This window comes from Brevundimonas sp. FV2ps16 (assembly GCF_058681075.1).
Map to the genome: position 1 here is coordinate 2,751,442 of NZ_CM178728.1, position 223,371 is coordinate 2,974,812.

Below are 223,371 nucleotides of genomic sequence, written 5' to 3' on the forward strand. Positions count from 1 at the left end.
GTCCTCGGACAGGATGGTCTCGCGCACGAGGTTGGTCAGGGAGACTTCGGCGGTGGGGATGAGGTAACGAGCGTTAAGAGACTCGCGAAGGTTCGTCATGAACCAGAACGGTTCGCCCTTTTCATAGCGTGTGACGCCTTCGTTGACGGCTTTGCTTATCTCTTCAAAAGCCACATTGAAGTCACCTGTCTTGAAAAGGTCCTCCTCAAACTTCGGCAGCTGCCCGGTCCCGAACATCGCCTCGTCCCGCACCAGCAGCGGCGGGTTCACTTCCAGATAGCCGTGCTGGTCCGTCTGCAGGTCCAGCATGAACTGGCCCACGGCGCGTTCCAGCCGCGCCAGTTGGCCCTTCAGCACTGCAAACCGGGCTCCCGACATCTTGGCCGCAGCCTCGAAGTCCAGCATCCCCAGGGCTTCGCCCAGGTCGGCGTGATCCTTGGCCGGGCCGCCTTCGCGTGGGGTTCCCCAGCGCGAGACCTCGACATTGCCCGCCTCGTCCTCGCCGTCCGGCACGTCCTCGGCCGCCAGGTTCTTCAACCCCGCCAGCAGGTCGCGCAGTTCCTTGCCCACGCGCGCTTCGACCTCGGCCGCCGCTGCGATGTCGCCCTTCAGCGCCTCGACTTCTGCCTTCAGCCGGTCGGCCTCGGCCATGTCCTTCTTACCCATGGCGGCGCCGATCAGCTTGGAGGCGGCGTTGCGCTTGGCCAGGGCGTCCTGGCCCGTGGTCTGGGCGTGGCGCAGTTCGGCGTCCAGCCGCAGGATGTCCGCCACCAGCCCGTCCGGCTCGTCCACCCCGCGCGACGACCAGCCCGCGACGTAAACCTGGGGGTTCTCGCGAATGGCTCGGATATCGTGCATGGTCTGGAACTTCGGCTGGGCGGGAGAAGCCGAACGCTCTACCCGCCCGCGCGGAGTCGGGCAACGGCGACAATGGCGCGAATCCCTTCGCCCCCCTATCTTCCCCCTCCCATGCCCATCCGCCGCCTCTCCCCCGAAACCGTCAACCGCATCGCCGCCGGCGAGGTGGTCGAACGGCCGGCCAGCGCCATCAAGGAACTGGTCGAGAACGCCCTGGACGCGGGGGGCCGCAATATCGAGATCCAGGCCGACGGCGGCGGCCTGTCGCGCATCCTGATCGCCGACGACGGCAAGGGCATCCCGAAAGACGAACTGCCCCTGGCCATCGAACGCCACGCCACGTCGAAGCTGGAACCCGACGACGCCGGCGACGTGGACCTGTTACGTATCCACACCCTGGGCTTCCGGGGCGAGGCCCTGCCCTCCATCGGCTCGGTCGCCCGCCTGTCGATCACCACCCGATCCCGCGACGCGACCGAGGCCTGGGTCATCCAGGTCGAGGGCGGCGCGACCCGCCCCCTGGCGCCCGCCCCCTTCCCCGGCCCGCACGGCGCGCGGGTCGAGGTGCGCGACCTCTTCTACGCCACCCCCGCCCGGCTCAAGTTCATGAAGTCCGAACGGTCCGAGGCCATGGCCATTTCGGAAGAGATCAAACGCCAGGCCATGGCGCATGAGGCCGTCGCCTTCACCCTGTCGCTGGACGGCAAGGTCGCCCTGCGCCTGCCCGCCGAACACCCCGGCGACGAGGGCCGGTTGAAACGGCTGTCGGCCCTGCTGGGTCGCGACTTCGAGGCCAACGCCCTGCTGATCGACCAGGCGCGGGACGGCGTGCGCCTGTCGGGCTACGCCGGCCTGCCCACCTATTCGCGCGGCAATGCGGCGCATCAGTATCTGTTCGTCAACGGCCGCCCGGTGAAGGACCGGCTGCTGCAAGGGGCCCTGCGCGGCGCCTATGCCGACTTTCTGGCCCGGGACCGGCACCCGGCCGCCGTCCTGTTCCTGGACATCGACCCGCTGTACGTGGACGTCAACGTCCACCCCGCCAAGGCTGAGGTCCGGTTCCGCGACCCGGCCCTGGTGCGCGGCCTGATCGTCGGCGCCCTGCGCCACGCCCTCCACGCCGCCGGCCACCGCGCCTCCACCACCGTCGCCGCCGACGCCATGGCGGGGTTCCAGCCCCACACCGGCGTCTCCACCCATTTCGGTTCTGGCCCGGCCTACAGCCCCAGTTCCCCGTCGGCCCAGGGCTTCAGCGGCTGGACCGGCTGGTCCCAGCCCGCCGCCGCCGCCCAAGTCCTGCCCGGCCTCAACGAACGCAGCGCCCGCGTCGAACCCAGCTGGGACGGGCCCGCCTGGCCCCAGCAGGCGCCCGCCGACGCCGCCCGTCACGACCCACGCTTCACCCCTCACGCCCCCATCGACCCCCTCGACTACCCCCTGGGCGCCGCGCGGGGCCAACTGCACGCCAACTATATCGTCGCCCAGACCCGCGACGGCCTGGTCATCGTCGATCAGCACGCCGCCCACGAGCGGCTGGTCTATGAGCGGATGAAGGCCCAGATGGCCGAGGGATCCGTGACCCGCCAGGCCCTGCTGACGCCCGAGGTGGTCGATCTGGACCCGGCCGAGGCCGAACGCGTCGCCTCGCGCGCCGAGGAACTGGCCGAGATGGGCCTGATCGTCGAGGCCTTCGGCGCCGGCGCCGTCCTGGTCCGCGAGACCCCGGCCATGTTGGGCGACACCGACGTCCAGGGCCTGATCCGCGACATCGCCGACGATTTAGCCGAACACGGCCTGGCCCTGTCGCTCAAGGAACGCCTCGCCGCCATCTGCGGCACCATGGCCTGCCACGGCAGCGTCCGCTCCGGCCGCATCCTCTCGGCCCCCGAGATGAACGCCCTCCTCCGCCAGATGGAAGCCACCCCGCATTCGGGCCAGTGCAACCACGGCCGCCCGACCTATGTGGAGCTGAAGCTGCACGATCTGGAGAAGCTGTTCGGGCGGCGGTGACGGCAGGGACCAAATCGCCCCTCGCGTCGTCAGAAGTCCCGCGTCAGTCCAAGCTCGAACCTCTGTCGAGAATAGTCGCCAAGAGGCACGTTGGACCAGGATTTGGACGCGACGACCTGAACGTAGGGAAAGGCGCCTTGGAAGATCAGGTTTCGTTTGGACAGCCGCAACGAGAGGCCGACCTCTCGATCATCACGGCGAACGCCGAACACGGTCGATGATCGTTCGAACACCCGGCGCCTTACATAGGGTTCGACGTAGGCTGAGACCCCAAAGGCCAAACCTGTAAGCCGCCCCACCGCCAGCTGGGTGAGATCATAGTCCGCCTCCGCCCCAGCCAGATCATATGAGGCGGTCGCTAGACTGGCTCGCCATAACGCATTCGGTCCCAGGTATCGCGTGCGGCTGAGTTGACCGCCGTAACTCCAACCATCGAGACCGTCATCGCGCCTGTTGTCTATCCTGTCGACAAAGACGGTGGCGGCAAGCCCAGTTTGGGCGTCGAGGTAATTCGTCCCTGAAACACGAAACCCATAAGACGATTCGTAGGCGGCTCCGTCCAGGCCGGTTTCCCGGTAGGTCACCGCCGCGCTGACGGCGCGTCTGATCCCGGAACGAAATTCTGGACCGATGGACAGATTTAGCTGGTGCTGATCGAAGGTTCGGTTTGGCGCGTCAAGAAAGGTGAACGATCCTCCCGCCTGAATGGAAAGCGCCTCGCTGACAGGCCATCGACGCTCGACACCGACGGCCATCGACGCGGTCACGCCCGACTGCCGCCTCGCGTCTTCCGACAGCGTGAACGGCAGCCCGAACAGGTCGATGGTGCCGGCGCTGGTTGCGCTATTCAAATTGCTGTCCGGCGCGACCGACACCGTGACCGAGACGCGCAGATTCCGCGCCGTTTCAATTGCTGCGAGACGATCTTGCACGATCTGCTTGCGCGCGGGGTCCAGCGCGCCCGACAGCGCCAGACGATAAGAGAGTCTCGCCGGCGCAAGCCGGCCAGCGGCGAAGTGGATTTCCCCGACTTGAAATCTCGCCAGCGCATCGCCGCCATTTGCGGCCATCCAGCTTTCGAGAAGCGCCATCGCTTCATCGTTTCGCCCCAACCGGGCCAATAAAGCCGCCTTCAGGCGGATACCGTCCGCGCTCGCTGAAATGTCTGGTCTGGTTTCTAGGAGCGCCAAAGCCCCCCGGTAGTCATCGGAAACCAATGCCTGAGCCAAAGACGATGAGAAGTCACGTGTTTCCGCAGAGGCGGCTTCAGTGGCCTGAGGCGCTTCTTTCGCTTGAACCAGAGAGTTCTGCGAGGTGAAAAACAATACAGCGACAAACTGGAGACACCGCCGAAACCAGGCCGAGGTCACCTTATTCTTGCACCGCCGACACCGACCAGTTTCGCGCCGCCTGTGTCGTTAAGCGAGAAACCAATGCCCGCCTCTGTCGGCGAGCTGGCGCCGTAAAAAGCGCCGTCAACGGAGCCGGTCATCGCCGATCCCGTCGCTGAACCGGAGAAAGAGGTGCCGGAGATGGTGGCGGACATGCTGAAGTTCAGATTGTAGGGCGGGGTCACCGACGCATTGTTCGCGTCGATCATCCTAAAGTTCGAAGCCGAACCCGTGACGGTGCCGGTGCCGAAGTTTGCGGTCAAGCTAAGATCACTCGCTGTGGCGTAGGATACGCCTGCCCCGTTGATATACTCGCCCCGGGTTCCCCCCTGGTACTGCGCCGTGCCCGTCGTCGGCATGATCGCAACCGACGGAGTCTGACCGACAGCGAAATAAGTATAGGTGCCGTTTGCAGGATTAGGCGATATCCGCCCAAGTTGCACGTAATCCAAACCGCCTTGCAGGACTGAGGTGATATCATAGAGAGTGAGCGTGCTGCCGTCTCCGGGCACGAGATCGCCGCTGATGTTAAGCGCAACATTAGTGGCGACACGCACGTTACCTAACGCATCGGTTCGGCCCTCAGGGTTAATGTAAAGCTTGTTGATTACGGCTGCCCCTGCAAGATTTCTGAAGGCATATCTGTCGTCGCTGGTCTGGCTGGTTCCTCGACGATCGATCGTGAACATCTCAAACGCGGAGTTAGTTGGAGCGCCGTCAGAGCGAACGCCGACTTGGGGACCCTCAACCCGGAGCGAGCCAGACTGGCAGGAAAGCGCGGTGGGGGTGGTCGAACAGTTGGATGCATAGGGGGCCGGAGGCGTCGGCGGCGTCACGACACCACCTCCCGTGCCTCCTCCACCACCACCACCGCCACCACAAGCGGAGACGGAAATACCAGCCGCGAGCGCAACCAGAGATATCGTAACTTTTGAGACCATGTGTTCCCCCTGCTAAAACGCGCTATACGGGTTTGCCCCTAACAACAACAGTCTCTACGCACAATCTAGGCGGCTTGACCGCTCACGCGGCGCGTGGCGAATTTCTCAATCTGATCGTTGAGTTTCGCATCAGCCGAAGCCTCATTTAAGACTCCACGTCCTTCGTCCCCAGCGTGTTGCAGCCAGTTCAGCTCAGCAACCCTTAGCCCGCATCCGCCGCTTCGATTGCCCCCCATGCCCTCCATCCTCTTCGTCTGCCTCGGCAACATCTGTCGCTCTCCCCTCGCCGAGGCCGCCCTCCGCGCCGAGGCTGAACGCCTGCGGCTCGACCTGATCGTCGAGTCCGCCGGCACGGGGAACTGGCATGTCGGCCATCCGCCCGATCCGCGCGCCCAGGCCGTGGCGCGCAAACATGGGATCGATATTTCCGGCTATCAGGGCCGGCAGGTGACGCCGGCGGACTTCCGCCGCTTCACCCACGTCATCGCCCTGGACCACGACAACCTGGCCAATCTGCGCCGGATCGCGCCCGCCGACGGCGTCGCGGAACTCAGCCTGCTGCTCGACCACGTGCCCGGCCGCGAGGGCCAGGCCGTGACCGATCCCTATTTCGGCGACGACGCCGGGTTCGAGGTGACCTGGGCCGAGGTTACGGCTGCGGCGGAACAGCTGGCGGCGCGGCTTCGGGCGTCCCCCGTCCCGTGATCTTGCGCCAGATGCGCTTGCGCGCCTCGACCACCGACACGCCCAGCAGGGCCGCCGTGGTCCAGAACAGGGCCTCGGTCGTCACCGCCGCAACAATGGCCAGGGTGATGCGCGCGCCGCGATCCACATCCAGATAGAGGCCGATCCCCAGGCCGATCCAGGCGCAGATCGCCCCGACCAGCAGCAACAGGGCCAGCACCTTCAGGAATCCCTTGCCGCGCGTCAGCACGCCCTTTTTCGGCGTCTCTATCGTCCCCGTCTCGATCGTCATGGCGAACTCCTTTGTTTTTCGACGCCTGACCTGAAAGTCTCGCCCGGTTCCTGAGTCTTTCATCCCGACCGACGATTTTTTCACGGAGACCGCCGCGCTTGGGACGCGACCAGACTTTCGAGGCCCTGCTGGCCGAGCACGGCGGCATGCTGCGCCGCATCGCCTCGGCCTATGAGGCGGATCGCGAGCGGCGGCGCGAGCTGGAGCAGGACATCTTGCTGGCCGTCTGGCGCGCCCTGCCCAAACACCGGGGCGAGGCGCCCTTGCGCCATTTCATCGCCCGGGTGGCCCACAACCGCGCCGTCACCCATGTGGCCCGCGAGGCGGCCGAGCCCCGCCGCCAGCCCCTGGACGAGGCCGCCCCCTCGGACGCCCCCACCCCGCACGAGGCCGCCGAGACGCGGGACCTGCACGACCGTCTGGGCCGGGCGGTGCGCGCCCTGCCCCTGTCGCTGCGCCAACCGGCCCTGCTGACCCTGGAAGGCTTCGCCCCGGCCGAGATCGCCGACATGCTGGGGATGAACCCCAACGCCGTCTCCATCCGCCTGACCCGCGCCAAGGCCGCGCTGCGGGAGGCGCTGAACCCCACACCGTCCCAAGAGGTCCGCCCATGACCCGCCCTGATGACGACTGGACCGACCTGACCCAGGCCTGGACCGAGACCCCCGACCCCGAACCCCGCCTGGACGCCGATTTCATCCGGTCGCTGCGCCGCCGCGACCGGCTGGCCCGGCTCAACTTCTGGCTGGAGATGGGCGGCGGGGTCGTCGTGCTGGGGGTCGTGGGCTGGGGCGCCTATCGCGGCATTCCCCTGGCCCCGCTCGCGGCCGGCCTGGCCTTCGTCCTCGTGGCCCTGGGCCTGACCGTCTGGGCGCGACGCGACCATCCCGGCCTATTGACCGAGACGCCCCAGGCCGGGCTTCGCTTCGCCCTGGGCCAGGCCCGCACCGGCTATCGCTGGGCCCTGTCCGGCGTCGCCATCAGCGTGGCGGCCATGATCTTCCTGCTCGTCGTCCTGACGACGGTCGATCCCGCGCGGGGCCCCGCCGGGGCCGTCATCGCCGGGATGTTCGTCTTCCTGGTGATCTGCATCGGCTATTACCTGCGTCACGCCCGCCGCTGCCGCCGTCGGATGGCGGCGCATCGGGCGGCGCTGGAGGCGCTGGAAATAGACGCCCCGTAGGTCCGGATTAGGCGACCCGGAGGAACAGCACTCGCGCTGCGCCATAATCCCGCGCGTCCAGCCGGTCATAGCCCGGCGTGTCGATGTCGGGCTCGTCCGAGCCGCGCTCGAACACCACCAGGGCGCCGGGCTTCAGCCAGTTCCCCTCCAGCAGCCTTGCCAGGGTCTGCTCCCCCAGCCCCTTGCCATAGGGAGGGTCCAGGAAGGCGATGTCGAAGGCCTCGCCGTCCGACCCGGGCCGAACGCCCAGGTCCGTCGCGCTGCGCCGATGCACCCGCGTGCGCCCCATCACCCCATAGGCGTCGGCGTTCTCGCGGATCGCGCCCCGCGCCCCGTCATCGGTCTCGACGAACAGGCAGAAGCCCGCCCCCCGACTGATCGCCTCGAACCCCAGGGCGCCCGATCCGGCGTACAGGTCGATGACCCGCGCGCCGTTCAGGCTCTCGGCCCACGCCGCGTGCTCCAGCACATTGAACACGGCCTGCCGCGCCCGGTCCGAGGTCGGGCGCGTGCCCTGCCCCTCCGGCGCGACGATGGCCCGGCCCTTCAGGCTTCCGGCTACGATCCGCATGGCGTCAGTCCTGGGGCGGCGAGAACTGGGCCCACAGTTCTTCGGTGGTCAGGCGCGGCCGGTCACCCGCCAGCGCATAGGTCGCCGGCTTGCTCTCGATGCAGAACTCATCCTCCAGCGCAAAAGCCGTCGGATCGTCGAACGCCTGGGCCGAGACCATGGTGATCCCGCCGTCGTTGGCGCGCCAGAACAGGCCGGTCCCGCAGGACGGGCAGAACTGCCGCGTGGCCCAGTCGGACGAGACGTAGGTCGCCACATCCCCCTGGACCTCGACGCTGTCGCCGCAATCGACGCTGAACAGGATGCCGCCTGACTGCCGCCGGCAGGTGGGGCAATGGCAGGCGTGCATGCCGCCGTTAGGCGTGGCTGTGAACGTCACCGCGCCGCACAGGCACCGGCCGGACAGGCGTGCATCCATCGTCAGGTCTCCGTTCGCCTCTTAGCGCGGCGTGCGGGGCTTGCCCCCCGGCGCGCGGCCGCTGGCGCCCGAAGGCCCCGCCGGCTTGCCGCCGCCGGTGCGGGGCGGCCGGGTTTCGCGTCCGCTGGGCGAGGCCGCGCCGAACCCGCGGGGCTTGAACTCCCGCTTGCCCGAGTCGGCGCCCGCCGTGCGCGGCTTGTACTCGCGCTTGGGTCCGTCGCTGCTGCGGGCCGGAGCCCCCTCGCGGGGCTTGAAGGCCCGTGCGGGACGATCACCCTCCTCGCGCGGCTTGTAGGTGCGGGCCGGGCGTTCGCCGTCAGTCGGGGCACCCTCGCGGGGCTTGAAGCTCTTCTTCGGATGGCCGGTCTTGGGCGCAGCCTTGGCCCAGCCTTCCTTCTTCGGCGGACGCTCGCGGCGCTCGACCGCGTCGGCCTGGGCCGTTTCGGCGGCGCGGACACGGCTGGGCTTGCGCGACGGGTCCGACATGGCCGAGCCCGGGCGTCCCTTGACGATCGGCGTCGACACCCGGCGCCCAGGGATGGGCGCGGGCGTCTCGACCGTATTGCCGGTCGGCAGGTTCTCGGGCCGGATGTAGTCGGCCAGCAGTTCGCGGATTACGCGCGGCCCGACCTCTTCGACCGAGCCGATGGGCAGGACGTCCAGACGGAACGGACCATAGGCCAGGCGGATCAGACGGTTGACCGTCAGCCCGACCGATTCCAGCACCTTGCGGACTTCGCGATTCTTGCCCTCGGTGATCGAGACCGAGATCCACAGGTTGGCCGGGGCCTTGCCGTCCTCGGACTTGGACTCCTTGGCCTTGTCCAGGGTCGCCTCGATGGGGCCATAGGAGACGCCGTCCACGACCACGCCGTCCTTCAGCGCGTCCAGTTGCGCCTGGGTGATCTTGCCCCGCGCCCGCGCCCGGTACTGACGCACCAGCGAGGTCGCCGGCAGTTCCAGCGCCCGGCTCAGTTCGCCGTCGTTGGTCAGCAGCAGCAGGCCCTCGGTCGCCAGGTCGAGCCGTCCGACCGAGATCACGCGCGGCAGACCGGCCGGCAGGGCGTCGAACACCGTCGGCCGTCCGGTCGGATCGCTGTGGCTGGTCAGCAGGCCGGCCGGCTTGTGATAGCGCCAGACGCGCGTCGCCTGGGTCGAGCCGATGGGCTTGCCGTCCACCGTGATCACGTCGTCACGCGTCACCAGGGTGGCGGGCGTGTCCAGGATGCGACCGTTGACCGCCACCTTGCCCAGACCGATCAGCCGCTCGACCTCGCGCCGCGAGGCGATGCCGGCGCGGGCCATGGTCTTGGCGATTCGCTCGGCGCGCAGCGGCGTGTCGCCCTTGCCCGACCCGGACGACGGCTTGCCGTCCTTGCCGGCGCGCGGCCGGTCGCCTCGGTCCGGCTTGTCGCCGAACCGCTTGGGACCGTCTTCGCGAGGGCTGCGCGGCTTGTCGCCGAATGATTTCGTCCCGTCGCCGCTCTTGCGAGGACCGGAGGATTTAAAGGGCCGAGGCGACCGTTCGTCTTGACGGGCGCGGGGCTTCTTGTCGTTGTCGTCTGTATGGCGGACCATGATGAGCGGTTCATGCGCATGGCGCTGGACCAAGCGCAAGCGGCGGCGGACGCAGGAGAGGTGCCTGTGGGCGCAATTCTTGTCGATCCTGCCTCAGGTGAGGTAATTTCGACCGGCGCCAACGGTCCGATTGCCGCGCACGACCCCACGGCACACGCCGAGATCGTCGCCATGCGAGGCGCGGCGACGGCGCTGCAGAACTACCGACTGACCGGCCTCACCCTCTATGTGACGCTGGAACCCTGCGCCATGTGCGCCGGCGCCATCAGCCACGCCCGAATCGGCCGCGTCGTCTGGGCCGCCGACGATCCCAAGGGCGGCGCCGTCATCCACGGCCCTCGATTGTTCGAACAGCCCACCTGCCACTGGCGCCCGGCGACGGACTCGGGTCTTCTGGGCGAAGAGGCGTCCGCCTTGCTGAAATCCTTCTTCCGTCAACGGAGGGGAACGGCGGCGACCGGCGCACGTTAGACCGCCGCGCCAAGCGGCGCCGTTATCAGGAGTATCGCCTTGTCCAAGCCGGGCCTGCCGCCGTCGATCATGTTCAGCGGCCTCGCCGCCGCCCTTCTCCTGACGGCCTGCGGTCCCGACCCCGACAAGGCCCCCAGCACCGGCGACGAGGTCAAGGAACGCGCCATCGAGGCCCAGACCGCCCGCAAGCGCACCGGCGCCGAGGTCCAGGACCGCACCCTGAACCGCGTCGTCCACACCGTCTATCTGTGCGACAACGGCGAACGCCTGTCGGTCGATTTCGACAATCCCCGCCAGATGGCCACCATCCGCAACTCATCGGGCGAGGCCATCGACCTGTACCAGGAACGCGCCGCCGACGGCATCTGGTACCGCGCCTCCAACGTCGAACTGCGCGGCAAGGGGGTCCTCGCCACCTGGTCCGTCGAAGGTCGCCAACCGACGCAATGCCGGGCGGTGGATTAGGCGAAACCCGCCAGCCGTTGATCCAAGCCGTCGCGAACCACCGGCCAGTCTTCATCGATCACCGCAAACATGGCCGTATCCCGTGCGCGCCCAGTCCAGGTGATCTTGTGCTTCCTCAGAACGCCTTCGGCCTTGGCGCCCAGCTTGAGGATCGCCGCCTGGCTCCGGGCGTTGAGGGCGTCGGTGATGATCTCCACCCGCACCGCGCCTGCGTTGAAGGCGTGACCCAGCAACAGCCGTTTGCAGGCCGGATTGCTCGGCCCGCCGCGCACTTCGGGCCGATAAAAGGTCGAGCCTATCTCGCAGCGGCGATAGGCCGGGTTGATCTCGTACAGGCTGGTCGTGCCGACCACCGCCCCGTCTGAGCGCCGCCGCACCGCATAGGCGATCCGAGTCCCGGCCCGCATGGCCGTCAGCGCGCTCTTCCACCAGCCGTCGAAATACTCACCCTGGGCCGAGCCGACCATGGCCGCCCATACCTCGGGATCGCAGTCCAGCGCCGCACGAACCTCGTCTTTCAGACCGCCCTCGAACGGCTCCAGCCGCACGAACCGATCTTCGAGCGGAACCGTGGCGATCCGCATCACGCGGTCGCGCCTTCCTCGACCAGAAAGCCCCGCACCTTGGCCGCGTCCACGCCCTTGGACACAAAGGCCTGGCCGATCCCGCGCGCCAGGATCAGGGTCAGGGCCCCGCCCTCGGCCTTCTTGTCGCCGGCCATCAGGGCCAGCAGCCGGTCGGCCGCGAACACGCCCGCCTGATCCAACCGCGTCGGCAAGCCCGCCGCCGCGACCACCGTCTCGACCCGCGCCACATCCTCGGCCGAACACAGCCCCTCACGCGCCGAGTAGCGGAAGGCCATACAGCACCCCAAGGCCACGGCTTCGCCATGCGCCAGCGCGTCTTCGTCGAACCCGACCTCGGTCTCGACCGCATGGCCAAAGGTGTGGCCCAGGTTCAGCAGAGCGCGCCGCCCCGCCTCCTTCTCGTCCTCGCCGACCACCGCGCTCTTGATCTCGACCGAGCGGATCACCGCCTGTTCCAGCGCCGCCGGATCGCCTTCGGCGCCCGCAGCCCCCTCGCCCGCCAACCAATCAAAGAAGGCCGCGTCGCAGATCAGCCCGTGCTTCAGCACCTCGGCCCAGCCGGACTTCACCTGACGCGCCGGCAGGGTCGCCAGCACGTCGATATCCGCCAGCACCAGACGCGGCTGATGGAAGGCGCCGACCAGGTTCTTGCCGCGCGGCGTGTCGATGGCGGTCTTGCCGCCGACGGACGAATCGACCTGGGCCAGCAGGGTCGTCGGGATCTGCACGAAGTCGATCCCACGCATGTACAGCGCGGCCGCCAGTCCAGCGAGGTCGCCGACCACGCCGCCGCCCAGGGCGATGACGACGTCCTTGCGGTCCACCCCGATCTCCAACAGTCGGTCCAGCACCTGCTCCAACTGGGTGAAGGACTTCGATCCCTCGCCCGCCGGCACCGCCACGATCTCGCTCTTCACGCCCGCCGCCGTCAGCGACGCCGTCAGGGCCGGCGCGTGAATGCGGGCCACGGTCTCGTCGGTGACGATGACGGTCCGGCCCTTGGCCAGCGGCGCGATCCGTTCGCCAGCCTGGGCCAACAGCCCGCGTCCCACCACGACGTCATAGGCCGCGAAGGCCCCGCCGCTGACTGGAATGATCGTCACGTCTTCGTCTCCGCGCGCCGTCTCTGGCGCCAGTGCCGGCGCAGGTTCTTGTGAATGGCGTCCACCGCCTGCCCGTGAGAGCCCTGCCCCACGTCCACGGCCACGTCAGCCTCGCCATAGATTGGATACCGGGCCTCGGCCAGGTCGGTCAGGACCGTCAGCGGGTCCTTGCCGCGTAGCAGCGGCCGGGTGTCGCGACGCGCCACCCGTTCGGCGATGACCTTCAGATCAGCCCTCAGCCAGACCGTGTCGGCCCGTTCCTTCAGCAGAGCCCGTGTCTCCGCATTCATCATCGCCCCGCCGCCGGTGGCGAGAACGATGGGCGGCCCCTCCAGCAGGCGGCGGATCACCCGCGCCTCGCCGGCCCGGAACTCGTCTTCCCCCAGAGCAGCGAAGATTTCAGACACGGTCATCCCGGCCGCTGATTCGATCTCCACATCCCCATCGGCGAAGGGCAGCCTCAGTCGATTAGCCAGTCGGCGTCCGACCGACGATTTGCCCACCCCCATCAGTCCGACCAGAGCTATGGTGCGGGTCGGGCCCGGATTCGCACGCCGCCTCACCCGGCGGCTCCGGCGGAACAGACGGTCGAGGAAACGGAGAAGGCGGCGACGCAGGCAGGCATGATCCTGGAAACCTCTACACCAAGCCTGACCACACGCCATCCGTTCGCAGAACGGATTGCGCCATGACGCCCCAGATCGAAGCCTTTTTGGAAATGATGGCGGTCGAACGCGACGCATCGCCCCATACCCTGTCGGCCTATGGGCGGGATCTGAGCGACGCGGAAACCGCTCTTTCAGACGCCGGCGGACTGATGAAGGCGGACGCCGCAGCGCTGGAAATCTGGTTCGCCGACCTGTCGCGACGCGGCCTGTCCGCCGCCACCGCCGCCAGACGCCGGTCCTCCGCACGGCAGTTCTACCGCTTCGCCTTGGCAGAAGGCTGGCGCACCGACGACCCCTCGCGCCGGCTGGATGCGCCCAAACAGGGACGCCCGCTGCCCAAACTGCTGAGCCGTGACGAGATCGACAGGCTGCTGAGCGCCTCGGCCGTTCGCGATGCGGCGGCGGGCTTACGCTTAGTCGCCCTTGTCGAGATGGCCTACGCCTCTGGGCTGCGGGTGTCGGAACTGCTGGGGCTCAAGGTCGAGGCTGTCCGCCGCGACCCCGCCTATCTGATCGTGCGCGGCAAGGGCGGTAAGGAACGCCTGGCGCCGCTGAACACCGCCGCCCGAGAGGCCGTTAAGGCCTGGCTGATCGCCCGTGACGCAAAGCGCAAGGCCGAGGCCCCGGACAGCCCCTGGCTCTTCCCGTCGTCCGGCCGCACGGGCCATCTGACCCCGCGCCGCTTCGCCCAGCTGCTGGACGAAGCCGCGATCACGGCGGGGATCGACCCCGCCCGCGTCAGCCCCCACGTCCTGCGCCACGCCTTCGCCACCCACCTGCTGGAGGGCGGCGCCGACCTGCGCGTCGTCCAGACCCTGCTGGGCCACGCCGACATCGCCACGACCCAGATCTACACCCACGTCGCCACCGACCGCCTGGCCCAAGTCGTCCAGCAGAACCACCCCTTGGCGCGGGATGACTGACAGCGCATATTCGAGCCATGGCCGAGGATTTCTACGTCAAGGCGATCTGGGATCCGGAGGCGGAAGTCTGGTTCAGCGACTCCAACATTGTTGGCCTCGTGATCCAAACAGCGACGCTGACCGAGTTCGAAGTGCTGGCCCGGCATTTCGCCGCCGAGCTTCTAGCCGAGAATATGAACATTATCGGCGACACCCTCATTCGGTTCGAGGCTGCAGGACATTTCACAGTCGCGGCTCTTCCCTTCCGTCTCCCAGCGGGAGAGGGCTTGAGCGCCCGAGAACGCAGTGATCGGTCTTGCGCGAAAGGGTGAGGGTCGCGGTGGTGCGAACTCTGGAGAACCGCCGCTTGCCCCGTCGCCTCGACCTCTCTAGTTTCCCCCGCCTTCCCTAGGGGCGGTTTCCCGCCTGCAGTCCCGGACGCCTTTATGGCCACGCACTATCTCGACTTCGAAAAGCCGATCGCCGATCTGGAAGCCAAGATCGAGGAACTGTCGGCCCTGTCCGAAACCTCGGGCGGCTTCGACGCCGAGATCGCCGGCCTGCGCAAGAAGGCCGGGCAACTGCGCAAGAAGACCTATGCCGGTCTCGACCCCTGGATGAAAACCCAGGTGGCGCGCCACCCCCAGCGGCCGCATTTCATCGATTACGTCGAAAGCCTTTTCACCGACTGGAACGAGTTGCACGGCGACCGCCAGTTCGGCGACGACCAGGCCATCCTGGGCGGCCTCGCCCGCTTCCGGGGCCGTCCGGTCGTGATCATGGGCCACGAAAAGGGCCACGACACCGCGACCCGCATCACCCACAATTTCGGCATGGCCCGGCCCGAGGGCTATCGCAAGGCTGTGCGCCTGATGGACATGGCCGAGCAGTTCGGCCTTCCGGTTCTCAGCTTCATCGACACCGCCGGCGCCTATCCGGGACTGGGCGCCGAGGAGCGCGGTCAAGCCGAGGCCATCGCCCGCTCCACCGAACGCTGCCTGACCCTGGGCGTGCCCTCCATCGCCACCATCACGGGCGAAGGCGGATCGGGCGGCGCCATCGCTATCGCGGCGGCCAGCCGCGTGCTGATGCTGGAGCATTCGATCTATTCGGTCATCTCGCCCGAGGGCGCGGCCGGCATCCTGTGGCGCGACGGCGCCCGGGCGCGCGACGCGGCCATGGCGATGAAGATCACCGGCCCGGATCTGATGGGTCTGAAGATTGTCGATCGTCTGATCGACGAACCCGTCGGCGGGGCGCACGCCGATCGCGACGCCGCCATGGCCAATGTCGGCGACGTCCTGGCCGAAGAGTTGAAGACCTTCGAAGGCCTGTCGCCGCAGCAGATCAAGACCCGGCGCGCCGACCGATTCTACGCCATCGGCGCCCTCTGACCGAACGGCGTTAATCGCCCGTCCATCATATGGCGCGACCCTGCCGGTCTTATCGGACAGAGCATTGGCGGGCATGGCGGCGGGCGACTCTCTGAGGGACAGCGCGGTTTTCAACTTGAGCGGCGCCATCACCATGGTCGTCGATGATTCCCCGTTCTCCCTGGCCCTTACGACAGGTGTCCTCGCGGGCTTCGGCGTCCGCCCCGCCTTCACCATCGGGCGAAGCGTCGAGGCGCGGCGTATCCTTCAGGAAAAACCGGTCGATCTGCTTTTGGTCGACACCGACATGCCCGAGATTGACGGATTCGAACTGGTGCGTTGGCTGCGACGTTCTGGGCCTAACCCAAACGCCTTCACGCCCGTCATCATGACCGCCAGTCACATCCGCCGAGGACGGGTGGCCGAGGCGCGCGACTGCGGCGCCAACTTCGTCGTGACCAAGCCCTTCAGCGCCGCCCTGCTGCTGGAACGGATCCTGTGGGTCGCTCGCGACGACCGCCCTTTCCTTGAGGTCGGCGACTACCTGGGGCCGGACCGCCGGTTTCGAAACGACGGCTATGAGGGCGAGGAGCGGCGCGGCCGCATGATCAGCACCAAGACGGTGGAATTCGCATGACGGTCATCACCCACCCCAGACGGCCCTCCCGCCTTGCCGAGATGATTGATGGTCCCGGCGGCGTCAGCGTCGGCGTCGCCCTGGCCCAGGCCAAAGCCAATCTGGATGCGCTGAAAGACCAAGGCCACGCCATCATCGTCGAGAACATCGCCGCCCTGCTGGCCGAGTCCGCATCCGACATCTCCGAATCCAGCCGGTTGGATGCCGCCTACGCCGCTTCAAGCCAGATCATCGACGCCGCCAGCCCCTTCGCTCTGGACGACCTTTGCACGGCGGCCAAGGGCCTGTGCGACCTTCTGGACGCCGCCCCGCGCGAGGGCGGCTTCGATTGGCGTATCGCCACGGTCCACGCCCAGGCCATGAAGCTGTTGCTGGCCCTTCCGGCCGACGCCCCCGAAACGCCCGAGGCGCGCACGGCCATCATGGCCAACCTCGGCGAGGTCCTCAAACGCAAGCTTCCTCAAGCTCAGGCCTGAACCGCCCGACCCGTCCGCGTTTGCTTGCGCCACAGGGCGGCGTATTCCCCGCCCAGCCGCGCCACCAGTTCATGGTGGGCTCCACGTTCGACGATCCGCCCGGCCTTCAGCACCAGGATCTGATCGGCGTCCGCCACCGTCGATAGCCGGTGCGCCACCACCAGGGTGGTGCGACCTGCGCTGACCCTCCTCAGCGTCTTCTGGATCGCCGCCTCGGTGCGGCTGTCCAAGGCGCTGGTGGCCTCATCAAGGATCAGGATGCACGGGTCAGCCAGCAGGGCGCGGGCGATCCCCACTCTCTGGCGTTCTCCGCCCGACAGCTTCAGCCCCCGCTCCCCCACCCGCGTCGCCATGCCGTCGGGCAGGCCGCGGATGAAGTCCGATAGTTCCGCCGCTTCGGCCGCCGCCCAGACCTGGGCCTCGTCGGCTTCGGGCCGGGCGAAGGCGATGTTGGCGTACAGGCTGTCGTTGAATAGGGCCACATCCTGCGGCACCAGGGCGACCGCCGCCCGCAACGAAGCCTGGGTCACGGCGCGCGCGTCATGACCATCGATCAGAACCCGCCCCTCCTGCGGGTCGATGAGCCGCAAGGCCAGCTTGACGATAGTGGACTTGCCCGCGCCCGACGGTCCGACCAGGGCCGTCGTCGTCCCCGGCGCGGCGACGAAGCTGACGTCCTCCAGTCCATTGGCGCGGGCGTCATGGCGGAAACCCACGTGTTGGAACTCGACCGCGGCGCCGCGTTCATTTTCTGGCCGGGGCAGAGGACGCGCGTCCGGCGCATCCGCCACCTGCGGCGTCTGCCGCGTCACCTTCAGCATCTCCTCCATGTCGATGAAGGACTGGCGGATTTCACGATAGGCGAAGCCCAGGATGTTCAGCGGGGCATACAGGGAGATCATGATCAGCACCGCCGCTGTCACATCCCCCGGCCCCATCCGACCCGCCGCGGCCTCGAACCCGGCCATCACCGCCATGACGCCCAGGCCGATGTTCATGATCAGGGCCTGCACCCCGTTCAGGAGGGCCAGAGAACTATTGGCCTTCAGCGACGCCTGGGCGTAGTCGCCCAGCGCCCGATCATAGGTCTGGGCCGCTCGACTTTCGGCCCCGAAGGACTTGACCGTCTCATAGTTCAGCAGGGCATCGACCGAGACGCCCGCCGCCTCGGAATCGGCGGCGTTCATCACCCGTCGATGCTCCAGCCGCCAGTTGGACAGGGCGAAGGTCGTGACCGTGTAGACCACCACCACCGCCACCGCGACGGCGGCGAAGCGCCAATCGTATTTGCCGCCCAGCACGGCCGCCGCCAGAATCAGCTCCAACCCTGTCGGAACCAGGTTGAAGGCCAGGATGCGGAGGAGGAAATCCACCGCCCGCGACCCTCGATCCATCGTCCGCGACAGGGCGCCGGACCGTTTGGTCTGGTGGAAATCCAAGGACAGGCTCAGCGCATGGGCGAAGGCCTCGGCCGCCGTCGCCCGTTGCGCGGCTGCGCGAACCGGAGCGAACACGACATCCGATATCTGCGGCGCCGCCGCCGACAGGAACCGCACGAGAGCCCAACCCACGGCGAAGGCCGCAAAGCCCCAGCCGACCGCCACGGCCGCCCCCTGCCCGGCCGCCAGCCGGTTCACCGCCGCGCCCAGCACCAGCGGGGCCAGCACCCCCAGCCCCTTGCCCGCCAGCGTCAGCCCGATGGCCGAAGCCAGACGCAACCGCAAATGCGGGGCGCCTGATCGGCCGACCAGCCGCACCAGATCCGCCAACGCCTTCAGCGTGGGGGGCCCTTCCGTCTTTTCCTGCATGCTCCCCGCCTGTTGCGCCTTGACCATAGGGTCGCGCCGGCCGCCGGAGCGCTCTCCGCGCATCGCCATGCTCCGCATATGGACAGTCTATGCGACCGGGAAAAGGCCGCAGACGCCCGACGGCTCAGTTCAGGCCCGCGATCGCCTCGAGCAGTTCGTCGACGACCTCTTCCCGGGTCGCCCAGGAACAGACGAACCGCACCGATCCATCGTCGAACCGATAACAGGCCCAGCCCAGGGCGTTCAGCCTCTGGTGCGCCTCGGCCGGCATCCGCACAAACACCGTATTGGCCTCAACGGGGTGCGCCAGCACATACGGCGAACGGGTCGCCACACCCGCAGCCAGCCGTTGCGCCATCAGATTGGCGTGGGCGCCGCCCGATTCCCAGTCGCCGCTCTCCAGCAGACCCAGCATCGGCCCGGCCAGCAGCCGCGCCTTGGACGCCACCTGCCCGGCCTGTTTCAACCGGTTGTCCAGCCGACGCGCCAGGCTCTTGTCAAACAGCACAATGGCTTCGACGCAGTTGGCGCCCGCCTTGGCCCCGCCGAACACCAGGATGTCGACGCCCAGGCGCGGGATATCCTTCAGGTCGAAACCCGCCGCCGCCGCATTGGCCAGCCGCGCCCCGTCCATATGGACGCCATAGCCCCTCGCCTTCACCGGCTCGATCAGATGGCGCAGCTCCTCCTCGGTATAGACCGCGCCATATTCGGTGGCCTGGGTCAGGGACAGGGCAGCCGGCGGCTGCCGATGGCCGACCTCAGGCTCGGCCAGCTGCGCCTTCAGCGCCAGCGGATCGATCCGGCCCGACAGGCCGGGCAGGCCGATCAGGCCGACGCCCTGGCCGAAGAACCCAGGCGCGCCCGTCTCGTCCGTGCAGACGTGGGCCGTATGGTGGGCCATCACCGCCTCGAACGGAAAGGCCAGCATCGACAGGGCGATGGCGTTCGCCGCCGTGCCGCTGAAGACGAACCGGATGTCTGCATCAGCGTCCAGCCTCTGGCGAATCTGGTCGGCGGCCCGCGCCGTCATCTCGTCAGCGCCATAGGAAGGAGCGAATCCGGCGTTGGCCTGGATCAGGCCCTCGACGGCGCTGGGCGCCATGCCGGCGGTGTTATCGGATCCGAAATCGTAACGCATCAGCTCTTCTTCGCCGTCAAATCGCTCTTGCCGTCTTCAATGGTCCGCACACGGACAACAGGCATGACATCCTCGTCGCCATAGGGCACGGCGACCTGATGCGGGAAGGGAATCTCGATCCCGGCGGCGTCCAGCGCTTCCTTGCCGGCCTGCATCAGATCGGCCTGGGTCTGCCACCAGTCCTCGACCTTGACCCAGGCGTGGAGAGTCACCTGAACCGCGCTGTCCAGCAGGCCGGTCACGCCCGTCCACGGATGCGGGTCATCCAGCACCTTCTCGTGCGCCGCCGCCATATCGGCCAGGACGCAGCGCGCCTTGTTCAGGTCGTCGCCATAGCCGACGCCGAAATTGATCTCGATCCGCCGCGTCTGCTGGCCGGTCAGATTGGTCAGGGGGTCGCTCAGAACCTTGGAATTGGGAATGACGATCTTGTGGTTGTTGGCGTTCGACAATTGGGTCGTGAACAGATCCAGCCGCTGCACCGTGCCGGCCATGCCGCCCACATCGACCACGTCTCCGACCCGGTAAGGTCTCAACACCAGCAGCATAATCCCCGACGCCACGTTCGACAGCGTCCCTTGCAGCGCCAGGCCGACCGCCAGGGAGGCGGCGCCTAGAACGGCGATGATGGAGGTCGTCTGCACTCCCAGGCGCTGCAGCACGGCGATCATGCCGATGATGATCACCACCACCCTGACCACCTGAACGCCGAAGCTCAGGACCGTCTGATCATGCCGGAAGGCCCCGATCCGCGACAGGGCGTTGCGCGCCAGCCGCGCCGCCCATTTGGCCGCGAACAGCGTCGCTGCGAAAATCAGGGCGGCGACGGTCAGATTGATGGCGAAGTCGCCGGCCATGTCGGTGATCTTGGCGATCATGACGGTGTCGACGGCGACGGCCTGACGCCCAGCGGCGACGGCTTCTGCGATAGGGGAAGCGCTCAACATGGGGCGGGTCTAACGCCTGAGGCGCCGATTGGAACCCCCGCAAGGGTCAATATTCGACAATCGGCGCCTGCGAAGCGGTCACCCCGCCCAATCAGGTTTGCGCTTGTCCAGGAACGCCCTGACCCCCTCTTGGCCTTCGCGCGAGACACGAGCGCGGGCGATGCGTTTGGCCGTATCGTCCAGCAGGCCATTGTCGATCCGGTGACCGGCGATGTCGTTGACCAGTCGCTTGGCCTCGCCCATGGCCCCGGGCGCGTTGCCGGTCAGGCTGTCCGTCAGCATGGCGATGAATTCGTCCACCGACCCTTCGGGCAGGACTAGGTCGATCAGACCCGCGTGGGCGGCGTAGTCGGCGTCAAAACTGTTGCCGGTCAGGAACAGCTGGCGGGCGCGGCGGGCGCCGACAGCTTCGATCACATAGGGGGCGATGGTCGCCGGGATCAGGCCCAGCTTGACCTCGGAGAAGGCGAAACGCGCGCCCTCGACCGCCACGGCCATGTCGCAGGCGGCGACGATGCCGGCCCCGCCCCCCATGGCCGCGCCCTCGACGATGGCGCACGTCAGGGCGGGCACGTCGTGCAGCGCCTTCAACATCTTCGCCAGACCCAGGGCGTCGTCGCGGTTGTCCGCCTCGGACCAGTCGGCGGCGTCGCGCATCCAGTTCAGGTCAGCCCCGGCGCTGAAGGTTCCGCCCGCCCCGCGAACAAACACGGCGCGCACATGGTCGGCGCCGTGCAGGGTTTCGAACGCTTCGTGCAGGGCGGCGATGGTGGCGGCGTCGAAGGCGTTCTTCTTGGCCGGCCGGTTGATGGTGACGAAGACGACGCCATCGGCGGTGGACCGGATCTGGACCAGGTCGTCATTGGCGTCCGGCGCGGCGTCGGCCAGCAGCGGATGGGCGATGCTGTTGATCTCCGCCGCCTCGGCGTCGGTGACGTCCAGGGCGTTCAGTTCGGCTTCGGTCGGTTGCTCGGCCATGGTCGTCTCCATCTGAGGTTCCGCTTCCAACGAAGGGCGGAAGAATAGGTTACATCCGGAAGAGGCCGAACGTGGTCTCCGGGATCGGCGCATTCAGGCTCGCCGATATAGCCAGACCGAGCACATCCCGTGTTTGCGCAGGATCAATGACGCCGTCGTCCCAAAGACGCGCCGTCGCGTAATAGGGATTGCCTTCGTCCTCATACTTCTGACGGATCGGGGCCTTGAAGGCCTCGGCCTCCTCAGGCGACCAGGTCTCCGCGTCGCGGTGGACGGTGGCCAGGACCGACGCCGCCTGTTCCCCGCCCATGACGCCGATCCGGCTGTTCGGCCAGGTGAAGAGGAAGCGCGGGGAATAGGCGCGGCCGCACATGCCGTAATTTCCGGCCCCGAAGCTGCCGCCGATCAGGACGGTGAACTTCGGAAGCTCGGCCGAGGCGACGGCTGTGACCAGCTTGGCGCCGTCCTTGGCGATGCCGCCGGCCTCGTACTTGCCGCCGACCATGAAGCCCGAGATGTTCTGCAGGAACAGCAGCGGGATCTTGCGCTTGCAGGCCAGCTCGATGAAGTGGGCGCCCTTCTGGGCGCTTTCGGAGAAGATGACGCCGTTGTTGGCCAGGATGGCGACCGGATAGCCCCAGATGCGGGCGAAACCGCACACCAGGGTCGAGCCGTACAGAGCCTTGAACTCGTCGAACTCGGACCCGTCCACCAGCCGGGCGATGACCTCGCGCACATCATAGGGAGCGCGGACGTCGTCAGGGATCAGGCCATACAACTCTTCGGCCGCGAAGGCCGGCGCGCGCGGTTCGCGCACGTCCATGTCCACCGACTTGGTCGTGTTCAGATTGGCGACGATGGAACGGACGATCTCCAGCGCATGTTCGTCGTTCTCGGCCACATGATCCACCACGCCCGAGCGACGACCATGGGTCTCGGCCCCGCCCAGTTCCTCGGCCGAGATGACCTCGCCGGTGGCGGCCTTCACCAGGGGCGGGCCGGCCAGGAAGATGGCGCCCTGGTTGCGCACGATGATCGTCTCGTCCGACATGGCAGGCACATAGGCGCCGCCGGCGGTGGACAGTCCCATGACGCAGGCGATCTGAGCAATGCCCTTGGCGCTCATCCGGGCCTGGTTGAAGAAGATGCGGCCGAAATGGTCGCGGTCGGGGAAGACCTCGGCCTGGTGCGGCAGATTTGCGCCGCCGGAATCGACCAGATAGACGCACGGCAGGCGGTTCTGCTCGGCGATCTCCTGGGCGCGCAGGTGTTTCTTCACCGTCATGGGGAAATAGGCGCCCCCCTTCACCGTCGGGTCGTTGGCGACGATCATCACCTCGCGGCCCGAGACGCGCCCGATCCCCGCGATCACGCCGGCGGCCGGGGCCTCGCCGTCATACATGCCGTGGGCCGCCAGCTGTCCGATCTCAAGGAAGGGCGAGCCGGGGTCCAGCAACCGCTCGACCCGGTCGCGTGGCAGCAGCTTGCCACGGGCCACATGGCGTTCGCGCGACTTGTCGGACCCGCCGCGCGCGGCCTTTGCCACGTGGTCGCGAAGTTCGGCGACCAGGGCGCTGTTGTGCGCGTGCAGGGACTTGTATCTGGGGCTCTGCGGATCGACCGCTGACGTCAGCTTCGGCATGGGGTTGGTTTAGGCGGGCTGGCGGAGCGTCACAAGCGCCTGCGACCATCCTTGCCTCGCCGCCCCTTTTCCCCTATAGGCCCCGCCTTTCCAGGGCTTCGGTCCTGTCGTGGAACACCAAAGGGTTGGACGTTCGGTCCGGCCGCCGCGCCAGGAGCCATCGTGGGGATCGACTTACCCGGTCGTTTCCGCGCCGACGCCCACAAGGGAGACTACCGCATGGCTCTTTACGAGCACACGGTCATGACGCGCCAAGATATCTCGGCGCAACAGGCCGAAGCGCTGAACGACACCATCAAGGACCTGATCGTGCAAGGTGGCGGTTCCGTCGCCAAGATCGAGTACTGGGGTCTGCGCAACCTGACGTACCGCGTGAAGAAGAACCGCAAGGCTCACTATTCGCTGCTGGCCGTCGACGCCCCTCCGGCCGCCATGGCCGAAGTCGAGCGTCAGCTGGGCATCAACGAAGACGTGCTGCGCTGGCTGACCGTCCGCGTCGAGGAACTCGACCTGGAACTGTCGCCGCTGCTGGCCCGCCGCGAGCGTGAACGCGAGCGTGAGCGCGAGCGCACCCCGCGCGACGACGCCGCCGCCGACGCCGAATAAGGAACCCGGAACATGACCGATACCACCGCCCCGACCCCGGGCGCCCCGGCTGGCTCCGGCGCCGCCGGCCGCCGCCCCTTCTATCGTCGCCGCAAGGTCTGCCCGTTCTCGGGCGCCAATGCGCCGAAGATCGACTACAAGGACGTGAAGCTGCTGCAGCGTTACGTCTCCGAACGCGGCAAGATCGTGCCTTCGCGCATCACCGCCGTCTCCCAGAAGAAGCAACGCGAACTGGCCAAGGCCATCAAGCGCGCCCGCTATCTGGCCCTCCTGCCGTATGTGGTGAAGTAAGATGAAGGTCGTTCTGCTGGAACGCGTCGAGAATCTCGGCGCCATCGGCGACGTCGTGTCCGTCAAGGACGGCTTCGCCCGTAACTTCCTTCTGCCGCGCGACAAGGCCCGCCGGGCCACCGCCGCCAACCTGAAGGCGTTCGAACTCGACCGCGCCGCCATCGAGCAGCGCAACGAGAAGAACAAGGCCGATGCACAGAAGGTCGCCGACAAGATCGACGGCCAGACCTACATCATGATCCGTCAGGCCGGTGAAACCGGTCACCTGTACGGTTCGGTCGCCGGCCGCGACGTCGCCGAGGCCATCCAGGCCGAAGGCGGCAAGGTCGAGCGTTCGCAGGTCGTCCTGAACACGGCGATCAAGACCCTGGGCGTCCACGAAGTGCCGGTCCGCCTGCACGCCGAGGTCCGCGCATCGGTCAAGATCAACATCGCCCGTTCGATGGATGAAGCCGAGCGTCAAGCCAAGGGCGAGGACGTGATCCGCAGCCAGTTCGACGATGAGCGCCAGGCCGCCGAGCAATCGGCCCAGGAACTGATCGAAGGCGGCGCCGGTCAACAAGAAGGCTTCGGCGACGAAGCCTGATCCAGACCCGACCCCTCTGGGTCGGATCGCCGGAAACATCAGGGGGCGCGTTCCGAAAGGGACGCGCCCCTTTTGCTTGGTCCGCGGGCGAAGATTACTAAAGCTTCAGAACCAAGCCCGCTTCGCGCCCCCGTTGCGCCACATATCGCCGCTCAATCTCGCGGTTCACGTTTGAAGGGGGATACTATGAAGGCCAAAATCACCGCGGGCGTCCTAGCCCTGACGCTGGTCGCAGGCGCCGCGCAGGCCATGTCGGTCCAGGAATTCCTGACCACAGCCAACGGCATTCCCCGCAACCCCACCGCCCTGCTGCGGTCCGACACCCGTCGGCTGATGGGGGAGTTCCGCGGCGCGGTGCAGACCGTGCGCACGGAACAGACTGCGGCGACGGCTGCGGGACGACGCCCCGCCACCTGTATGCCGGATAAAGTCAGCCTCTCGGCCGACGACATTCTGGCTCGGTTCAACACCATTCCCGCCGAACGGCGCAGCATCAGCACGACCCAGGCCGTGCGTGAATGGATGGCGCAGAAATACCCCTGCCCGGCATGATGCCTGATTAGGGAATTCCCGTTCACCCACAGGCCGGACGAACTGTCCACGGTCACGGCGACGTTCCCGACTGACGCAGGCGCGTGTCAGGGATAAAGCGTTAAGACAATGAACGCCTTCGCCCCCATGCCCTTCTCGTCCTCGCCGATGGACTCCAGCGGCGTCGCCTCGATGCCCCATAATCTGGAGGCGGAACAGGCGCTGCTGGGCGCGTTGATGTTCGACAACGGCGTGTTCGAACGGCTCAGCGACCGCCTCCGCGGCCAGCATTTCTACGAGCCCTTCCACCAGCGGCTGTTCGAGGCGATCGAGGATCATATCCGCCAGGGCATGCTGGCCGAACCGACGATCCTGATGGAACGGTTCAAACAGGATCCGGCCTTCCAGGAGTTCGGCGGCCTGCGCTATTTCGCCGATCTGGTCGACCGGGCGCCGCCGGCGGCCAATGCCCCCGACTATGCGCGGGTGGTTTATGACACGGCCCTGCGCCGCGACCTGATCCGCATCGGCGGCGAGATCATCAAGGAGGCGCCCAATCCCGAGACGCCGGCCGACGAACAGATCGAACAGGCTGAACAGACCCTGTATTCGCTGGCCGAGACCGGCAAGCCGTCGTCCGGTTTCGTCAGCTTTTCCCACGCCCTGTCCGGCGCCGTTCAGATGGCGGCCGAAGCCTATCAGCGCGAAGGCAAGCTGGCGGGTCTGGCGACGGGCCTGAACGACCTGGACCGCAAACTGGGCGGGCTGCACCCCTCCGACCTTCTGATCCTCGCCGGCCGTCCTTCGATGGGCAAGACGGCGCTGGCCACCAACATGGCCTTCAATGTGGCCCGCGCCTATCAGTGGGAACCGACGCCCGAGGGCCGCAAGACGGTCAACGGCGGGGTCGTCGCCTTCTATTCGCTGGAAATGAGCGCCGAACAGCTGGCCATGCGTATCCTGGCCGATGCGTCCGGCGTGTCGTCCGACAAGCTGCGCAAGGGCGAGATCGACGCCACCGACTTCGGCAAGCTGCGCGACGCAGCGGTCGAGATCGGCGAGAGCCCCCTCTACATCGACGCCACCGGCGGTTTGTCCATGTCCAAGCTGGCCGCGCGGGCGCGACGGCTGAAGCGGATGGAGCACGGGCTGGATCTGATCATCGTCGACTATCTTCAACTGGTGACGACCGGCGACAGCGGCGGGCAGAAGAACCGGGTGCAGGAGGTGTCGGAGATCACCGGCGGCCTGAAGGCCCTGGCCAAGGAGTTGTCGGTGCCGATCATCGCCCTGTCCCAGCTGTCGCGTCAGGTCGAGCAGCGCGAGGACAAGCGGCCGCAACTGTCCGACCTGCGCGAATCCGGCTCGATCGAGCAGGACGCCGACTGCGTGATGTTCGTCTATCGCGAAAGCTACTACCTGGGCCGGGCCGAGCCGCGCGAAGGCACCGAGGAACACCTGCAATGGCAGCAGGACATGGACCGGCTGCAAGGCCAGGCCGAGGTCGTCATCGGCAAGCAACGCCACGGCCCCATCGGCATCGTCAAACTGGCCTTCGACGCCGACACGGTCCGGTTCGGCAACCTGGCGCACGGCTATGAGGAAGTCAGCTACGAATAGCAGGCAGCGGTTGACCTCGACCGCGAACAGGCCCCTTGGGTGCGGATGGCCAGTGAAACCGTCTACATCCTCCAGACCTATGTGCAGGGACGCGGCAAGGGGCTGAAGGCCGAGCCGCAGGTGGGCTGCAAGGACGCCGAGGAGGCGCGCCGCAAAGCGGAACGACTGGCGCCCCTGCGGCTGGGCGTGGTGGCCTTTTCGGTCTCGGCGGACACCGAGATGGGCGACTACGACGAAGAACCGACCATCATCTTCAAGTCCGGACGACTGCCCCCGCCGTTCAGCGACGAGGATTGATCGGCGTCAGGCCTTCCATCGTCGGGAAGTTGCGCCAATAAGGGCCGCCATGCCCTCCCCCGCCCTGCTGTCCGTCGATCTGAACGCTCTCGCCCGCAATTTCCACACGCTGGAGGCCTTGACGGGGGTTCCGGTGCATCCGGTGGTCAAGGCCGACGCCTACGGGCTTGGCGCCAAAGCCTGCGCGACCCGGCTGATGGCCGAGGGGGCGCGGACCTTCTTTGTCGCCCGCGCCGACGAGGGCGTGACGCTGCGGGCGGCGCTGGGGGATGCGCCGACCATCTATGTGCTGGACGGCTGCCACGACGGCGCGGCGGGCGTGCTGAAGGCGGCCGACCTGCGTCCGGTGCTGAACCAGCCGAAACAGAGGCAGGCCTGGGCCGAAGCCGGCGGCGGCGCCTGCGGAATACAGATCGACACCGGTCTGAACCGGCTGGGCTTTAGTCCCGAAGACGCGCCGGAGCCGTTCGAGGGCCTCGATCTGGTCATGAGCCACCTGGCCTGCGCCGACGAGCCGGACCAGCCGATGAACCGGCGCCAGCGCGACGCCTTTGCGGCGGCGGCGGCGCGGTATCCAGGCATGACGCGGTCGCTGGCCAATTCGGGCGGCTGTTTCCTGGGGCGCGACTACAGTTTCGACGCCGTACGACCCGGCGTCTGCCTGTATGGCGGCGGGCCGCAGGGGCGGCCGGACGACCGGATCGACGCCGTCGCCACCCTGACGGCCGAGGTGCTGCAGGTCCGTGACGTAAAGCCGGACGAAAGCATCGGCTATTCCAGAGGCTTCGTCGCCGAGCGTCCCGTGCGCGCGGCCGTCGTGGCGGCGGGCTATGCCGACGGGGTGATGCGGGCCTTTGGAGCGCACGGCGCGGCCTGGATCGCGGGCGAAATCAGGCCGCTGCTGGGGCGGGTGTCGATGGACGTCTGCACTGTCGATGTGACCGGCCTGGAGGTCGCGGTCGGCGACCGGGTCGAACTGTTCGGCGCCAATCGGTCGCTGGATCAGGCGGCGGCGGCGGCCGGGACCATCAGCTATGAACTGATGACGGCCGTCAGCGACCGGGTTCCTCGCGCCCATGTCGGGCGCTACGACCGAAGCTGACGTCGCGGGCGGCGATAAAGGGCCAAGCGCGGCCGACACACTTCGCCCGCCTGTCTGCTAAGGAAGTCCATGGCTCGCGATTCCGCCCTCTATGTCTGTCAGTCCTGCGGTTCGGTCCACGGCAAGTGGTCGGGCCAATGCGCGTCGTGCGGGCAGTGGAACACCCTGACTGAAGAGAGCCGTTCCGCGCCTCCGGGCGCGATCAAGCCCTCAGCGGCTGCGTCTGCGCGCGGGCGAGGCCTGCAATTCGAAACCCTTCAATCCGACACGCCCGAACCGCCGCGCATCACCACGGGCGTGGCCGAGTTCGACCGGGTCTGCGGCGGCGGCGTTGTGCCGGGATCGGCCATCCTGCTGAGCGGCGATCCGGGGGTGGGCAAGTCCACCCTGCTGCTGGAGGTGGCTGCCAAGGCGGCGCTTAGAGGCGGGCGGATCGCCTATATCTCGGGCGAAGAGGCGGTTGAGCAAATCCGGGCGCGGGCCAAGCGGATGGGCCTGGAACAGGCGCCGGTCAATCTGGCGGCGGCGACGGCCCTGCGCGACATCCTGGGCACGCTGAAACGCGAGCAGTTCGACATCGTCATCGTCGATTCGATCCAGACCCTGTGGTCCGACGTCCATGAGAGCGGACCCGGCTCCATCACCCAGGTCCGGGCCTGCGCCGGCGAGATGGTGCGACTGGCCAAGACGCAAGGGGTGGCGGTTGTCCTGGTCGGACACGTCACCAAGGACGGTCAGGTCGCCGGGCCGCGCGTGGTCGAACACCTGGTCGATGCGGTCATGACCTTCGAGGGCGAGCGCGGCTATCCGTTCCGCATCCTGCGCGCCGGCAAGAACCGGTTCGGCGCCACCGACGAGATCGGGGTGTTCGAAATGGGCGACAGCGGCCTGCGCGAAGTCGCCAATCCGTCGGCCCTGTTCCTGGGCGACAGCAAGGACCGGGCGCCCGGCGCGGCGGTCTTCGCCGGGATCGAGGGATCGCGGCCGGTGCTGGTCGAGATCCAGGCCCTGGTGGCGCCGTCCGCCTATGGCACCCCGCGCCGGGCGGTGGTGGGCTGGGATTCCGGTCGCCTGGCCATGTTGCTGGCGGTGCTGGAGGCCCGGTGCGGCCTGGGGTTCGGGGACAAGGACGTCTATCTGAACGTCGCCGGCGGCCTGCGGATCAATGAGCCGGCGGCGGACCTGGCGGCGGCGGCGGCCCTGATCAGCTCCGCGCTGGACATGCCCCTGCCCCAGGGCTGCGTCGTGTTCGGCGAGATCGGCCTGTCAGGCGAGGTCCGCAGCGTCGGCCGAGCCGAGGCGCGGGTTCGGGAGGCCCAGAAACTGGGCTTTGAACATGTGCTCTGCCCGCCCCTGGCCCAGAACGGCGGCAAGACCAAGGGGGTCAAGGTGACGTCGGCGACACGATTGACGGATGTGGTCGAACGAATCTCGCAAAACCGCTATTAGTCGGACGCAACAGCCGCTGGACCTCTGAGTGACCGGTTACGACGTCTTCGCCATCGTGGTGATCCTGTTCTCCGCAGCCGCCGGCTGGGTGCGTGGGGGCGTGCGCGAGGTCATCACCCTGCTCAGCGCCCTGCTGGCGGCCCTGATCGCCTTGGTAACGTTGCCGTGGACGGCGATGCTGGGCCGCGCCCTGGTCAATCCGGACTGGGCTGGAACCATCCTTGCGGCCATCGTCGCCTTTCTGATCGTCTATTTCGGCATCCGCATCTTCGGCTCCTATCTGTCGAAGCAGGCCCAGGCGCATCCCCAGTTGGGCGGAGTCGATCGGTTTATCGGCGTTTTCGTCGGCGCAGGCCGGGCCCTGGTGCTGCTGGGGGCCGTTCATCTGGTCATCGTCGCGGCCATGCCGGGCGAACGGACGCCGCGCTGGCTCAGCGAAGCCGCCCTCTACAAGGTCAGCGCCGTGGGCGCCCGGGCCATCCAGATCATCCTGCCCGGGATCGGGCGGGGCGCCGATGCGATCACGCCTGTGGTGGATTCATCCGTGCGCAAAGGGTTTTCGAACGACGAAGCCTTGCCTCGGACGCAATCCGAGACTAACTCGCCGCGCGAAGCCGCCCCTTAAGTTTCCCCCGGTCATCGGAGCCCCACGATGCGCCACCATATCGCCGATCCCGTCGTTCACCGCGAGCACTGGCGCGAGCCGGAGGACGACCAGCTTCGTCTGGAGTGCGGCGTCTGCGGCGTCTGGGGCGCTGACGAGGACGAAGGCTCGGCCATCGTCGCCCTGGGCCTTCACGCCCTGCAGCATCGCGGCCAGGAAGCCTGCGGCATCGCCAGCGTCAAGGACGAGCGGTTCCACACGGAACGCCACCAGGGCCTAGTGGGCGAGGCCTTCGGCGGCGCCGACCTGATGACCCGCATGCCCGGCCGCGCGGCCGTGGGCCACACCCGCTACTCCACCGCCGGCGGATCCTTCCTGCGCAACATCCAGCCGATGTTCGCGGATCTGGACCAGGGCGGCATCGCCATCGCCCACAACGGCAATCTGACCAACTTCAAATTCCTGCACAGCCAGCTGGTCAGCGAAGGCGCGATCTTCCAGTCCACGTCGGACTCAGAAGTCATCCTTCACCTGATCGCCCGCAGCCGTAAGGCCAAGATCGTCGACCGCTTCATCGACGCCCTGGCGCGGATCGAGGGCGGCTACGCCCTGGTCGCCCAGACCCGTCACAAGATGATCGGCGCGCGCGACCCGCTGGGCATCCGCCCGCTGGTGCTGGGCCAGGTCGGCGAGGCCTGGGTTCTGGCCTCCGAGACCTGCGCCCTGGACATGATGGGCGCCACCTTCGTGCGCGACGTCGAACACGGCGAGGTCGTGGTCATCGACGAGAACGGCGTGGAATCGATCAAGCCCTTCCCCGCCCGCGCCGCCCGCCCCTGCCTGTTCGAATATGTCTATTTCTCGCGCCCCGACTCGGTCGTGAACGGCCGCTCGGTCTATGAGGTCCGCAAGGAGATGGGCCGGGGCCTGGCCCGCGAACTGGGCGTCGAGGCCGACATCGTCGTGCCGGTGCCGGACTCGGGCGTGCCGGCGGCCCTGGGCTATGCTCAGGAAAGCGGCATCCCCTACGAGATGGGCATCATCCGCAGCCACTATCTGGGCCGCACCTTCATCCAACCAAGCCAAGGCGCCCGTCAGAAGGGCGTGCGCATGAAGCACAGCCCCAACAAGTCGGCTTTGGCCGGCAAGCGGGTCGTGCTGATCGACGATTCCATCGTGCGCGGCACCACCTCGGTCAAACTGGTCCGCGCCGTCCGCGCCGCCGGCGCGACGGAGGTCCACCTGCGCTCGGCCAGCCCGCAGATCCTGTTCCCCGACTTCTACGGCATCGATATGCCGGAACGGGCCCAACTGCTGGCCGCCAACAAGACGCTGGAAGAAATGCGCGAACTGCTCGAGGTCGATTCCCTCGGCTTCCTGTCCATCGACGGCCTGTACCGCGCCATGGGCGAGACCGGCCGCAACAACGCCGCCCCCCAGTTCACCGACCACTATTTCACCGGCGACTACCCCACCCGTCTGCTGGATCGCGAGATCGAGGAAGGCGGCCGGGAATTTGGGGCCAAGCAGTTGTCGTTGCTCGTCAGCGCCTGAGGGATATCAACCCTGATCCTGGGCCGTATGGAACAGGCGAATGATCTGAACCTGGCCGCCGCCGGCGCCGTCGGTCAGGGCGTAGACGATCAGATGTGGCGCGCCGGTGACGAGCTTCTCATACGTCCCGGGCCGCTTGCCTGGTCGCCCGATGGGCCGTGCGGCTAGCTTTTCCGTCGTCTCGAGGATTCTCAACTCGATCCGTTGGGCGGCGGCCAGGTTTCGCTGTGCGAGATAGTCGATGGCATGGGTAAGTTCGAGCAAGGCCCGCCGCGACCAGACGACTGCGCGCATCAGGGTTCGTATTTGGCGATGGTCTCGCGAATCCGACGCTTGGCCTCATCGTGCGAAACGACTTCGCCGTTGCGAAAATCTTCCAGTCCCTGCTCGACGGCCGCCATCATTTCCAACTCGCGATCGACGTAGCCGGCGATGGCGCGTTCAGCGAGAAAAGACTGCGTACGCTGGGTCTTCTCGGCAAGCAGCCCCAACCGCTCTTTGAGCGTTCCACTCATGCGGACAGTGACGGTCGTGCTGGCGGCCATGGCGGAATGCTCCTGTGCACATCTGAACACATCATAACACATTGACCCGTCGCATCGCCACTCCTACCACCCTAGGATGACTGACGTCCTGCCCCTGAAAGACCGTATCGCCCTCGTCGTCGGGGCCTCTCGAGGTATCGGCTACGAGAGCGCCTTGGCGCTGGCCAAGGCCGGCGCGCACGTGGTCGCCACGGCGCGGACGCAAGGCGGGCTTGAGGAACTGGACGACGCCATCTTCGCCGCGACCGGCAAGCACGCGACCCTGGTCCCGTTCGACCTGGTCGATGGCGGCGGGATCGACCGACTGGGCGGGGCCATCTTCGAACGGTTCAAGAAGCTGGACATCTGGGTCCAGGCGGCGGCGACCATGGGGCCGTCAGGCCTGACGCCGGTGGCCCACGCCGATCCGCGCGAGTTCGCCAAGGTCGAGAAGGTCAATTTCACCGCCGTCTATCGACTGATCCGCTCGCTGGAGCCGCTGCTGCGCGCCTCCGACGCCGGGCGAGCGATCCACTTCACCTCAAGCGTGGCGACGACGCCCCGCGCCTTCTGGGGCATGTACGCCGCGACCAAGGCCGGCGCCGAAGCCCTGATCAAGGCCTGGGCGGACGAGGTGGAGAGCACCCCGATCCGCGTCAGCATCGTCGATCCCGGCCGGATGCGCACGGCCATGCGCGCCCAGGCCTTCCCCGGCGAAGACCCGCAGACCCTGCCCCACCCGTCCGAGATCGGCCAACTGGTCGTCGACCTGGCGCGCGGCGACGCCACGCCCCCGCCGACGATCCGCTTCCGCGACTGGAAGGCCGGACCGACGGCGGAAGCCCTGGTCTAGGCCGAGGTCAGCCCCAGGCGCCGGCGCCCGGCTCCTCACGGAAAGCGAAGTCGCCGTCGGTGGAGGCGGACAGGTCGCGCCAGGCCTCCAACTCCGTCGTCAGCCCGGCGATCTTGCCCTCGATCATGCCCAAGGCGTCCGTCCCGGCCGCCCATCGCAGGGGCGGATTTTCGGCATTGGCCAAGGCCACCAGAGCCTGACCCAGCCTTGCCGGATCACCCGCCTGGTTATGGCTGCGGGCGTCATAGAATCCGCGAAGTGCGGCCGAGGCCTGAGCATAGTCGGCGATGGGATGGGCGGCGTAGACGACCGATGAGGCGTCCAGGAAGTCGGTGCGGAAGAAGCCCGGCTCGACGATGGTCACATGGACGCCGAAGGGACTGACTTCCTGGGCGATCGACTCGCTGAAGCCCTCGATGGCGAACTTGGAGGCGCAATAGATCGCGCCGGACGCCCCGCCGACCATGCCCCCCACGGACGAGACGTTGAACACATGCCCCGAACCCTGGGCACGCATGACCGGCAGGACGGCGCGGGTCATGTCGAACAGGCCGAAGACATTGGTGTCGAACTGGATGCGCGCGTCGTGGCTGGTCGTCTCCTCGAAGATGCCCAGGTGGCCATAGCCGGCGTTGTTGACCAGCACGTCGATGCGGCCAAAGCGGGCCTTGGCGGCCTCGACAGCGGCGGCGACGGCGGCCGTGTCGGTGACGTCCAGCGCCACGGATAGGACGGTGTCGCTATCCGGCCCGAAGGTCTTGACCAGGGCGTCGCGGTTTCGACCGGCGGCGACGACGCGATCGCCGGCGTCCAAGGCCGCCCGAGCGATGCCAGCGCCCAGCCCACGGGCCGCGCCGGTGACGAACCAGGTCTTTTGAGTGGTCGTTGTCATTGGAAGTCTCCTCTGTCTGACAAGGAGGAGAAGACGCCGTTTCGGCCGCACCGGGTTAGGGCGATCCGAGCGTTCTCTTGCACAATCCTGTCAAGCTCCACGCGTCGGCTTGCGCGAACGTGACGACGAGCGTTGGATGCGTTCATGAGCCTCTTGCCCGAAATGACCGACATCGTCGCGCGCCACGCGCCGCCGGACCTGTCGCGCTCCGCCGTGCCTGGCCTGCGCCTGTATGGCAGCGACACGCAGACGCGAATGATCGCCGTCGCCTATGATCCCATGCTGTGCCTGGTGGTGTGCGGCGCCAAACAGACGATCCTGGGCGAGACGGTCTATTCCTATCGGGCCGGGGACTGCCTGGTGGTGTCGGCCGAACTGCCGGTGTGCGGCAGCATCGTAGAGGCGCCCTATCGCGCCCTCAGCTTTGACCTGAACCCCGCGACCATCGCCGGCCTGATGCTGGAGATCGACGCCCCTGCCGCCTCGGATCAGCCGCCGCCATCCGGCATCCATGTGACGCGGTTGGAGGACGAACTGCTGGAGCCCATGGCCCGCCTGTTGCGCCTTCTGGACCGGCCCGCAGAGATCGCCGTAATGATGCCGATGATCGAGCGCGAGCTGGTCTGGCGGCTGCTGCACAGCCGGTACGCCGCCACCGTGCGTCAGATCGGCTCGACCGAAAGCCGCCTGTCGGGCGTCAGCCGCGCCATCGATTGGATCCGCGCCCACTACGCCGAACCGATGCGGCTGGAGGCCCTGTCGGACCTGGCGGGCATGAGCCTGTCGACCTTCCACCGGCATTTCCGCACGGTGACGACCATGAGCCCGCTGCAGTTCCACAAACAGGTGCGGCTGCGAGAGGCGCGCGCCCGACTGTTGAGCGGCGGCGACGGCGCGGCCGAAACCGGCTTCGCCGTCGGCTATGACAGCCCGTCCCAGTTCAGCCGCGAATACGCCCGCCAGTTCGGCCTGCCGCCAGGTCGCGACGCGGCGCGGATGCGCGAAAGCCTGACGGTCGGCAGAGCGTTCGTCCCCAACGGCTGCATCTGATCCCTGGCGCCTTGCCGCAGGTCGAGAGCAGCGGTCATGGGCCGGACATGACCCTGTTCCAGCCCTTCCTCGTCCTGCACATCTCGACCGGCATGGCCGCCGTCCTGGTTGGCTTCGGTCCCCTGCTGACCGCAAAGGGTTCGCGCGCGCATCGGCTGTGGGGCCGCGCCTTTGTGGTGCTGATGACGATCCTGCTGGCCTGCGCCTGGGTGATGACCGCTTTGCGCTTCAACACCTATTTCCTCGCCCTCTCGGCCACGGCCTCGCTGACCCTGTTTTCAGGCGTACGGGTGTTGGGGCGCAAACGGCCCGACATCCAACCCCAGGACCGGGCCAGGCCGATGGACTGGGCGGCGACGCTCGGCGCCCTGGGCATCGGCGTCTGGGTGCTGGCCTTGATCGGCCTGGGCCGCTCGGACGGCCCCCCCGTGGTCTCTGAAGCCTTGGCCTATTGGGCGCTGTCGGTCGCGGCGTGGGACCTGTGGCGGTTTTTGCGTCCGCGAGACTGGCCATTCTCGCCGCACTTGTGGAGATACGAGCATCTGGTGAAGGTGCTTAGCGCTTATGCTGCGGTGCTGAGCGCCTTTTCCGGCAATTTCCTGACCTTCCTGCCCCAGCCCTGGAGCCAGCTCTGGCCGTCCGTCCTGTTCCCATTGATCGCCGCAATCTGGACGGCGATCCTGATCCTGCGGCGCCGCGCCCAGCCGGCATGAAAAGGCCGACGGTCGCCGTCGTGATGGCGGGATTCACCGCCTATTCCTACGCGGCGACGGTGGTGTCGGTGGCCTGGTATCTTCGGCGCGACCGGCCGGAACTGGCGATCTCGACATCATTGCTGTGGGCCGGCCTGTCCTATGCGCCCTGGCTGGGCGTCGGCGCCCTGGTCTGGGGTGCGATTCGGCTGTGGGGATCGGGGTGGAAGACAGCAGGCGTCCTGAGCGCAGCGACAATTCTCATCGTGCCCCTGGTGTCGGCCTTCGACACACGGCTTGACCTCGCCTTCCTGAACATGGCCGTCATGCCGGGCGACTGGATGGAGAGGACCATCGACCGGCTGCCGATCGCCTTGCTGCTCTACACGGCGATCATCGCCGCCGGTATGGCCGCCGCCCATTGGCGCAAGGCGCGTGAAGCCCAAGACCGGATCGGCCGCATCACACAAGCCCTGGCCGTGGCCAAAGACCTGCGGGACGACGCTCGCCTGCTCGTGTCGACCGGACGAAACCGTACTTCGGTCGATCTGAGGGCCGTGGAGTGGTTCGCCTCGGCAGGCAACTATGTGGTCGTTAACTGGGACGGGCGCGAGGGCTTGGTCCGTGACACCCTTCAGGCGCTGGAGACACGTCTGGATACGCGCCTGTTTGCCCGCATCCACCGTTCCACCCTAGTCAATCTGGCGCGGGTCGAGGGGGTGCAGCCCCTGTCGGACGGATCCTGGCGGCTGACGATGCAGAGCGGCGCAGAACTGGTGGTCAGCCGCACCTATCGCGACGCCGTTCTGGTACGGCTGGGTCGCCCCCTTTAGGGCAGCCGCGCCAGAACCCGCAGCCAACCCTCGGCCTGGGCCAGGTCGATGGCTTCGAACAGCGGGATCGCCAACAGGAAGACCAGACCGTCGCGGATGGTCGTCAGGAAGAAGGACGGCCGCACCGACAATTCCACCTCGTCGCGCCACAGCGAAAACCGCGGTATGAAGCGCGGCGTGCGGGCCTTGTACGCCATATAGTCGGCGCCGAAAGCCGCGCCCAGCCAGGCCTCCTCGCGGCGCACCGTCAGATAAAACACCGCGAGAGACGCGAGAGTGAACAGAATCGCCAGGGTGAGGCTGCCACTCTGGGCGCCGATGCCGAAGGCGCCGAAGAAGCTGAAAATATAGAGCGGATTGCGACTGATCGAATAGGGACCGCGCGACACGATCTCGGCCTTCTTGCGTCCGCCGATATAGAGCGAGCACCAGGCGCGGCCGACGATGGCGAATACGATGGCGGCCAGGCCGACGGCCTCGACGCCTTCATGAACGGGACTGTGCGGACCGGTGGCCGACTGAGACACCATGGTCAAGCCGACCAGGACCACCAAGGCGACGAGAACAGCGCCCTTCCGGATTTTCTGAACCGCCTGAAGGTCGAACGCTTGGATCGTAGCCATAAATCGCTCCGGATTACCCCCAAATCCAAGCGCCGCTTTCACCGGGCGAGCAAGCGGTATGTTTGCGAGCGAAAATCGGTCTCGAATGGCCGGAGACACAAGGGTCAGAGGCTCGAAAGCAAATCCGCCAATTCTGCGGGCCACATCGTCTCCGTCGAGGCCCGGATATCGGCGAGGCTCCACCAGCGATGCGCCACCAGGACGTTCCGTTCCTCCTCGGTCCAGCCGGTGGAGGACAGGTCGAACGCCTCGGTGCGAAGCAGGAAAAACCGCTGATCCACATCGGCCATACGGCCGTCGGGCAGGCGAAAACTGACCCTGACCCGGCCGACCTGAGGACCGGGGTCGTCGATGATCAGGCCGGTTTCCTCAACCAGTTCGCGGCGCGCGGCGTCCTCATAGGTTTCGCCCGGTTCGCAGCCGCCGCCGGGCGTAGCCCAGAAGGCCGTGCCGGTCAGAGGCCCGTCGGAAAAGACGAAATGGAACAGCAGCACCCGCCCCTGCCCGTCCAAAATCAGCCAGCGCGAGGTCGGCCGCTCGGGAAGGACAGGCGCGACTGCGCTCATGGCGTCACTTCTTGGCGCCGCCCTTTTGACCGGTGCGGATACGGCCGGAGCGCGAGACCTGGCGGGCGCCGCCACGGGCGCCCTTCTGGACCGCCACCGACGATCCGGCCTTCTTCGACGCGCTGGACTTCAGGCCGCCCAGGACCTTGGGCTGGGCCTTGCGGGTCTTCTTCTGCTCCAGCGCCTTGCCGGGCAGTTTGGACAGGGCTTCTTCCTTGTCCGCCTTCCTGACGCGGCGCGGCGCGGTCTTGGCGTCGCCCTTATAGCGTTCCGGGCCGGACTTGGCGCCGCCCTCGGCATAGGGGTTCACGCCGCTGGACTTGACGTTCAGGCGGATAGGCGTGCCCGGCAGGTCGAAGCTCTCGCGGATCGAGTTGACCAGATAGCGTTTGTAATGCTCCGGCATCGACTCGGCGCGGTTGGCCATCAGCACGAAGGTGGGCGGACGGGCCTTGGTCTGGGCGATGTATTTCGGCTTGATCCGCTTGCCGTCCACGGCGGGGGGCGGGTGCCGCTGGGTGGCCATGGACAGCCAGGTGTTCAAGTCCTTGGTCTTCACCTTGACCGACCAGGTGTCATAGGCCTGGAGCACGGCCGGCATCAGGCGTTCGACGCCGCGCCCGCTGTGCGAAGACAGGGCCACGAAGGGCGAACCCTTCAGCTGGGGCAGCTTGTCCTCGGCCATGCCCTTCAACTTGGCCATGCGGGCCTGGGGCTCGTCTTCCAGGTCCCATTTGGAGGCGACATAGACCAGGGCCCGGCCCTCGCGCTCGACTAGGTCGGCCAGCTGCAGGTCCTGGGTGTCGAAGGCGTCGTCCTTGTCCATCATCAGGATGACGACTTCGGCGAAGGTGATGGCGCGGATGGTGTCGGCGACCGACAGCTTCTCCAGCATCTCCTGCACCCGCGCCTTGCGACGCATACCGGCCGTATCGACCAGGCGGATATTCTTGCCCTCGAACTGCCAATCGACCGAGATGGAGTCGCGGGTGATGCCCGCTTCCGGCCCGGTCAGCAGGCGGTCGTCGCCGATCAGACGGTTGATCAGGGTCGACTTGCCCGCGTTGGGACGACCGATCACGGCGATGCGGATCGGCTTGTCCGGCTCGTCGATCTCTTCGATGAAGATGTCTTCGGACGCTGCGCGGATGGCCTTGTACAGGTCGGCCATGCCCTCGCCGTGCTCGGCGGAGATGGCGACCGGCTCGCCGAAGCCCAGAGCATGCGCTTCGCCGACGCCGCCGCCGCTTTCGCGGCTCTCGGACTTGTTGGCCAGGAGGATGATGGGCTTGTGAACCTTACGCAAGCGCTCGGCAAAGATCCGATCCAGCGAGGTGACGCCTTCGCGGGCGTCCATCATGAACATGACCAGTTCGGCGTCGTCCAGCGCCGCCTCGGTCTGCTCGCGCATCCGGGCTTCCAGACTGTCGTCGGTGACGTCCTCGTAGCCCGCCGTATCAATCAGCGTCAGATCCATGTCGCCGATATTGCCGTCGGCATAGCGCCGGTCCCGGGTCACGCCGGGGCGATCATCGACAAGCGCGAGGCGCTTGCCGACGAGGCGGTTGAACAGTGTCGATTTGCCCACATTGGGGCGGCCGACAATCGCGACCTTCAGAGCCATTTCGGCTTTCTAGCTTATTTCGGGCTGAAGAGTCAGCGGATGCAGATCAGCTGGCCATTGTCGGTCAGCACGTACAGGGCGCCATTGTAGGCGGCGGGCGCGATATAGGCCGGCGCGCCGAGCTTCAGCGTCGTCTGGGCCACGCCGGTTTTCGGGTCGAAAGCGACGGCCTCGCCGTAGGAATTGACCATCACCAGGCGGTTGGAGGCCAACAGAGGTCCCGACCATTGCGGATAGATGGTGCGACGCCCGAAGTTCAGGAAGCCGCCGACCTTGCGTTGACGCCCTTCGTTCAACTCGCGGGTCCAGTAAATCTGGCCCGTGTCACGGTTGGCGGTGATCAGTTCGCCCGACTTCGACACAGCGAAGACGACGTCGCCGACCGGCAGGGGCGCGTTCACGCCGGTGACCGGCAGCTGCCACTTGGGCTGGCCCGAGCGCAGGTCCAGCGCCGACAGCACGCCCGAATGGCTGACGCCATACACCATGCCCCGGCTGATGACCGGACGACCGGCGACATCGCGCACTTCGGACAGGGCGCTGGTGCGGCTGGTGCGCGACAGGGTCTGTTCCCACAGGGGCTGACCGTTCAGGGCGCTGAGCGCGACAAGTTGGCCCGAGGCGAAGGGCGCAATGACCGTATTGCCCGTCACGGCGGGGCTTGAGGCGCGCAGCACACGCGCCGGCTCGGCGATGCCGCGATAGGTCCAGTCCTGCGCGCCGGTGTTCACGTCAAAAGCGAACAGCTGGCTGTCCACATCGACGACGAAGACGTGGGCGCCGACGACCGTGGGGGCGCCGTGAATCGGGGAATCGACCTGCTGGGTCCAGACGACGGCGCCGGTACCGGCGTCGAGCGCAGTCATGGAGCGATAGCCGGACGAGACGAACAGCTTGCCGCCGGCGTAGGCGACGCCGCCGCCGAAGCCGCCGTTGCGGTCACGGTCGGCGTCCTTGACGTTGGCCTTCCACAGGATCTCGCCGCTGTCGGCCGACACAGCCGAGACGGTTGATTCGCCGTCCATGACGAAGATCTTGCCGTCGGCTGCCACGATCGGCGCCATGACGTTGCCGACACGGGCCGAGCCTTCGCCGATGCTGCGCTTCCAGGCGATCTGGAAGTTCGGAGCCGCGATGACATGCTCGACCAGGTTCTCGGACGAACCGCCCGGCTGGGTCCAGGCCGTCGCAGCCTGGGGCCCCGGCAGGAAGAAGTCGCGTCCGGACAGGGCCGCCGACGGGGTCAGTTGCTGTTCGAACTCCAGCACCGAGATTCGGTCGCCGGCGGATGCGGTCGCCTGCGGATCATCCTTCTTGCCCAGGCCAAAGGGCAGGTTGCGGCTGACTGCGCCGCAGGAAGCCATGGTCGTGGCGACGCCGCAAATCAGCGCGACTTTCAGAACTCGGTTCATCTTGGGCGTCCTGTAAGGGGTCGTCACTGTTGGGCCGGGGCCGCGGAAGTGGGCGCATTGGCGGCGCCGGCGGCCGACGGAGCGGCGGTCTTGGCCGCATTCGCAATGTCCTTGAGCGCACCCGCCGTGCCGGCGTCGATGGTAGCCACGGCGATATTGGCGCGCTGGCGAACGTCGTCAGGAACGTCCTGCCCCAGTTGCAGCAGGACGAAGGCCTCACGGGCCTCCTTGGTCTTGCCATGCTGGAGACGCGCCAGGGCCAAAGCTTCCTGAGCGAAGGCGTGCAGGGGGCGGTCATCCCCGGCCAGCGGGGTCAGGCGCGCCTCGATATCGGCCAGCGGCGCGGTGTCCATCACCAGGAAGGCGGCCTTCAAGGCGGGCGGATCGGACAGGATCGGGTCGCTCGACGCCTTTGCGGCCTCGTCGAACAGCCGAACCGCGTCAGGGATCTTGTCGGCGGTCACGGCCAGGCCGGCTTGCTGCTGCAAGGCCAAAACCTTGTAGGCGCCATTGCCTTCCTTGACCGCTTCCTCGAAGGCGAGGCGGGCTTCGGCGGGCTTTTCAGCCCGCAGGGCCTCCATGCCGCGATCATAGGCCTCGGCGGCCTTGCCGGCCTTGCTCGAGTTCAGGCTGTCCCAGCCCCACCAGCCCAGGGCGGCGACCAGGGCGACCACCAGGACCACGCCCACGACGGGCAGCCATGTGCGGGCCAGGCGCTTGTACCGGTCGGAGCGAAGCTCCTCCTCGACCTGCTCGAAGACATCAACCACTGAAACGTCGCCCCAAAATCGCAAAAAGCAAACCGGCGCGGACCCTAGAAGGTCGGCTCCCCGCCCGCAACGTCGTCCGTTACTGCGAAGCCGGCTTTTTCGAGAAGTAGGTCTCGACTTCGGCAGGAAAACGGCGGGTTTTCACATCATTGGCGAAAGCGGCGGCCGCGCGGTCGATCTCGGTGCGCAGATCCGCGTACTTCCGCACGAATTTCGGGGTCCAGTCGAACATCCCCAGCATGTCGTTGACCACCAGCACCTGGCCGTCGCACGCGGCCGAGGCGCCAATACCGATAGTCGGGACGTCAAGACTCTCGGTGATTTCCCGCGCCAGCGATTCGGCGACACCCTCGATGACGATGCAGAAGGCGCCGGCCTCGGCCGTGGCCTTTGCTTCCGCCATGACACGGTCGCGTTCAAAATCAGTGCGTCCCTTGGCCTTGAACCCACCCTCGGCCAAAATCGCCTGAGGCCGCAGCCCCACATGACCCATGACCGGGATGCCGCGCTTGACCAGGAAGGCGACGATCTCGGCCAGCTCGACGCTGGTCTCAAGCTTCACCGCCTGGGCGCCGGTCTCCTTCATCACCCGCACGCAGTTGTCGTAGGCGACCTCCTTGCCGCCCTCGTACGAACCGAAAGGCATATCCACCACGACCAGGGCCCGACGCGATCCCCGCACCACCGCCTGGCCGTGCAGGATCATCATCTCCAGCGTCACCCCGACCGTATTCGGCAGGCCATGAACCGCCATGCCCAGGCTGTCCCCGACCAGCAGCACGTCGCAGTGCGGATCCAGCAATCCCGCCATGGGGGCGTCATAGGCCGTCAGACAGACGATGGGCTCGCCGCCCTTGCGGCCGGCGACATCAGGCACGGAAATGCGCTTGATCGTCTCCTGGGTGTGAACGGACATCGAAGGGCCTCCTGACTTCAAGTCGGGTCAGATAGGCCCCGTGCTCCGCCAAGTCACCCTCAGACGTCCTGCGACAGCTTCACCAGCCCCGCCGCCAGCAGGGCGACAAGCGCCCCCGCCACGATCCAGAAGGCCATCATGCCCGACCCGTCCATCAGATCGAACGACCCGACGCCCAAGCCTTCCAGCCCGGATTGAGCCGCCCCCTGGGCCGTCGCCGCCGCCGTCCGCACCCCTTGCGTCAGGGTCGTTTCGTCGCTGGCGGAGAAGTTGACATTGACCCCTTCCCTCACCGCCAACACGCCGCCGACCAAGCCGGCGCTGGTCAAAGCCAGGGTCCGCCAGCGCGACCGCTTCTCCATACTGGCCTGAACCGTGGCCAGGAACAGGGCCTCATCGGCCATTCGAGGCGTCTGCGCGAACAGACGCTCGATCATCGGATCGAATTCATCAGCCGACATGGGTCGACCTCCCGCCTGAGCCGTGCGCCGGCTGAAGCCGGGCGCGGAGTTTATCCAGACCACGTTTGACATGGGACTTCACCGTGCCGAGCGGCAAATTCATGGCCGCCCCGATTTCGGGATGGGACATCCCCGCGCCGTGGCACAGGGACACGCACACACGCTCGGTCTCGCTGAGCGTCTTCAGGGCCTCGTCTAGGTCCATGACCCCGGCCCGGTCGATGACGACGTCGGCCTCGTCGGACTCGACCTCGGCGACATAGCGGGCCTCGCGGACGACGCGCTTCAGATAGAGGCGCGCAGCGATCTTCTTGATCCAGCCCGCAAACGTCCCCTGCCCCCGGAATTCCGAGCAGCGCTGGAAGCCCTGCAGGAAGGCGTCCTGGGCCACGTCATCGGCCAGGGACGGCGCCGCGCCCATGCGGCGCAGAAGCCCCCGGACCGCCGAACCATGCCGGCGGACCAGTTCGCCATACTCCCGCCGGCCGCCGGCCGCCGCCTGGGCGGCCAGCTCCACGTCGTGGAGATCGCGCAAGGACTTGCTCATGACCTCTCCCCCGAAACCGCCCCTCAGGCCTTGTTGGGGTTGAAGATGCCCAGGATTATGAAGGCGATGCCGATGGCCACAGGGATGCAGGCGAGGCCCAAAAGTGCGCCTTCCCCATTGCCGCCCCAGTCACGGCTGGCATTATCAACCGCCAGCGCAAAGCCGGCGATGCCGACGCCCGTCGCCAGGCTGAGCACGCCCTTGCGGATATCCTTGGTGCGCGACGGCAAGCCCTTCTCCACATCCTTGGTCATGGCGTCGATCAGTTCGGGCGGCAGGGTCTGCCCCTTGTCCACCGCATGGCGGACCGTCAGCTGCATTTCGCGACGCTCCCGATTTTTCAGGAAGGATGGTCCAACGATCACGGCCACGATGGACGCGAAGATGATGAAGACGACGAAGATGGGTGTCAGGTCCATGACGAACTCTCTTTTGATCCGGTGCGACAGCCTGATGCGGCGGCCTTCTGATCACAAGAGGCTGCGGGACGCGCCCATGGATGCGCAAGCGGACGTGAAATCTTCGTAAGGTCGCTCCATCAGGTCCGCAGCACTTGTCGGACGACCGCCAAGGCCGTCACCGTCGCCATGATCGCAGCCATCAGAACGGGCGCGCCTTCGCGTGGAAGATCCGCTAAGCCGCGCCATACCGGCCCGAGCCCCCACAAGATCGTCGCCATCGCCACCGCCAGCGGCGCAAAGGCCGCAACAACAGCGACGGCGCGACGACGGGCGATCCGTTGGACCACCACCGCCTCAAAAACGGGATCACGCACGGGCGCGGCTTCAGCTGCGAATAGCGACTGCAGCTTGTCTTCAGGTGTCATCACGACCTCCCAGCACCGCCAGAAGGCGGCTACGCCCGCGGCTGATATGCGACTTCACGGTGCCAACCGGCAAGCCTAGCGCAACGGACGCCTCAACATGGGACCATCCGTCCGCAACACACAGCGCCACGCAAGCTCGGACGGCCGGTGGCAATTCGGCCATCGCACGGCTTAGTGCGATCCTCTCTTCAGGCGACACACCAGATGACGGCGGATGATCCTGCGCCCAGATCCCATCACGGGCCGCACTTCGCAGCGCGCTCCGGTTGCGGTCTTGCGCCTTGCGCCAGGCGATCCCGAGCAGCCAGGCGCGAAGCCCCGCCGGATCTCTCAACCGCCCCAGATCCCGCCATGCGGCAAGGAATACCTCCTGCGCCAGATCGTCGGCCTCAGCCCACCCGCCGACGAGCATCCGGCGGAGGAAGTTGCGAACCGCCGCCTGATGGCGCTCGACAAGCCGCGCAAATGCGGCGTCGGACCCGTCACGGGCGGCGTGTACAAGTTCAACGTCGGTCACGACGCCTGTCCTCGCGTCCGCTCAGTCGCGCGGCCTGCGCATTTGCAACACCAAGGCGCAGACCAAAGACCATAGCGCGACCGTCCCCATGACAAACGCTACGATCAACAAGGCCCCCGTGCCGCCGTCCAGTCCGCCCCAGCTTGCCGCCGTGAAACCGACGCAGAGCGCCGTGAACAATCCGACCAACGACCAGTAGTGGGCCGCCGTCCCTTGCCGGACACTCTGCCGGGCGGGGACATCGTTTGCAGAGGCTCGGGCAAGGGCATCCATGATCGCCTGAGGCGCGTCCCGCCCCTTTTCCGCATAGGTCTTCACGACATCGAGCAGCGCTTTCTGACGTCGGTAGTTCAACCATTGCGACCAGCCGACAAAAGCGAAGGCGGACATGGGAAAAAGTATCCACCAGAACTCGCGCGCCAGATCAGCCATGTCTCATCTCCTCAGCAGCACGACCATCGTCCTGCGTTCACCGGGAATAGTCGTCACCGACCGAGCCATTGGATGCGCCGTCGATCAATATTTGTCGAACAGCATGACTTGGGGCCGACAAAACGTCCCGGCTGATCGAAGGAGGGCGACGGTGCGACTGCTGTTCCTGCGGCGGCCGGTTCGGGCTACGATGATCGCCCGACCCCAAGAGGAGAGCTCCCATGACCACCGTCACCTATCGCATCGTCGAGCACGATGGCGGCTGGGCCTATCAGTCGGACGGCACCTATTCCGAGACCTTCTCCAGCCACGACGCCGCTAAGGCCGCCGCTGTCCGCGCCGCCCGCGAACAGAAGGTTCCAGACCAGAACGCGGCCATCGAATACGAAACCGCAGACGGTCGTTGGATCACCGAAGCCGCCGACGGCCACGACCGGCCCACCACCGAGGTCGAAGGTTAAGGGCGTCGCCGGTGGTTTCCCGCCGCTTTTTGATCGCCGCAGCTTCGCTTCTGCCGCTGGCGGCCTGCGCGCCCGGCTTGAACGCTAGCTTGGGTTCCGAGCCGGTCACGGCCGGCTCATCGCTCCTGACGCTGACGACGTTCAACATCTGGCACAATATGGGCGACTGGCCCGCACGGCGGCCGCTGCTGATCGATGCCTTGCGGGCCCAGAACGCGGACGTCATCGCCTTGCAGGAAGTCCTGGAAGACGCCAACACAGGGCTGGAGAACCAGGCTGAGATGCTGGCGCGAGAACTGGGCGGCTATGAGGTCGCCTTCGTCTCGACCGACCCCGAGGGTGCGCCTCGCCGATACGGAAGCGCCTTGCTCACGCGGTTGCCCATACTGGCCCAGGATTCCGTTCGGCTGGAGCCGCTCGATGATTACCGCACGGCGCTGCGGGTGCGAGTGTCCGTTGCGGGCCGGCCGGTCGATGTCGTGGTCACCCACCTGGCGCACCAGCCGGAGGCGGGAGCGGTGCGGGCCCGCCAGATTTCACACCTCTTGTCCTGGTTGCCCCAGGACGGCGTCCCCCTTGTCGTCATGGGCGACTTCAATGCGCCGCAAGAGGATCCCGGTCTGGCGACCATGACGGGCCCTCGTTTCGCCAGCGCCCTCCCCCCCGGTTCGGCGACGACCACCCTGAATCCCGCCAAGGGCCACGCCAGCCGCGTGATCGACCATATCTTCGTGGAGCCGGAGTTCTTCACCCGGACCGCCGCGCATGTCTTTGGCGACCAGCCCACGAACGGCGAATACCCGTCAGATCATTTCGGCGTCACCGCGACGGTCGCGCTCAACTGAAGGCCTGCGCATAGGCCTCAGGCTTGAACCCCACCAGGCGGCGATCGCCGAGGTCCAGCACCGGCCGCTTGATAATCGACGGCTGGGCCAGCATCAGGGCGATGGCCTTGTCGCCGTCCAGGCCTGTCTTGTCCGCTTCGGGCAGCTTCTTGAACGTCGTCCCGGCGCGGTTCAGCACCGTCTCCCAGCCATGCTCATCGACCCAACGCGCCAGAGCGCCGGCATCGGCGCCCGCCTTCTTGTAGTCATGAAAGACGTAGTCGACGCCCTGATGCTCCAGCCAGACGCGCGCCTTTTTGACGGTGTCGCAATTGGGAATGCCATACAGAACGACAGCCATCGGAGATCCATGCTGAGGAGAAGATTTCAGCCGCCTAGATAATCATCCTGATCGGTCCTGAAAGACATTTTTCATCGGGAGCGCCGTAAGTCGCGTCAGACGCTGACATACGGTTCCCAAATGACAATCTCCGTCCCGATGGCTCGCCTTCGGGCCTTGATCCAGACGCGGGCGGCGCGCTCCGCCCTGGCCATGTTGGCGACGATGACGGCTATGGTCTCGGTCATGTTGCTGGTGGTCTGGGCCAATCTAACCACGCTCAACTCGGCCGATCAGTCCGTCAGGCACACGGCGATGGTGGAACGCGCAGCGGCCAATCTGTTGACGGCGGCAATTGATCAGGAAACAGGCGTCAGAGGCTATGTAGAGAGCGGCGGCGACGGAAATTTCCTGGCTCCCTACATCAAGGGCCAGCAGAAATTTTCTGACGAGCTCCAGACCTTGTCCCGACTGACGGTCGGCAACCCCTCCCAGAAGGCTCAGCTCGACGGCGTGCGGACGGCGATGGAAACCTGGCGAACGGTCTACGCTGAACCTCGACTGTCGAGCTTGAGCGACAAGGGCGCCGACCCCGTCCTGGCGATCGAGGGACAAGCCGCGATGGACGGGCTTCGCCGCCGGCTGGAAGCCCTTCGTGCGCAAGAGGCCGCCATGACGCTTGAGCGCGAGGGCGCGCGCAATCTCGCCTATGCGACCGCCCGGGTCACAATCGTCGCCGTGGGTCTGGCCGCACTCGGCTTCGGCGCCGGCATGGGCCTTTGGGCCGTTCGCACCGCCGACCGACGCGAACGCGAGGTCCTTGCCTTCGCCAAGTCCAAGACGCGAATGCTGGCCGTGGTCAGCCACGAAATTCGTACGCCGCTGAACGGCATGCTGGGCATGTTGCAGATTATGGCCGGCGAGCCGATGGATCCCGCCCAGAAGCAGAGGTTGGAGGTTGCTCTGGAGTCGGGCGAAACCCTGACGTCCCTTCTCAACGATCTGCTGGACGCCTCGAAGATCGAAGCCGGCAGACTGGAACTCGTGGAGGCGGACTTCGACCTGGCGCGGTTGCTGGATCGCATGAGGGCCGCGTTCGGCGAAGTCGCCCACAAGAAGGGCGTCGCTTTGAGGATCGAAGTCACGCCGGACGCCGCCGGCGACTGGATCGGCGACAAGGTTCGGATAGGGCAGATCCTGGCCAATCTGATTTCCAACGCCGTCAAGTTCACCGCTCGTGGCGAGGTCACCGTGGCCGTCGCCGTCCCGACGGCGGGCGGGCTCCGGATAGATGTGCGCGACAGCGGCATCGGCATGGACGAGGCCGCTCTCGGAAGACTGTTCGCTCCCTATGTGCAGGCCAGCGCCGAAACCTCGCACACCCATGGAGGCACCGGCCTCGGCCTGTCCATCTCCCGATCTCTGGCTCGGATGATGGGCGGCGATATCACCGTTGAGAGTACGCCCGGCCAAGGGTCCTGCTTTACTGTGGAACTGCCGCTTGAGCGCGGCCGCGCCGCCGCCGCCGCCGAAGCGGAGAGCGCGCCCTGCCTGGCCGGACTGCGCGTGCTGGCGGCCGACGACAATGCGGTCAACCGCAAGGTGCTGGCCGCCATCCTGCCGAACCTCGGAATGGAGGTCACGGTGGTGGAGGACGGCGCCCAGGCGATCGCGACCTGGCGCGACGGCGACTATGACATGGTCCTTCTGGACCTTCGCATGCCGGTCTGCGACGGCTTCGAGGCTGCCCGCAGGATTCGCACGGAAGAGGCCGACGGACGCCGCACCCCGTTGATCCTGCTCTCCGGCGACGTTTCCGCCTCGGTCCGCGAACAGGGCCGCGAAGCCGGCCTGGACGGCTTCGTCGCCAAGCCGCTGGACGTCCATATGTTGATCGAGGCGATGAGCGCCGCCCTCCCCCCTGCCCGCCCCCTGGCGGCCTGATCAAAAGCGCTTTGTGAGCCCCAGGCTGAACACACGTCCGCGCGGATCGGCGACGACGGGATCATAGCCGAAGGCGAACTGCGCCAGGGGCGGCGCCTTGTCGGCCAGATTGACCACGCCCACAGCAAGGTCGAGATCGGCGCCGAGCGCTCGGCTATACAGAAGGTCGATCGTCGTCTGGCTGGCGATGGTCGTGTCCGTGACGCCGCTGCGGTCATTGTCATAGCCGGCGGTATAATGGACCAGCCCGGTCACCGAATGGACGCCGCCGCTCCACCCCAGGACGAACTCCCCGCGATTGCGCGGCAGGGAACGGCCGATGTTGTTCAGATTGGTCGAACCGACGCCGGACGCTTCCGCCGCACTGTCGTTCAGGCGGATGTCGTAACGATCCACATAGGTCCAGGTCGCCGAGGCCGTCGCCTGACCGCCCCAGAGCCCATGACCATAGCGGGCCGAGACGTCCACGCCTTGGGTCTCCACCGACGACGCATTGACGAAAGAGAGCTGGACGAAGGTCAGGGCGCCGCTGGCCGAGCGGGTCAGGCGCGACTGGGCGTCCGTGCCCGTCAGACCCGCCGCCGTGTCGGCCGCCGCCTGGTTGATGATCGCCTGGGCCGATTCCTTGACCACCTGGTCGGTATAGTCGAACCGCCAGGCGTCCAGGCCGAACTCGAGGCCCTGAACGGGACGCCATTGCACCCCGAAAGTCAGGCTCTCGGACTTTTCGGGCTTCAGGTCTGCGTCGCCCGACGTCAGGGTGTTGACGAAGACAAAGGCGCCGCGATCGAACACCGACGGCTGGGACGCCTGCGCCCCGGACTGCGCATAGACCGAAGGTGCGCGGAAGCCCTGCCCCCATGACGCCCGGAGCGCGACGGTTTCGAGCACATCCCAACGCACAGCGGCCTTCGGACTGAACCGCCCCTCGCCGTCATAGGACTCGTATCGTCCGGCCAATTGCGCCTCGATCCGGTCGCCCAGATGGAGGCGCCCTTCGGCATAGGCGGCCAGGGTTTGCTGATCGCCGGCGAAGTCGGGTGAATAGCCCGCCGTCAGCAAGTCGCCGGCGTTCACCAGGTCGCTCCAGTCATGACGGAAGGCGCTGCGCCGGTACTGGACGCCCAGGGCGACATCGACCGAGCCGCCGGACCAGGCGAACGCTTGACCGCTGGTGGAGGCGTCTGCGGTCGTCAGGCTGGCGGAACCGCGCAGGCCCGTGAAGCCAATCAGACTGTCGATCAGTTCGTCGCTGTTCGCCGTGCCTGTGCCCAGATAGGCGCTGCCGAACGGATTATAATACTGGCAGGCGCCGACCCCGGGCGTGCCGTTGGCGACATTGCAGCCCGCGCCGCCCAAGCCGTTCAGCGCGTTCTGCAATGCGCTTCCGATCACATCGGGCTTGTCATAGGCGACGTGCTGACGGCTGGCGGTGGCGGCGAGGCTCCAGCTCCAGCCATTGGCGAAACCACCCTCCAGCCCCGCGGCCAGACGCCAGGTCTCATAGTCGAACTCCGCCTTCGACGCCCCGGCCTCTGCGCCCAACAGCCGCCCCCGGAACAACACGTCCTCGCCGAACGGATTGTCTGGATGGGACGCCGGCACGGTCAATGATTGCGCCAGGATCGGCAGGGACGGCGTCTGTCGCGCCACGGTCCCGGTCGATGACCAGGCCCCCTGCAGCGACAGGGTCATGTCCCCGACCGGCCGACGATAGTCGGCGAACAGCTGCGTCCGCGTCTCTTCCGGCGTCAGATCGAAGAAGTCAGAATAGTCGAGACGGCAGAACGCATCGCTCGCACTGTTGCGATAGGCGGCGTCGAAGGCGGGGTTGTCGCAGTCGGGGTCCGGCGCATAGGCGTTGGCGCTCGGCCGATAATAGGATCCCGGCTGCCCATAGCTGGTCACGGCGGTCCAGGACGCGCGGTCGTAGCCTTCGGCCTGGGTGAAGTCGCGCTCGTCGGTGCTCAGGGCCGACCTGTGGAAATGCGAGGCCGCCAGGGTCAGGTCGCCGCCCAGCAGCCCGAACCCGCCGATGGCCTGGACAACGCTCTCCTCGGACCCGTCGGCGACCGCATATTTGGCGCTGACCTCGGGCCGGGCGACATCATGACGCGTGATGAAATTGACCACGCCGGCTACGGCGTCGGAGCCATAGACGGCCGAGGCGCCGTCCTTGACCACCTCGACCCGTTGCAGGGCGATCATCGGCACGAGCGAGTTGATGTCGACGAAGGCCGAGCCGTCGGTCGCGACCACGGCGCTGGACGTCCAGCGCTGACCGTCGACCAGCACCAGGGTCGAGCCCAGGCCGAGATTGCGCAGATTGAACTGGGCCGTCCCAGAGCTCTGCGGCTGGTTCAACTGATCGACCTGGGCTTCCGAGCCCGAATTGGCGGTCACCAGTCGGACCAACTGCGAGGCGTCGGCGACGCCCGCCGCCGCGATGACGTCGCGGTCCACGGTTTCGACCGGCGCAATCCGGTCCCCGCCCGCGATCCGCGAGCCGGTGACGACGATATCGTCCACAGACGACGCGGCCTCTTGCGCCTGGACTGCGCAGACGCCGGCCAGCCATGCGGCCGAAGCCGTCGCCATCAGGATTGAACGCCGCATCACCATATCTCCCCGCGATTTGCCCGCGGGCTTCTAGCCATCGCTCGCTATTTGCGAAAGATCAATTTTGCAGTTTTGCAAATTTGCGCGCCCAACAGCTGACGATACGGGGCGCGGCAAACGAGCCGTTGATCCCGCCATGTAACCGGTTACGGTGCGCGCAAAATCAAACGGCTCAGGGAACAGGAAGCATGGCGGACGTCCGTCTGGTCGACGTGAAGAAGGCGTTCGGCGCCGTTGAGGTGCTGAAGGGCGTCGATCTTGAGATCGCCGACGGCGAGTTCGTGGTCTTCGTCGGCCCTTCGGGCTGCGGCAAGTCCACCCTGCTGCGCACCATCGCCGGCCTGGAAGAGGCGACGACGGGCCAGGTCTCCATCGGCGGCCGCGTGGTCAACGACCTGTCGCCCTCGGACCGGGGCATCGCCATGGTGTTCCAGTCCTACGCGCTCTACCCGCATATGACGGCCTACGAGAACATGGCCTTCGGGCTCAAGCTGGCCAAGACGGACAAGGTCGAGATCGACCGCCGCGTCCGCGCCGCCGCCGAGGCCCTCAGCATCACCGACTATCTGGACCGCAAGCCCAAGGCCATGTCGGGCGGGCAGCGCCAGCGGGTCGCCATCGGCCGCGCCATCGTGCGCGAACCCGAGGTCTTTCTGTTCGACGAGCCGCTGTCGAACCTGGACGCCGCCCTTCGGGTCCGGATGCGCTACGAGTTCGCACGGCTCCACGCCGAGTTGAAGACGACCATGATCTACGTCACCCACGACCAGGTCGAGGCCATGACCCTGGCCGACCGGATCGTCGTGCTGAACGGCGGGCGGATCGAACAGGTCGGCGCGCCGATGGATCTATATCAACGTCCCGCCAACCTGTTCGTCGCCGGCTTCATCGGCAGCCCCCGCATGAACATGCTTGCCGCCGAGTTGGTGCAGGGCTCGTCCACAGGCGCCACGATCCGGACGACGGCCGGCGAGACCCTGCAGGTGGCGGTCGACGCGACCTCCGCCAAGGCCGGAGACGCCGTCACCCTCGGCGTCCGCCCGGAGCATCTGACCCGGCCGACCGGCGAAACCGCCCCTGACGCCGACACCCTGACCGCCGAGGTTCTCTTCGTCGAAACCCTGGGCGCCGCGACCATGGTCCACCTCAGGCACGCGGCCTCGGACGACACACTGACGGTGCAGTTGGCGGGCGAGGTTCCGACCCGGCCGGGCGAGAACATGCGCCTTCACGTCTCCGCCGCCCAGGCCCATCTGTTCGATGCGAACGGCCGCGCCTTCACAAGGCTTTAGCCGCGCTTCTCGTCCCCGCCGATGAAGGCCCCGGCGATCCAGCTGACGACGCCGGTGACGATGGCCGCGCCGATCCCGGCCCACAGTCCGTCGACGGCGAAGCCGCCCAGGAAGACGGCGGTCAGGCCGATCATCGCGGCGTTCACCACCAGCAGGAACAGACCCAGGGTGATGACCGTGATCGGGAAGGTCAGCACGACCATGATGGGCCGGACCACCGCGTTGATCAGCCCCAGAATAATGGCCGCCGCGACCAACGAACCCGTATTGGTGAAATCGACGCCCGGCACGACCTGGGCGGAAAGCCAGAGACCGACCATGGTGACGGCGGCTTGAATGATGAAACGGATCATGAGGTCCTCGACAGCCTGTGAAGCGTCACCATAACGCCGGATATCCAGGAAGGCTCCCCCTCGCCGTCCCACGCTGCTAACCAGTGCGCCGATCAAGATCAGACGGAGACCAGCCATGAGCCTTCACGGCGCCTACGACCCCGACAATATCTTCGCCAAGATCCTGCGCGGCGAGATTCCCTCGGTGAAGGTATGGGAAGACGATCACGTCCTGGCCTTCATGGACGTCTTCCCCCAGTCGGAGGGCCATGTCCTGGTCATCGCCAAACAGTCGCAAGCTCGGACCCTGCTGGAGATCGAGCCTGAGGTTCTTGCCCGTGTGACCGCCGCCCTGCAACGCACGGCCAAGGCCGTCGAGAAGGCTCTGAAACCCGACGGGATCTCGGTCATGCAGTTCAACGGCGAAGCGGGCGGTCAGACCGTCTTCCACCTGCACTTCCACATCATTCCCCGCTGGGCCGATCGTCCGATGAAGGGACATGGGCACGCGCCGATGGCCGAGGCGGCCGTCTTGCAGCCCCTGGCCCAAAAGATCGCGGCGGCGCTAGACTGAATTCCCGCCGGCGCCATCTTGCACCGGCTACGATCCGTCCGCATAAGGCCTGCTGTCTCGAGGACGGCGCCGGTTTAGCTCAGTTGGTAGAGCGCCAGTTTTGTAAACTGGATGTCGCGGGTTCGATTCCTGCAACCGGCACCACGTCCCCGCCCAGCTTGGCGACGCAGCGAACGATTACGTCCAAGGACCGGCGCACTCCGCACAAGGCGCCGGCCGCCAAGCCGAGCCAAGCGACCTCCGACAATATGTTGGCGTCCCTCTGTGGGCCCATTTCGACGCGCCGCTAAGCCCGCAGGGGTTTAGGGCCCATGCCCCTATGCAGGAACAGGCCTGCTCCACACCGCTGCCGCAGCGACTTCATATCGCATATGAAAATTATTTCATTGACAGAACGGGGCGACGACCGCTTTCTTGACCTCAAGAGGCCGCCAACAGGCCCGAGTGCTCAGGGAGACGCGCATTGCAGCGCAAGGGTTCAGATCTGACGGTTGATCGCCGTGTCGTGTTGCAGGGCGCAGGCGGCTTGACGCTCGCCTCGACCGCTTTGGCTGGGCCAGCAGTCGCGGACTCGGCGACGCCTGCTTCAAACTTGTCGCCCCGTCAGAGCGTAAGACTGGCGTTCGACTGGAAGTTCGCGCTCGGTCACGCCTCAGATATGGCAAAGGATTTCGGCTTTGGCCGCGATCAGCGCACCTATGCCAAGACCGGCGGCTCGGAGACCTCGCCGATCGCGACGGCGGCGATGGCCGGCTTCGATGATTCCGGCTGGACCCCGGCCCAAATCCCCCACGACTGGGCCATCGATCTGCCGTTCGATCCGGGCCCCGGCGGCTTCGGTCCCGACCAGGACGACCCTCGGGCGGCCCACGGCTATCGGGCCTTGGGGCGCGATCATCCTGAGAACAGCGTCGGCTGGTATCGACGGCCTCTCGACATCCCTGCGGACTGGGCTGGACGGCGGCTGAGCCTGGAATTCGACGGCGCCTTCCGTCAGGTCGTGGTCTTCCTGAACGGTATTATCGTCGACGAACACGCCGGCGGCTATGTCCCCTTCACCGTCGACATCACCGACGTCGCTCGGCCAGGCGAGACCAACTGGCTGGTCGTTCGCGTAGACGCCAGCCTCGGCGAAGGCTGGTTCTATGAAGGCGCGGGCCTGTACCGCCATGTCCATCTGACGGCCACGGACCCCATCCACCTTCCGCCGCACGGCGTCTTCATCCAGGCCGCCCCGCGCGGCGCGGGCGCGACCGCCAACATCAGCATCGACGTCCGTAACCAGTCCGACGCCGCCCCCGAAGCCCGAATTCGCACCTTCGTCCTGGCCCCGAACGGTCTTGAGATGGCCCGCCATGAGACCGGGCTAACCATCACCTCCTGGAGCGACGGCAAGGTCAAGCATGATCTGGCCTGGAACACCGCTCCCCTGTGGTCGCCATCCGATCCGCAACTGCACCGCCTTGTGGTCGAGGTCGAGGTCGGAGGTCGGATCACAGATCGCACCGAGACCGCGTTCGGCGTCCGCTCGGCGGTGTTCGACGCCAAGCGCGGCTTCCTGCTCAACGGCCAGCCGTTGAAGCTTCTCGGTGCCTGCTGCCACCAGGACCACGCCGGCGTCGGCGCGGCCATCCCGGATCGGCTCCAGGATTGGCGCATCGAGCAGTTGAAGGCCATGGGCTGCAACGCCTATCGCGCCTCGCACAATCCGGCCACGCCGGAACTGATGGACGCCTGCGACCGCCTGGGCATGCTGGTCATCGCCGAGACGCGGCGCATGTCCTCCGACGAAGAGTCCATGACGGAGCTGGCCACCCTGGTTCGGCGCGACCGCAACCGCCCCTCCGTCATCGCCTGGTCGATCGGCAATGAAGAACAGGCGATCCAGGGCAATCAGACCGGCGCCGCCATCGCCCGCACCATGAAGCGGCTGGTCAACCGGCTGGATCCGTCCCGTCCTGTCACCGCCGCCAAGGACCAGGACTTCGACACCGGCGTGTCGCGCGTCGTCGATGTGCTGGGCTTCAACTATCGCACCCCCCAGATGGAGGGCTATCACGCCCGCTTCCCGGATCAGCCGATCCTCGGCAGCGAGACGGGCAGCACCGTCTCGACCCGGGGCGAATATGTGCTGGACGCGGCCCGCCACATCGTCCCGGCCTATGACCGCGAACACCCTTGGTGGGCCTCGACCGCCGAGGAATGGTGGACCATTGCGGCGGAGCGGCCCTATATCGCCGGCGGCTTCATCTGGACCGGCTTCGACTATCGCGGCGAACCGACGCCCTACAGCCGTTGGCCCAGCGTCGGCTCCTACTTCGGCGCCATGGACTCCTGCGGCTTCCCGAAGGACAATTATTGGTACTACCGCGCCTGGTGGCGGACTGAGCCGTTGCTGCACCTGTTCCCGCACTGGAATTGGGAAGGGCGCGAAGGCGAGGAGATCGAGGTCTGGGTCCATTCCAACCTTGATCGCGTCGAACTGTTCGTGAACGGCCGCTCGGTCGGATCGAAGACCGTCGAGCGCAATCGTCACCTGGCCTGGTCCGTGCCCTATGCGCCGGGCGCGCTGGAGGCGCGCGGGTACAAGAACGACCGGCTGGTCTCGACCCAGCGTCGTGAGACCGCCGGCGCCCCGGCGGCTCTGCGTCTGTCCGTTGATCGTCAACGATTGACTGCCGACGGCGAGGACGTGGCCATGATCGCCGCCAGCGTCGTGGACGCCCGTGGCCGACCCTGTCCGCGCGCCAACGACCTTGTCGTCTTCGAAGTCGCGGGCGACGCCCGGGTCATCGGCGTCGGCAACGGCGATCCAGTCAGCCACGAGGCGGACCGAAGCGACCGCAGACATCTGTTCAACGGACTGGCCCAGGCCATCGTCCAGACGGGCCGCAAAGGCGGCCCCATCACCGTCACGGCGCGGGCGGAGGGGCTGCGCCCCGCCGTGCTTCGTCTCGGCGCCCGCACCACCAAACAATCGACCTGAAAATCAGGCGAGCACAGGGGGAGTTTCTCATGACCGCCAATCGCAAGACCATCGCCGCCGCCAGCGTATCGCTGGCCGCCCTTCTCGCCGCAGCGCCCGTCTGGGCCCAGGAGGCGCCGGCCGCCGAGCCTACGGAGGCCGCACAGGTCGATGAGGTCGTCGTCACCGGCATCCGCGCCTCGCTGCGCGATGCGATCGGCGTCAAGCGCCGCTCGGACCTGGTGGTCGAGGCCATCTCCTCCGAGGACATCGGCCAACTGCCGAACGTGACCATCGCCGAAGAACTGGTCCGTCTGCCCGGCGTCAACGGCACGCGTGACCGCGGCAACCAGAGCCAGGCCTCGATCCGGGGCCTCGGCCCGCGTCTGGTGCTGGGCCTCGTCAACGGCCGCGAAGTCGCCTCGTCGGAGCCGGACCGCAACGTCCGCTGGGAAATCTACCCCTCGGAGGTCGTCTCGGGCGTCGAGGTCTACAAGTCCCAGTCCGCCGACCTGATCTCGGGCGGCATCGCCGGCACCATCAACATCCGCACCATCCGCCCGCTGGACTATCGCGGCCCCAGCTTCGTCGGCACGGCCGGCGCGGTCTATTATGAGGGCGGCGAGGACCTGCCCGACTATGATCCGCTGGGCTCCCGCTTCAGCGCCAGCCTGACCCATCGGCTGACCGACACCCTGGGCGTCAACCTCGGCGTGACCCACCAGGAGCAGAAGAACGGCTATTCGACCTTCGAGGGTTGGGGCTGGAACGACGAAGATACGGGCGGTTCGCCCGGCGACATCGACGGCGACGGCGATCTGGACGCGACCTTCTGGGGCGCCCAGGCTCAGGTCAAGCGCCTGACCGAGACCCGCAACGGCGTCAACGGCGCTCTGCAGTGGAAGCCGTCCGACCAGTTCGAACTGAACATGGACGCCCTCTATTCGAAGGTCGAGATCGACGAGGACCAGAACCAGATCTGGTTTGGCAGGAACAACGCCTACGCGAACTTTGACGGCGCCTCCGGCTGGGCCTACGGCGATCCCGCCGCCGCCTACACCATCATCGACGGCACAGTGGTCGCCGCCACCCTGCCCTTCGCGTCGGTCACCAACGTCATCGCCAAATACGTCGAGGACAAAACGCTGCTGGCCACCGGCCTGAACGGCAAGTGGATGTCGGGCGCCTGGACCCTGACCGGCGACGTCGCCTATTCGAAGGCGGAGCGCGAGAACCTGTGGCGCGCGATCTTCACCGAACACTATCCGGCGCTCGCCGGCGTCGACATGACGCCGGGCCAGACGCCGTCGGCCTTTGCCAGCTATGATACGTCAGACCCCAGCTTCCAGCCGCTGTTTGACTATGTTCCCGGCCAGGCGGACGGCGGCAAGCTGACGGACGAGCTGACGTCGGCCCAGTTCGACGTCGCCCACTACGGCGGCGAGACGGGCGTCACCAAGACCTCGTTCGGCGTCCGCGCCTCTGACCGGTCGAAGGCCTACGAAAGACTGCTGTGGACGCAGGCGCCGATCGTCGCCACCCTTCCCTCGTCGCTGCTCAGCAGCTTCACCGTCTCAGACTTCGACACCCCGGGCTTCCTGAACGGCGATTTCAACGCTGTGGCCCAGGCGGCCTACGGCGGCTTCGTCCAGCCCGCAGACGCCGTGGACGAGGCCTCGGGATGGTCCGTCGATGAAACGGTGTTCGAGGCCTATGTGAAGGTCGATTTCGCCGGCGACTTCGCGGGCCTGCCCGTCACTGGCAACGTCGGCATGCGTGCGGTTCAGACCGAAACCACCAGCAACGGCTATGAATCCGTCAACAGCGGCGCCCTGACGCCGATCTCGATCGACAATGACTATTTCCAACTGCTGCCCAGCCTGAACCTGACCTTCGCCCTGGCCGAGGACCAGCAACTGCGGTTCGGCCTGGCCCGCACCATGGCGCGTCCGCCTCTGGATGAACTGCGCGCCGGCCGCACCCTGTACAACACCAGCCCGCCCCCGTCGGGCACGGCCGGCAACCCGAACCTGAACCCCTACATCGCCAACCAGGTCGACCTGTCCTACGAGTGGTATTTCGCGCCGGAAGCCCTGTTCGCGGCCGCGGCCTACTACAAGGATGTCGAGACCCACATCGGCTACTTCACCCAGCCGGTTACGATCGACGGCGTGACCTACAATGTCACCGGTCCGTTCAACGGCGACGGCGGCGGCATCAGCGGCATCGAGCTGACCTTCCAGACGCCGTTCCGCTTTATCCCGGCGCTCGAGAATTTCGGCGTCTACGCCAACTTCGCCTATGTCGATTCCGACGTGAAGGAGTTCTCGCCGGCCAACAACCCGCTGGAGTCGACCGGCCTGGCCCGCGAGACGGCGACGGTCGACCTCTGGTACTCCGACGGCAAGTTCGAGAGCCGCCTGGGCTACAAGTACCACAGCCCCTTCACCGTAATCAGCGGCTGGGACGGCTCCGCCCTGCGGACGCTGGACAGCGAATCCACCCTGGACTTCAGCGCCTCCTATCAGGTGACGTCGAACCTGGGCGTGCGCTTCCAGGCCAGCAACCTGACCGATGAAGAGGTCAACACCTACTACGACAACGACGAGAACCGTCTGGCCAGCAACACCCGCTTCGGTCGCCGGTTCAGCCTCGACGCCACCTTCCGCTACTGACCCCGCGTCGCACCTCAAGCCTACGGAATCGCCCATGAAGATCCGCCGCATCCTCCTTCCCGCCTTCGCCGCCCTGATGGCCTTGCCCGCGCAAGCCCAGCAGGCGGGCCAGCCGGCGCCCTTCTATTTCGGCGCCGACCTGTCCTATGTGAACGAGATGGAGGACTGCGGCGCGATCTATCGCAAGGACGGTCAGGCCCGCGATCCCTATGGCCTGTTCGCCGAAATGGGGACCAATCTGGTGCGGGTCCGGATCTGGAACGACGCCGAATGGACCAACTACAGCGACCTGGACGACGTGCGCGAAACCATCCGCCGCGCCCGCGCGGCCGGAATGGAGGTTCTGCTCGACTTCCACTATTCGGACGACTGGGCCGACGGGGACAAGCAGATCGTACCCAAGGCCTGGCGGTCGATGCGCGACGACACGCCGGCTCTGGCCCAGACCCTTTATGACTACACTTTCCAGACCCTTCGGACGCTCGACGCCGAAGGCCTGATGCCGGACCAGGTTCAGGTCGGCAACGAGACCAATCCCGAAATGATGGGCGAGCTCGACTGGAAGACCGCCCGCCCCGGCATCAACTGGGAACGCAACGCCGCCCTGTTCAACGCCGGCATCAAGGCCGTACGCGACGCCGGCGCCCTGTCCAGCATCCAGCCCCTGGTCATGCTGCACATCGCCCAGCCCGAGAACGTCGAACCCTGGTTCGCCGACGCCTGGAAGCACGGCGTCACCGATTTCGACCTGATCGGCGTCAGCTATTATCGCAAATGGTCGACCCAGGGTCTGGACGGACTGGAGCAGACGATCACTCGCCTGCGTCACCGCTATCCGGCTGAGGTGGTGGTGGTCGAGACCGCCTATCCCTTCACGACAGATTCCGCCGATAACTCCCCGAATCTATTGGGCGAGGACTCGCTCCTGCCCGGCTATCCGGCCACCTATGAGGGCCAGCGCCAGTACATGCACGACCTGACCCAGAGGGTGAAGTTCGCGGGCGGCGTGGGCGTGGTCTATTGGGAGCCGGCCTGGGTCTCGACCCCCTGCTCCACCCGCTGGGGCCAGGGCTCGAACTGGGAGAACGCGACCTATTTCGACTGGCGGCGCGGCAACGAGCCGACCCCGGCGGCCTATTTCGCCAAGGAGACCTATCAGGAGCCCGCGCCGGTCGAGATCACCATCCGGCGCCCGCAAGGCGCGACGGGGCCTCTGTGGCTCTGGGGCGACTTCCTGGGGGCCAATGACATGATCGTCAGACTGTCGCCCGACGCGACGGATCCGACCCTGTACCGCTACAAGACGACGATCCGGCCCGAGTCGACCGTTCGCTTCCAGGTCTATGACCAGCGTCCCTTCACCAAGGGCCTGATCCAGTCCGGCGATCTGATCGAGGCCAAGGTCGGCGGCGAGGGTCTGGACGCGTCTTACGACATAGGCCGATAGGGCGGCGACGCGCGGGCGGCCTCGGCCGTCCGCAGACCTATTTTTCGCTGCGTCTTCGCAAGCCCCTTGAGTCGAACCACGCCCTTGGTTTCGACCAAACCATCCCATCCCGAGCCTGACCCGGACGCCGTATGGGCGATGCGATTCGACGAGGCATGAGCGCGCCTGGCAGAGACCGGCGATAGCCCCACACCTGCAAATTCGCCCCTCGCGAAGGGAGGCGAAGGCCCTCAAATCGCTCTGAAACGGATGGCTGGGGAACTAGGATTGTCCCCACGATCCGAAAAATGTAGCAATCACAACCGCTTGCCGACCGCTAATCTTCAGGTTCGAACAGGTTATTGACGGTCGCTATTAGCAGCTTTTCGGCGGCTCTCGTCAAGGCTCGGAGCCAAGTTCTGGCCCGCGTTAAGGCCCTGCCCTGCCCGCCTAAATATCGGTGTGCAACAGGAAACCTACCGACAGAAGGTCGCTCGTCAGATCGACCTTGAGAACGAGTCACGCGCGCTCGGCGCAAGTCGCTATCGTGCGAGCCGCCCCATGCCGCGGCGCAATGAGACCCGCGCTGCTGACGAAGAGGCGGACCTTCCGCCCGGCCGTCAGCTTCTCAAGCTGGCGACAGAGCCGACGGCTTCTGCCATTCGCGAGTTCTGCGAGCGCGTGGATCACGGCGGCGCCGCGCGTGGCGTAGACGCTCACCTGATCCTCTCGCAGATTGGCGCCGACGAAGCCGCCTACCTGACGGGCCGCGTCGCTCTCGACGCCGCCGCGAGTGGCATGAAGTTCACGGCCACCTGCATCGCCGTCGCGAACGCCATCATCGAACACATCCAGATGGACGGCCTTCGCCGGAACCGGAGAGATGTCTTCAAGGGTCTGCTCAAGTCCCAGCAGAACGCTTCGTCGTTGGTCACGAGCAAGAAGCGCAAGGCCATCAAAGACATCATGATCGAACATGGGGTGGACCGCACGTTCACCCTGCAACAGCGCGTTCGCGCGGGGGCGAAGGCCCTCGAACTGTTCTGCGATGTCACCGGCCTGTTCGTCATTGAGAGCATCGCGCGCGGAACGAAGGTGATCCGCCCGACCGAGGCCGTTCATCGCTGGCTCGAACAACAGCACGCCCGCTGCGAACTTTTGGAGCCGATGCACCTGCCGATGATCGTGCCGCCCCGCCGATGGGCGACGCCTTTCCGGGGTGGCTACGTCACCAAGACGCCGGGTGCGCGCCTCGTGAAGCAGACGAACGCCGCCTACCACGAACATCTCCGAACCGTGGAAATGTCCGCCGTTTATTCGGCCGTAAACGCCGTCCAATCCACGGCGTGGCGAATTAATCGGCCGATCCTCGATGTGATCCGCGAGATTTGGGACGGTGGCGGCGTGTTGGGCGGCCTCCCCAACCGGCAACCGCTCGACCTCCCCCCTCGCCCGCCTGAGTTCGCTCACGACGAACAGGTCAAAGCTCGATGGAAGCGCGAAGCCGCAGACATTCACGATCTCAACTCGGCCAACCTGTCGAAGCGTCTGGCTATCAGTCAGCGTCTATGGGTCGCCGAAAAGTTCGCAGACGAAGAGGCGATCTTCTTCCCTCACAGCGTGGACTACCTCTCCTACACCCTCTGGGATGCGATCTCGGAGACGGTTGTCGCCGCCTCGACTGCCATGGCTTGGCTTCGCGACGCGGCCAAGGTGATGACCGCCGCTGGCCAGCCCATTTGGTGGACGACGCCAACCGGCCTTCCGGTCCTGCAAACCTATCCTCGCCGTCGCAAGGATCGGATGACGGTCTTTCACAAGAACAAGCGGCTTCAGATCAACCTTCAGCACAGTGCGCCGGGGATCGACAGTCAGCGTCAGGTCAACGGCATCAGCCCGAACTTCATCCACTCTATGGATGCAGCCCACCTCATGGCCGTCGCCAACGCCTGTCACGAAGCGGGCATCTGCGACCTGTGCGTGGTGCATGACAGCTTCGGGGTCCACGCCTGTCGCGTTTTCGAACTGCGCTCGATCCTGCGTGAGACCTTCGCGGATCAATACAGCGTGGATCGTCTGGCCATGCTTCGCGACGAACTGATCGCCCAGCTACCGGAGGCTTACGCCGACAAGCTCCCGCCGCTCCCACCCATGGGCGACTTCGACATCAACGAGGTCCGCTGCTCTGACTACCTTTTCCACTAAATGCTTTGGACCAATGAATGCAGTTTAACTCCCTATTGAGAGACCGAAACATCCGATGATTTTTTCAGACCCAAATATCGGCGACCGAGTTCGAGGCGCATCGACCGTCGCCGTCCTGCGCGAACCAGCCTTCCTTGTTCTGGACCGTGTGTCCAACATCGACCCGGCGGATCAGATTCGCGCCACGTTCCTCGCCGCCGTCGCTATGGCGTTGGGCGCCGGGATCAACCCGCACGAAGAGGTCACGCGCTCGCTCCGCATGATGTCGGATGCAGAGGCCGACCATACCGTCCACGTTCAGGCGATCCGCGACTATGCGGAAAATGAACTGCGCCGTTTCGTTTGATCCCTGATGTGGGTGGCCGGTCACGCCAGCATCCAGATCACGGCCGACAGATACGGTCATCTGTCGGCCGACGATCTCGTGGAAATGGTGGACGGCCTCGCGGCCTAGCGCGGTAAGGTCGGGAACGCCGGGTAGTCGATCTTGTCGATGTTCTCGACCAGCACTTCGAAGTCTGCACCGAACCCGTATTTCTGGCTCACGTCGTTGGTCCCTTTGTGGCCCGACAACAAGTCGCTGATCTGCTTCTCGATGCGGCCTCGGGCGGCGCGTTTGAAGTTGTGGCGGAACGAGTGGAATACCTTGACCACAGGCTCGTCGATCCCCTGCCCCTTCACCTCGGCATTTGCCGTGCACCACATCCCCCACCACTTGGAGAATTGGCGCGTCCCCGCTTCCTCAGCTTGTATCGAATGTCAGACAGGCGAACCGCCTCATCCGAGAACTTGGCGAAGGCTGGAGCCGCGTCGTTCCAGTGTTCGTCATAGGCCCGCTGGACGCTTGCGATCCGCCAGCGTTCGATAGCGGCTAGGGCGTGGTCACGCGGGATGATGAGGCGTTGGTGGACGGCTGACGGGAGCGGGTTCGGCGCAACGCGGACGCTCGCCGCCTTCACCTGCGCCTCTAGCGCGGCCAGTATGGGGACTGCGCGATTCCGAGCCTCGGTCTTGTCCTTCGTCCGAAGCGACTTCCACACCTGATTCTTGCCCGCAAAGGCGTGGCGCGCGACAGGAGGAATGTTGAGGACGACATAGAATGTCGAACCCCGAAGCATGACGTTTTGCATGAAGGTCATTATTAGCAGATTTCTTTAGCACGATGGCCCGAAACCCTTGAAGATTGGGCTAATCGGGGCTGCGCTTGAAACTGCTAACGGATGGCTGGGGAACTAGGACTCGAACCTAGAATGACGGTACCAAAATCTGGTATTTCCGACGATACGTCAGACACTTAGCGTGTAAAACACAATACAGTATGGACAAATAAAATCAACAACTTACGGGAAGCATGTAAAACCCGAAGGCAGGGAGCATCCACACTGGCTGATCAATGCCGGGTGAAGCAGCCGGTCCTCGCCTTTAACGGACTGAGAGCGATCCTTGCACTGTCTTCTGAAGGACGCCGGGCACACCTCTCACGCTCCGACTACAGCCTTCATACCCGACGCCTCAACGCGACGCCGCCTCAGGCTTCATTCGAAGCGCGCCTGAATTGTTTTTTGGTGGTCCAGTATCACGTCGCTGACCTCCACGGACGCGCCATGATCTTGAGCTCATGATCCTATTTCGACTAGCGTGGCAGCGGTCTTTATGCACCGGGCCAAACCACACCGTGGAGCGTTAGCGATGACTTCGATTGCGGCGGCGTTGTTCGAAACTCTCGGACTGCACACCTTGGCCTTGCCGCATCTCGAGGTGAAGCCTGGGCAGGTTCAGGTCATAAAGGGCGGTGCTCCGCTAGCCGGTCGCTTCGAACTTGGCGACATCTTCGATGGCGACTTCTCTCAGATCGCGCTCAATGCCGCCTCCCCCATGCCGGACTTCTCTCGGGCATTGGCGAGTGAAGGTGCCGCCTCTGTTGATAGCGGACTGAAGGGTCCCCTGAGCGCGCTTGCCAGCGCCCAAGTCGAACTTGCCGCCCAGGGTGCGAGACGTATCCGGCTCGCGGGGTTCAATGGCCATCTCGTCGAGTTGAAGCCTGGGCCGCTGCATGCCGCGCTCAACGACGCTACGATCCGCAAGTCCGGCCCAATGGCCCGGGGTGATGTTGCGATCATCATCGTCGGCGTTGCCTCACTTGAGGTCATGTCAATCGCGCTCGAGACTGAGCTGGGCGCACGGCTCCAGGTGGAAGCGGCGGCTCAACAAGCGCTGTCAGCGTCGGCAGGCGCGACGGTTTCCAGAGCCTCTAGTGGCGATACGACATTCGCATACGACACGGCGATGCCCTTCGCTGTACAGCTCTGGTCCGTAAAGTGGCCAGTGCTCGGAGCGAAACCTAGGATTCTACCTGCAAAGGGACCGATCGGTCTGTTGGGCGACAAGACCGAAATTCATCCCGAGTTTGGCGAAGACATCGGATCCCACGAGTTGATCGTCGATCTATAGATCCTCGGAGAGACGCCAAGCGCGTCTGTGGACGCAAACATCGTTAAGGGTGGCGATCGACCAGAGAATCGGAGGCTCCCCCATGTCGCCACCCGAAGCGGGCCGTCGCAGTTGCCGTTGGATACCGACAGAACCCGTCTCACCATCCGGAGCCTTGCCAGAGTAGGGTTCTCCGCCCGCTTCAATCTCGGCGCTCGGCGAGAACACCGAGAGCTTAAGCGAGGCGCTTCGGAGATTGGAGGCTTCGGCAAGCCGGAAGGTCGACGCGTTACCCACACTGATCGGCAGAGCACCGCAGACATCGAACGTCACGTTGATCACATCAGATTGTGCGTTGTCATGCTCGGCGGCAACGCGGATCAGGCAATCGATGTTCAACTCGCGGAACGCGCTGCGAACTGCGTCTTCGAAGGCGGAGCCGTGTCGCGACTTGAGAGCCGCCCTCGCTGCCTGCCCTGCGCCAGAGGATACGAGTTCAGCGACCCTGATCAGCCGGGATGTGAAGTCCCCTTCGGGTTCTTGTTGGTCGATCGCCATCCGATCGATCAGCCGAAGCGCTTCAAGGCGGCGATCACCTGCTAATTGCTCGAGCTGACGGGCGTCGATCTCTTCCTGAGATCGGCCGACATAGAACTTTATGGATTGTTCGACCTCCGGATGAACCCGCACGACGGCATAGTGGACACCGACTGATCGCACTGGGCTCGCCAGCACGATATCAGCCGCCCTGATCGTCAGCCCATAGGCTTCAGCCGCAACCACCAGCTGTTTGGGTCTGAACGTCTGATAGAGGTTCCCGTTGTCATTGGCTTCCAAGATGAAGGCTGGCGACCACGTCTCAAGACTCCGCGCTAATCGTTCCGCGTCGCGACGGATTCTATTCTGACGAATCTCATAAGCCGCTCGATCCAGCTCAAAGCGTTCGAGATTTCGACGAGACGCCACGAGTGCCTTCCCCCGCGGGTACAGATAGTTTCGCGCGAACCCGTCCTTTACGGTAACGACGTCGCCGATCGCCCCGTAATTCCTCAGGGGTTCTGTAAGGACGACCTTGGCCATTCCTAGACCTCAGCGACTATGGAGGCGGTGCCTGAGTGTGGTGTCGGCGCCGGAAGCGAAAGCTTCGGTGGACCGATATAACGGTACAACAACGGCGCGAAGTCGCCGTTCAACATCTGTGTCATCCGGGCGGTCGCGAATGCAGTCGGGACGTCATTCGTACGCTTCAATGCGCTGTAGAAGGCCATCGTGAAGCCCTTGGTGTCCTCATCAAGAATACTGCAGAACGGGCCAATCGCAGCGGGGACGTTACAATCAGCCGTGAAGTACTCCGCCCAGCTGATGGCATAAGTCGGGCCTAACGGATCCGCCGCCGTCTGATGTGTCGCTCTGCAGGTGTTCAAAAGTACCGCAGTCAAAGTCGGATTCGGTTGTCGGAATTCCTGTTGAACCGCCATGTAGCGGTTTGTGAGACGAATCTTATGCGTCCCGACGTCGGTATGAGATTGAAAATGCGCCCAGGCTGACGTGGCCTTGAGCAGCCGATCAATCTCCTTCTGCGCTCCAGACATATCACCGTGAGGGAGATCTTCATGCAGCGTGACACCCTCAAAAACCTGCTCGACCGCTCGCTGCGTGCTGCCGTCGCCAACGCTCGGGGTCTGCGCGTCGTGGAAGTAGGCGGCTCCGGCCCCGGCCGGCCGACCGTAGTGTTCGCGAGATACGAACCAAAGCTCGGGACGACCAGCCAGAATCTCGCTGAAAGGGTCAACGCCACCGACAGACTCATCGAAGGCGAGCAGTTCGATAGGATACGGTAGATTACTCCTGATCTGCACCGGGCCGTCCGTCATCGCCAATCTTGACACGAGGGTCGCGCGATCACCTTCGGAGCTGCTTTGGGCGCCCGTCGCCGCTTGGATCCCGACGGGTGTGTGCAGCAGAACCCTCGACAATCTTCTGCCGATTTCCAGAATATTCTTGCGTGTCGCCTCCGGCGGGTAACCGGTGCCCGCCTGTTCGTTGATCTGGCGGTTAATCTCTTCCAGATCGGGCGCGGCGATCGCAACCGGAACGATGAACTCAAAAGCAGACCCGTTCGGAAACTCGAATTCGGTCACAAAGACCGTGACGCCCTTGCGGTTCTCGGCCGTGAAGTTGAGGCGAATGTGTTCTCTACGCGTCGTCGGCGCGTTAAGCGGCGCGCCGTGTCCTTCTGCCGTCATCGCTCCCCCTCAGCGCTGACGCCAGAGCAACTTTGAAGCGAAAAACCTGACCCAACTTACCGGTAACTGTCAAGTCCAGCTCGTGCCCGGCGAGCGCAGGATCGCCGAAAACGTCGAATGCCAGGCTCTCCCCCGCAGACCCAACGGCCCGAGGAGGGATAACCTCCGCCAGAGTCGAGCTAAAGCTGTAGCGCAGGGGCTGAGTTTTCAGCGGCTTTAGGCCGAGCGCCGCGCGCGGCAGGTAGTCCAGTCCGACATCGACACTCCAATGCCCCGGCCCGATCAGGGTCGAGCTTGACGTCCGTAGAACCAGTGGAACGTCTGAATAATCCGCATCCTCCAGTGACAACGGTTCGATGCTGCGAGCGCGCCACCGCCAACGCAGCGTCGGTGCCAGCACTGACTGAGCGAAGTCGCTCGTGGGTATCGACGCCAAGCCGAGATAACTGACTGGCAGAACCTCGTATCGTAGCGGAGATACCCGGGCCGGGGGTACAGGATCGAACAAATCCATCTGAAGGCTGTCGTTCACCTCGGCTGCGAGCGATCTAGCGCGCTTTGCCCAAGGCGTGGCGGTGACCGAGTCGAAAGCGGCTGCGCAACGGCCAAGCGCACTCACGGCGTCGGCGCCCGCAGGCTGCTCTACTACGGCGGCCAGAGACCACCAAAGCACTGCCGGGACAGCGGACAAGTCGCCATATCCCAAACCTATCAGACCCGCCCTGCTCTGCCTGAGGCGTTCACTTGCCGCCGCCTCGGCACTGAGGGCATCGAGCAGGCGTGGATAGGCGCCAAACAGTTCTGAACGGCTTGATGGGCTACGGTCCCGGCCCAGAACGAGGACCGATCCGATCGAAAACGCCAGGCTGCTTGCATGCCGTGACAAGAGAGCGCCGAGCGCATCACAGTCGATTGGAAGGTCGCAGTTCGTGAAATAATCGGCGTTGCCGTTGGCATCGAGGACGGCGATTACAGTGGCAGCGGCCTTTGGCGTCTGGACGTCGCGATCCAAAAACTGGGTATAGTTGTTCTGCAACGCCGAGAGCAGCCGCGGCCGGTCAGCCACAGTCGACACCAAGGCTATGAGATCGAACTCCCCTGGTTCCAACGCGTCCCTCGAAAGCGACACCAGCCGAATCGGCTCGCCTATCGTCAGTCTGCCAGAGCGGAGGGCCGCAACCAGCCCCCTTCCACAACTGAACGGGGCATAATTTCCGGATAACGCGACATTTAGTCGAATTGGAACGCTATGCTCAGCCTGCGCTGACTTTAGCGAACATCCAGAACGCCTCGCTTAAGGGGGCGATCCGGCATTCGACGAGCCAGATCGCGATGCTGCCTGGGCTCCCGCCGCCGGAAATTATCAATGCCGAATGCTAGTGCGCTTCGGAAGCTAACCCTGCGTGGCAACGATCAAATGCTTCGCCAACGTTATCGGCTTGGTCGCTGTCCCAGACCTAGTGGGTCGAGCACCGCAAATGGGTTGCGCCGTTGGAACCTGATCATTCGGGGGCAGCCGGTGCAGGCCCCTGCGGTGACCGCCGTGCTCAGCCGCCCTGAGGTACGGACAGGGTCGACCGCTCGGGCGAGGCCGCGGCGCACGCCTGGGGCGCCGGCCCCTCTACATAAAGGTCATACGGGGTGAGTTTGACGAGCGGTGTCTCGATCACAGCCTTGATCACGGCAAAGGATTCAACTGCTTTGCGGAGTCCTTCCGGGGTCAGGCCGGAAGCGGAACTCATGTAGGGTGAGATGGACGAAGTCTCGGAACTCAGTCGGAAGGTCCGAATGCTCAGTTGACCTCTTGCGGCATCCTGTGACGCCGATCCCGACAGTCCCATGAGGTTCGTGATATTCACCCCCCTGCGTGTGGTGGTGATGTTCGCGACCATGCGGATTCCCACCCCGGAATGAACGTGGCCGGCCACAGCATTTGGGCAGGGGGCGGGCCTTGTACGATAATAATGGTAAGTCACCCGATATGATCCTCGGTTGAACGTCGCCGTGACCGGCATGAATGACGCCTTGCCGTCCACGCCGATCTGCTCAAGGTCGCGCAGCCCGCTACAAAACTGGACGCCAGAAGCACAATCAGAAGTCGTTTCATCGTCCCCACTCCCGTCTCCAATTTGCGAGAACGCCGATATCGACAGTCTGTCAAATCGTTGGGAACCTCGCCGCGCGTATACCCATCCTGAAGACGACGGGCGCGCTGCGGCGTGAGCCGTCCGTCGCCGGATTTGCTTCGAATCACGCGAAACGCTTCCAGCCCTCCGACTCCGCCGCGACGGCGCCTCGAGCAGGGCTCCCAAACGGGCGTGAACCGTCAGCTGCGCCGCCTGCACCTCAAGCTTGCGGAGCGCCGACCGGGGACCCAAGCTGCTGCGCGAGTTCGACCATGAGTGCCTCCAACTCGTCGAAGTGAGCCTCCTCGATCAGTTCTCTGTCGATGAGTTGTGGATGGTTTGCTTTCAGACTCAGTCACCCAAGCTTGATGGTCGTGCCTTTATAGGTACCAGTACTATCCATGGACATGCATCAATTCGCAGTAATCAGTCCTCGTCGGACCGCTGCCGCCACGGCTTCGATCCGGGTGCGGACACCGATCTTCGAACAGGCCTTCTCCAAATAGCTGTCCACCGTCCGGGGCGATAGGTTCAGTATCCCAGCGATGTCAGACGAGCTTTTCCCTCGTCCCGCCCACTGCAAACACTCTCGCTCGCGCGCACTCAGCTGAATGACGGTTGCCGCATCGGCGCGGCTGATGTCATAGTTGACCATAACCACCTCCAGTTGCTTCGACGTCGGTAGTACTTCGCAACCCCCAGAAACGGCAACGCTGAAGATTTGCGTGAGATGCGCATGTTTTTTGCGGTTTTCGAGAAAACTGCGCCTTGTTTGCGGGTCGTGCCCATCGCGCCTACCCTATGTCGTCGGGCGCCGTGACATAGGCGCGGAAGCGGGAGCCGGGGTTCGCCTTGCGTGAAGGCGGCGCTTCCATCGCTAAGCAGCGGGCCTCATCGCAGAGGATTCCAACGCCCGACCCCTCCCGCTTGCGCCGGGTTTCCGTTTGATTCATGCTGGGGCGTCGGCGTTCGCGCCGACAACGGGGCTTGGAATCCCTGTGCGACACCGAATTTGGAACGTTCCTTGGCGCGCCTTACGCGTCCTGAGGCTTCGTGCGTCCCGCGCTGCGCGGAGGCGCGCCCGCGTTCGCTCGCGCCCGGGGTTCCCGGCCCGCCCCTGAGGGCGGGAGGATGGAGTGACCGACGCCAAGGAAATGGACGCTGAGACGGCCGAAGGCTTGGAGCGCCTATACCGCCGCTACAACAGCTGGTTGACAGGCCGGCTGCGTGTCTTCGTGGGCGCCGACGATGCCGCCGACGTCGCCCAGGAGACCTATATCCGGGCCGCGCCCTATTCGGCGGACGCCGTCCGACAGCCGAAGGCGCTGCTCTTGCGGATCGCGCTCAACCTGGTGCGCGACGACAGCCGAAGGCGTCGCCGCCGCGGCGGCGAACCGGCCGACATCAACACGGTCAATCCCGGCGCAGCGGCCAGCCAGTTGGAGGACCTCCTCCTGAAGCAGGTCATTCTGACCATGCCCACACTTTACCGCGACGTCTTCGTGATGAGCCGTTTTGGCGGTATGACCTATGCGGAGATCGCCGCGGCTCGCGGCCTGAACTTGAAAACCGTGGAATGGCGGATGTCGAAAGCTTTGGACCATTGCTCGAAGCAGATGGGGGCTTAGGCGGGCCGCCATGACCCGAGATTCCGATCCCGATACACGCCGCCAGCAGGCCGCCGACTGGTTCAGCCGCCTGGGCGCGCCCCAGGTGTCCTCGGACGACATCCGCGATTTCTTCGAGTGGCGGCGAGACGCTGAGAATGCGCGCGCCTATGAGCGCATAGAAGCCCTCTGGTCGAACAGCCGACGCTTAACGGACGATCCTGAGATCGCGGCCCTGACAGCCGAGACCCTGGGCCGCGCCGCGACGCCGACGCGGGCGCGGGCCGTCGTGTCCAGCCTTTGGAAACCCCTCGCGGGCCTGGCCTGCGTCTTCGTCGTCGCCGGCGTCGCGGGCATCTGGGCGCTGAATCGCCCCCTCAGTTACGCGACCAGCGTCGGCGAACTCCAAACCATTCAGTTGGAAGACGGCTCCAGCGTGGTGCTGGACACCGACAGCCGCATCCGCGTCCGCCTGGGTCGCGGCCACCGGACCATCGTCCTGGTTTCAGGGCAGGCCCTGTTCGTGGTGGCCCCAGACAAGGCCCGCCCCTTCACGGTCCAGGCGGGCGAGACGCGTGTCACAGCCCTGGGCACCCGCTTCGATGTCCGGCGATTGGAGCGCGGCGCCCGCGTCACCCTGGTCGAAGGCCAGGTGGCGGTCACGACGGAGAGTAACGGCCGAGACGAGAATTGGCGCCTAGCCCCGGGGCAGCAGGTGGTCACCGCCGCAGCCCGCCCCGTCGTCGCCTCGGTGGACGCCAACCGCACGACCAGTTGGACGACAGGACGGCTGGTCTTCGAGGGGACGCCGATCCGCGAGGCCGTCGCCGAGGTCAATCGCTACAGCACGCGCCGGATCGAGCTTCGCGCGCCCGCCATCGCCGACACCCCGGTCAGCGGCGCCTTTGATGCCGGCGACGTGGACGGCTTCGCAGCAGCCCTCACCGACCTCTACGGTGTGGCCGTTCGTCGGACCACCGATGGCGACCTGATCCTTGATGCCGGACGCGCCGGATGAAAATAATCCGAAGCCGGAGTTAGGGACAGCCGCCGCCCTCGTCGTCTTCCCCCCGTCCCGCGTGCTGCGGGCGATGCAATCCGGGGGAGAAGATGCGTTTCGATTTGAGTTCGGCGGCCATGGCCGCCCTGATTGCGGCGATGGCGCCGATGGCGGCGACGGCCCAGGACTTCGCGGTGGCGCGCCGCTACGACATCGCGGCCGGCCCGCTCGAGCGTGTGCTGCCGATCTTCGCCCGGGAAAGCGGACTTCAACTGCTCTACCCCACGGCATTGGTCGCCGGCCGACGCTCTCGAGGACTCTCGGGCGATTACGGTCCCGAGACCGCCCTGACGGCCCTGCTTGAGGGTTCAGGCCTCGCCTGGCGGCGGTCCCGCCCGAACGTCTTCGTCGTCTACGACCCCTCCGCCCAGGCCGAGGCGCCGCCGCCTGCCGCAGAACTCGACGAAGTCGTCGTCACAGGCAGCCTGCTACGCGGCGTGGTCGACGGCCCCTCCCCCGTGACGGTAATTTCTCGCGACCAGATCGATCGCGATGGGCATGCGACGGTCGCCCAGGCCCTGGCCGCCTTGCCGCAGAACTTCGGCGGCGCCGCCAATGAGGGCGCCCTGCAGAACGGTGCGGACCGCACGGGATCGAATGGCGGCTTCGCCTCGGGGGTGAACCTGCGCGGCCTAGGCAGCGACGCCACCCTGGTGCTGATCAACGGACGCCGGATGTCCGGCACGGGATCCTTCGGTGATTTCGCGGACATCTCGACCATCCCGACCAACGCCATCAGCCGGATCGATGTCCTGCTCGACGGCGCCTCGGCCTTGTACGGTTCGGACGCCGTGGGCGGCGTGGTCAACATCATCCTGCGTAAGGACTACGACGGCGCCGAGACGCGCGCCCGGATCGGCGGTGCTGCCGACGGCGCGTTTGACGAGCGGCAGGCCGGCCAGACCTTCGGGCGGACCTGGTCCGGCGGCGGCCTGATGGCCTCCTATGAATATTATCAGCGTGACGCCCTGTCGGCGGCCGACCGCCCTCGCGCCGGGGACGCCGATCTCAGGCGATATGGGGGAACGGACCGGCGCATGATCTACGCCAATCCGGGCAACCTGCTGATCTATGACGCCGCCCAAGGCGGCTAGGCCTGCAGACTTTCGTGATCGTCGTTGAGGCAGATGTCGCCAAGTTGGACCCAGCAATGGGCGTTGAAGGGCCAGAGGCGGACAGCGAAGACCCAGTCGGCGCGAAGATCGAGCCGACGCAGGAACGCCACCAATAGAGCCGAGCGTTGCAGACATTCGCCGTCAAACGGCAGCCAGGGTTGGACGCGTCGCAACGCCGCGGCGGCGCGCAGCACGGCCCGCTCATCTCCCGCCTCTTTCCCAGTCCCGGCGACGGCCAGCATGGAGACAAGGTCGCCGCCCCGTTCGGCGCGCCGCACGTCGCGCACGGCCCCCGCCAAGGCTCGCCACCCGGCGAACGTCAGGGACGCGGAAGGATCATGCAAGGCGCTTCGGCGCGGCGGCGTCGACAGCGGCGACACGCCCCCTGCAGGCCGGTCGCACAGCCAACCCTGACCGTCGAGGGTTTCGGCCAGGCCGCCGACCACCATCACGTCCTGGGCCTCGGCGCGCAGATCCATCGCCGCGTCCGGCAGGCAGAAATAGGCGTCTCCGCCGACATCGAGAACAGCGACGTCCTTGTCGATCGCGACGGCGTGGAGGCCGTCCCTGAGAAACGCCGCAGATACAGACGGGTTGGAAGACATGAGTGTTCCCCTCGGTAAGATCACGGGGCGCCGGGGGGTGGGCCCGGCGCCCCGCGTCCCTCAGGCCGTGCGTGCGCCCGGCGTGACGTATTCGAACTCGGGGATCTGCTCGAGATCGCCGCGTTCATCGATCGCCCGGGTCCGCGCCTTGGCGGATCCGATGCGGATCAGGCTCCTGGACTTCAGCATGTGCTGCTCCTTTGGATCACCGGTCCTTTTGGAGACCGGCGGATATCGGCGCCGCTGACCCGTGAACCGGACGGCCACGACCCGGACGCCGAACTCTGGCCGGTCGCCCGGCCGAGGGATCAGCGCGGCCGAACCGCGTGGACCTCCCAGAGAAACTCTGGGATTTGCTCCATCATCCCGGTCTCGGAGTCGGCGCGGGTCTGCGCGGCGGCGCCGCCGAGGCGGACCAGTCGCTTCTGTTTCAAGGTCGTCATTCCTGCCTCCATCCCGGCCCAATCGCCGGAGAGGTCAGGAGGGCGCGCTGGATACGCTATTTTCAAACTATATCTGGAATATACTTTGGTCGGCTGCGCGCATCGCTTCAACGACGGCCCGGCTCGACTGCCTGCGACGTCCATGCCATCTCTGGAGTTCTTCGATCAGACCCCCGCGATCTTGCGCATCGTAGCAGGCGCGTTGGCGACACAGACCGTGGCGATCCGTGCCCAGGACCTGGGCTTCGACGCGCAGGGCCGGGCCGAGCTGAGCGATGAGCCTTCGGTGCGCTCGATCCAGAGCGCGGCTGCCGGTCCGCAAGACCAGGGCGCGGAAGAAACCCTCGGTCGCGCGGACGTCGTCGTCGCCCAACCCCTCTGGCAGATCGTTGAAGGCAGTCCGGCTCGCCGCCTCCAACAGATGAAGCTCATGCAGGGCGTAGAGATCGGCCAGATCCGCGCCCGTGAAAGCCGGAGACGCATAGCCGTATCCCGGCCGATGGTCGATCAGTCCCTCGCCCGCCAGCCGCGCCAAGGCCTCACGGACCGGCGTCGGACTGAGATGGAGAGCAGCGGCGATTTCGGTCGCAACCAGAGGCCTCCCCCAGCCATAGCGACCCTCCGCCAGTCCAACGGCCAAGGCGTTGAGCGCCAGCACATAGGGTTCTCGGCGCATCATCCGGTATTCCGGCGAACAGGACGATCCAAGTCTTCGCGTCGAAGGCGCAGGATGATTGCGTGAGTTGGCAAGTTTTCGACCACTGTGTCTCTCCCGTCTTTCATTTGACGGCCGAAGGCGGCAAGTTTGCAACCGGCGGAGGTGCGGAACCGGCGCCGGTTCGCGCTGATTGACACGGAGAGCGATGCATCATGGATCCCGCCCAACGCCTATCGCAGAGCGCCACGCTCGCTGCGGCGCTGCGCCTGATCCGGACGCACCGGCGCATCCGCAAGGCCGACCTCGCGCAGGCCATGGGGATGAGCCCGCGCAACTATGATCTGTTCGAAGCGGGCAAGGGTCGGATCAACCTCGAGCGGATCTACCGCTTTGCCGAGATTACGAAATCCGACTACCACGCCATTCTGGCCGCCCTCGCCTTCGGGTCCCCGGCGTTCGCGCTCAATACCGCCGACAACCAGATGATGACCATCCTGATGGCGGCGATGCAGGACTTCGAGGCGGAGTTCGGCGACCTGATCGGTGAACTGGATTCACGCACCATCATCAATGTCTTCACGCGGGCGCTGAAGGAGCTGGCGCTGCAGGCCGTGCGACGGGACGACGCGGCCGAGGCCTGGCTTAAGCGCCGGGTCGAACGTCTGATTCCGCCCTCGACGGCGGGGCCGGACGACAGCCCCGCAGATTCGACACCGTAGACGGCCCGTCGGATTCCTGCGGGCCCACCGCAACTTTCAAACATGCTCTGATCGCGGCATGTCCGCGCCCCTCATCCATGCCGATCCGACCCGACCCAAGCCGATTCACAGCCTCACGCGCCGTCAGCGTCAGTGTCTCGTACTGGCCTCCCGGGGAATGAGTTCGCGACGGATCGGCGACCACCTCGGCCTGTCGGTCCGCACCGTCGATGAGCATCTCGCCCGTGCCTGCGCTGCGCTGGGTGTCCGCACGCGCGTTCAGGCAGTTGCGAGGCTCGCTGCGGCCGGGCGTTAGATCGCAGCCTCATGCGACATTTGATGCGTCGCTGTTCTGCCAGCGCGGGGGTGATCATTCCGTCGCGCGCCTTACCAGAAGACGGGAATGTGGCGTGTCACGAAGACGCTGGCCGTTGCGGCGTCAGGCGGGCGGACCATCACGGCAAGACGCATGGCCGGGACGCGCGCGTGCGACTATGGTGATCCGGCTTTCCACGACCTGCCGCATAGGCGCAGGGCCTCAAGGCCTACGGCCGCGCGGCCGGCATCGGATGACGCGGCTGCCCAAAAAACCGAATCCAGGCGGTCAACCGGGCGCCACCTTGACCATTTCTCACCCACGCTTTACCTCAACCTTGAGCTGATAAGACGCCACACTGTACGTGAACGAGTTGCATTCGTCGCTTCTAGTGCCATGGTCCCTGCACCAACTAGCGACTCAATATAGGTTTTTTTGTTCGCAAACTCTCTCAACGACTTACATGCAACCAAGTTAATTACCTTGCATTGATCTGAGATTCGCATGACATCCAAATATTCCGTCCTGGGCATCAACCGAACATCTGATGCAAGTGCTTGCCTATTCAGAGACGGTGAGCTTTCTGCGTTTTTGAGAAAAGAACGCCTAAATCGAACAAAACACGCATGGGGCGCGCGGGGGGATTTATCTATCTATCAAGCCGCGTGTCCGACGATTTTTTCTAATATTGACGCAATTGTTGAATGTTATTCATCAGATGATGAGCGAGAAAATATCACTGAATACAGGTTGGAAATTGAAGATCTATTACCGCAGGGAAATCGCCCCGTTATAGTAGAAATTTCCCATCATTTCGCGCACGCCTACTCCGCTTTCGGACCCTCAGGTTTTGGCGAGGCCGCAATCCTGATCGCGGACAACCGGGGCAGTCCGCAGGATCTTGTCTCAGAAACTGCCCAAGTAGCATCCGGCGTCGGCGCAGGCCCGCTCGAAGTCCTCACGCTTTTTCACGGGAGCACCTTCGGAATTCGCCCCGTCACAAAACAGTGGTGGCACCGAGATACTCACAAGCTGGCGGGCCTCGGAATGTTCTACTCCGCTGCGTCGAGTGCGGTGCTTGGCGCAAAAAACCGAGAAGGCGTTTTAATGGGACTGGCGTCCTACGGCAACCCTGCACGGATCTCACTGCCGCCACTGGACGTCAACGGTGTCTCCGTTACCATTCCCCCTGAGTGGTTGTCTTTTTTGTCCGATGCGGAACGTTTTGTTCCTATGCGGGACTGGAAGACGGATATCACCGCGGCAGCCGACTTTGCTGCAAGGGTTCAACTCGCATTTGAAGAAGCGCTGATCGCCGTTGCCCGACACGCTCGCTTGGCAACGGGCGCAACCCGATTGGTGTATGCGGGTGGATGCGCACTCAATTGCTCGGCCAATGCAAGGCTCATAGATGAGGCGGGATTCCAGCATGTGTTCATCCCACCCGCATGCGACGACGGCGGGTCTTCAATCGGATGTGCGCTGTACGGAATCGACTTGATCGGCCGTAAAAAGCCAAATTGGCGATGGAAAGATGACTATCTCGGAGTCCACCGGGATCTAGACGAGAAGACTCTGACGTCAGTGGCGTCCTCGCTCGACCTTAAGATCGAGCAACCTTCAGATCTCCTGAGCCGCGTTGCGAGGAGCTTGGCGTGCGGTGAGGTAGTCGCGCTTTTCCAGGGACGGTCTGAGGCGGGCCCCCGCGCGTTGGGAAACAGAAGCATTTTGGCCAGCCCTGAAAACCTCTCCATGAAAGATTTTATCAACAGCGAGGTCAAACACCGCGAGTGGTTCCGACCTCTAGCTCCTGTAGTGCGCGTCGAGGATGCTTCCAAGTATTTTGAGATTCAGGAAGATTCTCCATTTATGCAGCGACGGATGTTGGTTCGCCAAGATATTCGAGGCAGACTAGGAGCGATATGTCACATCGATGGATCAGCGCGGGTTCAAACAGCAAGCCAAGACAGCAATCCATTTCTTTACGATTTACTTGGCCATTTCGAAGAGCTGTCCGGAATTGGAGTTTTATTGAATACTTCATTTAATGGGCAGGACGAGCCAATCGTAGAAACTATTATAGACGCATGCCGCGCGACGTCCCAGATGAAGATCGATCGACTAGTTGCGCCGCCATTTCTGTTGTCGAAGGCGCTACATGGCATCTGATTATCATACTGCACTCCCCTTTGCCGGGGAAAAAGTCTGCATAACTATCGATGATTTTCCCTATCAGCACGGGCTCTCACCGAAGACCGCACTATCGCCGGTAGTTGATGAAATGGTAATGGCCCTTGAGCGCGCATTTTCCAAGCATCCCGAGGCGAATCCTGTATTGTTTGTAAATAGCGACGCGATCCCTGCTTTCGGTTACCCTTGGCGTCGTCTTTCTGAATTGGGCATACTTGCAAATCACACTGCAAGCCATTGCGATGTCAGCAATACGCCCGCCGCAATGTGGCAAGCGGACGTTCTTCGCTGCCAGTCATCCATTTCCATGTATGCCCGAAAGGCACCGCGTTATTTCCGCTTCCCTTTTCTTCGGTCAGGCATAAATTTCGACATAAAGGAGTCAGCGGGTCGTTTCCTCCGCGAACAGAGCTTCATTACTGTCCCAGGAACTTGCCCTACGGCCGACTGGTATTTCGCCGAATACTATGAACACGCCCACTCAGCAGGCGATCATATATGGTGCAAAGAGATTGAGGACGAGCTCATAGTCCATGTCGTGGCGTCGCTACACAACGCAAGAATCGAAAAACGCCAGTCCCCAATATCTACGGCGCCGATCGTTCTGGTCCTGCATGCAAATCGCTTACTCACCTCTACCATTGAACGAATTGTTGAACATTTAACCAGAATGGGAATTATATTCGATCATTCATCACTAGAAGCATTTTCCAAACCCAATCCCCACGACCAGTATGTCGGCGGATGGGGGGGATCATACTACCTCCAATGCACTGCCGACGGTCGCTCAGCTTTGGAAGACAGGACCGACTGGCTCTCCCGTCAGTGCGCAGAAATCGCCAGAGCTTACAGTGGCAGAGCGCGACGAGAAATCAGCTGACCGTTTGACTTCGGACTTCACGGCTCCTTTGGGATCAGTGTTCAACGCAGCGACAGAGCCCCACTTTATGCGCATACTACACCACGCAATCAACGGAACAGGGCTGGGTCATCTCCATCGCCAGACTAACATCGCAGTGGCTTGCCGTGAGGAGTTAGGATCAACAAGCGTCATATTTACGAATTCACAGTTTTTGGTCTACCCTCGGCGCTGTATGGTACCGACGATCGGCTGCCCGGTGACGTGGGACCAGAGACTTATTGGCGGAGACCTAGTTGAAGGGGCGATTTCCCCTCTAGCAGCCGAGCGAATGTTCGCAGCAGCAGCTGCGGCGATCGAGCCCGATGTCATCATGTTCGACACTTACTATTCGCCTAGTCTACTGCAAACTGCAAAGGCAAACGCCCCAAAAGCAAATATTGTCGCCGTGGTACGGCAGGATACTATAGCGTTCAGCGATCTCTCTTCGTCCCTTGGAGATCTGATTGACCACGCTTTTATTTGCCATGAAGCTGAAGATGTTCAACTTCCGATTCACCTTGCTCTGCACCCCAAAATAACATCGGTAGGGCCCATCAGTCGACCGCACGTTCCGACCGCAGTGGAACTCCTCGAACTTGCTGCCGATCTTAACCTCTCATCGACCGAAAGACTGCTTGTCATATCAACCGGTGGCGGAGGTTATCGTCAGGCAGCTCGCAAACTTTTGGACAGTGCAATCGAAGCAGGAACACGACTGAAGCGATCCGGTCGTATAGATCGCATCATGGCGCTGCAAGGCCCCTATCACGACAGAATGACCAAAGATATTGTGGAAGGTATTGAATACGTTTCACCCTCGACTGACCTATCCGCCTTGCTTCAACTCGCAACAGTAACAATAACGCATGGTGGATATAACTCCCTGATTGAAGCTGCTGCGGCAGGCATTCGAACCATTATCGTCCCATCCGAACGCGCGTTCGAAGATCAGCGCCAGAACATTCCGCTGGCCTTGCGAGATCATTCCGCATTTAAAACAATCGACCAGCCCACGGCGGACGTCTTGGAAGCCGAACTCGCGCGTATCATGGATCTTCCGCCGCCCCCCCCTCTCGTAATTCAGGGGGGTAAATTGATCGCCGAGGCGCTGGCGCTCAGCGTCCCGCAGCAATGCGACATCCAGTTCGTTCAGCCAGGCGTGACTCTTGTGTCCAAGGGAACTCTCAAACCTTCGTCGCCTCAACGCCTCTTTTGTCTGACGCCCGATTTTCGGCTTGAGGAGTTTTCAAACGCCCTATGCCGGATTGCAGAGCATACTGATGACGATGTAGTCTTGATCAGCATTCCGCGAAAATTTCTCTCGGCCATTCGGGAAACACTGATGGGTGCCAGAAGTCCGTTCCGTCGCACGATCCTCATTTTCGTTGATGCGAAACGGGAGGACGCACCAGATTTGCAGAACCTACAGGAAGACAGCGCCCTCTTCGAACGAGGGTTCATGATAGACTATTGTGAGAGAGCCAAAGGCGCCATGCGCAGTTTGATCGACGCACAGCATCAGGCACCTCCGCAGCCGGGTCAGACTAGCGACTGAAAGCATTGTCTTTCCGAAACGCCGCGCGCACCTGACGCCCGTCCTCCAACCTGCGGACATCCTGCGCATAGGTCCCGATGAAATGATTGGCGTCATAGTTGGCGAGCGCACGCCGGAATGCGCGGTCACGACTTTCCCAGCGGGTCGCGTGGACGACACGATGACGGCGAATTCTGGCCGCGTCATCATGCGATATGTGTTGAGCCTTGCCGTATTGGACACGCTCCAACCCGCCCCCTAGCGTCAAGCGGCTGATCATGTCCTGATCTTCCCAGCCCCAACCATCTAGATCCGCGTTATAACCTCCCACTGCCTCGAAGTCGGATCTACGTACGAGAAGAAGCCCGGGGGCGTTGCGCGTTCCATCGTTTGCATCCTCCTCGTGGTCATCGATCGTCAACAAGCGACCATCAGCGGTTGCAAGTCTAAGAGTGTATCCGAACCGCGTCACATGACCGGCCTGTCTGCTGTTCACGACGGTCTCTGAAACGCCCTTGAGCGTTCCGAAAGTTCCCGTCTCGCTTTTGACGCGACTTGCCAAACCTTCAAGATCACTCACGTCGAGCAGGATGTCGTTGTCACAAAAGAAGAGCAAATCAGAGCTCGCATACCTTGCGCCTATATTGTTTGCAGAGGGCTTGTTGAAAAACTTTTCCCCCGAGATTTCGACGACGACGTCGGCCTCCATGCCATCAATTGCTTCCGCGAACCCGTTCGGGTCTCCAGCGTAGTTTACCACCACCAGTTCCGCGCAAAGAGAAGTCGCGACGGCCCGAAACTGTCCAGCTGCTATTTTGAGCTCATCCCGGTCACACCAGGGAACGATGATGGAAAACAAGTTATCGACCTCAATTTAACGGCAGCGCCCAAAATGGGAGGGTGAAAAAGCAGGCTTGCGGGCTCTATGAGCCCGCTCCAGCAGCCTCTGCACAAACACGCCAGACTGACTATTTTCTATCAGAGGCGGCATGGCAATCACGCCAACTGAATTTTGCAGTTCAACGGACTTGCTCGCCGGTGGGAGGCCGGAGCGCCTTTCCGACGCCTTCGAGATGCCCGATAGACAACTCTCGATTTTCAATCTAGGCATCCACGGACTTGGAGACGTCATTCGTGCGCCAAATGGCAGATAAGACAGGCGTCACATTGGCTGACGCTCAGCCAGACTATGGCCGGTTGGCCCGGCGCCTGCTCGTGGAGATGTTGCACAATGCCGGCGAAGGCCATTTCGGCGGTTCGCTGAGTGTCATCGACATTCTCGACACGCTGGTTGGGTCTTGGCTACGGGAAAACTCGAGAGACAAACTTGTCTTGTCTAAAGGGCACGCAGCAGCGGCGCTCTATTGCGTCTGGGCAAGTCGAGGCCGACTTCCGGTCGCGGAGCTATCGACATTTGGCCGCTACGGTGCGCGCCTTCAAGGACATCCAGACAGTGTGTCGTTTCCGGCCGTCGATTATTCGACGGGTTCGCTTGGCCAAGGGCTGTCCGGAGCGGTTGGTTTTGCGCTCGCAACTCAAGGGGCGGACGTTCGCAACTTCGTTGTCCTGGGAGACGGCGAATGCCAGGAGGGCCAGGTTTGGGAAGCCGCCATGCTTGCCGGCCGCATGCGTCTGCATAACCTCATCGCCATTGTCGATTTGAACCGTCAGCAGGAGTGGGGCTTTAGACGAAATAACGAGGACCGCGCCCCGCTTCCGCGTCCTGACGAAAAGTGGTCTGCTTTCGGGTGGCACGTCATTGAGTGCGACGGGCACAATGTGAATGAACTACAAGCCGCATTGCGCATAGCCGTTGATACGGGATGTCCCGCGGTCGTCCTTGCGCACACGATCAAGGGATACGGCTCATCTCTGATTTCAGGCGCTCCGGACCGATTCCACTGCTCCGGATTGAGTCCTGACGAGTATGTCGCTGTACTGAGGGAGTTGGAACAGGAATGAGGCTCGCGTCAGCCTGCATCAGGGCCCTGGTTGATCGATTGCAGCCGTCGAACACACTTTGGGTGCTGGACGGCGACTTGGCAGACTCCTACGATGCTCATCTGTTTGAGGACGCGGCGCCAGACCGCTTTGTCATGTGCGGCATTGCGGAACAGAATATGGTGTCCATGGCGGCGGCATTGGCGGCCTCGAATCAACAGCCTTGGGTCTTCACGTTTGCGGCCTTCTTGGCCCATCGCGCCAACGACCAGATTCGCGTCGGCGTCGCCCAAAGTGCACTCGGCGTAACGCTCGTTGGATCGCACGCGGGAGGCTGCGGAGGCCGCAACGGAAAAACGCATCAAACGACCAACGACCTTGCGGTCGTCGGCACTTTTCCCAGCCTAAGGCTCTTCGCGCCAGGTGATCCGGCTGAGGTTGAAGCTGTCGTCGATGAAGTGCTGGCGCATCCGGCTCCGACCTATATTCGAATGCCCAGAGACTCATGCGCGCCCCTTCCAGGACGGCTTGGGAACGCGCGATGGCTAACCCCTCCATCTCCCAATGTGATTCTTACTCATGGGCTGTCCAGCCATTGGGCGATTGAAGCCTTCGGTGAAAGACCGCAGAACTTGAGTATTCTCCATGTTCGCCGCCTGTGGCCCTTGGATGAAGAGGTCCTGCGGATTGTACAGGGTGCCGCGACGTGGTGTGTTATTGAGGACCATATCTGGCAGGGCGGTCTAGCCTCGCGGTTGACGGAAGCGACAGCCACCTTGCCGAAAGCATGGATGGGCTGGCCTGCCGAGTGGGCGGGCGGATCTGGAAGCACAGAGGACTTGAGAAACTCCCAGCGCCTCTCCGCCGATCATATTCGCGCGCGACTGCTTTCGTTCGAGGACTGAATTTCGTGCCCACTGTACTTATTACGGGGGCTGGTAACCTCGCCCTCTCCATAGGACAGGCTCTGCCTGCAGCCCTTGTCACAAGATCGCCGACCTCAAAAGTCAAGGTCTATATCGCATCACGCTCTCGGGAGCGAGCGGATTGGGCGGCGTCAGTCGTCAACGCTGCGGCCTCCTCGTTAGGCTACCACTTGACAGCAGCAGGCAAGGAATTGGCTTGGGCCGACGTTGCTCTTGATCTGCTGATTGAAGACACACAACCCGATGTCATAGTCCACACGGCGTCCTTCCAGTCAGCGTGGTCGCTGTCGCGCCCTACTCCTTGGGCCCGTCTGGTCCGAGCGGCGGGATATGGCTTGACCTTGCCGCTCCAAGCCACGCTGACGCTAATGCTGGCAGACGCCAATGGCCGCGCGCGACGTCCCGCCGCTTTAATCAATGCTTGCTATCCGGATTTGACAAACGCGGCCTGCGACCGTCTGGGGAGAACCATTCTCAGCGGAATTGGAAATGTATCTCTAGTCGCGGAAGCAATCAGACAAGGGCTCGGAGTAGATCGTCAAAGATTGCGGGTTGTTGCGGGTCATTGGGATGTGGAAATGGCCATGCGAAGCCCGAACGAACGCCCCGCGCACCCACTCGTCTGGATCGACGACGTGCTATTGGCGCCAGAGAATTTACCATCCGCTCCACTGCTCACGCCAGGGATGTCACTCAACCTTATGAATGCTGCGCTTTCCTGTGAATTTATTAGCGCTGTCATTTTGAAGCAAGATATGGAGCTGGTTCATCTGCCTGGGGTCAAAGGAGCGATTGGAGGAGGACCGATGATGCTACGTTCTGGCGACCTCTATAGCGCCTTGCCAAAAACCCATGATGAGAACCAGATTACCCATTTCCAGCGGATGAGAGCCTTAGCGGATGGCGTTACGATCGACGGCGATGAAGTTGTGTTGTCGCCACGCGCCACATCCGTAGTGGCCATGGCCAATATAGCCCTGTCGGAACGCTATCCTCTGTCAGATCTTGCGCATGAATGTGAAAAACTTCTCCAGCTCCAGCAGTTCTTGACAGGCGACGCTCCCTCGTAGTTGGGGACTTCACATCGGACGCGCCGCTAGCCAAGGCGATCCAAACGGAAAATTCTGTTTGCGGCGAACGACCGGCGGGGCAGAGCCAAATGCCTCAGCCCCTTCACGCGCCAAGCGGTTGTGTTCCAAAACTCCGGCCCGGAGTGATTCAAATCTGCAATCAAGGCTTGCCGCGGGAAACGTAGTTAAGCTTCCACAGAGATTTATGAAATTGATCGGTCGCTTCATTATAAGCGCATGCGCGGCTAGAAGATGTTTTCTTCCGTTGATGACCTCTTCGGTTAAGTCTGGACTAAATGTAGCTACGCCCTCGATAAGAGGAACACCTACTGCATCGGCAAGTGCTGTCAGGGCATGTGTACCAAAGTGGCAGCGGGTAAGCACGGCGTCACGCCGTATTTCCGAGAGGCACCACGAGATATAAAAGTCTAGAAATGAGCTATCCGGAGAGTAAAAGCTCACTGAGTTATTAACGGACAGAATGGCTTCGGCCTGGCCTGAGACTTTCTCGAGCCAGATTTCCCGAGAGAAAGCCTCTTCCCCCTCGCCCCTCAATAAGGGCACCGAAATATCCGCGACAAACACGTCAGCATCGACCCACAGAAAACTGCGGCCCTGTTTCGTAACGGTGCGGGCCCATAGAGCGCGCGCCAAGTCTGTCGCTGCCAGACGACTAGTTGTTGGAAGATTGGCAGCGCTTTCCGGAAGAATGTCGAAAAAATCGTCTTCCAGAAAAAGATAGTCGTACCCTTGGCGTTCCGCCCAAGCGCGCACACCTTCCATACACCGGTCCAGTATGCCATTTCTCAGGTTCTTCGGAGGAGCGGACTGCAGCACCAGCAGCGCCTCGCCGTTGGTCTGAAGGGCGCGCGGGGCACCGGCCCCATCATGATGAAACAAATGACACATCCTGTTCATTCTGGAGCAGTTGCTTTCATCGGTGGGCGCCGGACGACAGACAGAACACGCCACCTTCATTGCGCCGCCTGCATTCCAGACAAAAAGCGGGGCAGTATTGCAGATGCAATCTGCACGGGATAGGACTACCATCAAACCGGAGTTGAAGATGCGTCATTTTTTACGCATGGCATGTCTTGCACCAACGGCGCTCGCTTTAGCTACCTGCGCCGCTTTCACCCGCAGCGACCCGACAACCAGTTCTCGCCTGACCGGCTTTGCGGCGTTGGATATCGACCATGAAGCCGTTGAGATCGCCCCGTTCTCACCGGGTGGAAAATTGGTCGGACGCCAGTCCATCACATTCCAAACGATTACGAGCGGAGACCGTCTCGTCTTCCGAGGCGGTCCTCTTCAAATTACCGGCATCAAGATAGACGGCAAGCGCGTTGCAGACTGGACCATTGATGGTGGCGTTCTCGACATTTCGCTCTCAAATCCTGTTCTTTCCGGGTCGGAGCACCGCCTTCTGATCAATTATGAAGCGGGTCCTGGCAGAGGGTTTCACCTAAGCCCGGCCCTTGCCTACTCAACCTATTTCGCATGCGACTGGATGGTGTGCAGTCAAGAAGATTTCGCAGATCGGTTCACGTTTGACCTCACGATCCGGGCGCCAGCGGGTATGAAAAGTCTGGGTCCAGGCGAACCTGTTAATGTTAAGGCGTCAGGCGCAGGAGTAGAGACTCATCACTGGAGGACCCGCGCTCCATTCCCCGCTTACGTCCATGGCTTTGCCGTCGGCAAACTTGAGGCCGTCGATCTACCCTCCACCGAATGTTCCGCGCAGCTTGTCGTCCTGTCATCGGCTCCGCGCGAGCGAACTGAAGCCATCTTTGGCGAGACGTGTACGATGCTGGCATACTTCGAGCAGAGATCTGGCATCCCCTATCCGGCCCCCCGCTACAGCCAGCTCTACGACCCCGCTCGCTGGGAGGCCCAGGAGGCGATTTCCCACAGCGTGCTCGGCGGCGGCGCGGTTGAAGCGATGATTGCAGATCCCAAGGAAGACTGGGCAGTCGCACACGAACTGGCCCATCAATGGTGGGGCAACCGAATAACCGCACAGAATCTTTCCGAGTTCTGGCTAAATGAGGGGTTGGTCACGTTCTTGGTCGCAAGCTGGAAACAGCATCGGTGGGGTGACCCGGCCTATAACCACGAGATCGAGCTCGCACGGAGCCGCTGGAACAGATGCAAGGAAACTTGGAAGGATGTTCCCCTAACCTACGCTGGCCCCTACCCGTCCATTGCAGCGCGGCGATGCTTCCAATACTCAAAGGCAGCGGTATTTTTGCACGAACTGCGGATGCTGGTCGGCGAGGAGGCGTTTTGGCGTGGCATCCGTCGTTTCACCACCAACAATCTCGGCCGTTCTGTTACATCGCATGAATTCGAACTCGCCATGCAGGAGGAAACCTTGATCAACTTGGCCCCATGGTTCGCTGAGTGGGTCTACGCCGGTGATTATCCTCGTCGGTTCTGAAAGTCACGTTATGTCAGGACACACCGTCATTAGAACTGTCATGGCGTCAGGGGCACCGGCGGTTTCCGTCGTTGACAGTCAAACTGAACATCTCCTCGAATTTGCGCTGTATCGCTGCAGCCATTCGGAAAATACGATCTGTATATTATTACCCTACTTGCCAGCGCCGTTAGATCAGGCCCGTGAAGACGGCCCCGTTTATACATTTTGCGCAAGCGGTGAATTTATTTCATCGCTCATTTCCCGTCACCCCAATCAAGAGCGATGGTGCTTTGAGATTCTCAAGGCCGCCATTGACCAGGATAAGCTCAACGTCGCCATAGAGGTAATCGACCGACTTATGGAAGACGATCCTGAGCTAGCCGGACAGATCGATAAAACAGTGGACGTGATCGTCCCGCATCGAGGACCCGCCGCCCATCTGCGCGCTTGCCTCCGCGGACTAAGCCGCCAGAACACAGCTGTTCGTATCGCTATCGGCTTTGACCAGGATGACATCCTAGTCGATTTGCCGACCGATATTGATGTTGTGCAAGCCCGTCCCAATCCATCGGGACCGTACGTATTACGACAACATTTCGCTCTGTCTTCAAAAAGCGAATACATCGCCTTTCAGGATTCCGACGACTTTCCGCTTTCAACTCGTATGCACGCCATGCTCACTCACCTTGTGGCGACCAAAAGCGAAGCCGCCGGCTGCCATGAGCTTCGACTCGACGAAATTGAGAACAAGGTCTGCGCGCGGCGCTTTCCTCTTGATGTAAACCTGGCGCTCAAAGAACACGGCGCACATGCGCAGTTCTTTCCGACGATGATGATAAACACCCTCGCCTTTCGATCGACGGGAGGACTCTCTTCTCATCTTCCATTTGGTTGCGATTTACAGTTTGTATTAAGAGCAAGCCTAAGTTTGAAAATGTCTAACTTAGACGCATTTCTCTACATTCGACGACGCCGTAAAAATTCCCTCACGACCGCTCCAGAGACCGGACTTACGAGTCCGCTGAGAAATCTTCATCGCGATGCTTGGATGAGAGACTTCCGAAGAGTCAGACTGGGCGAAGTATCAATCGACGAGACCTCGTTGGCCCTCCAGACTATAGTGGCGCGTCCGCGATTGTTTGAAGGGAAATGCGGGCCAGAAATCCCGCTGCGCTTGCACCCCTCGCTCACTACGAATCCCCGCGAGCCGGCAAATATCCAACACGGCACTCATCGGGATGCAGGGCTTTGAATATTACAGCCTATCAGTGGGATGCCCCAGAAGCGTCCCTCCTGGCCTCCCTTGTTGCGGATCTTGCAATCATTGATGCGCGACCATCGGACTCCGCAGCGGATGTCTTGGCCCGCCTCGGCGAATGTATCGAAGCATCGCTGCTTGTATTCCACATCAACCTTAGCTTGACCGAACATTGGCCGGAACGCCGCTTAGGCCTCGTCGCGGACGCTAAAATGCGTGGATGGACGGTAGTCAACGCAGGTTTGGTGAACATCAGCAAGCGTCACTTGCAAAGTGTCTGCCGGGAGCTGCGACTACCCTCGGTGTCAGTTACGCCTGACACGAAATTGGACGGGCGGTTCATTCTCAAAACAGATCTCAACTATGGCGCCCGGCCGGAACGGGACCTTCCGTTGGCGATCCGTCGATTTAAGAATGTTCCTGCCCTCAGCAAAATCATCAAAAGGCCCTTTGATTACCGCGTGGGCGAATTTCATGAACTAGCGCCTATCGCGCTCAATGATCCGGCCTTAGTCCTCGAACGTTACATTGAGAACCGTCAAGACAGGTACGTTCGCACGTACCTGGCGGGAGACGCAGTGGTCGTTTCGGAGGCGATCAATCCGCAGCAGGTCAAGAAGATGGACCCCGGCCTCGAGCGGCACAATGTTCTCGCGAGGCGCTTCCCCCTTCCCTCCGAAGACGACTTCAGCCCGCGGGCCCAAACGATACGGCTTTCCGAGCGCCTGGGTATGGATTTCGGTACATTCGATTTTGTATTGAACGACGATGGCACTCCTTTCGTGGTGGACGTCAACGCCTGCCCCGGCTGGGGGCAGGAGCACCAGCCCGAGTTGCTCAATCATCTGGCTTCGGGCCTTCTGGGGCTTGCAACTACGGCGCCGCCTTTGGCCGCCGCGCCGTAGTTGCACTCCGTCTTGGCGACAAAACCCAGTTGCAATGAGACTTCCACGCCAGATCCCCACTTCTTCGCGAAAGAAAATCGGGGCGTCACATCGGGCGCATCTACACGAGCACTTGACCCAACCCTGAAGCGCAATGACTGTTTGACGACCCAGTCAATCGCTGGTAGCCATTCTATCGGGCGTTGTTGCTCAGCCCCTATGCGCGGAGGATGAAATGAGTGAGTTTCGCGACTTTTCGAATGTTTCCGAGGACGCCAAGCTTCGATCTCTTCTCGAAGAAGAGATCGAGTTCGTATCTGGCGGCAGCGACGTGGCCATGATTGGCGACGGCACCGACAAGCCGCCGCCCCCGATCAATACTCACCAGTAGGCTGCAATTAAATCAGTGCCTTCTTGAGAGACCAAAGGAGTTCTTCGCTTAGGCGAAGAGCTCCTTAATCGTTTTCAGCTGACTTTGCGGGTACGGCCCGTACGCTGCTAGCCAGGTCATCGATAGTTCATTCACTGGCGGCTCGCCCACTCCCACAGCTAGTTCGAACCATGATCTGGCTCGGTCAAAATCACCAGAATTCTTCATCATATCGCCGAGCAGGCACATCGCCTCCGCGCGGCGGGGGTATTCTCTGACGGCACGGCGTGCGAGATCAAAGGCGTCGCGAAAGCGACCAAGTCCAGAAAGCGCAATTATCATGCCGCAAAGCGCGTTGTAGTGGCTATGGGCCAAGTTTCCCGTTTCTAACGCCCGCTCATAAGCTACAAGCGCGCGAGCGTGGCGTTTGGACCGGGAATATTCCGTCCCCAGTCGATACCACATCCACGCATTGTCTGGATCTCGCTCTACAGCGCTCAGACAAATCCGCGTGTTGCGAGCACCCCCATCCTCCTTCCCAGCCTTGTCCGGCAGATTCAGAATCCGGATCGCCGGCTCCGAACGGTGGCTGCCGGTCCGAACCGGATACTCATGGATCGGCCCCTGATAACCCAGGCACGTACGGGCCCGAAGCAGGCGCGGGTAGAGCCACTGGGATCCAAGTGATCGCATCTGAACAAGTACGGCGTCATCTAGGTCTTGGGCTACGACGTTGAGAAGATGATCACGCCCTTCTTCGAGGACTTCGTCAGCGTCAATCTGCAGGAACCATTCGGTTCGCACCATCCGCAGCGCCGCATTTCTCGCGATAGAGAAATCCACGATCCGACCCTCTGGGTCATTGCAGGAGAGATCCACCTCAATCGACGCTCCAAACTGCCTGGCGATGTCCAGAGTTGAGTCCACGGATCCTGTGTCCAAGATACAAATTTCGTCGTAAAGCCCCTCCAATGATTGCAGACACCGGGTCAGCACCCGCTCTTCATCCCTGACTACAAGGGCAACTGTTAAGCTAGTCATGCCGCTATATGCCTAATCCGACCAGCGATTCATCCAAGCAGAAGCGGTGAATACGATCCAAATGTGTTCGATAGTGGAGAGTTTCATAGGTTCTCCTGGCCGCTCCCTCAACGTTTTCAGATGAACAAGCAATTCTTCAACCCATACATCATTGAGCACATATTTTATCAGTGCTGCGGCTCGAATAATCTCATCCGCAGCCAGTCTGTTCAGATCTCGATTTCGAAGCCATGCCCCCATCGGCGCTTCAAACGCGGCTCGGGGCCGGGCCTGAAACGCCTTCGGCAGTAGCGCCGCGCCAAGCCGCCTGAGCGGTAACTTAGAGACATGCCCCTTCTCGACCTCCCCAAATCGCTGCGACGCCGTAAGTGCTGAGACAATCCGCGGTATGTCACCATGCAAAAACGGATAGACTGCCTCAAGGCGAAATTCGGCATAGGCCGGCCCAAACGATGAGAATAGCAACTCCGGCACTCTGTTCTGACATTCATGCGCGGTTGCAATGGCGAACGCATGACACCCCGGGTCAATCTGCATCTGGCGCCTGTAAAACTCGCGCCGCTGTTCAGCGAAGTCAAACCCCCGAAGCGATGGGTGGAGTGCGCTCTCCCAAACACCCGGCTTCAGGAACTGCGCTACACCCCCGAAAAACAGGTCGTCTGGCGCCATGGGATCGACCAATGCCCATTCAAGTGCTGTCATGTCGGATCGAAGCCGCCCTCGTCCATGAGCTACCAACCTGTTGTAGGGCTCCCAGACGTTGCGGTAGCCGCCAAATAGCTCGTCAGCGCCGAGTCCAGAGACGATCGCGTCGCAGCCGTCGTCACGGATCGCACGACAGAGCGCCAAGTGGGACACGGCCGTCCAGGCGCTGGCCGGTTCAGCATAACCAATGACCTTTTTAACTCCCTCTATGAGATCGCCATCAGAAAACGGAACGAGTGTGTGCGGGAATTTCAGCGAGTCGGCATAGCTTCTTGCGGCATTACCCTCATTGAGTGAGCCCACGTCCTCAGATTCGTGGCGATATTCAATTGTGTATGTTTGAAGGGGAATGCCAAGCACGCTACAACGCTGCGCGATCAAAGAAGAATCCAGGCCGCCGGAAAGCATGAGAGCGGGGCGATCATACCCGGCTAATACGTCACACGCAGTGGAGAGCGCTTGCTCGAGGCACTCGTCGATTTCTTCCTCATTGAGACGGTTGGCGCGCCCGCCTATTGTTGAATAGTACTGGTCGAAACGCAGCGGCTGTTCCGCAGAAATCTCCACGGTAGTTCCCGCCGGAAGGCTGTAAACGCCTTTGCGAAGCGTTCGTCCGCGAACTGCGTGGCCGGAAACTAAGTAGTTGAGGAGGCTTTCAAGATCTATTTCCTTTGCAAATACGTTCGCATCAAAAAGGGAACGCGCATCCGTCGAGAACAAGACATAGGCACCCTCGTCCCGATAGAACATCCGTGCGGATCCGAAGGGGTCTCGCGTCAGGCGCAATAGCCCGGCGCCCTCTTCGATAACGGCCGCAGCAAAAACGCCACACATATCAGCGCCTGGTCGCCCATTGCACGCCAGATTACGGCCCGCTTCCGCAGCGGCTTTTGTTTTTCTGTCAACAAATACAGCTCTGTATGCGTTCTCTTCTACGACTCCCGTGCCATCGACATGTATGGCAGCATAGCCAAACTGCCTCCACCTGGGATCGTCGGGCTTGGGAAAGCTTTCCGGCACCACCTCTCGGAAACGTTTAGCCAGATAGACACGCCACGCGGCGCTTCGGGCGAAGATGCCATGGATAGCCAAGTTCTACTCCGTAGCCTGGGCTTGTTGATGAATTGACTATAACCATCAGTGACGCGGCGTGACGCCGCTGATGACGTTTATTCCAAGCGGGAAAAGACACTGGCGCGCAAAGCTGTCGCCTTACGCGTTCAAATCCGACTCAGGTGCACTTAGTATGGCGCGATTGCGAACTTCCGACAGCTTTCCGTTACGCACCTCGAACACACGATCGGCTCGCTTAACCAACTCGGGTCGGTGCGCGACGATCACGCGAGTTGCTTTCAACGCCGACACCACATCCGCGACGCGACGCTCCGTCTCCTCGTCCAGATTCGCCGTGCCTTCATCTAGGAAGAGGACCTGTGGATTGCGGTATAGTGCTCGAGCCAGCATTACTCTCTGGCGCTGCCCCCCGGACAAGGTCGTGCCCATATCACCGACGAGGCCAAGATAATTCATTGGCTGCAACATGATATCGTCATGTACGCAAGCCGCATTGGCCGCCTCCTTCACGCGCTCCATGTCGAGATCGGGATCAAAGAAGGCGATATTGTCAGCGATCGTGCCCGAGAATAGCGCGTCGTCCTGCATTACCACTCCAGCGCCTTCGCGCCAGCGTCGCGCTCCGAAAAGCGACAGGGACATCCCATTGATCAGGATTTCCCCCTCCGTCGCTGGGTATAGCCCTAGAAGAAGCTTCAACAGCGTCGTCTTCCCCCCTCCGGACGGCCCTGTAATAGCAACAAACTCTCCGTCTCTTACATTTAGATTTATATTCTTAAGTATAGTTTGATCGCTGGCTGAATATCGGAAGCTCAGACTACGAACATCTATCGCCCCTCCATGGTCCGCACCATTTTTATGGACTTGGACATCCACGCTTTCGTCTTTCGGCGACTGAACGATGTCCCCGATCCTGTTTAAATGCAAATTCAACATGCGGAACTGAACAAACTGGCCGACAAGACCAGCAACCCTTTGGCTAAAATTCTGACGATAGGCCATGAATGCAAAGAGCATTCCTACTGTAAACCGTCCATCCAACGTAATAAAGGCCCCGACACACACAACAATTACTAGCTGAAGCCCATAAACTAGAGACTGAAGAAAATTTGTCGTTATGGTATATTTCCCAAATGAGACGTTTGCATTTATGCTTTCGGCATAGAGATTTCGCCAAGAATTCTCGCGCTCAGATTCCTTCCCAAAGATTTTAATCGCCTTTACGGAGCGAATAGATTCCATCAGGTGGGACTGTTCGCGCGCCGAGGATGCAATGGCCTCCTCTTGGCGTCTCTGCATTGCGGGGTATATTGCAAGGACTGCAAGTGTATATACTATGACGCTAGCTAGGACGATCATCGCAAGAACAGGGCTGTAAAGGAAAAGCACAACCCCTGTAACCAATGCCATGCCGCCATCTATCGTCGCAGCGACAAATCCCTGGGTAATGGCTTCCTGAACCGGCTTGGTTGAACCCATTCTGGATATAATGTCGCCGACGTGGCGTTTTTCGAAGAAATCGGTCGGCAGCCTCATCAAATGTCGAAATATGTTCCCGACCATCTGATAGGTCATCATATTCCCGAAATAGAGAATTGCCCATCCCCTAAGCAGCTCAGTGACCGCGCCCAACACGTAAACAGCTGCGAATGCTATGGAAAGGACAATGAGGAGCTCGCGATCCAGCTTTACGACAGCCTCGTCCACCACCAGTTGAAGATAAAACGGTGTGGCCAGCGCAACGAGCTGGAGGATCGTCGATAAGGCAAGAACCTGTAGCAGCGCACGCTTCAGGCCGCTCACGCGGGACCACAGGTCGGTAAGCCGAGTCTGTGATTGGGCGACTTGCGGGCTGAAATCAACCGTGGGCCTCAGCTCTAATGCGACGCCTGTAAAATGCCGACTGACCTCTTGGAGCGTATAGGTTCGAGCGCCTTTCGCCGGATCATGCACCTCTATCCGGTCGCCCCTGACCCGCTTTAGCACGACGTAGTGGTTAAGGTTCCAGTGCAGGATCGCAGGCGTATGCACATCTTGGAGACTCTCCAACTCGACGCGTATGGCGCGCGGTGAAAGCTGCAGCGTGTCGGCCATACGCATGAGCTCCCTTAGCGGCGCCCCCTTCAGAGAAAGGGAAAAGCGTTGCCTGATGCCGTTGAGGTCAACACGATGTCCGTAATAGCGAGCAACCATCGCCAAGCAGGCGAGGCCACATTCCGCTGCCTCCGCCTGCAACACCACTGGAAGCCGTGAAGCACGTGAAAAATTCAGTCGCTCTTCCTTCATCAAGGACATTGCGGCGCCACCGATAACAAAACAATTTCCGCAGATCTCGCACGAGACGACGACATTGAATCTTCTCCCCTCATTTTCGCCGAACAGCGCCGAACAGCGGATCGAGCATCCATTCCCATATGCGGCGGCGAGCTAGAATGATGTCCGCCTTGAGCAACATTCCAGGCTGCAACGGAAACCGGTCGCCATAGGCTTCTACAGACTGGTGGTCCAAGGCGACCACGACTTGATAGACGGGTTCATTGGTAGAGATGGGCCCATCGAGATCCTCGGGCCTCAGAATGGACTTGGAAACCTGGGTCACCACGCCCCGATACGTCCCGAACCGTTGATAGGGAAAGGCATCGTAAAGCAGCCGCACCTCTTGGCCCTGCTTAAGAAATCCTGCGGCGCGGGTCGGCACCAGAAGACGCGCCTCCAACTTGCCGTTCTTGGGCAAGATTGTCATCAGCGACCGTTCGCTTGAGGCCGCTTCGCCGGCCATGCCCAATACGGAACTCACACGACCCGCTACCGGAGCGGAAACCACATAGCGCCCCTCAGTCTCGGTGGAAGCCCGCCGCTGGGCAAGAGCCGCCAAGCTTTGACGTAGACTTGCCGCCTCATTTTCCCGCTCAAGGGGGATCGCGCCGATCTGGACGCGAACCTTCGCGATCTCAGCCTCCAAACTACCGACCTGCTGCATGATGGCTTGTAGTGATTGACGCTGCGCCAGCGAATCGGCTTCACGCCGTTGAAGCTCAAGCCGGGAGCCATAGCCGCGATCAACCAAGACCTTCGATTGCTCGACTTGTTGGCGAGCGATTTCGATTCTGTCATCCTGCAATGCGGCTTGACTGCGCAACCGTTCGAGGGCGACCTCAAGACCAGCAAGCTCAGCGCGAAGCTGCGCCTCTGCGGAGGCAAATCTCGCCGGAACGCCTTCGAAGCGCGATGTTAGCGACGTTTGTTCCTCGGTAAGACCGTCGAGAAGCGTGGCGGATATCCCCGCCCCTCCTACGAGAGATCGTTCCGACGACAAGGTTACGAGCGGCGCACCCTTTTCGACGAGATCGCCGTTCGCGACATGAACCGCTTCGATGGTGGATCCGCTCGTGGGGGCCATGACCCGCGCGAGACCGGCGTTTGGCGCCAACCAGCCAGACACGGTTTCTTTTCGGGCATAACCCCCGAAAATTATCAGAAGCACGCCGCCAAGCGCGATTGTTGCCAGGAGGCCGGAAAACCACCACATAGGGACAGGGGTGGACAGGACCACATCGCCATATAGACCCTGCCGGCTAGGAATTGCTTGTTTCCGAAACAACGACATAGGTCACGACACAATCTTTCGGCGTTCCGCGCGCTGACTCAGGAACGCGGCGTATCGCGCACGAGTTGATCGATATCACATCCTCTAGTCTATAGGCTTAGACGGCTTTTTCGGTAAAAGGCTCGATTTGCCTCGAAATAGGGCCTTGCTCGGTCATCGATGCTCCGCAATCCAATCAGCAATCGCGTCAGCCAGTACGGGCATTGGCAACTGGCCGGACATGAGGAGGGCCTGATGGAAGTCGGCGAGAACAAACCGGCTGCCCAACGCTGCTCGCGATTGCTCCAAGAGATTTTCGATCACATGGGCGCCGACCGAATAGGCACAGGCATGCCCCGGGGCCGCTAGGCTGCGATCAACCTCGCGGCTAGCGCGATCACCAGTCGCCACACTGCCGCCTCCCATGACAGCAAAGGCTTGTTCGCGTGTCCACCCTTTGGCGTGCAGGCCCGTATCGGCAACTAAGCGCTTCGCACGCAGAAGCGATCCGTGCAAATAGCCGAGCTTCATAATAGGCTCGTCATCATACGTGCCAGCCTTCACCACGACGCGCTCGGCGTGGACGGCCCAACCTTCTTCAAATGCGGTGAACCGACGTAAGCTTCTGTAGCGGTGACCAACCGCGCCGCTCTGCACCATCTGCGCTGCATAATGGTGGCCCGGCACGCCTTCATGGAATCCAAAGCTCTGCAGCCTCCATCTAGGCCAGTCAGCAGTGTTTCGAAGATTGATCGATATCACCGCGTCCCGTTCGCCGTCGAGGGACGCTGGGCTATACCCTCCCAAGGCGACGGCCTCCTCCCACTCCCTGCCTAATCTCTTCACCCGCACAGGACTTATTCCGCCTACATTTGGATAGGCCGCACGAACAGTTTCCGGAAGGTTCGTGTTCAGATGTTCCAATGAGGCCAGAATGGCTCTGCGTCCGGCTTCGTTGTTGGGCCAGACATGGTTTGACGTATGCCCCAAACGGATCAACTGTTCCTCAATGCTTCCACCAGCCCCGCCAACGGCGTAAAGTAATTCTTCAATTTCGCTGGTGAACATTTCAACCTGATCGACGCCAAACTGATGCAGATAATCGGGCGATAGATCCGTGGTAGTATGTAAGCCAAGCAATGCCGAATAGTATTCGTATTGATCGAATGGCAGACGTTTCTCTTTTTTTCTTTCTGCGGCCACAAGGGCGTCATGCTGTCTTGCAAGCGCCTGTCTGATGGGGCCGTCGATCAGGAGCGCCGCTTGATCCACCAAATCGCCGACTGGCGCCAGAGACGTACGGGCCCGGAAGACCCGCAGCATTCGTGTGTCAGAAGATGGCGTGTCGCGTTGACGGGCGACGCGCGCAGATACGACACCAAGTAGGTTGGAGGGCAGAGCGACGCCAAGCGCCGCATTGTTCGCAACACGTTCAGTGTCCTCATCGATCGCGATGGCGTAGCTCGCTAGACGGGCGACCCATGCTGCGGCGTCCTGCAACTCGTAGACGGGCTCCAGACCCTCCAGCAGGGTTGGAACGGTAAGATGCGCGCCGCTGACGGGGCTGACCGGATACGGGCCTGCATAGGACGCCGTTTCCACGTGATACGGGAACCGCTCGAGCCGATCAGCCGCTCCCAAGGTGGAATAGAGGGCGGCATCCAAATCCCGTTTCATAGCCGGACCCAGGCCCCTGCCAGGAAAGACCTTTAGGGCGCTCGCCTGCGCGCGGTATAGTTGCTCGTCCGACCGTGCTGCCGAAACGGATCGAGATCGCAGGGCGCGCCTCGCGGGATTATCATGTTCTTTATCCAAGCCCAGTGCGATCGACATTTCGGGGTCCCGATCAAGCCACGCGTCCAAATGGGCGTTGAGGAGAACCCCCAAAGCGGCGTCGTTGCCGGTCCCGGCCAACGCCGGCGCCCCAACGGCCCCTCCGCATGCCGCGACAGTTAAAGCCTTTAGGACTGCGCGACGGTTCACCTGCTCACTCCAAAGACAAGACATTTGCTTCATACATGACTTGGACATCACATGCGCACTGTCTAGCTGTTGACAGACTGAGAACTTCATGTCTCGCTCCAGTTGCTCCCACACCATTTTGGGTGGCGCAACCTGCAAAAATGGAGACCGAGATGTACTCGTTTAAATTCGTCCAGTCCGGCAATGCCGGACGCGACCTTACGGCTGAGGAAATGACTTTCGTAAATGGCGGTAACGTCGCTGTCTTGCCTGCAGGGGCCGTTATTGCGATGGCGGAAAAAATCGCCGCAGATCAGAAGCTGGCAGAAGAGATCGCCAACAACCCCAGCACCTTCTATTGACTAAGGCCAGGCTCGGCGCCGAGCACAGGCGCCGAGCCACCTGCCACGCATGAACTTCGCCCCGAAAAAGAGATTCCCAGATCGGTCTACGACGACGTTCCACTCCGCAGTTCCGAGTACTTTCGCGACTGTATTTTTCCGATAGCATGGGAAGGATGGCGCATTCGCCAGAGCGTCACAGGGTGCGACAACCTAGTATTTTCGACAAGGTCATGGGGGCCGCGTCGGCCGCGTTATTGCGGCGGATCTGGGCGATCCGAGGTACAGTGTCGCGTTCGCGGAGGTCCCTCTGGAGAGCGTCACTAACAGCCAGGGACATGGACTGGCTGGATCGGCGGAACATCAGTCTGCAAACAGGCATGCCGCGATTGGGCGGATCGAGCTTCATCGGGGCGTGACGTTGCCCTTCAAACAAGCGATGGCAAAGCTTCTTGCGTGTCCCAATAAGGCGCTGCTACCCGACGCATCGCCTTCGCGTCTCAGCAAGAACAGACGCCGGTAGCCGAAGCGACACCGCTCCGTCGCCAGTTCCCGCAGACGCTCGCGCAACGACGTATCCGGTGGACGACAGGATCGATAGCGCACCATCTTTCGATCCGCCTTCACAATCGAATAGGCCCGCCGCTCGCTGATGCCGGACACCGTTCGGATCCGAGTGAAACCTTCGCGCATCGCGACGGGCCCTACCATTCTTAATAGCAGATCGTTCAGTCCAGCCTTGTCCAGCATCGCGTCCGCCAGCAATCGCTTCAGCTTGTCATTCTCGTTTTCTAACGCCCGGCGCCGCTGGGTGTCCGACACGCTCATCCCGCCGAACTTGGCCTTCCAAGCGTAATTCGTCCCCTCCGAAACGCCATGCTTGCGCGCCAGCTCACCTGCTTTGGCGTCGGCCTTGTTCTCCCGCAAAATCCCGATGTTCTGCTCTTTCGTGAATCTCGCTCGCTTCATTCGTCCATCCTTTCAAGGGTCGGCCTCTAGCGCCGCGTGCATGAACTTCTCAGGGGCAGGTCATTTTTCCCCCGTGTCCGCCGAGGCGGCTGCACACCGCATGTCTACGGGTCGTGACCGGACGCGCCTTGAGGCTTGAATGAGCGCTCAAGGAGCCCGCTCATGCTCGACCTTGCCGTCGTTCTCACCCTCGCCCAAACCTGCGCGCCTCAGGCGGCGCCGCAAACCCTGGCGGCCATCGCCCATGCGGAAAGCCGCTTTGATGCGCTGGCCATCGGAGTCAACCGCGGCCCGCGCCCGGCGCGGCGGCCCCAGGACCGCGCCGACGCCGGGCGGATCGCGCGCGACCTGCTGGCGCGCGGCGCCGACCTCGATCTCGGCCTGGCCCAGATCAACAGCGGCAATCTCGTCTGGCTGGGCCTGACGGTCGAGGCCGCCTTCGATCCCTGCCGCAATCTGGCCGCTGCCGCCAGGATACTGGCAGCCGGCTATCGCCCAACCGGCGACCGCCCGAGCGACCGACAGGCGGCGTTGCGGATCGCCCTGTCGCGCTACAATACCGGCCGACCGGATCGGGGCTTCCGCAACGGCTATGTCGCGCGGGTGGAGGCGTCAGCCGTCCGGCTTGGCCTGACCGCGCCCCAAGGCGCCGTATCGACCGCGCGCGGTCGCGCGCCCGCCCCCGTCTCCCCGCCGACGGCCCGCGTGTCTTCGACCGCCCGGACGATGCGGGCCTCATCGTCTTTTCCCCGCCTCCCGGAGCCCCTTGCCATGACGCTGCCTGTCTCCCGCCGACGCCGCTACGCGGCGACGGCCGCCCTCGCCTGCGCCGCCAGCCTGGCGGCGGTCGAACCCGCCTTCGCCTCAGCCAATGTGGAGGGGCTGCTTCAGAACGTGGTGGACCTTCTGACCGGCAACACCGCGCGGCTGCTAGCCGTCCTCGCCGTGGTCATCGTGGGCGTCCTGTGGATGTTCGGCCTGTTCGACCTGCGTCGGGCCGCGATTGTGGTCCTGGGCATTGTGGTGGTCTTCGGCGCCGCCGAGATCGTCGATCTGATCACGGGGGGCGGCTGATGACCGCCGGGTATCATGTTCAGTCCCAACGGGTGCTTTCCTGCGAGGCTGTACTTGTCGACGAGATACTCCTCACTTTCGAGTGCGGCCTTGTGAGACAGGCCGACACTGCAAAGCGACGTGACGATGCCGGCCAGAGCCGGCCTGACGTCGGCGGCCCCACTCAGTTGGGCGACACGCGCATCAATGATGCGAGTCGAGTGTCTTAGCCAGCATAGGATCAAGCGCGCGAAGGCGAACCGGGTTTTCGAATACTGGTACGCTTGGCGCGGCGGTCCACAAATCCTGGCGGCGCAAGCTTCCAGCGCGAAGTCGCTTGCGCGTGAGGTAGCCCGCAAGGCGTCAGCGGCCACGGCCGCCTATCGCTCACACCTCAAGTCTGAAAACAACGTCGTCCAAGAGGACACGGTCTACATTCTGATAACGCGCTACCTAGACCTGATGAACAAGGACAAGTCGCTCGCGCCTAGGACCAAGACCGACCGACGCAAAAACCTTGACACCGTGCGCGAGGAGCTCGGCGAGCTGACGCTGACCGCCCTCACCGCGCCCAAGGCCAGATCGTTCCTTCTCACCTGGCGCGACAAGCGTGCCAACACCCCCAAGACCGCCGACGAACTGCTGGGCGCCCTGTCGCTGGTGCTGAACTGGGCTGTGAACCGTGGTGAACTCGCCTCCAACCCCGTCTCCAACTTTCCGCGCATCTACAAGGTCAATCGGGCGGACATCATCTGGGAGCCGCATCACCTTGAGACCATCCTTGCCCAGGCTGACCCTCCCATCGCGGCGGCGATCCGGCTCGCGGCGGTGACGGGACTTCGCAAGAACGACCTGATCGCCCTGCCTTGGTCCTCCGTGAAAGAGAACGCGATCGTCTGGCAGACCGGCAAGAGCCGGGGTCGGAAGAGCGTCGTTCTGCCCATTACCGACGCCGTTCGCGAAGTGCTCGATTCGCTGGAGCGCGGCTCCTGCCCGACCGTGCTGGCGACCTCAGAGGGCGAACCCTGGACGCCGCCGGGCCGCGGCCTAGACAGCGGCGTTCAGCGTGCGAGAGACGATGCGGATGAGGCGGCGCGTAAGCGGGCCGGGCCGGACGCCACCGCCGGCCTCGACGGCCTGCGTTTCCACGATCTGCGGGGGACGGCTGCCACCCGCTACATCCTCGCGGGGCTGCCGCTGGATGACGTCGCGACGATTCTGGGCTGGGAGCTGAAACGGGTGAAGGAGATCGCCCGCCGCTACGTCACCGGGGAAGCGATCGGATTGGGCATGATCGCAAGGCTCCAAGAGAACCAGAACAGAACGCCAACTGTAAAACCCGGTGTAAAACCCACCTCCCTCAGGAGGGGTCAAAAGCGCTCAAATCCAGTGAGGGCGGTGGCTGGGGAACTAGGACTCGAACCTAGAATGACGGTACCAAAAACCGGAGTGTTACCATTACACCATTCCCCAGCAGGTCCGGCGACCGCTGCGCTCTCGTGCGGCGGAGGCGGTCAGATAGGCCAAACCGTTTTCGGATGCAACACCCTCTTTCAGGACTATTTTCGCCCCGTGCAAAGCCCCGTGCAAAGCCCCGTGCAAAGAAGGTCGAAATGGGTGCTTGCGGGGTCTGAAACCCATGGCTATAAGCCGCGTCCTCACTTCGGGGCGACGCCGCCAGGCCAGCCCCCACGGTCGGAGTGTGGCTCAGCCTGGTAGAGCACTGCGTTCGGGACGCAGGGGTCGGAGGTTCGAATCCTCTCACTCCGACCATCTTCTCTTTTTGCAAAATCCAATAATCGTCACCCTCGGGCTCTCCCCGAGGGCCGGGCCGTCCGCCGCATTGCCTCAATGAGGACGCACAGCCCGATCCGCATCCGATCCTCGGGTCGAGCCCGAGGATGACGAAGCCCCCGAGGATGACGAAGCCTATGTGCGTGAGTCGTCGTTCGCCGCCGTCTCGCGCGCCAGACGCGCCACCTCGTTCAGATGCGCGGTGACCGACTCGATCGGCCGCCGCCCCAGGGCCCCGCGCCGCGCCAGCAAGTCGGGCGAGCCGGCGTCGTAATCCGCCATCAGGGCCCGCACGAAGCCCCCGCCCTGCACCTCGGCCAGCACCTGGTCCATCGCCGCGTGCGAAGCGGCGTTGATGATGCGCGGCCCGGTCAGATAGGCGCCGTATTCCGCCGTGTTGGAGATCTTGGCGAAGGCGCCGGCTATGCCGCGCTCGTACATCAGGTCGGTGACCAGCTTGGCCTCGTAGAAGCACTCGAACCAGGCCACCTCGGGCGGATAGCCGGCCTCGACCAGTTTCATGAAGGCCGAATCGATCAGTTCGGCGATCCCGCCGCACAGCACCACCTGTTCCCCGAACAGATCGCTCTCGCACTCGTCCCTCATCGTCGTCTCGAGGATGCCCTTGCGTCCGCAGCCCAGGGCGGCCGCATAGGACAGGCCCAGGGCGTGGGCGCCGCCCGTGGCGTCCTGATGCACCCCGAACAGACAGAAGACCCCCTCCCCGGCCTCGTACAGGTCGCGGATGCGCGGCCCGATCCCCTTGGGCGAGGCCAGGATGACGTCCAGGTCGGCGCGGGGCTCCACCAGGCCGAACCGCACCGACAGGCCGTGGGCGAAGACCAGGGCCGCCCCAGGCCGCACGTTCGGCGCCAGCTCGTCGCGCCACAGGTCGCGGTGCGCCTCGTCCGAGGTCATGACGGCGACCACGTCCGCCCCCGCCGCCGCTTCGCCCGCCGTCATCACGGGGAAGCCGTCGGCTGTGGCGCGTTCCCGCGTCTTCGACCCGGCCTTCAGGCCCACGACGATGTCGGTCACGCCCGAATCGCGCAGGTTCAGCGCATGGGTCCGCCCCTGGCTGCCGTAGCCGATCATAGCCACCCGCTTGCCGCGAAGGATCGAAAGGTCGCAGTCGCGGTCATGGAAGACGGGCAACGGATTGGCTAGGATCTGGCTCATGACCGCCTTCATAGCCCCATCCGACGTCGTCGCCTTCTGGAAAGAGGCCGGTCCCGACAAGTGGTTCGCCAAGGACGAGGCGTTCGACGCCGAATTTCGCACGCGGGGCCATGATCTGCACCTGTCCGCCGCCCGGCGCGAATGCGACGACTGGATCGAGACCCCCGAGACCGCCCTGGCCCTGCTGATTCTGCTGGACCAGTACCCGCGCAACAGCTTCCGCGGCACGGCGCATCAGTTCGCTACCGACCCCCTGGCGCTGATGTTCGCGAACCAGGCCGTGGCGCGCGGCCATCATCTCCAGGTCGGGCCCGAGCTGAAGAATTTCCTCCTCCTCCCCTTCGAACATTCCGAACGGCTCGAGGATCAGGACCGCTACATGGCCCTGATCGCCGGCGACGCCGAGCTGGAGAAATGGGGCCGCCTCCACCGCGACATCATCCTCCGCTTCGGCCGCTTCCCCCACCGCAACCCCGCCCTGGGCCGCACGACCACGCCCGAGGAACAGGCCTTCCTCGACGAAGGCGGCTTCGGCGGCTGACTTCTCACCTCCCCGTTCGCGGAGGCGAACGGGGAGGACCGGCGGGAGCGTCAGCGAACGCCAGGAGGGGGCGACTCGGCGCCAGACGCTGACAAGGGTCATCCCCACCGCGGGAGCAGCAGACCCTCCCCCGCTTGCGGGGGAGGTGGCCCGGCGTCCGCGCAGCGGACCAGGGTCGGAGGGGGAAGTCTTGCTCGAACTAAAGACTTCCCCCATCGTCAGGCGTGTCGCTACGCGCCACGGCCTGACACTTCCCCCGCAAGCGGGGGAAGGTCTGTGATGGTCGATCACATGACCCATGCGCGCACAATGACGCTGGTCTCTCCTCAAGCATTTCAACGCTCTAAAAGAATCTCACCCCGACTTCCGCGCCATACCAGCAATCGCGCGTAACCTCCTCCCATCCCCGCCGATGGGGAGGGCGTCGGATCCAGCGCCCTGACGGCGGCGGGGCTGTGGTCGAGCGATGAAGCCGGCGGGATGGAGACCGCCGGGGTCCTTAGGGGCGGCGATGGATGCCGTCTCCTGCTCGCCGCACGCTTAGGAAAGCGGACCGCTGTCGACCTACGTCGGCATGTCCGCCCCGGCGAAGCCGTCGCAAGGCGGCCCGCCGATCCGGCAAGGCTCGAAGGCTAGGGCCGCCAGCCGGAGCGCGTGTGGAAAACGGCCGCTCGGGACGACGCCTGCGCCGAAACGGTAAAAACATATCCACTCCGGGCGCAGTCCCGGCGTCCCGAGCCCTCCCCGAACTTCGCTGGTCCGCCGCGAAGACAGAGCCAATTCACCCGAGCCCCGGAAGGAGCCTCCGATGCGCCCTCGCCGTCCGTCCAGCGCCCGCCATGACGACGCCTTCGTCTATACGCTTCAGCGACATCGGCTGGAGCTGATCGCCTCGGGCGAGGCCGAACCCCTGACGGAGCGCGAACGCCTGTTCCTGCGGCAGGTCAAGGCCCGTCGCCGTCCGGCCTATGCCGACTATATCGTCCCCGGCCCGCTTCTCCGGGCCGAGACCGGCGCCCTCAGACGGGCGCGGGAGGCGCGGGAGGCGAGCGCCCGCTCGACCGACGCTCCCGAACCTGAAGACCTCAGCCCGGCTTTCTGAAGCGATAGACGAATTGATCGGTCTTGCCGCGAATGGCCGCATCGAAGACGTTCAGGCTGTGGTCGTCGGCCGGATTGGCCACGGCCGCGCTTTCGCCCTCGAAGACAAAACCCGCCGCCTCGACCTCGCGCTTCAGATAGTCGCCCTCGATCCGGTGCAGGGTCTGGACCGCCGAGATCCCGGTCCCCGCCGCCGCCTGGTGATCGATCAGGATATAGCGGCCGCCGGGCTTCAGGGCCGCGAACACGGCGGCGTTCATCCGGGCCACGTCGGTGTTGAAACCGGGAATGTGGAAGTCGTGATATTCCTGGCTCATGAAGACCATGTCCAACGGCTGGTCATAGGTCATGGCGTCCAGCAGGCCGTTGACCCGCGTCACGTTCGGATAGGCGGCGACCAGGGCGTCGGCCAGCGGGTTCTCCCGCGTCATGGTCCGCTCGGGGACGAAGGCGTAGACTCGACCGTTCGGCCCGACCACGTCCGAGAACAGGCGGGTGAAATAGCCGGCGCCGGGGCGCACATCGGCCACCTTGTCGCCGGGCGCCAATTGAGCGAAGGCCAGGATCTCGGCCGGATGACGCAGCGGATCGCGCGCCACCTCCTCCGCCGGACGCTTGGGATCGGCGACCGCATCCGTATAGAGCGAGACATAGGCGGGCGCGGACGGGGCTGCGCCGTCCACGACCACCGTCCGCTCGCCGCCGTCGGAGGCGATGATCAGACATCCGGACAGCCCCGCCGCCAGGGCCAGAACCGCCGCGCTCGCCGCCAAACGTCTCATCATCGCCGTCTCCCTGGATTTGATGCGCCAGATTTTGATGGGATAGGCTCGCATTTCGTCGATGCGCGCAAGCCGGTATCACGTTCGAAACGATCCGAAGCTTCACGCGATTTGCGCCCCGGCCCCGGCGGCGCTAGTCCGGCGACAGATTTTCAAGGTCTCGCCATGCTTCCCTACCAGCCCGCCCCCTTCCCGCTCGCCCGTCCCCGGCGTCTGCGCGCCAGTCCCTGGGTCCGCCGTCTGGTCGCCGAGACCGTCCTGACCCCTGCCGACCTGATCTGGCCCCTGATCGTCCATGACGGCGCCGAGGACCGCGTCCCCGTCGCCTCCATGCCCGGCGTCTTCCGCCTGTCGCCCAAGGCGGCCGCCGCAGCGGCGGTCGAGGCGCGCGACCTGGGCATTCCGATGCTGGCCCTCTTCCCCAATGTGGACGGCGCCATCAAGGACGCGGTCGGCACGGGCGCCACCGATCCCGACGGCCTGATCCCCGACTGTATCAAGGCCATCAAGGACGCCGCGCCGGAGATCGGCGTCATGACCGACGTGGCGCTCGACTGCTACACCGACCACGGCCACGACGGGGTGCTGGAGGGCGAGCGGATCGTCAATGACGCCACCCTGGACCGCCTCGCAGAACAGGCCTTCATCCACGCCCACGCCGGCGCCGACGTGGTCGCCCCCTCCGACATGATGGACGGCCGTATCCAGGCGGTGCGCGAGGCGCTGGAGGCCAACGGCTTCCACGACACCCTGATCCTCTCCTATGCGGCCAAATACGCCTCGGCCTTCTACGGCCCTTACCGCGACGCCGTCGGCTCTTCGGCCGCGCTGAGGGGCGACAAGAAGACCTATCAGATGGACTACGCCAACTCGGACGAGGCCCTGAAGGAGGTCGCCATGGACCTGTCGGAAGGCGCTGACGCGGTCATGGTCAAGCCGGGCATGCCCTATCTCGACATCGTTCGCCGCGTGTCCGAAACCTTCCGCGTCCCGACCTTCGCCTATCAGGTGTCGGGCGAGTACGCGATGATCCAGGCCGCCGTCGCCAACGGCTGGCTGGATCACGACCGCGCCGTGCTGGAGACCCTGCACGGGTTCAAGCGCGCCGGCTGCGCGGGCGTCCTGACCTATTTCGCGCCCCAGGCCGCGCGGTTGCTGGGCTGATGCGGCCTGACGTCCAGATTCGCGCGGCGACCTCCGCCGACATGGCGGCGATCACCGCCATCTATGCCGAAAGCGTCGCCAACGGGCGCGGCACCTTCGAGCTGGAGCCGCCGGACGAGATCGAGATGACGGCCCGGTTCGCCGCCGTCCAGGCCCTGGGCCTGCCCCGGCTGGTCGGCGAGATCGACGGCGCCGTGGTCGGCTACGCCTACGCCGGCCCGTTCCGCACCCGTCAGGCCTATCGCTACATGGTCGAGGATTCGATCTATGTCGCGCCCGAGGCCCGCGGTCGCGGCGTCGCCGGGGCCCTGCTGGACCAGCTGATCAATCATTGCGAAGCCCTGGGCCTGCGCCAGATTGTCGCCGTCATCGGCGATTCCGACAACGCCGGCTCCATCGCCCTGCACCGCACGCGCGGCTTCGCCGACGCCGGCGTGTTCAAGGCGGCCGGCTGGAAACACGACGACTGGCGCGACGTCGTCTTCATGCAGCGCGAGCTGGGTCCGGGCGGACAGACCCCGCCGGACGCGCCGGGCCTGCCTCTGGTCGACAAGAAGCCCGCACGGTGAATGACACGGGCGATACATTGCGGCGCCGGGTTGCGACGCCTATCCTTGGCGTCGTGAAGATCGTCTCGTCCCTTCTGCTGCTGATCGGCGCCCTGGCGGTGCTGAGCCTGGGTGCCCTCGGCGTCTCGGCCGGGCCGGCCATGGCCGAGGCGCCCTGCCACAAGACGAGCGCCGAGGCCCGCTCTGACGCCCGTCACGCCGCGCCGGACCAGACGCCCGCTCACCAGAACAAGGCGATGAAGGCCATGGCCTGCTGCGCCGCCTGCGCCACGGCGCCGGCGCTGGAGCCCGTTTCCCGTCCCGGCCCGACCCTCGCCCCGGCTCGCCTCACCGCCCCCCTGTTCGACCTCCCTACCGGCCGTCTGCTCTCGCCTGAGCCCGGCCCGCCCCGCCTCCTGATCGCCTGAACTCCCGCGCCCCTCGCGGCGCCCTCAGTCACGATCATTCCAGGAGGCCGTCATGGCTCCCCATACCCTCGTCGGCGCCCTCGCCGGCGTCTCCCTGCTCGCCCTCGCTCAGGTGGCGACGGCGCAGGACCATTCTCACCACCAGACGGCGCCGGCCGCCGATCCTCACGCCGGCCACGACATGGCCGACATGCCCCACATCATGACCAGCCCCTACGGCCCCTGGCCCATGAGCCGCGACGCCTCCGGCACCAGCTGGCAGCCCGACTCCGGCGAACACGCCGGCATCCACACCGTCCGGGGCGACTGGACGGTCATGACCCACGCCCTGCTGAACCTGACCTACGACACTCAGTCCGGTCCCCGCGGCGGCGACAAGACCTTCGTCTCGGGCATGTTGATGACCACCGCCCGCCGCGACTTCGACGACGGCTCGACCCTGAACCTGCGCGCCATGCTCAGCCCCGACCCCCTGATGGGCAAGTCAGGTTACCCCCTGCTTCTGGCCGCCGGCGAGACGGCGGACGGCGTCGATCCCCTGGTCGACCGCCAGCATCCGCACGACTTCTTCATGGAGCTGTCGGCCAGCTATTCGAAACGCCTGTCCGAAAAGGACAGCGTCTACGGCTACATCGGCCTGCCCGGCGAGCCCGCCTTCGGCCCGCCCGCCTTCATGCACCGGATGAGCGCGATGGACAGTCCCGAGGCGCCCATCACCCACCACTGGCTGGACTCGACCCATATCGTCTTCGGCGTCACCACCCTGGGCTGGGCCCACGACCGCTTCAAGATCGAGACCTCGGCCTTCAAGGGCCGCGAACCCGACGAGGAACGCTGGGGCATAGATGCGCCCAAACTGGACAGCTGGTCGGTGCGGGGCTCGTGGAATCCGACGGCCGACTGGTCCTTCCAGGCCTCCTACGCCGACGTCTCGGCCCCGGAACAGCTGGAGCCCGACGAGGACGAGACCAAATGGTCGGCCAGCGCGATCCATACCCGCCGCCTGGGCAAGACCGGCTGGTGGTCCTCGACCCTGGCTTGGGGCCGCAAGACCAACAATCACGAAGAGTCCAAGGACGGCTGGCTGCTGGAAGCCGCCGTCCATCCGAACGACCGCTGGACCGTCTTCGCCCGGGCCGAACGGATCGAGACGGACGAACTGGTCCCCGGCGACCACGGCGGCCACGGCGACCTCTACACGGTCGGAAAGGCGTCTCTGGGCGCCGTCCACGACTGGCGGATCGCCCCCCGCGTCCGCTTCGGCCTCGGCGCCCTCTATGCGATGAACCGCGTGCCGGACGCGCTGGAGCCGATCTACGGCGGCGATCCGGACGGCGGAATGATCTTCATGCGCCTGAAGATCGACTGACCGCTCAGGCCCGCTCGGCCTCCGCCGGGTGGGCCGACGGCGCCTCCAGGCTGCGGGCCAGCTCATAGCCGACCACCGCCATGCCGAAGACCAGCCCCAGGCCGCCGGCGATCAGCACCAGGCGGACATGCCGGTGCAGGTGATAAAGCAAGGCGCCGATCATCGACGATCCATCCTGCCGGATCGTCCCAATTCGATCCGCTCCAGGCATTTTACTGCAAAACCGGCACCGGACGGAATCGCAGGTCCGTGAACACGGGTTGATCAGACCAGCCGGCTCTGCACCACGGCCGCCTCGATGAAGCTGGCGAACAGCGGGTGCGGCGCAAACGGCCGGCTTTTCAGCTCAGGGTGATACTGGACGCCGATGAACCACGGATGGTCCGGCCGCTCCACCGTCTCCGGCAGGACGCCGTCGGGCGACAGGCCGGCGAACACCAGGCCGGCCTTGGCCTCAATCGCCTCGCGATAGTTGATATTGACCTCATAGCGGTGGCGGTGCCGCTCGCTGATGGCGGTAGAGCCATAGATCTCTGCGATCTTCGAGCCTTCGGTCAGCGTCGAATCATAGGCGCCCAGCCGCATGGTGCCGCCAAGGTCGCCGCCCTGCTGACGCAGGACCCGCTGATTGCCCTGGGTCCACTCGGTCATAAGGCCCACGACCGGCTCGGCCGTCGGACCAAACTCGGTGGACGAGGCCTTGGGATAGCCGGCCAGGTTCCGCGCAGCCTCGATCACCGCCATCTGCATGCCGAAACAAATGCCGAAATAGGGAATCTTGCGCTCGCGAGCGAACCGCGCCGCCTCGATCTTACCCTCCGAACCGCGCTCGCCGAAGCCGCCGGGCACCAGAACAGCGTGGGCGCCCTGTAGACGCTCCTCGCAGGCCTCAGGGTCGCCCTCGAAGGTATCGGCCTCGACCCAGTCGATATTGACCTTGACGTTATTGGCCACCCCGCCGTGGTGCAGGGCCTCGATCAGGGACTTATAGGCGTCCTTCAGCACCGTGTACTTGCCGACCACGGCGATGGTGACCTCGCCGTCCGGGTGCAGCCGGCGGCGCGCGATCTCCTGCCAGCGCGTCAGATCGGGCTCGGGCGCGTCCTCGATGCCGAAATGGTCCAGGACTTCCCGGTCCAGCCCCTCGCGGTGATAATCCAGCGGCACGGCATAGATATCGGCCGAGTCCATCGCCTGGATGACGCCGCTTTCGCGGACGTTGCAGAACTGGCCGATCTTGCGCTTCTCTTCGGCCGGGATCGGCTGTTCGCAGCGGCACAGCAGGATGTCCGGCTGGATGCCGATGGAGCGCAGCTCCTTGACCGAGTGCTGCGTCGGCTTGGTCTTCATCTCGCCGGCGGTCTTGATGAAGGGCAGCAGGGTCAGATGGACGAAGCACGACCGGCCGCGCGGCAGATCCTGGCCCAGTTGGCGGATCGCTTCGAAGAAGGGCAGGCCCTCGATGTCGCCGACCGTGCCGCCGATCTCGACCAGCACGAAGTCCACATCCTCGCCCTCGTCGGTCAGGGCCGGGGTCAGGCAGAAGGATTTGATTTGGTCGGTGACGTGCGGAATGACCTGGACGGTGGCGCCCAGATAGTCGCCGCGCCGCTCCTTCTCCAGGATGGTCGAATAGATCCGGCCCGTGGTGATATTGTCGGACTTGGCCGCCGACACCCCGGTGAACCGCTCATAGTGGCCCAGGTCCAGATCGGTCTCGGCGCCGTCGTCGGTCACGAAGACCTCGCCGTGCTGGTACGGGCTCATCGTGCCCGGATCGACGTTCAGATAGGGGTCGAGCTTGCGCAGGCGGACCTTGTAGCCGCGCGCCTGCAGAAGAGCGCCGAGAGCGGCGGAGGCGAGGCCTTTTCCTAGCGAGGAAACCACGCCGCCGGTGATGAACACATAGCGAGCCATGGGCGGACACCTTACTCCATGATTCGCGAACGACGCATGGGCCGCCGCGAATCGAACTGTTGATCAAAAGAAGAAAGCGCGCCCTGCGGCGCGCTTTCGGGGATTTCGGGTCGGTCGCCTGCCCGTTACTGGGCGGGCTGCTGGGCCGGAGCGGTCGCCGGCGCCGTCGTCGCCGACGGCAGACTGGCTTCCAGATCGTCCAGCGACGGAGTCGCCGGCTGGGCCGGAGCGGCCGGTTGCGGCTGAGCGGGCTGTTGCTGTTGGGTCTGCGGCGTGGTGGCCAGCGAGCCCACGGCGTCGGCGTCGATCACCGAGACCGAGGCGCGATCCATATTGCCCACGACCGTCAGCACGATCGTCAGGCCGAACAGAAGGAAGGCCAGCACCCAGGTGATCTTTGTCAGCAGATTGCCGGCGCCGCGCGCCGTCATGAAGCCCGAAGGTCCGCCGCCCATGCCCAGCGCTCCGCCCTCGGAGCGCTGCAGCAGCACGACGCCCGTCAAGGAGACAGCGATCAGGATGATGGCGACGAGCAGGATGGTCTGGAGCATGGCGTCATTCTTGTAGGCGCGGAGCTGCGCCGATCAAGCGGCGGCCTCTATCACCGAAGCCGCCGAGGGGCAAACCTCAAGCCGACGTCAGGCGGCGCGAATGATCTTCAGGAAATCCTCGGCCGTCAGCGAAGCCCCGCCGACCAGGGCCCCGCCAACTTCGGACACGCCAAGAATTTCGGCTGCATTGTCCGGCTTTACCGACCCGCCGTACAGGATCGGCGCCCGCCGCGCCGCCTGACCCAGACGCCGGATCATGGCGGATCGCACTGCGGCGTGAACCTCTACAATCTGCTCTAGGCTAGGCGTCAGGCCCGTGCCTATGGCCCAGACCGGTTCATAGGCGACCGCAAACGGCCTCTCGGATAGACCGTCCGCCAGCGAGCCTTCGACCTGGGCGCTGACGACCGCAGCCGCCTGCCCCGCCTCGCGCTGCTCCAGGGTCTCGCCGACACAGACGATGGGTTCCAGGCCCACTGCAATCGCCGCCTCGACCTTGGCCGCCACTTCGGCGTCCGTCTCACCAAAGGCCCCGCGACGTTCCGAATGACCCAGAATCACCAGAGTGGCGCCGGCATCAACCAGCATCTCGGCAGAGACCGACCCGGTACAGGCGCCCGAAGGCGATTGATGGCAGTCCTGCCCGCCCAGTTCGACCCGGCTGCCGGCCAGGACATGCCGCATGCGATCCGTCAGAGTGGCAGGAGGACACAGGGCGATGCGGCAGTCAGACCGCAAGTCTTGCACCCCTTCAACCAGCGCCCGAACCTCGGCTAAGTCGGCCGCCACGCCGTGCATCTTCCAATTGCCGATGATCAGCTTCACGGATTGTTTCATCGCGCCTGTCTAGGGGGCGAAAAGGGCCAAGCCAAGGGGGGCGCCGCAATCTGGACACCACGCCGTCCTTGCGGGGGCGCGCCCGCCCCGACTATACGCCGGAGCGACGCCACTGTCGGCAAATCTCCGGGTCTTCGAATGATCACCGCCTTCCGCGCCTTCTCGCGCTCCAAGTGGGCCGCCGCCCTGCTCGTGCTGATCGCCATCAGCTTCGTGATCGTGGGCGCGCGGATGGATGTCTTCGCCAACCTGGGCCCGAGACATGTGATCGACGCCGGCGATCGTTCGATGAACGAGGCCGAGTTCACCGCCGCCTTCGGGCGGGTGCGCGAGAACATCCAGCAGCAGGCCGGCCGTCCCGTGACCAACGAGGACCTGATCGCCGAGAACATCCATACCCGTTTCCTGGACAGCCAGACCGAACAGCTCGGCTTCCTGAACTGGGCCAGGAAGGCGGGCATCCGCCCCGGCAAGGAACTGATCGTCAAACAGATCCGCCAGATCCCGGCCTTCTTCAACTCGGTCACCGGCCAGTTCGACCAGCAGGCCTATGAGAGCGCTCTGGCTCAGCAAAACCTGACCCCGGCCATGCTGGAGCAGGACCTGCGCGACCAGTATGCGACCGAGCATTTCGGCTCCGCCATCTTCGCCGGCGCCCGCGCGCCGCGCATCTATGGCGCCCTGCTCGCCGGCGCCGCCTTCGAAACCCGCGACGGTCGCTGGTTCGAGGTCACGCCCGCCATGGCCGGCGATGTCCCCGCCCCCACCGACGCCCAGTTGAACGCCTTCATCCAGGAAAACGCCGCCCGTCTGCGCGCGCCCGAGTTCCGGATGGTCTCGGTCGTGCTGTTCACGCCCGACCCCGGCGCGGCCCCCGCCATCTCCGATGACCGGATCCGCGAACGTTTCGAGTTCAAGAAGGACAGCCTAAGCCAGCCCGAAACCCGCACCTTCGTCACCCTGACGGCGCCCAGCCGCGACGTGGCTCAGAAGATCGCCGCCGCTCTGCGCGCCGGTCAGTCGCCTGAAAACGTCGGTCGCGCCAACAGCATCCAGCCCGCCAACTTCAACGCCACCCCGCGCGCCGCCATCGGCGACGCCGCCACCGCCGCCGCCGTCTTCGGCCTCCAGGCCGGCCAGGTGTCCGATCCGGTCCAGGCCGGCGTCGGCTTCGCCGTCGCCAAACTGACTGCGGTCCAGCCGGGCCAGCCCGCCACGCTGGAAAGCGCCCGCGAGCAGATCGTCCAGGAACTGCGCGCCGAGGACGTGAAGGGCCAGACCTACGCCAAGGTCGAGAAATACGAGGCCGCCCGCACCGCCGGCAAGAACCTGGCCGACGCCGCGCGTGAAGCCGGCGGCCGGATCGTCGATCTGCCCCCCTTCACCCAGGACGGCAAACTGCCGAACGGTCAGGCCCTGAACGCCCCGCCCCAGGTCTTCGAAACGGCCTGGAGCCTGACCAAGGGCGGCGAAAGCGACGTGATCGACGCCGGCCAGGGCCAGTATTTCGCGGTCCGCGTGAATGACATCCGCCCGTCGGCCCTGCCGACCCTGGCCGAGGTTCGTGAGCCCCTGGCCGCCCAATGGACCCAACGCGAGATTTCGCGCCGCATCTCCGCCAAGGCCGAGGAACTGGCCGGCCGCGTCCGCCAGGGCCAGGACATCGCCGCCGTGGCCCGCTCGGTCAACGCGCCCCTGACGGTCCGTACCGGCGTGGTGCGCGACCAGGCCACGCAGGAGTCGCTCGGTCAGGGCGTGCTGCAGGGCCTGTTCGGCCCGGCCAAGGGCCAGGTCTTCTCGCAACCCGGCGAAGGCGGCTATCTGGTTGGCCGCGTCGACAACATCCACGCCGCAAACCCGGCCGTCGCCGGCCCACTGGCTGAACAGGCCCGTCCCCGCATCACCCAGGAAATGGTCCAGGCCATGGTCCAGACCTCGATGACCGCCGGCGCCAAACGCTCCAAGGCCAAGAACGACGTCGCCCTGGCGCGTCAGGCCCTGGGCCTGGCCGCCGAGCCCGCCCCCGCCGCTCCGGCCCAATGACCAGAACGGCTCCGGGCGAACCCGACTTCGACGCCTTCGCCGCCGGCCTCTCGGCCGGTCGGCCGCAGGTGCTGGTCCGGCGCGTCATCGATGACCTGGAGACGCCGGTCTCCGCCTACCTGAAACTGGGTCACAGCCGGCCCTACGCCTGCCTGCTGGAATCGGTCGAAGGCGGCGCGGTCAAGGGCCGCTATTCGATCCTGACCCTGGATCCCGACGTGGTCTGGCGCTGCCGGTCGAACGCGGCGGAACTGGCGCGCGGTCCCGCTATCGCCGAGGGCCGGTTCATTTCCGAGGCCCTGCCGACGCTCCAGTCGCTGCGCGCCCTGATCGCCGCGTCCAAGTTCGACCTGCCCGAGGGCCTTCCGCCGATGGCCGCCGGCCTGTTCGGCGTCTTCGGCTACGACATGGTGCGCCTGCTTGAGCCGCTGGGCGAACCCAATCCCGATCCGCTGGACCTGCCCGACGCGGTCATGACCCGCCCGTCGCTGGTGGCGATCTTCGATTCGGTGGGCCAGGAGATCATCCTGGTCTCCGCCGCCTATCCCGACACGGGCGGCGCCGCACGCGAAGCCTTCGACGCCGCCGTCGCCCGGCTGGACGCCTTCGAGACCGCCCTGCGCGAGCCGCTCCCGGTGCGCGCGGCCCCACAGCCGACGCCCGCCCCGACCTTCGCCTCACCCGTAGATGAGGCCGGGTTCGGCGAGATGGTGGCCAAGGCCAAGGACTATATCGCCGCCGGCGACATCTTCCAGGTCGTGCTCAGCCACCGCTTCTCGGCCCCCTGGACCGAAGATCCCTTCGCCTTCTACCGCTCGCTGCGTCGCCAGAACCCGTCGCCCTATCTCTTCTATCTGAACTTCGAAGGCTTCCAGCTGGCCGGGTCCAGCCCGGAGATCCTGGTTCGACTCAAGGACGGACAGGTCACAATCCGCCCGCTGGCCGGAACCCGCATGCGCGGGGCCACGCCCGAAGCGGACAAGGCCCTTGAGGTCGAACTGCTGGCCGATCCCAAGGAGCGGGCCGAACATCTGATGCTTCTGGACCTGGGCCGCAACGACGTCGGCCGCGTCGCGGCGCCGGGCACGGTCGAAGTGACCGAGAGCTTCGTCGTCGAACGCTACAGCCAGGTCATGCACATCGTCTCCAATGTGCGCGGCAAGGCCGATCCGAAACTGGACGCCGTCGACACCCTGCTGGCGGCCCTTCCCGCCGGCACCCTGTCGGGCGCGCCCAAGGTTCGGGCCATGGAAGTCATCGACGAGCTGGAGACCGAAAAGCGCGGCGTCGGCTACGGCGGCGGCGTCGGCTATATCTCTGCGGGCGGCGAGGCGGACATCTGCATCACCCTGCGCACCGCCCTGTTCGCTGATGATCAGATCTTCGTCCAGGCCGGCGCAGGCGTGGTCGCCGACAGCGATCCTGCGGCCGAATACGCCGAGACCCGGCACAAGGCCCGCGCCCCGATGCGGGCTGCCGACGACGCCTGGCGCTTCCGCACCGGCAATCGCTAGAGCATGATCGTTTCGGACGGAACCGCGTAGCGGTTCCGGCAGAAGCGTGAATCATGATCTCGCTTCAATCTGGAGCCTGATTCACGGCATCAGCGGAATCGCGAAGCGATTCCTCCTCAGCCGATCAGGCTCTAGGGCCCGTAGGTCGCCGGGGGTTCGTCAAAGCGGACGCCCGGCCCCAACACGACGACCCCAGCCATAACCACGGCCGCCGTCGCGGCCAGGGCGGCGGCGCCCAGAGCCGCATAGGGGCTGATCGGCTTGGGTTCGACCACGACCAGCTTCGCCTTGGCGGCGGCGATCTTTTCGGCGATGTCTTTTTCGGCGCTCAGTTTCACACCCCCATCTGCCCCCGCCAATGTTAAGATGCGCTTTAACGCCGCGCACGCTTGGCGCGGCCGCTTGTCACGCCTAGAAGCCAGATCATGATCCTCGTCGTCGATAACTACGACAGCTTTACCTACAACCTCGTCCACTACCTCGCGGAGTTGGGCGCGCCGACCCATGTGGTGCGCAACGACGACCTGACGGCGGACGAGGCCTGGGCGCTGAACCCCGCCGCCGTCCTGCTGTCCCCCGGCCCCTGTGCGCCGGACCAGGCCGGCATCTGCCTGCCGCTGATCGAAAGCGCACCGGCTTCCATGCCGATCCTGGGCGTCTGCCTGGGCCACCAGGCCATCGGCCAGGCCTTCGGGGGCGACGTGATCCGCGCCAAAACCCTGATGCACGGCAAGACCTCGCCGATCCTGCACGACGGCCACAGCGTCTTCGCCGGCCTGCCCTCGCCCTTCACCGCCACCCGCTATCACTCCCTGGCCGTGAAGCGCGAAACCCTGCCCGACTGTCTGGAGGTGACCGCCTGGACCGCCGACGGCGAGATCATGGGGCTCCAGCACCGCAGCCGCCCGATCCATGGCGTCCAGTTCCACCCGGAATCCATCGCCACCGAACACGGCCACGACATGCTGGCCAACTTCCTCGAGATCGCCGGCGTGAAGCGCCTCGCGGCCGCCTGATCGTGGCCGCCTGATCATGGCCGACGGATTCAAGCCGATCCTCGCCCGCCTGGTCGAGGGCCACACCCTGACGTCCGAGCAGGCGCACGACTTCTTCGCCGCCTGCCTGCGCGGCGAGCCGACCCCGTCCCAGGTCGCCGCCGCCGTCACCGCCCTGCGCATTCGGGGCGAGACGGTGGACGAGATCGCCGCCTTCGCCCAGGCCATGCGCGACGCCGCCCTGACGCTGGATCATCCCTACGAGGTGATCGACACCTGCGGCACCGGCGGCGACGGCCAGCACACCTACAACATCTCCACCGCCGCCGCCCTGGTTCTGGCGGGCGCGGGCCTGAAGGTGGCCAAGCACGGCAACCGGGCCATATCCTCGAAATCCGGCTCCTCCGACGTCCTGTCGATCCTGGGCGTCAATCTGGCCGCCAGCCCGGATCAGCAGCGCAAGGCGCTGGACGAGGCCGGCATCTGTTTCCTGTTCGCCCCCGCCTATCACGGCGCCATGCGCCACGTCGGGCCGGTGCGCGCCGAGATCGGTTTCCGCACCGTCTTCAACCTGCTCGGCCCGCTGTCCAACCCGGCCCAGGCGAAACGCCAGGTCATGGGCGTCTATGACCCCCGCCTGCTCGAGCCCCTGGTCGAAGTTTTGGGCCGGCTTGGCGCCACCCGCGCCTGGACCGTCCATGGCCAGGGCCTGGATGAACTGGCCACATCCGGCCCGACGGAAGTCGCAGAATGGAAGGACGGCGCCGTCCGCCGTTTCCAGGTCACGCCCGAGGACGCCGGTCTTCCTCGCGCCTCCATCGACGCCATCCGCGGCGGCGACGGCGAGGAGAACGCCGCCGCCCTGCGCGCTCTGCTGGCGGGTCAGACCGGCGCCTATCGCGACATAGTCCTGCTGAACGCCGCCGCCGCCCTCGTGGTGTCGGATCAGGCGACGGACCTCGCCGAAGGGGCCGTCCTCGCCGCCGCCGCCATCGACGACGGCCGCGCCGCACAGGCGCTGGAGCGTCTGGCCCGCATCACCTCCACGCCGCTGGATACCGAAGACAAAGCATGACCGACGTCCTGGACCGCATCGCCGCCTACAAGCGCGAGGATGTCGCCGCCCGCAAGGCCGCGACCTCCCAGGACGCGATCGAGACCCTGGCCCAGGCCGCCTCGGCCCCGCGCGGCTTCCGCGCCGCCCTCGACAGAACAGTCGAAGAAACCGGCCGCCCCGCCCTGATCGCCGAGATCAAGAAGGCCAGCCCGTCCAAGGGCCTCATCCGCCCTGACTTCGACCCGACCGCCCTGGCCATCGCCTACCAGGCCGGCGGCGCGTCCTGCCTGTCGGTCCTGACCGACGGCCCCAGTTTCCAGGGCGACGACGCCTATCTGGGCCAGGCTCGCGCCGCCACGGCCCTGCCCTGCCTGCGCAAGGACTTCCTGGTCGACCCCTGGCAGGTGGCTGAAAGCCGGGCCCTCGGCGCCGACTGTATCCTGATCATCCTGGCGATGATCGACGACGCCCTGGCCGCCGAACTGCTGGCCGAGGCCGAGCGCCTGGGCATGGACGCCCTGATCGAAACCCACGACGAGGCCGAAATGGCCCGCGCCTGCGCCCTCGGCGGCGATCTGGTCGGGATCAACAACCGCTCGCTCCGCACCTTCGAGGTCGATCTGGAGGTCACCGAACGCTTGTCGATGCTCAGCCCCGTACGCGCCCTGCTGGTCGCCGAGAGCGGCATCTTCACCCCCGACGACGTCGAGCGCGTCTCCGCCGCCCACGCCCAGGCCATTCTGGTCGGCGAAAGCCTGATGCGTCAGGCCGACGTCGAAGCCGCCACACGCAAACTTCTGGCCGCCTGATTCAGCCCGACGCGCGTGGCGAAGCGACGCCGTTAAGTTGACATTAGGAAGGAACACTTACAGAACATCGTCAATGTTCACGGCCCGTTCCGATTCGAGGAAGGGGCTCATGAGGGCCAGGCGATGCTCACGCGCAAGCAGCACGAATTGCTGATGTTCATCCACGAACGGATTCAAGAGACCGGCGTCTCACCCTCGTTCGACGAGATGAAGGAGGCGCTGGATCTGGCGTCCAAGTCGGGCATACACCGGCTGATCACGGCGCTGGAGGAACGCGGCTTCATCCGCCGCCTCGCCCACCGCGCCCGCGCTCTGGAAGTGACCAAACTGCCTGAACAGGCGACCGCCGGCGCCCCGCGCGGCCGGGCCGGCTTCAAGCCTGACGTCATCGAAGGCGGCGGCGGCGCGCCCCGCCCCGCTGCGGCATCCGCCGCCAACGACACGCGCGAACTGCCCTTGCTGGGCAAGATCGCCGCTGGCACCCCCATCGCCGCCATTCAGCACGAGCAGGAGCGCCTGTCCGTGCCCGAATCCATGCTGGGCAAGGGCGATCACTATGTCCTCGAGATCGAGGGCGACTCGATGATCGAGGCCGGCATCCTGAACGGCGACCTTGTGGTCATCCGTCGCGGCGACACGGCCAACAACGGCGAGATCGTCGTGGCCCTGGTCGAGGGCGAAGAAGCCACCTTGAAACGCCTGCGCCGCAAGGGCGGCTCCATCGCCCTGGAGCCCGCAAACCGCGCCTATGAGACCCGCATCTTCGGCCCCGACCAGGTCGAGGTCCAGGGCAAGCTGGTCGGCCTCATGCGCCGCTATCACTGACGTCGGGATCCGACTGACGCGCCCAGGGCCGCCGGCCCCGCTCGTCGGCCGTCCAGACCGCTCGCCATCGGTTCGCTTCGGCCGGGCCGTCGCGCCACAGTTCGACCGCCCCGCCGCGCGCGAAATCGGCCCCGTCCAGAACTAGTCGTCTGTCACATGACGTCGGCAGGGCCTGAACCACAGCCCTAACGCTGACGACGGCCGCCGCACGGCACAGGGCGCTCATCTGCGCCATGTCCGGCGGCCGCCTGCCCCACCACAGGACGACAGGCCCCGTCTCGGCGGTCTCGGGGCGGCATGAGGATCGATCGCAGATCCAGCCCGCCTCCGGCCGATCCGCCAGGCTCAGCCCGCGTCGCCGGGACCACAGGTCCGCCGCGAACTCTCGCACGCCCGGCCGGATCACGACCGCCTCGCCCTGACGGTGAAAGGCCGCATTGGTCCCCCCGTCGCCGATCCAGACATCCGGCGTCGGCGCGCGCGGCCAGACCAGCACCGCCGCCGCCAGGGGCAGCCCCAGCCACCGCAGCCGCCCCTGCCACAGACAGACGAACAGCACGCCCAGAAAGGCGATGGGCAGCACATAGTCCGGCGCACTGGCCACCGTCCGCACCGCGCCCGGCAACCCCGCCGTCCAGCCCCCTATCGCCAACATCAGGTCGACGCCCCACCCCGCCACCGCCAGAAATGGAGCCCCCATCCCCAACGGCTCCAGCGCCGCCCCCAGCGCCAAGGCTGGCATCAAGACAAAGTCCGCCACCGGCGCCGTCCCCAGATTGGCCAGCAGCCCATACATGGCCGTCCGGTTGAAGTGCTGCATGGCGAACGGTCCCGTCGCCAGTCCCGCCACGACGCTGGCCGCCACCGCCGCCGCCAGCCAGCCGCCGAACCTCTGCGCCGCCACTATGGGCCAGGGTGCAGAAATCTCGCGCACCCGCTTGGGCCACGCCTCCACCAAGGCCACCAGCGCCGCCGTCGCCGCAAAGGACATCTGGAAGCCCGGCGTGACGATGGCTTCAGGCTGTATCGCCAGCACGGCGAACGCCGCCACCGCCAGCCCGTGCATCGTCACCGCCTGCCGATCCAACAGAATGGCCAGGAAGGCGATGGAGGCCGTAATCGCCGCCCGCTCGGCCGGCGGCGGCGCGCCCGACACCACCAGATAGGCGCCCACTGCCGCCAGGCCCGCGACGGCCGCGACCTTCTTGCCTGGAACCCGCAGCGCCAGCCAAGGCCAGGCCGCCACACCCAGCCGTGCGGCGAAAAATACGAAGCCGCCGACGATGGCCATATGCAGGCCAGAGACCGACAGAATATGAGCTAGGCCTGAGTCCCGCATCACATCCATGTCCTCCTGGCTGATCCAGGCTTCATGGCTGGTGGTCATGGCCGCCGCGATCCCGCCGGTCCGCTCCCCCAGCCGCGCCACGATCCGTTCCGCCAGGGTATAGCGCGCTCCGTTCACCGCCATGGCCAGCCGAAGTCGCCAGGGCGCCGGCGGCAAATCGATCCGGCGTGTCTCACCCAGGGCGAAGGCCACGCCCCCCATGCCCTGAAAGAAGGCGTTGCGGCCGAAATCATAGGCGCCGGGGCTGGCGGGCGCTGGCGGCGGATTGAGGATGGCGAAGAGTCGGATCGCCTCCCCCGGCCTGGGCGCTTCCCCCTTCACCGTGGCCCGCAGCCGCACCGGCGTCCGCTCCGCCTCCACGCCTCGGATCCACACCGGCGCCACCACCACCCGCGCCCCGTTCTGGCCCGGGCTGTCGACATCGATCACCCAGGCCTCGATCACTGTCGCCTCGCTTAGAGCGGGCGCGATCGGGGCGGCGATCGCTTCGGTCCGTACCTTTGCCGCCGCAAGGCCGCTCAACAGACAGGCCAGGATCATCAACGGCCAGGTCTGACCTCGCCTCCAGCCTCGCCGACGCCCCGCCAGCCAGGCTCCAAAGGCGACGCTCGCCGCCAGCAGTAGAGGCCAAAGCGACGGCTCGAACCGCAGGGCGAAATAGACAGCGCCGCCCGATCCGAAGGCCACGGGCGCCCACAGCCGCCATCGCAGCGTCTGGGCTGCGACCTCTTCAGCCAGCCAGGCGCTCAATCTCGCGGCGGGGGTAGGTTTTGACGCGTCGGGGCGTATAAGGGCCTCGCTTACGGACCCTTCCCCCATGACCTTGCCTTCTTCGACTGTCGTCACCCGCTTCGCCCCCTCGCCGACAGGCTATCTGCATATCGGCGGTGCGAGAACCGCCTTGTTCAACTGGCTATACGCCAAGAGACACGCAGGACGTTTCCTGATCCGGGTCGAGGACACCGACCGCGAACGCTCAACCGACGAAGCGGTGAAGGCCATCTTCGACGGCCTGAGCTGGCTGGAGCTGTTCGCCGACGAAGAACCCGTCTTCCAGTTCAGCCGCGCCGACCGTCATCGCGAAGTCGTCGATCAGTTGCTGGAGTCCGGTCACGCCTATCGCGACTTCACGACCGCCGAGGAAACCGGCCGCCTGCGCGACGCCGCCAAGGCCGAGCGCCGGGCCTTCGAATCGCCCTGGCGCGACCGCACCCCGACCGTCGACGACCTGGCCCTGCCGCACGTCGTCCGCTTCCGCCGGCCTCAGTCCGCCACTGTCACCGTCGCGGACGAGGTCCAGGGTCAGGTCAGTTGGTCGACCGACGACCTCGACGACCTCGTCCTGCTGCGCTCGGACGGCGCCCCGACCTATAATCTCGCCGTGGTGGTCGATGACCACGATATGGGCGTGACCCACGTCATCCGCGGCGACGACCACCTGAACAACGCCGCCCGCCAGAGCCTGATCTACGACGCCCTGGGCTGGACCCGACCGACCTTCGCACATATCCCGCTGATCCACGGTCCCGACGGCGCCAAACTGTCGAAACGCCATGGCGCCCAGGCGGTCCACGAATATGCCGAGATGGGCTATCTGCCCGAGGCCATGCGGAACTACCTGGCCCGATTGGGCTGGGCGCACGGCGACGATGAGCTGTTCAGCGACGCCCAGGCCGTCGAATGGTTCGACCTGGCGGGCATCGGCAAGGCGCCGGCGCGCTTGGACTTCGACAAGCTGGCCCACGTCAATTCGCACTGGCTGCGGCTCGCCGACGATGAACGCCTGGCCAAGCTGACGCTGGACATCCATCTGGCACGCGGCCGGAATCTCGCCGAGGCGGACGAGGCCAGGCTTCAGCGCGCCATGCCCTTCGTCAAGGATCGCGCCAAGACCGTGCTGGACCTGGCCGACCAGACCGAGTTCGTCCTCAAGACCCGGCCGCTCGCCATCGACGAAAAGGGCCGCGCCCTGCTGTCGGGCGACACCTTGGATCGCCTGGCGCGCCTGCGCGACCGGCTGGCCCTGTTCCAGTCCTGGGACGTCTTCGCCCTGGAAGCCGAACTCAAAAGCTTCGCCGAATCCGAACAGGTCGGGTTCGGCAAGATCGGTCCGCCCATGCGGACGGCCCTTACCGCTGGGTCAACTTCACCCGATATCGCACGAACTTTGTCCGCTCTTGGGCGCGACGAAAGTCTCGGGCGCTTGGATGATGCGCTGCAACAGACTAAGTGACACCCATAAACCAAAAAACGGCCGACGCCTCCCCGCGCCTGGACGTGTGATGCAAAGGGGCATTTCATGACTGAACAAGCCAATACCGCCGGGTCGGCGACCCTGTCCTTCGAGGGCAAGACCATCGAGCTTCCGGTCCTTTCGGGCTCCACCGGCCCGGACGTCATCGACATCCGCAAGATGTATGCGGGTACGGGCGCCTTCACCTTCGACCCGGGCTTCACCTCCACGGCTGCGTGCGAATCGGCCCTGACCTATATCGACGGCGACGCCGGCGTGCTGCTTCACCGCGGCTATCCGATCGACCAGCTGGCGTCGAAGTCGAACTTCGTGGAAGTCTGCCACCTGCTGCTGCACGGCGAACTGCCGACGGCCGAGCAGTTCGAAAAGTTCGAAAACAGCATCACCATGCACACGATGCTGCACAGCCAGTTCGACCGCTTCTTCGAAGGCTTCCGCCGCGACGCCCACCCGATGGCGATCATGGTCGGCACGGTCGGCGCCCTGTCGGCCTTCTATCACGACAGCCTGGACATCCATGATCCGGTCCAGCGCGACATCTCGGCCATCCGCCTGATCGCCAAGATGCCGACCATCGCGGCCCGCGCCTACAAGTATCACGTCGGCCAGCCGTTCGTGTCGCCGCGCAACGACCTGTCCTACGCCGAGAACTTCCTGCGCATGTGCTTCGCCGTGCCGGCCGAGGACTATCACGTCGATCCGGCCCTGGTGCGCGCCATGGACCGCATCTTCACCCTGCACGCCGACCACGAGCAGAACGCCTCGACCTCGACCGTCCGCCTGGCCGGTTCGTCGGGCGCCAATCCGTTCGCCTGTATCGCCGCCGGCATCGCCTGCCTGTGGGGCCCGTCGCACGGGGGCGCCAACGAAGAGGCGCTGACCATGCTGAAGCAGATCGGCACCCCGGACAACATCCCGGAGTTCATCCAGGGCGTGAAGGACCGCAAGTACAAGCTGATGGGCTTCGGCCACCGCGTGTACAAGAACTACGATCCGCGCGCCAAGGTCATGCAGCAGTCGGCCTATGAAGTCCTGGCCGCCACGGGCCGCGAGAACGACCCGCTGTTCCTGGTCGCCAAGGAGCTGGAGAAGGTCGCCCTGAACGACGAATACTTCACCTCGCGCAAGCTGTTCCCGAACGTCGACTTCTATTCGGGCATCACCCTGTCGGCGATGGGCTTCCCGACCAGCATGTTCACCGTCCTGTTCGCCCTGGCCCGCACCGTGGGCTGGATCGCCCAGTGGCAGGAAATGATGGCGGATCCGTCGCAGAAGATCGGCCGCCCGCGTCAGCTCTACACGGGCCCGACCGAGCGCGACTATGTGCCGATCGAACAGCGCGGCTGATCGAGCGCCACAGGCCCGAAATGCAAAACGCCGGGGCGCAGGCCCCGGCGTTTTTCTTTGTCTGAGACAGAACCGACGCGCCTATCTGGCGGCCTTGGCCTCGATGACCTTGAGCACGGCCTCGGCGGCGAGCGCCGAAGGGTCCGGCCCGCCCCGCCCCATCAGATCCAGCGCCGCCGTCTGACGCCTCGCCTGCTCGGCCGCAGCCTCGGGATCATTCAGCAACCGCCCGACGGCTCCGGCCAGATTTTCGACAGACGCCTCGCCCTGGATGAACTCCGGGGCGATCCGCTGATCGGCGGCGATGTTGAACAGGGAGATGTGTTTCGCCGTCACGACCCGTTTCATCAGCTCATAGCTGAGCCCGCCGATCTTGTAGGCGATGACCATGGGCGCGCCGGCCAGGGCCAGTTCGGTCGAGACCGTGCCGCTGGTGGCCAGGGCCGCCGTCGCGGCGCGCATGGCGTCGTATTTCTCGGCTTCGTCGACAAGATGGACGCGGAAGGGCCAGGCAGACACGCGACCGATCACATCCTTGGACACCGTGCCCGCAGCCGCCACGGCGACATCCAACGTCGGGTCCTGCGCCTTCAGACGAGCCACCGTCGCCTCATAGACGGGCGTCATCCGCGCAATCTCGGCAGGGCGACTGCCCGGCAGGATCAGCAGCAGTTTCGCATCCGCGGCTATCCCTCGGCGAGCGCGGAAGGCCGCGCCGTCGGCGTGGTCCATATCCACATGAAGCGCCGAAGACCCCACCACGGTCGTGGGCAGGCCCGCACGCTCAAACCAGGGCGCATCAAAGCTGTAGAGGGCCAGAAGGTGATCCACGGTCCGCGCCAGGGTCTTGGCCCGGACGGGGCGAGACGCCCAGACCTGAGGGCCGACATATTTGATCAGGGGCACGTCCGGTCGTGCGGCCCGGATCGCTTCGGCCACCCGAATGGTAAAGCCCCAGCTGTCGATCAGCACCACGGCGTCCGGCTGTTCGGCTGCAGCCAGTGCGGCCGTCTCCTGAACCCGACGTCGGACCATGCCATAGGCGCGCAGGCCCTCGATCCAGCCCAGGATCGACAGCTCGGCGATATCGAACGGACTGACGACGCCCTCCGCCGCCATGCGAGGCCCGCCGACGCCGACGAAGCTCACCGCGTCGCCCAGCCGCTTCCGGAGCGCCTGCGCCAGACCGGCGCCCAGGGCGTCACCCGAGGCCTCGGCCGCCACCAGCATGATCTTCAACGGACGGCTCATCGGTCTTCACCCCAGACGAACAGACCCAGCCGGTCCGCCGCCGCCACTATAGCCGGCCGGTCGATCAGGATCAGCCGTCCGGTCACGCCGGCGATGCCCGCCAGGCCCGCCGCCGCCGCCAGCTCGACCGTGCGCGGCCCGATCACCGGCATGTCCACACGTAGGTCCTGGATCGGCTTGGGGGCCTTGCCGAGCGCCCCCTTGGGGGCCGCCGGAGAACCGCGAAGATCGGCCGGCAGGCCCGCCACCCGGTGCAACATGGCGTCTGTCCCTTCCTGGGCCTCAACCGCCAGCACCAGACCGTCGCAGACGACCGCGCCTTGGCCGATGTCCAGTTCTCCTGACTTTTCGGCGACATACAGCGCCTTTCTCAGATCGGCGATCTGCTCCGGCGTCGGCGTCACAGCGCCGAGCGCGCCTTGCGCCAGGGTCTCGCCGCCCAGGATGTCATCGGCGCCTTCCACCGCGAACCCTTCGGCTTCGAACACCGAAAGGATCTTGCGCAGCAAGGCGTCGTCGCCCTGGGTCGCCGCAGCGACGATGCCCGGCAGCAGGGTCGCACCCTTGAAGTCCGGCTTCAAACTCTTGAAATCGGGTCGGTTGACGATGCCCGCCAGACAGACGGTCGTGCAGGTCTCCGCCTTCAGCGCCTTCAGTATGGCCCCGATCTGGGCCATGCCGAACTCGGCGCCCGGCCAGCGGGTCAGGTGGGGATCGGCGAACCCGGCCAGCCGGATGATGAAGACCGGCCGCCCCTCGGCGTCGCACCGCGCCGCCACCGCCGCCGGCAGGTCGCCGCCGCCGGCGATCAGGCCCAGCTTGCCGGGCGCGCTCATTCCGCGTTCGGCAGACACAGCGGACGCCGCCCGCCGTCGCGGATGAAGGCGATGATCTCCATGATCTCGGGCAGGTCGGCATAGGCCTGGGCCACGCCCTCGATCCGGCCGGCGAACTCGCCCTGCCCCTCGAACAGGTCGCGATAGGCCGCCAGCAGCCGGCGCACCTGGTCCTTGCCATAGCCTTTGCGCTTCAGTCCGATCAGGTTCAGCCCGCGCAGTCGCGCGTGATTGCCCCAGGCCGAGCCATAGGGGATGACGTCGCGGGTCACGGCGGCCAGACCGCCGATGATCGCCCCCTGCCCCACGCGCCCGTTCTGATGCACGGCGCACAGGCCGCCCAGGAAGACCTTGTCGCCAATATGAGCATGACCGCCCAGTGTGGCGTTGTTGGCCATGACCAGATTGCTGCCGACCACGCAGTCGTGACCGATATGGGCGCCCGTCATGAACAGGTTGCTGGACCCGACCACGGTCACGCCCGTCCCCTGCGGCGTGCCCCGATTGAAGGTGCAATGCTCGCGGATCTGGTTGTTCTCGCCGATCTCCAGCCGCACCGGCTCGCCCTTGTAGCCGTTGTGCTGCGGGTCGCCGCCGATGACGGCGAACGGATGGATCACCGTCCCGGCGCCCACAGTCGTATCCTGCTGGACCACCACATGGCTGACCAGGCGCACGCCCTCGGCCAGGACCACATTCGGCCCGACCGTGCACCAGGGCCCGACCTGGACCCCGTCGGCCAGGGTCGCCGTGGCGTCGATCAGGGCGGTGGGGTGGATGGTCATCAGGCGGCGGGCTCTGTCGCTGGAGTGGGCACGGTCACCACCATGGCCATGAATTCGGCCTCGGCGGCCAATTTGCCGTCGATGAAGGTCTCGCCGCGGAACTTGTAGGCGTCGCCGCGCGCCTTGATCACCTTGACCTCCATCCGCAGCTGGTCGCCCGGCCGCGCTGGTTTGCGGAAGCGCACGCCGTCGATGGACATGAACATGATGACCTTGTCGGCCACCGCGACGTCCAGCGTCTTGGACATCAGCAGAGCGCCGGTCTGGGCCATGGCCTCGACGATCAGCACACCCGGCATGACGGGGTCGATCGGGAAATGGCCCGGGAAGAAGGGCTCGTTGTGGGTGACGTTCTTGACGCCCACGATGGACGTGCGCGGTACGAAATCCTCGGCCTTGTCCACCAGCAGGAAGGGATAGCGGTGCGGCAGCCGCCGCATCACCTCGGCGTAATCGATCTTGCCGTCTTCACTCATCCCTATGATTCCTTCGGGGCCTTCTTTGAAGAGGCCTGTTTGGCGAGCCAGACGGTTTCGCGCAAGAACTGTCGGATCGGACGGGCCGGATAGCCGGACCAGGTCTCGCCCGCCGGAATGTTCGCCAGCACCCCGGCCCCGGCTGCGACCCGCGCGCCCTCGCCGATGGTGATGTGGTCGCCGATCCCCGCCTTGCCGCCAAAGATGACATTGTCGCCGCTGGTCACCGAGCCCGAAATCCCGGTGTTGGCGGCCATCAGATTGTTGCGGCCGATGACGCAGTTGTGGCCCACCATTACGAGGTTATCGATCTTGGTGTTCTCGCCAATGACCGTGTCGTCATAGGCGCCACGATCGATGCAGGAGTTGGCGCCGACCGTCACCCCGTCCTGCAGGATGACGCGGCCCAGCTGGGGAATATCCATGGCGCCGGCGGCCGTGCCGGTGGCGCCGAAGCCCGCCTCGCCGATGCGCGCACCGGCGTACAGCTTCACCCCGTCGCCGATCAGGGCGAAACCGACGGTGACGTTAGAACCGATCACGCAGTCCCGGCCGATCTGCACGCCCGGACCGATGACGGTGTTGGCGCAGATGCGCGTGCCGCGTCCGATACGGACGCCCTCGCCCATAACCACGCCCGGCTCCACGACCACGCTGTCGTCCTCAGCCGCCGCGGATGCGGCTATGGCGCGGTCCAGCGTGACCGGGCGGTGCAGCAAGGTCGAGGCCATGGCCCAAGAAGCCTGGGGCGTGCGGGAGACGATAACGGCGGCTTCAGCCGGCGCGGACGCGACGGCCTCGGCCGGCACGATCACGCAACCCGCCTTCGTTGCGGCCAGGGCTGCGGCGAACTTTCGGTCGCCCAGAAACGCGATCGCGCCCCCGTCCGCAGAGGACAGGGGCGCGACGGAACCTATGATCCGATCCCCGCCCCTCTCGACCTCGCCTCCGATTTGCGACGCCAGATCGGCGACGGACAAGGGGGCGAGGGTCTCGAAGAAGCGGGTGTCGGGCATGTCGAGCTTAGTTGGCGGCGGCCGGCTGTTGCGACTGCTGGGCCGGAACCGCCATGCGGTTGAACGACAGGGTCGGCAGGGCCGTGTTCAGGCGCTGGATGGCCGCATCGGTCAGGTCCATGGCCGGGTTCATCATGAAGACGCTCTCGCGGTCCAGCAGCAGGCCGCAGCCGCGCTCCTGGTACAGGGCGGTCAGGATGGGCGACACGGCCTCGGTGATGGCCTGGCGTTGCATGGCCAGAGTGTAGCGCAGTTCGTTCTCGCGCGTGCCTTCCAGCTGCTGAGCCTCTTGGGCGCGCTGTTGCAGTTGCTGGCGACGCTGCTGCAGTTGGTCGGCGGGGATGCTGGCGCCTGCAGTCTGCAGTTGCTGGGCTTCCGTCTGTATCTGAGTGGCGTAGGGCTGGAGTTCGCCCTGAACTTCCTGGGCCAGCTGTTGCATACGGGCCTCGACGGCTTGACCGGCGGCCGATTGGGCCAGCAGGCGGGCGTTGTAATAGACGCAGACGCCCGGAACGACCGGACCCGGGTTGGCGGGAGCGGCCGTTTGGGCCGAGGCGGCGGTGGCGACCAGAGAAGCGGCGGCCGTGGCGGCGATGATCAGAGCTTTCATGGGGTAATCCTCGTGCGAGCGCTTTTGCGTCGCTTCCTTAGAACTGGGTGGAGGTCGAGAAGCGGAAGGATTCCGTCTTGTCGTAGTCTTCCTTGGAAAGAACCTTGGAGATGTCGAACCGGATCGGACCCATCGGCGACTTCCAGTGGATGCTGATACCGGCAGAGGCCCGCAGCGACAGTTCGTCGGCGATGCTGGTGTCCACCGTGCCGGTGGAGGTCAGCTTATACCGGTCGTCAAGGACTCCCAAGGTGCCGACGTCGGCGAACAGCGAGGTCTTGATGCCGTACTGTTCGGGCAGATAGTTCGGCAGGGTCAGTTCGACCGTGCCGATGGCGTAGAAATTGCCGCCCAGCGCGTCGGTCGTATCCAGGTCGCGCGGCCCCATGCCGGCCGTCTCGAAGCCGCGGAAGCTGTTGCCGCCCTTGAAGAAGCGGTCGTTGATCCGGATCGGATCGCCGTTCCAGCCGCTGATATAGCCGGTCGAACCCTGAACGCTGACGACCCACTGCGGCGTGAAGCCATAGTACCAGGCGGCGTCAGCCTCGGTCTTCACATAGTTCACGTCCCCGCCCAGACCGGCGAAGTCTTGGCGCAACGAACTGGACCAGCCACGCGTCGGCCGAACCGGGTCGTTGGTGTAGTTCATCTGCAGCGTATAGCCGATCGACGAGTTGATATAGCTGCCGACCTGATCGCAAAGGGCCGACGAACCGCTGCCGGTCGTGGTGCAATAGCCGGTCGGCACGATGATCTCGTCCGACTTCAGGAAGTAGCGGGTGCTGAGCAGCATATTGCCGTTCAGCGGATAGGACAGCCGCAGGCCGCCGCCGGTCGAGCGGTAGTCGTACGACGAATATTCGCTGAGGTCGTAGCGCGAGTGGAACAGGTCCCAGCCGGCGCGCAGATCGCGGCCCAGGAACTTGGGCTCGGTGAAGCGGAAATCGACCTGCTGGCGCAGCGAGCCCCATTCCATCCGGGCGACGACATTCTGGCCACGGCCGCGGAAGTTACGCTCCGAGATGCCCAGGTTGACCGTGAAGGAGTCGACCGAGCTGAACCCGGCGCCGACGGAGAGCTCGCCCGTGGGCTGTTCCTCGACATTGACGTTGATAACCGAACGGTCCGGCGCGCTGCCGCGCGTCTCCTCGATCGTCACATCCTTGAAGAAGCCGAGTGCGCGCAGATTGTTGCGCGACCGCTCCATCAGGGCGCGATTGAAGGCGTCGCCTTCGGTCAGCATCAGCTCGCGGCGGATCACCGGGTCGATGGTGCGGGTATTGCCGACCACATTGATGCGGTCGATGTAGACGCGCTGGCCTTCGGAAACGTTGAAGGTGACGTCCACCGTGTCGGTGTCGGGATTGGCCTTGTAGGTCGGATTGATTTCGACGAAGGCGTAGCCGGCCGATCCGGCGGCGAAGGTCAGAGCGTCGACCGCTTGCTCGATCTTGTCGCTCTCGTAGAGCTGGCCTTCGCGGATCGGCACGAGCGCCTTCAGGAACTGGGCGTTCAGGCGGTCATTCTCGGTGATGACGTCGACCTTGCCGAAATTGTACTTGTCGCCTTCGTTCAGGGTCAGAGTGATCTGGAAGGCCTGGTCATCCGGCTGCAACTCGGCGACCGACGAAATGATGCGGAAGTCGTAATAGCCGCGGTTCGTATAGAATTTCCGCAGCTGCTCCTGGTCATAGTCCAGGCGGTTCGGATCGTAGTTGTCGTTGCTGGAGAAGAACTTCCACCATTGCGAGCGCTCCGTCACCATGACGTCACGTACGTCATTGTCGGAGAAGGCCTGGTTGCCCAGCACATTGATGGCGCTGATGCCGGTCTGGGGACCTTCGTTGATCTCGAAGATGACGTCGACGCGGTTCTGCTCAAGCTGGACCAGCTTGGGGGTCACGGTCGCGGAAATACGGCCTTGCAGGCGATACAGTTCGACGATGGCGCCCACGTCTTCCTGCACCTTGGCGCGGGTGTAGATGCCGCGCGGCTGAAGCGTGACCTCCTTGGTCAGCTTGTCCTCGGACAGGGCGCTGTTCCCCTCGAACACCACCTGGTTGATGATCGGGTTTTCGACGATCTGGACGATCAGGTCGCCGTTCTGGACGCCGAGCTGCACGTCGGCGAACAGGCCGGTGCGCGACAGGGTCCGCACTGCGACGTCCAGCACCTGGGCGTCGACATTGTCCCCGGGTCGGATCGGCAGATAGGACAGGACCGTCGTCTGGTCGATCCGCTGCGCGCCCTGGACCAGGATGCGGTTGACGGTCAGCGTTTGAGGCGCGGCGATCTCCACGCGTGGCGGCTGCCCATCGGCAGGCGCCGGAGCCGATTGCGCCAGAACGGGGGCTCCGAGCCCGGCGGCGACGGCCAGCGCCAGGAGGCTGGAACGGGCGCCCAGTCGGACGGCGGCGCGAGATTTCATGTCGTTCATTCTGAAAACCATCGGGGGCTGGCGTCGGCTCACGAGACGAGCCCGCCGAGGAATTGGAAGATGTTGAGCTTCTGTAGGTCGTTCCACGTCGCGAACAACATAAATCCCGCCAGAAGCGCAAGACCTGCGCGATAGCCCATCTCCTGATACCGCGCCGCCACGGGCCGCCGGGCTACGGCTTCATAGCCGTAGAAAAGCAGATGGCCGCCGTCCAGCACAGGAATGGGCAACAGATTTAGAAAGCCGATTCCGATCGAAAGTATGGCGGCGAAGGTTGTCAACGTCAGCAGAAGATTGATCGCGATGGCGCCGGGATCGGGATTGGCCTCGACCGCAGCCGTCGTCAGAGACCCCGTCGCCTTGGCTATGCCCAGCGGACCGCTGAACTGATCGCCGGACTCACGCCCTGTCGCCAGACGTCCAAGATAAGTCAGGGTTGATCCGATGACATCGCCAGTCTGGCGCACGCCCTCGGCCACAGCCTCGACCGGGCCATAACGGACATGGCGCAGATCACCGGGCGCCGGCGCGAGACCCAGGCCGATACGGCCGACCTTGACCCGCCCTGCGATGGGGTCGTTTTCCTCGCGACGTTCGGGCGTGGCCGTCAGTTCAACAGCCTGTCCCTGACGTTCAACGGTGAAACGAACCGGATCGCCGCTCGACAACATGACGGTTCGCGTCACCTCGCCGCCGTCCTTGATCGCCTTGCCGTTCACGCCGGTGATCAGGTCGCCGACCTGAAAGCCTGCAGCTGCGGCAGGCGAACCGGCCTGGACCTGAGCCACGCGCGCGGGGCGAAGCTGCGTGCCCACGCTCATGAAGACGATCGCGAAGATGGAGATGGCCAGTATGAAGTTGGCCATCGGCCCCGCCGCGACGATCAGAGCGCGCTGCCATACCGGCTTGAAGTGAAAATAGTCACGCTCGGCGCCCGGCCCGCCCTCGGCGATCACTCGCTGGCGCAGTTCAGCCAACCCCGCCTGGTCAGGCACGCTGGAAGCGTCCAGATCGCCTGAAAACTTCACATAGCCGCCGAGCGGCATCCAGCCGAACCGCCATTCGATCCCGTGGCGATCCGTGCGGCTGAAGATCGCCTTGCCAAAGCCGATAGCGAAACGGTCCACCTTCACGCCGAAGGCGCGGGCGACCAGGAAGTGACCCAGCTCATGGATGGTGACGATGAAGGTCAGCACCAGCAGGAACGGCACGATGTAGATCAGGATCTGACCCAGGGCGCCCAGCATTGTAAAATCGTCTCCCCAGGCCGATCAGGCCGCGTTCGCCAATCCGGCGATTATAGCTCCAGCCATGAATCGGGCCTCGGCATCGACCGAAAGGGCCGCGCCACAGGCGTCTCCAGAGCCGAAAACCATCCCCGCTTTCGTCGCACGCTCAAGGGTTTCGGCGACGACTGCGGCAATATTGAGAAAGCCCAGCTTGCGGTCAAGAAATGCGAAGGCCGCCACCTCGTTGGCGGCGTTGAACACGGCTGGGGCGGCGCCCCCTGCGGCCAACGCCTGGCGCGCCAGATCCAAGGCCGGAAACCGCGCCAGATCGGGCGCTTCAAACGTCAGCCGCCCCAAGGCGGCCAAGTCCAGCCTGGGTGCAGGCCAGGCGATCCGATCCGGCCAGGCCAGGGCGCAGGCGATCGGCGTGCGCATGTCCGGGGGCCCCATCTGGGCCAGGGTGGAACCATCCACATATTCCACAAGGCTGTGGATAATCGACTCCGGGTGCACCACCACGTCGATCCGCTCCTGCGGCATGGCGAACAAATAGGCGGCCTCGATCATCTCCAGGCCCTTGTTGGCCATGGTGGCGCTGTCGACCGAAATCTTGGCGCCCATGCTCCAGTTCGGGTGGGCCACGGCCTGTTCGGGCGTGACGCCCGCCATCTGGACGAGCGACGTCTGCCGGAAAGGACCGCCGGACGCCGTCAGCACCAGTTTCGCTACCTGTTCGGGCGCCTCGGCGGGAAAGACCTGGAAGATGGCCGAATGCTCGGAATCGACCGGGATCAGCCGCCCCCCTGCCCGCTTGACCCGCTCGATCAGCGCCGGTCCGCAACAGACCAGGCTCTCTTTGTTGGCCAGAGCCAGGACCGCGCCTGTGTCCGCCGCAGCCCAGGCCGACTTCAGACCCGCCGCACCGACGATCGACGCCATGATCCAGTCCGCCGGCCGCGTCGCCGCCTCGACGATCGCCGCCTCCCCCGCCGCCACGGCCACGCCGGTTCCCGCCAGGGCGTCACGCAGATCGTTCAGCTTCGTCGGATCGGCGGTGACCGCCAATTTGGGCTTCCACCGTCGCGCCTGCTCGGCCAGCTTTGCGATATTGGCGCCCCCTGTCAGGGCCTCTACTTCGAAACCGCCCGTGCCCGTCGCCTCGGCCTGATCCATCAGATCCAGCGTCGATGAGCCGACCGAGCCGGTCGAGCCCAGAACCGTGACGCGACGACGGATCAAGACGCGCCTCGTTCCAGAAGAACCACCAGCAGACGGCCGGCCGCCACCACCACCACGGCGAACATCAGTCCATCGACGCGGTCCAGCAGCCCTCCGTGCCCAGGAATGGTGTTGCCCGCGTCCTTGACCCCGAACCGCCGCTTGAGCCCGGATTCCCAAAGGTCGCCCGCCATGGTCGCCAGCGCCGCCGCCAGCCCCAGGATCGCGCCCCAGAAAATCGTCAGCCGCCCCATGTCGAACCAGGCCGTCAGCACGGCGCCGGCGACTGCGCCCGCCAAAATGCCGCCGACGAAGCCGGACCAGGTCTTGTTGGGCGAGTAGCGCGGCCACAGCTTGGGACCGCCAAAGGTCGATCCCGCTAGATAGGCCAGGATGTCCGCCGACCAGGTGACGGCGAAGACCAGCGCCGTCCAGTGCAGCCCGACTGGGCTTTCGCCGTCACGCAGCCAGATCAGCAGAACGGACGGCCAGCCCAGATAGAGAACGCCATAGGCCGCATCGATCGCCTGCTGTCCCTGTTTGCGGGCGTAGAGGCCTGCCGCAGCAGCGCCGAACACCAGAACGACGAAGGCCACGGACATGACGCCGAAATAGGCGCTGACGACCGAGGCCATGACCGCGATCGCGACAGCGACGCCAACCGGGCGTCGGGCTCTCGGCGCGCTCATCGCCCCCCATTCGAAGGACAACACTACGCTTGCGGCCAGAACCAGCGCCAGGAACCAGACGCCGCCGAACCAGGTGGCCGCGACGGCAGCCGGAGCCAGCACGGCGGCCGACGCCGCCCTCAGCGCGATATCACGTCCCTTGACCGCCATCAGGCCGGCACACAGGCGGCTAGGGGATCTCGTCCGCCATAGCGACGCTCACGTTGGGCGAAGGCGGCGACCGCTTCTCCCAAGGCCTTGGGGCCGTAGTCGGGCCAGAGGATGTCCTGGAACACCAGCTCGGCATAGGCGGCTTCCCAAAGCAGGAAGTTCGACAGCCTCTGTTCGCCCGACGTCCGAATGATCAGATCCAGCGGCGGGGACCCGGCCGTGGCCAGCCCGGCGGCGAAATTCTTTTCGTTCAGCGGCTCGGTCGTCTCGCCTGCCAGTATCCGTTCCGCATGCCGCTGCGCAGCATCCACCAGATCGGCTCGGCCGCCGTAGTTGAATGCGACCTGAAGCATGAACTTCTCATTGTGGGCCGTTTGCGCCTCGGCCTTGTCGATGATCGCGGCGATGTCGGGCGGCAGGCCCTCGCGACGCCCCAGAATGCGCAGACGTACGCCCGCCTTTTCCAATCGCGCCAGATCGCTGGCGACATAGGTCCGCACCAGTCCCATCAGGTCCGAAACCTCGTCGGCGGGACGGCTCCAATTTTCGGTCGAGAACCCAAAGACGGTCAGGCAACGAATGCCGAAGTCCGGCGCGGCCTGGATCGTCCGTTTCAACGCCTGGACGCCCTCGCGGTGGCCCAGCGCGCGCGGCAGCCCCCTCGCCTTCGCCCAGCGGCCGTTGCCGTCCATGATGATGGCGACATGGCGCGGTCCATCCGGACCCGGGCCTGAAGGCGCGGCGCTGTCTGCCGTCATCTGTCGTTCGATCCCTTCAAGCCCAAGTCGATCCGCCTCAGACCTGCATGATCTCTTGTTCCTTGGTCTTCAAGGCCTCGTCGATGCGCTTGATGGCGGCGTCCGTCTCCTTCTGGATGTCCGCCTCCAGCTTCTTCTGTTCGTCCTGGCTGATATCGCCGGCCTTCTCGGCCTTCTTAAGATCGTCATTGGCGTCGCGGCGCACGTTACGCACGGCGATCTTCTGCTGCTCAGTGTATTTGCCGGCCAGCTTGACCAGGTCCTTACGGCGCTCCTCGGTCAGGGGCGGCACAGGAATACGCAGGGTCTGGCCGTCGACGATGGGGTTCAGGCCCAGGTTGGCGTTGCGAATGGCCTTTTCAACGGCGATCACCATACCCTTGTCCCAGACGTTCACGGAGATCATCCGCGGCTCAGGCACGCTGATGGCGGCCACGGCCGACAGCGGCGAGGCCGATCCATAGGCCTCGACCCGCACGGGCTCCAGCAAGCCGGCGTTGGCGCGTCCGGTGCGCAGGCCGCTGAACTCTTCCTTCAGCGCCACGACCGCCTTCTCCATGCGATCGCGATAGGTTTTCACTTCGGGCTTGGCCATGGTCTTGGTCTCTCTTGTCTTGAACGGTCGTCCGAACGATCAGGCGGGGTCCTGAATGATCGTGCAGGTGCCTTCGCCGGTAAGGGCCCGGCGAAGGGAATCGTCTTCCCGGATCGAGAAGACGACGATCGGAATGCCCGTGTCGCGCATCATGGCGATGGCGGAGGCGTCCATGACCCGCAGATCCTTGGCCAGGACGTCCTGATAGGTCAGGGTCTCGTACCGGGTCGCGGTCGGGTCCTTCTTGGGGTCGGCGGTATAGACGCCGTCCACGCTGGTTCCCTTCAGCAGGGCGTCGCAACCCATTTCGGCGGCGCGCAGGGCGGCGCCTGAGTCCGTGGTGAAGAAGGGCGCGCCGACGCCGGCGGCGAAGATCACCACCCGGCCCTTTTCAAGATGACGCAGGGCGCGACGGCGGATGTAGGGTTCAGCGATGGCGGCCATGGGAATGGCGCTCTGCACGCGCGTCGAGACGCCGATCTTCTCCAACGCCGACTGCATCGCCAGGGCGTTCATGATGGTCGCCAGCATGCCCATATAGTCGGCCTGGGCGCGCTCCATGCCCGCAGCGGCCTTGGACAGGCCGCGGAAGATGTTGCCGCCGCCGATCACCAGGCAGATCTCTACGCCCTCGGCGGCGACCTGCGCCACGGCCTTGGCGACCGTGTCCACGGTCTTCATGTCAACGCCGAAGGACTGATCGCCCATCAGCACTTCGCCGGAAACCTTAAGCAGGACGCGTTTGTAGCGGAAGTTCGGGGGGGCGTCGGGCATGCGGGTGGGTCCGTTGTCTGCGGCGCCGTTGAATCAGGCGACTTCTTATAGACGAAGGGCGCGCCGACCATCAAAGCCGAACGCGCCCTTATGATAGAAATCCCTCACGAATGAGGGAGTGAGGCTTAGTTGCCGCCCATCATCGAGGCGACTTCGGCCGCGAAATCGGGGCCTTCGACCTTCTCGACGCCTTCACCCAGCGCCAGGCGGACGAAGCCGGCCAGGTGCAGGTTGGAGGAGCCCAGTTCCTTGGCCGAGTTGGCGACCAGCTGTTCGATGGTCACGTCCGGGTCCATCACGAACGGCTGCTTGGACAGCACCACGTCCTTCTGGAACTTGTTGATCTGGCCTTCCACGATCTTGGCGATCATGGCTTCCGGGCGACCTTCTTCCTTGGCCTTTTCGGTCAGAACGGTGCGTTCCTTCTCAATGGCGGCAGGGTCCAGGTCGTCGGTGTTCAGCGACAGCGGGGCGGTCGCAGCGACGTGCATGGCGATCTTGCGGCCCAGTTCGCGCAGAGCGGTCTTGTCGCCCTCGCCTTCCAGAGCGACCAGCACGCCAATACGGCCCACGCCCGGCGAAACCGCGTTGTGGACATAGGTCGAAACGACGCCTTCCGACACCGACAGGCGGGCGGCGCGGCGCAGTTGCATGTTCTCGCCGATGGTGGCGATCATGTTGGTCACTTCGTCCTGGACCGTCTTGCCGACTTCCAGCTCAGCGCCGTGAAGGGCCTCGACCGAGTGATGCTCCAGGCCCAGTTGGGCGAACGACTTGGCGGCGTTCTGGAACAGCTCGTTGCGGGCGACGAAGTCGGTCTCAGCGTTGAACTCGATGGCGGCGGCGACTTCGCCCTTGCCGTCTTCCTTCGACGCGACGGCGACCAGGCCTTCAGCGGCGACGCGGTCGGCCTTCTTGGCGGCCTTGGACAGGCCCTTGGCGCGCAGCCAGTCGATCGCTGCTTCGATGTTGCCGTCGTTTTCGACCAGCGCCTTCTTGCAGTCCATCATGCCGACGCCCGAACGCTCGCGAAGTTCCTTCACGAGGGCGGCAGTGATCTCGGCCATGTTCTTCTCCTTGGGGGATTTCGTATGTGGGAACGGCCGGGCTGACTTAGCCCGGCCGTGTGTCAGTTCAAACCACGGCCTTCATATTGCGCTATTGCTTGCCGCAAGGCGGCTCGCTGCTTTAGCGCGAAGGCCGTCAGGCGTTAGCCGGCAGCCTGTTCGGTCTCGACCGCGTCCAGGGCTTCGGTGTTGGCCGAGGTGTCGTCCGAGGCCAGCAGTTCAGCAGCGACTTCTTCCGTGCCGGCCGGCGCGGCGTCGGCTTCGACCGGGGTCGAGGCTTCACGCAGCATGGGCTCTTCCGGATTGATCGCAGCGCCCAGGTCCACGCCCGAGGCGGAGGCGCCGGCGGCCAGGCCGTCCAGGACGGCGTCGGCGATCAGGTCGCAGTAGGTCTGGATGGCGCGGGCGGCGTCGTCGTTGCCCGGGACCGGATAGGTGATGCCGTCCGGATCCGAGTTGGTGTCCAGGATGGCGATGATCGGGATGTTCAGCTTGCGGGCTTCCTGGATCGCGATCGCTTCCTTGTTGGTGTCGATCACGAACATGATGTCCGGGATCGAACCCATGTCCTTGATGCCGCCCAGCGACAGTTCCAGCTTGTCCTTCTCGCGCTGCAGGTTCAGCAGCTCCTTCTTGACGCGGCCTTCGCCGCCGTTCTCGAGGATGCCTTCCAACTCGCGCAGACGGGCGATCGAGCCCGAGACGGTGCGCCAGTTGGTCAGCGTGCCGCCGAGCCAACGGTTGTTCATATAGTACTGGGCGCAGCGCTTGGCGGCTTCGGCGACCGGATCGGCGGCCTGACGCTTGGTGCCGACGAACAGAACGCGACCGCCTTTGGCGGCGACGTCACGCACAGCCACCAGAGCCTGGTGGAACAGCGGCATCGTCTGCGACAGGTCGATGATGTGGATGTTCGAGCGCGAGCCGAAGATGTAGCGGTCCATCTTCGGGTTCCAGCGGTGCGTCTGGTGGCCGAAGTGGGCGCCCGCTTCCAGCAGGGTGCGCATCGAGAATTCAGGCAGAGCCATGATCGTTAGTTCCTTTTTCCGATCAAACGTGGCGCGGGGATTAAAGGTCTGAGGACCCTCGGAATGGAGCGTGTCGGGATGTCTCCCCGAAACGCGCCTCGCCCGCGTTGCGAAGTGCGGGGGCCGTTTAGGCGGGATGCGCCAAAATAGCAAGCGCTGCGCCCACAAAGACGAAAGGCGGCCCCTTGCGGGACCGCCCTCGTCTTGTGAACCCGGAGATCAAACTACATGGCGTTGACCAAGGCCTGGGCCCGGTCGCGATGCTTCGTGATGGTGGGGATCATCTCCCGCGCCAGGGTCGCCAAGGCCGGGGCGTCGGAGTTGTCCGAGAAGCCGTTCAGCAGCGTCAAAGTCTCGTTGTGAGCGGCCACCTGCTGATCCAGATAGACCCTATTAAAATCGTCAGGCGCGGCGGCGTTCAGATTGTCGATCATGCCCTGGCGGCGCTGATCCAGCATCGTCGGCATGGTGACGTCGGGCGCAGCGGTGGAAGCCGTTGACCGCAGCTTTTCGCCGGCGGCCGTATGGTCCTCCTCGATCATCGAGGCCAAAGCCTTGACGTCGGCGTTATTGGACTTGGTCTCGGCGATACGGGCGGCCTCGATCTCGTACATATTGCCTTCCGCCAAGTTCGTGACGAAGCCATCGACGGTGTTGGCGCCCAGAGTGGCGGCGGAGGTCTGCCCGACCATGCCGGCGGCTGCGTCCTGCGTCGCGTTGACAGCCTCGCTGGTGTTCTGAGCCGCAGTGTCGTCGCCCTGGTTACAGGCCGCAAGAAGAGCCAGCGACGCGGCGCCGGCGATGAGAATATTCTTCATTGGTTGTCTCCCTTGAGACCCTCAAAACCCCTCCGCCACAACGAGGTTCCATGATTTCATAAGCTTAGCCATATTCCGATCCGAGCATTCCGACTCTCGCCCACTTCAGCAAACAGTGATATTTTCATCTGAAGAATGGGGGATGCAGCTATGGCTTGGCGGGCCAGCCTAGGGGCGATTTTTGCGGCGGCGGCCCTCGGGGCCGGCGTCGCTTGGACACAGGCGCAGCCTGAGCAGGCGAACCGACCGCCACCCGCTGGCCCGACGCCGGCGGAGGTTCCCCTGTCCCCCAGTCGCGCGGACCAGGCCGCAGTCGCTATCGCGCGACAGGATCCGCTGGCAGGGCGTCTTCGAAGCCTTCTAGGCCAGGACAGAGCAACGGCGCCGCTCTTATCGCAGATCGAAGCCTCGCCCGTACCGGTGCTTGGCCCCGCCGATCCCAGCCTGTTACGCAGCGCCCGCTTCTATCCGGGCGACCGCCAGTACACGCTGGTGGTCCGCAAAGAGGGCTTGATCGTCGAGATTTTCGGCTCGATCCGCGCCCTTCAGTCACCGACGGGCGTTGCGCCGCCCGCCCCCGTCGCCGTCACCCCGCAAACTCGAGCCTTGGTGCGTGCGCCCGCGCCTGCGCCGGCCGCACGCGCCTTGGCGGCGGAGCGTGGCCTCACACAGGTCCATACCGAACAGACGGAATATGGGGTCGACGTCGCCTTTGTCCGGTTCGGCGCCGCCTATAATCTGACCTTCGTCTGTGACTCGATGGGACCGCCGGACTGTACGGAGGCGGCCGCCTTGGCCTTCGCTGCGTCTCTGCAACTGCTGGGCGGAGGCGGACAGTGAAACGTCTGGCCATCCCTGCCCTTCTGCTGCTCGCCGCCTGTTCACCATCGGGCTGCGGCCAGACGACGCCCCCGGCGGACGCCCCGGCGACGCCGTCCGCGCCTCCCGTCGCGCCGGCTGAACCGCAGCCCACTCCGCCGGCGCCGGAGCCCATCACCTGGCCGCACGAACCCGCCGGGAGCCTTTACCCAGGGTCTGGGGCCGGGGCGACGGATGTCACCCTGTGGGCGCCGGGGATGCGGTTTCCCATGGAGGCGGCGCCGGCCTTCGCCAACTCGCAGGTTTACGGGTACGGCGGCTATCAGGCGCCGGGGCCCGGCGGGCAGTGCGACAGTCGGAACTACGACTATCCGTGGCGGGACAATTTCTGCGAAAGCCGGTCTTGGACCAACGGCATGTGCCCCAGCGGCAAGGGGCACCAGGGGCAGGACATCCGGCCCTCGACCTGCGTGAAGAAGGTCCATGCCGTGGTCGCCGCCGAGTCCGGCACGGTGACTTCGATCGGCAGCTACACCGTCTTCATCCAGGGGGCGAGCGGCCGGATCTATCGCTATCTGCATATGGACATGCCTGGGGTCCGGGCCCTGATCCATGAGGGGCAGGCCGTGACCCGGGGGCAGAAGATCGGCACGGTGTCGGCCGACTTCGGCGGCAACGCCACGACGATCCATCTGCACTTCGAGATCAAGGCACCGGTGACCTCGGGCGGGTCGACGGCGGTGATCTTCGTGCCGGTCTATACCAGCCTGGTGGACAGTTATGGACGGCTGCTGAACACCCCCGGCGAGGCCTGATCCCCGTCAAGGGGCGTCGGGCAGGCTGTATTCCAGGTCGTAGCGGTGTTCGCCCTCGACGATGGTCAGATGGAAGACGCCGCTGATGCCGGCCAGTTCACCCTCGCCCGAGCCGGGGACGATGGTGATCAGGAGGTCCTGCGCGCCGGCGTCCATCACGCCGCGATGGACCATGGCGAAGGCCCCACGGCGGCCGTCCAGCACGCCCGTCACCCGCTCCATGGCGACATAGGCGCCCGATCCACCGGCCAAGAGGCCGAGCATCTCGCCCGAACCGCCGCCTTCAAACGCGCCGTGGAAGGTCTTGGCCAGCAGCATGCGGCCCGGGGCGCCGGCGGGCGCGTCCGGGTCTGGCTCGACGGGCGTGATCTGGACGTCGAAGGTTCCGACGGCGTGGGACATGACGGGGCTCCTGACGGCGGGCGCAGCCGCGGTCGCGATGGGGGCGGGATCGGAGGCAGCGGACAAGAGGGCGGCGGTCAGGATGAGGGCGATCATCAGGCCTCCTCCAGCATCAGCACGCCCGGGGCCGACTTCAGCGCGCCGCGCAGGGCGCCGTCGAGCCGGTAACGGCCGGGCAGTTTGACCTCGACCTCCTGAAGCCCCTCCAGCGAGGCGATCAGCGAAATCTCGCCGCCCTTGCCGATGGTGCCCGAGCGCGCCCGTTCCAGACGCGCCTTCAGGGCGTCGGCATCGGCGGTGCGGGCCGAGACGTGGATGCGAAGCCCGATGTTCGCGTCGTCCAGCAGATTGTCCATCTGGCTGGCGTCGTCGCCGAAGAAGCGCACCTCGCCTTCGGACGACTTGGCGCGGACCCGCACCATGACCGAGGCGCCCGGCTCCAGCACCTCACGGCATTTGCGCAGCTGTTCGGGCGGGAACAGGCATTCGAACTCGCCGGTCGGGTCCGAGAAGGTGACGAAGGCGAACTTCTCGCCGGTGCGGGCGCTGGCGCGTTCCTGTTTGCGGCGCACCACCCCGGCCATCTGGAAGGCCTCGTGGCCCGACTCCGCCAGGGGAATGGCCTCGGCGACGAAGGTGACGCGTTTGCGCTTCAGGGCCGAGGTCATCTCGTCCAGCGGGTGGCCCGACAGATAGAAGCCGACCGCGGAGAGTTCATGGTCCAGCCGTTCCGGCCCGACCCAGGGTTCGACGCTCTTCAGGCGGGGCCGCCCCACATGGGCCTGATCACCGCCGAATAGGGAGACCTGGGACGAGGCCCGCTCGGCCGCCACGCTCTGGCAATAGGCCATCAGGACGTCGGCCTGTTCGACCAGCTGGCGGCGGTTGGGATGGATGCTGTCGAAGGCGCCGGCCTTGGCCAGGCCTTCCAACGCGCGCTTGTTGACGCTGCGCGGATCGACCCGTTCCAGGAAGTCGAAGATGTCGGCGAACCGACCGCCGGTCTGGCGCACCTCGATCACATGGCGCATCGCCTCGAGCCCGACGTTGCGAATGGCGCCGAGGGCGTAGAGGACCACCCCCCGGCTGTCGTCCCAGGCCACGTCGAAGTCGGCCGAGGACCGGTTCAGATCGGGCGGCAGCACCGGCACGTCGAACCGTTTGGCGTCCTGATAGAAGACCGCCAGCTTGTCGGTGTTCGACAGGTCCAGGCTCATCGACGCGGCGAAGAATTCAACCGGGTGGTTGGCCTTCAGCCAGCCCGTCTGGAACGAGATCAGCGCATAGGCGGCGGCGTGCGACTTGTTGAAACCATAGCCGGCGAACTTGGCCACCAGGTCGAAGATCGAGCCGGACTGGGTCTCGGGGACGGTCTTCTCCAGGGCGCCCTTGACGAAGCGCGCCCGCTGGAAGTCCATCTCCTCCTTCTTCTTCTTGCCCATGGCCCGACGCAGCAGGTCGGCCTCGCCCAGGCTGTAGCCCGCCAGGATCTGGGCGATTTTCATCACCTGTTCCTGGTAGATGATGACCCCATAGGTCTCGGTCAGCACCTCTTTCAGACTGGGGTGGAGATAGTCGACCTCGGCCCGGCCGAACTTCCGGTCGATATAGGTGTCGATCATCTCCATCGGCCCCGGCCGATACAGCGAGATCAGGGCGGTGATCTCCTCGATGGAGCCGCAGCGCATCTTGCGAAGGGTGTCGCGCATGCCCTGGGATTCCAGCTGGAACACCCCGACGGTCTGGCCCGAGGCCATCAACTCATAGGTGCGGGCGTCGTCCAGCGGCAGGCCGCTCCAGTCCGGCGCCGCGCCGCGCCGCTCCAGATAGCCGCGCGCCCGGTCCAGCACGGTCAGGGTCTTCAGGCCCAGGAAGTCGAACTTCACCAGCCCCGCCGGCTCGACCCATTTCATGTTGAACTGGGAGGCCGGAATGGTGGAGCGCGGATCCTGGTACAGGGGCACCAGTTCGACCAGGGGCCGGTCGCCGATGACGATGCCGGCCGCGTGGGTCGAGGCGTTGCGGTACAGCCCCTCCAGCTCCAGCGCGGTTTCCAGCAGGGTGCGGACCGCCGGCTCGGCGTCCCTCGCCTCTTTCAGGCGCGGCTCAAGGTCGATGGCCTGGGCCAGGGTGACGGGCGCGGCCGGGTTGTTCGGCACCATCTTGCAGAGCCGGTCCACCTGGCCCAGCGGCATCTGCAGCACCCGGCCGACGTCGCGCAGCACGGCGCGCGCCTGCAGGGTGCCGAAGGTGATGATCTGGGCGACCCGGTCCTTGCCGTAGTGGGCCTGGACATAGTCGATCACCTCTTCGCGCCGCTCCTGGCAGAAGTCGATGTCGAAGTCGGGCATGGAGACCCGTTCGGGGTTCAGGAACCGCTCAAACAGCAGGCCGAACCGCAAGGGGTCCAGATCGGTGATGGTCAGGGACCAGGCGACCAGAGACCCGGCCCCGGAGCCCCGCCCCGGCCCCACCGGAATGCCGTGTTCCTTGGCCCATTTGATGAAGTCGGACACGATCAGGAAATAGCCGGGGAAGCCCATCTGCTGGATGATGCCGACCTCCCACTCCAGCCGGCTCCAGTATTCCTCGACCGGCACGGCCGGCGTGATCTGGCTGAGACGGACCTTCAGTCCCTCGCGCGCCTGGTGGGCCAGTTCGTCGGCCTCGGACCGCCCCGCCCCAGTGTCGAAGCGCGGCAGGATGGGGGCGTGGGTCTTGACCAGGAAGGCGCAACGCCGGGCGATGTCGATGGTGTTGTCGCAGGCCTCGGGCAGGTCGGCGAACAGGGTCCGCATCGCCTCCGCCGACTTGAACCAGTGTTCCCCGGTGATGCGGCGACGGTCTTCCTGGCCCGTGAAGGCGCCGTCGGCGATGCACAGCAGGGCGTCGTGGGACTTCGCCTGGGCCGCCTTGGCGTAATAGACGTCGTTGGTGGCGACCAGAGGGACGTCGTTGGCATAGGCCCATTCGACCAGACCCGGCTCGGCCCGCCGCTCGTCGTCCAGGCCGTGGCGCTGAAGCTCGACGTAGAAGCGGTCGCCGAAGACGGATTTCATCGTCGCCAGGGCGGCCGCCGCCTCCGCCGTCTTGCCCTGGGCGAACAGGGGATCGACCGGGCCGTCCGGTCCACCCGACAACAGGATCAGGCCTTCGGACCGCGCCACGATCAGGCTCCAGGCCACGCCGGGCTCGGCCATTTCGCCCGCGTCCAGATAGGCCGAGGACGACAGGGCGCACAGATTGCGCCAGCCCGCCTCGTTCTGGGCCAGCAGAACCACGGTCGGCGTCTTGGCCCAGCGGGCGGCCTGCTGGCCGCCGATGCCCAATACCGGAAGCGCGCAGGCGACGATCGGCTGGACGCCTGCGTCCTTGGTGTACTGGCTGAACTCAAGCGCGCCGAACAGATTGGACCGGTCGGCGATGGCTACGGCCGGCATGCCGGCGTCCGCCGCCAGCTTGCCCAGCTTGCCCGCCTTGATCGCGCCTTCCAGCAGCGAATAGGCCGAGCGGACCCGCAGATGGACGAAACCCTGACCTTCTGCCGCGCTCACCCGTCCACTCCTTCAGCTAGACCGCAGATTAAGACCCCGACTCGGTCAGCGCACCAATGGCGGGTCGCATCATGTCGTAAAAACAGGGTGACAAACCGCCAAACCGCCAAACATGCAGTTAGACCGAGGTGACCATCAGGGCCGCCTGCCAGGCCATCCAGACGAAGCCGCCGCACGATGCAAGCGACAGCATATCTCTCATCAAACGCGGCATGGTCTTATCCCCAGGTCGATCAATGTTCCTGACTTGTTCTATGTTCTCTCATTGTTCTCGTCAACCCCCGCTCTTAGCCCCAGGCGGGACGGGTTGAAACCAATCGCCCCGGCGCGTCGTATGGGCTTTGCAGAAAGGGAGATGTCCCATGGCCAAGACCCGCACCTTCGCCGCCGCCCTGGCCCTGTCGCTGATCGCCGGCCTGTCGCCGCTGGGCCGCGCCGACGCGCAGAACCCGCCCGCCACCCAGACCGCCGTCTTCGCCGGCGGCTGTTTCTGGTCCGAGGAAAAGGCGTTCGACGGCCTGCCCGGCGTTCGTTCGGCGGTGTCGGGCTTCGTCGGCGGCCAGACGGCCAACCCGACCTATGCGCAGGTGGTGCGCGGCGGGACCGGCCATATGGAGGCGGTCCAGGTGACCTTCGATCCGCGCGTCGTCAGCTATCGCGCCCTGGTCGACCGCTACTGGCGCACCATCGATCCGACCGATCCGGACGGACAGTTCTGCGATCAGGGCCCGTCGTATCGCGCGGCCGTCTTCGCCACGGCGGATCAGCGCGCGGCGGCGGTCGCGTCGCGCGACGCGGCGATGCGGGTCTTGGGCAAGAGCTTCACCACCCCGGTCGTCGGCGCTCAAAGGTTCTGGCCCGCCGGGGCGGAGCATCAGGACTACGCCCGCCGGCACAGCGCCCACTACGAAGCCTACCGCCAGGGTTGCCGCCGGCCCCAGCGGCTGCACGCCATCTGGGGCGACGCGGCGGTGGGGTGAGGCGGACAGGTCTTCAATAAGCCTGGCTCAGTAGGCCTGGCTCAGTAGGCCTGGCTTTCGGCGGCCCGCTCTTCCAGATGGCCGTCCTTCAGGGCGAAGACGCGGTCCATGTGGCCGGCCAGTTCCATATTGTGGGTGGCGATCAGGGCGGCGACGCCCGTGGTCTTGGCCAGGTCGCGAAGGGATTCGAACACGGACTGGCTGGTGGTCGGGTCCAGGTTGCCGGTCGGTTCGTCGGCCAGCAGCAGGCGGGGCTTGTTGGCCAGGGCGCGAGCGATGGCGACGCGTTGTTTCTCGCCGCCCGACAGTTGCGCCGGCTGGTGGGTCAAGCGTTCGCCCAGGCCCAGGGTCGTCAGCGTCTCTTCCGCCTGGGCGCGGGCCTTGGCGAGGCTCATGCCCGCGATCCGCATCGGCAGGGCGACATTGTCGCGGGCGTCAAACTCGGCCAGCAGATGGTGGAACTGATAGACGAAGCCGATCCGCGACAGGCGCAGATGGGTGCGGGCGCGCTCGTCCAGATCGCCCACCATCTCGCCGTCGATGGCGACCGTGCCCTCGGTCGGCTTTTCCAGCAGGCCGGCGGCGTGCAGCAGGCTGGACTTGCCCGAGCCCGAGGGACCGATCAGTCCGACCATCTCGCCGGGCATGACGTCCAGATCGACGCCCTTCAGCACGGTCAGGCCGCCGTTGGCGGTGTCATAGGTGCGGGTCAGGCCGCGCACCGACAGGATGGGACTACTCATAGCGGAGCGCCTCCACGGGATCGATGCGAGAGGCCGTCCAGGACGGCGGCAGGCTGGCCAGGCAGCTCATGCTGAAGGACAGCAGGGCGACCCAGGTCACGTCCATTGGATCGACCAAGGCCGGGATGGCGTCCAGTTGATAGACGTCCGCGTTGAACAGCTGCACGCCCAGCACAGCCTCGATGGCGTGCTGGATGGCCCCGATGTTCCAGCAGAACAGCAGGCCCAGGGCCAGACCCGCCAGGGTGCCTGCGACGCCGATCATGGCGCCGGACATGAAGAAGATGCGCAGGATGGCCGACGGGCTGGCGCCCACCGTCCGCAGGATGGCGATGTCGCGCGTCTTGTTCTTCACCAGCATGACGATGCCGGAGATGATGTTCATGGCGGCGATGGCGACGACCAGGCCCAGGATGATGCTCATGGCCACCCGCTCGACCCGCAGGGCGCCGTAGAAGGCGGCCAGGCGCTCGCGCCAGTCGCTGATGACCGAACCCGGGCCGGCGGCGTCGCGGATGGCGGGGGTCAGGTCACCGACGCGGTCGGGGTCGTCGACCTTGATCTCGATGGCGTCCCAGACCCCCTCCTTGCCGAAGAAGAGCTGCTGCTGCTCCAGCGGCATGAACAGGAAGGCGCGGTCGAAGTCGGCCGTGCCCGAGCGGAACAGGCCGCCGACGAAATAGGTCTTCTCAAGCCCGCCCAGATTGCCGAAGGCGCTGTCGGCGCCGGTCGGCGAATAGAGGGTGACGGGGTCGCCGACCCGCAGGCCCAGGGAGTTGGCCAGAGCCGCGCCCATCAGGATGCGGTCGCCGCCGTACGCGCCCTTGCCGAAGTCGGCCCGTTCCTGGGGCGTCAGGCTGTCGAACACATATTTGGTGGTGGCCAGATCCTGGGGCCGCACGCCGCGCACCATGGCGCCCGTGGTGAAGTTGCCGACCCGGACTAGGCTCTGGCTCTCGTTCAGCGGGGTGACGCTGACCACGCCGGGCACGTCGGCGATCCGCTTCAGGGCCGCGTCCCGGTCTTCCGACGTCAGCACCGGGCCCTGGACGTACATATGGCCGTTGAACGACAGCATCCGCCCCAGCAGTTCCGAGCGGAAGCCGGCCATGATGCTCATGACGCTGATCAGGACCGCGACGGCCAGCATGATGCCGATGAAGCTGATCACCGCGATGGTGGCGACCCCGCCCTCCTTGCGCTTGGCGCGCAGGTAGCGGAGGGCCAGGCCGATCTCCCACGAGGAGAAGGCGCCGGAAGGACGGGACGGCAGGTTCAAGCAGCCAACCTTTCGAGGGCTTCGGCCAGGGGAACGGACACCTTCTCGCCGGTGGCGCGGCGCTTCAGCTCGACCACGCCGTCGGCCAGGCCCTTGGGACCGATGGTCAGCTGCCACGGTACGCCGATCAGATCGGCGGTGGCGAACTTGCCGCCCGGCCGTTCGTCGGTGTCGTCGTACAACACGTCCTTGCCCAGTTTTTCCAGCTGGGCGACAGCGTCCTCGCAGGCGGCGGAGACGGCGGCGTCATTGGCGCGCAGATTGATCACGACCACGTCGAACGGGGCCACGGCGTCGGGCCAGATGATGCCGCCCTCGTCGTGGCTGGCCTCGATGATGGCGCCCAGCAGGCGCGACACGCCGACGCCGTAGCTGCCCATATGGACATTGGCGTCCTGGCCGTCCGGCCCGGCGACCTTGGCCTTCATCGGCGCCGAATATTTCTCGCCGAAATAGAAGATGTGGCCGACCTCGATACCGCGCGCCGACAGGCGGTCGCCCTCGGCGGTCTCGGCCTCGAACCGGGCTTCATCGTGCATTTCCTCGGTCGCGGCGTAGAGCGCGGTTCGTTGGTCAACGATTGACTGAAGGTCGTCCCAATCCACATCCGCACCCGGCGCCGGCATTTCGACCAGGGCCTTGTCGCAGAAGACCGCGCTCTCGCCGGTCTCGGCCAGGACGATGAATTCGTGGCTCAGGTCGCCGCCGATCGGGCCTGTGTCGGCGCGCATCGGCACGGCCTTCAGACCCATACGGGCGAAGGTGTTCAAATAGGCCACGAACATGCGGTTGTAGGCCTTGCGGGCCGAGGCCTCGTCCACGTCGAAGGAATAGGCGTCCTTCATCAGGAACTCGCGGCCGCGCATAACGCCGAACCGGGGCCGGCGCTCGTCGCGGAACTTCCACTGGATGTGAAACAGGTTCAGCGGCAGCGACTTGTAGGACTTCACATAGGCGCGGAAGATGTCGGTGATCATCTCCTCGTTGGTCGGGCCGTACAGCAGTTCGCGCTCATGACGGTCGGTGATGCGCAGCATCTCGGGGCCGTAGGCGTCGTAACGCCCAGACTCACGCCACAGGTCGGCCAGTTGCAGGGTCGGCATCAGCAGTTCGACTGCGCCGGCCCGCTGCTGCTCTTCCCGGACGATCTGCTCGATCTTGCGCAACACCCGCAGGCCCAGCGGCAGCCAGGCGTAGATGCCGGCGGCCTCCTGCTTGATCATGCCGGCGCGCAGCATCAGCTGGTGCGAGACAATCTGGGCGTCCGAAGGGGCTTCCTTCAGCGTGGGCAGGAAAAAGCGCGACAGGCGCATGATGGGGAATCCTAGGCGTAGAGACAGTCCAAGGCTTTAGCCGCTGGACCGGGGCGAAAGCTAGGCCGGGTTGGGGATATTCGCGTCTCGCCTCCCACGACCGTCTTGCCGTCGCACGCCCTCATCCCGCCTAACGCCCTCTCTCTTTGCGCATACCCTCCGTCCCCAGATTACGAAAACTTCATGCGACAGGGCGCCGCACCGGCGCGAAGGTGCCGCCGACCAAAATCGGGACCTTATTCTTCATGCAACGTATTCGCCTGATGGCCGCCTGCTCGGCCTGTATCGTCGTCGCCCTGACCGGCGGGGCCTCGGCCCAGGACCATTCGCACGGGGCCCATGCCGCGCCTGGCTTCGGCGCGTGGGGCTTTGACCTGGCCGGTCGCAACACGGCGGTCAAGCCGGGCGACGACTTCAACGAATACGCCAACGGAACCTACCTCAGCACCACAGAGATCCCCGCCGACAAGGCCCGGTTCGGCCCCTTCGACGTCCTCTATGAGAACGCCCAGTCCCAGCTGAAGTCGATCATCGAGACCAGCGCCGCCAATCCGGTCAACGCCAACGCCCAGAAGGTCGGCGCCCTCTACGCCAGCTTCATGGACGAGGCCCGCGTCGAACAGCTGGGCGCCGCGCCGATGGCCGCCGACCTCGCCGCCGTGAAGGCTGTGACCGACCACGCCGCCATGGCCCGCCTGATGGGCGCCAGCCATTCGGGCTTCGGCGGTTCGCTGTTCGGCGTCGCCGTGTTCGAGGACCTGCAGAACCCGAACATCAACTCGGCCTATCTGGCCCAGGGCGGCCTCGGCCTGCCCGACCGCGACTATTATCTGAAGCCGGACTTCGCCGCCCAGCGCGAGGCCTATCTGGCCTATCTGACCCAGACCCTGACCGCCATCGGCTGGACCAACCCGGCCCAGAGCGCCGCCGACATCCTGGCCTTCGAGACCAAGGTCGCCGAGAAACACTGGACCACGGTCGAGCGTCGCCAGATCGACAAGCTCTACAACCCGTCCAAGGTCGCCGACCTGGCGACCCTGGCCCCCGGCTTCGACTGGACGGCCTTCCTCGACGGCGCCCAGGTGGGGAACCTCGACACCCTGGTGCTGATGGAGAACACGGCCTTCCCGGGCATCGCCCAGGTCTTCGCCGAAACCCCGATCGAGACCCTGAAGGCGTGGGAAGCCACCCAGATCGTCGATCAGGCCAGCCCCTATCTGTCCAAGGCCTTCGTCGACGCCCGCTTCGCGTTCCGCGGCAAGACCCTGCGCGGCCAACCCGAAAACCGTCCGCGCTGGAACCGGGGCGTGGCCCTGGTCGACGGCCAGCTGGGCGAGGTCCTGGCCCAGGAATATGTCCGCCTGCACTTCCCCGCCTCGTCCAAGGCCCAGATGGAGACCCTGGTCGACAACATCCGCGCGGCCATGACCGAACGACTGAAGACCCTGGACTGGATGAGCGAGGCGACGCGTGAGCAGGCGCTGTACAAGATGTCCAAGTTCGGGGTGAAGATCGGCTATCCCGACAAATGGCGGTCCTATGACGGGCTCGAACTGACCGCCGGCGACCTGTACGGCAATGTCGAACGCTCCTCGGCGTTCGAGTGGGCGTATCAGCGCGGCAAGATCGGCAAGCCGGTCGATCCGCTGGAATGGGGCATGACGCCCCAGACGGTGAACGCCTATTACAACCCGCCGCGCAACGAGATCGTCTTCCCGGCCGCCATCCTGCAGGCCCCCTTCTTCGATCCGAACGCGGACCCGGCGGTCAACTACGGCGGCATCGGCGCGGTCATCGGCCACGAGATCACCCACGGCTTCGACGACCAGGGCCGCAAGTCCGACGGCGACGGCGTGCTGCGCGACTGGTGGACGCCGGAAGACGCCGCGCGCTTCGAGGCGCGCGCCAAGGTGCTGGGCGACATCTACAATTCGCTGGAGCCCCTGCCCGGCGTCCACGTCAACGGCGACCTGACCATGGGCGAAAACATCGCCGACCTGGGCGGCTTGCTGCTGGCGCTCGACGCCTATCACAAGTCGCTGAACGGCCAGCCGGCCCGGGTGATCGACGGCCTGTCGGGCGACCAACGCGTCTTCCTGGGCTGGGCCCAGGTCTGGCGCGAGAAGTCGCGTGAGGCGGCGCTGAAGGAACAGCTGACCACCGACCCGCACTCGCCGGGCTCGGTCCGCGCCGCCACCTCGCCGCGCAACATCGACGCCTGGTACGCGGCCTTCGGCGTCTCGCCGGACCAGAAGGCGTACATCGCCCCGGAGGCCCGCGCCCGCATCTGGTAAGCGATCACACAGCCCTAACGAAAAAGGCCCGGAGCATCGCTCCGGGCCTTTCTTTTCAGCCGTTGGGCTTTTCAGCCGTGAAGCCGAAGGTCTTACTTGGGCGTGGTGGCTGCACCGGCGACGGCGCCGATGGCGGCGCCGGCGACGGTCGAGCCGGTGTTGCCGCCCACGACCTGGCCGGCGACAGCGCCGCCCAGGGCGCCGGTGGCGGCGCGCTGTTCCATGGTCTGGCCACAGGCGGCCAGCAGGGCCACGGCGCCGATGACGGGGGTCAGTTTCAGCAGGATTTTCATAAGGCTACTCCGGGGGGACTGAGACGAGACTGACCCAACGAAAAGGCCCGCGTCCGGTTCCGGACGCGGGCCTTAATGTCTCAGTCGCTGTTGCGAACTGCGGAACGCGACTTGAGCGCTGACTTTGCGCTACGCTTGGGACGCGGTCCCTCGCGGCTTGAGCGCCTTAGCCGACGATTTGGTCGTCGGTGAAGAACTGGGCGATCTCGAGCTTGGCGTTGTCCTGGCTGTCCGAGCCGTGGACCGAGTTCTCGCCGATCGACAGGGCGAATTGCTTCCGGATCGTGCCTTCAGCGGCTTGTTCCGGGTTGGTGGCGCCCATGACTTCACGATAGGCGGCGACGGCGTTGTCGCCTTCCAGCACCTGGACGACGACCGGCTCGGCGGTCATTTGCTCGACCAGCTCGCCGTAGAACGGGCGTTCGGAGTGGACTTCGTAGAATTTCTTGGCCTGGTCGGTCGATAGCTTGACGCGGCGCTGGGCCACGATGCGCAGGCCGGCGCCTTCGATCACGGCGTTGATCGCGCCGGTCAGATTGCGGCGGGTCGCGTCGGGCTTGATGATCGAGAAGGTGCGTTCGGTCATGGGAATTGACTTCTTGTTAGGGAGAATAAGGTCGCGGGCTTATAGCGACGCCCCGCCCCCGCGCCAAGTCGTCTTTCAGCAGGCGATGGCGCGCACGTGACCAGCGGCAGCGTAGTCCAGAATGGCGCGGTCGCGGGTCACGACGACGAGATCGCCTACCCGAGCCTGCGACACCAGCAATCTGTCAGCAGGATCCTTGTGAAACGGTGCAGGCAGCCTTGCGGCGGTGATCGCCGCCGCCGTCGAAAGAGGCAAAGCCTGCGCACTTGCGCTGGACATCGCCGCTTCAAACCAGACGACTGGATCTCCAGTAATCTGCAGCACGCGCCCCGTTCGGGTCGCGGTCGCCAGCATGCCGATTTCCCAGGCCGAGACCGAAGAGATCCAGAGATCGTCGGCTTGCGCCGCCTTGGCGATGACGTCGCGCGCCTCTTGACGGATCAAAGCTCCAAGAACCATGCGGATGAAGGCGTTCGTGTCCAGAAGGACGCCGCTCATTCTTCATCCCACAGACCACGCTCCGGGTCGCACACCCCGTGGATGGCGGGGTCGTAGATTGGATCATCGATGTCCAACCCCTCAGGTATGACCACTGTGCCCTTCATACCGCCGAAGATGCTGTTGGGGTCCCACGGCTTCTCTGTTGGGTGATCGGGAGACCTTACGACCGCCACCTCCTTGCCGCGTTTGGTGATGCGAACCCTGCGGATCTCGCCCGAGTTCACGCGATCCAGCAGGTCCAGGCACTTGGCCTTGAACTCCGTGGCCGTTATGACGACCTCGCCGCTTACAAGATCATACGTCATGACTGGTCATATAGAGATGACCGGTCAGAAAGTCCATTGCGCCTCCCATGCTCCAGATCACCGACCTGACCTTCAACGCCTGGGGCCGCAAATTCCTCGTGGACGCCTCCGTCAGCCTGCCGCCGGGCTCCAAGGTCGGGCTGGTCGGCCGCAACGGCATCGGCAAGTCGACCCTGTTCAAACTGATCCTGGGCGAGCTTCACGCCGCCGGCGACGAAATCAGCCTGCCCAAGACCGCCCGCATTGGCTCGGTCGATCAGGAACACCCGGCCACCCCCGTCAGCGTCATCGACACCATCCTTGAGGCCGACGTCGAACGCCACACCCTGCTGGGCCGGCTGGAAACCGCCGAGCCGGAAGAGATGGGCGAGATCTGGTCGCGCCTGATCGAGATCGACGCCGACGCCGCCCCGGCGCGCGCCGCCGAAATCCTGGTCGGCCTGGGCTTCGACCAGGAGAACCAGGCCCGGCCGATGTCCGAGTTCTCGGGCGGCTGGCGGATGCGCGTCGCCCTGGCCGCCGCCCTGTTCGCCGAGCCGGACATGCTGCTGCTCGACGAACCGACCAACTACCTCGACCTGGAAGGCGCCCTGTGGCTCGAGGCCCGCCTGAAGAAATACCCGCACACCGCCCTGATCATCTCCCACGACCGCGAGATGCTGAACGAGGTCTGCACCCATATCCTGCACCTCGCGAACCACACCCTGACCCTCTACACCGGCAACTACGACGCCTTCGAAAAGGCCCGCGCCGAGAAGGCCCGGCTGCAGCTGTCGGCCAAGGCCAAGCAGGACGCCGAACGCGCCCACCTTCAATCCTTCGTCGACCGGTTCAAGGCCAAGGCCTCCAAGGCCGCCCAGGCCCAGTCGCGGATGAAGCGGCTGGAGAAGATGCAGCCTGTCGCCACCACCATCGAGGAACGGGTCGCCCCCTTCACCCTGCCCTCGCCGCCGCGCCCGCTGGCGCCGCCGCTGATCCGGCTGGAGCGGGCCAATGTCGGCTATGACGTCGGCAAGCCGATCCTGCGCAATCTGAACCTGCGGATGGACCTGGACGACCGTATCGGCCTGCTGGGCGTCAACGGCGCGGGCAAGTCCACCTTCGCCAAGATGATCGCCGGCGCCCTGAACGTGTCCGAGGGCGAACTGCACCGCGACAAGAAGATGCGCGTGGGCTGGTTCCACCAGCACCAGATCGAGGCGATGGACCCCACCGACACGCCGCTGGAGATCATCCGCCGCGCCATGCCGGATGCGCCCGAAAGCGCCCGCCGCTCCAAACTGGCCCAGTTCGGCCTGGGCTATGAGAAGCAGGAAACCACGGTCGACAGCCTGTCGGGCGGCGAACGCGCCCGCCTGCTGCTGAACATGGTGGCCATGGATGCGCCCCACGTCCTGATCCTCGACGAACCGACCAACCACCTGGACATCGACAGCCGCCGGGCTCTGCTGGACGCCCTGAACGACTATTCCGGCGCCGTCATCCTGATCACCCACGACCGCTCGCTGATGGAGATGGTCGCGGACCGGCTGTGGCTGGCCGCCGATGGCACGGTGAAGCCGTTCGACGGCGACATGGACGACTACGCCAAGTTCGTGCTGGACCGCGCCAAACAGGCCATCGCCAAGCCCAGCCAGATCAAGAAGGAAGAGGCCGCCGCCGCTCCCGCCGCCCAGAACAACAAGGGCAAGAAGAACGACCGCAAATCAGGGCCCTCGCCCTCGACCCTGCGTCACGCGGTCAAGAAGGCGGAGGAGACCATGGCCCGCCTGACCGCCGAGATCGCCCGCATCGACGACGACATGGCCACCGCCTCGGTCAACAACCCCAAGGCCCTGGAAGGCCTGACCCGCGCCCGCGCCAAGACCGAGTCCGATCTCGCAACGGCCGAAGCCGCCTGGGTCGCCGCGGAAGAGGCACTCGCCGAGGTGGCGTAGTCATTGACCTCAACGTGAGACCATGCCCAAATCCCCTGCGACATCCAGGGGGAACCGCTCATGCTCGCCGCACTTCTCGCCATTCTCAGCACCGCCGCCGCGCTCGCCGACGCCGCTCCTTCGACCGCTCGTTACGCGATCGAGGTCTCGGTCGTCAGCGAAGGCGTCGAGACGGTCGCCGCCCGCACCCTGATCAGCGAAGAGGGACGGGCGGAGATTTCGGTTTCCGACGGGAACGACGCCTTCTTCCTCCTGAACGCTGAGCTGGTCGTGCAGGCGGAGAATGAGACGGACGCAGACCTCGGCCTGTTTCTCAACATCGACCATGGCGACCATATGAAATCGGCCCCAAGATTGACCTTGCGGCGCAACGGACAGGCCAAAATGGTGATCGGCGGTACGGACTACAGGCTGAGCCTGGAGGTTTCGCCCGTCACGCCCTGACGATCGTCAGCCCCCGCTGCTGGCCTGCATGTAAGTCTCCTCATAGGGCTGAACCACGACCCAGCCCTCGCCTTCGAACTTCATCTGGATGCTCTCGCCCGAGGCCCGGCCCATCAGGGTCTTGAACGAGATGTCGGTGGCGATCTCCGGCGACAGGCTGCCCGACCAGGCCACGGTGGCGTTAGGGTCGGTGAACACCGGCCCGGTGGCCGCGCTGACCTTCAGGATCAGCGGATCATAGTGGGAGGTGATGGCCACGATGCCGCTGCCGCTCAGCTTCACATTGAACAGGCCGCCGGACATCATGCCCGCGACCCGCTTCATCATGGTGATCTGGTTGCTGACGCCGGTCTCCAGCGCCAGCACGTCATTGCCGTTGGCGAAGATGGTCTCGTCAGCGAGCCGCAGCAGGGTGATCTTCTTGCCCGTATCGGCCAGATAGACCCGCCCCTGGCCCTCCATCTTCATCAGCACCATGCCCTCGCCGCTGACCGCCTTCTTAAGCAGATTGCCGAGCCCCTGCTCCATCAGGCCCTGACGCGTGAACTTCACCTGACCGGTCCGCGCCACCATGGCCCCGGACTTGGCCCAGACCGACCCGTTCAGCCGCACCTCCAGCAAGTATGGGTTCTCCAGCTCGAAGGCCTCGGGGCTGACATCCTTCTCCCTATAGGCGGAGACGAATTCGGCGACGGTCTTCACGGGCATGGGAACCTCAAAAGCGGGGATGTCTGACCCGGCAGCCTGCCCGTCGAAGCGTCGGTCGTGCAAGCTGAAATGAATTGCAAACGACTCTCAATCTTATAATCTCCTCGCCCGAAAGCGGAGGACGCCCCCCATGACTCGCCCCACCATCCACGCCGGCCTGCTGGCCTCCATCCTGGCGGTCTGGAGCGCCGGGGCGGCTCAGGCCCACTCTCCCTATCTGCGGCCGAACCTGTTCGACGCCGGTCGCCGCGACCATGTGACCGTCGAGGCCAGCTTCACCGAAGACGTCTTCAACGCCGAGGTGGTCATGCGCTCCGACAGCTTCCATGTGGTCGGCCCCAACGGCGACACGCCGATCAGCGCCGTCACCTTTCTGCGCGACCTGGCGGTGTTCGAGGCGCCGACGCCGGTGGACGGCCTCTATCGCCTGTCGTCCGGCCCCCGCGCCGGCCGCGCGGCCAAGATGTACAACACCCCCTCCGGCTGGAAGATGGTCGGCGAGGAAGACACGCCGCCGCCGCCCGGCGCCGAACTGGTCGATGTCCAGAGCATCACTGTCGCCGAGGTCTATGTGGTGCGCGGCGCCCCCGACGACGCCGCGCTGAAGCCCACCGGCCAAGGCCTTGAACTCCAGCCCCTGATCCAGCCGAACGAGATCGTGGCCGGCGAAGACGCGAGCTTCCGCCTGCTGTTCGACGGCCAGCCCCTGGCCAACACCCCCGTCACCGTCTTCCGCGAGGCCGGCCTGTACGACGGCAGAAAGATCGAGGCCGAAGCCGCCACCGACGCCTCGGGCGTCCTGACCCTGCGCGTCTCGACCCCCGGCGCCTATATGACCCAGGTCCGCCACCGCACCCCCTACCGCAGCTACACCCACACCCTGACCTTCATCGCCGACGCGGGGTGAGGCGGCGGGCCGCGCCTCGCTTTTGGCTAAGCGCGGCTCCAGTCGAAGCAGCCGGCCGGCGCGCCCAAACCGCCGACGTCCCGGCCCAGAACACCCACGCACGCTTCGCCATCGCCGTCTCCTCTCGGTGGGTGAACAGACGCGTCCGCGCGGGGGCGTTCCATCTCGCCGAGGAGTTTACTTTCCCCTCTCTTGATCACCGGCTTTAGATGAAAGCTTGACCATTGCTGCTCGCATCAGCCCATTGCCACGGATCGAGCGACTATCTACGGTCGTACGCCCGTTGGAAGCAGATGGTCATGAACAAAACTACCGGTATGACCAGCGAGCGCTTAGGGCGGATCGTCGAAGAAGCTGCAAGCGAAGTTTATATATTTGCCGCAAATGACTTCTTATTTCGGCTTGTAAACAAGGGCGCACGTGACAATCTTGGCTATAGCGCTGAAGAAATCTCTCGGCTGACACCTTGGAATATCAAGCCAAATATCAGTCGTTCTGATTTCCTGGCCCTGATCAAACCACTCCAATCTGGCAAGATCGACAGACTTGACTTCGACACCGTCCACATGCGCAAGGACGGCACCACATACAATGTGTCCGTCAAGCTTCAGCTGTTCGACGACGGCGATGACGCAGTCTTCTATGCCGCTATAAAAGACACGACAGATTATCAGCGCGTTGAAGCTGCGCTACGAGAAACAGCCACCCGGCTTGATGTAATATTGAGCAATACGACCATGGCTGTCTTCCTCATGGATGAGCGACAGCACTGTGTATTCATGAACAGGGCGGCGGAGAAACTCACAGGCTACGCCTTCGAAGAAACGACCGGACGCCCGCTCCACGATGTGATCCATCACACCTATCCGGACGGCTCGCACTTCCCCATTTCGGAGTGCGCCATTGACCGCGCCTTTCCGAAGAAGGCCGGGATACAGGGCGAGGAGATTTTTGTTCACAAGGACGGCTCCTTCTATCCCGTCGCCTTCACCGCCAGCCCGATTTACGACGGCGAGGCGAAGGTGGTCGGCACCGTCATCGAAGTGCGTGACATCAGCGAGCAAAGGCGCAGCGAGGAAGCCCGCCAGTTGCTGATGAACGAGGTCGATCACAGGGCGCGCAATGTTCTGTCCATCGTCCAGTCGCTCACGCGACTGACCCGCGCCGACGATGTCGAAACCTACAGGGACGTCCTTGCCGGGCGGATCGGCGCCCTCGCGCGCGCTCAGACCTCCCTGGCTAGTCGGCGTTGGGAAGGCGGGCGGCTGGAGGATGTGGTCAGGGAAGAGCTGGAAGCCCTTTGCCCCAGGGACACCGTGGATACGCAGGGGCCCGAGATCGGGCTTTCGCCCGAACAGGTCCAGCCCCTCAGCATGCTGCTCCACGAACTGGCGACCAACGCCAACAAATACGGGGCCTGCAGCAATGGCGGCGGCCGTGTCTCGGTGACCTGGACGCTGAAGGAGGGTCAGGTGACGCTCCAGTGGCGCGAAACCGGCGGCCCCACGGTTGTTCCGCCGACCCGAGAAGGCTTCGGATCCTCCCTGAAGGCCAGCGTGGTCCGTCAGCTGGGCGGCGCGCTGACCCGCCAGTGGGCGACCGACGGGCTGATCGTCGAAGTCGCCTTCCCGCTCGACCCGCTGCAAACGCCGGCCTGAACGCGCGCCTTCCGGTCGAGATCGGAGGCGGTCCGACAGCCCCCCTCGACGAATACAGACCTGTTGCCCCCCCTGCCCGCTTTCCGGACCGCACCCCATTTCGCAAGTCGACCCTAAGCCGACGTTGCGTTCACCTATTGCAACGACCAAGATAACGGCATGTCACGTCAAACCAATCGTGTCCTCGTTCGGTTGTCAGCTTTGAAGGCGATCGGCCTGATGGGCGTCGCTTGGGTAGGTATCGGATGGCTGTGGTCACAGCCATTTACAGTTTCGGGCTCGATCGAAGAGTTTCTGACGTCAGGCAGCAAGCTGGCGCGGGGATGGCCGTTCGCCGCCATCGCGAGCTTAGTTTTAGGGTCAGCGACTATCTTGGCGATAGCCAAGTTGTTACGCCACAGGGGTTCGTTACTATCTGCCTCGGGACCGGTTCTTCGAAGCCCCTATTTTCGCCAGCCGATAATAATCAGTTCGGCATCTTTTAGCTTGAGGCGCGACAGATTTGGATGGTGCGAGCTGGTAGTTCTCGTTGGCGGCGTCGAGCATAAGGTACCTCTTATGCTAGCGGTCGGCACTCCAGAAATCATTCTTTCGCGAACCGTTGAAGTGGCGGCAGGGTTGCATGTCCCGGAGGTGAAGCCGGATCAAACCTCAGACGCAAGATCGCGGTAGATCAGTCAGGCCAAGTCCGCTTTCTACCCTAAGCGGAAGCTCAGCGCTTCCGCTTAGGGTGTTCACAGCCTCTTATGCCGGGCAGCGCGTTTCGGTCTGGCTGGAGTCCAGCTTGATTTCCGACACCGACACCGTCAGCGTCCCGCTGGTCGCCATGTGGAACGGGACCTCGACCTTGGACAGATCCCCGCCGTCGGTGCGGAAACAGGTCAGGGGGATACGGGCCTCGCGCCACTGGCCAACCGGGGTCGAACGCAGCAGGCCGGTCAGGTCGATCGCCCCGCCGCCCAGCTTGAAGGCCACCGGCGCGCTCGGCGCGGCGTCCACCCGGTAGCGGAAGCCCAGGGCCACCGCCCCATTGGCCTGACGCGTCAGATCGACGGGCGTGCCCCAGATCTCGACGCTGGCGGCGCCGGTTCCGGCAAAGGCGAACTGCTGGCCGCTTTCCTGGGCCAGGTCGTCGACCGGGCGCGAGGCGACGCCTGAGCGCGGGCTGGACGCCGTCTTGGCCGTGCCGGGGCGGGTCTGCCCTCCGGCGTCGTTCAGCAGCAGGCTCCACGGCGAGACGAACCGCCCATCGACGAAGTAGCGGTCCAGATTGGTCGCCTGGGCCGAGACCCTGCTCTCCTCCGACAGCATCCCCACCCGCGCCGGGGCGGCGTAGCTCAGGCCGTAGCCATAGGCGAACTGCGGGTCATAGCCCGGCTGGCCGTGGTTCAGCGGCGTCCCCGTGGCGTCCTTGGGCCAGCTGAAGGACAGCTTGCCGTGGAAGTCGTTGCGCGGCTTGCCGTCGGCGCCGCCCACCAGAATGTCGGCGACCCCGCCGCCCTCGGTCCCCGGCAGCCAGGCGGCCACGAAGGCGTCCGAGGCGTTGATCTCGGGATTGGTCCACATCGGCCGCCCGGACAGGAAGACCGACACGGTCGGAATCCCTGCCGCCTTAAGCCGCTTCAGCGTCTCCAGCGGCGCGCTGGGCACATAGTCCAGATTGTCCACGTCGCCCTGGAACTCGGCATAGGGGGTCTCGCCGAAGACGACGATGGCCACGTCCGGTTTCTGGGTGAAGCTGCCGTCCGCGCTCAGGGTCGCGCTCCCGCCCCCGGCCTTGACGGCCTCCTCGATCCCGCCCCAGATCGACTGGCCCTGGGGGAAGTCGGCGTTGGAATTGCCTGTCCCCTGCCAGCTCAGGGTCCAGCCGCCCGAGGCCTGGCCGATGTCGTCGGCCGCCGTCCCCGCCACCAGCACCCGCGCATTGGCGCGGACCGGCAGGACGCCGTCGTTCTTCAGAAGCACCAGCGACTTGCGCACCGCCTCGCGCGCCAGGGCCCGGTGCGCCGGCGAAGCCAGTTCCTCGAACCGGCCCTCCATCGGCCGGGTCGGCTCAAACAGGCCGGTCTTGACCTTGGCGACCAGGATGCGGCGCACCGCTTCGTCCACCCGCGCCGCGGGGATCTCGCCCGACTTGGCCTGGGCCAGGGTCGAGGCGTACAGCGGCTTCCAGCTGTCGGGCGCCATCAACATGTCGATGCCCGCATTGACCGCCAGGGCGCAGCTCTCATTGGTGCAGCCCGGCAGTTGCCCATGGGCGTTCCAGTCGGACACCACGAACCCCTTGAACCCCAGCGGCCCGCGCAGCACGTCGGTCAGCAGGGTCGGGTTGCCCGAGTGCTTGTAGCCGTTCCAGCCCGAGAAACTGGCCATGATCGATAGCACGCCCGCGTCGATGGCCTGGACATAGCCGCCCAGGTGCACGTCGATCAGCTCCTGCTCCGTGCCCCGGAAATCGCCCTGGTCCTCGCCCTCGAAGGTGCCGCCGTCGGCCAGGAAGTGTTTCGCCGATCCGGCGATATGGCCGGGCGCCAGCGGCCGCCCCGGCTGCAGCTCGCCCTGAAGCCCCAGGGTCATCGGCCCGGCGTAGGACCGCTGGACCTCCGGATCCTCGGCATAGCCCTCATAGGCCCGGCCCCACCGGTCGTCGCGCGGCACGGCCAGGGTCGGGCCGAAGGTCCACTCCGCCCCCGTCACCGCAACCTCAAGCGCCGTCGCCGCCCCGATCCGCCGGATCAGGTCGGGATCGCGCGCGGCGCCCAGGCCGATGTTGTGCGGGAAGATGGTCGCGCCGGGGACATTGTTATGCCCGTGCACCGCGTCGATGCCGTAGATCAGCGGGATGGTCGTGCCGCCGCGCGCCTCGTTGGCGGCGCGGAAGGCGCGGGCCAGGTCCAGCCATTTCTGCGCCGTTGCCTTGTCGTCGCCCCAGGGGCCGGAGCTGCCGCCCGCCAGGATCGAGCCCAGTGGATAGGTCTTCAGGTCGTCCGGCGTGATCGAGCCGATGTCGGCCTGGATCAGCTGACCGACCTTCTCCTCCAGCGTCATCTTGGCCATCAGCTCAGTGACGAAGGCCTCGGTCCGCGCGTCGCTGATCGCCGCCGGGGTCGCCGCCTTGGGCCACAGCGCCGGATGGGCCCGCGAGGCCTCGGGAACCGCCGCCGTCTGGGCAAAGGTTGGGGCGCCGCCGCCTACGGCCAGGGCCAGCACCATCAGGGACACAGTCGCGCGCATCGGATTTTCCTCGCAGGATGAACCAGGAGGCGTGCGTCTGACGGATCGGAAGACAGGCGGACAGCCGCGGCGGAATGGCGACATTCCGGCCCTTGACCCCGTGCGTCTGCTCCCGAGCGATCGATCCGCCGCCCTTCGGCGCGGATTAGGGACGGGACGCGGCGAACCGTCAAGCCATTTTTGAGAACGTTCTCAGGATCGCCTTGCGCACGATGTCGCAGGGCGACCGTGAGCCACGTTTCACGGCCTGGGCGTCGCCAGCAGACGCCCGTCGCCATACCCGCCGCCCAGCCGCCCCATCCGCGCCCAATCCAGCACGGCCTGATAATAGCCGGGCGCATAGCCGATCGACGTGCGCTTGCCGTCCGCCGCCGTCTCGAACCGGACGATGCCGTGGTCGGTGTCGGGGTATTCCAGCAGGGTGACCGGTCGCCCCTGGGCCGCCAGGCCGATCAGCCGTTGTCGTGTGGCTTCGGGCGGCGCGCCGGTGTCGTCCTCCGCCTGGATCCACAGCATGGGCGCGTCCAGGCGGCTCAGCACCGGCAGCGGGTCATAGTCCCAAGAGGTTCCGACATCGAGCACCGGGGCCATGGCGACGATCTGTTCGTTCGGCATATTCAGCAACAGGCCGGTGAACTCGCCCCTGATGTCGCCGAACCAGGGCTGGGCGCGATATCTGGCGCGCACGGCCTCCAGACCGTCGAAGCCGACCGCCCCCCGCGAGGCGATGAAGGCGCCGGTCACATCGGTGATCTCGCGCGCCTGTTCCAGCACATCGGCGTTCCAGCCCTTGGCCTTCAGGTCCAGCATCACCTGGTCGCTGTCCTCGGCCAGCGCGCCATAGGCCAGGCCGAAGCCGACGGTGACGAAGTCCACTGGCGTCAGGCTGGCGGCCAGCGGCGCGATCCAGCCGCCCTAGCTGGCGCCGTGCAGACCGACCCGGCCGACCCGATTTCCGGCCAGCCGACGGGCTTCGATCACAGCAGCGGCGGCGTCCTCGGCCAGCACATGGAAGTCCTGGGTGTAACGGCCCTCCGATCCGCCCGAACCCCGCTTGGCGTAGACGAAGACGCCCACGCCCTCGGCCGGGGCGAACCGCTGGAAGGCGTTGAAGTCCAGCGCATTGGCGCCTTCGGATCCATGCACCTCGACCATGATGGGGACCGGCCCGTGGCCCGGCGGCAGGATCAGCCGCCCCACCAGGCGCGTCCCGCCTTGCCCGACAAAGGTCGTCTCCCGCACGTCCTGATCTAGACGGCGCCCGGTCTGTCCCCCGAAGACGATCCGCCCCTCTTCGCAGGGTCCGAGCTGCGGTTGCGGACCTTCGACGCGGGTGGTGGATCCCAGGTTGCTGACCCAACGACCCTGGGCGTCCAGCATCATCCTGGCCGTGGACCCGTCCAGCCGACGCCACCGTAGCCCCTTGTCCGCCAGCGGCGCGACATCCACCCAACTGCCATCCTCCAGCCGATAGACGCCGACATGACAGACCCCGGCCGGATCGGGCCGCGCATCGACGTCGGCCCCCGGCGCCTGGGCCAGAGCGGGAACGGCGACAGCGGAAATGATGAAAGTCAGGGCGGCGGCGAGCCAGGATTGCGACATGGGTGTTCCGATCAGGGTTGGGTTCTCGCCCAACGCCATTGCCGCGCGGCCGTCGGCTCGCTAGGCCCGAGTTCGCGAACGGCGCCGTGGGTGCGCGAACGGGACGGCATGGGCCACAGGGCGAAGACCATCATCGGGGCGAAAACCGCACGACGCTGGGCCGTCGACGCCCTCATGCTCGCCGCCATGGGGCTGCTGCTAGGTTTCCTCGGCCCCTTCGACTCGAACGATACGCCCCTCGCGCCCCGCTACGCCTACTGGATGATCTGTATGCTGGGCGGCGGGCTGATCGCCGTCGCGGTGGACGAGAGCCTGGGCCGTCGCCTGCCCGTCCTGTGGAGACGCGTGTTCCTCACCTCGGCGCTCGCCACCCCGCTGGTGACCCTGTTCGTCGTCCTGACCCAGCATCTGATGTTCGCAGAGCAGCGCTGGTCGATCTATCTGCCGCTGCTCTGGCAGGTCTGGCCCATCATGCTTGCGGCCATGGCGGTTCGGGCCCTCGTCTGGCGTCGGCTTCCCACGCGCGTCGAGACCCGCACCCTCGTCGTCCCGCCCCTGCCCGAGGCCGAGGCGGTCTTCCGCCGCAGACTATCCGCCAAACGGCGCAGCGCGCGGCTGATTGCCATTGAGGCGCACGACCATTACCTGCGGGTCCATACCGATGCGGGCGCGGAGTTGATCACCCTGCGCTTCGCCGACGCGCTGGACGAACTGGCGCGGGCGCACGGATGGCGCGTTCACCGCTCGTGGTGGGTGGCGGCGGATGCTGTAGAAGAGGTGCGTTGGCGGCGTGGGACGGGCGAAATCCGCCTCGTCGGCGGCCTGACGGCGCCGGTCAGCCGGACCCACGGCCCCGTGCTGAAAGCGGCAGGCTGGCTCTAGGGGCCCCCGCCCGCCGTCGTGCGTGATCGCCCGGTCTGCGCCGGACGATCACGAATGGGACGACAGCCTATTCCGGCAGGTCTTCGGCCAGGATCGCCATCTCGAACATGAACGAGCCTTCCTCGTCCTCGTCCTCGAAGACGATGCCGATGAACTCGTCGCCGACATAGACCTCGGCCGAGTCGTTCTGCTTGGGACGGGCCTTCACAATGATGCCGCCGGTGTTGAAGGTGCGCTTGAGGTGGGCCTCGATGCGCTTCAGGTCGGTGTCTTTCACGGGGGGCCTCATGGTCTTGGGTTGGCGGCGGACCCTAGAGAAGTCGGGCCGTAAGGGGAACCCGTCAGATCACGAAGTCGTACACCACGTCGGCCAGCGTATGGTCCATGGTCCGCGCCGGCTCGGCCCCGGTGGGGCAGTTGACCAGCCGCGCCGGAACCCCCGCCACGGTGCAGCCCGACGGCACATCCTTCAGCACCACCGAGCCCGAAGCCACCTTGGCGTAGTCGCCGACGTGGATATTGCCCAGCACCTTGGCCCCGGCGCCCAGCAAGACGCCCTTGCCAATCTTGGGGTGGCGGTCGCCGCGTTCGGCGCCGGTGCCGCCCAGGGTGACGTTGTGCAGCATCGACACGTCGTCGCCGACCACCGCCGTCTCGCCGATGACGATGCCGGTGCCATGGTCCAGGAACAGCCCCTGGCCCAGCCGCGCCGCCGGATGGATGTCCAGCTGGAACAGTTCGGAGATTCGGCTCTGAAAGTGGAAGGCCAGGGTCTCGCGGCCCTGCCCCCACAGCCAATGGGCCACGCGCCAGGCCTGCAGCGCCTGGAAGCCTTTGAAATAGAGGAAGGGCTGCAACAGGTTGCGGATGGCCGGGTCACGCTCGGCTACGGCCTGAAGATCGGCCTCAGCCGCTGCGACCATGGCCGGGTCGGCGGCGAAGGCCGACAGGCAGACCTCGCGCACGGACATAGCGCTCATTTCCCCGTCGGCCAGTTTGCGCGCGATCTGGAAGCTGAGGGCGCCGGCCAAATCGTCGTGCGACAGAATGACGGCGTTCATCTGCGACCCCAGCTGGGGCTCTTCCCGCGACGCAGCCTCGGCCGAGGCGCGCAGCTGGCGCCACACGCTGTCGGTTTCCGCAACGATTTCAAGCTTGGCCATGAGCGGCTCCTTCGGCGACATCATACCCGCCCCAGCATGGCCTGCGCCAGCGCCGGAGGCAGTTCCCCGTTCAACGCCATATGATAGGCCTTGTAGGCCGTCGCCACCGTCATCGCATCCTTCACCGTCCCGCGCCCGATCTCGTCCAGCAGGTCCATGAAGGGCACGCGCACGAGGGCGATCACCTCGGTCGGGTCCGGGGCCGCGGGCACAGGGCTCATATCCCAGGCGATCCAAGTCTGGGCCAGCTCCGTCGTGATCGAATTCGACATCTCCATCGTCAGGGCCGGAACCCAGGACGCCGCCTCCAGCCCGGCCTCTTCGGCCAGTTCCCGCTGCGCACCGTCAAACGGATCCTCGCCCAGGGGCGCGCCGCCCTCCGGCATCTCCCAGGAGTAGTTGCCCAAGGCGAACCTCTGCTGACCGACCAGAACCACCGTCCCGTCGTCGTGAACGGGCAGCACCCCTGCGGCGAAGTTCTTGGGCCGCATCACCGTATACTCGCCGGGGTTGCCCGTCGGCGCGATCACCCGGTGGCGCGTCAACCGCATCCACGGATTTTCGAACACCGTCTCCTCGGTCTCGCTGCGCCAGACCGGGGGATTGACCAGCCCCTCGGCCCATTTCGGTTCGTCGGAATTGCTCATGCCCCAGCTATGGCGGACGACCACCCGAAAGCCTAGCTAGACCGCATGACCGAGCTGCCCCTGATCCCCTTGAATGCGCCCCTGCCTGCCCCTGTCCCCTCACAGGAACTGCGCGACCGACTGGCCACGCGCCGCTCCGCCCCGGCCCAGGCCCTGACCGGCCCCGGCCCGACCGAGACCGAGCTGGACCAAATCCTGACCCTCGGCGCCCGCACCCCCGACCATGGCAAGCTCTTCCCCTGGCGGTTCGTCGTCCTGGGCCCGCGCAGCCGGGCCGAAATCGCCGAAAAGCTCGCCGTCCTGGCCGAGCTCCGCGACAAGCCCGCCAAGGACCAGGCGGTCCTGGCCAAGCTGACCGCCGCCCCCGTCACCATACTGGTCGTCTCCACCCCCGTCCCCGACGCCAAGCCGATCTGGGAGCAGCAACTGTCGGCCGGCGCCGTCTGCATGAACCTGGAACACGCGGCCGGCGCTTTCGGCTATTCGTCCAGCTGGATCACCGACTGGTACAGCTACGACTCACAGGCCGTCGCCCTGTTCGGCCTGACCGAGGGCGAAACCATCGCCGGCTTCATCCACATCGGAACCCTGACCGAACCCGCCCTGGAACGCCCCCGCCCGGACATGACCGCCAAGGTCACGCGCCTGCCCTAAGCGGAGCAGTGGCCTCTGTTAATCTTCCCCTCTTAACATCAGCGCCTTAACTGGAGACGTTACGGCCGATGTCCTGTGTGGGTTGCAAAGACGGAACGGGTTTCGATCTGCCCATCACCATGGCGTTTCAGCCGATCGTCGATGTGGCCAACCAGACCGTCTTCGCCTACGAGGCCCTGGTGCGCGGCAAGAACGGCGCCGGCGCCGGTCAGGTCCTGGCGCAGATCTCCGACGACAACCGCTACGCCTTCGACCAGTTGTGCCGCACTACCGCCATCGAACTGGCGGCCGGCCTCGACATGGCGGCCGAGGGCGCGAACCTGTCGATCAACTTCCTGCCCAATGCGGTCTATGAGCCGCGCGCCTGTATCCGCACCACGCTTGCGGCGGCGATGCGCACCGGATTCCCGGTGAACCGGATCATCTTCGAGTTCACCGAGAGCGAAGCGATGGACGCCGACCACATCCTGAACATCCTGCGATCCTATCGGGCCATGGGGTTCAAGACCGCCATCGACGACTTCGGCGCCGGCTACGCGGGCCTGGGTCTCCTCACCCTGTTCCAGCCGGACATCGTCAAGCTGGACATGGCCCTGATCCGCAACATCGACACCGACCCGGTCAAACGCACCATCGTGCGCAACACCCTGAACATGCTGCGCGACCTTGGCGTCGAACCGGTCTGCGAAGGGATCGAGACGCTGGGTGAGCACGACGTCCTGCAGGACCTCGGCGTCACCCTGATGCAAGGCTATCTGCTGGCCAAGCCGGCGGTCGAGGCCCTGGCCCCGGTCGCCTGGCCCCGCGCCACGGCCTCACTGGCCCGCACCGCCTGACGGTTCTTCCTCCGGCCGGTGCACCAACGACACCAGCACCACGGATATGATCATCAGCAGGAACCAGGCCCCCAGCTTGCCCAGGGACACCGGCTCCCAGCCGCCGTCCTGCCCCGGATAGGACCAGGCCCGCGCGAACGTGCCCAGGTTCTCGGCGAACCAGATGAACAGGGCCACCAGCCCGTATCCCAGCAGCAGCGGCATCGACCGCCTGCGCCGGTCCGCCGTGAAATAGAACCAGCCCCGCCCAAACAGCACCAAGGTCGCCGCAAACAGCACGATCCGCACGTCCGGCAGCCAGTGATGGGCGAAGAAGTTGACGTAGATGGCCGCCGCCAGCGCCCAGGTCGTCCACAGCGGCGGATAGGCCCGCACCCGGATATGGAAGATCCGCTGCACCCGCGCGATATAGCTGCCCACCGCCGCATACATGAAGCCCGAGAACAGCGGCACGGCCCCGATGCGCAGCAGACTGTCCTCCGGATAGACCCAGGACCCGTGCGCGGTCTTGAACAGCTCCATGATCGTCCCGGCCACATGGAACAGGAAGATCACCCGCGCCTCCTCCCAACTCTCCAGCCGGAAGGCCAGCATGGCCGCCTGGATCACCACCGCCCCGACGGCCAGAAAATCATAGCGCGAGATGGGCGCCTGATCCGGCCACCACAGGAAGGTGCCGATGATCAGCGCCAGCATCAGCCCCCCGAACAGGCAGGCCCACCCCTGTTTCAGCCCGAACCAGAGGAATTCGTAGGCGTAGCGCCGCAGGCGGGACCGGTCGGCCCAGGTCTCGGCGCGCGTGAGGAGGCGTCGGCCCCAGGCTTCCAGCGGAAGGCGATGACTCATTCCTTCTCCCCTTGCGGGAAAAGGACGCAAGCCCTCACCCCCGCCCGCGATAGGTCGGCACGCCCTGGTCCGGCAGCCAAAGCCCCTCGGGCGCCACGCCCGTCTGCCAGAAAACGTCGATCGGGATCCCCCCGCGCGGATACCAGTACCCCCCGATCCTCAGCCATTTCGGTTCCAACAGGTCCACCAACCGCCGCCCGATGGCGACGGTGCAGTCCTCGTGGAAGGCGCCGTGGTTGCGGAAGCTGGTCAGGTACAGTTTCAGGCTCTTGGACTCGACCAGCCAGTCGCCCGGCGCATAGTCGATGACGATATGGGCGAAGTCCGGCTGGCCCGTCACCGGGCACAGACTGGTGAATTCGGGCGCCGTGAACCGGGCCAGATACAACGTATCCGCATGCGGGTTCTGCACCCGCTCCAGCACGGCCGTCTCGGGGCTTGTCGGGGCGGCGGTCTGGGCGCCGAGCTGGCTGAGCTTGTCGGTATAGTGGGTCATGGGGCGCATTTAGGCGTTTGCGGCGCGTAAGAAAATCCTCCCCGCACACAGCTTCCCCTCCCATGAGAGAGGGGACGACGTCGGCCCGCCACCCCAATTTCACGCTTTTGCAGACTGCACCCTCCCGATTGCCTTACCCCGCGACACCCCGCTAAGCGTAGCGAAACAAAACCCAGGAGACGCCCGTGGCCATTCCCGCTTCGCTCGCAAAAGGCCTGACCCTGCCGATCATCTCGGCGCCCATGTTCCTGGTCTCCGGCCCGGATCTGGTGGTCGAGGCCTGCAACGCCGGGATCATCGGCACCTTCCCGTCGCTGAACCAGCGCACGACCGAGGGCTATCGCGACTGGATTCATGAGATCAAGGGCCGGCTGAGGCCCGAGGCGGCCGCCTTCGGCGTCAACCACATCGTCCACTCGACCAATCCCCGGCTGATGGCCGACATGATGGTGTCGGTCGAGGAGAAGGTGCCGCTGATCATCACCTCTCTGGGCGCGGTGCGCGACGTGGTCGATGCGGTCCACGGCTATGGCGGTCAGGTCTTCCACGACATCGCCAACATCCGCCACGCCCGAAAGGCGGCCGAGGCCGGCGTCGACGGCCTGATCCTGGTCGCCAACGGCGCGGGCGGCCACGCCGGGATCATCAACCCCTTCGCCCTGGTCAACGAGGTGCGCAGCTTCTTCAAGGGGACCATCATCCTGTCCGGCGCCCTCTCGACCGGACAAGATGTCGCGGCGGCCCTGATGCTGGGCGCCGACTTCGCCTATATGGGCACCAGGTTCATCAATACGACCGAAGCCCTGGCGGTCGACGCCTATAAGCAGATGATCATCGACAGCGGTTCGACCGACATCATCCACACCCCGGCGGTGTCCGGCATCCCGGCCAACTTCATGAGCAAGTCCTTGATCGAAAACGGGATCGATCCGAAACACCTGCAGGAGCACAAGCTGGACATGGGTGACGAGGCCAAGGCCTGGAAGACCGTATGGTCCGCCGGCCAGGGCGCCGGGGCCGTCCACGACGTCCTGCCCACCGCCGAACTGGTCGCCCGCCTGCGACAAGAGTTCGCTCAGGCCACGGAACAGTTTTCAGCCAGGACCGCGACCCTGTAAGGCTCCTTCGCGCATTCCGCGCGTTGGAGCCCGCATGATCCGTATCCCGTCGCTCGTCGCCTCCGTCCTGCTGCCTACCATTCTGGTCCTGACCGCGGTCGTCCCCGCCCGGGCCCAGACGTCTCCCGGCGGCGGCGTCTGGGGCTTCGAGGTCGAAGCGGGGACGGACAACCGCTCCAAGGCCGCCTCCAAGTCCGGCAATGACGCCTATGTCTCCGCCTATGCCGCCTGGGAGAGGGACGACGGCCTGATCTATGTTTCGCCCGGCTTCCAGACCATCCAGGCGGGCGGCTCGAACATCGAGACGGACTGGATCGTCGGTTATCGGCCGGAGGCTTTCGGCTACGCCTTCGACCTCAACCTCGCCTACAAGCGCCGCCTCGACGTCGATCCCGGCTATGACGCCGACGGCGTCGAGCTGGGCGCCGAGGTCAGCCGCGCCGTCGGTCCCGCCCAGGCCGCCCTGGTGGTCCAGTACGCCCCCGACGCCCCTGGTTCGACCCGGTCCTATGTCTGGGTCGAGGCCGAGCTGGGCTGGGCCTTCACGCCCCGCCTCGATGGCTCGGCCGCCCTGGGCCGACGCGAACAGGACGGCGGCCCCGACTACACTGGCTGGAACGTGGGCGTGACCTATGCCCTGACCGACGCCCTCGACCTCGACCTGCGCTACTACGACACCGACGCTGCGGCGCTTGATGAGCAGTACGAGGATGCTCTGGTCGCCAAGCTCGCCTACGCCTTCTGACCTCCCGCCCTTGCGCCTGGGGGGCGGGAGGCCCATATGGGGAGGGTCGATCTCTCTGCGTAACGCCGCTGCTCCCTTTGCATCACGCACCGAGGTCCAAAAGCCGATCCCATTCAGACCCGACAGGCCGACCAGGGATCCCTCCCTGCGGTCAACGCCAGACGGAGGTCTCCAAATGGCTACCGGCACTGTAAAATGGTACAACCCCACCAAAGGCTACGGCTTCATCGCTCCCGATGATGGCGGCAAGGACGTCTTCGTCCACGCCTCGGCCGTCGAAACCTCGAGCCTCGGCTCGCTGAACGAAGGCCAAAAGATCGGCTACGAAATCGAGCGCGACCAGCGCTCCGGCAAGGAATCCGCCGGTCGCCTCACGGCGGCGGAGTAGGACACGCGCCTCAACACCATCGCCTTCGACGGCGAGGTGACGAAGCTACTGCCGCTGGGCCGCCGCAAGGTTCGCCTGGACAACGGCCACGTCGTGACGGTTCTGCCCACGCTCGGTTCGCCTAACGGCGTCTCCGGGCTGGGCGACCCGGTCGTGGTCGAGATCGCCTTCAATCAGCTGAAGGGCTGGCGCCTCGCGCGCCGGCCCTGAAGCCTTTCTGCACGGATGACGACATGACCCCGCTCGCCGACATGATCCCGACGATGACCGACGCCGACCTGAACACCCTGCGCGCGAACGCCGCCCGCCTGGTCGAACACGGCGCCTCGACCCAGGTCATGGCCGCCAGCGACATCCTGCCGGTCATCGACGACGAACTCGCCCGCCGCGCCGCCCTGCCCAAGGCCGCCAAGGCCCCGGTCAAGCGCGCCGCCCCCAAGAAGAAGCTTCCCCCCGTCACCGGCCACCAGACGGCTCTGCCGTCCAGCTGAGGCTGACGAAGACACCAGGCTGGTTGGGCGTGCTGCAAGGTTGCTAAAAGGCGTCCATGACGCCTGACGCCCTCCAGTCCTATCTCCAAGACCACATCCCGCTCTCCCGCGCGATGCACGTCAGTGTCGAGGCCATCACACCGGACACCCTGACGCTTCAGGCGCCTCTCGCGCCCAATATCAATCACCGCGACACAGTGTTTGGTGGAAGCGCCTCAGCCTTGGCCATTCTCTCCGCCTGGTCGCTCGTGCACACCCGGCTGACAGCCGAAGGGCTGAAGGCGCGACTGGTGATCCAGTCCAACACCGTCCACTATGACCGAGCCATCGCGGGGACATTCCAGTCCACCGCCACATTGGCCGATCCCGCCGGCTGGCCGCGCTTCGTCGCCCTGTTCAATCGGCGCGGCAAGGCGCGAGTCACAGTCGTTGCGACCTTGACCGAGGATGGTCAGGCCGCAGGACGGTTCGAAGGCAGCTTCGTCGCCCTGAGCATGAGCGACGCCCAGGATCAGCCCAGGGCCTGATCCAGATCGGCGATCAGGTCCTCGACGTTCTCGACCCCGACCGATAGCCGGATCAGGCTGTCGGTGATGCCGCCGGCCTCGCGGACCTCCTTGGGCACGCTGGCGTGGGTCATGATCGCCGGGTGGTTCACCAGGCTCTCGACCCCGCCGAGCGACTCCGCCAGCGTAAAGACCTGCACCTGCTCCAGCACCCGCCGGGTCCGCTCCAGGTCGCCCTCCAGGATCACCGTCACCATGCCGCCGTAGCCGCCGTGCATCTGCCGCGCCGCCAGCGTGTGCTGCGGATGGGCGATCAGGCCGGGATAGATGACCTTGGCCACTCCGGCCCGCGTCTCCAGCCAGCGGGCCACCGTCAGGGCGTTCTCGCAGTGGGCCTTCATCCGCAGCGCCAGGGTCTTCAGCCCCCGGTTGGCCAGGAAGGCGTCGAAGGGCCCCATGATCCCGCCGACCGAGTTCTGCAGGAACTTGATCCGCGTCGCCAGGTCGGGATCGGCCGTCACCAGCACCCCGCCGATGATGTCGGAATGGCCGTTCAGGTATTTGGTCGCCGAGTGCATCACCACATCCGCCCCCAAGCTCAGCGGCTGCTGGCAGAAGGGGGTGGCGAAGGTGTTGTCCACGATCAGCAGCAGGCCATGCGCCTTGGCCACCTTCGACAGGGCGGCGATGTCGGCCAGCTTCATCAGCGGATTGGTCGGCGTCTCGACCCACAGCATCTTGGTCTTGGGCGTGATCGCCGCCTCGACCGCCGCGATATCGCTCAGGTCCACATAGGCGAAGTCCAGCCCCATGGTGCGCCTGCGCACCCGCTCGAACAGCCGCCACGAGCCGCCGTATAGGTCGTCGCCGGTGACGATGTGATCGCCCGCGTCCAGCAGTTCCAGCGCCGTCGAGGTCGCCGCCATGCCCGAGCCGAAGCCGAACCCGTGCGTCCCGCCTTCCAAATCCGCGATACAGGCCTCGAACGCCTCGCGCGTCGGGTTCTTGCCCCGCGCATACTCATAGCCCTTGTTCACGCCCGGGCTTTCCTGGGCATAGGTCGAGGTGGCGTAGATCGGCGTCATCACTGCACCCGTCGTCGGGTCGGGATGCTGTCCGGCATGGATGGCGCGGGTCGAGAAACCCTGGCTGTTCTTCTTGTCGCTCATGGACCTTACCGGTTCAGGCTGAGGTGGTTGATCAGGTCGGTGCGGGTGATCAGGCCCACGAACCGCTCGCCGTCCAGCACGATGGCCACCCGGTCTCGGTCGAAGACGGGGATCAGGGCGTCCAACGACTCCTTGACCTGAAGCGTATCCAGATCGCGTGTCATGGCCGAGGCCACCGGCTTGGCGAACCGCTCCTTGCGGGTGATCTCGTCGGTGTTCATCACCTGGATCAGGTCGCTCTCGTCCAAGATGCCGACCAAGCGGCCGTCATCAATGATCGGCAATTGGGACACGTCGGCGCCCTTCATCCGCTTGAAGGCGGTGTCCAGGGTGTCGCCCGGACCGGCCACGACCACGTCGCCCTTCTCGTATTTGCGGTTGATCAGGTCCGACAGGTCGCCGTGCAGCTCGCGCTCGCCCAGTCCCTGATCCGCCAGCCAGGCGTCGTTGTAGACCTTGGACAGGTACTTGGCCCCGGTGTCGCAGACGAAGGTCACGCAGGTCTTGGCTTCGGTCTGCTCACGGCACCAGCGCAGGGCCGAGGCGATCAGGGTGCCCGACGACGATCCGGCCAGTATGCCTTCCTTCAGCAGCAGTTCGCGCGCCGTGGCGATCGCCTCCGCATCCGGGATCGAATAAGCCTTGTCGATCAGGCTCATGTCCGCCGTATCGGGCACGAAGTTCTGGCCGATGCCCTCGACGGTATAGCTGCCGTCGGGCCCCGGCACGCCCTCGTTGACGATGCCCGCCAGGGTCGATCCGACCGGATCGGCTAGGACGATCTGGGCCTTGGAGCCGACGCTCTTGAGGTAGCGCGCAACGCCGGTGATCGTCCCGCCCGAGCCGATACCGGCGACGAAAGCGTCGATGTCGCCCCCCGTCTGTTCCCAGATCTCCGGCCCCGTCGTCTTCACATGGGCGTCGGCGTTCGAATGGTTGGCGAACTGGTTGACGTAATAGGCGCCGGGAATGGCCTGCGACAGGCGCTCGGCCATGTCGGTGTAATATTCCGGATGCCCGTGCGGCACGTCCGAACGGGTCAGGCGAACATCGGCGCCCATAGCTCTGAGATGCTGGATCTTTTCCTTCGACATCTTGTCAGGGATGACCAGCAGCACCTTATAACCCCGCGCCCGGCCGACCAGGGTCAGGGCCAGGCCCGTATTGCCCGCCGTCGCCTCGACGATCGTGCCCCCTTCCTTCAACCAGCCTTCCTTCTCAGCCGCATCCAGCATCTCGACCGCAATCCGATCCTTGATCGAACCGCCGGGGTTCTGGGACTCCAGCTTCAGCAGCAGACGGCACTTGCCGGTGTCCATCTTCGTCACCTCCACCATCGGCGTCTTGCCGATCAGATCCAGCGGCGACTTCACGGTCGCGCTCAGGGCGGGGGCGTTCAGGGACATCGAAGACTCCGGTTCAGGACGCGGAGAGGCTGAGGCCTCACATTCACATGGTCAACTCACGCAAGATTTGACCCAAAGGCGTGGTTCCGCGCTACGAAAGACGCAATGACCAATTCATCCAAGAGGCCGCCCGCCGGCCTTCCCGACAAAGACACCCTCCTCGCCTTCCTGCGCGAGGCCGGATCGGCCGAGAAGACCGATATCGCGCGCCACTTCGGCCTGAAGGGCGGCGACCGCCGGGCCTTGCGCGAAATGATCCGCGAACTCGAAGAAGAAGGAAAATTGGGCAAGCGCGGTCGCAAGGGCTTTTCCGAAGCCGGCGCCCTGCCCCCCGTCGGCGTCGCCGATGTGATCGAACGCGACGGCGACGGCGAACTGTATGTCCGCCTGGTCGAGGCCAGCGCAGACGCACCGCGCGCCCTGCTGATGCCCGACAAGGGCAAGCCCGGCCCCGCGCCTGGCCTGGGCGACCGCCTGCTGGTCAAGTTCCAGCGCGGCGGCGACGGCTGGGAGGCCCGGCTGATCAAGAAGCTGGACGTGGGGACCAACCGCGTTCTGGGCGTCATCCGCAAATCGGCGCGCGAGACCCGCGTCGAGCCGGTCGACCGCCGCTCCAAGGACGTGCTGCTGGTGCCCCAGGCCCAGTCGGGTGATCTGCGCGACGGCGACCTGGTCCTGGCCGCCATCGAAAAGGGCGAGCAACGCTATGGGCCCAAGCGCGGCAAGATCCTCGAGCACATCGGCAAGGAGGACGACCCCCGCGCCGCCTCCCTGATCGCCATCCACGCCCACGGCGTCCCGACCGGCTTCTCCGAAGCGGTCGAGCGCGAGGCCGAGGATCAGGCCCTGCCGACGTTGAAGGGCCGCGAGGACCTGCGCGAGGTCCCCTTCATCACCATCGACCCGGCCGATGCGCGCGACCACGACGACGCGGTCTATGCCGCGCGCGACGAGGATCCGAAGAACCCGAACGGCTGGATCGTCTGGGTCGCCATCGCCGACGTCGCCGCCTATGTCCGCCCCGGCACCCATCTGGACCGCGAGGCCCGCGACAAGGGCAACTCGACCTATTTCCCTGACCGCGTCGAGCCGATGCTGCCCGAGGTGCTGTCGAACGGTCTGTGCAGCCTGAAGGAGGGCGAGAACCGCGCCTGCCTGGCCGTGCGGATGGTGTTCGACAAGGACGGCCGAAAGACCGGCCACAAGTTCGTGCGCGGCCTGATGCGGTCGCACGCCAAGCTCAGCTACGAACAGGCTCAATCCGCCATCGACGGCCAGATTGACGACGCCACCGGCCCGATCATGGAGGCCATCCTCTATCCGCTGTGGAACGCCTATCACGCCATGCTGAAGGGCCGTCTGAAGCGCAGCCCGCTGCAGATCGAATCCGCTGAACGCCGCATCCGCATGGCTCCCGATGGCGGCATCGCCTCGATCGAGAAGCGCGCCTCGCTGGAGGCGCACCGGCTGATCGAGGAGATGATGATCCAGGCCAACGTCTGCGCCGCCGAGACGCTGGAGCAGAAGAAGACGCCGCTGATCTATCGGATCCACGACACGCCCAGCCAGGAAAAGATCTTCAACCTGGCCGACTTCCTCTCCACCATCGGCAAGCCATGGAACAAGGGCGAGCCGGGCACGACCAAACGGTTCAACAAGCTGCTGGACGAAACCCGCGACACCGAACACGCCGATGTGGTTAACGAGGTGGTGCTGCGCAGCCAGATGCAGGCGATCTACAGCCCTGAGAACATCGGCCACTTCGGCCTGAACCTGGATCGCTACGCCCACTTCACCTCGCCGATCCGGCGCTATTCCGACCTGATCGTCCACCGCGGCCTGATCCGGGCTCTGGGCCTCGGCAAGGACGGGCTGACGGATCGCGAGATCGCCGAACTGCCCGCCATCGCCGAGGGCGTCACCATGACCGAGCGCCGGTCGATGGCGGCCGAGCGGGACGCCATGGACCGCTATATCGCCGCCTTCCTGGAAGACCGGGTCGGGGCCACCTTCACGGGACGGATCACCGGCGTGACCCGGTTCGGCCTGTTCATCCGGCTGGACGAGACCGGCGCCGACGGCCTAGTGCCCGTCTCGACCCTGGGCAGCGAATATTTCTCCCATGACGACCGCGCCCACGCCCTGGTCGGCGAACGCACCGGCAAGCGGTTCACCCTGGGCCGCAAGGTCGAGGTCAAGCTGATGGAGGCCACCCCCGTCACCGGCGGCCTGGTGTTCGAAATGCTCAGCGAACCGGAGCCCCGCGATCCGAACGCCCCGGCCCCGCGCTATGGCATTCGCGGACGCGGCGGCGACGGCCCGCCGATGCGCGGCAAGACCCGGCCGGGCGGTCCCAAGCCTCCGAAGGGCGGCCGTCCCTCAGGCGGCTTGAAGGGCGTCCGCAAAGGCAAGCGGAAGTGACCCCGGGATGAGCGGAATGAAGGATCCCCCCTTCGACGCCGCCCAAGACCTCGCTGACGCTCCCCGCGCCGGCGGCGCCCAACGGCCCAAGGACGCGGCGACCCTGATCCTGACGCGGGGCGGCTCGCGGCCCGAGGTGCTGATGGGCCGGCGGGCGCCGGGGCATGTCTTCATGGCGTCGAAATGGGTGTTTCCCGGCGGGCGGATCGACCGGGCGGATTTCACCGCCGCCTCGACCGGCGCCTTGGCGTCAGACGTCGCGCGTCGGCTGGAGGCCGAGGTTCCCGCCCGTCGCGCCCGCGCCCTGGCCCTGACGGCGGTGCGCGAGACCTTCGAGGAGACCGGCTTGATCCTGGGCCGCCCCGCGCCGCCCGCCAACACAGCCGGGCCTTGGCGCGAATATCGGCAAGCGGGTGCCCTGCCCGATCTCTCGGCCCTGTCCTATATCGCCCGCGCCATCACCCCGCCCGGCCGCACGCGCCGGTTCGACGCCCGCTTCTTCATGGCGCCGGCTGAGGCCCTGCTGACGCCCGAGCCGACCGTAGGGTCGGGCGAACTGGACGAAATCGCCTGGTTGCCTTTGGAAGACGCCCGCGCCCTTGATCTGCCCGCCATCACCCGCTTCGTGCTGGGCGAACTGGCCGAGCGGCTTGGCCAGGATCGAACTCGCCCCGACCGCCCCCTGCCCTTCGTCCGCATGGTGCGCGGCCGCCACGTCGTCGATCACAGGGACTGACCATGCCCAGCGCCATCACCCTGCGCCTGACCACGACCGACCCGGTCCCGGGCGTCGCCTACAGCTTGCAGGACAAGGCCAACGCGCCGGTCGATCCTCGCATCGCCGACGATGGTCCGATCAGGTTCGATGTCCCCGTTACCCTGTCCGACGATGGGCGGCTGACGGGCCCCTTCGTGCGGCGCGAGGGACCGTCGCGACGCTTCGTCTATATCGCCATCGGCACATCGGCCGGACAGCACAGCGAATGGACCCGTCGCGCCAAGATCGATGTCCATGACATTCCCGCCGACCTTCTGCCCCTGGCGCGCGAAGGGCGCGTGCTGGAAGTCATCCTGCCCGGCCGCGCCCGCGACGGCGGCCCGGCCTGCGCCACCGTGCGGCCGCTCCAGCCCTGGCGCGCCGTCTGACCTATTCGGCGACCGGCTTCGTCAGGTCGAACTCCACCCGGAAGTGCCGGTTCGGCCGGCGCAGTTCATAGGCGAACATCCGATCGGGATGGACCTCCATCGCCCAGACATTGGTGGTCGAGACAACCGCGTCGTTGGCGTTGAACAGGGCGATCGATTCGGCGTCGACCGGGAATTCCTGCCGCTCAGCCGTGCCGTGCATCGTGGTATCGCCGCCGTACCAGTGCAGTACGTCGGTCGTACCGTCCTCGTGCCGGTGATCGTGTTTCAACCGCAGGCCGGTATCGGTTTTCGTCACGACCCAGGTCCGCGAGCGGTCCTCCCCAACAGCGAAGGGAATACGCACCTCGTCTGGCGAACAGTCGCGGACGTGCATGATCAGCCGTTCGCTGGCGAACCTGGCGTCGGCCGCGTCCGTCGTGACCACCCGTCCTTCGAATCGCAGGCCGCACAGGGCGTTGAGCCGCGCCAGGAAGGCGTCCTGCTCTGGCGTGGGACGGGCGCTCGCGGCGCCTGCAAAGGGCGCGGAAACAACAGCCACGGCTGCAACGAGGGATGCGATTTTCATCCGACGACATTATATGTGCGCCGCGCCGCATCAAGGTGACATTGCGCCCGTTGACTTTGGGACGATCCTGAGTATGTTCCGCGCCTCTTATTTTAAGCGGCTTTCGCCGTCGCAGAGGTAATTCCGATGGCCAAACCGGCTTCCATCAAGATCCGCCTGAACTCCACGGCCGACACCGGCTTCTTCTACGTTACCAAGAAGAACGCCCGCACCATGACCGAAAAAATGGTCGTCAAGAAGTACGACCCGGTCGTGCGCAAGCACGTCGACTTCAAGGAAGGCAAGATCAAGTAATCCCTTGATCGACTGAGATAACGCAAAACGCCCGGCTGGTGACAGCCGGGCGTTTTCGTTTGTCTGGCACCTTGGTCGGCGCTTAAGCGGCCTTGGTGATGACCTTGTTCCGACCGCTGGCCTTGGCCTCGTAAACGCCTTCGTCGGCGCGCTTCAGCAGGTCTTCCGGCGTATCGCCGTCGCCCGTCGTCGCCGCGACGCCGATGGAAATGGTGATGGTCAGATGCTCCTTGCCGCCCATGACCCGGAAGGGGGCGGAGGCGATATCGCGACGGATTCGCTCGGCCACCATCTGGGCGTCGTCCAGCCCTGCGCCGGGCATAACCACCACAAACTCTTCGCCGCCCATCCGGCACGGCAGATCGACGGCGCGCACATTGGTGGCCAGACGCACGGCGAACTCGGCCAGCACCTCGTCCCCTGCGTCGTGGCCGAAGCCGTCGTTGACCGACTTGAAGTGGTCGATGTCGAGCACCAACACAGCCACAGAAGCGCCACCGTGCGCGGCGCGGCCCACCAGAGCCTGCAACTGCCCGGTCATGTAGCGTCGATTGTGCAGACCGGTCAGGGCGTCCGTGACGGCCATCTCCAGACTGCTGTCCAGCTTCTGGCGCAGGAAATCAGTGTAGCGCTTGCGACGAATCTGGGTGCGGACACGCGCCGACAATTCCTCGGGATCGACGGGACGCGGCAGTATGTCGGTGGCGCCCAGCTCCAGCGCCTTGACCATGCGCGGTCGCTCGCTCGGCTCAACGATGGCCAGGATCGGCGCACGACGCGCATCGCCAGATTTGGCCAGGGCCACGACCCGCAGACCGTCGAAGCTCTCGGCCGCCACATTGACGATGATCAGGTCCAACGGCCCCTTGGCGGCCGCCATGGCCGCATCGGGATCGGTCTCGATGGCGACGCGATGCTCGCGCCCCAGCTCCGCAGCAATTTTCTCAGCCTGGGCGGCGTTGTCGTCGACGATCAGGACCCGCCCGCCTTCGCTGCGCAGCCGCGCGGCCCCCTCGCCTTCCACGCCCATGCGCCGGCTGCTTTCCTCGCGCTCGCGCAGTTCGTCCATCACCTGTTTCAGCCGCGTCAGCGACTTGACGCGCGCGAACAGGACGACATCGTCGATGGGTTTGGTCAGAAAGTCGTCGGCCCCAGCCTCCAGGCCGCGAATCCGGTCCTCTCGCCCGTCCAGCGCCGTCACCAGCACCACCGGAATATGCCGCGTCTCAGCCCGCGCCTTCAGCAGTCGACAAGTCTCAAACCCGTCCATGCCGGGCATCATGACATCGAGCAGGATCAGGTCCGGCTGATGCTCAGCCGCCAGTTCCAGCGCGGCCGCCCCGCTGTTGCAGGTCAGAACGTCATAATATTCAATCGTAAGCTTGGCTTCCAGCAGACGAACATTCACGTCCACATCGTCGACCACCAGGATCCGCGCACTCATCCCAGATGCTGCCTTATGGTGTCGAGGAAGTGCATGACGGATATCGGCTTGGAGATATAGGCCTCGCACCCGCCCTGGCGGATACGCTCCTCATCGCCCTTCATGGCGAAGGCGGTTACGGCGATGACAGGGATATGGTTCAGCTCCTCATCGTCCTTCAGCCATTTGGTGACTTCGAGACCCGAGATTTCGGGCAGCTGGATATCCATCAGGATCAGGTCCGGATGATGGGCGCGCGCCAGGGCCAACGCCTGCAGGCCCTCACGGGTTTGCAAGGTTTCATAGCCCTGGGAATCGAGCAGATCATGAAAAAGCTTCATGTTCAGCTCGTTATCCTCGACGATGAGGACTTTTTTGGACATCGTCACCTGACCTGCGGCGCCTGCGAATTGGCGACGCCTCGTTGTGTGCGATACTGCCCGTCCCAGTCTTAAGTTGGGATGAAGCCAAGGTTACGGAGACCTTAAGCGTGGCCATGAAGGCCGTCTGCCGCGACTGCCTGTGGACCGGCGCCGACCCCGCCGGACCGCCTGGACGCCGCTGTCCTTCGTGCGGGTCGCGCCGCATCGTTGCGGACGCGGAACTGGATCAACTTTCGATCGCCCACATGGACTGCGACGCCTTCTACGCCTCGGTGGAAAAGCGTGACCGGCCTGAGCTGCGCGACAAACCTGTAATCATAGGCGGCGGAAAGCGGGGCGTGGTTTCCACCGCCTGCTATATCGCGCGGCAATATGGGGTCGGCAGCGCCATGCCCATGTTCAAGGCGCTGAAGGCCTGTCCCGAAGCCGTGGTGATCAAGCCCGACTTCGCCAAATACGTCTTCGAATCGGAACGCATCCTGGGCGCCCTCGGCCGGCTCACGCCGCTGATCCAACCCCTGTCGCTGGACGAGGCCTGGGTCGATTTGTCGGGCACGGAACGACTGAACGGAGGCCCGCCGGCTTTCCAATTGATCCGTTTCCAGAAGCAGATCGAGGATGAGACCGGCCTGACCGTCTCCATCGGACTGGCCCCCAACCGCTTCCTGGCCAAGATGGCGTCAGAGATGGACAAGCCGCGCGGCTTTTCGGTCGTCGGCGCCGCCAACGCCCAGGCCCTGCTGGCGCCCCGCGCGGTCACCACCCTGCCCGGCGTCGGCCCGGTGTTCGGCAAGGCCCTGCGCAGCGACGGCTACGCCACCATCGGCGACCTGGCGAAGGCGGACCTACGCGACCTGGTCCAGCGCTATGGCGAATCCGGCCTGCGCCTCTACGACCTATCCCACGCCCGCGACGCCCGCGCCGTAAACCCGGACCGCGACCGCAAGGGCATGAGCGCCGAGACCACCTTCAACGAAGACCTGATCACGGCCGAGGCGCTGGAGGCAGAGCTCTGGCCCCTGTGCGAGAAGCTGGCGTCCAAGGCCCGCCGCGACGGCGTCGCCAGCCGCGTCCTGGTGCTGAAGCTGCGCCGCACCGACTTCAAGATCATAACCCGCCGCATCAGCCTGGCCGAACCCATCCAGACCGCCCGCGCCCTGTTCGCCGCCGGCCGTGACCTGCTGAAGCCGGAACTGGGTCAGCCCTATCGGCTGATCGGCATCGGCATGGCGGACATCCAGGACGCCGATGACGCCCCCGCCGGCCTGTTCCAGACCACCGAAACCCGAACCCTGAAGACCGAACGCGCCATCGACAAGCTGCGCGAAAAATTCGGCAAGGACGCCGTGGTGGCGGGACGCGCGCTGAAGTCTTAGGAAGCGGCATGGACCTCGCCAAACGCGCCTACGACCATGGCTTCCGCCTGGACCCCATCGTCCGCAGTCTGCTGGACACCGACTTCTACAAACTGCTGATGCTGCAGATGATCTGGCGCGAGCATCGCGATACGCCGGTGGTGTTCCAGGTCATCAACCGCACCAAATCCGTCCGCCTGGCCGATGAGGTCGACATCGCCGCCCTGCGCGACCAGTTGGATCACGCCCGCACCCTGCGGTTCACAAACAAGGAGCTGGTCTGGCTGGCGGGCAACAGCTTCTACGGCGTCAAACAGATCTTCTCGCCCGACTTCATCGCCTGGCTGACCGACTACCGCCTGCCCGACTACGACCTGTCGATCCAGGACGGCCAGTATGTCCTGACCTTCTCCGGGGCCTGGGCCGAGGTGACGCTGTGGGAAATCCCGGCCCTGGCCATCCTCAACGAGCTGCGCTGCCGGGTCGGACTGCGTCGTCTTGGACGGTTCGAGATCGACATCCTCTATGCCCGGGCCAAAACCCGGTTGTGGTCCAAGGTGGAGCGGCTGCGCGACCTGCCTGACCTGGCCATCTCCGACTTCGGCACCCGTCGTCGCCACGGCTTCCTGTGGCAGCGCTGGTGCATCCAGGCGCTCAAGGAAGGTCTGGGCCGGTCCTTCATCGGCACCTCCAACGTGCTCCACGCCATGGAGAACGATCTGGAGGCCATCGGCACCAACGGCCACGAGCTGCCGATGGTCCTGGCCGCCCTGGCGCCCGACGACGCGGCCCTGGCCCAGACGCCCTATGCGGTGCTGGACGAGTGGCGCAGACACTATGGCGGCAACCTGCTGGTCGTCCTGCCCGACGCCTTCGGCACCGAGGCCTTCCTGGACAAGGCTCCCGACTGGGTCGCCGACTGGACCGGCTTCCGCCCCGACTCGGCCCCGCCCATCGCTGCAGGCGAACGGTTGATCGACTGGTGGCGCGAGCGCGGGCGCGATCCGAAGGAGAAACTGCTGATCTTCTCCGACGGCATGGACATCGACGGCATCGAAGCCGCCCACGCCCATTTCCATGGCCGAGCGCGTCTCAGCTTCGGCTGGGGCACCAATCTGACCAACGACTTCCGTGACTGTTCGCCTGCGCCCGCCCCTGAGCTCGAGCCCATCTCTCTGGTCTGCAAGGTCGTTGAGGCCGGCGGGCGCCCGGCCGTCAAACTGTCGGACAATCCGGAGAAGGCCGTCGGCGATCCGGCCGAAATCGAACGCTATCGCCGCGTCTTCGGCGTCCGCGGCCTGACCGCCCGACCGGTCGAGGTCTGAAACCCGCCCTTAAGTCCGTTAGGTCATAAGGGCGGCATGAACGCCTTCATCGACAAGATGCGCCGCCGCGCCGGCCGCTATCTGGATGTCCGCCCCGCGACGATCCAGCCCGCGCGAGGCGTACTGAGCCTGTCGTTCGACGACATCCCCGCCTCAGCCTGGCTGGAAGCCGGACCGGTGCTGGCCCAGCACGGGGTGAAGGCCACCTATTATGTCTGTGGCGGCCTAGCCGGCGGGCGCAATCTGGACCTGCCGCAATTCGAGACCGAGCACCTTCAGGCTTTGCACGAGGCCGGCCACGAAGTCGGTTGCCACACCTATGAACACGTCTCGACCCTGCGCCTGTCGCCGGCCGAACTGGACGCCAGCCTGGCCCGCAACGCCGCCTGGGTGGCCGAGCGTCTGGACGATTATCAGATGCTCAGCTTCGCCTATCCGTTCGGCGATTGCGCCGCGGGGGCCAAGTCTGTGATCGACGGTCGCTTTCTGTGCGGTCGAGGTGTGCGCGACGGGATCAACGAGGGCCGAGTCGACCGCAACCTGTTGCAGGCTATTGGCCTGGAGAGCCGCCGCCTCCCCGGCTACGATCTCGACAAGCTGATCGAAGACACGGCGGCTTCGAAGGGCTGGCTGATCGCCTACGGCCACGACGTCAGCGACGCCCCAACTCCCTACGGGTGCAAGCCCGAGGACATCGACCGCCTGATCCGACTGGCAAAAGCCGCCGGTCTGGACATCCAACCGGTCGCGGCGGCTTGGCGACTGGTGGCCAGCACACCCCGAGACCCGTCATCCTAGACCTTGCGCCTATAACGACGATTGGAGAGCGGTGACCGTCTCACGCAAACCGTCACACCGCCGGCGCGCGCGAGAAGTCCGGTAGGGGCAGCCAGCCGGTGAAGATCAGCACCATGACGAACGCCCAGACGATGGCCGCGACCCAGGTGGTGGTGGTGAATTTGCGCTTCAGGTTCGGTGTGGTCGGCGCGCCCCATTGCGCCCCGTCCGTCGGCGGCGTGTGGGTTTCGCGCGAGGTTCCCAGCGGCAGAACCGCGAACAACACCGTCCACCAGACGATGATGTAGATGCCGAACATGGTGGCGGGGCCGATGGGCATGAGACCTCCTGTCCGGACTTTGGCGTCCGGTTGAAACCGGTCTAGAGGATCAGCCTCCCCACGACGAGTCCCCGACATGCCGCAGATCACCTTGGAATACACCCGCCACCTGGCCGAGACCGACTGGACCCCGGTCGCCCTGGAGATCCACCAGGCCGCCGTGGAGATCGCCGGCGCCGCCCTGTCGGCCTGCAAGACCCGGTTGATCGCCCTGGATCATGTCGTCATCGCCGGTGATGCGCCCGAGACCGCCATGCTGGCTTGCCGCGTCGGCCTGATGCTGGGCCGCACGCCTGCGCAGAAGATCGCGCTGAGCGAACGGGTGCTGGAAATCCTGACCGCCGCCCTGCCCCAGCCGACCGGCAAGGTCGAGGTGTCGACGGAAGTGTTCGAGCTGAACGAGACCTATCGCAAGGTCACGCTCGGCTGATTGGACATCGGGTATGCCCCCCTCAGGGGTGCGGCCGACCGACGCCATAGCGGGCCGCCAGATAGGGGGCGATAGCGTGATCCTGCAGGAAGCGGCGCCCGGTCGTTTCGCTGACCTGGGCCTCGGGCCAGTCCAGTTCGCCGTCCAGGACCAGAATCGGACAGCTTTGATGCGCCTCGCCCACCTCGGCGATGACCGGCGGGCGCGGTCGAGCATGGTCCAGATAGACCACCTCAAGCGCGTTCCTCAGTTGGGGATAGAAGGCCAGAACGCCCTCGATATAGGCGCAGGGCGGGCAAAACCACGGCCCGCCCTGGCCGTCATGCCAGTCGGGATTCAGCAGGAAGAGTCGTTCGGTCATAGACGAGATATAGCGGACCTCGGGCGGATTTCGCGACGGCTAATCGCAGCTGGCGCCAAAGCCCGGCGCACGCAGGGCCAGCAGAATCGACGAGCGCGCCTCCTGAGTGATCGCCCCTGATTCCTGCAGCACACAGCCGACAGCGGTGTTCGAGTTCGGGGCCAGCAGGCCATAGGTCAGGCCCTCGGCCTCCAGCAGGGCCTGGGCGTCCTTCAGGGCCTCGACCGCCTCGGCGACGCGCGCCGGGTCCCTAGTGATCCGCGTCATCTCGTGCAGGGCCTCGCCCGAACTGGGGAAGTCATAGGCGTCGGGCGTATAGGGGGCGATCTCGGCCGAGAGGCGGTCGGGGTGATCCGTGACGCCGAACTTGGCGTTCTGGCTGGCGGAAAAAGCGATGGCCGGGCCCGTCTGCGGCACGACCAGAATGTAGGCGTGGCGCGGAAACAGCAGATAGTGGGCCATGTATTTGGTCACGGGCACCAAAGGCAGGCGGTCCGGCCCCAGGGCGTGGGCGCCGACATAGACGCCGGACGGCAGGCTGCGCGCGTCGATCCGTCCGTTCAGCTTCAGGATCCGGTCCACCATCACATGATCCAGCAGGAAGACCCCGTCCTCGGCCTCACGCTCCAGATGGGCGTGGATGGCGGCGGTGTCGGGCGCGGGGCCGAGGTCGCGGCCATAGACGGTCGGAAAGGCGGTCGGCGACATGGGCTGGCCGTCCGGCGGGCTGAACCACAGGACGCGCAGTTCGTGGACGGTGCGCGACAGCGGCTCGTCGCCGCGAAAGGTCGAAAGGCTGAGGGCCAGGTTCACTGCGGCGAACAGGGCGACGAAGCCGCCGCCCCCCTGCCCTGCGATCACCGCCCAGCGGCGCCACCCGCGCAAAGGGTGACGGGCGTGGCGCACCCGTTCCAGCAGACGACGGCCGCAACTCGGGCCGGGTTTGCTGGACATCAGCCGCGTGCTCCTTGACCGTTCTCGCAGACAAATGCGCCCGAACGGTCAAGGTTGCATCAGACCCGCAGGACGACCGTCTCGACGATGGGACGGCGATCCCAGATCTGCTGGCTGGCCTTCTTCAACACGCGAGCGACGGCCTGTTCGATGACCATTTCGTCGTCCAGGGCCTCGCCCTTCAGGCCCTTGACCACCTGTTCGACGCGCTCGGCCAGCTTGTCCAAAGCATCCCCCAGCGGCGTGGCGGTGTCGCCGGGCAGGCCGACGCTGCGGATATCGATGTCGCTGGCGATGCGGCCGCGCTTGTCCAAGGCGAAGCTGACGATCAGCACGCCATTGGTCGAGGCGTGGCGACGTTCCTTCAGGGCCTCGCCCTGTTCGGTCACCAGCATGCCGCCGTCGACGTACAGGCGGCCGTTCGGCACCTCGTCGATGATCTTGGCCGGCCCGGGGGCCAGGCGCACCATGTCGCCGTTGCGCGGCGTCACGGTTTCCTTGACGCCGATGTCCTTGGCCAGATTGGCGTGTTCCAGCAGGAAACGACGCACGCCGTGGGTCGGCACCGCGATCTGCGGCCGCACCCATTCGTACATCTGCCTCAACTCGTCGCGGCACGGGTGGCCCGAGACGTGGATGCCGGGATGGTCCTTCTCGGTGTAGAGGCGCACGCCCCGATCCGCGAGACGATCCTGCAGATTGCCGATGGCAAGTTCGTTGCCGGGAATTTGGCGCGACGAGAAGATGCAGTGGTCGCCCAGGCCCAGTTTGACGACCGGATGAGTGCCGTCGGCGACGCGCGACAGGGCCGCCCTCGCCTCGCCCTGGCTGCCGGTGCACAGATACAGGATCTGGTCGGCGGGCCAGACGCGGGCCTCTTCGTCCGACAGGAAGGGTTTCACGTCCTGCAGCATGCCGACGTGTTTGGCCGCTGCCGTGATCCGGTGCATCGAACGGCCGGCCAGGGACACGCGACGGCCGCAGGCCTCGGCGGCGCGGATGACGCTGTCCATCCGGGCGACGTTCGAGGCGAAACAGCCCACCGCAACCCGGCCCTTGAGGCTGGAGATCAGCTTGGTGATCGCAACGGCCACATCGCCCTCGGACCCGGCCACGCCCGGCACGAAGACATTGGTCGAGTCGCAGACCATGGCCAGCACGCCTTCGTCGCCCATGGCGCGAATGGCGGGGGCGTCAGTCTTCTCGCCGATGATCGGCTGGTCGTCGATCTTCCAGTCGCCGGTGTGGAACACCACGCCCAGGGGGGTGTCGATGGCCAGGCCGCTCGGCTCGGCGATCGAATGGCTCATGTTGACGAAGGTGACGCCGAACGAGCCGATATCCACCGTGCCGCCCAGCGGCACCTCGATCAACTGCACCTCGTCCAGGATGCCGCGTTCCCGCAGCTTGTCGCGGATCAGATAGGCGGTGAAAGGGGTGGCGTAGATCGGCGCCTTGATGCGCGGCCACAGCCAGCCCAGGGCGCCGATATGGTCTTCGTGCGCGTGGGTCAGCACGATGCCCTTGATCGTCTCGCCTTCCAGATAGGAAGGATCGGGCACGATCACGTCCACGCCGGGCGTGGACAGGTCGCCGAAGGTGACGCCGACATCGACGATCAGCCATTCACGATTGGCCTCTGGCCCGAAGCCATAGGCGTTGAGGTTCATACCGACCTCGTCCGAGCCGCCCAGCGGCAGGAAAACGAGTTCGTCTTGGGTTTGCTTTTTCATTCAGTCCGTCATTTGGGCGTTACGACGCCAGATTTCCAGGAGGCCGCGAATAGTCAGGTCGGGATCGAAGTGATCGATGCTGTCGGTCGCGCCTTCGAACAGGCTGGCGACGCCGCCGGTTCCGATGACGGTCATGGGCCGCGCCCATTCCGCCTTGATGCGCGCGACCAAGCCTTCGATCAACGAAATATAGCCCCAGAAGACGCCGGACTGCATGGCCTCGACCGTGCCCTTGCCGATCACGTGTTCGGGCTTCTGAATGGCGATGCGTGGCAGTTTGGCCGCCGCCTCGTGCAGGGCCTGGAGCGACAGATTGATGCCGGGGGCGATCAGGCCGCCCTCGAACGCGCCGTCGTCGGCGACGATGTCGAAGGTGGTGGCCGTGCCGCTGTCGATGACGATCAGGTCGCCGGGATAGACCAGCTTGGCCCCAATGGCGTTGACCAGCCGGTCGGCGCCGGCCTCGCTGGGTTTGGCGATACGGACGTCGATGCCCAGCTCGGCGTTCTCGCCGATGACCAGAGGTTCGATGTTCAGATAGCGGCGCGCCAGATTGCGCAGGTTGAAGATCGACTGGGGCACGACGCTGGAGATGATGCAGCCGGTCAGGGCGGCGAAGGCCAGCCCCTTCATGGTCATCAGCTGGTTCAGCCAGACGGCGTATTCGTCGGCGGTGCGGCTGGCCTCGGTGGCGGCGCGCCACTGGGCGATCCAGTCCGTCCCGTCGTGAACGGCGAACAGCGTATTGGTGTTGCCCTGTTCGATGGCGAGCAGCATCAGGCGGCCCCTGCCAGAGACCCTTGGCCGAAGAAGACGTCGCCGGCCGAGATCAGCCGCACGGAGCCGTCGGCCAGCCGCAGGCGCAGCGCCCCATCGGCCTCGACCCCTTCGGCCACGCCTTCCAGCGTCTCATTGTCCAGGCGGGCGACGCAAGGGCCGTTCAACCCCGTCAGGCGGCTGGTCCAGGCGTCGAGCACCGGCTCGAAGCCCATCGTCTGCCAGCGGCCCCACCAGACGGCGAAGGTCTCGGCCAGGATCTCGGCGGCGGCCTCTATGGGCGGGACATAGGCCATGTCGGCGCGCAGCCGGGCGGCGATCGCGGTCGCGCCGCGCTCCGTGCCGTCCGGCGCATGGGCCAGGTTCACGCCGATGCCGACGGCCAGCCACAGGTCGCCGTTCGCATGGGCGCCGGACTCGACCAGGATGCCCGAGACCTTGACCCCGTCCAGCAGGACGTCATTAGGCCATTTGATCGCCACCAGGGCCGGCGACACAAAGACGTCCAACAGGTCGGCGACCGCCAGGGCGGCGACGAAGGTGGCCTGGGCCGCCTCGGCCGCCGACTTGGGCGTGGTGATCAGCAGGGTGGCGGCCAGGTTGCCCTGTTCGGTGTCCCATTTGCGGCCGCGGCGGCCGCGGCCGGCGGTCTGGCGCCGCGCCACGATCCAGCGCGGCCCCGCCTCTCCGGCCTCGGCCAGGCGACGGGCCTCGGCGTTGGTCGAGTCGATCTCGTCGAGGATGACCAGGGGGGCGGGCGTCAACGCCCTAACCGTTCCCGAAGCCGGCGCTCGCAACCTTGGTCAGCGGCTCCAGCCAGGTCAGACCCACGATCACCAGCGGGAAGGCGAAGGCGGCGCAGGCCCAGCCGATGATGCTGGTTTCCGGCGACGACTTGTCGGTGGCGATCTCATCCAGCGGCGGATCGAACCACATCAGCTTGATGATGCGCAGATAGTAGAAGGCGGCGACGACCGAGGCGACCAGACCGGCTGCGGCGACCGGCCACAGACCGGCGTCGGCGGCGGCGCCGAAGACATAATACTTGCCCCAGAATCCCGAGAACGGCGGCATGCCCAGGACCGACAGCGACAGGACGGTCAGGGCCACGGCCGTCACCGGCCGGTCCTTCTTCAGACCCGCCAGATCGGCGATGCGACGGATCGGACGACCCGACTTGGACAGGCTGAGCAGGATGGCGAAGAAGCCCAGTTGGTCGATGACATACAGGGTCATGAACATCAGCATGGCCTGCAGGCCTTCGCTGGTGCCGGCGGCGATGCCCAGCAGGGCGTAGCCGATGTTGGCGATCGAGGAATAGGCCAGCAGGCGCTGGATGTCCTTCTGCGCCAGACCGCCGAAGGCGCCGACGACGAAGCTGAGCAGGGAGATGGCGACCAGGACCTGCGACCACTGGGCGTGGGCCTCGCTGAAGCCGCCCTCCAGGGCGCGGGCGATCAGGACCATGGCGGCGACCTTGGGAGCCGTGGCGAACAGAGCCACGACCGGCGTCGGCGCGCCTTCATAGACGTCAGGCGTCCACATGTGGAACGGCGCCGCCGAGACCTTGAACGCCAGACCGCAGATCAGGAAGACCAGGCCGAAGACCAGGCCGGGCCCCGGATTGTTCTGGGCGAAGGCGGCGATGTCCTCGAACCGCATCGAACCGGCGAAACCGTAGATCAGGCTGGAGCCGTACAGCAGCAGGCCCGACGACAGGGCGCCCAGGACGAAATACTTCAGGCCCGCTTCCGACGCCTTGACGTCGTCGCGGTGGAAGGCGGCTAGGACGTACAGGGCCAGCGAGTGCAGCTCGATCCCGACGTACATGGAGATCAGATCGCCCGAGGACGCCATCATCCCCATGCCGACCGAGGCCAGCACGATCAGGACCGGATATTCGAACTTGGCGATGTGGGTCCGCTTCATCCAGCCGTCGCCGAGCACGATGGCGACCGCGGCGGACAGATAGATGACGCTCTTGCCGTAGATGGCCAGCGGATCGGCCACATAGGCGCCGTTGAAGGCGACGCCCCAAGGTCCCATGAAGGCGATGACGGCGGCGGCGATCAGCAGCAGGACCGACAGGATGGACACCAGCCGGGCGCTCTTGTCGCCGATGAAGGCGCCGACCATCAGCAGGACCAGGGCGCCGACCGCAAGGGTCAGCTCCGAGGCGGCGAGGTGCAGGGCGGAGGACAGATCAGGCATGCTTGGTCTCACCCGCCGATCGCGACGCGATAGGCATTGGTCAGGGCCTCGACGGCGGGCCCGGTGTAATCGAGGACGGCGGCCGGATGGACGCCCAGCCACAGGGTGCCGAGGATCAACGGCACGAACAGCGCAAGCTCACGCTTGTCGATGTCGGCGATGGTCATCAGCTTCGGATTGGTGATCTCGCCGAACATGACCGAACGATACAGGGTCAGGGCGTAGACCGCCGAGAAGATCACGCCCGAGGCCGCCACCAGGGCCGCCCAGGTCGAGGCCTGATAGGCGCCCGTCATGGTCAGGACTTCGCCGATGAAGCCCGAGGTGCCCGGCAGGCCGACGTTGGCCATGGTGAACATCAGGAAGATGGCGGCGAACCAGGGCATGCGCGACGTCAGGCCGCCGTAGAAGGCGATCTCCCGCGTGTGCATCCGGTCGTAGACCACGCCGACGCACAGGAACAGCGCGCCCGAGATCAGACCGTGGCTGATCATCTGGAACACCGCGCCCTGCATGCCCTGATCGTTGCCTGCGAAGATGCCCAGGGTGACGAACCCCATGTGGGCGACCGAGGAATAGGCGATCAGCTTCTTGATGTCCGTCTGACGCCAGGCGACCAGCGAGGTGTAGACGATGGCGATCACCGACAGGGTGAAGACCAGCGGGCGGAACATCTCGGACGCGACCGGGAACATGGGCACGTTGAACAGGATGAAGCCGTAACCGCCCAGCTTCAGCAGGATGCCGGCCAGGATGACCGAGCCCGCCGTCGGCGCCTGAACGTGGGCGTCGGGCAGCCAGGTGTGCACCGGCCACATCGGCATCTTCACCGCGAAGGAGGCGAAGAAGGCCAGCCACAACAGCGGCTGAACCGCCGGGTCGAAGGCGTATTGCTTCAGCTCGGGGATGCTGGTGGTGCCGGCGGTGTGCGACATCCACAACATGGCCAGCAGCATCAGCACCGACCCCAGCAGGGTGTAGAGGAAGAACTTGTAGGCGGCGTAGATCCGGTTGGCGCCGCCCCAGATGCCGATGATCAGGAACATCGGCACCAGGGTGCCTTCGAAGAAGATGTAGAAGAGATACAGGTCCAGCGCCGTGAAGACGCCGATGACCAGGGTCTCCAGCACCAGGAAGGCGATCATATATTCGACGACGCGCGTCTCGATCGATTTCCAGCTGGCCAGGATGCAGATCGGCATCAGGAAGGCCGTCAGCAGGACGAACAGGATCGAAATCCCGTCTACGCCGAGATGATAGCTGGCCCCGGCGAACCAGGGGACCATTTCAACGAACTGGTATCCAGGGTTCGACGGATCGAAACCGGCGACCAGCACGACCGACACGCCCAGCGCCACCAGGGTCGTCAGCAGAGCGATCCAGCGCGCGGTCGGGGCGGCGGCGTCCTGGGACTTGGACGCCAGCCGGGCGAGGAAGATCGCCAGGGCGCCGACCAGCGGCAGGAATGTAACGAGGCTCAAGATGTAGGGCACGGGCTCAGACTCCCCACGCGAAGATGGCGAAGGTGAGCAGACCGGCCACCCCGAGCAGCATCACGAAGGCATAGTAATAGAGGAAACCAGACTGGAACTTCGACAGCCAGCCGGCCGATTTCAGCGAGGCCCAGGCGGCGCCGTTGGGGCCGAAGCCGTCGATGATCTTCACGTCGAAGATCTTCCAGAAGGCGTCGCCGATGGCCTTGAAGCCGCGCACGAAGACGAAGTCGTACAGCTCGTCGAAATACCACTTGTTGTAGAGGAAGCGGTAGATCGCGCCGTCCCGCTCGGCCATGCGACGGCCCATGCCCTCGCGAGCGACATAGATCCAGTAGGCGAAAGCCGTGCCGGTCAGGGTCAGGATCAGCGGCGACCACTTCACCCAGGTCGGGACGTCGTGGCTCTCGTGGAGCACATGGTTGTGCTCGCCGGTGAAGATGGCCCCGCGCCAGAACTCGTGCTCGTGGTGGCCGATGAAGTACGGCGCGAACACGAAGCCCGCAGCGACGGCGCCGACCGACAGCAGGATCAGCGGCACCAGCATGACCCAGGGGCTCTCGTGCGGGTGCAGCGGACCGTGGTGGCCGTGATCGTCATGCGCATGGTCGTCATGAGCGTGCGAATCCGCGACCGGCTCGGAATGGGTTTCCAGCTGGGCGTGCGAAGCATGGTCGTCGGCGTGATGGGCGTCGCCCTCTTCCTTCCACACCGGCTTGTTGTGGAAGGTCATGAAGATCAGACGCCAGGAATAGTAGGCTGTCAGACCCGCCGCGATCAGGCCGATGCAGAAGGCGAACATGCCGACCGCCGAATGACCCGAAGCGGCCGAGGCGAAGGCGCTCTCGATGATCGAGTCCTTCGAATAGAAGCCCGCGAAACCGCCGACGCCGGGGATGCCCAGGCCGGTGATGGCGATGGTGCCGATGGTCATGACGGCATAGGTGATCGGCAGCAGCTTCCAGAGCCCGCCCATCTTCCGCATGTCCTGCTCGTGGTGCATGCCGTGGATCACCGAACCGGCGCCCAGGAACAGCAGGGCCTTGAAAAAGGCGTGGGTGAACAGGTGGAACATGGCCGCCTGATAGGCGCCGACGCCCGCCGCGAAGAACATGTAGCCCAGCTGCGAACAGGTCGAATAGGCGATGACCCGCTTGATGTCGTTCTGGGTCAGGCCGACCGTGGCGGCGAACAAGGCCGTGATCGCGCCGATGATGGCGATGATCTGCGACGCGCCGGGGGCGTACTCATAGATGGGCGACAGCAGGCAGACCATATAGACGCCGGCGGTCACCATGGTGGCGGCGTGGATCAGGGCCGAGACCGGGGTCGGGCCTTCCATCGCGTCCGGCAGCCAGGTGTGCAGGAAGAACTGGGCCGACTTGCCCATGGCGCCGATGAACAGCAGGAAACCAGCCAGGTCGAGCGCGGACCACTGGACGCCCAGGAACTCCCAGGTCGTGCCGGCCTTGGTCGCGACCAGCGGGAACAGTTCGGCGAACTCGATCGTCCCGTACATCCAGAAGATGGTGATGATGCCCAGCACGAAGCCGAAGTCGCCGACGCGGTTGACGACGAAGGCCTTGATGGCGGCGGCGCTGGCGGTCGGCTTCTTGAACCAGAAGCCGATCAGCAGATACGAGGCCAGGCCCACGCCTTCCCAGCCGAAGAAGATCTGCATGAAGTCAGCGGCCGTCACCAGCGCCAGCATCATGAAGGTGAACAGGGACAGATAGGCGAAGAAGCGCGGCCGGCTGTCGTCCTCGGCCATATAGCCCCAGGAATACAGGTGAACCAGCGACGAGACGCTGGTGACCACGATCAGCATGGTCGCCGACAGGGCGTCGATGCGGATCGACCAGGCCGACTGGAAGTCGCCGACGTTGATGAAGGGCGCCAGGCGAATGGTGAAGGGCTCAAGATGGCCCCAGGTCCACTGGCCGAACACCGTCCAGGCGACGGCGCACGAGAAGAACAGCAGACCGGTCGTAATGGTCTGCGACGGGATATTGCCGATACGGCGGCCGAAAAGGCCGGCGACGGTCGCGCCCAGCAGGGGGGCGAAGATCCCGAGAATGATCAGGGTGTGGAGGTTCACGCTCAGCCCTTCATCACGGAGGCGTCGTCGACGGCGATGTCGCCGCGGTTACGGAAGAAGGTCACCAGGATGGCCAGGCCGACGGCGGCCTCGGCCGCGGCGACGGTCAGGACGAACATGGCCATGATCTGCCCGCTGATGTCGTTCAGATAGGTCGAGAAGGCGACGAAATTGATGTTCACGGCCAGCAGGATCAGCTCGATCGACATCAGGATGATGATGACGTTCTTGCGGTTCACGAAGATGCCGAAGACCCCGATGGTGAACAGGATCGCCGCCACGCTGAGATAATGGATGAGACCGATGTCCATCAGAGAAGCTCCTCGGGCGTGACGCCCTGCCCGGTCGGAACCGACTTGATCTCCATCGCCTTGGCGGCGGAGCGGTTGACCTGGGCGGTGATGTCCTGACGCTTGACGTGCGTCTTGTGGCGCAGGGTAAGGGTGATGGCCCCGATCATGGCGATCAGCAGCACGATCCCGGCCGCCTGGAAGAAGTAGATATAGTCGGTGTAGAGCACCCGGCCGATGGCCTCGACATTGCTCATGTCGGGATCGGGCGCGCCGGGTCCGGTCAGGCCGGCGGTCGCGCCGCCCTGGATCACCGCGCTGGAGACCACGATCATCTCGGCCAGCAGTACGGCGGCGACCACGCCGCCGATCGGCAGATATTTGGCGTAGCCCTCACGCAGCTTCAGGAAGTCGACGTCCAACATCATGACGACGAACAGGAACAGCACCGCCACGGCGCCGACGTAGACGACGACCAGCAGCATGGCCAGGAACTCGGCCCCCAGCAGGACGAACAGACCCGCCGCCGAGAAGAAGGCGAGGATCAACCACAGCACGCTGTGCACCGGATTGCGCGCGGTCACGACCAGAAGCCCGGACACCACGGCGGTCGCCGCCAGCAGATAGAAGGCAATGCCTTGCAGCATGTCGGGACGAAGCCCCTTTCGTCTCGGCCGCGACCCCAGTTTGGGAATCGCTGACCCGTTAGCGTGAGCGCCTTAGCGGTAAGGCGCGTCGAGTTCCAGATTCTTGGCGATCTGCCGTTCCCAGCGATCCCCGTTGTCGAGCAGTCGGGCCTTGTCGAACAGCAGCTCTTCGCGCGTTTCGACGGCGTATTCGGAGTTCGGCCCCTCGACGATGGCGTCCACCGGGCAGGCCTCCTGGCACAGGCCGCAGTAGATGCACTTGACCATGTCGATGTCGTAGCGGGTCGTGCGGCGGCTGCCGTCGGCGCGGGGTTCGGCCTCGATGGTGATGGCTTGGGCGGGGCAGATGGCCTCGCACAGCTTGCAAGCGATGCACCGCTCTTCACCGTTCGCATAGCGGCGCAGGGCGTGCTCGCCGCGGAAACGCGGCGACTGCGGGTTCCGCTCGAACGGATAGTTCACGGTCGCCTTGGGGCGAGCCATGTACTTCAAGGTCAGGCCGATGGCGCCGATGGCATCGAGCATCATCGCGCCCTTGGCGGCCTGGGCGATACGAGTGAACATCAGAAGCGATCCTCTGGCGCCGGGGCGCCGTTGGTTGAAGTCTTGGTCGGTGCGGCCTGGGAAGCGGCCTTGGTCTGGGCGTCGCGCCATTCACGCTCGATGCGTTCCTGACGACGTTCCCACTGATAGCCGGACTCGGGCATGCGCGTATCGGGCGCACAGGCTGTTATCACGGGTGCGAGGACCAGCAGCAGCAGGCTCATACGGCTCATGCCCCGCCTCCCCGCAGCACGTCCTTGCAGTCCATCGTCTTATAGCGCGGATCGTCCCGGCTCATCATCCGGCACAGGTTGACCCGTTCGCCGCCGCGACGCACGTCATCCTCGCGCCGCTCCATCGACGCGACCGGATCGGTCGGCGCCGGAGCGGCGATCGGCGCGAACGTGCAGGCGACGAGGCCCCCAGATGCGACCAGGGCCAGAATGACGGCGCGTGGGTTCATCTATGCACCCACCGCGAAGACGCGCCAGGCGGCGGTGATGACCACGGCCACCAGCGAGGCGGGCAGGAAGACCTTCCAGCCCAGGCGCATCAGCTGGTCGTAGCGGTAGCGCGGCACGAAAGCCTTCACCAAGGCGATGGCCAGGAACCAGAAGACGGTCTTGGTGACGAAGGTCAGCAGATAGATGGTGTAGGCGATCCAGGCCGGCAGATCGTCCAGCGTCTCCTGAGACAGGAAGCCGGGGTTCCAGCCGCCGAAGAACAGGATGCTCATCATCGCCGACATGAAGACGATGTTGACGTACTCGCCCATCATGAACAGCAGATAGGTGGTCGAGCTGTATTCGACCTGATAGCCGGCCACGAGCTCGGATTCCGCTTCCGGCAGGTCGAACGGCGGCCGGTTGGTTTCCGCCAGGGCCGAGACGAAGAAGACGATCGACATCGGGAACAGGATCAGGATCAGGGGCCAGGTGCCCTGCCCGCCGCCGAAGGCGTACCAGTTCCAGAAATAGCCGCTCTGGCCCTCAACGATCTCCGACAGGTTCATGGTGCCGGCCAGCAGAATCACATTGATGATGATCAGGCCCAGCGAGACTTCATAGGACACCATCTGCGCCGCCGAACGCAGCGAGCCCAGGAACGGATACTTCGAGTTCGAAGCCCAGCCGCCCATGATGATGCCGTACACGCCCAGCGACGAGACCGCGAAGATGTACAGGATGCCGACGTTCAGGTCCGAAACCACCCAGCCCGGCGCGAACGGGATCACGGCCCAGGCCATGAAGGCCAGAATGACGGTGATGATCGGCGCCAGGATGAAGACCGCCTTGTCGGCGCCGGAGGGGATGACCACCTCCTTCAGCACGAACTTCAGCATGTCGGCGAAGGATTGCAGCAGGCCGAAGGGGCCGACGACGTTCGGTCCCTTGCGCATCTGCACCGAGGCCCAGACCTTACGGTCGGCCAGCAGCAGGAAGGCGACGGCGATCAGCACGCCAACCGTGATCAGCAGGATCTGACCGACCGTGATCAGCGTCCAGCCGCCCGGCGTGGCCCAGAAGGAAGTAGCAGCGTCCATAACTTACTCCGCCGCCATCGCGACCGGGGCGATCCGCAGGGCGGACAGCTCGGCCATGGTCGCGCTGGCGCGCGCGATCGGGTTGGAAAGATAGGGGTCCGTAATCGCCGAGGCGAAGACCCGGTCGCCCAGGTCGCCCTTGACGCCCAGCTTGGACGGATCAAAGGCGGCCGGCGTCGGCAGATAGTCGATCCGGCCGAAGGTCGGATGATCGGCCATCAGCTTGGCGCGCAGCTGGTCCAGGGTGTCGTATGCCAGGGTCTGGTCGACACGGGCGGACAGGGCGCGGATGATGGCCCAGTCTTCCTTGGCCTCGCCCTTGGGGAAGACGACGCGTTCGGCCATCTGCACCCGGCCCTCGGTGTTGACGTACAGGCCCGACTTCTCGGTATAGGCCGCGCCCGGAAGGATGACGTCGGCGCCGTGCGCGCCGCGGTCGCCGTGGCTGCCCAGATAGACGCGGAAGGCGTTCGAGCCGGTCGGATCGACCTCGTCGGCGCCCAGCAGGAACAGCACGTCCAGCGCGCCCGGCTTCAGCATGTCCGCTGCCGTCAGACCGCCTTCGGTCGGCACGAAGCCCATGTCCAGACCGCCGACGCGCGCGGCGGCGTGGTGCAGAACGTTGAAGCCGTTCCAGCCTTCGCTGATGACGCCGACCTTCTTGGCCAGGGTGCCCAGGGCGTTCAGGACGGCGGCGCCGCCCTCCCCGTTCAGCGCGCCGGAGCCGACGATGATCGCCGGACGCTCGGCCTTGGTCAGGAAGTCCATCGCCGACTTCGGCAGCTTGGCCAGGGTCTTCGAACCGGCGCCCAGATAGGCGTAGTCGAAGGTCAGATCGGCCTGTTCGCCGATGACGCCGATCTCGACCCCGCCCTTGATCCAGCTCTTGCGCAGACGCGCGTTCAGCAGCGGCGCCTCGATGCGCGGGTTGACGCCCACGATCAGGATGGCGTCAGCCTTTTCAATGCCTTCGAGGCCGGAGTTGAACAGCCAGCTCTCGCGCGGACCATAGCCGAGCGCGGCGCCGTCCTGGCGGCAGTCGGTGTTCTTGGAACCGAGGGCGCGGAACAGGTCCAGCGTCGCCTTCATCGACTCGGCGTCCTGCAGGTCGCCGGCGATCACGCCGATGCGGTCGGCCGAGGCGGCCTTCAGCTTGGCGGCGACGGCGTCCAGGGCCTCGTTCCACGAGGCGGCGCGCAGCTTGCCGTTCTCGCGGATCCACGGGCGGTCCAGGCGGCGCGCGGTCAGGCCGTCGACGACATAGCGGCTCTTGTCCGACAGCCACTCCTCGTTGATGCCCTCGTTCACGCGCGGCAAAACCCGCATCACCTCGGAGCCGCGGAAGTCGGCGCGGATGTTCGAGCCCAGGGCGTCCATGACGTCGATGGTCTCGGTCTTCTTCAGTTCCCACGGACGATAGTGGTACTGCCAGGGCCGGTGCGTCAGGGCGCCGACCGGGCACAGGTCATTGACATTGCCCGACAGTTCCGAGGCGACCGACTTCTCCAGATAGGTGGTGATCTCGGCGTCTTCGCCGCGCGAGATCATGCCGATGTCCGGCACGCCGGCGACCTCGGTGATGAAGCGGACACAACGGGTGCACTGGATGCACCGCGTCATGAAGGTCTTGATCGTCGGACCCATGTTCTTTTCTTCGACCGCGCGCTTGTTCTCGGCATAGCGAGAGCCATCGCGGCCATAGGCCATGGACTGGTCCTGAAGATCGCACTCGCCGCCCTGATCGCAGATCGGGCAATCCAGCGGGTGGTTGATGAGCAGGAACTCCATCACGCCTTCCCGGGCCTTCTTGACCATCGGGGTGTCGGTGAAGATTTCCTGGCCGTCGGCGGCCGGAAGCGCGCACGAGGCCTGGGGCTTCGGCGGCCCTGGCTTCACCTCGACCAGGCACATGCGGCAGTTGCCGGCGATGGACAGGCGTTCGTGGTAGCAGAAGCGCGGGATTTCCTGCCCCGCGCGCTCGGCGACCTGGAGCACGGTCATCCCGGGCTCGAACTCAACTTCGACGCCGTTGACCTTGGCGACTGGCATCAGCGGGCCTCTTCTTCAGCGGGAACGGCCAGTTCGGCCTGTTCCGTCGTCCCATCCGGGAGGGTCTGTGTGATGGTGATCGCCTGGGCGTCCATGACGTAGCGGATCACCGGATCGTCCGACTGGTTCATCCAGCGAACGAGGGTGGGATCGGGCAGATCGAGCGGCTTCCACACGATCAGGTCTTTCTCGACCCGACAGTCGGCCCGCATCCGGCCGCCGTCGACCGGGGCCCGCCACGAGGCGTGGACCACCCCGCCGTCGACGCCGTCGACGTCGATGGCCATCGGCGGCTGGCCGTGGATCGCGGCCAGGCCGGCGCGGCAGACGCGGCGCAGATCGGCCGGGGTCAGCACAGCCGGCGCCGTCTGCACGGCGTCGGAGGGCTGAGCCGCGGCCGCAATCTTTTCCGCAGGCGTGGGCGCAGCTTCGCGCTCGCCGCAAGCGGCGAGAGCCAAGGCTCCGATCACGATGGCGGACAAGCGGCGCATTCCTACTCCGCCGCGATCGCGTGGCCGGCGAAGTTCGCACGGCGACTGCGGTAGTTGGCGATACGCTCTTCGATCTCGTGGCGGAAGTGACGGATCAGGCCCTGAACCGGCCATGCGGCCGCGTCGCCCAGGGCGCAGATGGTGTGGCCCTCGACCTGACCGGCGACGTCCAGCAGCAGGTCGATTTCCGACGGATCGGCCTCGCCCACCGACATCCGCTCCAGCACGCGCCACATCCAGCCGGTGCCTTCCCGGCACGGCGTGCACTGGCCGCAGCTCTCGTGCTTGTAGAAATAGCTGATGCGGGCGATGGCCTTCACCAGGTCGGTGGAGTTGTCCATCACGATGACGGCGGCGGTGCCCAGGCCCGAGCGCATTTCGCGCAGGCTGTCGAAGTCCATCAGCGCCGTCTCGGACATTTCGCGCGTGATCAGCGGCACGGACGAACCGCCCGGAATGATGGCCTTCAGATTGTCCCAGCCGCCGCGCACGCCGCCGCAGTGTTCTTCCAGCAGTTGCCGCAGCGGGATCGACATGGCCTCTTCGACCACGCAGGGCGCGTTCACATGGCCCGAGATGGCCATCAGCTTGGTACCGGTGTTGTTCGGACGACCAAAGCCCGCGAACCAGCCAGCGCCGCGACGCAGGATCGTGCCGACGACGGCGATCGACTCGACGTTGTTCACCGTGGTGGGGCAGCCGTACAGGCCCGCACCGGCCGGGAACGGCGGCTTCAGACGGGGTTGGCCCTTCTTGCCTTCCAGGGATTCCAGCAGGGCGGTCTCTTCGCCGCAGATATAGGCGCCGGCGCCGTGGTGGATATAGACGTCGAAGTCCCAGCCGTGGACGTTGTCCTTGCCGATCAGACGGGCCTCATAGGCCTGCTTGACCGCCGCCTCCATCCGCTCGCGTTCCAGCACATATTCGCCGCGCAAATAGATGTAGCAAGCGTGGGCCTGCATGGCGAAGGAGGCGATCAGGCAGCCTTCGATCAGCAACTGGGGATCATGGCGCATGATCTCCCGGTCCTTGCAGGTGCCGGGTTCGGATTCGTCGGCGTTGACGACCAGGTAGTGGGGACGATCCTTCACTTCCTTGGGCATGAAGGACCACTTCAGCCCGGTCGAGAAACCGGCGCCGCCACGGCCGCGCAGGCCCGACGCCTTGACGTTGTTGATGATCCAGTCGCGGCCAAGGTCCAGCATGTCCTTGGTGGCGTTCCAGGCGCCGCGCTTCTTCGCCCCGTCCAGCGTCCAGTCCTGGAAACCGTACAGGTTGGTGAAGATCCGGTCCTTGTCTTCGAGAATGCCGACCATCAGGCTGCTCCTCCGTCTACGCCGACGGGGGGGACCGAGAGCGGACTGGCGTTCGAGGCCGAGATCGCGTTGGCCGGGAGGCGGCTGACGCGGTTCAGGGCTGGGGTTGTTACGCGGTTCGGAAGCATCAGCAGGACCGGGTGAAGGCGTAGAAGGAGCGGTCGCGGGGGCGACCGAAGGGGATGTTGGCGGGGTTTGCGCCGATACGGGCCCGGCGCTCAGCGACAGACTGGCCGCGCCGGCCAGATTGACCAGCAATCGGCCCGTCCCGGCGGGGCTCCACCCGCCTCGGCCGCGCTTGGGCGCGCGGCGCCCTGCCCGTTTCTGATCCATCGACATGGCGCCCCCCGGCACGCTGCATCGAATTCATGGAACCATAATAGATCGACGCCGTCATGACGTTGCGCCTTCCAACTCGCGCATCCGGCGTTTGTGATGCCGATTGCGGGTGTAGATGGCGCCGATGACGCAGGCCCAGCCGAAGCCGAGCATGACGTAGGACAGGGTGAAGGCCCATTCACCGAGGCCCGGCGTCCCCTGACGGGTCAGCAGGATCAGCATGGCCGCGCCGACCACGAGCGCGAGCCCGCCCGCGCGCAGGGGGCGCGCGACCTGGCGCAGCTCCTTGCGGTACGCGGCGCGGCCTTCGTCGCTGTCGAGGTCGGGTCCTGGCATCAGGCCGGAGCCTTCTCGACCGGCGCCGGATCGCTGTTGGGCAGCTTCTTGATCGGCTTGGCGGCCGAACCGTCATACAGTTTCGGATCCAGCAGGGTCTTGGCCCCGCCGGCCGGTTCGGACGTCGCACGGCCCTGATAGGAGCCCGGCTTGGGCGTCTTGCCGGCGGCGAAGTCGTCGATGATCTGGCCGATGGTTTCGGGCGTCAGGTCTTCGAAATAATAGTCGTTGATCTGTGCCATGGGCGCGTTCGAACAGGCGCCCAGGCACTCGACTTCCTGCCAGGTGAAACGGCCGTCTGCGGACAGATGGTCCTTGGGACCGATCTTCTCCTTGCAGACCCTCATCAGCTCATTGGCGCCGCGCAGCATGCACGGCGTGGTGCCGCACACCTGGATCAGGGCGGTCTTGCCGACCGGCTCCAGCATGAACATGGTGTAGAAGGTCGCGACCTCCAGAACCCGGATGAAGGGCATGCCCAGCAGATCGCCGATGGCGCGGATGGCGGGCTCGGAGACCCAGCCTTCCTGTTTCTGGACCAGCCACAGGATCGGGATCACCGCCGACTGGCGACGGTTTTCCGGATACTTCTTGATCCACCATTCGGCCTTGGCCTTGGTGTCCTTCGAAAAGGCGAAGGAGGCCGGCTGTTCCTTGGCGAGACGACGAACGCTCATCGGTCCACTTCTCCGAAAACGATGTCGAGCGAGCCCAGGATGGCGGAGACGTCAGCCAGTTGGTGGCCGCGGTTCATCCAGTCCATCGCCTGCAGGTGACGGAAGCCCGGCGCCGAGATCTTGACGCGATAGGGTTTGTTGGTGCCGTCCGACACCAGATAGATGCCGAACTCGCCCTTAGGCGCTTCGACCGAGGCGTAGACCTCGCCCTCGGGCGTCTTGAAGCCCTCAGTGTACAGTTTGAAGTGATGGATCAGGGATTCCATCGACCGCTTCATCTCGCCGCGACGCGGCGGAACGATCTTGTTGTCCTCGAGCATCACCGGTTCGCCGGGGCAGTTGCGCAGCTTGTGGATGCACTGCTCCATGATCCGCACCGACTGCTTCATCTCCTCGATGCGGCAGAGGTAACGATCCCAGCAGTCGCCGTTCTTGCCGACCGGAATATCGAACTCCAGCTCGGCATAGCACTCATACGGCTGCGACTTGCGCAGGTCCCAGGCGATGTCCGAGCCGCGCAGCATGACGCCGGTGAAGCCCCAGGCCAGGGCCTCTTCCTTGGACACGACGCCGATGTCGACATTGCGCTGCTTGAAGATGCGGTTCTCGGTGACCAAGCTCTCGATATCGGCCAGGGCCTGCGGGAACTCCAGGCACCAGCGACCGATGTCGTCGATCAGGTCCATCGGCAGGTCCTGGTGGACGCCGCCGGGACGGAAATAGTTGGCGTGCAGACGGGCGCCGCTGGCGCGCTCGTAGAAGACCATCAGCTTCTCGCGCTCTTCGTGTCCCCACAGCGGGGGCGTCAGGGCACCGACGTCCATGGCCTGCATGGTCGCGTTCAGGAGGTGGTTCCCGATCCGGCCGATCTCCGAATAGAGCACGCGGATCAGCTGTGCCCGGTACGGAACCTCGATGCCGAGCAGCTTCTCGATGGCCAGGCAGAAGGCGTGCTCCTGATTCATCGGCGCGACATAGTCGAGCCGATCCAGATAGGGCACGTTCTGCAGATAGGTGCGGGCCTCCATCAGCTTCTCGGTGCCGCGGTGCAGCAGGCCGATGTGCGGATCGACGCGTTCGACGATCTCGCCGTCCAGCTCCAGCACCAGGCGCAGCACGCCGTGCGCGGCCGGGTGTTGCGGGCCGAAGTTGATGGTGAACTTGCGGTCGTCCATCGCCTTGGCATGGTCGGTGCGGTGATCGACCGGCATGTCCTCGAACGGATCGACGGCGCCGCCGCTGTTTGCGGACGCGGGGATGCGGACGTCGTCAGCCATCAGCCCTTCACTCCTGCCTTTTCGTCGCCGGGCAGCACGGGCGCCGGATAGTCGGCGCCTTCCCACGGCGAGAGGAAGTCGAACGTCCGGAATTCCTGCGTCAGCTTGACGGGCTCATAGACGACCCGCTTCTGTTCTTCGTCGTAACGGACCTCGACATAGCCCGTCATCGGGAAGTCCTTGCGCAGCGGATGCCCTTCGAACCCGTAGTCGGTCAGCAGGCGGCGCATGTCGGGGTGACCCGAGAAGATCACGCCGTACATGTCGTAGGCTTCGCGCTCGAACCAGCCGGCCGACGGATAGACGTGGCAGACCGTGGGAACGGGCTGGACCTCGTCGGTCACGACCTTGACGCGAACCCGCGCGTTCCGGGTCATCGACAGCAGATGATAGACGACTTCGAACCGCTCTTCGCGATCCGGATAGTCCGCGCCGCACACGTCCAACAGTTGCTGGAAGCCGAAGCGGTCACGCAGCCCGGTCATGACCTCGACGATCCGCTCGCGCGGCGCCACCAGGGTCAGCTCACCGAACGCCACCTGGGCCTCGACGCCCAGGGCTCCCACCAGCTCGGCGCCCATCGGCGTCAGCGCGGCCTCGAACTGGGCCTGAACAGCCAGCGAGCTCATCGGTCGATGGTCCCCGTGCGACGAATCTTCTTCTGCAGCTGCAGCAGGCCGTACAGCAACGCCTCCGCCGTCGGCGGGCACCCCGGCACATAGACATCCACCGGCACGACCCGGTCGCAACCGCGAACCACGCTGTAGCTGTAGTGATAGTAGCCGCCGCCGTTGGCGCAGCTGCCCATGGACACGACATAGCGCGGGTCGGGCATCTGGTCGTAGACCTTGCGGATGGCCGGAGCCATCTTGTTGGTCAGGGTGCCGGCGACGATCATCAGGTCCGAGTGACGCGGGCTGCCGCGCGGGGCCATGCCGAAGCGTTCGACGTCGAAACGCGGCATCGACATCTGGATCATCTCGACGGCGCAGCAGGCCAGGCCGAAAGTCATCCACATCAGCGAACCGGTGCGCGCCCAGGTGATCACGTCGTCAAGCGAGGCGGTCAGGAAGCCGCGCTCGCCCAGCTCCATGTTCACCGACTCGAAGAACTTGTCGTGGATCTTGGGATCATAGCCCTCGACCGTCGAACGAGCGGCCGAATTGGCCGGAACCAGCGCGCCGGGAAGCGGCGAGGAAGGTGCGACTATTCCCATTCCAGGGCTCCCTTCTTCCATTCGTAGATGAAGCCGATGGTCAGGACGCCGAGGAAGACCATCATCGACCAGAAGGCGAAGATCATCCCCGCGTGCGACAGGTCGAACATCGACACCGCCCACGGGAAGAGGAAGGCCACTTCCAGGTCGAAGATGATGAAGAGGATCGACACCAGATAGAAGCGAACGTCGAACTTCATCCGTGCGTCGTCGAAGGCGTTGAACCCGCACTCATAAGCGGACAGCTTTTCCGGGTCAGGGTTTTTGGGGGCCAGCAGCATCGGCAGGGCGATGAAAAGCACGCCGATGAAGGCGGCGATGCCGGCGAAGATCAGGACCGGCAGATATTCGAGCAGAAAAGCGTTCATTCAAAGAACCTCGGCCGCCGGGGAGAGGCGGGATTCGGCGCTTCTTAGACCCAACGTTCGCGCGGTTCAAACCCCTGCTGTGATTGGTTTTTTATTGAGAACGGATCGCAAGTCGCGAGGCCATATGTCGCAGCGGCTCCGCTTGCTGTTTCGCCCCCTTCCCGGCCCTACTGGCGCCTTGAAATCGTAACCGAAAGTCATCTGGATGAGCGCTGGCAGCCGTCTTCTGAACGCCGTCGAGAGAGTGGGGAATCGGTTGCCCGATCCCGTCTTTCTCTTTCTGTGGCTGATCGGCGTACTGATCTTGCTCAGCCTGGTCGGCGCCGGGCTGGGATGGTCCGCTGTCAATCCGGTCACCGGGGATCGGCTGGTCGCGCAAAGCCTGCTGTCGGCAGAGAATCTTGAGCGGCTGATCATCGGCATGCCGCGCACCCTGGCGGATTTCCCACCGCTGGGGATCGTCATTACCATCATCTATGGCGCGTCAGTCGCGGAAAGGACCGGCCTGTTCGCCACAGCGATTCGCGGCGCCCTGCTGAATGCGCCGCGCGCCATACTGACGCCGGTCGTGGTGATCACCGGCATGGTGTCCCACCATGCGTCCGATGCCTCCTATGTGGTGGTGATCCCGCTGGCGGCGGTGATCTTCGCGGCGGCGGGTCGCCACCCTCTGGCGGGGCTGGCGGCGGGGTTCGCCGCCGTATCGGGCGGTTACGCCGGCAATCTGTTCCCCGGCGCCAGCGACGCCCTGATCCTGGGCATCACCGAGCCGGCGGCCCATCTGATCGACCCCTCCTATTCGGTGAACATCGCCGGCAACTGGTTCTTCATCGTCGGGGTGGTGGTCGTCTTCACGCCCATCGTCTGGTTCCTGACCGACCGGGTGATCGAACCCCGACTGGGTCGCTGGACCCCGTCCGAAGGTGTGGCCGCGCCCGCAGCGTCGGAAAAGCAGCCCCTGACCGCGACGGAAAAGCGCGGTCTGTCCTGGGCCGGCCTGGCGCTTTTGGGCATGATCGGCCTCTGGGCCCTGATCACCCTTCTGCCCGGTTCGCCGTTCGTAGATCCGGAGGCGGTGGCGGAACAGAGGTTCAATCCGCTGTATCGTTCGCTGGTCGCCTTCTTCGCCGTGACCTTCTTTGTCCTGGGCGGCGCCTATGGAGCCGGATCCGGTTCGATCCAGTCTCATCGCGACCTGGTGAAGATGATGCGCGACGGGATCGCCCAGCTAGCGCCCTATATCGTCCTGGCCTTCTTCGCCGCCCATTTCGTCGCCATGTTCAACTGGTCGGGCCTGGGGCCGATCCTGGCGGTCAACGCCGCCGCTGAGCTGAAGACCCTGGCCCTGCCCGCCCCGCTGCTGCTGATCTGCGTCGTTCTGGTCTCCTGCGTCTTCGATCTGTTCATCGGCTCGGCTTCGGCCAAATGGTCCGCCCTCGCGCCCATCGTCGTGCCCATGTTCATGCTGCTGGGAATCTCGCCCGAGATGACGACCGCCGCCTATCGGATGGGCGACTCGGTGACCAATATCGCCACGCCGCTGATGAGCTATTTTCCGCTGATCCTGACCTTCGCCCAGCGCTGGGACCCGCGCTTCGGCCTAGGGTCGTTAATGGCGACCATGCTGCCCTATGCGGGCGCCTTCCTGGTCGCCGGTCTGGCCATGGTGGCGGCCTGGGTGGCCTTCGACCTGCCCGTGGGCCCGGGCGTTGGCGTCCACTACGAGCCGCCCGCTCCCGCTGTCGCAGCGCAGGAGCCGCTGACGGGCGGTCTGACGGGTCCGCACAGCCCGCCCCAGGCGGCGGCGAGGCCGTGAGGGGCGGTCATCTAGACCATCCATCCATCGCTGCGCGCTTCTGCCCGAAACCGTCGAAGCAAGGTTTTGGCATGATCGGACGCCGGGATGAAGGCCGACACTCTAGGTCGAAAGCCTGTGAGCTCGAGATCGCCACCCGTGCATCCAGAAGCGAAACGAAAGCGACTAAATCCCGACAGCCGCTGGATTTTTGGCCACCTGTGCAATAACCTGATCCGCCTACGACACAGTTTCGCTTCCGCGTACCGAATGCGGCCGGCTCGAAGTTCTCGGGCTCCGCCTTTACCGACCATCGGGGATATGGCCGACAAGACCAACAAGCTGGGCCACAAGATCGGCGCGCGCGGGGGCCGAACCCGCCAGGCGATCCTCGACGCGACCCGGACACTGCTCAACTCGCGTCACTACGGCGAAATCCGCGTCGCCGACCTCGCTTCGGCCGCAGGCGTGTCCCCCTCCAACTTCTACACCTATTTCAAGACGGTCGAAGAGCCGGTCCTGGCCCTATGCGAGACCGCGGCGACCGATTTTCAGGGTCTAGCCGCCCACTTCCAGGCCGACTGGCCCGGCGACAAAGCCTTTGGCATAGGCCGGGCCTTCATTCTGGACGTCATGGCCATCTGGCGCGATCACGGCCAGGTTCTACGGGTCGAGCACATGCTGGCCGACAACGGCGACGCGGCCTTTGTCGAAAGCCGGGTTCGCCGCCTGCGTCGGCTGCACCTGGCGATCGAGCGCCGCGTTGCTCAGGCCCACGCCGCAGGTCTGCACCCCAAGGATTACAATCCGCGCCTGGCCTCCTACCAGATAGCCTCGATCGCTGAATCCACGGCCGCCAGTTTCGACCTGCTGCGTCGCGCCGACACGCCCGAGGCCATTCTGGACACGGCCGCCATCATCATCGTCAAGCTGACGACGGGGCGCTAGAGGCCCAGCGGCCCATACAGCCAGGTTAGCCAGATCCCCACGGCCAGAAACACCCCGAAGGGCAGCTTGTCCGTCGCGCTGACCGAGCGGCGCACCACCAGCAGACCGAACACCAGACTAAGCCCCGCGGCCGAGGCCCACAGCAGCACGCTGGGCAGGCCGATCCACCCCACCCAGGCCCCGGCGCCAGCGAACAGGAAGGGGTCGCCCCCGCCCAGGCCGTCGCGCTTGCGGACCGCCTTGTACAGCCAGCCGACCAGCCACAGCCCGCCGAAACCGACCGCTGCCCCGATCAGGTGCGACAGGGCCACGTCCCGTCCAATCAAAGCGGCCGCGATCAGGCCCGTCGCCGCCAGCGGCCAGGTCAGGACATCGGGAAGCCAGAAATTCTCGCCGTCGATGATGGCGATCAGCAGCAGTTGCCAGCCCAGCACGGCGGTCGTTGCGACCATCAGCCATGACGATCCGCTCAAGCCAGCCCAAACGCCGACCAGGGCTCCACCTGTTTCGATCAGGGGATAGCGTGGAGAAATGGCAACGCCGCACCTGGCGCACCGGGCGCGCAGGGCCAGCCAGCTAAACAGCGGGACTAGCTCCCACGGTCGCAGCGGCTGATCGCACCCCATACACCGTGATCGGGCGACCACGATGTCCTCTTCGCGCGGCAGACGGACGCTGACCGCCGCCAGAAAACTGCCGATGATCAGGCCCAGAAGGCCCATGACGACAGCGGCGATGACAGGGTTCATTTCGGGGCCCGGGCGGTGAAGAACCGCCCCCGCTTAGCCGCCCCCGAGCGCCACCGCCACATGATAGGTCGCGAACGAGGCCAGATAGGCCAGTCCGAACATGTAGACGATCATGATCCAGGTCCATTTCCACGAGTTGGTCTCGCGCTTCACCACGCCCAGCGTCGCCACGCACTGGGGCGCGAAGATGTACCAGGCCAGGAAGGACAGGGCCGTCGCCAGCGACCATTGCGCCGACAGGGTCGAGGCCAGCAGACCCGTCGCGTTCTCGGCGTCGGCGATGGCGTAGGTGGTGCCCAGGGCGGCCACCGCGACCTCGCGCGCCGCCATGCCGGGGATCAGGGCGATGACCATCTGCCAGTTGAAGCCGATAGGTGCGAAGATCGGCTCCAGCGCCCGGCCGATCATCCCGGCGAACGAATAGTCGATGTCCGGCATCGTGGCGTTCTCGGGCGGATAGGGGAAGGTCGCCAGAACCCACAGCAGGATGACCAGAGGCAGAATTATCCGCCCCGCCCGGTTCAGGAATATCTTGGCCCGGAGCCACAGATTGAAGGCGACGCTGCGCAGGTCCGGCGTCTTGTAGGCCGGCAGTTCCATCATGAAGGGCTCGACCGCGCCGCGCCAGAACACCTTGCGGATCAGCAGCGACACGACCAGGGCGCTGACGATGCCGGCGGCGTACAGGCCGAACATCACCAGGCCTTGCAGATTGGCGAAGCCCCACACCGTCTCGTTCGGAATGAAGGCGGCGATGATCAGCGTATAGACCGGAATCCGCGCCGAGCAGGTCATCAGCGGCGCAACCAGTATGGTCGTCATGCGGTCGCGCTTTGAATCGATCACCCGCGCCGCCATTACGCCGGGAATTGCGCAGGCGAAGCTGGACAGCAGCGGGATGAACGCGCGGCCGTGCAGCCCCGCCCCGCCCATGATCTTGTCCATCAGGAAGGCCGCCCGGGCCATATAGCCGAAGTCTTCCAGGGCGATGATGAACAGGAACAGGATCAGGATCTGCGGCAGGAAGACCAGCACGCTGCCCACGCCCGAGATGATGCCGTCGACGATCAGGCTCTGCAGCAGGCCGTCGGGAATGACCGCCGCGACCAGACCGCCCAGCCAGCCGATGCCGCCCTCGATGCCGTCCATCAGGGGCGCGGCCCAACTGAACACGGCCTGGAACATGACGAACAGGATCGCCATCAGGATGATCATCCCGCCGACCGGGTGCAGCAGCACGGAATCGATCCGCCCGGTCAAGGTGTCCGGCCGCTCAGGCGGGCGCACGCAGACCTTCATGATCCGCTCGGCCTCGCGGGCGGCGGTGCGCAGCTCGGCGGCGTCGGGACTGTGCCAGCTGTTCTCGCTCAGAGCGGCGGCCTCGACCTGCGCTTCGACGGCGGCGACTAGGTCGTCGATCCCGCGCTTGCGCGTCGCCACCGTGGTGATGATCGGCACGCCCAGTTCGGCGCGCAGTTGCTCCAGGTCGATCCGCAGGCCCTGGCGCTGGGCGATGTCGTACATGTTCAGCGCCAGCACCATCGGCCGGCCAACCGCCTTCAGTTCCAGGATCAGGCGCAGGACCAGACGCAGATTGGTGGCGTCCGCGACGCAGACCACCACGTCCGGCGGCGTCTCGCCGGCCAGACGGCCCAGGACGGCGTCCCGGGTCACTTCCTCGTCCGGGCTGCGGGCCCGCAGCGAATAGGTGCCGGGCAGGTCCAGCACCGACATGGTCCGGCCGGAAGCGGCGCGGATCAGCCCCTCCTTCCGCTCAACCGTGACCCCGGCGTAGTTGGCGACCTTCTGGTGGGCGCCGGTCAGGGCGTTGAACAGGGCGGTCTTGCCGCTGTTCGGATTGCCGACCAGGGCGACGCGGGCGGTCTTCAGGGCCATGTCCATCAGGCGACGTCCAGCTTAATGGTCAGGCTGGCGGCCTCATGCCGGCGCAGGGCCACGCGCATATCGTCCACCTTCATGGCGATCGGGTCGCGACCGAACAGGCCTTCATGCAGCAGTTCGACCTGCGCGCCCTCGACGAAGCCCAGCTCGAGCAGGCGACGTTCCAGCTCGACCGCCTCAACTTGGTGGTGGCAATGGGCGCCCACTTGAATAATGACGCCGCGATCGCCCCGTCGGGCCTGGCTCAGCTTTATGGTATCGGTCAAATCTCGGCTCACACGAGCGGACGCCGCCCCCCGGCGGCTCCGCGTTTCCTTGACACTGATTATCAGGTGCGTGGGGGCCGCGTCCAGCAGGACAGCTTGACCAATTGCCGCGTCTGACATTTGCACTATCACCGGCAAGAAATAGGATACCCCGATGAGCCGTCCCGCCCTCGCCGCTTCCCTGATCCTGACACTCTCCGCCTGTGGCCAGAGCGAATCTTCGAACGCCACGATGGGTCAGCCGGCCAAGCCTGCGGCGACCGAGGCTGAAAAGGCGATGCTGCTGGCGGCCCTGCCCGCCCCCTACAATGCCGGGGACCTGGCCAACGGGCGTCGCGTCTTCGCGCGTTGCCGCGCGTGTCACACTATAGGCGAGGGCGCGCCCGATCTGGCGGGGCCCAATCTGTACGGCGTGTTTGGGCGCAAGGCGGGGGACCGCCCGCGCTACAACTATTCGAACACGCTTCGGACGGCCCAGTTCGTGTGGGACGCCGACACGCTCGACCACTGGCTGGAAAATCCCAAGGCCTTCCTGCCCGGCAACAAGATGACCTTCGCCGGCCTGTCCGACGCCGCAGATCGGCGTGACGTCATCGCCTATCTGAAGGTGGAGACGGGCTTCCAGCCTGCCGCGCCAGCAGCCCCGCCCGCCTCCTGACGCCTCAGTGCGCGTCGATGGGCTTGGGCCCGCCTTCGCGTTGCTCGTGCGCTTCCCATTCCTCGATTTTGCGAGCAGTCCATTCCGGCGACTTGGTGAAGCGCGCCAGGACGCCGTAGATCACCGGCACCACGAACAGGGTCAGCACGGTCGCAAAGATGGCGCCGGTGAAGATGACCACGCCGATGGTCTGGCGACTGCCCGCCCCCGCCCCCTGCCACAGCACCAGCGGCAGGGCGCCGAAGGCGGTGGCGATGGAGGTCATGATGATCGGCCGCAGACGCAGCGAGGCCGACTCGATGATCGCCTCGCGGATGGACCGTCCCTGATCGCGCAGCTGATTGGCGAACTCCACGATCAGGATGCCGTTCTTGGCCGCCACCCCGATCAGGATGATCAGGCCGATCTGGCTGTAGAGATTCAGGCTGGACCCGGCCATCAGCAGGCCGAACAGTCCGCCCGCCGCCGCCAGCGGAACCGTCAGCATGATGACCGCCGGCGTGATCCAGCTTTCGAACTGGGCCGCCAGCACCAGGAAGACCAGCAGCAAGGCCAGACCAAAGGCCGCGACGACAGCGCCGCCCGCCTCCTGCTGATCCCGCGCCGCACCGCCCCATTGGGTGACGACGCCGCCTTGGGGCTGTTTCGCCGCCTCGGCGCTGAGGAACTGCACCGCATCGTCGATGGTCGTTCCGGGGTTCAGATCGGCTTGGAGCGAGATCGACCGCTGGCGATCCAGACGACGCCGGTCCGGCGTGTCGCCCGAAGTTTGGGTCGTCACCACCGCAGACAGAGGCACCAGCTGCCCCGCGCCGGTCGCAACATAGAGGGCTTCCAGATCCGCGACTTCGCGACGGTTGTCGCGATCTGTCTGCAGAATGACGTCATACTCCTGCCCGCCCTTGATATAGGTGGTGGCGGTGCGGGACCCGAACATGGTCTCCAGCGTCCGGCCGATGGACTGAGACGACACGCCCAGGGCGGCCGCCTTCTGCGGATCGACATCGACCAGAAGGCGCGGCGAGTTCGGCTCATAGTTCAGGCGGGGACGCGAAAAGCCCGGATTGGCCTGCGCGGCCGCCAGCATGGGCTGAAGCCACCTATAGATTTGGTCGTAGTCCGTCCCGGTGGCGACCAGCTCGACCGAGTTGGAGTTGCCGCCGCCGCGCTGGAAGGCGCCGGGGGTCGAGGCGTTGACCTGGGCGTCCGTCTGTCCGCGCAGCTTGCCGTTCAGCTCTTGCGCGATCTCGGCGGCCGACCGGTCGCGCTTGGACCAGTCGGACAGAACCAGAACCCCGTTGCCGGTGTTGAAACTGCCGCCGCCGAAACCAGGGGCCGACACCAGATAGGAGTCCGCCTCCCCGCTTGCCTTGTAGTCAGCCAACAGCGGCTCCAAGCCCATCATGATCTTGCGGGTATAGTCGAAGCCCGCGCCCTCAGGTCCCGCGACGCGAACCGACACACGGCCCCGGTCCTCGTCCGGCACCAGCTCGTTCGGCAGGATCAGGAAGATGCCGCCCGCGCCGGCCGCGACCAGGGCGATCAGAGCGCCGACGCCGATCACCGCGATGCGACGCCCCAGCAGCATGTCCAGGGAACGGCCATAAGAGGTCTTCAGCCCGTCCATGGCCCAGTCGACCCGCCGCGCCAGCCAGCCGCCGCTTTGCGCCGGCTTCAGGATCTTGGACGCCAGCATGGGCGACAGGCTGAGCGCCAGGAAGGCCGAGAAGGCCACCGCCGCAGCAATCGCCGCCGCCAGTTCGACGAACAACCGCCCGACATAGCCGGGCAGGAACAGCAGCGGCGCGAACACCGACAGCAGGACGATGGTCGTCGCCACCACGGCGAAGAACACCTGCCGTGCCCCCCGTTCGGCGGCCACCAGCGGCGGCTCGCCGTGATCCAGACGACGCTGGATGTTCTCGACCACCACGATAGCGTCATCGACGACCAGACCGATGGCCAGAACCAGGGCCAGCAGGGTCAGAAGGTTCAGCGAGAAGCCCAGAGGCGCCAGGACGATGAAGGTCGCCAACAGACAGATAGGCGCGACAATGGACGGGATCAAAGCGGCCCGCAGGCTGCCCAGGAAGATGAAGTTGACCAGGGCCACCAGGGCCATGGAAATGCCGATGGTGATCCACACCTCGTCGATGGCGTGCGAGGTGAAGACCGAGTTGTCCGACCCGATCTCCAGCGTCACGCCAGGCGGCAGGCTGGGGCGAATGTCGTCGATCATCTTGCGGACGCCGTCCGAGATGGCCAGATCGTTCGACTGGGCCTGGCGGGTCACGGCCAGACCGATCTGGTCCATGCTGTTGCCACGAAACAGGCGGCGATCCTCCTCCGGCGCCTCTTCGACGCGGGCGACGTCGCCTAGGCGGGTCACATAGGTCGGCTGCCCCTGAATGATGGCCGAAGAGCCGCTGCCTGTACCGGTCGCGACCGAAGCCGACGCCGACGCAGAGCCCCGCGTGCCGATGGGCAGCTGTCGGAAGTCCTCAGGCCGGGCGTAGGTGCGGGCCACCCGGACCGTATAATCCTTGTCGGTCGATTCCAGAGATCCGGCCGGCAGTTCGACGTTCTGGCTGGTCAGAGCAGTCTCGACATCATTGACCGTCAGACCCCGCGCCGCCAGCGCCGCGGGGTCCAGCCATATCCGCATCGAATAGCGCTGCTCGCCGTAGATATTGACCTGGGCCACGCCCGGCACCGTCGCCATCCGATCCACCAGATAGCGGTCGGCATAGTCGGTCAGCTGCAGCCGGTTCATCGTCGTCGAGCGCAGGAAGACAATGATGATCGGCTGGCTGTCGGAATCCGCCTTGGCCACTTCCGGCGGATCGGCCTGGTCCGGCAGACGTCCGACCACCCGACTGACGCGGTCGCGCACGTCATTGGCGGCGTCGTCGATGTTCCGGTCCAGCGAGAACTCGATATTGACGTTCGAGCGGCCGTCGCGGCTGGTCGAGTTGATGCGTTCGACGCCCTGGATGCCGGCGATCTGCTGTTCGATCGGCTCGGTAATCCGGCTCTCGATCACCTCGGCCGAGGCGCCGGCGTAGCTGGTGTTGACCGAGACGATCGGCGGATCCACGTCCGGCAGTTCGCGCACGGGCAGGAAGAAGAAGGCGGCCGCCCCGATCACGCACAGGACGATGGCGGCGACGGCCGCAAAGACCGGTCGCCGGACCGAAACGTCGGACAGCATCATCGTGCGGCGCTCTCAGCGGCCTTAAGATTTGGCCCGCGTCCGGCGCCGGCGACGCTGATCGGCGCGCCGGGCTGGATTCGGTTCAGGCCCGAACCGACGATCCGGTCGCCCACCTCCAAGCCGGACAGAATCTCGACGAAGCCGTTCTCGACGACGCCGGTCTCGATCTCCACACGCTGGGCCGTCGTGCCCTGGGCGCCAGGAGCGATGCGATAGACGAAGGCGCCCTCGCCCTCATACTGAATGGCGGACTCCGGCGCGGCAGGCGCCTGGCGCTGGCCCTGCTGAACCGCGACGCGCAGCAGCATGCCGGGGCGGATGCGACCGCCGGGATTGGGGAATTCGGCGCGGGCGGTGGCGGCGCGGGTGGTTTCGTTGACGCGCGTGTCGATCAGGGCGATCCGCCCCTGGAACGGCGTGTCGCCATAGGCGTCGGCCGTGGCGGTGATCGAGACGCCGGCGCGCAGGACATTCAGGTAACGCTCGGGCAAGGGAAAATCGACGCGAATGGTCGATGTGTCGTCCAGGGTCGCAATCACTGCGCCAGGATTGATAAGGGTTCCGGGCGTGACGGTCGTCAGGCCCAAAGTCCCTGCGAAAGGCGCGCGGATAACACGATCGCCGCGCCGCGCCTGCGCCGCATCCAGCGACGCGCGCGCCGTCTCCAGCGCCGTCTCGGCCTGTTCCAGCAACACTTGCGGCGCGATCCCGCGATCCGCCAGCGCCTTGTATCGATCACGCTCGCGCTGAGCCTGCGCCACGTTGGCGCGCGCCTCGATAATGGCCGCGTCCTCTTCCCGCGCCTGCAACTCGACCAGAGGCGCGCCCGCCGAGACCGTCTGCCCGTCCGTGAACAGAACACGGGTGATCAGTTCTGTGGTCGAAGAGGTGATATTGACCGACCTCTGCCCCCTTGCGACGCCCAGGACGCGAATCTGATCCGAGAACTGGCGTTCGGACACGGTCGCCTCGGACACCTGCTGCCCGCCCCGGCGCCCACCGCCCGGCCCGCCCGCAGCCTCATCGTCGGCGAACGCCACCTTCAGCACGGCGGCGAGGACCATCAGCCCCAACAGCACAGCTGCGGCGATCAGGAAGAAGTGGCGTCTTATCACGCAACAGACTTTCAAATTCAGAGGACGCGCACGCTTAGCGGCTTCTCCACCGTGCGCAAGATTACCTATTGGTAACGTCGTGTACGACGAATTCCGTCGCACAGATGACGATCAAAATCTGCGCCAGATCGCTACAACCGGTCCCTGCGCGATAGCCGTCTCCCGGCCCGCCACCGTCTGCCGCCAGCCTGCCTGCACGCTCCAGTCGCCGAAGTCGCGCGTCACCGAAGTTTCCACCGACAGCCAACGGGCCCCGCCGTCCGCCGCGCCTCCGAACGCCTGGCCCATCACCAGCCAATCCCGCCCGATCCTGCCGCCGACCGTAGCGTCCACGCGGGTTTCGTCGGGTAGACCGTCACGCAGCCGACGCGCCGCCTGCACCTCAACGAACGATCGATCCATCCCCCAGCGGCCCCCGACGGCGCCCAGCGACCGACCGGCTGAAACCCGCGCTTCCCAGTCGTGCTCGCCGACGCCGGGCGCGGCGTAACCGGCGTTGCGCCCCTGCCCCGCGCGAGCGTAACCGCCATACAGGCTGACGGCATTGTGATCGGTTCGCCAGACCTGCCAGGTCGCCCCGACCTCGATCGGTCCCCGACCTTCGTAGTCGATGAAGGCGTCTTCCCCTTGTTGCCAATCAGCCTTCAGCTGAAGCGTCAGCCGGTCGGTCAGTCCGTATTCGGCGAACAGGCCCGCCGTCCGGTCCGTTCGATCCACTTCCAGCGGCCGCCTCTCGCCTGCGGGATCAAACCCCTCTTTGGCCAGCATGTCGTCATATTTGACGATCGCCTGTGCCTGGCCTTTAGGCTGAGTCCAGGCTCCGGCGGAGGCCGTACTCGCCAGGCCCGCGAGGGCGACCGCCACCCCGGCGACCGCCCCGGTTTGACCTAGGCGTCGTAGCCTGGCGACTTCCGATCCAGTTGTCGCAAGGCCCCCGGCCAGGCGAGCGCCGAGATGAAGCCGATCCCCCGCCCCTGCTCCTTCGTCTCCGCCTGGGCGTGATCCGGGGCGATCAGCACATGTTCGCGCCCGCCGGCCAGGGCGGCCACCTGCTGCGCGCAGGCCCTTTCCAGGAAGAATATCCCGATCCATGCCTGCGCCGCCGTCTCTCCGACCGCGAGCGTGCCGTGATTTCTCAACAGCATCAGCGGCTTGTCTCCAAGATCGGCCACCAGACGTTCGCGCTCGTCATGGTTCAGCGCCAATCCCTCATACCCATGATACGCAACTTGATGCTGTAGTAAACACGCGTTCTGGCTGATAGGCAGCAGGCCATGCTGCTGCGCCGCCACGCCCACGCCGCTGACGGTGTGCAGATGGATCACGAACTTCGCATCCTCGCGCGCCGCATGGACCGCCGAATGGATGGTGAAGCCCGCCGGATTGATGAAGTTCGTCGTCTCCTGAACGATGTTCCCGTCCAGATCGACCTTCACCAGCGACGAGGCGGTGATCTCCTCGAAATAGTAGCCGTAGGGATTGATCAGGAAATGATGTTCCGGCCCCGGCACGCGGGCCGAGATATGGGTGAAGATCATGTCGTCCCAGCCGTGCAACGCCACGAGGCGGTAAAGGGCGGCCAGTTCGACACGGACCTGCCACTCGGCTTCGGACACACGGGTTTTCAACGCGGGGCTGGCGCCATCGGCCATGGGGTTCCTCCTGGGTTCAACATGCCTCTCACGGGCTTTGCCTGACCGTCCTCCCGCACCCGCCATCCGTCAAGCGGGGCACTTAGGACGGCGACGTTAACCTTCGCCTTTCAGCTTCCGTTAACCGCACCTTCACGACAGGGACCATAATGTGCTGCGTGTGAGCTTACTGCGTCCGGGAGTCGCCGTGTCCGCTGCCCTTCGAATGCCGACGTCTGAGGCGCTCGCGCCCGGCCTCTCCGCAACGGACCTCCTTGATCTGGCGCGCAGCAAGGCCCCCGACGACCGCCTGCGCCTTCTCTCCGGCGTCATCAGCCTTTGCGAAGCCGCCGCGCCGGCGATGCCCATGCCGCCAGTGCTCGGCGAGATCTTCCTCACGTTGGCCGTCCAGGCCGAACGGGACATCCGCCAGCAGCTTGCCGAACGGCTCGCCTCCGCCGATTGGGCTCCCCTGGCCCTGATCGAAATGCTGGCGCTGGACGAGATCGACATCGCCGCCCCGGTGATCGCCGCCAGTCCCGTGCTGAAGGACGCCGCCCTGATCCGCGTCCTGGTCGAAACCACGCTGGAGCATCAGATCGCGGTCGCCCGCCGCCCCCACCTCTCGGGCGGGGTCGTGGACGCCATACTGGACCAGGCCGATCCGATCACCATGACCGCCCTGGCGTCGAACCGCAGCGCCGATATCGGCGAAGCGGCGATGCACCGGCTGGTCGAGCATTCGCGTCGGATCGCCGGTCTGCGCGCCCCCCTGACCCGCCATCCGCGGCTGAGCGAATCCCTGGCCCACGAGCTCTACCAATGGGTCGGGCAGGCCCTGCGCCAGTCGATCGGCGAACGTTTCGAGATCGATGACCGCCTGCTGAACGCAGCCGTGCGCGCCGCCTCCGCCAACGCCGCCCGTAATCCGACATGGCGCCCAATTCCGAACGAACGCCGAATCGAGGATCGCGAGCGCCAGGAGATGGAGCGTCGCCTGATCGAAAAGCTGATGGCTGCGGGTCAACTCCGCCCCGGCATCCTGATCCGCGCCCTGCGTGAGCAGCGCCTCGGCCTGTTCGAACAGGCTCTGGGTCAACTCGGAAACTTCACGCCCGCCCAAATCCGCGCCGCGGTCTATGCGCCGACCGCAGAGCCCCTGTATCTCGCCTGCCTCGCCGTCGGTATGGACAAGGCCGTCTTCCCCTCCCTGCTCGCCGAGGTGCGCAAGCTGGCGGACGGTCTGCCCGGCGACGGCGGCTGGACCACCACGCCGATGAACAGCCATTCGGCCGCCCGCGCTTTTCGTCAGATGATGGAAAAGACCGCGACGGTTTGACTTCGCGGTCAAGCTGGGGCTCACGTTCGGCGTGACCCAGATCCCCGCACTCGCCTTTGTCGCCAGCGACCGACCCGAAGCCCAGGCGGCGCGCCAGGCCCTGATCGCCCGCTATGGCGCTGTGCCCGAGGAAGAGGCCGACATCATCGTCGCCCTCGGCGGCGACGGACAGATGCTGGAAACCCTGCACGGCAATCTTCGCCGCCGCACTCCCGTCTACGGCATGAACCGAGGGTCGGTTGGCTTCCTGATGAACGACTATGACGAAGACGACCTGATCGCCCGCGTCGTCGCCGCCGAACGCACCGTCATCCACCCGCTTCAGATGGACGCCTGGACCGAAAGCGGCGAGGTCCACACCGGCTTGGCCATCAACGAGGTCTCCCTGCTGCGCCAGACCCGCCAGAGCGCCAAGCTGAAGATCACCGTCGACGACCGGGTGCGGCTGGACGAGCTGTCCTGCGACGGCTGTCTGGTGGCGACGCCGGCGGGATCCACAGCCTATAATCTGTCCGCCCACGGCCCGATCATCCCCCTGGACGCCCGCATACTGGCCCTGACCCCGATCAGCGCCTTTCGCCCCCGACGCTGGCGCGGGGCCCTCCTGTCCCATGGCGCCAAGGTGCGGTTCGACGTTCTGGAGGCGGACAAGCGCCCGGTCTCCGCCACCGCCGATAATTTCGAGGTCCGACGCGTATCGCGGGTGGAGGTGCGCGAACGGCGCGACGTCGCCCTGACCATGTTGTTCGACGCCGGCCGATCCTTCGACGAACGGGTCATGACCGAACAGTTCACCAACTGACGCCCCCCCCTATACGGCTTCTTAAGGCGGCAGGGCTAAGCTCCGCCCAAATTCTATGGAGGTCCGCCATGAGCGATCCGGCGAACGTCAAGCCCACCACACCGTCTCTTCGCCCCAGGATCGGGGGCGGTTTCGGCATCAACGCCGACGCTATCGCCCGGGCCGAGGAAGCGCTGAAGGCCATGTCGGCCCAGTTCGGCCAGTGGCTCAACGACGAGATCGTCAAACTGGATCAGGCCCAGGCCGACATCCGCGAAAAGGGCCTGACGGCCGAAACCGCAGAAGCCCTCTACTTCCGCGCCCATGACCTGAAGGGCCTGGGAACCACCTACGAATATCCGCTGGTGACCCGTATCGCCGGCTCGCTGTGCCGGCTGCTGGACGACGCTACAGCCCGGGCGGGAGCGCCCCTGACCATTGTCCACGCCCATGTCGATGCGATCCGCTCCGTGGTCCGCGACCAGATCAAGACCGACGAAAACCCCACCGGCCGCGTCCTGGCCGAATCTCTCGAAGCCGAGGTCTCTCAGCACAAGTCCCGCTGAGCCATTCCAGGTCGACTACAGCAAAGGGGCTCGTCTGCGGACGGCCCCTTTTTTTGCCCGACGCGAGGATTCAGGCGGCGGAGGCCGCCATCTGCGTCGGACGCATCGGCGCCTGGTCCAGCCGCTCCATCAGATAGGCCAGGTCATCGCGCGGCACGTTGGGCCGTTGGGTCAGGAAGCGCTCCAGCATCCGCTGACGGAAGACGTCGCTCGACGTATCCACCCCCTCGGCCGACAGCGCCCGCCAGGTGTCCACCCCGGCGCGGAAGGCCTGGAACAGGCGCGGCGGCAGGCCCGCCCGATCATAGATGGCTTTCAGCCCCAGCGGCCCGGCGTCATGGATCATCAGCCAGGCCCGGTGATGCGGCGTCGCCGCCAACTCAGCCAAGCCATGTTCCAGCATCGTCATCTGGCCGCGCGCCAATCCGCGCAGCAGCAGCGAGGCGTTCAAGACTTTACGCAGGTTCAGCTGCGCCATGAACGCCGGCAGGTCGGCGCTGGACGCGGCCTGTTCGACCAGATCGATCGTGGCCCGCTCACGCGAATATTGCGCCAATCGAATGGCTGTCTCGGGCGCCACGGCGTGGCGCGAGACCAGGTGTTCACGCACCGTCTCGCTGGCCAGTTCGATCAGCCGTTCAGTGATATGGAGCGGCAGGACCTGACGATAGGCGACGGCGGCGACCACCTCGCCCGAGTCGGGAAAACGATCCACGATCACGCCCAGGGCGCGCTCCGACAAGTCGGCGTTGTCATTGGCCGCCAGAACCCGGACCGCCTGCTCGTTCCCCTCGTCGGCCAGGGCCTGGGACACGTCGCGGGATACGCTCGGCCGTCCAGCGACCGCGATCTGGCGCAGGGCCGAACCGGCG

Annotated in this window: 228 protein-coding genes, 3 tRNA genes and 2 pseudogenes (2 of these 233 cut by a window edge); 101 read left to right on the forward strand and 132 right to left on the reverse strand. The window is 65.3% G+C overall.

The features are described from left to right. Positions 1–858, reverse strand: the 5' portion of a protein-coding gene (gene serS / locus ACW170_RS13240) for a serine--tRNA ligase (RefSeq protein ID WP_492087113.1). Its footprint begins 540 nt before the window's first position; only the first 858 of its 1,398 coding nucleotides appear in the window; it begins with the start codon at positions 856–858; the stop codon falls past the left edge of the window. A 111-nt stretch (positions 859–969) separates the two neighbouring features. On the opposite strand from serS, the gene mutL reads away from it, so the two are divergent. Next, the gene (gene mutL, locus ACW170_RS13245; protein WP_492087114.1) at positions 970–2,868 is read left to right on the forward strand and encodes a DNA mismatch repair endonuclease MutL; all 1,899 of its coding nucleotides are present in this window, start codon (positions 970–972) and stop codon (positions 2,866–2,868) included. Between the two features lie 29 nt (positions 2,869–2,897). On the opposite strand, the gene ACW170_RS13250 is transcribed toward mutL, so the two are convergent. Together ACW170_RS13250 and ACW170_RS13255 are read right to left on the reverse strand one after the other, a co-directional pair. After that, the gene (locus ACW170_RS13250) at positions 2,898–4,238 is read right to left on the reverse strand and encodes a surface lipoprotein assembly modifier (RefSeq protein WP_492087115.1); all 1,341 of its coding nucleotides are present in this window, start codon (positions 4,236–4,238) and stop codon (positions 2,898–2,900) included. Then, the gene (locus ACW170_RS13255; protein ID WP_492087116.1) at positions 4,235–4,948 is read right to left on the reverse strand and encodes a transferrin-binding protein-like solute binding protein; all 714 of its coding nucleotides are present in this window, start codon (positions 4,946–4,948) and stop codon (positions 4,235–4,237) included. Before ACW170_RS13255 ends, ACW170_RS13250 begins: the two co-directional genes overlap by 4 nt. A gap of 486 nt (positions 4,949–5,434) precedes the next feature. On the opposite strand from ACW170_RS13255, the gene ACW170_RS13260 reads away from it, so the two are divergent. Then, a complete protein-coding gene (locus tag ACW170_RS13260) occupies positions 5,435–5,905 on the forward strand; it encodes a low molecular weight protein-tyrosine-phosphatase (RefSeq protein WP_492087117.1) in 471 nt (156 codons plus the stop codon). Here the strand turns inward: ACW170_RS13260 and ACW170_RS13265 are convergent. Beyond that, entirely contained in the window at positions 5,850–6,176 is a 327-nt protein-coding gene (locus tag ACW170_RS13265; protein WP_492087118.1) for a hypothetical protein, read from the reverse strand. The two genes, ACW170_RS13260 and ACW170_RS13265, sit on opposite strands and share 56 nt — an antisense overlap. Before the next feature lie 98 nt (positions 6,177–6,274). On the opposite strand from ACW170_RS13265, the gene ACW170_RS13270 reads away from it, so the two are divergent. Both ACW170_RS13270 and ACW170_RS13275 read left to right on the forward strand, forming a co-directional pair. After that, entirely contained in the window at positions 6,275–6,790 is a 516-nt protein-coding gene (locus ACW170_RS13270) for an RNA polymerase sigma factor (RefSeq protein WP_492087119.1), read from the forward strand. Beyond that, entirely contained in the window at positions 6,787–7,359 is a 573-nt protein-coding gene (locus ACW170_RS13275) for a hypothetical protein (protein ID WP_492087120.1), read from the forward strand. The genes ACW170_RS13270 and ACW170_RS13275 overlap by 4 nt, the downstream gene beginning before the upstream one ends. A gap of 7 nt (positions 7,360–7,366) precedes the next feature. Here the strand turns inward: ACW170_RS13275 and rsmD are convergent, their stop codons facing one another. Genes rsmD through ACW170_RS13290 form a run of 3 tightly spaced genes read right to left on the reverse strand, consistent with a single transcriptional unit; the run spans position 7,367 to position 9,926 of the window. Next, positions 7,367–7,930: a 16S rRNA (guanine(966)-N(2))-methyltransferase RsmD gene (gene rsmD / locus ACW170_RS13280; RefSeq protein WP_492087121.1), complete on the reverse strand. Its 564-nt coding sequence runs from the start codon at positions 7,928–7,930 to the stop codon at positions 7,367–7,369. Between the two features lie 4 nt (positions 7,931–7,934). Next, positions 7,935–8,348 (reverse strand): GFA family protein, encoded by a 414-nt coding sequence (locus ACW170_RS13285; RefSeq protein WP_492087122.1) that lies wholly within the window; start codon positions 8,346–8,348, stop codon positions 7,935–7,937. A gap of 21 nt (positions 8,349–8,369) precedes the next feature. Continuing rightward, positions 8,370–9,926, reverse strand: a complete 1,557-nt coding sequence (locus ACW170_RS13290; RefSeq protein WP_492087123.1) for a pseudouridine synthase — start codon at positions 9,924–9,926, stop codon at positions 8,370–8,372. Between the two features lie 12 nt (positions 9,927–9,938). Here ACW170_RS13290 and tadA point away from each other — a divergent pair, with 12 nt between their 5' ends. Together tadA and ACW170_RS13300 are read left to right on the forward strand one after the other, a co-directional pair. Next, complete coding sequence (gene tadA / locus ACW170_RS13295) at positions 9,939–10,397, forward strand: tRNA adenosine(34) deaminase TadA (RefSeq protein ID WP_492087124.1); 459 nt, start codon at positions 9,939–9,941, stop codon at positions 10,395–10,397. A 39-nt stretch (positions 10,398–10,436) separates the two neighbouring features. Further along, complete coding sequence (locus tag ACW170_RS13300; protein WP_492087125.1) at positions 10,437–10,862, forward strand: MliC family protein; 426 nt, start codon at positions 10,437–10,439, stop codon at positions 10,860–10,862. Here the strand turns inward: ACW170_RS13300 and ACW170_RS13305 are convergent. The 3 genes from ACW170_RS13305 to ACW170_RS13315 are packed head-to-tail and all read right to left on the reverse strand — an operon-like array spanning position 10,859 to position 13,115. After that, on the reverse strand, positions 10,859–11,446 hold the full coding sequence (locus tag ACW170_RS13305) for a GNAT family N-acetyltransferase (RefSeq protein ID WP_492089184.1): 588 nt from the start codon (positions 11,444–11,446) through the stop codon (positions 10,859–10,861). The two genes, ACW170_RS13300 and ACW170_RS13305, sit on opposite strands and share 4 nt — an antisense overlap. Beyond that, positions 11,446–12,552 (reverse strand): 3-dehydroquinate synthase, encoded by a 1,107-nt coding sequence (aroB, locus tag ACW170_RS13310; protein WP_492087126.1) that lies wholly within the window; start codon positions 12,550–12,552, stop codon positions 11,446–11,448. The genes ACW170_RS13305 and aroB overlap by 1 nt, the downstream gene beginning before the upstream one ends. Then, positions 12,549–13,115, reverse strand: a complete 567-nt coding sequence (locus ACW170_RS13315; protein ID WP_492087127.1) for a shikimate kinase — start codon at positions 13,113–13,115, stop codon at positions 12,549–12,551. Before ACW170_RS13315 ends, aroB begins: the two co-directional genes overlap by 4 nt. Positions 13,116–13,240: 125 nt before the next feature. On the opposite strand from ACW170_RS13315, the gene ACW170_RS13320 reads away from it, so the two are divergent. The 5 genes from ACW170_RS13320 to ACW170_RS13340 all read left to right on the forward strand — a co-directional run bounded on the left by ACW170_RS13320 (position 13,241) and on the right by ACW170_RS13340 (position 16,608). Further along, positions 13,241–14,143: a site-specific tyrosine recombinase XerD gene (locus ACW170_RS13320; protein WP_492087128.1), complete on the forward strand. Its 903-nt coding sequence runs from the start codon at positions 13,241–13,243 to the stop codon at positions 14,141–14,143. Between the two features lie 17 nt (positions 14,144–14,160). Further along, complete coding sequence (locus ACW170_RS13325; protein WP_492087129.1) at positions 14,161–14,454, forward strand: DUF1902 domain-containing protein; 294 nt, start codon at positions 14,161–14,163, stop codon at positions 14,452–14,454. A gap of 114 nt (positions 14,455–14,568) precedes the next feature. Then, the gene (locus ACW170_RS13330; protein ID WP_492087130.1) at positions 14,569–15,516 is read left to right on the forward strand and encodes an acetyl-CoA carboxylase carboxyltransferase subunit alpha; all 948 of its coding nucleotides are present in this window, start codon (positions 14,569–14,571) and stop codon (positions 15,514–15,516) included. Positions 15,517–15,631: 115 nt separating this feature from the next. Continuing rightward, positions 15,632–16,132 carry a response regulator gene (locus tag ACW170_RS13335; protein ID WP_492087131.1) on the forward strand — a complete coding sequence of 167 codons (501 nt, stop codon included), beginning with the start codon at positions 15,632–15,634 and terminating at the stop codon, positions 16,130–16,132. Then, on the forward strand, positions 16,129–16,608 hold the full coding sequence (locus tag ACW170_RS13340; protein WP_492087132.1) for a chemotaxis protein CheE: 480 nt from the start codon (positions 16,129–16,131) through the stop codon (positions 16,606–16,608). The genes ACW170_RS13335 and ACW170_RS13340 overlap by 4 nt, the downstream gene beginning before the upstream one ends. Here ACW170_RS13340 and ACW170_RS13345 read toward each other — a convergent pair. The 5 genes from ACW170_RS13345 to ACW170_RS13365 all read right to left on the reverse strand — a co-directional run bounded on the left by ACW170_RS13345 (position 16,599) and on the right by ACW170_RS13365 (position 23,124). Next, positions 16,599–18,479, reverse strand: a complete 1,881-nt coding sequence (locus ACW170_RS13345) for an ABCB family ABC transporter ATP-binding protein/permease (RefSeq protein WP_492087133.1) — start codon at positions 18,477–18,479, stop codon at positions 16,599–16,601. The genes ACW170_RS13340 and ACW170_RS13345 overlap by 10 nt on opposite strands. Positions 18,480–18,540: 61 nt before the next feature. Continuing rightward, complete coding sequence (locus ACW170_RS13350; protein WP_492087134.1) at positions 18,541–19,557, reverse strand: threonine aldolase family protein; 1,017 nt, start codon at positions 19,555–19,557, stop codon at positions 18,541–18,543. Beyond that, complete coding sequence (locus tag ACW170_RS13355) at positions 19,557–20,504, reverse strand: mechanosensitive ion channel family protein (RefSeq protein WP_492087135.1); 948 nt, start codon at positions 20,502–20,504, stop codon at positions 19,557–19,559. Before ACW170_RS13355 ends, ACW170_RS13350 begins: the two co-directional genes overlap by 1 nt. A 78-nt stretch (positions 20,505–20,582) precedes the next feature. After that, on the reverse strand, positions 20,583–21,482 hold the full coding sequence (locus tag ACW170_RS13360) for an enoyl-CoA hydratase-related protein (RefSeq protein ID WP_492087136.1): 900 nt from the start codon (positions 21,480–21,482) through the stop codon (positions 20,583–20,585). 49 nt (positions 21,483–21,531) lie between these two features. Then, on the reverse strand, positions 21,532–23,124 hold the full coding sequence (locus tag ACW170_RS13365) for a carboxyl transferase domain-containing protein (protein ID WP_492087137.1): 1,593 nt from the start codon (positions 23,122–23,124) through the stop codon (positions 21,532–21,534). Positions 23,125–23,343: 219 nt separating this feature from the next. On the opposite strand from ACW170_RS13365, the gene rpsF reads away from it, so the two are divergent. The 10 genes from rpsF (at position 23,344) to purF (ending at position 31,764) form a co-directional block, all read left to right on the forward strand. After that, positions 23,344–23,730 carry a 30S ribosomal protein S6 gene (rpsF, locus tag ACW170_RS13370; RefSeq protein WP_040349448.1) on the forward strand — a complete coding sequence of 129 codons (387 nt, stop codon included), beginning with the start codon at positions 23,344–23,346 and terminating at the stop codon, positions 23,728–23,730. A gap of 12 nt (positions 23,731–23,742) precedes the next feature. Next, complete coding sequence (gene rpsR, locus ACW170_RS13375; protein ID WP_008259463.1) at positions 23,743–24,021, forward strand: 30S ribosomal protein S18; 279 nt, start codon at positions 23,743–23,745, stop codon at positions 24,019–24,021. Between the two features lies 1 nt (position 24,022). Continuing rightward, positions 24,023–24,607, forward strand: coding sequence for a 50S ribosomal protein L9 (gene rplI / locus ACW170_RS13380; RefSeq protein WP_271165877.1), 585 nt, complete (start codon positions 24,023–24,025; stop codon positions 24,605–24,607). A 186-nt stretch (positions 24,608–24,793) separates the two neighbouring features. After that, the gene (locus ACW170_RS13385) at positions 24,794–25,159 is read left to right on the forward strand and encodes a hypothetical protein (RefSeq protein WP_492087138.1); all 366 of its coding nucleotides are present in this window, start codon (positions 24,794–24,796) and stop codon (positions 25,157–25,159) included. A 108-nt stretch (positions 25,160–25,267) separates the two neighbouring features. Beyond that, complete coding sequence (locus tag ACW170_RS13390) at positions 25,268–26,758, forward strand: replicative DNA helicase (protein WP_492087139.1); 1,491 nt, start codon at positions 25,268–25,270, stop codon at positions 26,756–26,758. A gap of 45 nt (positions 26,759–26,803) precedes the next feature. Further along, positions 26,804–27,055 (forward strand): hypothetical protein, encoded by a 252-nt coding sequence (locus ACW170_RS13395; RefSeq protein ID WP_267513585.1) that lies wholly within the window; start codon positions 26,804–26,806, stop codon positions 27,053–27,055. A gap of 49 nt (positions 27,056–27,104) precedes the next feature. After that, on the forward strand, positions 27,105–28,157 hold the full coding sequence (alr, locus tag ACW170_RS13400) for an alanine racemase (RefSeq protein WP_492087140.1): 1,053 nt from the start codon (positions 27,105–27,107) through the stop codon (positions 28,155–28,157). Positions 28,158–28,226: 69 nt separating this feature from the next. Next, entirely contained in the window at positions 28,227–29,606 is a 1,380-nt protein-coding gene (gene radA, locus ACW170_RS13405) for a DNA repair protein RadA (protein ID WP_492087141.1), read from the forward strand. Positions 29,607–29,634: 28 nt separating this feature from the next. Further along, positions 29,635–30,231 (forward strand): CvpA family protein, encoded by a 597-nt coding sequence (locus ACW170_RS13410; protein ID WP_492087142.1) that lies wholly within the window; start codon positions 29,635–29,637, stop codon positions 30,229–30,231. Between the two features lie 27 nt (positions 30,232–30,258). Further along, the gene (gene purF, locus ACW170_RS13415; protein WP_492087144.1) at positions 30,259–31,764 is read left to right on the forward strand and encodes an amidophosphoribosyltransferase; all 1,506 of its coding nucleotides are present in this window, start codon (positions 30,259–30,261) and stop codon (positions 31,762–31,764) included. A 6-nt stretch (positions 31,765–31,770) separates the two neighbouring features. Here purF and ACW170_RS13420 read toward each other — a convergent pair whose 3' ends face one another. Continuing rightward, a complete protein-coding gene (locus ACW170_RS13420; protein ID WP_492087145.1) occupies positions 31,771–32,058 on the reverse strand; it encodes a type II toxin-antitoxin system RelE/ParE family toxin in 288 nt (95 codons plus the stop codon). Then, complete coding sequence (locus tag ACW170_RS13425) at positions 32,058–32,309, reverse strand: CopG family ribbon-helix-helix protein (RefSeq protein WP_492087146.1); 252 nt, start codon at positions 32,307–32,309, stop codon at positions 32,058–32,060. The genes ACW170_RS13420 and ACW170_RS13425 overlap by 1 nt, the downstream gene beginning before the upstream one ends. A gap of 76 nt (positions 32,310–32,385) precedes the next feature. Between ACW170_RS13425 and ACW170_RS13430 the strand changes: the two genes are divergently transcribed. After that, positions 32,386–33,141, forward strand: a complete 756-nt coding sequence (locus ACW170_RS13430; protein ID WP_492087147.1) for an SDR family NAD(P)-dependent oxidoreductase — start codon at positions 32,386–32,388, stop codon at positions 33,139–33,141. A gap of 7 nt (positions 33,142–33,148) precedes the next feature. Here ACW170_RS13430 and ACW170_RS13435 read toward each other — a convergent pair whose 3' ends face one another. Continuing rightward, positions 33,149–34,033: an oxidoreductase gene (locus ACW170_RS13435; protein WP_492087148.1), complete on the reverse strand. Its 885-nt coding sequence runs from the start codon at positions 34,031–34,033 to the stop codon at positions 33,149–33,151. A 144-nt stretch (positions 34,034–34,177) separates the two neighbouring features. Between ACW170_RS13435 and ACW170_RS13440 the strand changes: the two genes are divergently transcribed. Genes ACW170_RS13440 through ACW170_RS13450 form a run of 3 tightly spaced genes read left to right on the forward strand, consistent with a single transcriptional unit; the run spans position 34,178 to position 36,608 of the window. Next, entirely contained in the window at positions 34,178–35,083 is a 906-nt protein-coding gene (locus ACW170_RS13440) for an AraC family transcriptional regulator (RefSeq protein ID WP_492087149.1), read from the forward strand. 47 nt (positions 35,084–35,130) lie between these two features. After that, complete coding sequence (locus ACW170_RS13445) at positions 35,131–35,796, forward strand: DUF2306 domain-containing protein (RefSeq protein ID WP_492087150.1); 666 nt, start codon at positions 35,131–35,133, stop codon at positions 35,794–35,796. Beyond that, the gene (locus ACW170_RS13450; protein WP_492087151.1) at positions 35,793–36,608 is read left to right on the forward strand and encodes a LytTR family DNA-binding domain-containing protein; all 816 of its coding nucleotides are present in this window, start codon (positions 35,793–35,795) and stop codon (positions 36,606–36,608) included. Before ACW170_RS13445 ends, ACW170_RS13450 begins: the two co-directional genes overlap by 4 nt. On the opposite strand, the gene ACW170_RS13455 is transcribed toward ACW170_RS13450, so the two are convergent. The 12 genes from ACW170_RS13455 to ACW170_RS13510 all read right to left on the reverse strand — a co-directional run bounded on the left by ACW170_RS13455 (position 36,605) and on the right by ACW170_RS13510 (position 45,302). Beyond that, positions 36,605–37,231, reverse strand: a complete 627-nt coding sequence (locus ACW170_RS13455) for a methyltransferase family protein (protein ID WP_492087152.1) — start codon at positions 37,229–37,231, stop codon at positions 36,605–36,607. The two genes, ACW170_RS13450 and ACW170_RS13455, sit on opposite strands and share 4 nt — an antisense overlap. A gap of 104 nt (positions 37,232–37,335) precedes the next feature. Then, on the reverse strand, positions 37,336–37,797 hold the full coding sequence (locus tag ACW170_RS13460; protein ID WP_492087153.1) for an NUDIX hydrolase: 462 nt from the start codon (positions 37,795–37,797) through the stop codon (positions 37,336–37,338). A 4-nt stretch (positions 37,798–37,801) separates the two neighbouring features. Then, the gene (der, locus tag ACW170_RS13465) at positions 37,802–39,421 is read right to left on the reverse strand and encodes a ribosome biogenesis GTPase Der (RefSeq protein ID WP_492087154.1); all 1,620 of its coding nucleotides are present in this window, start codon (positions 39,419–39,421) and stop codon (positions 37,802–37,804) included. A 32-nt stretch (positions 39,422–39,453) separates the two neighbouring features. Further along, positions 39,454–40,833, reverse strand: a complete 1,380-nt coding sequence (locus ACW170_RS13470) for a PQQ-binding-like beta-propeller repeat protein (RefSeq protein WP_492087155.1) — start codon at positions 40,831–40,833, stop codon at positions 39,454–39,456. A gap of 23 nt (positions 40,834–40,856) precedes the next feature. Continuing rightward, a complete protein-coding gene (locus tag ACW170_RS13475; RefSeq protein ID WP_492087156.1) occupies positions 40,857–41,603 on the reverse strand; it encodes a tetratricopeptide repeat protein in 747 nt (248 codons plus the stop codon). Positions 41,604–41,682: 79 nt separating this feature from the next. Beyond that, positions 41,683–42,519: a 3-methyl-2-oxobutanoate hydroxymethyltransferase gene (gene panB / locus ACW170_RS13480; RefSeq protein ID WP_492087157.1), complete on the reverse strand. Its 837-nt coding sequence runs from the start codon at positions 42,517–42,519 to the stop codon at positions 41,683–41,685. 59 nt (positions 42,520–42,578) lie between these two features. Further along, positions 42,579–42,980 (reverse strand): hypothetical protein, encoded by a 402-nt coding sequence (locus ACW170_RS13485; RefSeq protein WP_492087158.1) that lies wholly within the window; start codon positions 42,978–42,980, stop codon positions 42,579–42,581. Beyond that, positions 42,970–43,527, reverse strand: coding sequence for an RNA polymerase sigma factor (locus ACW170_RS13490; protein WP_492087159.1), 558 nt, complete (start codon positions 43,525–43,527; stop codon positions 42,970–42,972). The genes ACW170_RS13485 and ACW170_RS13490 overlap by 11 nt, the downstream gene beginning before the upstream one ends. Before the next feature lie 23 nt (positions 43,528–43,550). Next, a complete protein-coding gene (locus ACW170_RS13495; protein ID WP_492087160.1) occupies positions 43,551–43,946 on the reverse strand; it encodes a DUF6249 domain-containing protein in 396 nt (131 codons plus the stop codon). Between the two features lie 119 nt (positions 43,947–44,065). Beyond that, positions 44,066–44,353 carry a hypothetical protein gene (locus ACW170_RS13500; protein ID WP_492087161.1) on the reverse strand — a complete coding sequence of 96 codons (288 nt, stop codon included), beginning with the start codon at positions 44,351–44,353 and terminating at the stop codon, positions 44,066–44,068. Beyond that, positions 44,343–44,870, reverse strand: a complete 528-nt coding sequence (locus ACW170_RS13505; protein WP_492087162.1) for an RNA polymerase sigma factor — start codon at positions 44,868–44,870, stop codon at positions 44,343–44,345. Before ACW170_RS13505 ends, ACW170_RS13500 begins: the two co-directional genes overlap by 11 nt. A 21-nt stretch (positions 44,871–44,891) precedes the next feature. Then, complete coding sequence (locus ACW170_RS13510) at positions 44,892–45,302, reverse strand: hypothetical protein (protein ID WP_492087164.1); 411 nt, start codon at positions 45,300–45,302, stop codon at positions 44,892–44,894. Between the two features lie 221 nt (positions 45,303–45,523). Here ACW170_RS13510 and ACW170_RS13515 point away from each other — a divergent pair, with 221 nt between their 5' ends. Both ACW170_RS13515 and ACW170_RS13520 read left to right on the forward strand, forming a co-directional pair. Then, positions 45,524–45,763 (forward strand): DUF2188 domain-containing protein, encoded by a 240-nt coding sequence (locus ACW170_RS13515; protein ID WP_492087165.1) that lies wholly within the window; start codon positions 45,524–45,526, stop codon positions 45,761–45,763. Between the two features lie 77 nt (positions 45,764–45,840). After that, entirely contained in the window at positions 45,841–46,608 is a 768-nt protein-coding gene (locus ACW170_RS13520) for an endonuclease/exonuclease/phosphatase family protein (protein WP_492087166.1), read from the forward strand. Here the strand turns inward: ACW170_RS13520 and ACW170_RS13525 are convergent. Further along, positions 46,601–46,948, reverse strand: coding sequence for an ArsC family reductase (locus tag ACW170_RS13525; protein WP_492087167.1), 348 nt, complete (start codon positions 46,946–46,948; stop codon positions 46,601–46,603). The two genes, ACW170_RS13520 and ACW170_RS13525, sit on opposite strands and share 8 nt — an antisense overlap. 138 nt (positions 46,949–47,086) lie before the next feature. Here ACW170_RS13525 and ACW170_RS13530 point away from each other — a divergent pair, with 138 nt between their 5' ends. Next, on the forward strand, positions 47,087–48,871 hold the full coding sequence (locus ACW170_RS13530; protein ID WP_492087168.1) for an ATP-binding protein: 1,785 nt from the start codon (positions 47,087–47,089) through the stop codon (positions 48,869–48,871). On the opposite strand, the gene ACW170_RS13535 is transcribed toward ACW170_RS13530, so the two are convergent. Beyond that, on the reverse strand, positions 48,872–51,487 hold the full coding sequence (locus ACW170_RS13535; RefSeq protein ID WP_492087169.1) for a TonB-dependent receptor domain-containing protein: 2,616 nt from the start codon (positions 51,485–51,487) through the stop codon (positions 48,872–48,874). Between the two features lie 191 nt (positions 51,488–51,678). On the opposite strand from ACW170_RS13535, the gene ACW170_RS13540 reads away from it, so the two are divergent. Further along, positions 51,679–52,782, forward strand: a complete 1,104-nt coding sequence (locus tag ACW170_RS13540; RefSeq protein WP_492087170.1) for an ABC transporter ATP-binding protein — start codon at positions 51,679–51,681, stop codon at positions 52,780–52,782. Here ACW170_RS13540 and ACW170_RS13545 read toward each other — a convergent pair. Continuing rightward, positions 52,779–53,135, reverse strand: coding sequence for a phage holin family protein (locus ACW170_RS13545; RefSeq protein WP_492087171.1), 357 nt, complete (start codon positions 53,133–53,135; stop codon positions 52,779–52,781). The two genes, ACW170_RS13540 and ACW170_RS13545, sit on opposite strands and share 4 nt — an antisense overlap. Before the next feature lie 115 nt (positions 53,136–53,250). On the opposite strand from ACW170_RS13545, the gene ACW170_RS13550 reads away from it, so the two are divergent. The 7 genes from ACW170_RS13550 (at position 53,251) to ACW170_RS13580 (ending at position 63,305) form a co-directional block, all read left to right on the forward strand. After that, on the forward strand, positions 53,251–53,688 hold the full coding sequence (locus ACW170_RS13550; protein ID WP_492087172.1) for an HIT family protein: 438 nt from the start codon (positions 53,251–53,253) through the stop codon (positions 53,686–53,688). 68 nt (positions 53,689–53,756) lie between these two features. Continuing rightward, positions 53,757–53,832: transfer RNA gene (locus ACW170_RS13555), tRNA-Thr, on the forward strand. A gap of 514 nt (positions 53,833–54,346) precedes the next feature. Continuing rightward, positions 54,347–56,674 carry a beta-galactosidase GalA gene (gene galA, locus ACW170_RS13560; RefSeq protein ID WP_492087173.1) on the forward strand — a complete coding sequence of 776 codons (2,328 nt, stop codon included), beginning with the start codon at positions 54,347–54,349 and terminating at the stop codon, positions 56,672–56,674. Positions 56,675–56,703: 29 nt separating this feature from the next. Further along, a complete protein-coding gene (locus ACW170_RS13565; protein ID WP_492087174.1) occupies positions 56,704–59,328 on the forward strand; it encodes a TonB-dependent receptor in 2,625 nt (874 codons plus the stop codon). A gap of 34 nt (positions 59,329–59,362) precedes the next feature. Continuing rightward, complete coding sequence (locus tag ACW170_RS13570) at positions 59,363–60,775, forward strand: glycoside hydrolase family 53 protein (protein WP_492087175.1); 1,413 nt, start codon at positions 59,363–59,365, stop codon at positions 60,773–60,775. Between the two features lie 441 nt (positions 60,776–61,216). Beyond that, on the forward strand, positions 61,217–62,959 hold the full coding sequence (locus tag ACW170_RS13575) for a DNA-directed RNA polymerase (RefSeq protein WP_492087176.1): 1,743 nt from the start codon (positions 61,217–61,219) through the stop codon (positions 62,957–62,959). A gap of 148 nt (positions 62,960–63,107) precedes the next feature. Next, complete coding sequence (locus tag ACW170_RS13580; protein ID WP_492087177.1) at positions 63,108–63,305, forward strand: hypothetical protein; 198 nt, start codon at positions 63,108–63,110, stop codon at positions 63,303–63,305. 104 nt (positions 63,306–63,409) lie between these two features. On the opposite strand, the gene ACW170_RS13585 is transcribed toward ACW170_RS13580, so the two are convergent. Together ACW170_RS13585 and ACW170_RS13590 are read right to left on the reverse strand one after the other, a co-directional pair. Continuing rightward, positions 63,410–63,664: a hypothetical protein gene (locus ACW170_RS13585; RefSeq protein WP_492087178.1), complete on the reverse strand. Its 255-nt coding sequence runs from the start codon at positions 63,662–63,664 to the stop codon at positions 63,410–63,412. Next, on the reverse strand, positions 63,637–64,098 hold the full coding sequence (locus ACW170_RS13590; protein ID WP_492087179.1) for a DUF6538 domain-containing protein: 462 nt from the start codon (positions 64,096–64,098) through the stop codon (positions 63,637–63,639). The genes ACW170_RS13585 and ACW170_RS13590 overlap by 28 nt, the downstream gene beginning before the upstream one ends. Before the next feature lie 550 nt (positions 64,099–64,648). Between ACW170_RS13590 and ACW170_RS13595 the strand changes: the two genes are divergently transcribed. After that, entirely contained in the window at positions 64,649–65,410 is a 762-nt protein-coding gene (locus tag ACW170_RS13595; protein WP_492087180.1) for a hypothetical protein, read from the forward strand. On the opposite strand, the gene rplI (ACW170_RS13600) is transcribed toward ACW170_RS13595, so the two are convergent. The 5 genes from rplI (ACW170_RS13600) to ACW170_RS13620 all read right to left on the reverse strand — a co-directional run bounded on the left by rplI (ACW170_RS13600) (position 65,405) and on the right by ACW170_RS13620 (position 70,416). Further along, positions 65,405–66,469 carry a 50S ribosomal protein L9 gene (rplI, locus tag ACW170_RS13600; protein WP_492087181.1) on the reverse strand — a complete coding sequence of 355 codons (1,065 nt, stop codon included), beginning with the start codon at positions 66,467–66,469 and terminating at the stop codon, positions 65,405–65,407. The two genes, ACW170_RS13595 and rplI (ACW170_RS13600), sit on opposite strands and share 6 nt — an antisense overlap. Positions 66,470–66,471: 2 nt before the next feature. Beyond that, positions 66,472–67,635, reverse strand: coding sequence for a hypothetical protein (locus ACW170_RS13605; protein ID WP_492087182.1), 1,164 nt, complete (start codon positions 67,633–67,635; stop codon positions 66,472–66,474). Further along, positions 67,604–68,701: a hypothetical protein gene (locus ACW170_RS13610; RefSeq protein WP_492087184.1), complete on the reverse strand. Its 1,098-nt coding sequence runs from the start codon at positions 68,699–68,701 to the stop codon at positions 67,604–67,606. Before ACW170_RS13610 ends, ACW170_RS13605 begins: the two co-directional genes overlap by 32 nt. 481 nt (positions 68,702–69,182) lie before the next feature. After that, complete coding sequence (locus ACW170_RS13615; RefSeq protein WP_492087185.1) at positions 69,183–69,527, reverse strand: hypothetical protein; 345 nt, start codon at positions 69,525–69,527, stop codon at positions 69,183–69,185. 646 nt (positions 69,528–70,173) lie between these two features. Next, positions 70,174–70,416 carry a response regulator transcription factor gene (locus tag ACW170_RS13620; RefSeq protein ID WP_492087186.1) on the reverse strand — a complete coding sequence of 81 codons (243 nt, stop codon included), beginning with the start codon at positions 70,414–70,416 and terminating at the stop codon, positions 70,174–70,176. Between the two features lie 481 nt (positions 70,417–70,897). On the opposite strand from ACW170_RS13620, the gene ACW170_RS13625 reads away from it, so the two are divergent. From ACW170_RS13625 to ACW170_RS13635, 3 genes are all read left to right on the forward strand, one after another. Beyond that, positions 70,898–71,389, forward strand: coding sequence for an RNA polymerase sigma factor (locus ACW170_RS13625; RefSeq protein ID WP_492087187.1), 492 nt, complete (start codon positions 70,898–70,900; stop codon positions 71,387–71,389). 10 nt (positions 71,390–71,399) lie between these two features. Next, entirely contained in the window at positions 71,400–72,386 is a 987-nt protein-coding gene (locus tag ACW170_RS13630) for a FecR family protein (RefSeq protein WP_492087188.1), read from the forward strand. Positions 72,387–72,478: 92 nt separating this feature from the next. Next, positions 72,479–73,522, forward strand: a complete 1,044-nt coding sequence (locus tag ACW170_RS13635) for a TonB-dependent receptor plug domain-containing protein (protein ID WP_492087189.1) — start codon at positions 72,479–72,481, stop codon at positions 73,520–73,522. Here ACW170_RS13635 and ACW170_RS13640 read toward each other — a convergent pair. The 4 genes from ACW170_RS13640 to ACW170_RS13655 form a co-directional block, all read right to left on the reverse strand. Continuing rightward, positions 73,519–74,148, reverse strand: coding sequence for a lasso peptide biosynthesis B2 protein (locus ACW170_RS13640; protein WP_492087190.1), 630 nt, complete (start codon positions 74,146–74,148; stop codon positions 73,519–73,521). The genes ACW170_RS13635 and ACW170_RS13640 overlap by 4 nt on opposite strands. Before the next feature lie 60 nt (positions 74,149–74,208). After that, positions 74,209–74,337: a hypothetical protein gene (locus tag ACW170_RS13645; protein ID WP_492087191.1), complete on the reverse strand. Its 129-nt coding sequence runs from the start codon at positions 74,335–74,337 to the stop codon at positions 74,209–74,211. Between the two features lie 119 nt (positions 74,338–74,456). After that, entirely contained in the window at positions 74,457–74,591 is a 135-nt protein-coding gene (locus ACW170_RS13650) for a hypothetical protein (protein ID WP_492087192.1), read from the reverse strand. A gap of 67 nt (positions 74,592–74,658) precedes the next feature. Continuing rightward, positions 74,659–75,270: a GntR family transcriptional regulator gene (locus ACW170_RS13655; protein ID WP_492087193.1), complete on the reverse strand. Its 612-nt coding sequence runs from the start codon at positions 75,268–75,270 to the stop codon at positions 74,659–74,661. Between the two features lie 191 nt (positions 75,271–75,461). On the opposite strand from ACW170_RS13655, the gene ACW170_RS13660 reads away from it, so the two are divergent. From ACW170_RS13660 to ACW170_RS13680, 5 genes are all read left to right on the forward strand, one after another. Further along, a complete protein-coding gene (locus tag ACW170_RS13660; RefSeq protein WP_492087194.1) occupies positions 75,462–75,968 on the forward strand; it encodes a helix-turn-helix domain-containing protein in 507 nt (168 codons plus the stop codon). Positions 75,969–76,125: 157 nt separating this feature from the next. Beyond that, positions 76,126–76,263 (forward strand): LuxR C-terminal-related transcriptional regulator, encoded by a 138-nt coding sequence (locus ACW170_RS13665; RefSeq protein ID WP_492089185.1) that lies wholly within the window; start codon positions 76,126–76,128, stop codon positions 76,261–76,263. 504 nt (positions 76,264–76,767) lie between these two features. After that, positions 76,768–78,432 carry a carbamoyltransferase C-terminal domain-containing protein gene (locus ACW170_RS13670; RefSeq protein ID WP_492087195.1) on the forward strand — a complete coding sequence of 555 codons (1,665 nt, stop codon included), beginning with the start codon at positions 76,768–76,770 and terminating at the stop codon, positions 78,430–78,432. Then, a complete protein-coding gene (locus ACW170_RS13675) occupies positions 78,422–79,333 on the forward strand; it encodes a polysaccharide deacetylase family protein (RefSeq protein WP_492087196.1) in 912 nt (303 codons plus the stop codon). The genes ACW170_RS13670 and ACW170_RS13675 overlap by 11 nt, the downstream gene beginning before the upstream one ends. Positions 79,334–79,643: 310 nt before the next feature. Continuing rightward, positions 79,644–80,909, forward strand: a complete 1,266-nt coding sequence (locus tag ACW170_RS13680) for a glycosyltransferase (protein WP_492087197.1) — start codon at positions 79,644–79,646, stop codon at positions 80,907–80,909. Here the strand turns inward: ACW170_RS13680 and ACW170_RS13685 are convergent. Next, positions 80,899–81,747, reverse strand: a complete 849-nt coding sequence (locus ACW170_RS13685; RefSeq protein WP_492087198.1) for a galactosyltransferase-related protein — start codon at positions 81,745–81,747, stop codon at positions 80,899–80,901. The two genes, ACW170_RS13680 and ACW170_RS13685, sit on opposite strands and share 11 nt — an antisense overlap. A gap of 260 nt (positions 81,748–82,007) precedes the next feature. Between ACW170_RS13685 and ACW170_RS13690 the strand changes: the two genes are divergently transcribed. Genes ACW170_RS13690 through ACW170_RS13700 form a run of 3 tightly spaced genes read left to right on the forward strand, consistent with a single transcriptional unit; the run spans position 82,008 to position 84,825 of the window. After that, the gene (locus tag ACW170_RS13690; protein ID WP_492087199.1) at positions 82,008–82,850 is read left to right on the forward strand and encodes a transketolase; all 843 of its coding nucleotides are present in this window, start codon (positions 82,008–82,010) and stop codon (positions 82,848–82,850) included. Continuing rightward, positions 82,847–83,734 carry a transketolase family protein gene (locus tag ACW170_RS13695; protein WP_492087200.1) on the forward strand — a complete coding sequence of 296 codons (888 nt, stop codon included), beginning with the start codon at positions 82,847–82,849 and terminating at the stop codon, positions 83,732–83,734. Before ACW170_RS13690 ends, ACW170_RS13695 begins: the two co-directional genes overlap by 4 nt. 5 nt (positions 83,735–83,739) lie before the next feature. Beyond that, a complete protein-coding gene (locus ACW170_RS13700) occupies positions 83,740–84,825 on the forward strand; it encodes a hypothetical protein (RefSeq protein ID WP_492087201.1) in 1,086 nt (361 codons plus the stop codon). 9 nt (positions 84,826–84,834) lie between these two features. Here the strand turns inward: ACW170_RS13700 and ACW170_RS13705 are convergent, their stop codons facing one another. After that, positions 84,835–85,725, reverse strand: a complete 891-nt coding sequence (locus ACW170_RS13705; protein ID WP_492087202.1) for a hypothetical protein — start codon at positions 85,723–85,725, stop codon at positions 84,835–84,837. A gap of 28 nt (positions 85,726–85,753) precedes the next feature. Between ACW170_RS13705 and ACW170_RS13710 the strand changes: the two genes are divergently transcribed. From ACW170_RS13710 to ACW170_RS13725, 4 genes are all read left to right on the forward strand, one after another. Then, a complete protein-coding gene (locus tag ACW170_RS13710) occupies positions 85,754–87,265 on the forward strand; it encodes a M1 family aminopeptidase (RefSeq protein ID WP_492087204.1) in 1,512 nt (503 codons plus the stop codon). Further along, positions 87,243–88,499, forward strand: a complete 1,257-nt coding sequence (locus tag ACW170_RS13715) for a glycosyltransferase family 2 protein (RefSeq protein ID WP_492087205.1) — start codon at positions 87,243–87,245, stop codon at positions 88,497–88,499. The genes ACW170_RS13710 and ACW170_RS13715 overlap by 23 nt, the downstream gene beginning before the upstream one ends. Then, positions 88,496–89,410 carry an ATP-grasp domain-containing protein gene (locus ACW170_RS13720; protein ID WP_492087206.1) on the forward strand — a complete coding sequence of 305 codons (915 nt, stop codon included), beginning with the start codon at positions 88,496–88,498 and terminating at the stop codon, positions 89,408–89,410. Before ACW170_RS13715 ends, ACW170_RS13720 begins: the two co-directional genes overlap by 4 nt. Before the next feature lie 214 nt (positions 89,411–89,624). Next, entirely contained in the window at positions 89,625–89,780 is a 156-nt protein-coding gene (locus ACW170_RS13725; protein WP_492087207.1) for a hypothetical protein, read from the forward strand. A 48-nt stretch (positions 89,781–89,828) separates the two neighbouring features. Here ACW170_RS13725 and ACW170_RS13730 read toward each other — a convergent pair whose 3' ends face one another. The 5 genes from ACW170_RS13730 to ACW170_RS13750 all read right to left on the reverse strand — a co-directional run bounded on the left by ACW170_RS13730 (position 89,829) and on the right by ACW170_RS13750 (position 97,998). Further along, on the reverse strand, positions 89,829–90,800 hold the full coding sequence (locus ACW170_RS13730; protein ID WP_492087208.1) for a glycosyltransferase: 972 nt from the start codon (positions 90,798–90,800) through the stop codon (positions 89,829–89,831). Positions 90,801–90,812: 12 nt separating this feature from the next. Continuing rightward, a complete protein-coding gene (locus tag ACW170_RS13735) occupies positions 90,813–92,597 on the reverse strand; it encodes an asparagine synthase-related protein (RefSeq protein ID WP_492087209.1) in 1,785 nt (594 codons plus the stop codon). Between the two features lie 120 nt (positions 92,598–92,717). Further along, positions 92,718–94,874, reverse strand: coding sequence for a peptidase domain-containing ABC transporter (locus tag ACW170_RS13740; RefSeq protein WP_492087210.1), 2,157 nt, complete (start codon positions 94,872–94,874; stop codon positions 92,718–92,720). Positions 94,875–94,944: 70 nt separating this feature from the next. Continuing rightward, positions 94,945–96,186: an HlyD family secretion protein gene (locus ACW170_RS13745; RefSeq protein ID WP_492087211.1), complete on the reverse strand. Its 1,242-nt coding sequence runs from the start codon at positions 96,184–96,186 to the stop codon at positions 94,945–94,947. 153 nt (positions 96,187–96,339) lie between these two features. Next, positions 96,340–97,998, reverse strand: a complete 1,659-nt coding sequence (locus ACW170_RS13750; protein ID WP_492087212.1) for a DUF885 domain-containing protein — start codon at positions 97,996–97,998, stop codon at positions 96,340–96,342. 302 nt (positions 97,999–98,300) lie between these two features. On the opposite strand from ACW170_RS13750, the gene ACW170_RS13755 reads away from it, so the two are divergent. Beyond that, positions 98,301–98,489 carry a hypothetical protein gene (locus ACW170_RS13755; protein ID WP_492087213.1) on the forward strand — a complete coding sequence of 63 codons (189 nt, stop codon included), beginning with the start codon at positions 98,301–98,303 and terminating at the stop codon, positions 98,487–98,489. Positions 98,490–98,945: 456 nt separating this feature from the next. Here the strand turns inward: ACW170_RS13755 and ACW170_RS13760 are convergent. Further along, positions 98,946–99,437 (reverse strand): annotated as a pseudogene (locus ACW170_RS13760) (transposase); the annotation flags it as partial. A 162-nt stretch (positions 99,438–99,599) separates the two neighbouring features. Here ACW170_RS13760 and ACW170_RS13765 point away from each other — a divergent pair. Continuing rightward, positions 99,600–100,511, forward strand: coding sequence for a TrbC/VirB2 family protein (locus ACW170_RS13765; RefSeq protein ID WP_492087214.1), 912 nt, complete (start codon positions 99,600–99,602; stop codon positions 100,509–100,511). Positions 100,512–100,952: 441 nt separating this feature from the next. Continuing rightward, positions 100,953–101,663, forward strand: a pseudogene (locus ACW170_RS13770) (tyrosine-type recombinase/integrase); the annotation flags it as partial. Positions 101,664–101,889: 226 nt separating this feature from the next. Here ACW170_RS13770 and ACW170_RS13775 read toward each other — a convergent pair. Continuing rightward, a tRNA-Gln gene (locus ACW170_RS13775) sits at positions 101,890–101,963 on the reverse strand. Positions 101,964–102,186: 223 nt separating this feature from the next. Between ACW170_RS13775 and ACW170_RS13780 the strand changes: the two genes are divergently transcribed. Then, a tRNA-Pro gene (locus tag ACW170_RS13780) sits at positions 102,187–102,263 on the forward strand. A gap of 156 nt (positions 102,264–102,419) precedes the next feature. On the opposite strand, the gene ilvC is transcribed toward ACW170_RS13780, so the two are convergent. Then, positions 102,420–103,463 carry a ketol-acid reductoisomerase gene (gene ilvC, locus ACW170_RS13785; RefSeq protein WP_492087215.1) on the reverse strand — a complete coding sequence of 348 codons (1,044 nt, stop codon included), beginning with the start codon at positions 103,461–103,463 and terminating at the stop codon, positions 102,420–102,422. Between ilvC and ACW170_RS13790 the strand changes: the two genes are divergently transcribed. Beyond that, a complete protein-coding gene (locus tag ACW170_RS13790) occupies positions 103,462–104,004 on the forward strand; it encodes a DUF924 family protein (RefSeq protein WP_492087216.1) in 543 nt (180 codons plus the stop codon). The two genes, ilvC and ACW170_RS13790, sit on opposite strands and share 2 nt — an antisense overlap. Before the next feature lie 808 nt (positions 104,005–104,812). After that, complete coding sequence (locus ACW170_RS13795; protein WP_008260443.1) at positions 104,813–105,106, forward strand: hypothetical protein; 294 nt, start codon at positions 104,813–104,815, stop codon at positions 105,104–105,106. Here the strand turns inward: ACW170_RS13795 and ACW170_RS13800 are convergent. After that, positions 105,090–105,890: a class I SAM-dependent methyltransferase gene (locus ACW170_RS13800; RefSeq protein ID WP_492087217.1), complete on the reverse strand. Its 801-nt coding sequence runs from the start codon at positions 105,888–105,890 to the stop codon at positions 105,090–105,092. The genes ACW170_RS13795 and ACW170_RS13800 overlap by 17 nt on opposite strands. Positions 105,891–106,052: 162 nt before the next feature. Here ACW170_RS13800 and hemB point away from each other — a divergent pair, with 162 nt between their 5' ends. The 4 genes from hemB to ACW170_RS13820 are packed head-to-tail and all read left to right on the forward strand — an operon-like array spanning position 106,053 to position 109,396. After that, positions 106,053–107,051: a porphobilinogen synthase gene (gene hemB, locus ACW170_RS13805; RefSeq protein WP_492087218.1), complete on the forward strand. Its 999-nt coding sequence runs from the start codon at positions 106,053–106,055 to the stop codon at positions 107,049–107,051. Then, positions 107,051–107,620, forward strand: a complete 570-nt coding sequence (locus ACW170_RS13810; RefSeq protein ID WP_492087219.1) for a GNAT family N-acetyltransferase — start codon at positions 107,051–107,053, stop codon at positions 107,618–107,620. Before hemB ends, ACW170_RS13810 begins: the two co-directional genes overlap by 1 nt. After that, positions 107,617–108,027: a hypothetical protein gene (locus tag ACW170_RS13815; RefSeq protein ID WP_492087220.1), complete on the forward strand. Its 411-nt coding sequence runs from the start codon at positions 107,617–107,619 to the stop codon at positions 108,025–108,027. Before ACW170_RS13810 ends, ACW170_RS13815 begins: the two co-directional genes overlap by 4 nt. A 52-nt stretch (positions 108,028–108,079) precedes the next feature. Next, on the forward strand, positions 108,080–109,396 hold the full coding sequence (locus ACW170_RS13820; RefSeq protein WP_492087221.1) for a hypothetical protein: 1,317 nt from the start codon (positions 108,080–108,082) through the stop codon (positions 109,394–109,396). Positions 109,397–109,400: 4 nt separating this feature from the next. Here ACW170_RS13820 and ACW170_RS13825 read toward each other — a convergent pair whose 3' ends face one another. The 4 genes from ACW170_RS13825 to tpiA all read right to left on the reverse strand — a co-directional run bounded on the left by ACW170_RS13825 (position 109,401) and on the right by tpiA (position 112,701). Next, entirely contained in the window at positions 109,401–109,559 is a 159-nt protein-coding gene (locus ACW170_RS13825; RefSeq protein ID WP_492087222.1) for a hypothetical protein, read from the reverse strand. A gap of 101 nt (positions 109,560–109,660) precedes the next feature. Beyond that, complete coding sequence (pyrG, locus tag ACW170_RS13830) at positions 109,661–111,313, reverse strand: CTP synthase (protein ID WP_492087224.1); 1,653 nt, start codon at positions 111,311–111,313, stop codon at positions 109,661–109,663. A 125-nt stretch (positions 111,314–111,438) separates the two neighbouring features. Beyond that, on the reverse strand, positions 111,439–111,864 hold the full coding sequence (gene secG / locus ACW170_RS13835) for a preprotein translocase subunit SecG (RefSeq protein ID WP_492087225.1): 426 nt from the start codon (positions 111,862–111,864) through the stop codon (positions 111,439–111,441). Positions 111,865–111,951: 87 nt separating this feature from the next. Then, on the reverse strand, positions 111,952–112,701 hold the full coding sequence (gene tpiA / locus ACW170_RS13840) for a triose-phosphate isomerase (RefSeq protein ID WP_492087226.1): 750 nt from the start codon (positions 112,699–112,701) through the stop codon (positions 111,952–111,954). A gap of 138 nt (positions 112,702–112,839) precedes the next feature. Between tpiA and ACW170_RS13845 the strand changes: the two genes are divergently transcribed. Both ACW170_RS13845 and trpE read left to right on the forward strand, forming a co-directional pair. Then, entirely contained in the window at positions 112,840–114,744 is a 1,905-nt protein-coding gene (locus ACW170_RS13845) for a peptidylprolyl isomerase (protein ID WP_492087227.1), read from the forward strand. Then, positions 114,741–116,258, forward strand: coding sequence for an anthranilate synthase component I (gene trpE / locus ACW170_RS13850; protein WP_492087228.1), 1,518 nt, complete (start codon positions 114,741–114,743; stop codon positions 116,256–116,258). Before ACW170_RS13845 ends, trpE begins: the two co-directional genes overlap by 4 nt. 131 nt (positions 116,259–116,389) lie before the next feature. On the opposite strand, the gene ACW170_RS13855 is transcribed toward trpE, so the two are convergent. After that, positions 116,390–116,596, reverse strand: coding sequence for a peptidoglycan-binding protein (locus tag ACW170_RS13855; protein WP_492087229.1), 207 nt, complete (start codon positions 116,594–116,596; stop codon positions 116,390–116,392). Positions 116,597–116,683: 87 nt separating this feature from the next. Here ACW170_RS13855 and ACW170_RS13860 point away from each other — a divergent pair, with 87 nt between their 5' ends. From ACW170_RS13860 to lexA, 4 genes are all read left to right on the forward strand, one after another. Beyond that, a complete protein-coding gene (locus tag ACW170_RS13860) occupies positions 116,684–117,274 on the forward strand; it encodes an anthranilate synthase component II (RefSeq protein ID WP_267513650.1) in 591 nt (196 codons plus the stop codon). Between the two features lie 16 nt (positions 117,275–117,290). Next, positions 117,291–118,328 (forward strand): anthranilate phosphoribosyltransferase, encoded by a 1,038-nt coding sequence (trpD, locus tag ACW170_RS13865; protein WP_492087230.1) that lies wholly within the window; start codon positions 117,291–117,293, stop codon positions 118,326–118,328. Next, positions 118,325–119,119, forward strand: a complete 795-nt coding sequence (trpC, locus tag ACW170_RS13870; RefSeq protein WP_492087231.1) for an indole-3-glycerol phosphate synthase TrpC — start codon at positions 118,325–118,327, stop codon at positions 119,117–119,119. The genes trpD and trpC overlap by 4 nt, the downstream gene beginning before the upstream one ends. 123 nt (positions 119,120–119,242) lie before the next feature. After that, complete coding sequence (gene lexA / locus ACW170_RS13875; RefSeq protein WP_492087232.1) at positions 119,243–119,944, forward strand: transcriptional repressor LexA; 702 nt, start codon at positions 119,243–119,245, stop codon at positions 119,942–119,944. Here the strand turns inward: lexA and ACW170_RS13880 are convergent. Then, entirely contained in the window at positions 119,925–122,111 is a 2,187-nt protein-coding gene (locus ACW170_RS13880) for a ComEC/Rec2 family competence protein (RefSeq protein ID WP_492089186.1), read from the reverse strand. The genes lexA and ACW170_RS13880 overlap by 20 nt on opposite strands. Here ACW170_RS13880 and gltX point away from each other — a divergent pair. Both gltX and gltA read left to right on the forward strand, forming a co-directional pair. Next, entirely contained in the window at positions 122,110–123,525 is a 1,416-nt protein-coding gene (gene gltX / locus ACW170_RS13885; RefSeq protein WP_492087233.1) for a glutamate--tRNA ligase, read from the forward strand. The two genes, ACW170_RS13880 and gltX, sit on opposite strands and share 2 nt — an antisense overlap. A 66-nt stretch (positions 123,526–123,591) precedes the next feature. After that, entirely contained in the window at positions 123,592–124,893 is a 1,302-nt protein-coding gene (gene gltA / locus ACW170_RS13890; protein ID WP_492087234.1) for a citrate synthase, read from the forward strand. 81 nt (positions 124,894–124,974) lie between these two features. Here the strand turns inward: gltA and lpxB are convergent, their stop codons facing one another. The 16 genes from lpxB to ACW170_RS13970 form a co-directional block, all read right to left on the reverse strand. Beyond that, positions 124,975–126,144, reverse strand: a complete 1,170-nt coding sequence (lpxB, locus tag ACW170_RS13895; RefSeq protein ID WP_492087235.1) for a lipid-A-disaccharide synthase — start codon at positions 126,142–126,144, stop codon at positions 124,975–124,977. Next, on the reverse strand, positions 126,141–126,980 hold the full coding sequence (gene lpxI / locus ACW170_RS13900; RefSeq protein ID WP_492087236.1) for a UDP-2,3-diacylglucosamine diphosphatase: 840 nt from the start codon (positions 126,978–126,980) through the stop codon (positions 126,141–126,143). Before lpxI ends, lpxB begins: the two co-directional genes overlap by 4 nt. Continuing rightward, a complete protein-coding gene (gene lpxA / locus ACW170_RS13905) occupies positions 126,977–127,765 on the reverse strand; it encodes an acyl-ACP--UDP-N-acetylglucosamine O-acyltransferase (RefSeq protein WP_492087237.1) in 789 nt (262 codons plus the stop codon). Before lpxA ends, lpxI begins: the two co-directional genes overlap by 4 nt. Further along, positions 127,765–128,241, reverse strand: coding sequence for a 3-hydroxyacyl-ACP dehydratase FabZ (fabZ, locus tag ACW170_RS13910; protein WP_271165747.1), 477 nt, complete (start codon positions 128,239–128,241; stop codon positions 127,765–127,767). Before fabZ ends, lpxA begins: the two co-directional genes overlap by 1 nt. Before the next feature lie 2 nt (positions 128,242–128,243). Continuing rightward, positions 128,244–129,257 (reverse strand): UDP-3-O-(3-hydroxymyristoyl)glucosamine N-acyltransferase, encoded by a 1,014-nt coding sequence (gene lpxD / locus ACW170_RS13915; RefSeq protein WP_492087238.1) that lies wholly within the window; start codon positions 129,255–129,257, stop codon positions 128,244–128,246. Between the two features lie 7 nt (positions 129,258–129,264). Beyond that, positions 129,265–129,867 carry an OmpH/Skp family outer membrane protein gene (locus ACW170_RS13920; protein ID WP_492087239.1) on the reverse strand — a complete coding sequence of 201 codons (603 nt, stop codon included), beginning with the start codon at positions 129,865–129,867 and terminating at the stop codon, positions 129,265–129,267. A gap of 37 nt (positions 129,868–129,904) precedes the next feature. Further along, positions 129,905–132,304: an outer membrane protein assembly factor BamA gene (gene bamA / locus ACW170_RS13925; RefSeq protein ID WP_492087240.1), complete on the reverse strand. Its 2,400-nt coding sequence runs from the start codon at positions 132,302–132,304 to the stop codon at positions 129,905–129,907. Positions 132,305–132,333: 29 nt separating this feature from the next. Beyond that, positions 132,334–133,551 (reverse strand): M50 family metallopeptidase, encoded by a 1,218-nt coding sequence (locus ACW170_RS13930; protein ID WP_492087241.1) that lies wholly within the window; start codon positions 133,549–133,551, stop codon positions 132,334–132,336. A gap of 24 nt (positions 133,552–133,575) precedes the next feature. Continuing rightward, positions 133,576–134,772, reverse strand: a complete 1,197-nt coding sequence (dxr, locus tag ACW170_RS13935; protein ID WP_492087242.1) for a 1-deoxy-D-xylulose-5-phosphate reductoisomerase — start codon at positions 134,770–134,772, stop codon at positions 133,576–133,578. Continuing rightward, a complete protein-coding gene (locus tag ACW170_RS13940; protein ID WP_492087243.1) occupies positions 134,769–135,590 on the reverse strand; it encodes a phosphatidate cytidylyltransferase in 822 nt (273 codons plus the stop codon). Before ACW170_RS13940 ends, dxr begins: the two co-directional genes overlap by 4 nt. After that, positions 135,590–136,348 (reverse strand): polyprenyl diphosphate synthase, encoded by a 759-nt coding sequence (uppS, locus tag ACW170_RS13945; RefSeq protein WP_492087244.1) that lies wholly within the window; start codon positions 136,346–136,348, stop codon positions 135,590–135,592. The genes ACW170_RS13940 and uppS overlap by 1 nt, the downstream gene beginning before the upstream one ends. 37 nt (positions 136,349–136,385) lie before the next feature. After that, on the reverse strand, positions 136,386–136,943 hold the full coding sequence (gene frr, locus ACW170_RS13950) for a ribosome recycling factor (protein WP_492087245.1): 558 nt from the start codon (positions 136,941–136,943) through the stop codon (positions 136,386–136,388). Between the two features lie 39 nt (positions 136,944–136,982). Continuing rightward, positions 136,983–137,717, reverse strand: coding sequence for a UMP kinase (pyrH, locus tag ACW170_RS13955; protein ID WP_492087246.1), 735 nt, complete (start codon positions 137,715–137,717; stop codon positions 136,983–136,985). A gap of 125 nt (positions 137,718–137,842) precedes the next feature. Beyond that, positions 137,843–138,784: a translation elongation factor Ts gene (tsf, locus tag ACW170_RS13960; RefSeq protein WP_492087247.1), complete on the reverse strand. Its 942-nt coding sequence runs from the start codon at positions 138,782–138,784 to the stop codon at positions 137,843–137,845. A gap of 143 nt (positions 138,785–138,927) precedes the next feature. Continuing rightward, positions 138,928–139,812 carry a 30S ribosomal protein S2 gene (gene rpsB, locus ACW170_RS13965; protein ID WP_267513682.1) on the reverse strand — a complete coding sequence of 295 codons (885 nt, stop codon included), beginning with the start codon at positions 139,810–139,812 and terminating at the stop codon, positions 138,928–138,930. A 224-nt stretch (positions 139,813–140,036) separates the two neighbouring features. Continuing rightward, the gene (locus ACW170_RS13970; RefSeq protein WP_492087248.1) at positions 140,037–140,630 is read right to left on the reverse strand and encodes a DUF4142 domain-containing protein; all 594 of its coding nucleotides are present in this window, start codon (positions 140,628–140,630) and stop codon (positions 140,037–140,039) included. Positions 140,631–141,050: 420 nt separating this feature from the next. Here ACW170_RS13970 and ACW170_RS13975 point away from each other — a divergent pair, with 420 nt between their 5' ends. Continuing rightward, positions 141,051–141,470, forward strand: coding sequence for a hypothetical protein (locus ACW170_RS13975; RefSeq protein ID WP_492087249.1), 420 nt, complete (start codon positions 141,051–141,053; stop codon positions 141,468–141,470). Continuing rightward, positions 141,467–142,264, forward strand: coding sequence for a M23 family metallopeptidase (locus ACW170_RS13980; protein ID WP_492087250.1), 798 nt, complete (start codon positions 141,467–141,469; stop codon positions 142,262–142,264). Before ACW170_RS13975 ends, ACW170_RS13980 begins: the two co-directional genes overlap by 4 nt. 6 nt (positions 142,265–142,270) lie before the next feature. Here ACW170_RS13980 and ACW170_RS13985 read toward each other — a convergent pair whose 3' ends face one another. Together ACW170_RS13985 and dnaE are read right to left on the reverse strand one after the other, a co-directional pair. Beyond that, positions 142,271–142,762 (reverse strand): DUF3224 domain-containing protein, encoded by a 492-nt coding sequence (locus ACW170_RS13985; RefSeq protein ID WP_492087251.1) that lies wholly within the window; start codon positions 142,760–142,762, stop codon positions 142,271–142,273. After that, the gene (dnaE, locus tag ACW170_RS13990) at positions 142,762–146,220 is read right to left on the reverse strand and encodes a DNA polymerase III subunit alpha (RefSeq protein WP_492087252.1); all 3,459 of its coding nucleotides are present in this window, start codon (positions 146,218–146,220) and stop codon (positions 142,762–142,764) included. Before dnaE ends, ACW170_RS13985 begins: the two co-directional genes overlap by 1 nt. A 362-nt stretch (positions 146,221–146,582) precedes the next feature. On the opposite strand from dnaE, the gene msrA reads away from it, so the two are divergent. Then, the gene (gene msrA, locus ACW170_RS13995; protein ID WP_492087253.1) at positions 146,583–147,200 is read left to right on the forward strand and encodes a peptide-methionine (S)-S-oxide reductase MsrA; all 618 of its coding nucleotides are present in this window, start codon (positions 146,583–146,585) and stop codon (positions 147,198–147,200) included. Positions 147,201–147,241: 41 nt separating this feature from the next. Here the strand turns inward: msrA and ACW170_RS14000 are convergent, their stop codons facing one another. From ACW170_RS14000 to proS, 3 genes are read right to left on the reverse strand one after another with little or no spacing between them, the layout of a single operon-like run. After that, positions 147,242–147,943 (reverse strand): ABC transporter ATP-binding protein, encoded by a 702-nt coding sequence (locus ACW170_RS14000; protein WP_492087254.1) that lies wholly within the window; start codon positions 147,941–147,943, stop codon positions 147,242–147,244. Next, positions 147,936–149,222, reverse strand: a complete 1,287-nt coding sequence (locus ACW170_RS14005; protein WP_492087255.1) for a lipoprotein-releasing ABC transporter permease subunit — start codon at positions 149,220–149,222, stop codon at positions 147,936–147,938. The genes ACW170_RS14000 and ACW170_RS14005 overlap by 8 nt, the downstream gene beginning before the upstream one ends. Further along, complete coding sequence (gene proS, locus ACW170_RS14010; protein ID WP_492087256.1) at positions 149,219–150,535, reverse strand: proline--tRNA ligase; 1,317 nt, start codon at positions 150,533–150,535, stop codon at positions 149,219–149,221. Before proS ends, ACW170_RS14005 begins: the two co-directional genes overlap by 4 nt. Positions 150,536–150,780: 245 nt before the next feature. On the opposite strand from proS, the gene ACW170_RS14015 reads away from it, so the two are divergent. Continuing rightward, positions 150,781–152,829, forward strand: a complete 2,049-nt coding sequence (locus ACW170_RS14015) for a M13 family metallopeptidase (RefSeq protein ID WP_492087257.1) — start codon at positions 150,781–150,783, stop codon at positions 152,827–152,829. Positions 152,830–152,921: 92 nt separating this feature from the next. Here the strand turns inward: ACW170_RS14015 and ACW170_RS14020 are convergent, their stop codons facing one another. The 4 genes from ACW170_RS14020 to ACW170_RS14035 all read right to left on the reverse strand — a co-directional run bounded on the left by ACW170_RS14020 (position 152,922) and on the right by ACW170_RS14035 (position 154,514). Further along, complete coding sequence (locus tag ACW170_RS14020; protein WP_492087258.1) at positions 152,922–153,122, reverse strand: YMGG-like glycine zipper-containing protein; 201 nt, start codon at positions 153,120–153,122, stop codon at positions 152,922–152,924. A gap of 166 nt (positions 153,123–153,288) precedes the next feature. Then, the gene (gene ndk / locus ACW170_RS14025; RefSeq protein ID WP_492087259.1) at positions 153,289–153,708 is read right to left on the reverse strand and encodes a nucleoside-diphosphate kinase; all 420 of its coding nucleotides are present in this window, start codon (positions 153,706–153,708) and stop codon (positions 153,289–153,291) included. 75 nt (positions 153,709–153,783) lie between these two features. Then, positions 153,784–154,206, reverse strand: a complete 423-nt coding sequence (locus ACW170_RS14030) for a type II toxin-antitoxin system VapC family toxin (protein ID WP_492087260.1) — start codon at positions 154,204–154,206, stop codon at positions 153,784–153,786. Beyond that, positions 154,203–154,514, reverse strand: a complete 312-nt coding sequence (locus ACW170_RS14035) for a type II toxin-antitoxin system Phd/YefM family antitoxin (protein ID WP_492087261.1) — start codon at positions 154,512–154,514, stop codon at positions 154,203–154,205. The genes ACW170_RS14030 and ACW170_RS14035 overlap by 4 nt, the downstream gene beginning before the upstream one ends. Positions 154,515–154,561: 47 nt before the next feature. On the opposite strand from ACW170_RS14035, the gene ACW170_RS14040 reads away from it, so the two are divergent. Continuing rightward, positions 154,562–156,451 (forward strand): ABC-F family ATP-binding cassette domain-containing protein, encoded by a 1,890-nt coding sequence (locus ACW170_RS14040; protein ID WP_492087262.1) that lies wholly within the window; start codon positions 154,562–154,564, stop codon positions 156,449–156,451. A 60-nt stretch (positions 156,452–156,511) separates the two neighbouring features. Then, entirely contained in the window at positions 156,512–156,895 is a 384-nt protein-coding gene (locus ACW170_RS14045) for a hypothetical protein (RefSeq protein ID WP_492087264.1), read from the forward strand. A 6-nt stretch (positions 156,896–156,901) separates the two neighbouring features. Here ACW170_RS14045 and ACW170_RS14050 read toward each other — a convergent pair whose 3' ends face one another. Then, on the reverse strand, positions 156,902–157,603 hold the full coding sequence (locus ACW170_RS14050) for an AIM24 family protein (protein ID WP_492087265.1): 702 nt from the start codon (positions 157,601–157,603) through the stop codon (positions 156,902–156,904). Positions 157,604–157,733: 130 nt separating this feature from the next. On the opposite strand from ACW170_RS14050, the gene ACW170_RS14055 reads away from it, so the two are divergent. Then, the gene (locus ACW170_RS14055; protein WP_492087266.1) at positions 157,734–158,510 is read left to right on the forward strand and encodes a DUF4198 domain-containing protein; all 777 of its coding nucleotides are present in this window, start codon (positions 157,734–157,736) and stop codon (positions 158,508–158,510) included. A 299-nt stretch (positions 158,511–158,809) separates the two neighbouring features. After that, positions 158,810–160,168, forward strand: a complete 1,359-nt coding sequence (locus ACW170_RS14060) for a PAS domain S-box protein (RefSeq protein WP_492087267.1) — start codon at positions 158,810–158,812, stop codon at positions 160,166–160,168. A gap of 744 nt (positions 160,169–160,912) precedes the next feature. On the opposite strand, the gene ACW170_RS14065 is transcribed toward ACW170_RS14060, so the two are convergent. From ACW170_RS14065 to ACW170_RS14075, 3 genes are all read right to left on the reverse strand, one after another. Next, positions 160,913–163,402 carry a glycoside hydrolase family 3 protein gene (locus ACW170_RS14065; RefSeq protein WP_492087268.1) on the reverse strand — a complete coding sequence of 830 codons (2,490 nt, stop codon included), beginning with the start codon at positions 163,400–163,402 and terminating at the stop codon, positions 160,913–160,915. A gap of 240 nt (positions 163,403–163,642) precedes the next feature. Further along, positions 163,643–164,278, reverse strand: coding sequence for an alpha/beta hydrolase family protein (locus ACW170_RS14070; RefSeq protein WP_492087269.1), 636 nt, complete (start codon positions 164,276–164,278; stop codon positions 163,643–163,645). Between the two features lie 39 nt (positions 164,279–164,317). Continuing rightward, positions 164,318–165,007, reverse strand: coding sequence for an alpha/beta hydrolase family protein (locus ACW170_RS14075; RefSeq protein WP_492087271.1), 690 nt, complete (start codon positions 165,005–165,007; stop codon positions 164,318–164,320). 90 nt (positions 165,008–165,097) lie between these two features. Here ACW170_RS14075 and ACW170_RS14080 point away from each other — a divergent pair, with 90 nt between their 5' ends. Then, the gene (locus tag ACW170_RS14080; protein WP_492087273.1) at positions 165,098–165,889 is read left to right on the forward strand and encodes a LytTR family DNA-binding domain-containing protein; all 792 of its coding nucleotides are present in this window, start codon (positions 165,098–165,100) and stop codon (positions 165,887–165,889) included. Positions 165,890–165,956: 67 nt separating this feature from the next. Here ACW170_RS14080 and ACW170_RS14085 read toward each other — a convergent pair whose 3' ends face one another. The 3 genes from ACW170_RS14085 to ACW170_RS14095 form a co-directional block, all read right to left on the reverse strand. Then, complete coding sequence (locus ACW170_RS14085) at positions 165,957–166,166, reverse strand: DUF3126 family protein (protein ID WP_008261149.1); 210 nt, start codon at positions 166,164–166,166, stop codon at positions 165,957–165,959. Between the two features lie 64 nt (positions 166,167–166,230). Then, on the reverse strand, positions 166,231–167,052 hold the full coding sequence (cysE, locus tag ACW170_RS14090) for a serine O-acetyltransferase (RefSeq protein WP_492087274.1): 822 nt from the start codon (positions 167,050–167,052) through the stop codon (positions 166,231–166,233). Positions 167,053–167,072: 20 nt separating this feature from the next. Then, positions 167,073–167,699 carry an NUDIX domain-containing protein gene (locus ACW170_RS14095; protein ID WP_492087275.1) on the reverse strand — a complete coding sequence of 209 codons (627 nt, stop codon included), beginning with the start codon at positions 167,697–167,699 and terminating at the stop codon, positions 167,073–167,075. 45 nt (positions 167,700–167,744) lie between these two features. Here ACW170_RS14095 and ACW170_RS14100 point away from each other — a divergent pair, with 45 nt between their 5' ends. Then, on the forward strand, positions 167,745–168,353 hold the full coding sequence (locus ACW170_RS14100; protein ID WP_492087276.1) for a nitroreductase family protein: 609 nt from the start codon (positions 167,745–167,747) through the stop codon (positions 168,351–168,353). 68 nt (positions 168,354–168,421) lie between these two features. Then, a complete protein-coding gene (locus ACW170_RS14105) occupies positions 168,422–169,189 on the forward strand; it encodes an EAL domain-containing protein (RefSeq protein ID WP_492087277.1) in 768 nt (255 codons plus the stop codon). Here the strand turns inward: ACW170_RS14105 and ACW170_RS14110 are convergent. Together ACW170_RS14110 and queF are read right to left on the reverse strand one after the other, a co-directional pair. Beyond that, entirely contained in the window at positions 169,169–170,035 is an 867-nt protein-coding gene (locus tag ACW170_RS14110; protein WP_492087278.1) for a DUF817 domain-containing protein, read from the reverse strand. The two genes, ACW170_RS14105 and ACW170_RS14110, sit on opposite strands and share 21 nt — an antisense overlap. A 34-nt stretch (positions 170,036–170,069) precedes the next feature. Continuing rightward, positions 170,070–170,531 (reverse strand): preQ(1) synthase, encoded by a 462-nt coding sequence (queF, locus tag ACW170_RS14115; protein WP_492087280.1) that lies wholly within the window; start codon positions 170,529–170,531, stop codon positions 170,070–170,072. Positions 170,532–170,716: 185 nt separating this feature from the next. Here queF and ACW170_RS14120 point away from each other — a divergent pair, with 185 nt between their 5' ends. From ACW170_RS14120 to ACW170_RS14145, 6 genes are all read left to right on the forward strand, one after another. Continuing rightward, complete coding sequence (locus ACW170_RS14120; RefSeq protein WP_492087281.1) at positions 170,717–171,649, forward strand: NAD(P)H-dependent flavin oxidoreductase; 933 nt, start codon at positions 170,717–170,719, stop codon at positions 171,647–171,649. A gap of 34 nt (positions 171,650–171,683) precedes the next feature. Next, positions 171,684–172,394, forward strand: coding sequence for a TorF family putative porin (locus ACW170_RS14125; protein WP_492087282.1), 711 nt, complete (start codon positions 171,684–171,686; stop codon positions 172,392–172,394). A gap of 175 nt (positions 172,395–172,569) precedes the next feature. Next, entirely contained in the window at positions 172,570–172,782 is a 213-nt protein-coding gene (locus tag ACW170_RS14130; RefSeq protein ID WP_267513731.1) for a cold-shock protein, read from the forward strand. A 36-nt stretch (positions 172,783–172,818) separates the two neighbouring features. Continuing rightward, on the forward strand, positions 172,819–172,992 hold the full coding sequence (locus ACW170_RS14135) for a hypothetical protein (protein WP_492087283.1): 174 nt from the start codon (positions 172,819–172,821) through the stop codon (positions 172,990–172,992). A 23-nt stretch (positions 172,993–173,015) separates the two neighbouring features. After that, on the forward strand, positions 173,016–173,273 hold the full coding sequence (locus ACW170_RS14140; RefSeq protein ID WP_492040822.1) for a hypothetical protein: 258 nt from the start codon (positions 173,016–173,018) through the stop codon (positions 173,271–173,273). A gap of 56 nt (positions 173,274–173,329) precedes the next feature. Then, positions 173,330–173,800 (forward strand): thioesterase domain-containing protein, encoded by a 471-nt coding sequence (locus tag ACW170_RS14145; RefSeq protein ID WP_492087284.1) that lies wholly within the window; start codon positions 173,330–173,332, stop codon positions 173,798–173,800. Here ACW170_RS14145 and ACW170_RS14150 read toward each other — a convergent pair. Beyond that, positions 173,785–174,948: a cystathionine gamma-synthase gene (locus ACW170_RS14150; protein WP_492087285.1), complete on the reverse strand. Its 1,164-nt coding sequence runs from the start codon at positions 174,946–174,948 to the stop codon at positions 173,785–173,787. The genes ACW170_RS14145 and ACW170_RS14150 overlap by 16 nt on opposite strands. Before the next feature lie 5 nt (positions 174,949–174,953). Further along, positions 174,954–176,354 (reverse strand): pyridoxal-phosphate dependent enzyme, encoded by a 1,401-nt coding sequence (locus ACW170_RS14155; RefSeq protein ID WP_492087286.1) that lies wholly within the window; start codon positions 176,352–176,354, stop codon positions 174,954–174,956. Positions 176,355–176,459: 105 nt separating this feature from the next. Between ACW170_RS14155 and rnr the strand changes: the two genes are divergently transcribed. From rnr to ACW170_RS14170, 3 genes are read left to right on the forward strand one after another with little or no spacing between them, the layout of a single operon-like run. After that, complete coding sequence (gene rnr, locus ACW170_RS14160; protein WP_492087287.1) at positions 176,460–178,775, forward strand: ribonuclease R; 2,316 nt, start codon at positions 176,460–176,462, stop codon at positions 178,773–178,775. A 16-nt stretch (positions 178,776–178,791) separates the two neighbouring features. Further along, positions 178,792–179,511 carry an NUDIX hydrolase gene (locus ACW170_RS14165; protein ID WP_492087288.1) on the forward strand — a complete coding sequence of 240 codons (720 nt, stop codon included), beginning with the start codon at positions 178,792–178,794 and terminating at the stop codon, positions 179,509–179,511. A 2-nt stretch (positions 179,512–179,513) separates the two neighbouring features. Further along, positions 179,514–179,921 (forward strand): DUF5990 family protein, encoded by a 408-nt coding sequence (locus tag ACW170_RS14170; RefSeq protein WP_492087289.1) that lies wholly within the window; start codon positions 179,514–179,516, stop codon positions 179,919–179,921. A 1-nt stretch (position 179,922) separates the two neighbouring features. On the opposite strand, the gene ACW170_RS14175 is transcribed toward ACW170_RS14170, so the two are convergent. Further along, on the reverse strand, positions 179,923–180,489 hold the full coding sequence (locus ACW170_RS14175) for a hypothetical protein (RefSeq protein WP_492087290.1): 567 nt from the start codon (positions 180,487–180,489) through the stop codon (positions 179,923–179,925). Between the two features lie 126 nt (positions 180,490–180,615). Between ACW170_RS14175 and rpmG the strand changes: the two genes are divergently transcribed. Continuing rightward, the gene (gene rpmG, locus ACW170_RS14180) at positions 180,616–180,783 is read left to right on the forward strand and encodes a 50S ribosomal protein L33 (RefSeq protein WP_008262536.1); all 168 of its coding nucleotides are present in this window, start codon (positions 180,616–180,618) and stop codon (positions 180,781–180,783) included. Between the two features lie 82 nt (positions 180,784–180,865). On the opposite strand, the gene ACW170_RS14185 is transcribed toward rpmG, so the two are convergent. Both ACW170_RS14185 and ACW170_RS14190 read right to left on the reverse strand, forming a co-directional pair. Then, positions 180,866–182,227: a PleD family two-component system response regulator gene (locus tag ACW170_RS14185; RefSeq protein ID WP_492087291.1), complete on the reverse strand. Its 1,362-nt coding sequence runs from the start codon at positions 182,225–182,227 to the stop codon at positions 180,866–180,868. Next, on the reverse strand, positions 182,224–182,589 hold the full coding sequence (locus tag ACW170_RS14190; RefSeq protein WP_166622562.1) for a response regulator: 366 nt from the start codon (positions 182,587–182,589) through the stop codon (positions 182,224–182,226). Before ACW170_RS14190 ends, ACW170_RS14185 begins: the two co-directional genes overlap by 4 nt. A 113-nt stretch (positions 182,590–182,702) precedes the next feature. Between ACW170_RS14190 and ACW170_RS14195 the strand changes: the two genes are divergently transcribed. From ACW170_RS14195 to ACW170_RS14205, 3 genes are read left to right on the forward strand one after another with little or no spacing between them, the layout of a single operon-like run. Beyond that, positions 182,703–183,965, forward strand: a complete 1,263-nt coding sequence (locus ACW170_RS14195; protein WP_492089187.1) for a DNA polymerase IV — start codon at positions 182,703–182,705, stop codon at positions 183,963–183,965. Between the two features lie 8 nt (positions 183,966–183,973). Further along, on the forward strand, positions 183,974–185,269 hold the full coding sequence (pncB, locus tag ACW170_RS14200; protein WP_492087292.1) for a nicotinate phosphoribosyltransferase: 1,296 nt from the start codon (positions 183,974–183,976) through the stop codon (positions 185,267–185,269). 36 nt (positions 185,270–185,305) lie between these two features. Then, positions 185,306–186,067, forward strand: coding sequence for a polysaccharide deacetylase family protein (locus tag ACW170_RS14205; protein ID WP_492087293.1), 762 nt, complete (start codon positions 185,306–185,308; stop codon positions 186,065–186,067). A gap of 52 nt (positions 186,068–186,119) precedes the next feature. On the opposite strand, the gene ACW170_RS14210 is transcribed toward ACW170_RS14205, so the two are convergent. Next, positions 186,120–186,386 (reverse strand): DUF1467 family protein, encoded by a 267-nt coding sequence (locus ACW170_RS14210; protein ID WP_492087294.1) that lies wholly within the window; start codon positions 186,384–186,386, stop codon positions 186,120–186,122. A 76-nt stretch (positions 186,387–186,462) separates the two neighbouring features. Here ACW170_RS14210 and ACW170_RS14215 point away from each other — a divergent pair, with 76 nt between their 5' ends. After that, entirely contained in the window at positions 186,463–186,816 is a 354-nt protein-coding gene (locus ACW170_RS14215) for a 5-carboxymethyl-2-hydroxymuconate Delta-isomerase (RefSeq protein ID WP_492087295.1), read from the forward strand. A gap of 22 nt (positions 186,817–186,838) precedes the next feature. Here the strand turns inward: ACW170_RS14215 and ACW170_RS14220 are convergent, their stop codons facing one another. From ACW170_RS14220 to ACW170_RS14330, 23 genes are all read right to left on the reverse strand, one after another. Beyond that, the gene (locus ACW170_RS14220; protein WP_492087296.1) at positions 186,839–187,177 is read right to left on the reverse strand and encodes a DUF3088 family protein; all 339 of its coding nucleotides are present in this window, start codon (positions 187,175–187,177) and stop codon (positions 186,839–186,841) included. A 39-nt stretch (positions 187,178–187,216) separates the two neighbouring features. Further along, a complete protein-coding gene (locus ACW170_RS14225; protein ID WP_492087297.1) occupies positions 187,217–188,131 on the reverse strand; it encodes a hypothetical protein in 915 nt (304 codons plus the stop codon). A gap of 59 nt (positions 188,132–188,190) precedes the next feature. Further along, positions 188,191–189,864 carry a ribonuclease J gene (locus ACW170_RS14230; RefSeq protein ID WP_492087298.1) on the reverse strand — a complete coding sequence of 558 codons (1,674 nt, stop codon included), beginning with the start codon at positions 189,862–189,864 and terminating at the stop codon, positions 188,191–188,193. Then, positions 189,865–190,644, reverse strand: coding sequence for a type III pantothenate kinase (locus ACW170_RS14235; RefSeq protein WP_492089188.1), 780 nt, complete (start codon positions 190,642–190,644; stop codon positions 189,865–189,867). Further along, positions 190,641–191,405, reverse strand: coding sequence for a biotin--[acetyl-CoA-carboxylase] ligase (locus tag ACW170_RS14240; RefSeq protein WP_492087299.1), 765 nt, complete (start codon positions 191,403–191,405; stop codon positions 190,641–190,643). Before ACW170_RS14240 ends, ACW170_RS14235 begins: the two co-directional genes overlap by 4 nt. 4 nt (positions 191,406–191,409) lie before the next feature. Next, a complete protein-coding gene (gene nuoN / locus ACW170_RS14245; RefSeq protein WP_492087300.1) occupies positions 191,410–192,852 on the reverse strand; it encodes an NADH-quinone oxidoreductase subunit NuoN in 1,443 nt (480 codons plus the stop codon). 8 nt (positions 192,853–192,860) lie between these two features. Further along, positions 192,861–194,345, reverse strand: coding sequence for an NADH-quinone oxidoreductase subunit M (locus ACW170_RS14250; RefSeq protein WP_492087301.1), 1,485 nt, complete (start codon positions 194,343–194,345; stop codon positions 192,861–192,863). Between the two features lie 4 nt (positions 194,346–194,349). Beyond that, on the reverse strand, positions 194,350–196,443 hold the full coding sequence (gene nuoL / locus ACW170_RS14255; RefSeq protein WP_492087302.1) for an NADH-quinone oxidoreductase subunit L: 2,094 nt from the start codon (positions 196,441–196,443) through the stop codon (positions 194,350–194,352). A gap of 2 nt (positions 196,444–196,445) precedes the next feature. Then, complete coding sequence (nuoK, locus tag ACW170_RS14260) at positions 196,446–196,754, reverse strand: NADH-quinone oxidoreductase subunit NuoK (RefSeq protein WP_008264046.1); 309 nt, start codon at positions 196,752–196,754, stop codon at positions 196,446–196,448. Further along, entirely contained in the window at positions 196,754–197,380 is a 627-nt protein-coding gene (locus tag ACW170_RS14265) for an NADH-quinone oxidoreductase subunit J (protein ID WP_492087303.1), read from the reverse strand. Before ACW170_RS14265 ends, nuoK begins: the two co-directional genes overlap by 1 nt. Before the next feature lie 72 nt (positions 197,381–197,452). Continuing rightward, positions 197,453–197,944: an NADH-quinone oxidoreductase subunit NuoI gene (gene nuoI, locus ACW170_RS14270; protein ID WP_183195166.1), complete on the reverse strand. Its 492-nt coding sequence runs from the start codon at positions 197,942–197,944 to the stop codon at positions 197,453–197,455. Beyond that, a complete protein-coding gene (locus ACW170_RS14275) occupies positions 197,944–198,156 on the reverse strand; it encodes a hypothetical protein (protein WP_492087304.1) in 213 nt (70 codons plus the stop codon). Before ACW170_RS14275 ends, nuoI begins: the two co-directional genes overlap by 1 nt. Then, on the reverse strand, positions 198,153–198,386 hold the full coding sequence (locus tag ACW170_RS14280; protein WP_492087305.1) for a hypothetical protein: 234 nt from the start codon (positions 198,384–198,386) through the stop codon (positions 198,153–198,155). The genes ACW170_RS14275 and ACW170_RS14280 overlap by 4 nt, the downstream gene beginning before the upstream one ends. Then, positions 198,387–199,466 carry an NADH-quinone oxidoreductase subunit NuoH gene (nuoH, locus tag ACW170_RS14285; protein ID WP_492087306.1) on the reverse strand — a complete coding sequence of 360 codons (1,080 nt, stop codon included), beginning with the start codon at positions 199,464–199,466 and terminating at the stop codon, positions 198,387–198,389. Between the two features lie 3 nt (positions 199,467–199,469). Further along, positions 199,470–201,515 carry an NADH-quinone oxidoreductase subunit NuoG gene (gene nuoG / locus ACW170_RS14290; protein WP_492087307.1) on the reverse strand — a complete coding sequence of 682 codons (2,046 nt, stop codon included), beginning with the start codon at positions 201,513–201,515 and terminating at the stop codon, positions 199,470–199,472. Continuing rightward, positions 201,515–202,006: a hypothetical protein gene (locus ACW170_RS14295; RefSeq protein ID WP_492087308.1), complete on the reverse strand. Its 492-nt coding sequence runs from the start codon at positions 202,004–202,006 to the stop codon at positions 201,515–201,517. The genes nuoG and ACW170_RS14295 overlap by 1 nt, the downstream gene beginning before the upstream one ends. A 2-nt stretch (positions 202,007–202,008) precedes the next feature. Next, positions 202,009–203,322 carry an NADH-quinone oxidoreductase subunit NuoF gene (nuoF, locus tag ACW170_RS14300; protein WP_492087309.1) on the reverse strand — a complete coding sequence of 438 codons (1,314 nt, stop codon included), beginning with the start codon at positions 203,320–203,322 and terminating at the stop codon, positions 202,009–202,011. A 393-nt stretch (positions 203,323–203,715) separates the two neighbouring features. After that, positions 203,716–203,997 (reverse strand): hypothetical protein, encoded by a 282-nt coding sequence (locus tag ACW170_RS14305; protein WP_492040613.1) that lies wholly within the window; start codon positions 203,995–203,997, stop codon positions 203,716–203,718. Beyond that, positions 203,997–204,674: an NADH-quinone oxidoreductase subunit NuoE gene (nuoE, locus tag ACW170_RS14310; RefSeq protein ID WP_492087310.1), complete on the reverse strand. Its 678-nt coding sequence runs from the start codon at positions 204,672–204,674 to the stop codon at positions 203,997–203,999. The genes ACW170_RS14305 and nuoE overlap by 1 nt, the downstream gene beginning before the upstream one ends. Continuing rightward, on the reverse strand, positions 204,671–205,885 hold the full coding sequence (locus ACW170_RS14315; RefSeq protein WP_492089189.1) for an NADH-quinone oxidoreductase subunit D: 1,215 nt from the start codon (positions 205,883–205,885) through the stop codon (positions 204,671–204,673). The genes nuoE and ACW170_RS14315 overlap by 4 nt, the downstream gene beginning before the upstream one ends. Before the next feature lie 65 nt (positions 205,886–205,950). Beyond that, positions 205,951–206,580: an NADH-quinone oxidoreductase subunit C gene (locus ACW170_RS14320; RefSeq protein ID WP_492087311.1), complete on the reverse strand. Its 630-nt coding sequence runs from the start codon at positions 206,578–206,580 to the stop codon at positions 205,951–205,953. After that, the gene (locus ACW170_RS14325; RefSeq protein WP_492087312.1) at positions 206,577–207,188 is read right to left on the reverse strand and encodes a NuoB/complex I 20 kDa subunit family protein; all 612 of its coding nucleotides are present in this window, start codon (positions 207,186–207,188) and stop codon (positions 206,577–206,579) included. The genes ACW170_RS14320 and ACW170_RS14325 overlap by 4 nt, the downstream gene beginning before the upstream one ends. After that, a complete protein-coding gene (locus tag ACW170_RS14330) occupies positions 207,158–207,535 on the reverse strand; it encodes an NADH-quinone oxidoreductase subunit A (protein WP_492087313.1) in 378 nt (125 codons plus the stop codon). Before ACW170_RS14330 ends, ACW170_RS14325 begins: the two co-directional genes overlap by 31 nt. 205 nt (positions 207,536–207,740) lie before the next feature. Between ACW170_RS14330 and ACW170_RS14335 the strand changes: the two genes are divergently transcribed. Further along, complete coding sequence (locus ACW170_RS14335; protein WP_492087314.1) at positions 207,741–209,351, forward strand: AbgT family transporter; 1,611 nt, start codon at positions 207,741–207,743, stop codon at positions 209,349–209,351. A 300-nt stretch (positions 209,352–209,651) separates the two neighbouring features. Next, a complete protein-coding gene (locus tag ACW170_RS14340; RefSeq protein ID WP_492087315.1) occupies positions 209,652–210,278 on the forward strand; it encodes a TetR/AcrR family transcriptional regulator in 627 nt (208 codons plus the stop codon). On the opposite strand, the gene ACW170_RS14345 is transcribed toward ACW170_RS14340, so the two are convergent. Genes ACW170_RS14345 through ACW170_RS14355 form a run of 3 tightly spaced genes read right to left on the reverse strand, consistent with a single transcriptional unit; the run spans position 210,275 to position 213,195 of the window. After that, a complete protein-coding gene (locus tag ACW170_RS14345) occupies positions 210,275–211,027 on the reverse strand; it encodes a prepilin peptidase (protein WP_492087316.1) in 753 nt (250 codons plus the stop codon). The genes ACW170_RS14340 and ACW170_RS14345 overlap by 4 nt on opposite strands. A gap of 33 nt (positions 211,028–211,060) precedes the next feature. After that, on the reverse strand, positions 211,061–212,929 hold the full coding sequence (gene feoB / locus ACW170_RS14350; protein ID WP_492087317.1) for a ferrous iron transporter B: 1,869 nt from the start codon (positions 212,927–212,929) through the stop codon (positions 211,061–211,063). Further along, positions 212,929–213,195, reverse strand: coding sequence for a FeoA family protein (locus tag ACW170_RS14355; protein ID WP_492087318.1), 267 nt, complete (start codon positions 213,193–213,195; stop codon positions 212,929–212,931). Before ACW170_RS14355 ends, feoB begins: the two co-directional genes overlap by 1 nt. A gap of 154 nt (positions 213,196–213,349) precedes the next feature. Here ACW170_RS14355 and ACW170_RS14360 point away from each other — a divergent pair, with 154 nt between their 5' ends. Next, entirely contained in the window at positions 213,350–213,853 is a 504-nt protein-coding gene (locus tag ACW170_RS14360; RefSeq protein ID WP_492087319.1) for a c-type cytochrome, read from the forward strand. A 4-nt stretch (positions 213,854–213,857) separates the two neighbouring features. Here ACW170_RS14360 and ACW170_RS14365 read toward each other — a convergent pair whose 3' ends face one another. The 4 genes from ACW170_RS14365 to ACW170_RS14380 form a co-directional block, all read right to left on the reverse strand. Beyond that, a complete protein-coding gene (locus tag ACW170_RS14365) occupies positions 213,858–217,064 on the reverse strand; it encodes an efflux RND transporter permease subunit (RefSeq protein ID WP_492089190.1) in 3,207 nt (1,068 codons plus the stop codon). After that, the gene (locus ACW170_RS14370) at positions 217,064–218,182 is read right to left on the reverse strand and encodes an efflux RND transporter periplasmic adaptor subunit (RefSeq protein ID WP_492087320.1); all 1,119 of its coding nucleotides are present in this window, start codon (positions 218,180–218,182) and stop codon (positions 217,064–217,066) included. The genes ACW170_RS14365 and ACW170_RS14370 overlap by 1 nt, the downstream gene beginning before the upstream one ends. 111 nt (positions 218,183–218,293) lie before the next feature. Then, complete coding sequence (locus ACW170_RS14375) at positions 218,294–218,950, reverse strand: hypothetical protein (RefSeq protein WP_492089191.1); 657 nt, start codon at positions 218,948–218,950, stop codon at positions 218,294–218,296. Between the two features lie 119 nt (positions 218,951–219,069). After that, positions 219,070–219,834: a class II aldolase/adducin family protein gene (locus tag ACW170_RS14380; RefSeq protein ID WP_492087321.1), complete on the reverse strand. Its 765-nt coding sequence runs from the start codon at positions 219,832–219,834 to the stop codon at positions 219,070–219,072. Between the two features lie 187 nt (positions 219,835–220,021). Here ACW170_RS14380 and ACW170_RS14385 point away from each other — a divergent pair, with 187 nt between their 5' ends. From ACW170_RS14385 to ACW170_RS14395, 3 genes are all read left to right on the forward strand, one after another. Then, entirely contained in the window at positions 220,022–221,152 is a 1,131-nt protein-coding gene (locus ACW170_RS14385; RefSeq protein WP_492087322.1) for a DUF2336 domain-containing protein, read from the forward strand. A gap of 31 nt (positions 221,153–221,183) precedes the next feature. After that, positions 221,184–221,954 (forward strand): NAD kinase, encoded by a 771-nt coding sequence (locus ACW170_RS14390; RefSeq protein ID WP_492087323.1) that lies wholly within the window; start codon positions 221,184–221,186, stop codon positions 221,952–221,954. Positions 221,955–222,022: 68 nt separating this feature from the next. After that, on the forward strand, positions 222,023–222,499 hold the full coding sequence (locus ACW170_RS14395) for an Hpt domain-containing protein (RefSeq protein WP_492087324.1): 477 nt from the start codon (positions 222,023–222,025) through the stop codon (positions 222,497–222,499). A gap of 70 nt (positions 222,500–222,569) precedes the next feature. Here ACW170_RS14395 and spbR read toward each other — a convergent pair whose 3' ends face one another. Next, on the reverse strand, positions 222,570–223,371 hold the 3' portion of the coding sequence (gene spbR / locus ACW170_RS14400) for a SpbR family protein (protein WP_492087325.1). The gene runs 341 nt beyond the window's last position; the window shows 802 of its 1,143 coding nt (coding positions 342–1,143); its start codon lies off the right edge, out of view; its stop codon occupies positions 222,570–222,572.

Coding starts and splice junctions, on each gene's coding strand:
- trpE (WP_492087228.1), top strand. CDS start 114,741: ATGACCAGAACGGCTCCGGGCGAACCCGACTTCGACGCCTTCGCCGCC.
- ACW170_RS13460 (WP_492087153.1), bottom strand. CDS start 37,797: ATGAGCGCAGTCGCGCCTGTCCTTCCCGAGCGGCCGACCTCGCGCTGG.
- tsf (WP_492087247.1), bottom strand. CDS start 138,784: ATGGCCGAGATCACTGCCGCCCTCGTGAAGGAACTTCGCGAGCGTTCG.
- ACW170_RS14380 (WP_492087321.1), bottom strand. CDS start 219,834: ATGGCCGATGGCGCCAGCCCCGCGTTGAAAACCCGTGTGTCCGAAGCC.
- ACW170_RS14295 (WP_492087308.1), bottom strand. CDS start 202,006: ATGCGCCGCTTGTCCGCCATCGTGATCGGAGCCTTGGCTCTCGCCGCT.
- ACW170_RS14220 (WP_492087296.1), bottom strand. CDS start 187,177: ATGACCGAACGACTCTTCCTGCTGAATCCCGACTGGCATGACGGCCAG.
- ACW170_RS13340 (WP_492087132.1), top strand. CDS start 16,129: ATGACGGTCATCACCCACCCCAGACGGCCCTCCCGCCTTGCCGAGATG.
- ACW170_RS13500 (WP_492087161.1), bottom strand. CDS start 44,353: ATGACACCTGAAGACAAGCTGCAGTCGCTATTCGCAGCTGAAGCCGCG.
- ACW170_RS14060 (WP_492087267.1), top strand. CDS start 158,810: ATGAACAAAACTACCGGTATGACCAGCGAGCGCTTAGGGCGGATCGTC.
- ACW170_RS13550 (WP_492087172.1), top strand. CDS start 53,251: ATGAGCCTTCACGGCGCCTACGACCCCGACAATATCTTCGCCAAGATC.
- ACW170_RS13655 (WP_492087193.1), bottom strand. CDS start 75,270: ATGATGCGCCGAGAACCCTATGTGCTGGCGCTCAACGCCTTGGCCGTT.
- ACW170_RS13590 (WP_492087179.1), bottom strand. CDS start 64,098: ATGACCTTCATGCAAAACGTCATGCTTCGGGGTTCGACATTCTATGTC.
- ACW170_RS13255 (WP_492087116.1), bottom strand. CDS start 4,948: ATGTTCACGATCGATCGTCGAGGAACCAGCCAGACCAGCGACGACAGA.
- nuoF (WP_492087309.1), bottom strand. CDS start 203,322: ATGGTCGGCATTCTCGAAGACAAGGACCGGATCTTCACCAACCTGTAC.
- galA (WP_492087173.1), top strand. CDS start 54,347: ATGGCAAAGGATTTCGGCTTTGGCCGCGATCAGCGCACCTATGCCAAG.
- ACW170_RS14315 (WP_492089189.1), bottom strand. CDS start 205,885: ATGCCGGTCGATCACCGCACCGACCATGCCAAGGCGATGGACGACCGC.
- ACW170_RS13730 (WP_492087208.1), bottom strand. CDS start 90,800: ATGACTAGCTTAACAGTTGCCCTTGTAGTCAGGGATGAAGAGCGGGTG.
- ACW170_RS14050 (WP_492087265.1), bottom strand. CDS start 157,603: ATGCCCGTGAAGACCGTCGCCGAATTCGTCTCCGCCTATAGGGAGAAG.
- ACW170_RS13930 (WP_492087241.1), bottom strand. CDS start 133,551: ATGCTGGGCGCCCTGGGTCAGATCCTGATCTACATCGTGCCGTTCCTG.
- ACW170_RS13350 (WP_492087134.1), bottom strand. CDS start 19,557: ATGCGTTACGATTTCGGATCCGATAACACCGCCGGCATGGCGCCCAGC.
- ACW170_RS13750 (WP_492087212.1), bottom strand. CDS start 97,998: ATGTCGATCGCACTGGGCTTGGATAAAGAACATGATAATCCCGCGAGG.
- ACW170_RS14185 (WP_492087291.1), bottom strand. CDS start 182,227: ATGAGTGCGCGGATCCTGGTGGTCGACGATGTGGACGTGAATGTTCGT.
- ACW170_RS14110 (WP_492087278.1), bottom strand. CDS start 170,035: ATGAGTCATCGCCTTCCGCTGGAAGCCTGGGGCCGACGCCTCCTCACG.
- ACW170_RS14130 (WP_267513731.1), top strand. CDS start 172,570: ATGGCTACCGGCACTGTAAAATGGTACAACCCCACCAAAGGCTACGGC.
- ACW170_RS13540 (WP_492087170.1), top strand. CDS start 51,679: ATGGCGGACGTCCGTCTGGTCGACGTGAAGAAGGCGTTCGGCGCCGTT.
- msrA (WP_492087253.1), top strand. CDS start 146,583: ATGGCCAAGACCCGCACCTTCGCCGCCGCCCTGGCCCTGTCGCTGATC.
- lpxI (WP_492087236.1), bottom strand. CDS start 126,980: ATGAGCGCGCCCGGCAAGCTGGGCCTGATCGCCGGCGGCGGCGACCTG.
- hemB (WP_492087218.1), top strand. CDS start 106,053: ATGCTTCCCTACCAGCCCGCCCCCTTCCCGCTCGCCCGTCCCCGGCGT.
- ACW170_RS13745 (WP_492087211.1), bottom strand. CDS start 96,186: ATGTCGTTGTTTCGGAAACAAGCAATTCCTAGCCGGCAGGGTCTATAT.
- ACW170_RS13640 (WP_492087190.1), bottom strand. CDS start 74,148: ATGTCTTCCAACCCGTCTGTATCTGCGGCGTTTCTCAGGGACGGCCTC.
- bamA (WP_492087240.1), bottom strand. CDS start 132,304: ATGAACGACATGAAATCTCGCGCCGCCGTCCGACTGGGCGCCCGTTCC.
- ACW170_RS14395 (WP_492087324.1), top strand. CDS start 222,023: ATGAGCGATCCGGCGAACGTCAAGCCCACCACACCGTCTCTTCGCCCC.
- ACW170_RS13490 (WP_492087159.1), bottom strand. CDS start 43,527: ATGAGCAAGTCCTTGCGCGATCTCCACGACGTGGAGCTGGCCGCCCAG.
- ACW170_RS13630 (WP_492087188.1), top strand. CDS start 71,400: ATGACCCGAGATTCCGATCCCGATACACGCCGCCAGCAGGCCGCCGAC.
- ACW170_RS14170 (WP_492087289.1), top strand. CDS start 179,514: ATGCCCAGCGCCATCACCCTGCGCCTGACCACGACCGACCCGGTCCCG.
- ACW170_RS14105 (WP_492087277.1), top strand. CDS start 168,422: ATGTCCTGTGTGGGTTGCAAAGACGGAACGGGTTTCGATCTGCCCATC.
- ACW170_RS13670 (WP_492087195.1), top strand. CDS start 76,768: ATGACATCCAAATATTCCGTCCTGGGCATCAACCGAACATCTGATGCA.
- ACW170_RS13595 (WP_492087180.1), top strand. CDS start 64,649: ATGACTTCGATTGCGGCGGCGTTGTTCGAAACTCTCGGACTGCACACC.
- ACW170_RS14190 (WP_166622562.1), bottom strand. CDS start 182,589: ATGTCCAAAAAAGTCCTCATCGTCGAGGATAACGAGCTGAACATGAAG.
- ACW170_RS13290 (WP_492087123.1), bottom strand. CDS start 9,926: ATGGTCCGCCATACAGACGACAACGACAAGAAGCCCCGCGCCCGTCAA.
- fabZ (WP_271165747.1), bottom strand. CDS start 128,241: ATGAGTGAAGACGGCAAGATCGATTACGCCGAGGTGATGCGGCGGCTG.
- ACW170_RS14095 (WP_492087275.1), bottom strand. CDS start 167,699: ATGAGCAATTCCGACGAACCGAAATGGGCCGAGGGGCTGGTCAATCCC.
- lpxA (WP_492087237.1), bottom strand. CDS start 127,765: ATGACCATCCACCCCACCGCCCTGATCGACGCCACGGCGACCCTGGCC.
- panB (WP_492087157.1), bottom strand. CDS start 42,519: ATGTCCGTTCACACCCAGGAGACGATCAAGCGCATTTCCGTGCCTGAT.
- lexA (WP_492087232.1), top strand. CDS start 119,243: ATGCTCACGCGCAAGCAGCACGAATTGCTGATGTTCATCCACGAACGG.
- radA (WP_492087141.1), top strand. CDS start 28,227: ATGGCTCGCGATTCCGCCCTCTATGTCTGTCAGTCCTGCGGTTCGGTC.
- ACW170_RS13450 (WP_492087151.1), top strand. CDS start 35,793: ATGAAAAGGCCGACGGTCGCCGTCGTGATGGCGGGATTCACCGCCTAT.
- ACW170_RS13395 (WP_267513585.1), top strand. CDS start 26,804: ATGGCCAGTGAAACCGTCTACATCCTCCAGACCTATGTGCAGGGACGC.
- ACW170_RS13790 (WP_492087216.1), top strand. CDS start 103,462: ATGACCGCCTTCATAGCCCCATCCGACGTCGTCGCCTTCTGGAAAGAG.
- ACW170_RS13365 (WP_492087137.1), bottom strand. CDS start 23,124: ATGCCGAAGCTGACGTCAGCGGTCGATCCGCAGAGCCCCAGATACAAG.
- frr (WP_492087245.1), bottom strand. CDS start 136,943: ATGGCCAAGCCCGAAGTGAAAACCTATCGCGATCGCATGGAGAAGGCG.
- rplI (WP_271165877.1), top strand. CDS start 24,023: ATGAAGGTCGTTCTGCTGGAACGCGTCGAGAATCTCGGCGCCATCGGC.
- ACW170_RS13620 (WP_492087186.1), bottom strand. CDS start 70,416: ATGGTCAACTATGACATCAGCCGCGCCGATGCGGCAACCGTCATTCAG.
- ACW170_RS13285 (WP_492087122.1), bottom strand. CDS start 8,348: ATGGATGCACGCCTGTCCGGCCGGTGCCTGTGCGGCGCGGTGACGTTC.
- ACW170_RS14035 (WP_492087261.1), bottom strand. CDS start 154,514: ATGACGTATGATCTTGTAAGCGGCGAGGTCGTCATAACGGCCACGGAG.
- ACW170_RS13530 (WP_492087168.1), top strand. CDS start 47,087: ATGGCTCGCCTTCGGGCCTTGATCCAGACGCGGGCGGCGCGCTCCGCC.
- ndk (WP_492087259.1), bottom strand. CDS start 153,708: ATGACCGAACGCACCTTCTCGATCATCAAGCCCGACGCGACCCGCCGC.
- ACW170_RS13510 (WP_492087164.1), bottom strand. CDS start 45,302: ATGGCTGATCTGGCGCGCGAGTTCTGGTGGATACTTTTTCCCATGTCC.
- ACW170_RS13305 (WP_492089184.1), bottom strand. CDS start 11,446: ATGCGGATCGCCACGGTTCCGCTCGAAGATCGGTTCGTGCGGCTGGAG.
- ACW170_RS14330 (WP_492087313.1), bottom strand. CDS start 207,535: ATGAACGCTTTTCTGCTCGAATATCTGCCGGTCCTGATCTTCGCCGGC.
- proS (WP_492087256.1), bottom strand. CDS start 150,535: ATGCGCCTGTCGCGCTTTTTCCTGCCCACGCTGAAGGAAGCCCCTTCG.
- ACW170_RS13445 (WP_492087150.1), top strand. CDS start 35,131: ATGACCCTGTTCCAGCCCTTCCTCGTCCTGCACATCTCGACCGGCATG.
- queF (WP_492087280.1), bottom strand. CDS start 170,531: ATGACCCACTATACCGACAAGCTCAGCCAGCTCGGCGCCCAGACCGCC.
- pyrG (WP_492087224.1), bottom strand. CDS start 111,313: ATGGCTCGCTATGTGTTCATCACCGGCGGCGTGGTTTCCTCGCTAGGA.
- ACW170_RS14175 (WP_492087290.1), bottom strand. CDS start 180,489: ATGAAAATCGCATCCCTCGTTGCAGCCGTGGCTGTTGTTTCCGCGCCC.
- ACW170_RS13420 (WP_492087145.1), bottom strand. CDS start 32,058: ATGCGCGCAGTCGTCTGGTCGCGGCGGGCCTTGCTCGAACTTACCCAT.
- ACW170_RS13585 (WP_492087178.1), bottom strand. CDS start 63,664: ATGTGGTGCACGGCAAATGCCGAGGTGAAGGGGCAGGGGATCGACGAG.
- trpC (WP_492087231.1), top strand. CDS start 118,325: ATGACCGACGTCCTGGACCGCATCGCCGCCTACAAGCGCGAGGATGTC.
- ACW170_RS14375 (WP_492089191.1), bottom strand. CDS start 218,950: ATGCTGGCCAAAGAGGGGTTTGATCCCGCAGGCGAGAGGCGGCCGCTG.
- ACW170_RS14000 (WP_492087254.1), bottom strand. CDS start 147,943: ATGAGTAGTCCCATCCTGTCGGTGCGCGGCCTGACCCGCACCTATGAC.
- ACW170_RS13570 (WP_492087175.1), top strand. CDS start 59,363: ATGAAGATCCGCCGCATCCTCCTTCCCGCCTTCGCCGCCCTGATGGCC.
- ACW170_RS14055 (WP_492087266.1), top strand. CDS start 157,734: ATGACTCGCCCCACCATCCACGCCGGCCTGCTGGCCTCCATCCTGGCG.
- uppS (WP_492087244.1), bottom strand. CDS start 136,348: ATGACGGCAGACAGCGCCGCGCCTTCAGGCCCGGGTCCGGATGGACCG.
- ACW170_RS13880 (WP_492089186.1), bottom strand. CDS start 122,111: ATGGGGGAAGGGTCCGTAAGCGAGGCCCTTATACGCCCCGACGCGTCA.
- ACW170_RS14125 (WP_492087282.1), top strand. CDS start 171,684: ATGATCCGTATCCCGTCGCTCGTCGCCTCCGTCCTGCTGCCTACCATT.
- rpsR (WP_008259463.1), top strand. CDS start 23,743: ATGACCGATACCACCGCCCCGACCCCGGGCGCCCCGGCTGGCTCCGGC.
- ACW170_RS13260 (WP_492087117.1), top strand. CDS start 5,435: ATGCCCTCCATCCTCTTCGTCTGCCTCGGCAACATCTGTCGCTCTCCC.
- ACW170_RS14205 (WP_492087293.1), top strand. CDS start 185,306: ATGAACGCCTTCATCGACAAGATGCGCCGCCGCGCCGGCCGCTATCTG.
- ACW170_RS13675 (WP_492087196.1), top strand. CDS start 78,422: ATGGCATCTGATTATCATACTGCACTCCCCTTTGCCGGGGAAAAAGTC.
- tadA (WP_492087124.1), top strand. CDS start 9,939: ATGCGCATGGCGCTGGACCAAGCGCAAGCGGCGGCGGACGCAGGAGAG.
- ACW170_RS14020 (WP_492087258.1), bottom strand. CDS start 153,122: ATGAAAATCCTGCTGAAACTGACCCCCGTCATCGGCGCCGTGGCCCTG.
- der (WP_492087154.1), bottom strand. CDS start 39,421: ATGGCTCTGAAGGTCGCGATTGTCGGCCGCCCCAATGTGGGCAAATCG.
- mutL (WP_492087114.1), top strand. CDS start 970: ATGCCCATCCGCCGCCTCTCCCCCGAAACCGTCAACCGCATCGCCGCC.
- ACW170_RS13615 (WP_492087185.1), bottom strand. CDS start 69,527: ATGGTCGCGAACATCACCACCACACGCAGGGGGGTGAATATCACGAAC.
- ACW170_RS14140 (WP_492040822.1), top strand. CDS start 173,016: ATGACCCCGCTCGCCGACATGATCCCGACGATGACCGACGCCGACCTG.
- pncB (WP_492087292.1), top strand. CDS start 183,974: ATGGACCTCGCCAAACGCGCCTACGACCATGGCTTCCGCCTGGACCCC.
- nuoE (WP_492087310.1), bottom strand. CDS start 204,674: ATGAGCGTTCGTCGTCTCGCCAAGGAACAGCCGGCCTCCTTCGCCTTT.
- rplI (WP_492087181.1), bottom strand. CDS start 66,469: ATGGCCAAGGTCGTCCTTACAGAACCCCTGAGGAATTACGGGGCGATC.
- ACW170_RS14030 (WP_492087260.1), bottom strand. CDS start 154,206: ATGAGCGGCGTCCTTCTGGACACGAACGCCTTCATCCGCATGGTTCTT.
- ACW170_RS13545 (WP_492087171.1), bottom strand. CDS start 53,135: ATGATCCGTTTCATCATTCAAGCCGCCGTCACCATGGTCGGTCTCTGG.
- ACW170_RS14150 (WP_492087285.1), bottom strand. CDS start 174,948: ATGAGCGACAAGAAGAACAGCCAGGGTTTCTCGACCCGCGCCATCCAT.
- ACW170_RS13455 (WP_492087152.1), bottom strand. CDS start 37,231: ATGGCTACGATCCAAGCGTTCGACCTTCAGGCGGTTCAGAAAATCCGG.
- ACW170_RS14345 (WP_492087316.1), bottom strand. CDS start 211,027: ATGAACCCTGTCATCGCCGCTGTCGTCATGGGCCTTCTGGGCCTGATC.
- ACW170_RS13360 (WP_492087136.1), bottom strand. CDS start 21,482: ATGGCCGAGCAACCGACCGAAGCCGAACTGAACGCCCTGGACGTCACC.
- nuoG (WP_492087307.1), bottom strand. CDS start 201,515: ATGCCAGTCGCCAAGGTCAACGGCGTCGAAGTTGAGTTCGAGCCCGGG.
- ACW170_RS14040 (WP_492087262.1), top strand. CDS start 154,562: ATGCTCCAGATCACCGACCTGACCTTCAACGCCTGGGGCCGCAAATTC.
- ACW170_RS13725 (WP_492087207.1), top strand. CDS start 89,625: ATGAGTGAGTTTCGCGACTTTTCGAATGTTTCCGAGGACGCCAAGCTT.
- secG (WP_492087225.1), bottom strand. CDS start 111,864: ATGCTCCAGACCATCCTGCTCGTCGCCATCATCCTGATCGCTGTCTCC.
- ACW170_RS14275 (WP_492087304.1), bottom strand. CDS start 198,156: ATGAGCCGTATGAGCCTGCTGCTGCTGGTCCTCGCACCCGTGATAACA.
- ACW170_RS13970 (WP_492087248.1), bottom strand. CDS start 140,630: ATGAAGAATATTCTCATCGCCGGCGCCGCGTCGCTGGCTCTTCTTGCG.
- ACW170_RS13740 (WP_492087210.1), bottom strand. CDS start 94,874: ATGTCCTTGATGAAGGAAGAGCGACTGAATTTTTCACGTGCTTCACGG.
- ACW170_RS14155 (WP_492087286.1), bottom strand. CDS start 176,354: ATGTCCCTGAACGCCCCCGCCCTGAGCGCGACCGTGAAGTCGCCGCTG.
- ACW170_RS13825 (WP_492087222.1), bottom strand. CDS start 109,559: ATGATCGGCGCCTTGCTTTATCACCTGCACCGGCATGTCCGCCTGGTG.
- rpsF (WP_040349448.1), top strand. CDS start 23,344: ATGGCTCTTTACGAGCACACGGTCATGACGCGCCAAGATATCTCGGCG.
- ACW170_RS13645 (WP_492087191.1), bottom strand. CDS start 74,337: ATGCTGAAGTCCAGGAGCCTGATCCGCATCGGATCCGCCAAGGCGCGG.
- ACW170_RS14360 (WP_492087319.1), top strand. CDS start 213,350: ATGAGCCGTCCCGCCCTCGCCGCTTCCCTGATCCTGACACTCTCCGCC.
- tpiA (WP_492087226.1), bottom strand. CDS start 112,701: ATGAAACAATCCGTGAAGCTGATCATCGGCAATTGGAAGATGCACGGC.
- ACW170_RS14280 (WP_492087305.1), bottom strand. CDS start 198,386: ATGAACCCACGCGCCGTCATTCTGGCCCTGGTCGCATCTGGGGGCCTC.
- ACW170_RS13275 (WP_492087120.1), top strand. CDS start 6,787: ATGACCCGCCCTGATGACGACTGGACCGACCTGACCCAGGCCTGGACC.
- alr (WP_492087140.1), top strand. CDS start 27,105: ATGCCCTCCCCCGCCCTGCTGTCCGTCGATCTGAACGCTCTCGCCCGC.
- ACW170_RS13820 (WP_492087221.1), top strand. CDS start 108,080: ATGGCTCCCCATACCCTCGTCGGCGCCCTCGCCGGCGTCTCCCTGCTC.
- ACW170_RS14265 (WP_492087303.1), bottom strand. CDS start 197,380: ATGCTGCAAGGCATTGCCTTCTATCTGCTGGCGGCGACCGCCGTGGTG.
- ACW170_RS13665 (WP_492089185.1), top strand. CDS start 76,126: ATGAGTTCGCGACGGATCGGCGACCACCTCGGCCTGTCGGTCCGCACC.
- ACW170_RS14195 (WP_492089187.1), top strand. CDS start 182,703: ATGAAGGCCGTCTGCCGCGACTGCCTGTGGACCGGCGCCGACCCCGCC.
- ACW170_RS13765 (WP_492087214.1), top strand. CDS start 99,600: ATGCTCGACCTTGCCGTCGTTCTCACCCTCGCCCAAACCTGCGCGCCT.
- ACW170_RS13795 (WP_008260443.1), top strand. CDS start 104,813: ATGCGCCCTCGCCGTCCGTCCAGCGCCCGCCATGACGACGCCTTCGTC.
- ACW170_RS14075 (WP_492087271.1), bottom strand. CDS start 165,007: ATGTCGCAATCCTGGCTCGCCGCCGCCCTGACTTTCATCATTTCCGCT.
- ACW170_RS13565 (WP_492087174.1), top strand. CDS start 56,704: ATGACCGCCAATCGCAAGACCATCGCCGCCGCCAGCGTATCGCTGGCC.
- ACW170_RS13800 (WP_492087217.1), bottom strand. CDS start 105,890: ATGATGAGACGTTTGGCGGCGAGCGCGGCGGTTCTGGCCCTGGCGGCG.
- trpD (WP_492087230.1), top strand. CDS start 117,291: ATGGCCGACGGATTCAAGCCGATCCTCGCCCGCCTGGTCGAGGGCCAC.
- lpxB (WP_492087235.1), bottom strand. CDS start 126,144: ATGAGCCGTCCGTTGAAGATCATGCTGGTGGCGGCCGAGGCCTCGGGT.
- ACW170_RS13985 (WP_492087251.1), bottom strand. CDS start 142,762: ATGATCGCCCTCATCCTGACCGCCGCCCTCTTGTCCGCTGCCTCCGAT.
- ACW170_RS14320 (WP_492087311.1), bottom strand. CDS start 206,580: ATGAGCTCGCTGGCTGTTCAGGCCCAGTTCGAGGCCGCGCTGACGCCG.
- ACW170_RS13755 (WP_492087213.1), top strand. CDS start 98,301: ATGTACTCGTTTAAATTCGTCCAGTCCGGCAATGCCGGACGCGACCTT.
- ACW170_RS14340 (WP_492087315.1), top strand. CDS start 209,652: ATGGCCGACAAGACCAACAAGCTGGGCCACAAGATCGGCGCGCGCGGG.
- ACW170_RS13355 (WP_492087135.1), bottom strand. CDS start 20,504: ATGTTGAGCGCTTCCCCTATCGCAGAAGCCGTCGCCGCTGGGCGTCAG.
- feoB (WP_492087317.1), bottom strand. CDS start 212,929: ATGGACATGGCCCTGAAGACCGCCCGCGTCGCCCTGGTCGGCAATCCG.
- ACW170_RS14215 (WP_492087295.1), top strand. CDS start 186,463: ATGCCGCAGATCACCTTGGAATACACCCGCCACCTGGCCGAGACCGAC.
- ACW170_RS14165 (WP_492087288.1), top strand. CDS start 178,792: ATGAAGGATCCCCCCTTCGACGCCGCCCAAGACCTCGCTGACGCTCCC.
- gltA (WP_492087234.1), top strand. CDS start 123,592: ATGACTGAACAAGCCAATACCGCCGGGTCGGCGACCCTGTCCTTCGAG.
- rpmG (WP_008262536.1), top strand. CDS start 180,616: ATGGCCAAACCGGCTTCCATCAAGATCCGCCTGAACTCCACGGCCGAC.
- gltX (WP_492087233.1), top strand. CDS start 122,110: ATGACCTTGCCTTCTTCGACTGTCGTCACCCGCTTCGCCCCCTCGCCG.
- ACW170_RS13535 (WP_492087169.1), bottom strand. CDS start 51,487: ATGCGGCGTTCAATCCTGATGGCGACGGCTTCGGCCGCATGGCTGGCC.
- ACW170_RS13470 (WP_492087155.1), bottom strand. CDS start 40,833: ATGAACCGAGTTCTGAAAGTCGCGCTGATTTGCGGCGTCGCCACGACC.
- ACW170_RS13515 (WP_492087165.1), top strand. CDS start 45,524: ATGACCACCGTCACCTATCGCATCGTCGAGCACGATGGCGGCTGGGCC.
- ACW170_RS13495 (WP_492087160.1), bottom strand. CDS start 43,946: ATGGACCTGACACCCATCTTCGTCGTCTTCATCATCTTCGCGTCCATC.
- ACW170_RS14100 (WP_492087276.1), top strand. CDS start 167,745: ATGACCGAGCTGCCCCTGATCCCCTTGAATGCGCCCCTGCCTGCCCCT.
- ilvC (WP_492087215.1), bottom strand. CDS start 103,463: ATGAGCCAGATCCTAGCCAATCCGTTGCCCGTCTTCCATGACCGCGAC.
- ACW170_RS13425 (WP_492087146.1), bottom strand. CDS start 32,309: ATGGCCGCCAGCACGACCGTCACTGTCCGCATGAGTGGAACGCTCAAA.
- ACW170_RS13605 (WP_492087182.1), bottom strand. CDS start 67,635: ATGACGGCAGAAGGACACGGCGCGCCGCTTAACGCGCCGACGACGCGT.
- ACW170_RS13695 (WP_492087200.1), top strand. CDS start 82,847: ATGAGGCTCGCGTCAGCCTGCATCAGGGCCCTGGTTGATCGATTGCAG.
- ACW170_RS14230 (WP_492087298.1), bottom strand. CDS start 189,864: ATGAAAAAGCAAACCCAAGACGAACTCGTTTTCCTGCCGCTGGGCGGC.
- rpsB (WP_267513682.1), bottom strand. CDS start 139,812: ATGGCTCTGCCTGAATTCTCGATGCGCACCCTGCTGGAAGCGGGCGCC.
- ACW170_RS13845 (WP_492087227.1), top strand. CDS start 112,840: ATGATCACCGCCTTCCGCGCCTTCTCGCGCTCCAAGTGGGCCGCCGCC.
- ACW170_RS13440 (WP_492087149.1), top strand. CDS start 34,178: ATGAGCCTCTTGCCCGAAATGACCGACATCGTCGCGCGCCACGCGCCG.
- ACW170_RS14365 (WP_492089190.1), bottom strand. CDS start 217,064: ATGCTGTCCGACGTTTCGGTCCGGCGACCGGTCTTTGCGGCCGTCGCC.
- ACW170_RS13330 (WP_492087130.1), top strand. CDS start 14,569: ATGGCCACGCACTATCTCGACTTCGAAAAGCCGATCGCCGATCTGGAA.
- ACW170_RS13435 (WP_492087148.1), bottom strand. CDS start 34,033: ATGACAACGACCACTCAAAAGACCTGGTTCGTCACCGGCGCGGCCCGT.
- ACW170_RS13940 (WP_492087243.1), bottom strand. CDS start 135,590: ATGGCGGTCAAGGGACGTGATATCGCGCTGAGGGCGGCGTCGGCCGCC.
- ACW170_RS14325 (WP_492087312.1), bottom strand. CDS start 207,188: ATGGAAGAAGGGAGCCCTGGAATGGGAATAGTCGCACCTTCCTCGCCG.
- nuoN (WP_492087300.1), bottom strand. CDS start 192,852: ATGCCTGATCTGTCCTCCGCCCTGCACCTCGCCGCCTCGGAGCTGACC.
- ACW170_RS14145 (WP_492087284.1), top strand. CDS start 173,330: ATGACGCCTGACGCCCTCCAGTCCTATCTCCAAGACCACATCCCGCTC.
- rsmD (WP_492087121.1), bottom strand. CDS start 7,930: ATGCGGATCGTAGCCGGAAGCCTGAAGGGCCGGGCCATCGTCGCGCCG.
- nuoH (WP_492087306.1), bottom strand. CDS start 199,466: ATGGACGCTGCTACTTCCTTCTGGGCCACGCCGGGCGGCTGGACGCTG.
- ACW170_RS13635 (WP_492087189.1), top strand. CDS start 72,479: ATGCGTTTCGATTTGAGTTCGGCGGCCATGGCCGCCCTGATTGCGGCG.
- cysE (WP_492087274.1), bottom strand. CDS start 167,052: ATGGCCAAGCTTGAAATCGTTGCGGAAACCGACAGCGTGTGGCGCCAG.
- ACW170_RS13430 (WP_492087147.1), top strand. CDS start 32,386: ATGACTGACGTCCTGCCCCTGAAAGACCGTATCGCCCTCGTCGTCGGG.
- ACW170_RS14015 (WP_492087257.1), top strand. CDS start 150,781: ATGCAACGTATTCGCCTGATGGCCGCCTGCTCGGCCTGTATCGTCGTC.
- ACW170_RS13860 (WP_267513650.1), top strand. CDS start 116,684: ATGATCCTCGTCGTCGATAACTACGACAGCTTTACCTACAACCTCGTC.
- ACW170_RS13320 (WP_492087128.1), top strand. CDS start 13,241: ATGACGCCCCAGATCGAAGCCTTTTTGGAAATGATGGCGGTCGAACGC.
- ACW170_RS14335 (WP_492087314.1), top strand. CDS start 207,741: ATGAGCGCTGGCAGCCGTCTTCTGAACGCCGTCGAGAGAGTGGGGAAT.
- ACW170_RS13485 (WP_492087158.1), bottom strand. CDS start 42,980: ATGTCGGCTGATGAATTCGATCCGATGATCGAGCGTCTGTTCGCGCAG.
- ACW170_RS13920 (WP_492087239.1), bottom strand. CDS start 129,867: ATGAAAGCTCTGATCATCGCCGCCACGGCCGCCGCTTCTCTGGTCGCC.
- ACW170_RS14225 (WP_492087297.1), bottom strand. CDS start 188,131: ATGTCCAGCAAACCCGGCCCGAGTTGCGGCCGTCGTCTGCTGGAACGG.
- nuoK (WP_008264046.1), bottom strand. CDS start 196,754: ATGGACATCGGTCTCATCCATTATCTCAGCGTGGCGGCGATCCTGTTC.
- ACW170_RS13325 (WP_492087129.1), top strand. CDS start 14,161: ATGGCCGAGGATTTCTACGTCAAGGCGATCTGGGATCCGGAGGCGGAA.
- ACW170_RS13390 (WP_492087139.1), top strand. CDS start 25,268: ATGAACGCCTTCGCCCCCATGCCCTTCTCGTCCTCGCCGATGGACTCC.
- ACW170_RS13385 (WP_492087138.1), top strand. CDS start 24,794: ATGAAGGCCAAAATCACCGCGGGCGTCCTAGCCCTGACGCTGGTCGCA.
- ACW170_RS14065 (WP_492087268.1), bottom strand. CDS start 163,402: ATGCGCGCGACTGTGTCCCTGATGGTGCTGGCCCTGGCCGTAGGCGGC.
- ACW170_RS13680 (WP_492087197.1), top strand. CDS start 79,644: ATGTTCGCAGCAGCAGCTGCGGCGATCGAGCCCGATGTCATCATGTTC.
- ACW170_RS13660 (WP_492087194.1), top strand. CDS start 75,462: ATGGATCCCGCCCAACGCCTATCGCAGAGCGCCACGCTCGCTGCGGCG.
- purF (WP_492087144.1), top strand. CDS start 30,259: ATGCGCCACCATATCGCCGATCCCGTCGTTCACCGCGAGCACTGGCGC.
- rnr (WP_492087287.1), top strand. CDS start 176,460: ATGACCAATTCATCCAAGAGGCCGCCCGCCGGCCTTCCCGACAAAGAC.
- ACW170_RS14045 (WP_492087264.1), top strand. CDS start 156,512: ATGCTCGCCGCACTTCTCGCCATTCTCAGCACCGCCGCCGCGCTCGCC.
- ACW170_RS13345 (WP_492087133.1), bottom strand. CDS start 18,479: ATGCGCGGAGAGCGCTCCGGCGGCCGGCGCGACCCTATGGTCAAGGCG.
- ACW170_RS13810 (WP_492087219.1), top strand. CDS start 107,051: ATGCGGCCTGACGTCCAGATTCGCGCGGCGACCTCCGCCGACATGGCG.
- ACW170_RS14210 (WP_492087294.1), bottom strand. CDS start 186,386: ATGCCCATCGGCCCCGCCACCATGTTCGGCATCTACATCATCGTCTGG.
- ACW170_RS13650 (WP_492087192.1), bottom strand. CDS start 74,591: ATGACGACCTTGAAACAGAAGCGACTGGTCCGCCTCGGCGGCGCCGCC.
- ACW170_RS13525 (WP_492087167.1), bottom strand. CDS start 46,948: ATGGCTGTCGTTCTGTATGGCATTCCCAATTGCGACACCGTCAAAAAG.
- ACW170_RS13265 (WP_492087118.1), bottom strand. CDS start 6,176: ATGACGATCGAGACGGGGACGATAGAGACGCCGAAAAAGGGCGTGCTG.
- pyrH (WP_492087246.1), bottom strand. CDS start 137,717: ATGCCCGACGCCCCCCCGAACTTCCGCTACAAACGCGTCCTGCTTAAG.
- lpxD (WP_492087238.1), bottom strand. CDS start 129,257: ATGCCCGACACCCGCTTCTTCGAGACCCTCGCCCCCTTGTCCGTCGCC.
- ACW170_RS14305 (WP_492040613.1), bottom strand. CDS start 203,997: ATGCCAGGACCCGACCTCGACAGCGACGAAGGCCGCGCCGCGTACCGC.
- nuoI (WP_183195166.1), bottom strand. CDS start 197,944: ATGTTCACTCGTATCGCCCAGGCCGCCAAGGGCGCGATGATGCTCGAT.